General features: G+C 72.0%; 156 protein-coding genes, 2 tRNA genes, 1 pseudogene and 1 riboswitch. Of the genes and pseudogenes, 105 read left to right on the forward strand and 54 right to left on the reverse strand.

All coding sequences use genetic code 11. From position 1 onward, the window contains the following. Positions 1-187: 187 nt before the first annotated feature. Positions 188-1,162, forward strand: a complete 975-nt coding sequence (locus ABZS58_RS21385) for a type IV toxin-antitoxin system AbiEi family antitoxin domain-containing protein (protein WP_354783984.1) — start codon at positions 188-190, stop codon at positions 1,160-1,162. Positions 1,163-1,202: 40 nt separating this feature from the next. Here the strand turns inward: ABZS58_RS21385 and ABZS58_RS21390 are convergent, their stop codons facing one another. Further along, positions 1,203-2,654 (reverse strand): glycoside hydrolase family 3 N-terminal domain-containing protein, encoded by a 1,452-nt coding sequence (locus tag ABZS58_RS21390; protein WP_354784255.1) that lies wholly within the window; start codon positions 2,652-2,654, stop codon positions 1,203-1,205. Positions 2,655-2,838: 184 nt separating this feature from the next. On the opposite strand from ABZS58_RS21390, the gene ABZS58_RS21395 reads away from it, so the two are divergent. Continuing rightward, complete coding sequence (locus ABZS58_RS21395; RefSeq protein ID WP_354783986.1) at positions 2,839-4,011, forward strand: ROK family transcriptional regulator; 1,173 nt, start codon at positions 2,839-2,841, stop codon at positions 4,009-4,011. Between the two features lie 147 nt (positions 4,012-4,158). Here ABZS58_RS21395 and ABZS58_RS21400 read toward each other — a convergent pair whose 3' ends face one another. Together ABZS58_RS21400 and ABZS58_RS21405 are read right to left on the reverse strand one after the other, a co-directional pair. Beyond that, a complete protein-coding gene (locus ABZS58_RS21400) occupies positions 4,159-5,160 on the reverse strand; it encodes an ABC transporter permease subunit (RefSeq protein WP_354783988.1) in 1,002 nt (333 codons plus the stop codon). A gap of 82 nt (positions 5,161-5,242) precedes the next feature. Further along, entirely contained in the window at positions 5,243-6,268 is a 1,026-nt protein-coding gene (locus tag ABZS58_RS21405) for an ATP-binding cassette domain-containing protein (protein WP_354783990.1), read from the reverse strand. Positions 6,269-6,299: 31 nt separating this feature from the next. On the opposite strand from ABZS58_RS21405, the gene ABZS58_RS21410 reads away from it, so the two are divergent. Genes ABZS58_RS21410 through ABZS58_RS21420 form a run of 3 tightly spaced genes read left to right on the forward strand, consistent with a single transcriptional unit; the run spans position 6,300 to position 9,085 of the window. Then, positions 6,300-7,130, forward strand: coding sequence for an ABC transporter ATP-binding protein (locus ABZS58_RS21410; protein WP_354783992.1), 831 nt, complete (start codon positions 6,300-6,302; stop codon positions 7,128-7,130). 18 nt (positions 7,131-7,148) lie between these two features. Then, positions 7,149-8,138: a transporter substrate-binding domain-containing protein gene (locus ABZS58_RS21415; RefSeq protein WP_354783994.1), complete on the forward strand. Its 990-nt coding sequence runs from the start codon at positions 7,149-7,151 to the stop codon at positions 8,136-8,138. Continuing rightward, positions 8,120-9,085 (forward strand): hypothetical protein, encoded by a 966-nt coding sequence (locus ABZS58_RS21420; protein ID WP_354783996.1) that lies wholly within the window; start codon positions 8,120-8,122, stop codon positions 9,083-9,085. The genes ABZS58_RS21415 and ABZS58_RS21420 overlap by 19 nt, the downstream gene beginning before the upstream one ends. On the opposite strand, the gene ABZS58_RS21425 is transcribed toward ABZS58_RS21420, so the two are convergent. Next, positions 9,082-9,855, reverse strand: a complete 774-nt coding sequence (locus ABZS58_RS21425; RefSeq protein WP_354783998.1) for an enoyl-CoA hydratase-related protein — start codon at positions 9,853-9,855, stop codon at positions 9,082-9,084. The two genes, ABZS58_RS21420 and ABZS58_RS21425, sit on opposite strands and share 4 nt — an antisense overlap. Before the next feature lie 62 nt (positions 9,856-9,917). On the opposite strand from ABZS58_RS21425, the gene ABZS58_RS21430 reads away from it, so the two are divergent. The 4 genes from ABZS58_RS21430 to ABZS58_RS21445 are packed head-to-tail and all read left to right on the forward strand — an operon-like array spanning position 9,918 to position 16,273. Beyond that, on the forward strand, positions 9,918-10,388 hold the full coding sequence (locus ABZS58_RS21430) for a DUF6232 family protein (RefSeq protein ID WP_354784000.1): 471 nt from the start codon (positions 9,918-9,920) through the stop codon (positions 10,386-10,388). A 17-nt stretch (positions 10,389-10,405) separates the two neighbouring features. Further along, positions 10,406-12,376 (forward strand): Hsp70 family protein, encoded by a 1,971-nt coding sequence (locus ABZS58_RS21435; protein ID WP_354784002.1) that lies wholly within the window; start codon positions 10,406-10,408, stop codon positions 12,374-12,376. Positions 12,377-12,409: 33 nt separating this feature from the next. Next, positions 12,410-14,605 (forward strand): Hsp70 family protein, encoded by a 2,196-nt coding sequence (locus ABZS58_RS21440; RefSeq protein WP_354784003.1) that lies wholly within the window; start codon positions 12,410-12,412, stop codon positions 14,603-14,605. Between the two features lie 45 nt (positions 14,606-14,650). After that, on the forward strand, positions 14,651-16,273 hold the full coding sequence (locus ABZS58_RS21445; protein WP_354784005.1) for an acetolactate synthase: 1,623 nt from the start codon (positions 14,651-14,653) through the stop codon (positions 16,271-16,273). A gap of 837 nt (positions 16,274-17,110) precedes the next feature. Here ABZS58_RS21445 and ABZS58_RS21450 read toward each other — a convergent pair. From ABZS58_RS21450 to ABZS58_RS21460, 3 genes are read right to left on the reverse strand one after another with little or no spacing between them, the layout of a single operon-like run. Then, positions 17,111-17,791, reverse strand: coding sequence for a phosphonatase-like hydrolase (locus ABZS58_RS21450; protein ID WP_354784007.1), 681 nt, complete (start codon positions 17,789-17,791; stop codon positions 17,111-17,113). Between the two features lie 51 nt (positions 17,792-17,842). After that, positions 17,843-19,354: a phospholipase D-like domain-containing protein gene (locus ABZS58_RS21455; protein WP_354784009.1), complete on the reverse strand. Its 1,512-nt coding sequence runs from the start codon at positions 19,352-19,354 to the stop codon at positions 17,843-17,845. Next, positions 19,351-20,796 carry a phosphatase PAP2 family protein gene (locus ABZS58_RS21460; RefSeq protein ID WP_354784011.1) on the reverse strand — a complete coding sequence of 482 codons (1,446 nt, stop codon included), beginning with the start codon at positions 20,794-20,796 and terminating at the stop codon, positions 19,351-19,353. The genes ABZS58_RS21455 and ABZS58_RS21460 overlap by 4 nt, the downstream gene beginning before the upstream one ends. Before the next feature lie 36 nt (positions 20,797-20,832). Between ABZS58_RS21460 and ABZS58_RS21465 the strand changes: the two genes are divergently transcribed. After that, positions 20,833-21,648 (forward strand): DUF1206 domain-containing protein, encoded by an 816-nt coding sequence (locus ABZS58_RS21465; RefSeq protein WP_354784013.1) that lies wholly within the window; start codon positions 20,833-20,835, stop codon positions 21,646-21,648. A gap of 29 nt (positions 21,649-21,677) precedes the next feature. After that, entirely contained in the window at positions 21,678-22,628 is a 951-nt protein-coding gene (locus ABZS58_RS21470; RefSeq protein ID WP_354784015.1) for a diacylglycerol kinase family protein, read from the forward strand. On the opposite strand, the gene ABZS58_RS21475 is transcribed toward ABZS58_RS21470, so the two are convergent. The 3 genes from ABZS58_RS21475 to ABZS58_RS21485 are packed head-to-tail and all read right to left on the reverse strand — an operon-like array spanning position 22,606 to position 23,666. Next, entirely contained in the window at positions 22,606-22,962 is a 357-nt protein-coding gene (locus tag ABZS58_RS21475; protein WP_354784017.1) for a PLD nuclease N-terminal domain-containing protein, read from the reverse strand. The genes ABZS58_RS21470 and ABZS58_RS21475 overlap by 23 nt on opposite strands. Before the next feature lie 27 nt (positions 22,963-22,989). Beyond that, on the reverse strand, positions 22,990-23,304 hold the full coding sequence (locus ABZS58_RS21480) for a DUF202 domain-containing protein (RefSeq protein ID WP_354784018.1): 315 nt from the start codon (positions 23,302-23,304) through the stop codon (positions 22,990-22,992). After that, entirely contained in the window at positions 23,301-23,666 is a 366-nt protein-coding gene (locus tag ABZS58_RS21485) for a DUF202 domain-containing protein (protein ID WP_354784257.1), read from the reverse strand. Before ABZS58_RS21485 ends, ABZS58_RS21480 begins: the two co-directional genes overlap by 4 nt. Positions 23,667-23,716: 50 nt before the next feature. On the opposite strand from ABZS58_RS21485, the gene ABZS58_RS21490 reads away from it, so the two are divergent. From ABZS58_RS21490 to ABZS58_RS21500, 3 genes are all read left to right on the forward strand, one after another. After that, positions 23,717-26,242, forward strand: a complete 2,526-nt coding sequence (locus tag ABZS58_RS21490) for an FtsX-like permease family protein (RefSeq protein WP_354784020.1) — start codon at positions 23,717-23,719, stop codon at positions 26,240-26,242. A gap of 373 nt (positions 26,243-26,615) precedes the next feature. Next, entirely contained in the window at positions 26,616-27,395 is a 780-nt protein-coding gene (locus ABZS58_RS21495) for an electron transfer flavoprotein subunit beta/FixA family protein (protein WP_354784022.1), read from the forward strand. Between the two features lie 14 nt (positions 27,396-27,409). Further along, complete coding sequence (locus ABZS58_RS21500) at positions 27,410-28,372, forward strand: electron transfer flavoprotein subunit alpha/FixB family protein (RefSeq protein WP_354784024.1); 963 nt, start codon at positions 27,410-27,412, stop codon at positions 28,370-28,372. Positions 28,373-28,478: 106 nt separating this feature from the next. Here the strand turns inward: ABZS58_RS21500 and ABZS58_RS21505 are convergent, their stop codons facing one another. Both ABZS58_RS21505 and ABZS58_RS21510 read right to left on the reverse strand, forming a co-directional pair. Beyond that, on the reverse strand, positions 28,479-29,315 hold the full coding sequence (locus tag ABZS58_RS21505) for an anti-sigma factor (RefSeq protein WP_354784026.1): 837 nt from the start codon (positions 29,313-29,315) through the stop codon (positions 28,479-28,481). Continuing rightward, a complete protein-coding gene (locus ABZS58_RS21510; protein WP_354784028.1) occupies positions 29,269-29,889 on the reverse strand; it encodes a sigma-70 family RNA polymerase sigma factor in 621 nt (206 codons plus the stop codon). Before ABZS58_RS21510 ends, ABZS58_RS21505 begins: the two co-directional genes overlap by 47 nt. A gap of 174 nt (positions 29,890-30,063) precedes the next feature. Between ABZS58_RS21510 and ABZS58_RS21515 the strand changes: the two genes are divergently transcribed. From ABZS58_RS21515 to gatA, 9 genes are all read left to right on the forward strand, one after another. Beyond that, positions 30,064-30,870, forward strand: coding sequence for a DUF4397 domain-containing protein (locus ABZS58_RS21515; protein ID WP_354784030.1), 807 nt, complete (start codon positions 30,064-30,066; stop codon positions 30,868-30,870). Next, positions 30,870-31,502 carry a class F sortase gene (locus tag ABZS58_RS21520; protein ID WP_354784032.1) on the forward strand — a complete coding sequence of 211 codons (633 nt, stop codon included), beginning with the start codon at positions 30,870-30,872 and terminating at the stop codon, positions 31,500-31,502. Before ABZS58_RS21515 ends, ABZS58_RS21520 begins: the two co-directional genes overlap by 1 nt. 29 nt (positions 31,503-31,531) lie before the next feature. Continuing rightward, a complete protein-coding gene (locus ABZS58_RS21525; protein ID WP_354784034.1) occupies positions 31,532-32,701 on the forward strand; it encodes a cysteine desulfurase family protein in 1,170 nt (389 codons plus the stop codon). A 35-nt stretch (positions 32,702-32,736) separates the two neighbouring features. Continuing rightward, on the forward strand, positions 32,737-33,807 hold the full coding sequence (gene mnmA, locus ABZS58_RS21530; protein ID WP_354784036.1) for a tRNA 2-thiouridine(34) synthase MnmA: 1,071 nt from the start codon (positions 32,737-32,739) through the stop codon (positions 33,805-33,807). After that, complete coding sequence (locus ABZS58_RS21535) at positions 33,804-34,754, forward strand: methionine synthase (protein ID WP_354784038.1); 951 nt, start codon at positions 33,804-33,806, stop codon at positions 34,752-34,754. The genes mnmA and ABZS58_RS21535 overlap by 4 nt, the downstream gene beginning before the upstream one ends. Positions 34,755-34,786: 32 nt before the next feature. Beyond that, the gene (ligA, locus tag ABZS58_RS21540; protein ID WP_354784040.1) at positions 34,787-36,910 is read left to right on the forward strand and encodes an NAD-dependent DNA ligase LigA; all 2,124 of its coding nucleotides are present in this window, start codon (positions 34,787-34,789) and stop codon (positions 36,908-36,910) included. A 610-nt stretch (positions 36,911-37,520) separates the two neighbouring features. After that, positions 37,521-39,530, forward strand: a complete 2,010-nt coding sequence (locus ABZS58_RS21545; RefSeq protein ID WP_354784042.1) for an EAL domain-containing protein — start codon at positions 37,521-37,523, stop codon at positions 39,528-39,530. A gap of 82 nt (positions 39,531-39,612) precedes the next feature. Beyond that, a complete protein-coding gene (gene gatC / locus ABZS58_RS21550) occupies positions 39,613-39,912 on the forward strand; it encodes an Asp-tRNA(Asn)/Glu-tRNA(Gln) amidotransferase subunit GatC (RefSeq protein ID WP_203846342.1) in 300 nt (99 codons plus the stop codon). Between the two features lie 3 nt (positions 39,913-39,915). Beyond that, on the forward strand, positions 39,916-41,403 hold the full coding sequence (gatA, locus tag ABZS58_RS21555) for an Asp-tRNA(Asn)/Glu-tRNA(Gln) amidotransferase subunit GatA (RefSeq protein WP_354784044.1): 1,488 nt from the start codon (positions 39,916-39,918) through the stop codon (positions 41,401-41,403). 47 nt (positions 41,404-41,450) lie between these two features. Here the strand turns inward: gatA and ABZS58_RS21560 are convergent, their stop codons facing one another. Then, positions 41,451-41,627: a DUF4236 domain-containing protein gene (locus ABZS58_RS21560; protein ID WP_081971544.1), complete on the reverse strand. Its 177-nt coding sequence runs from the start codon at positions 41,625-41,627 to the stop codon at positions 41,451-41,453. A 77-nt stretch (positions 41,628-41,704) separates the two neighbouring features. Between ABZS58_RS21560 and gatB the strand changes: the two genes are divergently transcribed. Beyond that, entirely contained in the window at positions 41,705-43,198 is a 1,494-nt protein-coding gene (gene gatB, locus ABZS58_RS21565) for an Asp-tRNA(Asn)/Glu-tRNA(Gln) amidotransferase subunit GatB (protein WP_354784047.1), read from the forward strand. Here the strand turns inward: gatB and ABZS58_RS21570 are convergent. Next, positions 43,179-44,864 carry a metallophosphoesterase gene (locus ABZS58_RS21570; RefSeq protein ID WP_354784049.1) on the reverse strand — a complete coding sequence of 562 codons (1,686 nt, stop codon included), beginning with the start codon at positions 44,862-44,864 and terminating at the stop codon, positions 43,179-43,181. The genes gatB and ABZS58_RS21570 overlap by 20 nt on opposite strands. Beyond that, positions 44,861-45,973 carry a PQQ-dependent sugar dehydrogenase gene (locus tag ABZS58_RS21575; protein ID WP_354784259.1) on the reverse strand — a complete coding sequence of 371 codons (1,113 nt, stop codon included), beginning with the start codon at positions 45,971-45,973 and terminating at the stop codon, positions 44,861-44,863. Before ABZS58_RS21575 ends, ABZS58_RS21570 begins: the two co-directional genes overlap by 4 nt. A 266-nt stretch (positions 45,974-46,239) precedes the next feature. On the opposite strand from ABZS58_RS21575, the gene ABZS58_RS21580 reads away from it, so the two are divergent. Further along, positions 46,240-47,124, forward strand: a complete 885-nt coding sequence (locus ABZS58_RS21580) for a 2-hydroxyacid dehydrogenase (protein ID WP_354784051.1) — start codon at positions 46,240-46,242, stop codon at positions 47,122-47,124. Here ABZS58_RS21580 and ABZS58_RS21585 read toward each other — a convergent pair. Continuing rightward, positions 47,118-47,480 carry a PH domain-containing protein gene (locus tag ABZS58_RS21585; RefSeq protein WP_354784053.1) on the reverse strand — a complete coding sequence of 121 codons (363 nt, stop codon included), beginning with the start codon at positions 47,478-47,480 and terminating at the stop codon, positions 47,118-47,120. The two genes, ABZS58_RS21580 and ABZS58_RS21585, sit on opposite strands and share 7 nt — an antisense overlap. A 191-nt stretch (positions 47,481-47,671) precedes the next feature. On the opposite strand from ABZS58_RS21585, the gene ABZS58_RS21590 reads away from it, so the two are divergent. After that, on the forward strand, positions 47,672-52,882 hold the full coding sequence (locus tag ABZS58_RS21590) for a hypothetical protein (protein WP_354784055.1): 5,211 nt from the start codon (positions 47,672-47,674) through the stop codon (positions 52,880-52,882). Between the two features lie 65 nt (positions 52,883-52,947). Here ABZS58_RS21590 and glyA read toward each other — a convergent pair whose 3' ends face one another. After that, entirely contained in the window at positions 52,948-54,210 is a 1,263-nt protein-coding gene (gene glyA / locus ABZS58_RS21595) for a serine hydroxymethyltransferase (RefSeq protein ID WP_354784057.1), read from the reverse strand. 182 nt (positions 54,211-54,392) lie between these two features. Next, on the reverse strand, positions 54,393-56,237 hold the full coding sequence (ilvD, locus tag ABZS58_RS21600; protein ID WP_354784059.1) for a dihydroxy-acid dehydratase: 1,845 nt from the start codon (positions 56,235-56,237) through the stop codon (positions 54,393-54,395). A gap of 227 nt (positions 56,238-56,464) precedes the next feature. Here ilvD and ABZS58_RS21605 point away from each other — a divergent pair, with 227 nt between their 5' ends. Genes ABZS58_RS21605 through ilvC form a run of 3 tightly spaced genes read left to right on the forward strand, consistent with a single transcriptional unit; the run spans position 56,465 to position 59,884 of the window. Continuing rightward, on the forward strand, positions 56,465-58,327 hold the full coding sequence (locus ABZS58_RS21605) for an acetolactate synthase large subunit (RefSeq protein ID WP_354784061.1): 1,863 nt from the start codon (positions 56,465-56,467) through the stop codon (positions 58,325-58,327). Position 58,328: 1 nt separating this feature from the next. Further along, complete coding sequence (gene ilvN / locus ABZS58_RS21610) at positions 58,329-58,847, forward strand: acetolactate synthase small subunit (protein ID WP_327005901.1); 519 nt, start codon at positions 58,329-58,331, stop codon at positions 58,845-58,847. Positions 58,848-58,870: 23 nt separating this feature from the next. Beyond that, entirely contained in the window at positions 58,871-59,884 is a 1,014-nt protein-coding gene (gene ilvC, locus ABZS58_RS21615) for a ketol-acid reductoisomerase (protein ID WP_354784063.1), read from the forward strand. 36 nt (positions 59,885-59,920) lie between these two features. On the opposite strand, the gene ABZS58_RS21620 is transcribed toward ilvC, so the two are convergent. Beyond that, positions 59,921-60,295: a TipAS antibiotic-recognition domain-containing protein gene (locus ABZS58_RS21620; protein WP_354784065.1), complete on the reverse strand. Its 375-nt coding sequence runs from the start codon at positions 60,293-60,295 to the stop codon at positions 59,921-59,923. Between the two features lie 344 nt (positions 60,296-60,639). Here ABZS58_RS21620 and serA point away from each other — a divergent pair, with 344 nt between their 5' ends. The 3 genes from serA (at position 60,640) to ABZS58_RS21635 (ending at position 64,569) form a co-directional block, all read left to right on the forward strand. Beyond that, the gene (serA, locus tag ABZS58_RS21625; RefSeq protein WP_354784067.1) at positions 60,640-62,250 is read left to right on the forward strand and encodes a phosphoglycerate dehydrogenase; all 1,611 of its coding nucleotides are present in this window, start codon (positions 60,640-60,642) and stop codon (positions 62,248-62,250) included. Positions 62,251-62,382: 132 nt separating this feature from the next. Next, a complete protein-coding gene (locus ABZS58_RS21630) occupies positions 62,383-63,411 on the forward strand; it encodes a 3-isopropylmalate dehydrogenase (RefSeq protein WP_354784069.1) in 1,029 nt (342 codons plus the stop codon). A 60-nt stretch (positions 63,412-63,471) separates the two neighbouring features. Beyond that, positions 63,472-64,569, forward strand: a complete 1,098-nt coding sequence (locus ABZS58_RS21635; RefSeq protein WP_354784071.1) for a branched-chain amino acid aminotransferase — start codon at positions 63,472-63,474, stop codon at positions 64,567-64,569. Positions 64,570-64,748: 179 nt separating this feature from the next. On the opposite strand, the gene ABZS58_RS21640 is transcribed toward ABZS58_RS21635, so the two are convergent. Together ABZS58_RS21640 and ABZS58_RS21645 are read right to left on the reverse strand one after the other, a co-directional pair. After that, the gene (locus ABZS58_RS21640; protein WP_354784073.1) at positions 64,749-65,036 is read right to left on the reverse strand and encodes a hypothetical protein; all 288 of its coding nucleotides are present in this window, start codon (positions 65,034-65,036) and stop codon (positions 64,749-64,751) included. Between the two features lie 653 nt (positions 65,037-65,689). Then, on the reverse strand, positions 65,690-66,220 hold the full coding sequence (locus tag ABZS58_RS21645) for a carboxymuconolactone decarboxylase family protein (RefSeq protein WP_354784075.1): 531 nt from the start codon (positions 66,218-66,220) through the stop codon (positions 65,690-65,692). Between the two features lie 377 nt (positions 66,221-66,597). On the opposite strand from ABZS58_RS21645, the gene cimA reads away from it, so the two are divergent. Beyond that, a complete protein-coding gene (cimA, locus tag ABZS58_RS21650; protein ID WP_354784077.1) occupies positions 66,598-68,199 on the forward strand; it encodes a citramalate synthase in 1,602 nt (533 codons plus the stop codon). A 56-nt stretch (positions 68,200-68,255) separates the two neighbouring features. Here cimA and ABZS58_RS21655 read toward each other — a convergent pair whose 3' ends face one another. Then, the gene (locus ABZS58_RS21655; RefSeq protein WP_354784079.1) at positions 68,256-68,753 is read right to left on the reverse strand and encodes a hypothetical protein; all 498 of its coding nucleotides are present in this window, start codon (positions 68,751-68,753) and stop codon (positions 68,256-68,258) included. 135 nt (positions 68,754-68,888) lie between these two features. Beyond that, a complete protein-coding gene (locus ABZS58_RS21660; protein WP_354784081.1) occupies positions 68,889-69,905 on the reverse strand; it encodes an endonuclease/exonuclease/phosphatase family protein in 1,017 nt (338 codons plus the stop codon). Between the two features lie 90 nt (positions 69,906-69,995). On the opposite strand from ABZS58_RS21660, the gene ABZS58_RS21665 reads away from it, so the two are divergent. Genes ABZS58_RS21665 through ABZS58_RS21680 form a run of 4 tightly spaced genes read left to right on the forward strand, consistent with a single transcriptional unit; the run spans position 69,996 to position 72,935 of the window. Next, complete coding sequence (locus ABZS58_RS21665) at positions 69,996-70,763, forward strand: prolipoprotein diacylglyceryl transferase family protein (protein ID WP_354784083.1); 768 nt, start codon at positions 69,996-69,998, stop codon at positions 70,761-70,763. Further along, positions 70,760-71,134 (forward strand): hypothetical protein, encoded by a 375-nt coding sequence (locus tag ABZS58_RS21670; RefSeq protein WP_354784085.1) that lies wholly within the window; start codon positions 70,760-70,762, stop codon positions 71,132-71,134. Before ABZS58_RS21665 ends, ABZS58_RS21670 begins: the two co-directional genes overlap by 4 nt. An 8-nt stretch (positions 71,135-71,142) precedes the next feature. Then, positions 71,143-72,675: a radical SAM protein gene (locus ABZS58_RS21675; protein WP_354784087.1), complete on the forward strand. Its 1,533-nt coding sequence runs from the start codon at positions 71,143-71,145 to the stop codon at positions 72,673-72,675. Further along, on the forward strand, positions 72,672-72,935 hold the full coding sequence (locus ABZS58_RS21680; protein ID WP_354784089.1) for a hypothetical protein: 264 nt from the start codon (positions 72,672-72,674) through the stop codon (positions 72,933-72,935). The genes ABZS58_RS21675 and ABZS58_RS21680 overlap by 4 nt, the downstream gene beginning before the upstream one ends. Here the strand turns inward: ABZS58_RS21680 and ABZS58_RS21685 are convergent. Next, positions 72,917-73,699 carry a 3-methyladenine DNA glycosylase gene (locus ABZS58_RS21685; RefSeq protein ID WP_354784091.1) on the reverse strand — a complete coding sequence of 261 codons (783 nt, stop codon included), beginning with the start codon at positions 73,697-73,699 and terminating at the stop codon, positions 72,917-72,919. The genes ABZS58_RS21680 and ABZS58_RS21685 overlap by 19 nt on opposite strands. Before the next feature lie 30 nt (positions 73,700-73,729). On the opposite strand from ABZS58_RS21685, the gene ABZS58_RS21690 reads away from it, so the two are divergent. Beyond that, a complete protein-coding gene (locus ABZS58_RS21690; protein WP_354784093.1) occupies positions 73,730-75,073 on the forward strand; it encodes a gluconolaconase in 1,344 nt (447 codons plus the stop codon). Positions 75,074-75,447: 374 nt separating this feature from the next. On the opposite strand, the gene ABZS58_RS21695 is transcribed toward ABZS58_RS21690, so the two are convergent. Then, positions 75,448-77,547: a glycogen debranching N-terminal domain-containing protein gene (locus ABZS58_RS21695; RefSeq protein ID WP_354784094.1), complete on the reverse strand. Its 2,100-nt coding sequence runs from the start codon at positions 77,545-77,547 to the stop codon at positions 75,448-75,450. Between the two features lie 47 nt (positions 77,548-77,594). On the opposite strand from ABZS58_RS21695, the gene ABZS58_RS21700 reads away from it, so the two are divergent. The 3 genes from ABZS58_RS21700 to ABZS58_RS21710 all read left to right on the forward strand — a co-directional run bounded on the left by ABZS58_RS21700 (position 77,595) and on the right by ABZS58_RS21710 (position 80,130). Beyond that, positions 77,595-78,305: a hypothetical protein gene (locus ABZS58_RS21700; RefSeq protein ID WP_354784096.1), complete on the forward strand. Its 711-nt coding sequence runs from the start codon at positions 77,595-77,597 to the stop codon at positions 78,303-78,305. Between the two features lie 110 nt (positions 78,306-78,415). Continuing rightward, positions 78,416-79,327, forward strand: a complete 912-nt coding sequence (locus tag ABZS58_RS21705; protein ID WP_354784098.1) for an ATP-binding cassette domain-containing protein — start codon at positions 78,416-78,418, stop codon at positions 79,325-79,327. After that, positions 79,324-80,130, forward strand: a complete 807-nt coding sequence (locus ABZS58_RS21710; protein WP_354784100.1) for an ABC transporter permease — start codon at positions 79,324-79,326, stop codon at positions 80,128-80,130. The genes ABZS58_RS21705 and ABZS58_RS21710 overlap by 4 nt, the downstream gene beginning before the upstream one ends. A 425-nt stretch (positions 80,131-80,555) precedes the next feature. On the opposite strand, the gene ABZS58_RS21715 is transcribed toward ABZS58_RS21710, so the two are convergent. The 6 genes from ABZS58_RS21715 to ABZS58_RS21740 form a co-directional block, all read right to left on the reverse strand. Beyond that, positions 80,556-80,628: transfer RNA gene (locus ABZS58_RS21715), tRNA-Glu, on the reverse strand. Positions 80,629-80,694: 66 nt separating this feature from the next. After that, a tRNA-Gln gene (locus tag ABZS58_RS21720) sits at positions 80,695-80,766 on the reverse strand. A gap of 74 nt (positions 80,767-80,840) precedes the next feature. Then, positions 80,841-81,629: a fumarylacetoacetate hydrolase family protein gene (locus tag ABZS58_RS21725; RefSeq protein WP_354784102.1), complete on the reverse strand. Its 789-nt coding sequence runs from the start codon at positions 81,627-81,629 to the stop codon at positions 80,841-80,843. 9 nt (positions 81,630-81,638) lie between these two features. Further along, on the reverse strand, positions 81,639-82,862 hold the full coding sequence (locus tag ABZS58_RS21730) for an FAD-binding protein (RefSeq protein ID WP_354784104.1): 1,224 nt from the start codon (positions 82,860-82,862) through the stop codon (positions 81,639-81,641). 64 nt (positions 82,863-82,926) lie between these two features. Continuing rightward, entirely contained in the window at positions 82,927-83,487 is a 561-nt protein-coding gene (locus ABZS58_RS21735; protein ID WP_354784106.1) for a DUF305 domain-containing protein, read from the reverse strand. A 59-nt stretch (positions 83,488-83,546) separates the two neighbouring features. Then, positions 83,547-84,299 carry a lytic polysaccharide monooxygenase gene (locus ABZS58_RS21740; protein ID WP_354784108.1) on the reverse strand — a complete coding sequence of 251 codons (753 nt, stop codon included), beginning with the start codon at positions 84,297-84,299 and terminating at the stop codon, positions 83,547-83,549. 209 nt (positions 84,300-84,508) lie between these two features. On the opposite strand from ABZS58_RS21740, the gene ABZS58_RS21745 reads away from it, so the two are divergent. Beyond that, entirely contained in the window at positions 84,509-85,444 is a 936-nt protein-coding gene (locus ABZS58_RS21745) for an FAD-dependent oxidoreductase (protein WP_354784110.1), read from the forward strand. A 7-nt stretch (positions 85,445-85,451) separates the two neighbouring features. After that, on the forward strand, positions 85,452-85,832 hold the full coding sequence (locus ABZS58_RS21750) for a YccF domain-containing protein (protein WP_354784112.1): 381 nt from the start codon (positions 85,452-85,454) through the stop codon (positions 85,830-85,832). A 5-nt stretch (positions 85,833-85,837) separates the two neighbouring features. Here the strand turns inward: ABZS58_RS21750 and ABZS58_RS21755 are convergent, their stop codons facing one another. The 3 genes from ABZS58_RS21755 to ABZS58_RS21765 all read right to left on the reverse strand — a co-directional run bounded on the left by ABZS58_RS21755 (position 85,838) and on the right by ABZS58_RS21765 (position 88,707). Further along, complete coding sequence (locus tag ABZS58_RS21755) at positions 85,838-87,607, reverse strand: hypothetical protein (RefSeq protein ID WP_354784114.1); 1,770 nt, start codon at positions 87,605-87,607, stop codon at positions 85,838-85,840. Between the two features lie 72 nt (positions 87,608-87,679). Further along, the gene (locus tag ABZS58_RS21760) at positions 87,680-87,979 is read right to left on the reverse strand and encodes a hypothetical protein (protein WP_354784116.1); all 300 of its coding nucleotides are present in this window, start codon (positions 87,977-87,979) and stop codon (positions 87,680-87,682) included. 41 nt (positions 87,980-88,020) lie between these two features. Then, complete coding sequence (locus ABZS58_RS21765) at positions 88,021-88,707, reverse strand: IclR family transcriptional regulator (protein WP_033357786.1); 687 nt, start codon at positions 88,705-88,707, stop codon at positions 88,021-88,023. A gap of 49 nt (positions 88,708-88,756) precedes the next feature. Between ABZS58_RS21765 and leuC the strand changes: the two genes are divergently transcribed. The 3 genes from leuC to ABZS58_RS21780 all read left to right on the forward strand — a co-directional run bounded on the left by leuC (position 88,757) and on the right by ABZS58_RS21780 (position 91,623). Then, positions 88,757-90,169 carry a 3-isopropylmalate dehydratase large subunit gene (gene leuC / locus ABZS58_RS21770; RefSeq protein WP_354784118.1) on the forward strand — a complete coding sequence of 471 codons (1,413 nt, stop codon included), beginning with the start codon at positions 88,757-88,759 and terminating at the stop codon, positions 90,167-90,169. 36 nt (positions 90,170-90,205) lie between these two features. Continuing rightward, a complete protein-coding gene (leuD, locus tag ABZS58_RS21775) occupies positions 90,206-90,793 on the forward strand; it encodes a 3-isopropylmalate dehydratase small subunit (RefSeq protein ID WP_354784120.1) in 588 nt (195 codons plus the stop codon). Between the two features lie 140 nt (positions 90,794-90,933). Continuing rightward, positions 90,934-91,623 (forward strand): HU family DNA-binding protein, encoded by a 690-nt coding sequence (locus tag ABZS58_RS21780; protein ID WP_354784122.1) that lies wholly within the window; start codon positions 90,934-90,936, stop codon positions 91,621-91,623. 61 nt (positions 91,624-91,684) lie between these two features. Here ABZS58_RS21780 and ABZS58_RS21785 read toward each other — a convergent pair whose 3' ends face one another. The 5 genes from ABZS58_RS21785 to cofC all read right to left on the reverse strand — a co-directional run bounded on the left by ABZS58_RS21785 (position 91,685) and on the right by cofC (position 97,324). Then, complete coding sequence (locus ABZS58_RS21785) at positions 91,685-92,563, reverse strand: NUDIX domain-containing protein (protein WP_354784124.1); 879 nt, start codon at positions 92,561-92,563, stop codon at positions 91,685-91,687. Continuing rightward, positions 92,551-93,927 (reverse strand): CHAD domain-containing protein, encoded by a 1,377-nt coding sequence (locus tag ABZS58_RS21790; RefSeq protein WP_354784126.1) that lies wholly within the window; start codon positions 93,925-93,927, stop codon positions 92,551-92,553. The genes ABZS58_RS21785 and ABZS58_RS21790 overlap by 13 nt, the downstream gene beginning before the upstream one ends. After that, the gene (locus ABZS58_RS21795) at positions 93,924-96,299 is read right to left on the reverse strand and encodes an RNA degradosome polyphosphate kinase (RefSeq protein ID WP_354784128.1); all 2,376 of its coding nucleotides are present in this window, start codon (positions 96,297-96,299) and stop codon (positions 93,924-93,926) included. The genes ABZS58_RS21790 and ABZS58_RS21795 overlap by 4 nt, the downstream gene beginning before the upstream one ends. A gap of 57 nt (positions 96,300-96,356) precedes the next feature. Further along, the gene (locus tag ABZS58_RS21800) at positions 96,357-96,554 is read right to left on the reverse strand and encodes a cold-shock protein (RefSeq protein ID WP_354784130.1); all 198 of its coding nucleotides are present in this window, start codon (positions 96,552-96,554) and stop codon (positions 96,357-96,359) included. A 137-nt stretch (positions 96,555-96,691) separates the two neighbouring features. Further along, positions 96,692-97,324, reverse strand: coding sequence for a 2-phospho-L-lactate guanylyltransferase (cofC, locus tag ABZS58_RS21805; protein WP_354784132.1), 633 nt, complete (start codon positions 97,322-97,324; stop codon positions 96,692-96,694). A 73-nt stretch (positions 97,325-97,397) separates the two neighbouring features. Here cofC and ABZS58_RS21810 point away from each other — a divergent pair, with 73 nt between their 5' ends. From ABZS58_RS21810 to ABZS58_RS21825, 4 genes are all read left to right on the forward strand, one after another. Further along, positions 97,398-98,105, forward strand: a complete 708-nt coding sequence (locus ABZS58_RS21810; RefSeq protein ID WP_354784134.1) for a lysophospholipid acyltransferase family protein — start codon at positions 97,398-97,400, stop codon at positions 98,103-98,105. A gap of 16 nt (positions 98,106-98,121) precedes the next feature. Beyond that, positions 98,122-99,159 carry an NAD(P)H-dependent glycerol-3-phosphate dehydrogenase gene (locus tag ABZS58_RS21815; protein ID WP_354784136.1) on the forward strand — a complete coding sequence of 346 codons (1,038 nt, stop codon included), beginning with the start codon at positions 98,122-98,124 and terminating at the stop codon, positions 99,157-99,159. Between the two features lie 184 nt (positions 99,160-99,343). Then, on the forward strand, positions 99,344-100,453 hold the full coding sequence (locus ABZS58_RS21820) for a cystathionine gamma-lyase (RefSeq protein WP_354784138.1): 1,110 nt from the start codon (positions 99,344-99,346) through the stop codon (positions 100,451-100,453). Between the two features lie 61 nt (positions 100,454-100,514). Further along, positions 100,515-101,507 (forward strand): D-alanine--D-alanine ligase A, encoded by a 993-nt coding sequence (locus ABZS58_RS21825; protein ID WP_354784140.1) that lies wholly within the window; start codon positions 100,515-100,517, stop codon positions 101,505-101,507. A gap of 2 nt (positions 101,508-101,509) precedes the next feature. On the opposite strand, the gene ABZS58_RS21830 is transcribed toward ABZS58_RS21825, so the two are convergent. The 3 genes from ABZS58_RS21830 to ABZS58_RS21840 are packed head-to-tail and all read right to left on the reverse strand — an operon-like array spanning position 101,510 to position 102,462. Further along, entirely contained in the window at positions 101,510-101,671 is a 162-nt protein-coding gene (locus tag ABZS58_RS21830) for a CHRD domain-containing protein (RefSeq protein WP_354784142.1), read from the reverse strand. Between the two features lie 47 nt (positions 101,672-101,718). Then, positions 101,719-102,228, reverse strand: coding sequence for a DUF3515 domain-containing protein (locus ABZS58_RS21835; RefSeq protein WP_354784144.1), 510 nt, complete (start codon positions 102,226-102,228; stop codon positions 101,719-101,721). Further along, positions 102,229-102,462, reverse strand: coding sequence for an Lrp/AsnC ligand binding domain-containing protein (locus ABZS58_RS21840; protein ID WP_354784146.1), 234 nt, complete (start codon positions 102,460-102,462; stop codon positions 102,229-102,231). It abuts the gene before it with no gap. A 131-nt stretch (positions 102,463-102,593) separates the two neighbouring features. Between ABZS58_RS21840 and ABZS58_RS21845 the strand changes: the two genes are divergently transcribed. Then, complete coding sequence (locus ABZS58_RS21845) at positions 102,594-103,589, forward strand: thiamine-phosphate kinase (protein ID WP_354784261.1); 996 nt, start codon at positions 102,594-102,596, stop codon at positions 103,587-103,589. Positions 103,590-103,617: 28 nt separating this feature from the next. Continuing rightward, complete coding sequence (locus tag ABZS58_RS21850; RefSeq protein ID WP_354784147.1) at positions 103,618-104,085, forward strand: GNAT family N-acetyltransferase; 468 nt, start codon at positions 103,618-103,620, stop codon at positions 104,083-104,085. A 76-nt stretch (positions 104,086-104,161) separates the two neighbouring features. Here ABZS58_RS21850 and rpmB read toward each other — a convergent pair whose 3' ends face one another. Beyond that, complete coding sequence (gene rpmB / locus ABZS58_RS21855) at positions 104,162-104,353, reverse strand: 50S ribosomal protein L28 (RefSeq protein WP_033357799.1); 192 nt, start codon at positions 104,351-104,353, stop codon at positions 104,162-104,164. A 219-nt stretch (positions 104,354-104,572) separates the two neighbouring features. On the opposite strand from rpmB, the gene ABZS58_RS21860 reads away from it, so the two are divergent. The 11 genes from ABZS58_RS21860 (at position 104,573) to mutM (ending at position 116,300) form a co-directional block, all read left to right on the forward strand. Next, positions 104,573-106,384 carry a DAK2 domain-containing protein gene (locus ABZS58_RS21860; protein ID WP_354784149.1) on the forward strand — a complete coding sequence of 604 codons (1,812 nt, stop codon included), beginning with the start codon at positions 104,573-104,575 and terminating at the stop codon, positions 106,382-106,384. Then, the gene (recG, locus tag ABZS58_RS21865; RefSeq protein WP_354784151.1) at positions 106,338-108,581 is read left to right on the forward strand and encodes an ATP-dependent DNA helicase RecG; all 2,244 of its coding nucleotides are present in this window, start codon (positions 106,338-106,340) and stop codon (positions 108,579-108,581) included. The genes ABZS58_RS21860 and recG overlap by 47 nt, the downstream gene beginning before the upstream one ends. A 938-nt stretch (positions 108,582-109,519) precedes the next feature. Beyond that, a riboswitch (cyclic di-GMP riboswitch) is annotated at positions 109,520-109,609 on the reverse strand. A gap of 208 nt (positions 109,610-109,817) precedes the next feature. Continuing rightward, positions 109,818-110,384: a 16S rRNA (guanine(966)-N(2))-methyltransferase RsmD gene (rsmD, locus tag ABZS58_RS21870; RefSeq protein ID WP_354784153.1), complete on the forward strand. Its 567-nt coding sequence runs from the start codon at positions 109,818-109,820 to the stop codon at positions 110,382-110,384. A 58-nt stretch (positions 110,385-110,442) separates the two neighbouring features. After that, positions 110,443-110,922 (forward strand): pantetheine-phosphate adenylyltransferase, encoded by a 480-nt coding sequence (coaD, locus tag ABZS58_RS21875; protein ID WP_354784155.1) that lies wholly within the window; start codon positions 110,443-110,445, stop codon positions 110,920-110,922. Positions 110,923-111,017: 95 nt separating this feature from the next. Then, positions 111,018-111,518: a hypothetical protein gene (locus ABZS58_RS21880; protein WP_354784157.1), complete on the forward strand. Its 501-nt coding sequence runs from the start codon at positions 111,018-111,020 to the stop codon at positions 111,516-111,518. Between the two features lie 75 nt (positions 111,519-111,593). Then, positions 111,594-112,157 carry a DUF177 domain-containing protein gene (locus ABZS58_RS21885; protein WP_354784159.1) on the forward strand — a complete coding sequence of 188 codons (564 nt, stop codon included), beginning with the start codon at positions 111,594-111,596 and terminating at the stop codon, positions 112,155-112,157. 5 nt (positions 112,158-112,162) lie between these two features. Beyond that, complete coding sequence (gene rpmF / locus ABZS58_RS21890) at positions 112,163-112,336, forward strand: 50S ribosomal protein L32 (protein ID WP_033357807.1); 174 nt, start codon at positions 112,163-112,165, stop codon at positions 112,334-112,336. 13 nt (positions 112,337-112,349) lie between these two features. Then, entirely contained in the window at positions 112,350-113,366 is a 1,017-nt protein-coding gene (locus tag ABZS58_RS21895) for a phosphate acyltransferase (protein ID WP_354784161.1), read from the forward strand. A gap of 50 nt (positions 113,367-113,416) precedes the next feature. Further along, positions 113,417-114,100 carry a ribonuclease III gene (rnc, locus tag ABZS58_RS21900; protein ID WP_354784263.1) on the forward strand — a complete coding sequence of 228 codons (684 nt, stop codon included), beginning with the start codon at positions 113,417-113,419 and terminating at the stop codon, positions 114,098-114,100. Then, complete coding sequence (locus tag ABZS58_RS21905; protein WP_354784163.1) at positions 114,093-115,382, forward strand: mannosyltransferase family protein; 1,290 nt, start codon at positions 114,093-114,095, stop codon at positions 115,380-115,382. The genes rnc and ABZS58_RS21905 overlap by 8 nt, the downstream gene beginning before the upstream one ends. Before the next feature lie 51 nt (positions 115,383-115,433). Next, positions 115,434-116,300 (forward strand): bifunctional DNA-formamidopyrimidine glycosylase/DNA-(apurinic or apyrimidinic site) lyase, encoded by an 867-nt coding sequence (gene mutM / locus ABZS58_RS21910; RefSeq protein ID WP_354784165.1) that lies wholly within the window; start codon positions 115,434-115,436, stop codon positions 116,298-116,300. Positions 116,301-116,591: 291 nt separating this feature from the next. On the opposite strand, the gene ABZS58_RS21915 is transcribed toward mutM, so the two are convergent. Both ABZS58_RS21915 and ABZS58_RS21920 read right to left on the reverse strand, forming a co-directional pair. Next, a complete protein-coding gene (locus ABZS58_RS21915; RefSeq protein ID WP_354784167.1) occupies positions 116,592-117,359 on the reverse strand; it encodes a spherulation-specific family 4 protein in 768 nt (255 codons plus the stop codon). A 26-nt stretch (positions 117,360-117,385) separates the two neighbouring features. Next, entirely contained in the window at positions 117,386-118,015 is a 630-nt protein-coding gene (locus tag ABZS58_RS21920) for a CAP domain-containing protein (protein ID WP_354784169.1), read from the reverse strand. Positions 118,016-118,344: 329 nt separating this feature from the next. Here ABZS58_RS21920 and ABZS58_RS21925 point away from each other — a divergent pair, with 329 nt between their 5' ends. The 3 genes from ABZS58_RS21925 to ABZS58_RS21935 all read left to right on the forward strand — a co-directional run bounded on the left by ABZS58_RS21925 (position 118,345) and on the right by ABZS58_RS21935 (position 123,256). Then, the gene (locus tag ABZS58_RS21925) at positions 118,345-118,539 is read left to right on the forward strand and encodes a hypothetical protein (RefSeq protein WP_033357811.1); all 195 of its coding nucleotides are present in this window, start codon (positions 118,345-118,347) and stop codon (positions 118,537-118,539) included. Between the two features lie 551 nt (positions 118,540-119,090). Next, on the forward strand, positions 119,091-122,663 hold the full coding sequence (smc, locus tag ABZS58_RS21930) for a chromosome segregation protein SMC (RefSeq protein ID WP_354784171.1): 3,573 nt from the start codon (positions 119,091-119,093) through the stop codon (positions 122,661-122,663). Further along, the gene (locus ABZS58_RS21935) at positions 122,660-123,256 is read left to right on the forward strand and encodes an HAD-IA family hydrolase (RefSeq protein ID WP_354784173.1); all 597 of its coding nucleotides are present in this window, start codon (positions 122,660-122,662) and stop codon (positions 123,254-123,256) included. Before smc ends, ABZS58_RS21935 begins: the two co-directional genes overlap by 4 nt. Here ABZS58_RS21935 and ABZS58_RS21940 read toward each other — a convergent pair. Continuing rightward, positions 123,253-123,735 carry a glutathione peroxidase gene (locus tag ABZS58_RS21940; RefSeq protein WP_354784175.1) on the reverse strand — a complete coding sequence of 161 codons (483 nt, stop codon included), beginning with the start codon at positions 123,733-123,735 and terminating at the stop codon, positions 123,253-123,255. The two genes, ABZS58_RS21935 and ABZS58_RS21940, sit on opposite strands and share 4 nt — an antisense overlap. Before the next feature lie 192 nt (positions 123,736-123,927). On the opposite strand from ABZS58_RS21940, the gene ABZS58_RS21945 reads away from it, so the two are divergent. From ABZS58_RS21945 to ABZS58_RS21965, 5 genes are read left to right on the forward strand one after another with little or no spacing between them, the layout of a single operon-like run. Then, a complete protein-coding gene (locus ABZS58_RS21945) occupies positions 123,928-125,316 on the forward strand; it encodes an aldehyde dehydrogenase family protein (RefSeq protein WP_354784177.1) in 1,389 nt (462 codons plus the stop codon). Then, on the forward strand, positions 125,313-126,767 hold the full coding sequence (locus ABZS58_RS21950) for a sugar ABC transporter ATP-binding protein (RefSeq protein ID WP_354784179.1): 1,455 nt from the start codon (positions 125,313-125,315) through the stop codon (positions 126,765-126,767). Before ABZS58_RS21945 ends, ABZS58_RS21950 begins: the two co-directional genes overlap by 4 nt. Continuing rightward, positions 126,764-127,741, forward strand: a complete 978-nt coding sequence (locus tag ABZS58_RS21955) for an ABC transporter permease (protein WP_354784181.1) — start codon at positions 126,764-126,766, stop codon at positions 127,739-127,741. Before ABZS58_RS21950 ends, ABZS58_RS21955 begins: the two co-directional genes overlap by 4 nt. Next, a complete protein-coding gene (locus tag ABZS58_RS21960) occupies positions 127,738-128,664 on the forward strand; it encodes a substrate-binding domain-containing protein (protein ID WP_354784183.1) in 927 nt (308 codons plus the stop codon). Before ABZS58_RS21955 ends, ABZS58_RS21960 begins: the two co-directional genes overlap by 4 nt. A gap of 9 nt (positions 128,665-128,673) precedes the next feature. Further along, the gene (locus ABZS58_RS21965; protein WP_354784184.1) at positions 128,674-130,452 is read left to right on the forward strand and encodes a discoidin domain-containing protein; all 1,779 of its coding nucleotides are present in this window, start codon (positions 128,674-128,676) and stop codon (positions 130,450-130,452) included. Between the two features lie 77 nt (positions 130,453-130,529). Here ABZS58_RS21965 and ABZS58_RS21970 read toward each other — a convergent pair whose 3' ends face one another. Beyond that, positions 130,530-132,194, reverse strand: a complete 1,665-nt coding sequence (locus tag ABZS58_RS21970) for an alkaline phosphatase D family protein (protein ID WP_354784186.1) — start codon at positions 132,192-132,194, stop codon at positions 130,530-130,532. A gap of 105 nt (positions 132,195-132,299) precedes the next feature. Between ABZS58_RS21970 and ftsY the strand changes: the two genes are divergently transcribed. The 19 genes from ftsY to ABZS58_RS22065 all read left to right on the forward strand — a co-directional run bounded on the left by ftsY (position 132,300) and on the right by ABZS58_RS22065 (position 148,964). Further along, positions 132,300-133,514 carry a signal recognition particle-docking protein FtsY gene (ftsY, locus tag ABZS58_RS21975; RefSeq protein ID WP_354784188.1) on the forward strand — a complete coding sequence of 405 codons (1,215 nt, stop codon included), beginning with the start codon at positions 132,300-132,302 and terminating at the stop codon, positions 133,512-133,514. A 55-nt stretch (positions 133,515-133,569) separates the two neighbouring features. Continuing rightward, the gene (locus ABZS58_RS21980; protein WP_033357818.1) at positions 133,570-134,358 is read left to right on the forward strand and encodes an aminoglycoside phosphotransferase family protein; all 789 of its coding nucleotides are present in this window, start codon (positions 133,570-133,572) and stop codon (positions 134,356-134,358) included. Between the two features lie 172 nt (positions 134,359-134,530). Beyond that, positions 134,531-135,910: an ammonium transporter gene (locus tag ABZS58_RS21985; RefSeq protein ID WP_354784191.1), complete on the forward strand. Its 1,380-nt coding sequence runs from the start codon at positions 134,531-134,533 to the stop codon at positions 135,908-135,910. Positions 135,911-135,937: 27 nt separating this feature from the next. Further along, entirely contained in the window at positions 135,938-136,276 is a 339-nt protein-coding gene (locus tag ABZS58_RS21990) for a P-II family nitrogen regulator (protein WP_033358035.1), read from the forward strand. A gap of 7 nt (positions 136,277-136,283) precedes the next feature. Then, entirely contained in the window at positions 136,284-138,527 is a 2,244-nt protein-coding gene (locus ABZS58_RS21995; RefSeq protein WP_354784193.1) for a [protein-PII] uridylyltransferase, read from the forward strand. 56 nt (positions 138,528-138,583) lie between these two features. Beyond that, entirely contained in the window at positions 138,584-140,116 is a 1,533-nt protein-coding gene (gene ffh / locus ABZS58_RS22000; RefSeq protein WP_354784195.1) for a signal recognition particle protein, read from the forward strand. Between the two features lie 34 nt (positions 140,117-140,150). Then, positions 140,151-141,245 carry an amidohydrolase family protein gene (locus ABZS58_RS22005; protein WP_354784265.1) on the forward strand — a complete coding sequence of 365 codons (1,095 nt, stop codon included), beginning with the start codon at positions 140,151-140,153 and terminating at the stop codon, positions 141,243-141,245. A gap of 7 nt (positions 141,246-141,252) precedes the next feature. Next, entirely contained in the window at positions 141,253-141,903 is a 651-nt protein-coding gene (locus tag ABZS58_RS22010; protein WP_354784197.1) for a DUF402 domain-containing protein, read from the forward strand. A 29-nt stretch (positions 141,904-141,932) separates the two neighbouring features. Next, positions 141,933-142,556: a DUF402 domain-containing protein gene (locus ABZS58_RS22015; RefSeq protein WP_354784267.1), complete on the forward strand. Its 624-nt coding sequence runs from the start codon at positions 141,933-141,935 to the stop codon at positions 142,554-142,556. A gap of 180 nt (positions 142,557-142,736) precedes the next feature. Further along, on the forward strand, positions 142,737-143,216 hold the full coding sequence (gene rpsP / locus ABZS58_RS22020) for a 30S ribosomal protein S16 (RefSeq protein ID WP_354784199.1): 480 nt from the start codon (positions 142,737-142,739) through the stop codon (positions 143,214-143,216). Then, complete coding sequence (locus ABZS58_RS22025) at positions 143,191-143,448, forward strand: RNA-binding protein (RefSeq protein ID WP_033357826.1); 258 nt, start codon at positions 143,191-143,193, stop codon at positions 143,446-143,448. Before rpsP ends, ABZS58_RS22025 begins: the two co-directional genes overlap by 26 nt. A 3-nt stretch (positions 143,449-143,451) precedes the next feature. Next, positions 143,452-144,003 (forward strand): ribosome maturation factor RimM, encoded by a 552-nt coding sequence (gene rimM / locus ABZS58_RS22030; protein WP_354784201.1) that lies wholly within the window; start codon positions 143,452-143,454, stop codon positions 144,001-144,003. Then, entirely contained in the window at positions 144,000-144,716 is a 717-nt protein-coding gene (trmD, locus tag ABZS58_RS22035; RefSeq protein WP_354784203.1) for a tRNA (guanosine(37)-N1)-methyltransferase TrmD, read from the forward strand. Before rimM ends, trmD begins: the two co-directional genes overlap by 4 nt. 98 nt (positions 144,717-144,814) lie before the next feature. Further along, positions 144,815-145,171 carry a 50S ribosomal protein L19 gene (gene rplS / locus ABZS58_RS22040; protein WP_354784205.1) on the forward strand — a complete coding sequence of 119 codons (357 nt, stop codon included), beginning with the start codon at positions 144,815-144,817 and terminating at the stop codon, positions 145,169-145,171. Positions 145,172-145,935: 764 nt separating this feature from the next. Then, complete coding sequence (gene lepB / locus ABZS58_RS22045) at positions 145,936-146,760, forward strand: signal peptidase I (RefSeq protein ID WP_354784269.1); 825 nt, start codon at positions 145,936-145,938, stop codon at positions 146,758-146,760. A gap of 21 nt (positions 146,761-146,781) precedes the next feature. After that, entirely contained in the window at positions 146,782-147,423 is a 642-nt protein-coding gene (lepB, locus tag ABZS58_RS22050; protein ID WP_354784207.1) for a signal peptidase I, read from the forward strand. 19 nt (positions 147,424-147,442) lie between these two features. Then, on the forward strand, positions 147,443-147,901 hold the full coding sequence (locus ABZS58_RS22055) for an NUDIX domain-containing protein (RefSeq protein ID WP_354784209.1): 459 nt from the start codon (positions 147,443-147,445) through the stop codon (positions 147,899-147,901). After that, positions 147,901-148,647 (forward strand): ribonuclease HII, encoded by a 747-nt coding sequence (locus ABZS58_RS22060; RefSeq protein WP_354784211.1) that lies wholly within the window; start codon positions 147,901-147,903, stop codon positions 148,645-148,647. Before ABZS58_RS22055 ends, ABZS58_RS22060 begins: the two co-directional genes overlap by 1 nt. Then, on the forward strand, positions 148,644-148,964 hold the full coding sequence (locus tag ABZS58_RS22065; RefSeq protein ID WP_190249654.1) for a DUF2469 domain-containing protein: 321 nt from the start codon (positions 148,644-148,646) through the stop codon (positions 148,962-148,964). The genes ABZS58_RS22060 and ABZS58_RS22065 overlap by 4 nt, the downstream gene beginning before the upstream one ends. A 39-nt stretch (positions 148,965-149,003) precedes the next feature. On the opposite strand, the gene ABZS58_RS22070 is transcribed toward ABZS58_RS22065, so the two are convergent. Continuing rightward, positions 149,004-149,180 carry a hypothetical protein gene (locus ABZS58_RS22070; RefSeq protein ID WP_354784213.1) on the reverse strand — a complete coding sequence of 59 codons (177 nt, stop codon included), beginning with the start codon at positions 149,178-149,180 and terminating at the stop codon, positions 149,004-149,006. 98 nt (positions 149,181-149,278) lie between these two features. Between ABZS58_RS22070 and ABZS58_RS22075 the strand changes: the two genes are divergently transcribed. Next, positions 149,279-149,785, forward strand: a complete 507-nt coding sequence (locus ABZS58_RS22075) for a M23 family metallopeptidase (RefSeq protein WP_354784215.1) — start codon at positions 149,279-149,281, stop codon at positions 149,783-149,785. On the opposite strand, the gene ABZS58_RS22080 is transcribed toward ABZS58_RS22075, so the two are convergent. Genes ABZS58_RS22080 through ABZS58_RS22095 form a run of 4 tightly spaced genes read right to left on the reverse strand, consistent with a single transcriptional unit; the run spans position 149,780 to position 152,528 of the window. Next, positions 149,780-150,943 carry an aminotransferase class V-fold PLP-dependent enzyme gene (locus ABZS58_RS22080; RefSeq protein WP_354784217.1) on the reverse strand — a complete coding sequence of 388 codons (1,164 nt, stop codon included), beginning with the start codon at positions 150,941-150,943 and terminating at the stop codon, positions 149,780-149,782. The two genes, ABZS58_RS22075 and ABZS58_RS22080, sit on opposite strands and share 6 nt — an antisense overlap. A gap of 50 nt (positions 150,944-150,993) precedes the next feature. Next, on the reverse strand, positions 150,994-151,938 hold the full coding sequence (locus ABZS58_RS22085) for a tyrosine recombinase XerC (RefSeq protein ID WP_354784219.1): 945 nt from the start codon (positions 151,936-151,938) through the stop codon (positions 150,994-150,996). After that, positions 151,935-152,270, reverse strand: a complete 336-nt coding sequence (locus tag ABZS58_RS22090; RefSeq protein ID WP_354784221.1) for a hypothetical protein — start codon at positions 152,268-152,270, stop codon at positions 151,935-151,937. The genes ABZS58_RS22085 and ABZS58_RS22090 overlap by 4 nt, the downstream gene beginning before the upstream one ends. Positions 152,271-152,273: 3 nt before the next feature. Then, positions 152,274-152,528 carry an ACT domain-containing protein gene (locus tag ABZS58_RS22095; RefSeq protein ID WP_354784223.1) on the reverse strand — a complete coding sequence of 85 codons (255 nt, stop codon included), beginning with the start codon at positions 152,526-152,528 and terminating at the stop codon, positions 152,274-152,276. Between the two features lie 104 nt (positions 152,529-152,632). On the opposite strand from ABZS58_RS22095, the gene ABZS58_RS22100 reads away from it, so the two are divergent. The 4 genes from ABZS58_RS22100 to dprA all read left to right on the forward strand — a co-directional run bounded on the left by ABZS58_RS22100 (position 152,633) and on the right by dprA (position 156,734). Further along, on the forward strand, positions 152,633-153,538 hold the full coding sequence (locus ABZS58_RS22100) for a helix-turn-helix domain-containing GNAT family N-acetyltransferase (protein WP_354784225.1): 906 nt from the start codon (positions 152,633-152,635) through the stop codon (positions 153,536-153,538). A 99-nt stretch (positions 153,539-153,637) separates the two neighbouring features. Then, a complete protein-coding gene (locus tag ABZS58_RS22105; RefSeq protein WP_354784227.1) occupies positions 153,638-153,997 on the forward strand; it encodes a YraN family protein in 360 nt (119 codons plus the stop codon). Further along, positions 153,997-155,511: a YifB family Mg chelatase-like AAA ATPase gene (locus ABZS58_RS22110; protein ID WP_354784229.1), complete on the forward strand. Its 1,515-nt coding sequence runs from the start codon at positions 153,997-153,999 to the stop codon at positions 155,509-155,511. The genes ABZS58_RS22105 and ABZS58_RS22110 overlap by 1 nt, the downstream gene beginning before the upstream one ends. Next, on the forward strand, positions 155,508-156,734 hold the full coding sequence (dprA, locus tag ABZS58_RS22115) for a DNA-processing protein DprA (RefSeq protein ID WP_354784231.1): 1,227 nt from the start codon (positions 155,508-155,510) through the stop codon (positions 156,732-156,734). Before ABZS58_RS22110 ends, dprA begins: the two co-directional genes overlap by 4 nt. Positions 156,735-157,312: 578 nt before the next feature. Here the strand turns inward: dprA and ABZS58_RS22120 are convergent. Then, a complete protein-coding gene (locus ABZS58_RS22120) occupies positions 157,313-158,491 on the reverse strand; it encodes a pyridoxal phosphate-dependent aminotransferase (protein ID WP_354784233.1) in 1,179 nt (392 codons plus the stop codon). Positions 158,492-158,649: 158 nt separating this feature from the next. On the opposite strand from ABZS58_RS22120, the gene ABZS58_RS22125 reads away from it, so the two are divergent. The 8 genes and pseudogenes from ABZS58_RS22125 (at position 158,650) to ABZS58_RS22160 (ending at position 166,453) form a co-directional block, all read left to right on the forward strand. Further along, complete coding sequence (locus ABZS58_RS22125; protein ID WP_354784235.1) at positions 158,650-159,564, forward strand: hypothetical protein; 915 nt, start codon at positions 158,650-158,652, stop codon at positions 159,562-159,564. Positions 159,565-160,090: 526 nt separating this feature from the next. Further along, a complete protein-coding gene (gene rpsB, locus ABZS58_RS22130) occupies positions 160,091-160,933 on the forward strand; it encodes a 30S ribosomal protein S2 (protein WP_354784237.1) in 843 nt (280 codons plus the stop codon). A gap of 27 nt (positions 160,934-160,960) precedes the next feature. Further along, entirely contained in the window at positions 160,961-161,788 is an 828-nt protein-coding gene (gene tsf / locus ABZS58_RS22135; protein ID WP_354784239.1) for a translation elongation factor Ts, read from the forward strand. Between the two features lie 112 nt (positions 161,789-161,900). Beyond that, on the forward strand, positions 161,901-162,692 hold the full coding sequence (gene pyrH / locus ABZS58_RS22140) for a UMP kinase (protein WP_354784241.1): 792 nt from the start codon (positions 161,901-161,903) through the stop codon (positions 162,690-162,692). After that, positions 162,689-163,246 carry a ribosome recycling factor gene (gene frr / locus ABZS58_RS22145; protein ID WP_354784243.1) on the forward strand — a complete coding sequence of 186 codons (558 nt, stop codon included), beginning with the start codon at positions 162,689-162,691 and terminating at the stop codon, positions 163,244-163,246. Before pyrH ends, frr begins: the two co-directional genes overlap by 4 nt. Positions 163,247-163,359: 113 nt before the next feature. Then, positions 163,360-164,178, forward strand: a pseudogene (locus tag ABZS58_RS22150) (phosphatidate cytidylyltransferase); the annotation flags it as partial. 59 nt (positions 164,179-164,237) lie between these two features. After that, the gene (gene rlmN / locus ABZS58_RS22155; RefSeq protein ID WP_354784245.1) at positions 164,238-165,428 is read left to right on the forward strand and encodes a 23S rRNA (adenine(2503)-C(2))-methyltransferase RlmN; all 1,191 of its coding nucleotides are present in this window, start codon (positions 164,238-164,240) and stop codon (positions 165,426-165,428) included. Continuing rightward, positions 165,425-166,453, forward strand: a complete 1,029-nt coding sequence (locus tag ABZS58_RS22160) for a DivIVA domain-containing protein (protein ID WP_354784247.1) — start codon at positions 165,425-165,427, stop codon at positions 166,451-166,453. The genes rlmN and ABZS58_RS22160 overlap by 4 nt, the downstream gene beginning before the upstream one ends. Before the next feature lie 99 nt (positions 166,454-166,552). On the opposite strand, the gene ABZS58_RS22165 is transcribed toward ABZS58_RS22160, so the two are convergent. Beyond that, positions 166,553-166,771 carry a DUF2631 domain-containing protein gene (locus ABZS58_RS22165; RefSeq protein WP_354784249.1) on the reverse strand — a complete coding sequence of 73 codons (219 nt, stop codon included), beginning with the start codon at positions 166,769-166,771 and terminating at the stop codon, positions 166,553-166,555. A 126-nt stretch (positions 166,772-166,897) separates the two neighbouring features. Here ABZS58_RS22165 and ABZS58_RS22170 point away from each other — a divergent pair, with 126 nt between their 5' ends. Further along, positions 166,898-168,451, forward strand: a complete 1,554-nt coding sequence (locus ABZS58_RS22170) for a Rieske 2Fe-2S domain-containing protein (protein WP_354784251.1) — start codon at positions 166,898-166,900, stop codon at positions 168,449-168,451. A 20-nt stretch (positions 168,452-168,471) separates the two neighbouring features. Then, a complete protein-coding gene (locus tag ABZS58_RS22175) occupies positions 168,472-169,179 on the forward strand; it encodes a DUF2786 domain-containing protein (protein ID WP_354784253.1) in 708 nt (235 codons plus the stop codon). Positions 169,180-169,590: the final 411 nt, after the last annotated feature.

The raw sequence follows: 169,590 nt of genomic DNA on the forward strand, positions 1-169,590 counted from the left end.
ACCGGCAGCCACACAACACCCGCAACCCGCCACCCACCACACAAAACCAACGACACCAACACCCCCACAAAACCAACAAGACGTTAAACGCCAAGACGAAAAGTCTTCCGGATCATGAAGGCTCCGGTTATCCACAGGCAGGAGTCGAGGCTTTTCCCCGCGGCCGGTCGGTCGCAGGGTGGAGTGGGTGTGGGATGAGCTGATCGAGGCACAGGCCGGTGTCGTCACCCGCCGGCAGGCGCTGGCGGAGGGATGGACCCCGTCCGCGATCCGTGCGCACCTCGACACGGGCCGCTGGTCGACGGTCCACCACGGCGTCTACCGGACCTTCACCGGGGAGATGCCCCGCCGCGCCCAGCTCTGGGCGGCCCTGCTCCGCGCCGGTGCGGATGCCGCGCTGAGCCACCTCTCGGCCGCCGAGCTGCACGGGCTCGTCGACCAACCCTCCGACCCGATCCACGTCACCATCCCGGGCAACCGGCGGGTGCGGCCGCTGCCGGGCGTGCTCGTGCACCATCGGGCCCGGCTCGCCGGCACCGTCCACCCCGGTCCTGCGCTTCGGCGCACCCGGGTCGAGGACACGGTGCTCGACCTGGCCGAGGATGAACGGCGCCTGCCGTCGGCGATCGGATGGCTCACCACGGCGTGCAGCCGCGGCCTGACCACGCCCGAGCGGCTGGCGACCGCACTGCGCCGCCGGAAGAAGATGCGCTGGCGCCGGCTGCTGGAGGCGACGGTCGACGACGCCGCCGTCGGTGCGCGCTCGGTGCTGGAGCTGCGGTACCTGAAGGACGTGGAGCGCGGGCACCGTCTGCCCGGCGGCCGAAGGCAGGCCCGTCGCCGGGAAGGCGGTGCGACGCGGTACCGGGACGTCGAGTACCGGGCCTTCGCCACGGTCGTCGAGCTCGACGGCCGCGCCTTTCACCCCGAGGAGCATCGCCGGCGCGATCAGCGGCGGGACAACGCGACGGCCTCGGATGGGCAGCGGACCCTCCGCTACGGCTGGGCGGACGTCGTGACTCCGTGCGCGACCGCGATCCAGGTCGCCCGGGCGCTCCGGGCCGGCGGCTGGCGGGGCAGGCTCCAACCCTGCCGCCGCCCCGACTGTCCGGTCCGCCGCTCGATCCGCCGCCGCACTCCCCGTGATCCGGAAGACTTCTAGTCGCCAGGGCGACAATTTCTCTTCCGGATCACGGGGAAAATTAGGCGGCCAGGCCTAGGGTTTCGGCGGCGGCGCGGCCGTTGGCGTGGCTGGCGCCCCAGGTGGTGATGAAGGCGCGGGCGTTCGCCGGGCGCCAGGAGGACGGCCAGCCCATCTCGACGACGGTGACCGGGTGGGTGGCGGCCAGGGCGTCGACCAGGGCGCGGGCGCCTGGGAGGCGGTGCACGTTGCGGCCCACGACGACGATCGGGCGGGTGCCGGCCAGGGCGCGCAGCTCCTCGGCGGCGGTGCGGTCGGCCACGACGCGGACCTGCTCGGTGCCGTTGACGTGCGGGCCGAGGCCCCACGGCACGCGGCCCGCGGCGATCGACGACTCCGACTCCAGTTGGACGATCAGCGGGGCGGACCCGCGGTCCACGGAGCCCTCGATGCGCACGGCGCTGAGTGCGGCCGGGTACCCGAGCCCGGGCTCCTCCCGGTCGGTGCGGTCGCCCTGGCGGGTCCAGTCGGACAGGGCCTGGACGCGGGCGACGGCCTCCTCCAGGCGGTGCAGCGGCAGCCGGCCGTCCTGCACGGCGGTGACGATCTCGTCGACGCACGCGAGGGTCAGGTCGACGTCGACGTCGGCGCCGATGCACAGCAGGTCGGCGCCCGCGGCGAGGGCGAGGACGGCGCCCGCCTGGGTGCTGCCGGCGTAGCGGGCCGCGCCGAGCATCTCCAGGGCGTCGGTGACGACGACGCCGGTGAAGCCGAGCTCGGTGCGCAGCAGGTCGACGAGGACGGCGCGGCTGAAGGTGGCCGGGGCGTCGCCGGTCAGCAACGGCACGCGGATGTGCGCGCTCATGATCGACTTGGCGCCGGCCTCGACGGCGGCGACGAACGGGGGCAGCTCACGGCCGCGCAGCTCGTCGAGGGAGATGTCGACGGTGGGCAGCTCGAGGTGCGAGTCGGCGAGGGTGGCACCGTGGCCGGGGAAGTGCTTGGCGCAGGCGGCCACGCGGGCGCTCTGCAGGCCGAGCACGGCGGCGGCGGTGTGCGCGGCGACGAGGTGCGGGTCGGCGCCGAAGCTGCGGGTGCCGATGATCGGGTTGTCGTCGGCGGTGTTGACGTCGACCGTGGGTGCCAGGTTGAGGTTCAGCCCCAGCTGGTCGAGCTCCGCCCCGATCGTCCGGTACACACGGCGGGTGATCGCCGGGTCGCCGAGCGCGCCGAGGGCGGCGTTGCCCGGATACGGGCTGCCGAGCCGGTGCGCCAGGCGGGTGACGTCGCCGCCCTCCTCGTCGATGGCGATGAGCACGCCGTCGCGGGCCGAGTGCAGCTGGTCGGTGAGGGCGGCGACCTGGTCGCGGTCCACGATGTTGTACCCGAAGAGCAGGTGCCCGGCCATGCCCTCGCCGAGCAGGTCGACGGCCCAGTTCGGGGCCTGTGCACCCGGGAACGCGCCGAGCAGCGTGCCCAGCGCCAGCCGGCGGAGTCCTGGATCGTTCGCCACGGTGTTGTCCCCCTTCGCGCGGACCAGTGCGGAACACTCGTCTGATGCGCTGTCCACGATCGTAAGAGCATCTTGACCGGATGTGCGTAGGCCGTGTGGGTAGTGTGACCGTACGCTTTCCGGTATAGGTTGCCCGAGGCAATCTAATAGGAAAGTTTCTTAAATACTAGGGGTGTTCGTCACCATGAGTTCTGCTCGTCTTCCAGGCACCCCCCGGCTGCTGCGTGCCCTCAACGACCGCGCCGCCCTCGAGCTGCTGCTGAGCAAGGGCCCGCTGACCCGAGCGCAGCTCGGCGAGCTGACCGGACTGTCCAAGGTCACCGCGTCGCAGCTGGTCGAGCGCCTGGAGGAGCGCGGGCTCGTCGCCCGGGTCGGGGAGCAGGCCGGCGGCCGCGGGCCGAACGCCCAGATGTACGCCGTGGTCCCCGCGACCGCGTACGTCGTCGGCGTCGACGCCGGACCGCAGCACGTCGTGGCGGGCGTGGCGGACATCACGGGCAGGATCGTCGGCCGCACCGACGTCTCCATCGGCGAGGGGGACGACCCGGTCAAGGTCGTCCACGCCGCCGTTGTCGAGGCCGCCGGGGAGGCCGGCGCGCCGATCGACCGCATCCGCAGGATCGTGCTCGGCACGCCGGGCCTGGTCGACCCGAAGAGCGGCGAGATCACGTTCGCCTGGGACCTGCCGCGCTGGCACCGGGGGCTGCTCACGGCGCTGCGCGAGGACCTCGGCCGGCCCGTCGTGTTCGAGAACGACGTGAACCTCGCGGCCATCGCCGAGCAGCACAGCGGCGCCGCGCTCGGGGCGAAGGACTTCGTGCTCGTGTGGCTGGACCGCGGTGTCGGCACCGCCGTCGTGCTCGGCGGCCGGCTGCACCGCGGCAGCGTCGGCGCGGCCGGTGAGATCGGCTACCTTCCCGTCGCGGGCACGCAGGTGAGCCGCGACGCGACGCGCCGGGCGAAGAGCGGCTTCCGCATGCTCACCGACGCCGCGGCGGTGAAGACGGTCGCCAAGTCCCACGGGTTCAAGGCCGCCGGTGCGGGTGACGCCATCAGAGCCGCCATCGCCGCCGGAACGGCCGGCAGCCCGTTCCTCGACGAGCTGGCCCGGCGGATCTCGCTCGGGGTGGCGTCGGTGGGCCTGGTGCTCGACCCCGAGCTGGTGGTCCTCGCCGGGGAGATCGGTCAGGCCGGGGGTGCCGACCTCGCACAGCGGGTGCAGCACGAGGTCGCCGCGATCGCCGTGGTGTCGCCGCGGGTCGTCGCCACCGAGGTGAAGAGCGAGCCCGTCCTCAACGGCGCCATCCTCACCGGCCTCGACGCCGTCCGCGAAGAGGTCTTCGGCGACACGGCCTGACGCGCGATACGGCCTGACGCGCGACACAGCCTGACGCGCGATACGGCCTGATGCGCGACACGGCAGGCGGGGACGGCCCGGCGCGACGCTCGACACGGCCGGGACGCTCGGGGCGACGCCGTACCGCGGCATCGCCCCACAAGGCCGTCAGTTGGTGTCGCGCCGGCGCATCGAGGTGAAGGCGCCGGCGAGCAGGACCGCCACGACCAGGCCGATCACCAGGCCGGCCTGCTGCCAGCTGCCCTGGAAGGTCTGCGCAGGCGCGACGCAGCCGGTCTCCGTGCAGTACCCGGACGCGCCCTGGAACGTGTAGGACTTGTTCATCCACGCGGACACGTAGCTGGACAGCCGGTACTTCTCCGAGTAGTCGGTGCCGCCGATCAGCCCGAAGATGATGATCGCGCCGAGCTCGTAGACCACCAGGTAGGCGATGCCGACGCCGAGCGCCGTCGACGTGTGCCGCCCGATCGAGGAGATCGCGAAGCCCAGCGCCGTGCCGGCCATCGTCAGCAGGATCACCCGGACGCCGGTGATGAGCAGCGAGGACCAGTCCGCCAGGCCCATCGAGCTGACGGTGTCGTTGCCCGCGGCCACGGCGACGAACGCGCCCGTCCACACCGCGAGGTACACCACGGAAACCACCGCCGTCCCGGCGCAGGCGGCGATCAGCTTACTGGCCAGGACCACATTGCGGCGGGGTGCCCAGAGCAGCAGGTTGAGCATGCCGCCGGAGCTCCACTCCACGCCCACGAACGACGCGCCGAGCACGAAACCGGCCACCGTCAGCACGATGGCCGCGGTCGTGAACAGCTCCGGCCACTGGCGGCTGAACGAGAAGCCGTAGTCGAGCATCGAGTCCGCGGTCGGCCGCGGCCCGTAGTCGCAGTTGCGGGGGAACTTGATGCCGGCCGGACCGGTCCGCACCCCGCTCTGCACGTCCTCGCAGAGGGCCACGTTCTGGTCGTAGATCGCCGCGGCGGACGCGGCCCGGTCGGTCGCGGTGCGGTACTCCTCCGGCGTCGGGTTGCTGCGGGTGAGCGAGAAACCGAAGGTCAGGAACGCGAGCAGCGTCGCGATGAGCACGAGGGTCACCAGCGTGACCCGGCGGCTGAACAGGCGGGCCCACTCGGCCCGCAGCAGCTGGGTCATGCCGCCACCTCCGCTGCGCTCCGGCGTCGGCCCGACCCGGAACTGTCACATGATGAGCGGCCCGAGCCGCTCCGCTGACCGCTCATGCCTGCCGTCCGTTCTCGATGATCTGGCCGGTGACCTCGAGCGGCACCTCGGGAGCGGGCCTTGCGTCGTCCGGCCAGTCGGAGCTGTCGACGGGGCGGAACTGGCCGCGGCGCGGGCCGCCGCCCGTCAGCGTGAGGAACGCGTCCTCCAGCTGCTGGACCGGGGCCAGCTCGCGGACCCACAGGTCGTTGACGCCGAGTGCCCGCGTGACCCAGGACGGGTCGGCGAGGTCGTGCACGATGATCTGGTCGCCGGAGACGGTGACCTGCGCGCCGGCGTCCGCGAGGATCTGCGCGGCCGTGGGCACGTCGTCGACCCGGACCCGGTAGGTGCCGCGGTCGTTGGCGGCGAGCACCTCCGACACGGGCCCGGCGGCGACCCGGCGGCCGCGGGAGATGATCGTGACCGAGTCGCAGATCTGCTGGATCTCGGCGAGGATGTGGCTGGAGATGACCACGGTCGCGCCGCGGTCGGCCTGCTCGCGCAGCAGGTCACGCATCTCCCGGATGCCGGCGGGGTCCAGGCCGTTGCTCGGCTCGTCGAGGATCAGCAGCTCGGGGTCCTTCAGCAGGGCCGAGGCCACCGCGAGGCGCTGCTTCATGCCCAGCGAGTAGGACTTGACGGCGTCCTCGGCGCGGCCGGCGAGACCGACCTGGTCGAGGACGATGTCGACGCGCTGCCGTGGTACACCACCCGCCTTCGCCAACAGGCTCAGCGTCTTGTGGCCGGTGAAGTTGCCGAAGAAGGCCGGCGCCTCGACGATCGCGCCCACCCGTGCGACCACCTGCGGCAGCATCCGCGGGACCGGCTGGCCGAGGATGCGCATGTGGCCGGACTCGGCCCGCAGCAGTCCGAGCAAGGTCTTGAGCGTGGTGCTCTTGCCGGATCCGTTGGGCCCGAGGAATCCGTGGATCTGGCCCTGGTGGACCTCCATGTCCAGGTGGTCCAGCGCGACCCGTGGCTTGCCGAACAGCGTCTGGTATGTCTTCACCAGACCGGCGATTTCCAGTACGGCACTCATCCCCGCGCACGATACGGCTTTCGTGCCGTGCATGGGGGGCCGGGCCTTTCGTGGTTCGCGGGCGTGGTTGGATTGGGCCGTGTCTGATGACCTTGTCATCGCGGTCGACAAAGCCACGGTGACCCGCAACCGCTCCGACCTCATCCGGTCGGTGAGCTGGCAGGTCGAGCTCGACGAACGCTGGGTGGTGCTCGGCCCCAACGGTGCCGGCAAGACCACGCTGCTGAATCTCGCCGGGGCCAGGCTGTATCCGACCCGCGGCACGGTGACCGTCCTGGGGGAGAAGCTCGGCCGCACCAACATCAACGAGCTGAAGACCCGGCTCGGGTTCTCCTCCGCAGGGCTGCAGCTCCCGCCCGACGAGACCGTCCGTGACATCGTCGTCACCGCCTCGTGGGCGGTCGTCGGGCGCTTCACCGAGCGGTACGACCGCATGGACGAGTCCCGGGCACAGTCGCTGCTGGAGCAGTTCGGTGTCGGCGCGCTCGCCGAACGGTTCTACGGCACGCTGTCCGAGGGGGAGCGCAAGCGGGTCCAGATCGCCCGGTCGCTCATGGTCGACCCGGAGCTGCTGCTGCTCGACGAGCCGACGGCGGGTCTGGACCTCGGCGCCCGCGAGGACCTCGTGCGGCGGCTGTCGGAGCTGGCCGCCGACCCGGACTCGCCGGCGATCGTGCTCGTCACGCACCACGTCGAGGAGATCCCGCCGGAGTTCACGCACGCGCTGCTGATGCGCGACGGCGGCATCGTGGCGCAGGGCCTGCTGCGGGACACGGTGACGGCGGACAATCTCTCCGCGACGTTCGGGCTGCCGCTGCGACTGTCGATCGTCGACGGTCGCTACCACGCTCAAGCGGTCTAGCTTCGATATATTTAGACGGTGGCCGATCCCATCGTCGACCCTGACCCCGCTCCCGTCCCCGACCCTCCGCCGGTCCGCCGCACCAGGGTCGCGCGGCTGGTCGCGTGGATCGTGGTGCTCGTCGCCGTCATCGTGGTCGCCGTCGTCGTGGTCATCGACGTCGGCCCGCCGTCCGAGGCCGACCTGCGGCAGAGGGCCATCGGCGGGCGCGCCGAGCTGCTGATCGGGGTCAAGGACGACACCCCGGGCGTGAGCCTGCGCGACAGGAGCACCGGCGAGTACGCCGGGTTCGACATCGACATCGCCTATCTCGTCGCCGGCGACCTCGGGTTCCGCCCCGACCAGGTCCGCTTCCTGTCGATCGAGACCGAGGACCGGGCCAGGATGCAGGCCCGCGCGGGCGACGGCCGGTTCGTCACCGTCGACCTGGTCGTGGCCAGCTTCAGCATCACCAAGGAGCGGGCCGAGCAGCCCGGGGTGCGCTTCGCCGGGCCGTATCTGAGCACCCAGCAGTCAGTGGTCACGCTCAAGGCGCACAAGCCCGTCAGCAGCCTGGAGGACCTGCGCGGCGAGCGGGTCTGCACCCTCGCCACGTCCACGTCCAGCGAGGTCGCCAGGTCCGCCGGCGTGACCCTGTCCGGCAAGAACGAGATCAGCGCCTGCGTCACCGGGCTCAAGGCCGGCGAGTTCGACGCCGTCACCACCGACGCGGCGATCCTGGCCGGGTTCGTCGCCGAGGACGGCGGCCAGACGCTCACGCACCACGACGTCGGGCTCACCGGCGACGAGCGGTGGGGCGTCAACTGCGGCGACAACGAGGCGCTGCGGACGCTGGTGAATCTGTACCTGTACCGATCGGCCCACGACCCCACCGACCGGCGGTGGGAGCAGGCGTACGACAGGTACCTGCGCAGCGAGCAGAAGTTCAGCCCGAACCAGCAGGTGGCGATCGACCACCAGCCCGAGGTGCCGAAGGTGGACGTCCGTCAGTGGCCGTGGGAGAGGTAGGCGACAGGCAGTGGCTGCTGCCGTTGCTGCCCACGTTCCCGATCGTCCTGCTGGTGCTGCGGCTGTGGTACCTGAGCCGGCAGAACGTCCAGACGATGCTGCTGTTCGTGCAGTACGTGAGCCCGCTGGGCCTGCTCAGCACGCTGGTCATCGCGCTGCTGTGGGTGTTCCCGGCGCTGCTGCTGCTGACCCGGGTCCTCGGCGCGCTGCTGGAGCTCAGTGACCCAGCCGCGGCGGCGACGTCGCGGCTGGCCGCGGCCGCCCGGCGGATCCCCGACTGGGTGGTCGTCGTCGCGCTGGTGATCGGCGCGCTCACCTGGCAGCTGCGGTTCCTGCCGCTGCTGGTCATGGTCGCGCTGTCGATCCTGGGCCTGGTCGTGCGGCAGCGGGCCGGCGCCGCCGCGGGCCCCTCGGTGGCCGCGACCGGCGTGGTGCTGCCGTTCGCGGCGGCGGTCCTGCTGTACGCGTTCCTCGGACCGGCGATCGTCACGGCACTGCGGGAGGGCGAGCCGGTCACGTTCGTCCTGCTGGCGCTGCCGCCGCTGGTGACGCCGCTGCTGACGGGCCCGGTGCCGGCGTGGGCGGCCAGGCCGGTGACGCACTGGCCGGCGGTGGTCGCGGCGTTCGCGGCGCCGTTCCTCGTCGGCGTCGTGTTCCTGCGCGCCCCGATCCTGCCGACCGTCGCCGTCGACACCGACGACGGCCTGCTGGTCGGCTCGGTGATCACCGTCGACGACCGGATGACGACGCTGCTGGACGCCGGCGGCACCGTCCGGTTCGTGCTCAACGAGCAGATCCAGGCGAAGGTCCTCTGCGACACGTCGGAGCGGCCACCGGCCAGCAGGGTCGACGCGCACGGCTGGTCGGTCGAGCAGACCGCCCTGACGTGGATCGCGCCGACCCGCCGACCCACCCCGGTCGACCCCCGCTGCGAGGGCCGCCGCTAGGCGAAGTCCGGCTTGCGCTTCCCGACGAACGCCGCCATGCCCTCGGCCTTGTCCTCGGTGCCGAACAGCGCCGCGAAGAGCTCGCTCTCCAACGCCAGGCCGGAGGCCAGATCCAGGTCCAGGCCGCGGTCGACGGCGAGCTTCGCGGCGCGCAGCGCGAGTGCCGGGCCGTGGACGAAGGGCGCGACCATCGCCTTCGCCGTGGCGTACACCTCGGCGGCCGGGACGACCTTGTCGACCAGGCCGATGGCGAGCGCCTCCGGCGCCTTCACGAAGCGGCCGGTCATGATCAGATCCTTGGCGCGGGCGGGGCCGAGCAGCCGCGCCAGGCGCTGCGTGCCGCCGGCGCCGGGAATGACGCCGAGAGTGATCTCCGGCTGGCCCAGGGTCGCGTCCTCGGCGGCGACCCGCCAGTCGGCGGTCAGGGCGAGCTCGCAGCCACCGCCCAGCGCATACCCGTTGACGGCGGCCACGACCGGCTTCGGGATCCGCGCGACGGCGTCGAAGGCGGCGGTGAGCACGGGGCCCCTGGCGGCCATCTCGGAGTAGCCCATCCCGGCCATCTCCTTGATGTCGACGCCGGCCGCGAAGACCTTCTCTCCCCCGTACAGGATGACGGCCCGCACCTCGGGGTCGCTCGTCGCGGCCGCGGCGGCCTCGCGCAGCTCCTCCTGGATCTGGATGTTCAGCGCGTTGACCGGCGGCCGCTCCAGCCGGATCGTGCCGATACCATCTTCGATCTCCAGCCGGACCAGCCTGCTGTCGCCCACTGTGTCTCCTCAACGTCGTTGTCGTTGCCCGCAGCGTATTCCGGCGTACCGTCAGATGTGCCATGGCGACCACCTTCTACCGCGACCACGAGGTGCACATCAGCTCCGACGGTGTGCGGGTCCATGCCGCGTGGTATCCGCTGGAGACGCTGACCTACATCTGGCACCAGCGATCGGGGCGGCTGGCGCAGGGGGCGTACATGCTGGCGACCAGGGGCGGCGCGGTCCTGCTGATCATCGGCCTGCTGATCGCCGCCGGGACGGCCGCGCGGCGCATCGACCTCAACGGGCCGGACTCCACGATGTACATCGCGGGCGGCATCCTCGGGATCATCGTCATCGGCGGGATCGTGGCGTTCAGCGTCGAGGGGCTGCTCGACCTGCTCGACCGGGCGCACGACCACGGCCGGGGCGTGCACGAGATCTGGGTCCGCACCCGGTCCGGCGAGTCGATGATCTACTCGACCACGGACTCGCCGAAATTCGGGCAGATCTATCGCGCCCTGCAGCGGGCAGTCGAGCGGTCCGCGTAGCCCTTAGGATTCCGGGCATGGTGGCCCTGGGCGTGGACTTCGGCACGTCGCACACCGTCGCCGTGGCCCGCTGGCCCGACGGCCGGGCCCGCCCGCTGCTCTTCGACGGCACGCCGCTGCTGCCCTCCGCGACGTTCTGGGAGGACGGCGAGCTCGTCGTCGGCCGCGACGCGCTGCACAGCGCCCGTCGTGCCCCGGCGAGCTTCGAGCCCAACCCGAAGCGCCGCATCGACGACGGTCACGTGCTTCTCGGCGAGCGCGAGGTGCCCGTCCACGACCTGCTCGTCGCCGTCTTCCAGCGGGTCCGCGCCGAGTTCACCCGCACGGCCGGCGGACCACCCGCGTCGGTCACCGTCACCCACCCCGCCAACTGGGCGTCCACCCGGCGCACGGCGTTGGCCGCCGCGGTCCGAGCGGCGGAGCTCCCAGCGGCGACGCTCGTCCCCGAGCCGGTCGCGGCGGCCACCTATTTCGTGCGGGTCCTGCGCCACATGGTGCCCGTCGGCTCGGCCGTGGTGGTCTACGACCTGGGCGCCGGCACCTTCGACGGCAGCGTCGTCGCCCGCACCGCGGAGGGCTTCGAGGTGCTCGCCGTCGACGGGCGTGACGACCTCGGCGGCCTCGACTTCGACGAGGTGGTCCTGGCGATGATCGGCCGCACCCTGCCGCCGGAGCGCTGGCGGCGGCTGATCACCCCCACGACGATCGAGGAGGCGCGGGCCGCCCGGACGCTGCGCGAGGAGGTCCGCGAGGCGAAGGAGCGGCTCTCCCGCACCTCGTCGGTCACGGTCCTGGTCCCGCTGCTGGACGTCGACGTGCAGCTCACCCGCGAGGAGTTCGACGCGGCGGCCCGCCCCCTCGTCGAGCGTTCCGTGCGGGTGCTGACCGAGACCGTCCGGCTGTCGCGGGTCACGCCCGAGCGGGTCGCGGGGATCTTCCTGGTCGGCGGCGCAAGCCAGATCCCGCTGGTCGCCACCGAGCTGCACCGCGCGTTCGGCAGGCCGCCGGTGACGATCGAGCAGCCGGAGATGGTGGTCGCCGAAGGCAGCGTCCTGGTCGGCGCACGGGTCGACCAGCCCACGGCCGCGCAGGCGCCACGGCGGCCGTCGTCGAGTGGCATGGCCGTCGCGCCGGCGTCGTCCGAGCCCGCCGCCGGTGGTGGTCCTCATGTACGACCAGGGCCCACCCCCGGGGCACCGGCGCCGCCCGTCGTGGCGGCCGGATCGCCGGTGGCCTCCGTCGTGGCGCCCGTCTCGCCGCTCTCCCCGGTGGCGCCGCCCGGGTCGCCGGTCTCGCCTGCGGTGTCGCCCGGGTCGCCGGTCGCGCCGCCGGTGTCGCCCGCCGCCGGGATGCCCGGTGCGCAGGCGCCTGTCTCGCCCGGTGCCGTGCCGTTCAGTCCGGTGCCGTTCAGCCCCGCGCCGCCCGTACACCGGATGCCGCCGCAACAGCGGTATCCACCGCCGCGGCCCGTCTACTACCAGCCGCCCCCGCCGCAGGTCGTCTACGTCCCGCAGTACGTCATGCCACCCGTGCCGCCGCCGCAGCGCAGGATCGCGCCCGGGGCGATCCGCTGGCCCGCGGGCTTCCTGACCCTGTACGGCGTACTGATGTACGTCTCCACCGCCCTGGTCGTCCTGATTCTGGTCCTGTACCAGGCGTCCGAATCGGAGGCGCTGACCGGAGACGGCCTGCAGGTCTTCCTGTACTCCGGGCTGGGCTCGCTCGCGTTCGCGATCCTGTACACGCACGGCGCGCGGCGGCTGCGCCGGGGCAGCAACGGCCACCTGTGGTATCCGATGGCGCTGTGTGTCCTGCTCGCCGGGGGCGGTGCGTACACGGCCTCGGCGTCGGGGCAGCCGGCGTGGCTGGCGGTCACCGGCGCGTATCTGGGATCGGCGCTGCTGCTCCTGCTGCCCAGCGCGCGGGACTGGGTCCGCCCGCTGCGGCCGTCGCCCCCCGCGCCCGCGACCGGGAGCACCGAGGCGTAATTTTCGTCGCACCCGGCGCCTAGACTTCGGGGCATGCCAACGCCAGGGATCCGGCTCGGTGTCGACTTCGGCACCTCCAACACCGTCGCCGTCGTGCGGTGGCCGGACGGCCGGTCGCGCGCGCTGCTGTTCGACGGCTCGCCGCTGCTGCCCTCCGCCGTCTATGCCGAGCCCGGTGGCACCGTCATCGTCGGCCGCGACGCGGTGCACAGCGCCAGGCTGGAGCCCGCCCGCTTCGAGCCCAACCCGAAGCGCCGCATCGACGACGGCACGGTGCTGCTCGGCGACCGGGAGATCCCCGTCAACGACCTCGTCGCCACCGTCCTGCGGCGGGTCCGCGACGAGTGGACCCGCACCGTCGGCGACGTCGCGTCCGAGGTGACGGTGACGTTCCCGGCCTCGTGGGGCGCGACCCGCCGGCTCGCCGTCTCCGACGCCGCCGCGGCCGCCGGCCTCGGCCAGGTGCGGCTGGTGCCCGAGCCGGTCGCTGCCGCCGCCTACTTCACCCAGGTGCTCGGCAAGGACGTGCCCGTCGGCTCGGTCGTCGTCGTCCACGACTTCGGCGCCGGCACCTTCGACGCCAGCGTCGTCGCCCGCACCCAGGGCGGCTTCGAGGTCCTCGCGGTCGACGGCCGCGACGACATCGGCGGCATCGACGTCGACAACGCGATCGTGGCGCACATCGCCTCGATCTGCGAGCCGCAGGCCCCGCAGGAATGGCAGCGGCTGATGAGCCCGAAGACGGTCGAGGACCGGCGGGCCCGGCGGCTGCTCTTCGACGACGCGCGGGTGGCCAAGGAGCGGCTGTCCCGCCAGCCCGCGTCCGACCTGACCGTGCCGCTGCTCAACATCGACGTGCACCTCACCCGCGACGAGCTGGAGCGCCTCGCGCAGCCGCTGCTGGAGCAGACCGTCCGCGTCACGCAGGGCGTCATGCGCTGGGCCCAGCTGAGCGAGGGCAGCATCGCGGGCGTGTTCCTGGTCGGCGGGTCCAGCCGGATGCCGCTGGTCGGCACGCTGCTGCACCGCGCGCTGGGCACGGCCCCGGTGGTGATCGAGCAGCCCGAGCTGGTGGTCGCCGAGGGCAGCATGCTGACCGGCTCGACCGAGATCCCGGCCACGGCGGCACCCGCCCCAGGCCCGGCGACGGGCGTGATCCCGCAGGTGCCGGGCTTCGACTGGCAGCCACCGGGCCCGACGTCGGGCGCCCCGGCCCAGTTCGGCGCGGCCGCGGCGTCCGGTGCGGGGCAGCCCGGCGCCGGCCAGTTCGGTGTGCCCCCGTCCGGCGGGCAGTTCGGCGGCGCGCCTGGCGGCGGCCAGTTCGGCGGGGCGCCGGCCGGTGGTGGACAGACGAGCGCTGGACAGTCCGGCGCGGGGCAGGGTGGCGGTTCGGGAGGTCAGAGCGCCGATGTGCCGCTGTGGCCCGAGGCCGGCACGTTCGCCGCGGAGTCCGCCGCGCCGATGTCGGGGGTGCCCATGTCGGCGCCGCCGGTGTCCTCGCCGCCCGGTGGTGGGGCCGGTGGATATCCGGCATATCCGGCGTCGGCGCCGCCCGGCAACTACGCGGGTGGCCAGGCCACGGGCACGCAGGGCGGCTATGGCGTGCCTGCCTCCGGTCCGCCGGTCAACTACGGGCCGCCGGTGTCGGTCCCCCCCGCCGGTTATGGTCAGCCGGCGTCAGGGCCGCCCGCCACCACCAACCAGCCCGCGTCCGCGCCACCCGCGAGCTTCAATCACCCGGCCTCCGCGCCGCCGGCCAACTACAACCGGCCGTCGTCCGCGCCGCCGAACTACAACCAGCCCATGTCGGGGCCTCCGGCGCACTACAACCAGCCCATGTCGGGGCCGCCTGCGGCGTACAACCAGCCGATGTCCGGGCCGCCGGTGTCCGCGCCGCCCAACAGGGCGGCGGGGCAGATCTTCGTCTCGGGGGGCAGGCCGCCGGCCGAGCCCGCGACCCGCTACGACGAATACGGCAGCCCGGTCCGCCAGAGCCCGCCCCCGCAGCGGCCCGGGAATCAGGAGCCGCGGCGGCCCGCGCAGCGCGGTGACGAGCGGCGGCCGCGGCAGGCGCCGAGGCGGGGGCCGTTCGCCCGGGCGATGCTCACCCTGCTGGTGCTCGTGCTGCTGATCGCGACGCCGGTCGTGGCCGGGTATGTCTCCTTCTACCTGACCGCCGACCGCTGGCCGCCGCCCGCCGACAAGTGGTTCGTCTCCACGGAGCGGTAAAAGTGAGTAACATTCGCGTCGGTCAAGGCTGATCGAGGAGGGTGCATGACGCAGATCGACGGGCACGGCGGGGACCTGGCCCTCGCGGCACTGCGGGGCTTCGGGGTCGAGGAGCTGTTCACGCTCTCCGGCGCCCACGTCTTCCCGCTGTACGACGCCGCCCACAAGACCGGCGTGCGGATCGTCGACGTGCGGCACGAGCAGTCCGCCGTCTTCGCCGCAGAGGCCGTCGCGAAGCTCCAGCGCCGCCCCGGCCTGGCCGTGCTGACCGCCGGGCCCGGCGTCACCAACGGTGTCTCGGGTCTGACCAGCGCCTCGTTCAACGGCGCGCCGGTGGTCGTGATCGGTGGGCGGGCGCCGCAGTTCCGCTGGGGCTCGGGCAGCCTGCAGGAGATGGACCACCTGCCGATCGTCCGCGCGGTCACCAAGCACGCGGAGACCATCCTCGCCACCGATGAGGTGTATGCCCGCATGCAGGCCGCCGCGCTCGCCGCGCTGACGCCGCACCGTGGCCCGGTCTTCGTCGACCTGCCGCTGGAGGTGGTGTTCTCGCAGGCCGACGGGGTCGAGACGAGCCCCGCACCGGCGGTGGCACCGGTCGAGGCGGACCCTGAGGAGGTCGCCCGGGCGGCCCAGCTGCTCGCCGCCGCGCAGCGGCCCGTGATCATCGCCGGCTCCGACGTGTGGGCCGGGCACGCCACGGCCGCGCTGCGGGAGGCGGCCGAGGCGCTGCGCGTGCCCGTGTTCGCCAACGGCATGGGCCGTGGCACGCTGCCGCCGTCGCACGCGCTGGCGTTCTCCCGGGCGCGCAAGGCGGCGTTCGGCGGCGCGGACGTGATCGCCGTCATCGGCACCCCGCTCGACTTCCGGCTCGGCTTCGGCGACTTCGGCGGCGCGCAGGTCGTGCACGTCACCGACGCGCCGTCGCAGCGCGCCGGTCACGTCACCCCGGCGGCCGCTCCGTCCGGCGATCTGCGGGCGATCCTGGCGGCGTTCGCGTCGCACACCGGACTCGTCGCCGACCACGAGGAGTGGATCGAGGCGCTGCGGGCCGCGGAGGACGCCGGCCGGGCGCGCGATCAGCAGGCCCTGGAGGCCGACACCGACCCGATCAAGCCCAGCCGCGTCTACGGCGAGCTGCGCAAGGTCCTCGCCGAGGACGCGGTCACGATCGGCGACGGCGGCGACTTCGTCTCCTACGCCGGCAAATACCTCGAGCCGTCGCAGCCGGGCACGTGGCTGGACCCGGGACCGTACGGCTGCCTCGGCACCGGCATGGGCTATGCGATGGGCGCCCGGGTGACGTATCCGGACCGCCAGATCTGCGTCCTCATGGGCGACGGCGCGGCCGGCTTCTCGCTCATGGACGTCGAGTCCCTGGTCCGCCAGCAGCTGCCGGTCGTGATCGTGGTCGGCAACAACGGCATCTGGGGCCTGGAGAAGCACCCGATGCGCAACATCTACGGCTACGACGTCGCCGCCGACCTGCAGCCCGGCCTGCGCTACGACGACGTCGTCAAGGCCCTCGGCGGCGCCGGCGAGACGGTCGAGAAGCCGGGCGACCTGTCAGCCGCGTTCGAGCGGGCGTTCGCGTCGGGCGTGCCGTATCTGGTCAACGTGCTCACCGACCCGGAGGACGCCTACCCGCGCTCATCCAACCTCGCATAACTCCGCCCGCCACCCGGCGGCCCTGGCGCCCGCCACCCGACCGCCCGGTCGGCTGCTGCCGCCAGCGAGCGACTGCCCAGGCGGCCGCCGCCGAGCCGCCGCCGCACGGTCACTCGCCCACAACCGCTCCTGCAGGCCGGTCGCCGCGCCGCAGTCGCCGTGTTGCGAGGTCGGGCGGGCACAGATGCGAGGTTGCAGTGGCGCGGGGTCACGTCCGCCTCGGTGGTGTGCGGGTGGCACCACAACGGCCGTGCTGCGGCCCGTCGGTCTCGAGGTCGTCGTCGCTCTGCGTCTGTGGTGGGTGGTCAGTGCGCACCGGGGGCTCGGGTCTGGCTACGGCTGGTGGAGTCGTGGGTGGTGTGCGCTGGATGGTGGGTGTCTCGCCGGTGATGCGGGGCGGTGGGGACGTCAGTTCGGGTGCGTCGTGGCTTCGGTGGGGTTCTGGATGATCCGGAAGAGTTTGTGCTGCTATGACGACATGAAGTCTTCCGGATCACGGGAAAGAGGCCGTCGTCGATGGGTGGACCGGGGAGTACCACGGTTTGGACGGTGATCTTCGGCCTGGGCGGGCTCGACCGCATGACGGTTTCGGAGCGCGGTGGGGGCACTCGTACACCACCGACGCAGACGGTAACCCCCGCGATGCCACGCGCACGCGTGTGAAGCTGCCGCGCGCTCCGCGCGCTGGCAGTGCGTCGCGGAGCGGCGCATTGGGGGTCCGGGGTGAGAATCCCCCGGCGGGACCCGCGCGGAGCGTGGGGCAGCGAGCCATCGCCGAAGGCGAAAGGCGGGAAACAGCGCGGCGAGCTGTCGCCGAAGGCGAGATGCGGGTAGCGGCTACTCCAGGCCGAGGAGGCGGGGGAGGGAGCCGATCGATCCGATGACCTCGTCCGCGCCTGAGGCCTGCAGGGCCTGGCGGTCGCCGGCGCCGGTGAGGACGCCCACGAGCAGGCCGGCGCCGGCGCGGCGGCCGGCGATCAGGTCCAGCGGGGTGTCGCCGACGACGACCATGCGGCGGACGTCCTCGACGCCCAGCTTCAGGGCGGCGACCAGCATGAAGTCGGGGAAGGGGCGGCCGCGGCCGGCGTCGGCGGGGGAGAGGACCAGGTCGACCTGGCCCCACCAGCCGAGGGCGTCCATGATGGCTTCCTGGGTGGCGCGGGCGAAGCCCGTGGTCAGGGCGACCTTGATCCCCGCGGTGCGCAGGGTCTTGATGGCCTCGAGCGCACCGGGGATGGGCAGGACCGCGCCCTCGTCGACGAGCAGGCCGTAGGCCTCCTCGAAGGTCTCGTTGGCGGCCTGGGCCCGCTGCTCGTCGCCGTCGAGCAGCAGGCGGAAGACCTCGATGCGGCTCTGGCCCATCGTCTTGCGCACGACGGCGAGCATGCGGTCGTGCTGCGGGGTGCCGGGCGCGATGCCCTCGCCCGCGAAGGCGACCGTGAAGGCCTGCTCGACCAGGCCGTCGTCCCGCACCGTCGTCCCCGCCATGTCGATGCAGGCGAGCTGCCACGCTGTCATCGCCCAATATGAACACGCCGACAAGACGGCTTGGTGAACGGCGCAAAACGTTCAGAAGGTACCCTCCCGGCGCAGCCGCCGTGGCCTGCCATCCGGGTCGTGGATGGTGTTGTACACCACACGTGCCCAGGTCACGGTACCCCCGCGTACCCGGGGCGGGCGGTACGGCAGGAGGCGGCCGGCGGGGCGGGGGCCGATCTTGCCGCTGTCGTGCCAGGCCTGCAGCGCCTTGGCGGAGGCGTCGAAGATCTCCTCGATCGGGCCCTCCGGAAGCTCGTCGAGCTCGAGGTGTTCCCGGCAGAGCCGCTCGCGGAGCTCCCTGGCGTAGCCGCCGGCAGGGTCGAGGACGGCGCAGGTGAGCTCGGAGTCATGCGTCCAGGAGCGCAGCGACACGTTGTCGGAGCCGGTGGTGACCCACGTGTCGTCGACGACGCAGACCTTGGCGTGCACGTAGATGGGCGTGCCGTTGGCGTTCTCGGGGCTGAAGACGTGCAGCCGGTCGCCGCCCGCCTCGCGGAGCATGGTGAGGGCGCGCTCACGGCCGTACAGCTGCGGCACGCTCCCGAACTTGTCGGGGCGGTCCGGATGCCGGGGCACGACGGCCACGAGGTGCAGGTCAGGGTGCTCGCGCAGCGCGTCGGCGAAGCAGCTGGCGACCTTCGGCGACCAGAGGTACTGATCCTCCAGGTAGATCAGCCGCTGCGCGCGCCGGACCGCCTTGCCGTAGCCGCGGGCGACGCTGAACTCGCCCTCGGGCGCGAAGGGGTAACCGCCGCGCCGGTACGGGTACGTCCGCAGCAGCTGCACACTGAGATCGCCGGCCGGCAGCGGGTCGGGCAGCTGCGGCGGCAGCCGGTCGGGGTCCAGGTTCTCGTCCTCGACCTTGCCCTGGAACCAGTGCAGCGGGTTGCGCGACAGCGCCGACGGGTCCTCCCACCGCTCCCGGAACGTGGCCTCGACCTGGCCGACCACCGGGCCGCGCAGCTCCAGCTGCACGTCGTGCCAGGGTGGCCGCTTGCCGTACTTCGGGGTGATCGGCACCGGCTGCGGGTCGCCCTCATGCGTCGTCGTGTCGCGGCGGCCGTGGCAGAGGTCGATGCCGCCGACGTACGCCCGGTCCAGCTCCGGGCGGCCGGGGTGGCGCAGCACGACGAGCTTCTGGTGGTGCGAGCCGCCGACGCGGACCCGCATGTCGCGCAGGCACTCGCCGCCCGCGGCCTCGATCTTGCGGGCGAAGCGCCGGTTCTCCGTGGCGCTGAACTGCAGCGCGTTCCAGTGCGAGCGCCAGAGGAGGCCCTTGACGCGGACGCCGCGGCGGGCCGCGTCGCACAGCACGTCCCCTATGGTCGGGCCGTTCCTGGTGACCCGCTGGCTCGCGTCGCCGCGCCAGTCGGTGAACAGCAGCAGGTCGCCGCGCTCCATGCGCTCGATCGCGGCGTAGAGCTCGGCGAAGTACGCCTTGCCGTCGATCAGCGGTCGCACGGCGTTGCCGTCGGTCCACGCCGAGATCCTGGTGTGCGGGTTGCCCCGCTCCTCGTCCGTGAGGAACCAGTCCTGTTTCATCGCGCCGCACCCGCCGGGGAGGAGAGGTCGCCGGCCGGCTCCGGCGCGTCCTCGGCGCTCGGCCGTTCGGCCAGGTCACAGTTGGGTTTGACGAGCCGGTGCACGGCGAGGAGCCAGAGCGCCGAGAGCAGCATGCTCCCCACGATGTCGGTCGGGTGGTGCATCCCGCGGTACATGCGGGACACCGCGACCCACAGCGGCATCGCCACGGCCAGGGCCAGGAACGCCCACCGCCACCAGGCCCGGGTCCTCGGCATGACGAGCACCGCGGCGGTGGCCCAGATGAGGATCGTGGCGGCGACGTGGCCGGACGGGAAGCTCGACGTCGGCATCGGCCCGTCCATGTTCTCCACGTCGGGGCGGGCCCGGTCGACGATCGCGGCGCTGGCCAGGAAGAGCGTCAGCTCGCCGAACATCACCGTCACCAGGAAGATCACCGGGCGCCAGCGGCGGATGGCCGCGAGGGACAGCGCGCCGACGGCCAGGCCGATCGCGAGGATCGCGTGGGTGTTGCCGACCTCGCTGCCGACGATGCTCACATGGCCCAGCACGTCGCTGCGGTTCGCGGCGAACCAGTGCGGGATGGTCGAGTCCCACAGCACGTTGCCGTTGCCGTCGCGGTACCGCGCCAGCGGCAGCCCGGCCGCGACCAGCGCGCCGAACGTGAGGACCCAGGCGACGGCTCCGAGCGCGACGGCGCGGGCGGTGCCGGGCCGGTGCTCGTGCGGCTCGGTGGGGCGCAGGTCGTCGGCCGCCTCGGGCTCCAGGCCCTCTTCGAGCGGCTCGGTGACGCGCCGGCCCTCGTGGTACCGCAGCAGCTCGAACGCGGTCGCGCACAGCCCGAGCCACGCGATGCCGAGCGACCAGCCGCCGATCACGTCGGACAGGAAGTGCACGCCCAGCGCCAGCCGGCTGAAGCCGACCAGCGCGACGATCGCGGCGACGCCGATCACCGCCACCCTGCGCCAGCGGGGGCGCAGCGCCGGCAGGAACACCAGCAGCAGCGCCGTGTAGCAGATCAGCGAGTTGAGCGAGTGGCCGCTCGGGAAGCTGTTGCCGCCGCCGTGCGCCACGGGCTGCTCGACGACGGGACGCAGCCGGCCGACGGCCAGCTTGAGCGTCGGGTCGAGGATGAGGCCGCCGACGGTGGTCGCCACGAGGAAGCCGGCCAGCTTGTACTGCTTCCGGACGACGACGAGGGTGGTGCCGATCAGGACGAGCCACGCCATGACGCCGAAGCTGCCGAGCCGGCTGATGCCGCCCATCAGCATCACCAGGAAGTCGTTCGGCGCGACGGCGGCGTTGAGCGACTCGGCGACGCCACGGTCCACCGACTCCAGCGGCAGCCAGCGCACCCGCACCGCAATGATCAACAGACTGAACAACAGCGCGGCCCCGCCGAAGCCGGCCATGCGCCAAAGCGCGGATCTCTGGGTCCTCACGTTTGCCAGCATGCCCAGTCGGGGGAGAACGAGAACATGACCCCCGCCGATACAGCACGCCGCGCCACGCAGAGCGACCTGTTCAAGAATCTGACCAAGGTCGGGTTCATCGGGTACGGCCTGCTGCACCTCGCGCTCGCCTGGGTGGCGGCGCAGATCGCCTTCGGCGAGGGAGGTCAGGAGGGCGACCAGTCCGGTGCCTTCCAGAAGCTCGCGGAGCAGCCGTTCGGCAAGCTGCTGCTCTGGTTCGTGCTGATCTGCCTGGTCGCGCTCGCCCTGTGGCAGGTCGCCCTGGCGATCTGGGGCCACCGCGACGTGCGGGGCAAGGAGCGGATCTGGGAGCGGGTCGCGTCGGGCGCCCGCGTCGTGATCTACGGCGCCCTCGCCCTGACCGCCGGCAAGGTCATCATGGGCGCGCCGTCCTCCAGCGCCGACCAGCAGCAGCAGGCCACCGCCGGGATCATGGCCAAGCCGGCCGGTGCCTGGCTCGTCGGGCTGATCGGGCTCGGCGTCCTCGGGTTCGGTGTCGGGATGCTCTGGTACGGGTGGAAGCGCAAGTTCGCGCGGAAACTGAACTTCGGCACGGCGGCCCCGAAGACCCGCAAGACCGCGACCAGGGCGGGACAGACCGGCTACATGGCCAAGGGCGTCGCGTTCGGGATCGTCGGCGTCCTGCTGCTGCAGGCGGCGGTCACCAACGACCCCGGCAAGTCCCGCGGTCTCGACGCGGCCCTGCACGCGCTCGTCGCCCAGCCGTTCGGCAAGTTCCTCCTGCTCGCCGTCGCCCTCGGCGTCGCGGCGTTCGGCGTGTACTGCTTCTTCCAGGCCCGCTTCCGCAAGGTCGGTACGTGAGCGGTCCGCAGCGCAGCGGAGGCGACGGTATGAGCGACACCCGGACCGCGGCGGTCATCGTCAACCCGTCCAAGGTCATCGACCTGGACGAGCGCCGCAAGGAGATCCGCGGCCTGTTCGCCGAGGCGGGCCGGCCCGAGCCGCTCTGGCTCACCACCACCCCGGAGGACCCCGGCTGCGGCATGGCGGTGCAGGCGGTCGAGGCGGGCGTCGACGTGGCGCTGGTCTGCGGCGGTGACGGCACCGTCATGGCGGTCGCCTCCGTCCTCGCCGGCACCGACGTCGCCCTGGCCCTCGTCCCGTCCGGCACGGGCAACCTGCTCGCCACCAACTTCGGCGTCACCCGCGACGTGCGGGCCGCGGTCGAGGTGGCGCTGCACGGCGACCGCCGCCGCATCGACGTCGGCGTCGTGGACGGCGCCGACACCAGCACCGGGCACGCCGGCACGTTCACGGTCATGGCCGGGATGGGCTTCGACGCGGAGATGCTCGAAGCCACCCCCGACACGGCGAAGCGGCGGTTCGGCTGGCTCGCCTACGTCGCGGCGGGAGTGAAGAAGCTGCACCGCAAACGGGTCCTGATGCGGATCCGGCTGGACGGCGGCCGCTGGATCCGCCGCCGGGCCCGCAGCGTGCTCGTCGCCAACGTGGGCCGCCTCCAGGGCGGGATCCCGCTGTTCCCGGACGCCCGGCCGGACGACGGCTGGCTGGACGTGGCGGTCCTGACCCCCAGGGACATCACCGACTGGGTGCGCCTCGGCTGGGGCGTCGTCATGCGCCGCGGTGGCACCCCGCGGCTGGAGACCTTCCGGGCGAGGAAGGTCGAGGTCCGGACCGACCGCGAGCAGGCCCGTGAGCTCGACGGCGACGTCGTCGCACCCTCCCGGACGCTCGTCGCCCGGATCTCACCCGCCGCGCTCCTGCTCTGCGTGCCCAGGAGTGCGCAGACGGCGGAGGCTACTCCTCCTCGCGACGCTTGAGGTCCTCCTCCCAGCTGCGCAGGAGCTCGGCGTCCCGGCGCGACTGGTTGGTGTCGAGGTTGCGCAGGAAGTCCGGGTCGTCGTCGGGCGCGACCGGCTTCGCCGGCCTGCGCCGCGCGCCGCCCTGTGCGGCGAGCCCGGCGTGCTGCTCGGTCGCGAGCGGACGGCCCGCGAAGAACCAGGCGATCACGCCGACGACGGGGAGCACCAGGATGACGAAACACCAGACGACCTTCGGCAGCCCCCGGACGTCGTCGCGGTCCGTGGACAGGCAGTCGATCAACGCGACCAGCGTCGCGACCACCACGATGAGAAAGGGCAGTGCACGTCCCATGGCGCCATCATGACGCAGTGGAGCGCCCTATGACACCAGCAAGAGGGTGCCCGTCACGCTGTACAGGAGGATGAGCGTGACGACGAGGGGCAGCGTGCGGCGTACCGGGCGGGTGAGCCCCACGATTCTCATCCTGATCAGGTGAATCGCGGCGGCCCACGTGAGCCCGACGGCGGCCACCGCGACGAGCGCGACCGGGCGGGGTGCCTCGACCGCGGCGAGCCGCGCCAGGAGCAGCGCCACGGCGGTGAACGACACGCTGGTGCGCCGCCACGAGAGCATGGTCCGCTCCAGTTGCGCACCGGGGGGACCGTCCTCGGACGGGCGGACCGGGGAGGTCACAGGAACGTCGCCACCAGCAGGGCGACCGCGCCCACCGCGACGATCAGGGCCAGGATCGCGGGGAATCGCGACGGCGGCAGCGCCTCACCCAGCCGCATCGCCCGCTCGCTGCGGGCCCAGTGGTCGACCGCGCGGACCGCGACCAGCCCGCCGAGCGCGAAGAGCGACACCGCGATCACGATCCGCAGCCGGTGCCCGGGCAGGAACTGCGCGATCGCCAGCCCGCCGCCGACCAGGGCGAGGGCGGTGCGCAGCCAGGCGAGGAACGTGCGCTCGTTCGCGAGCGAGAAGCGGTAGTCGGGGGTCGTGCCGACCGAGTGCACCTCGGCGGGGTCGAACCAGCGCCGGACGACGGCCCACATCGACACCATTCTCAGACTCCTTTCAGAGGCACTGGGTACAGTCGCGCGCGATGCTGCGAACAACTCTCGCCGGGCTCCGTGCTCACAAGCTACGGCTGCTGCTCACCGCTACGGCCATCATGATCGGTGTCGGCTTCCTCGCCGGCACCCTGGTCTACGGCGACACGGCCAAGGCCGCCTTCTACGACGATCTCGCGCGCGCCGCGAAGAACGTCGACGCCTCCGTGGGCTCCTCCGGCTTCAGCGAGACCGGGCAGCGCTTCGACGTCGGCATCGTCGACGAGGTCAGGGCCGTGCCGGGCGTGACGCACGCCGACGGCAGGATGGCCGAGCGGCTGCCGATGCTCGACAGGAACGGGCGGCTCATCTCATACCTCGGCCGGATCGGCTGGGCGCTGTCGACCCCCGGCGACGAACACCTGTCGATGTATGACATCGGCACCGGCCGGCAGCCGCAGCGGACCGGCGAGATCGCGGTCGACGACACCACCGCCGAGATCTACGGCTTCACGGTCGGCGAGCAGGTGTCCGTGGTCGGCCCGGACCAGAAACCGGTCGCGCTGACCCTCGTCGGCATCATGGACCTCGGCGCCAACAAGCGCTTCGCGGGCTTCACGGTCGCCGCGCTCACCCCCGGGGACATGCGCACGCTCACCGGCGCCGACGGCTACGCGCAGGTCGTCGTGTCCGGGCAGCCGGGCCTGTCGCAGGAGGAGCTCGCCGGCCGGCTCTCCTCGGCGCTCGGCGGCCGGGCCTGGGTGACCACAGGCGCGCAGATGCGCGAGGAATACGCGCAGGCCGCCGCCAAGTACGTCGACGGCTTCCTGATCGTGATCTTCGGCTTCGGACTGATCGCCCTGGCGGTGTCGGTCTTCGTCATCTACAACACCTTCGCGATCCTGGTCGCCCAGCGGATCCGGGAGCTGGCGCTGCTGCGCTGCGTCGGGGCGTCCAAGGGGCAGCTGTTCGGCTCGGTGATCCTGGAGGCGGTCGTCGTCGGCGTCGTCGCCTCCCTCGGCGGCCTGCTCGTCAGCACCGTCGTCGGCGAGGGCCTGCTCATCGGCCGCAACACCGTCGGCAGCGGGGTCCGCGTCGACCGGCTGATCGTCACCCCCACCACCGTGCTGGTCGGGGTCGTCGCCGGCACGCTCTTCACGGTGATCGCGTCGCTGCTGCCGGCCGCCACCGCGAGCCGCATCCCCCCGATCGCCGCGCTGCGCACCACCGCGGCGTCGGAGGTCGCGACCGGGCGGCGGCTGCTGCGGATCGTCGTGGCCGCCGTGCCGGCCGTGACCGGTGGGCTGCTGATGCTGTACGGCACCACGGTGCCCGGGTTCACCGGCGTGCCGATCGTGTTCCTCGGCGCGATCGGGGTCTTCACCGGCATCGTGATCGCCGCGCCGCTGATCGTGTCGCGGCTGACGGCATGGGCGGGCTGGGCGCCGGCGAAGCTGTTCGGCGCCGCCGGCCGGCTCGCGGTCACCAACGCCCTGCGCAACCCCAAGCGGGTCGCGGCCACCACCAGTGCCCTCATGGTCGGCCTGGCGCTGATGAGCGTCTTCAGCGTGCTGCTGGCGACCGCGCGGGCGCAGGCCGAGCAGGAGCTCGACGAGAACTTCTCCGTCGACTACATCATCAGCGGCGTCTACACCCCCGGCGGCCAGAGCCGGAAGGTGCCCCTCGCGGTGACCGAGACCATGCGCACCCACCGCGAGCTGGCCGCGGTCGCCGCCGCCCGCAGCCGCGACGGTGACGTCGACGGCCGGTACACCGAGATCTGGACCATGGAGCCCGGCGCCCTGGACACCGTCCTGCGCCCCGAGATCACCGCCGGGTCCGCCGGCGCGCTCAAGCAGGGCACGGTCGCCCTCAACCGCTTCTTCGCCGACGAGCTCGGTGTCCGCGTCGGCGGGCAGGTCACGGTCCGCACGCTGACCCTGACCGTCGCCGCGCTCTACGACGACGCGCCGACCGAGGGCAAGGCGCTGCTGGACTGGAGCGACTACGCGACCGTGTTCGGCGCCGGCGATCCCGACCAGGTGCTGGTCAAGGCCGCCGAGGGGGTCGCGCCGGTCGACTCGCGGGCCGCGGTCGACGCGTCGCTGAAGGAGGCGCCGCTCACCCAGGTCAGCAGCCAGGCCGAGTGGCGGGCCCGGATCACCGGATCCCTCGACGAGCAGCTCGGCGTCTTCTCGGCGCTGCTGGGCATGTCGATCGTCATCGGCCTGACCGGGATCGCCAACACCCTCGCCCTGTCGGTGCTGGAGCGCACTCGGGAGTCGGCGCTGCTGCGGGCGCTCGGGCTGTCCCGCGGTCAGCTGCGCGGGATGCTGGTGCTGGAGGCGATGCTGATGGCGTTCGTCGGCGCGGTGGTCGGCGTCGGGTTCGGCGTGCTCGTCGGTGTGTCCGCGTCGGTCGGGCTGATCCGGCAGTTCGGCCACGGGTACCCCGTCGTGCCGTACGGGCAGCTGCTGCTCTACGTCGCCCTGGCCGCCGCCGCCGGTGCGGTCGCCGCGGTGCTGCCGGCCCGGCGGGCGGCGCGCACGGAGGTCGCCGCGGTCATGGCGGACGACTGATCCGCCGGTCAGACCGGCATGTGCCACAGGGACCGGATGAGCTCGGACACGCAGCGCTCGCGGGGGTGACCGCACGTGCACCAGTGCTGGTCCGGCGCCTCGCAGGGCCGGTGTGTGACCTTTTCCGCAGCGTGCCGCGCGACCGCCGCGGAGAGCTCGCGGGCCGGCTCGAAAAGCGCGGTGTTCTGTGACATTTCCCCCACCCCCGGCTTCAGGGTGAACCGTCTCGTGACACTTTTCACCGCCCTTCCGAACCTACTCCTGAGTAACATTCGAGAGGCGAACCCGTCGTCGAGCGGGTCGAGCCGTAACGTGGGGCGCAAGTCAGCCGCGACGGCGCGGCGACCGTCAAGCAGGAGGACCTCGGACCACGATGAAGATCGTCGTACTCGTCAAGCAGGTGCCGGACTCCGGCGCGGACCGCAACCTGCGCAGTGACGACAACACCGTCGACCGCGCGTCAGCCAGCAACGTCATCAACGAGATGGACGAATACGCCATCGAGGAGGCGCTGCGCCTCCAGGAGGCACACGGCGGCGAGGTGGTCGTGCTGACCGTCGGACCCGACCGTGCCACGGAGTCGATCCGCAAGGCCCTGTCCATGGGCCCGGACTCCGCCGTCCACGTCGTCGACGACGCGTTGCACGGCTCGTGCGCCGTCGCCACCTCGAAGGTCCTCGCGGCCGCCATCGCCCGGCAGGAGGCCGACCTGGTCATCTGCGGCGCGGAGTCGACCGACGGCCGGGTGCAGGTGTTGCCGCACATGATCGCCGAACGCCTCGGCATCGCGGCGCTGACCGGCGCCCGCAAGGTCACCGTCGAGGGCACCTCGCTCACCATCGAGCGGCAGACCGACGAGGGCTACGAGGTCGTCACCGCCTCGACCCCCGCCCTGGTCAGCGTGTGGGACACGATCAACGACCCGCGCTACCCGTCCTTCAAGGGCATCATGGCGGCCAAGAAGAAGCCGCTGCAGACCCTGTCGCTGGGCGACCTGGGCATCGCCGCCGGCGAGGTCGGCTTCGACGGCGCGACGAGCACCGTCGTCGAGCACAACAAGCGCCCGCCCCGCCAGGCCGGCAACAAGATCGACGCGGGTGACGACGGCGGCAGCAAGCTCGTCGAATACCTGGCCTCCGAGAAGTTCGTCTAAGGGAGTTCGGAACCATGGCTGAAGTACTGGTCGTCGTCGAGGCCTCCCAGGGCGCCGTCAAGAAGGTCACCCTCGAGATGCTGACCCTCGCCCGCACGCTGGGCGACGTCTCCGCGGTCGTCCTGGGCGGCCCGGGTGCTGTCTCAGGGGCGGCGCTGGCCGACAAGCTCGGCGAGTTCGGCGCCTCGAAGATCTACGCCGCCGAGAGCGAGGACCTCGACGGGTATCTCGTGGCCGGCAAGGCCACCGTCCTCGCGTCGCTGATCCAGCGGGTGTCGCCCGCCGCGGTCCTCATCGCCTCCAGCCAGGAGGGCAAGGAGATCGCCGGCCGGGTCGCCGTCAAGCTCGACAACGGGCTGCTCACCGACGTCGTCGCCCTGGACGCCGAGGGTGTCGGCACGCAGGTCGTCTTCGCCGGCTCGACGATCGTGAGGTCGAAGGTCAGCAAGGGCCTGCCGATCGTCACCGTCCGGCCCAACTCGCTCACGCCGGCCCCGGCGCCGGCCACCCCGTCGGTCGAGCAGGTCGAGGTCGCGCTGACCGACAAGGACAAGCTGGCGAAGGTCGTCGAGCGCAAGGTCGAGGCGAAGGGCGCCCGTCCCGAGCTGGCCGAGGCGTCGATCGTCGTCTCCGGCGGCCGCGGCGTCGGCAGCGCGGACAACTTCAAGCTGGTCGAGGAGCTCGCCGACCTGCTCGGCGCCGCGGTCGGCGCGTCCCGCGCGGCGGTCGACTCGGGCTTCTACCCGCACCAGTTCCAGGTCGGGCAGACCGGCAAGACGGTGTCGCCGCAGCTGTACGTCGCGCTCGGCATCTCCGGCGCGATCCAGCACCGGGCCGGTATGCAGACGTCGAAGACGATCGTCGCGGTCAACAAGGACCCCGAGGCGCCGATCTTCGAGCTCGCCGACTTCGGTGTCGTGGGCGACCTGTTCAAGGTCGTGCCGCAGGCCGCCGAGGAGATCCGCAAGCGCAAGTGACGTCCACGCGAAGGGCCGCCCACCGTTCCTCGGTGGGCGGCCCTTTCCGTTGTGCGCCACGTCGGCCCGGCGGCGTGCCGCGCGGCTACGGCAGGGTGCCGCGCGGTTACGGCAGGGTGCCGCGGAGCAGGCTCCTGCCGGAGTGGGTGGCGTCGCCGTCGTGGGGTTCGGCGGAGATGTCGACGATGTTGAACTTGCTCAGGTCGAGGGCACCGGGCACGGTCAGCTCCTGGTCGGCCTTCGCGCCCATCACGCCGAGCGCCTGCATCCGCAGGCCGGGACCCTGCAGGCTGGTGGAGTCCAGTAGCCACGCCTCGTAGTCGCCGTCCGGCTGGGCCGGCATTCCCTCCGCGTGCACGACCAGCTTCCGCTCCCCGCCGACGCTGACGAGGCAGGCATATCCGCCCGCCCCGGGCGGTGCGCCGGGCAGCGCTTCGAGGGACACCCTGGGCGCGCCGGCGGAGCAGGCCGCGGCGGGGCTCGCCGCCGGCTCGTCCCGCAGGACCAGCGCCGTGCCGCCGGCGGCGGCGACCGCGGCCACGACAGCCGCTGCGGCGGCGACCGCGGCGGTGACGCCCCAGCCGTGTCTGCGCGGCCGGGCCGCCCGCCGCGGCGCCTGCCTGCCGGCGGTCGGTGCGGGCTGTGGTCGTACACCCGCCGATGCGGGAACAGAAGGCGGATCGGTGTGCAGGGTTACCGGCGGCGGGGGCGTGGCCCGGTCGGTCGCCGCCAGCTCCGCGCGGATCCGCTGCCAGACGTGCTCCGGCGGGGGCGGCAGGTCACGCAGCCGCTGGGTCTGCCGGCCGAGGCCGGCCACGTCGCGCAGCTCGGCCATCTCGGAGCGGCACCGCCCGCACGTGTCGAGGTGGCCGGTCTCGTGCTGGTCGAGGGTCTCCTCACCGAGCGCCAGAAGCACCAGCCGCTCGGGCTCCAAATGTGACACCGTCCACCTCCCATCGACTGCGTAGTCTCGCCATCCCGCGCCGCAGGTGGCTCTTCACCGTGCCCAGCGGCAGGCCCGTCACCGCCGCGATCTGCGGGTGCGTCAGGTCGTCGTAGAACGCCAGCTCCAGCACCCGCCGCTGCTCGCCGGGCAGCTGGGCCATCTCGTCGGCGACGACGAGCCGGTCGACGACCCGGTCCGGGGGCGTCTCGACCCGGTCGGCGGGGGCGAGCCGCCGGACCGAGTCGGTGATCCGGTCGTCACGGGCGGTGGCGCGGATCTGGTCGACGACCTTGCGCCGGGCGATGCCGAGCAGCCAGCCGAGCATCGACCCGCGGGAGGGGTCGAAGCTCTCCCGGCCGAGCCACGCGGCGACGAACGTGGCCTGCGTGACGTCCTCGGCGTCGGTCGTGCTCGCCAGACCGCGCGCGGCGAGGTGGAACACGGCCGGTCCGTAGCGCTCGTACGCCTGTCGCAGCGCACGCTCGTCACCGGCACGGAACAGGTCCGCGAAGCCGTCGTCGCCGTCGGTCGAATGCTCGACGCTCGTCGAGCTCACCGCGGTTGCCGCCATCGCACAGGCACGTCCTGAAGCTATCGCATCTCACTGGGGGACTTCCGCATACGTGTTCGGCGCGGAAGGGGTCGCCGGATGCACTTCGTGGTCATTTCCACTCGGCGCATCTGCCGTCGGTACCGGCGGCGAATCCCTGGCCGTCATCGTCCTTTTCGACAGGGAGATCTCCAGATGCGTCTTCGCAGGATGGTTGCCGCGCTCTTCGTCGTGGCCGCTTCCACGGCTGTTTTCGCAACCCCGGCGCACGCGGCCGGGCCGTCGAAGGTGTCGGTGGTCCACGGCATCCCCGGCCAGCCCGTCGACGTCTACGTCAACGGCGCCAAGACCTTGAACAACTTCCAGCCCTCCACGGTCGCGGGTCCGCTGGACCTGCCCGCGGGCAAGTACGACATCGTGATCGTCAAGCCGGGTGACCCGGTGACCAGCCCGATCATCAAGGTCGACCAGGCCGCGGTGCCCGCCGACGCCAACATCACGCTGGTCGCGCACCTGACGGCCGACGGCAAGCCCACCCTGACCCCGTTCGTCAACGACGTGAGCAAGGTCGCGGCCGGCAAGGCGCGCCTGGTCGTGCGGCACACGGCGGCGGCGCCCGCGGTCGACGTGCGGGCCGGTGGCCAGCCCGTGTTCAAGAACCTCACGAACCCGAACGAGGCGAAGGGTGACATCGCCGCCGGGACGGTCAGCGCCGACGTCGTGCTCGCCGGTACCACCACCGTCGCGATCCCCGCGGCCAGCCTGACCCTCGCCGAGGGCACCTCGACCATCGTCTACGCGGTCGGCTCAGCCACGGACAAGACGCTCGGCGTGGTCGCGCAGAAGATCGAGGGGCTGCACTCGACGCCGGGTGGCGTGCCGAGCGGCACCGGTGGCCTGCTCGACGAGCCCACGCCGTGGGGTCTGTACGCCCTTGCCATCGCCGGCGTCGTCGCGCTCGCCGGTGGGGCCGTGGCCGTGCGGCGGCGGGTCCGCGCCTGATGCACCGCAGATCCGTGCTCGGCGCCGTGGTCGTCCTGCTCACCCTTGCCGGGTGCGCGGACGATCCGGCGCCGAGCGTCGGCGGCGCGACCGCCTCGGCGCTCGCCGCCTCCTCCGCGCCGGCCGCTTCCGGCGGGGTTCCAGTGCAGGCGGGGACGCTGCCCGGCGCGGCCGCCACGGTCGCGCCGGCGCGGCTGGCGATCGGCAAGCTCAACCTGACCGCCCGGGTCGACGCGGTCGGCATCGACTCCGCGACGGGCGACTTCGCGGTCCCGCCGAGCATCGACAAGGTCGGCTGGTACCGCTTCGGCCCCGGCCTGGAGGCGACCGCCGGATCGATCGTCATCGCCGGGCACGTCGACAGTGCGGAGCAGGGCAAGGGCGCGTTCTTCAGACTGCGCGAATTGGGTCCGGGCGACACGGTGGCGGTCACCGGCAGTGACGGTGCGGTGCGGAACTTCACGGTCGTGGCCAGGGAGATCTTCGCCAAGACCGCCGTTCCGCTGGAGCGATACTTCGCACGGGACGGCGCGCCGCGGCTCACCCTGATCACGTGCGGTGGCCCTTTCGACGCGAAGACCCGCCACTACCGTGACAACGTGGTGATCACCGCGCAGCCGGTAGAGCGGTAAGGAGCGGACGGCCGTTAGGCTTGGGCCCGATGTCGTACCTCGACCATGCCGCAACCACGCCGATGCTCCCGGAGGCGCTCGACGCCTTCGTCGCCGCGGCGCGTGCAGTCGGCAACGCCTCGTCGCTGCACGCACCCGGCCGCCAGGCCCGCCGCCGGGTGGAGGAGTCGCGCGAGCAGATCGCCGACGCGCTCGCCGCCAGGCCGTCCGAGGTGATCTTCACCGGCGGCGGCACCGAAAGCGACAACCTCGCCACCAAGGGCATCTTCTGGGCACGGCGAGCTCTTGACGTGCGCCGGAACCGGATCGTGGCCAGTTCGGTCGAGCACCACGCGGTGCTCGACGCCGTCACCTGGCTGGAGCGGCACGAGGGCGCGGCGGTGACCTGGCTGCCGGTCTCCTCGTCGGGCCGGGTGGATCCGGCCGATCTCGCCGCTGCGCTCGACGGTGACGACGTGGCCGTGGCCACCGTCATGTGGGCCAACAACGAGGTCGGCACCATCCAGCCCGTTTCGGATCTCGCGGCAGCCGCCGCAGCGTCGGGTGTGCCGTTCCACACCGACGCGGTGCAGGCCGTCGGGCAGGTCCCGGTCGACTTCGCCGCCAGCGGCGCGGCCGCGCTCACCGTCAGCGGGCACAAGCTCGGCGGCCCGATCGGCGTCGGCGCGCTCCTGCTCGGCCGCGAGGTCGCCTGCACTCCGCTGCTGCACGGCGGCGGCCAGGAGCGCGACGTGCGGTCCGGCACCCTCGACGTGCCCGGCATCGTCGCGTTCGCCGTGGCGGTCGAGCTGTCGGTCAAGACCCAGCGCGAGACCGCCGAGCGGATCGGGCGGCTGCGCGACGACCTGGTCGCCCGCGTCCGCGCCGCCGTGCCCGGCGCGATCCTCAACGGCGACCCCGCGGACCGCCTGCCGGGCAACGCGCACTTCTCGTTCCCGGGCTGCGAGGGCGACGCGTTGCTGCTGCTGCTCGACGCCCAGGGCATCGCGTGCTCGACCGGTTCAGCCTGCTCGGCCGGTGTCGCTCAGCCGTCTCATGTACTGATCGCGATGGGCGCCGGTGACGCCGAGGCACGCTCGTCGCTGCGCTTCACGCTCGGGCACACCTCGACCGTCTCCGACGTCGACGCGCTCGTCGCGGCGCTGCCCGGCGCGGTCGAGCGGGCCCGGCGGGCGGGGGCGGTCAAGTCCCGCCTCTAGGTGGGCTTCGTCGTGCTCTGGGTAGGCTTCGTCCTGTGAGAGTGCTTGCGGCGATGTCAGGTGGGGTCGACTCGGCGGTGGCGGCCGCGCGGGCGGCCGAGGCCGGTCACGACGTGACCGGGATCCACCTCGCCCTGGCGCGCAACCCACAGACGTATCGCAGCGGCGCCCGTGGCTGCTGCACCCTGGAGGACGCCCGCGACGCGCGGCGCGCCGCCGATGTGATCGGCATCCCGTTCTACGTCTGGGACATGGCGGAGCAGTTCCACGACTCCGTCGTCGACGACTTCGTCGCCGAGTACGCGGCCGGCCGCACCCCGAACCCGTGCCTGCGGTGCAACGAGAAGATCAAGTTCGAGGCGGTGCTGGACCGTGCGGTGGCCCTCGGGTTCGACGCGGTCGTCACCGGGCACCACGCCAGGCTGGGCGCGGACGGACTGCTGCGGCGCAGCGTCGACTACGCCAAGGACCAGTCGTATGTCCTGGCGGTGCTGACCGCCGCGCAGCTGTCCCGGGCGATGTTCCCCCTCGGCGACTCGACGAAGACCCTGGTCCGCGCGGAGGCTCTCGAACGAGGGCTCGCGGTGGCGGACAAGCCGGACAGCCACGACATCTGCTTCATCGCCGACGGGGACACCCGCAAGTTCCTCGCGGACCGGCTCGGCTCACAGCCCGGGGACATCGTGGAGGCCACCACCGGTGCCGTCATCGGGCGGCACGAGGGCGCGTTCGCCTACACGGTGGGGCAGCGCCGGGGGCTCGACCTGCGCGTCTCGGCGCCGGACCGCAACCCGCGCTATGTGCTGTCCATCACGCCCGCCACCAACACGGTCACCGTGGGTCCGGGCTCCCTGCTCGAGGTCTCCACGGTGGTGGGCACACGGCCGATCTGGCACGCCCCGTCCGCTGCCGTCGACTGCTCCGTGCAGCTGCGGGCGCACGGGTCCGTCTTCCCCGCTTCCGTGGTCTTCGACGGTGCGTCTGTGACCGCCTCGCTCGCTTCCCCCGCTCGCGGCGTCGCCGCGGGCCAGGCGCTGGTCTGCTACCAGCCGTCTCCAGACGGTGACATCGTGCTCGGATCCGCGACCATTTCGGAAACTTCATGACATTCCCCTGGCCGGTGGGGTCCGCCACCGGGATCGGCTCGATGCCGGGCACCGACATCGCCGAAGCGCAGCGGATCGTGCTCGGCGAGCTGCCCGACCTTCCGTATCTGCCGGAGCTGCCCGATCGCGGCGCCGGCGCCGACATGATCGGCCGGGGTGGGGCGCTGCTGACCGAGCTGCCGATCGACCTGTACGCGGGTCGCTGGCGCGTCGCCTCCCGGGCCGGCCACGACCTGCGGGTCGCGCTGGACTTCCTGGACCGCGACCTCGACACGATGACCGACCAGGCCTCCTCGTTCGAGGGCGTCTTCAAGATCCAGGTGCCTGGGCCGTGGACCCTCGCGGCGTCGCTGCAGCTGCCGATCGGCGGCGCGCTCCTGCGCGACCACGGCGCCACCCGCGACCTCGCCTCGTCCCTGGCCGACGGCGTCCGCGCACACGTCGCGTCGGTGCGGGCCCGGCTGCCGCACTCCACGATCCTGCTGCAGGTCGACGAGCCGTCGCTGCCCGCGGTCCTGGCCGGCAGGGTGCCGTCGGAGAGCGGCTACGCCACGTTGCGCTCGGTCTCCTCCTCCGTCGCGCGCTCCTCGTTGGCCTCGGTCATCGACGCGGCCGGGGTGCCGGTGGTCGTGCACTGCTGCGCGCCCGACGTGCCCTTCTCGCTGTTGCGCGAGGCCGGTGCCACCGCGATCGCGCTGGACCTGTCGCTGATCTCCGACCTCGATGCCCTGGGTGAGCAGATCGACGGCGGCATGGCGCTCTTCGCGGGTGTGTCCGGCGGGTCTCCCGCAACGACCGTGCGGGATCTCTGGCGCAAGCTGGGCTTCCCGCTCAGCTCGCTCGCGGTGCAGGTCGTCGTCACGCCGCCGTGCGGGCTCTCCGGCCCGCCGGTGCCGGCGCTGCGGGCCGTGCGCGACGCCGGGCGGCGGCTCACCGACGATCTCTGATTTCTGTCGTACCCGGGCGGTAGGTTCGTGACATGAACGACGCAGGAGCCGAGCCCACGCTCGAAGCACGCGAGCGCCACATGGAGCTGTCCCGCGAGCTGGACGAGCATCAGTATCGGTATTACATCCTGCAGTCGCCGGCCGTCGACGACTCGATCTATGACCGCCTCATGCGCGAGCTCGAGGCGGTCGAGGCCGAGTTCCCGGCCCTGGTCACCCCCGACTCGCCCAGCCAGCGCGTCGGGGGCACGTTCTCCACCGACTTCGCCGCCGTCGAGCACGCCGAGCGCATGCTCAGCCTCGACAACGCGCTCGACGACGACGAGCTCGCCGCCTGGGCCCAGCGCATCGAGCGCGACGCCGGCAGCGCCCCGCGCTATCTGTGCGAGCTGAAGATCGACGGCCTCGCCATCAACCTCACCTATGAGCGCGGCCGCCTGGTCCGCGCCGCCACCCGCGGCGACGGCCGCACCGGCGAGGACGTCACGCTCAACGTGCGCACCATCGCCGACGTCCCGGAGCGCCTCGCCGGCACCGACGTGCCGGCCCTGCTCGAGGTCCGCGGCGAGGTGTTCTTCACCCTCGCCGGCTTCGAGGAGGTCAACGCCGCTCAGGTCGCCGCCGAGGAGCGCCCGTTCGCCAACCCGCGCAACGCGGCCAGCGGCAGCCTCCGCCAGAAGGACCCGCGGATCACCGCCTCCCGCCCGATGCGCATGCTCGTGCACGGCTTCGGCGCCCGAGAGGGGTTCAACCCCGCCGGCCAGTCCGAGGCCTATGAGCTGATGCACGCCTGGGGCCTGCCGACCTCACCCCGCTGGAAGGTGTTCGACGACCTGGCCGGCGTCCGGTCCTACATCGCCGACTACGGCGACCGCCGCCACGCCATCGAGCATGAGATCGACGGCGTCGTGGTCAAGGTCGACCAGATGTCCATCCAGCGCCGCCTCGGCTCCACCAGCAAGGCCCCCCGCTGGGCGATCGCCTTCAAATACCCGCCCGAGGAGGCGATGACCAAGCTCATCGCCATCGAGGTCAATGTGGGCCGCACCGGCCGGGTCACCCCGTTCGCCGTGATGGCGCCCGTCTTCGTCGGCGGCGTGACCGTCGAGCAGGCCACCCTGCACAACGCGCAGGAGGTCGTCCGCAAGGGCGTCCTCATCGGCGACACCGTCGTCATCCGCCGCGCCGGCGAGGTCATCCCCGAGGTCCTCGGCCCGGTCGCCGACCGCCGTGACGGCACCGAGACCGCGTTCGTCATGCCGGCCGAGTGCCCGTCCTGCGGCACCTCGCTCGCTCCCGAGAAGGAGAGCGACGTCGACATCCGCTGCCCCAACGCCCGGCTGTGCCCGGACCAGCTCCGCCAGCGTCTCTTCGCGCTCGGCGGCCGCAACGCCCTGGACATCGAGGCCCTCGGCGAGAAGTCCGCCGCCGCCCTGCTCGAGTCCGTCATCGTCAACGAGGCCGACCTCTTCGACATCGACGCCGACAAGCTCGCCAAGGCCCCCTTCTTCGTCAACAAGGACGGCTCCCTCAGCAGCACCGCCCACCAGCTGCTCGCCAACCTCCAGGAGGTCAAGGAGCGACGCCTCTGGCGCGTCATCGTCGCCCTCTCGATCCGCCACGTCGGCCCCACCGCCGCCCAGGCCCTGGCCAACTCCATCGGCTCTCTGCACACCATCGCCACCGCCACCCCCGAGCAGCTCGCCGCCGTCGAGGGCGTCGGGCCCACCATCGCCCGCGCCGTCCACGACTGGTTCACCGTCGACTGGCACCGCGAGATCGTCGACCGCTGGTCCGCCGCCGGCGTCCGCATGGTCGAGGACCAGGTCACCTCCGGCCCCCGCCCCCTCGACGGCATCACGGTCGTGGTCACCGGCTCGCTGGACCGCTTCTCCCGCGACCAGGCCGCGGAAGCCATCACCTCCCGCGGCGGCAAGGTCTCAGGCTCCGTGTCGAAGAAGACCCACTTCGTCGTCGTCGGCGAATCCCCGGGCTCCAAGGCCGACAAGGCCGCCACCCTGAAGGTCCCCATCCTCGACGAGGCCGCCTTCGAAACCCTCCTCGCCGAAGGCCCGGACGCCGCCCGCGCCCTGGCCCAACCCACCGACACCCCACCCGCGCCCGCGCCCGACGCCTCAGCCGACGTCGCCGGCTGAGGTTTCGCTCGCCGCCGGCCGGGTCCAGCTGACGTCCCTGCTGTGCTCTCGGCAGACGTCCCCGCCGGCGCTCGGCCTCGCTCAGCTGAAGCGGCCGTGCTGACGCCCCGGCGGGGTGACGCGCCCTCGCTGACGCTTCGCCGCGGTTTCATCACCGACGTCCTGCTGACGCTCTCGGCTGACGCTCGGGCTGGCGGCGCGCCAGGAGCAGCCAATGTCTGGATGATCCGGAAGACTTTGTGCTGCTCTGGCGACACAAAGTCTTCCGGATCATGAGAAATAGGCAAATGTCGATGGATGGACCGGGGAGTACCGCTGCTCGGGCGGTGATGCTCCGGGCCGTCGGACCTGTGGGGCATTCGGCGGTCCGGAGCCGGGCGTGATGCACCGGCTCCGTGCTGTTGTGCCGTGAGTGCGCCGGGGTGGGTCACGGAAGGTCGGGGTGTCGCTACGGAGTGGGGACGTGGGGCGGAGAGGGTTCGCTCGGGAGGGCGAATGGCGGGCGTTTTATGCATCGATTCAGCATCCTTTCCGGTTTCGGCACCTGTTCAGGTGCAGGCTCGCAGAGCGTTTCGACGGAGTGGTCGATGGCATCCGAGCGGGGGAGTGGATGGAGCAGAGCGCGCTGCGCAACGTCGCGCCGCCACGGCATGCTCTTCGGTTCTTCGCGTACGTCGCGGTGGTGGTGGCGGCGGGGGCGGTGCTGCTCGTCACCAACCTGCCCGACGGGTTTCCGGCGAGCCTGTCGGCGGCGTTCTGGGTCCTCGCCGCGTGTGCGGTGGTCGCCGACACCAAGCCGTTCGTGCAGGTCGGCGGGGACGATGTGACCCTCACGCTGCCGTCGGTGTGCTTCACGTTCGCGATCCTGCTGGCGTTCGGGTTCGCGCCCGCGGTGCTGGTGCAGCTGGCGGCGGTGGCGATCACGGCCGGCCGGCTGCGGCACACGCTGTGGCGGGCGGCGTTCAACGCGGCGCAGTATTTCGTCTCGTTCGCCGTGGCGGATCTGATCGTCAGAAGGTCGCAGCACGTCGGCTGGGTCGTGGTGGCGGCGGTCGCGTGGTTCGTGGTCAACAACCTGCTGGTGTCGACGGCGGTGTGGCTGCGGTTCGCGCGGGGGTGGTGGTCGAGGTTCGTGCGGGCGGTCAGGACGGACGCGCTGGCCACCGGGGCGCTGCTGCTGTCCGCCCCCGGGCTGGTGGCGGCCGCGAGGGTCGACGTGCTGATCATCCCGTTGGCGCTGGTGACGTTGTACGCCGTGCGCAGGATGACCTCCCTGTCGGCGCAGCGGGCGATGGCGGCGCGGCGGGATCCGCTGACCGGGCTGGCGAACCGTGAGGGGCTGGAGCGGGCGGTCGAAGGGCGGTTGCAGGAGCACGCGGAGCGGGCGGAGAACCAGCAGGCCGCGCGGCGGCTGGCGCTGCTGCTGCTGGACCTCGACGGGTTCAAGCAGGTCAACGACTCGCTCGGGCACAGGGTCGGGGACCGGCTGCTGGTCGAGGTGGCGGCTCGGCTGAAGGACCGGGCGGACGCGGAGGTCGGGCGGCTCGGCGGCGACGAGTTCGCGATCGTGGTGCCGCACCTCGCAGACATCGCCGAGGCCAGGGCGCACGCCGAGCAGATGATGGAGGCGTTGCGGGAGCCGGTGCTGCTGGACGGGCTGCCGATCGACGTCGGCGGGTCGATGGGGGTCGCGGTGTACCCGGAGCACGGCACCGGCTTCGAGGAGCTCATGCAGCACGCCGACGTCGCCATGTACGACGCGAAAGGGCGCGGCGACAACCTCGCGGTCTACGCGCCCGAGGCCGACCACAACTCCCCGGAGCGGCTGAGCCTGCTGGCCGACCTGCGCAAGGCGCTGGGGACGGAGCGGGACGAGAGCATCGCGCTGTATTACCAGCCACAGGTCGAACTGGCGACCGGCGAGGTCGTCGGGCTGGAGGCGCTGCTGCGGTGGCAGCACCCGCAGCGGGGGCTCATCGACCCGGAGGAACTCATCAAGGTCGCCGAGCACAGTGCGGTGATGCGGCTGCTGACGTTCCGGGTGATCGACGACGTGCTCGACCAGCTGGTGGCCTGGGGCGAGGCCGGCGGGCGGGTCCGGGTCGCGGTCAACGTGAGCGTCCGCGACCTGCACACCGGCGAGATCGCCGACCGGATCGAGGCCAAGCTGCGGCGGACGGGGATCGAGCCGGACCGGCTGGAGCTGGAGATCACCGAGAGCGCGCTGATGGCCGACCCGCGGCGGGTCCTCGCGACCCTGGCCAGGCTGGAGCGGCTCGGCATCGCGATCGCGCTGGACGACTTCGGCACCGGGTACAGCTCGATGCTGCACCTGCGCCGGCTGCCGCTCAAAGAGGTGAAGATCGACCGGTCGTTCGTGCTGGGGGCGGCCACGGACGCCGACGACGCGGCGATCGTACGGTCGATGATCGACCTGGCCAGAGCCCTCGGGCTGCGGGTGGTGGCCGAGGGCGTCGAGGACGAGCGGACCTGGCGGATGCTGGTGGAGGCCGGCTGCGACCTGGCCCAGGGCTGGTACTTCGCCCGCCCGATGCCGCCGGAGCGGCTCCTCGACTGGCTGTCCCGGCACCACCGTGCCACGGTCGCGCACAGCAAATGAGCGAATAAAAGGCCGCGCGCACAGCCCCCGGTGGCGACGAAATAGACTGCGACGAGCCGACTGTTGAAGGAGCATCGCACCCATGGCCACCATTTCCCGCGAAGAGGTGGCGCATCTCGCGCGCCTCGCGCGGCTTGCAGTCACCGATGACGAGCTCGACACCTTCGCCGGGCAGCTCGACGTGATCCTGCAGGCCGTTGCCCAGGTGGGCGAGGTCGCCGCGGTTGACGTGCCGCCGACGTCGCACTCCGTCCCGCTGACCAACGTGTTCCGCGACGACGTCGTCGTGCCGGGGCTGACGCGCGACGAGGCGCTGTCCGGTGCGCCCGACGCCGAGGACAACCGCTTCCGCGTCCCGCGGATTCTGGACGAGGAGGCCTGAGCTGTGTCTGAAGCCAAGTCTGACGTCACCAAGCTGACCGCGGCCGAGCTCGGCCGCAAGCTCGCCGCGAAGGAGCTGTCCGCGGTCGAGGTCGCCACCGCCCACCTGGACCGCATCGCCGCGGTCGAGGACAAGATCCACGCGTTCTTGCACGTCGACCGCGACGGCGCCCTCGCCGACGCGCGGAAGATCGACGACGCGCGGGCCAGGGGCGAGGAGCCCGGCCCTCTCGCGGGCGTGCCGATCGCCGTGAAGGACGTGATCACCACCAAGGGCGTGCCGACCACCGCCGGGTCGAAGATCCTCGAGGGCTGGCGCCCGCCGTACGACGCGACGATCACCACGCGCCTGCGCGAGGCCGGTCTCGTCATGCTGGGCAAGACCAACATGGACGAGTTCGCGATGGGCTCGTCCACCGAGTATTCGGCGTACGGCCCCACGTTCAACCCCTGGGACACCAGCAGGATCCCCGGCGGCTCCGGTGGTGGCTCGGCCGCGGCCGTCGCCGCCTACGAGGCGCCCCTGGCGATCGGCACCGACACCGGCGGTTCGATCCGCCAGCCGGCCGCCGTCACCGGCACCGTCGGCGCGAAGCCGACCTACGGCGGCACCTCCCGCTACGGCTTGGTGGCGTTCTCGTCCTCGCTGGACACGCCGGGTCCGTGCGCGCGGACCGTCGAGGACGCGGCGCTGCTGCACGCGGTCATCGGCGGTCACGACCCGCGGGACTCCACGTCGATCCCGCAGCCGGTGCCCGACGTCGTCGCCGCGGCCCGGCTCGGCGCCACCGGTGACCTCAGCGGGGTCCGGCTCGGCCTGGTCAAGGAGTTCGCCGGCGAGGGTGCCGAGCCCGGCGTCGCCGCCGCCTACCGCGAGTCGGTCGACGCGCTGGTGAAGCTCGGCGCCGAGGTCGTCGAGGTGTCGTGCCCCAACTTCAGGTTCGCGCTGCCGGCGTATTACCTGATCGCGCCGAGCGAGTGCTCGTCCAACCTGGCCCGCTTCGACGGCGTCCGGTTCGGCCTGCGCAGCGGCGACGACGGCAACCGCTCGCTCGAAGAGGTCATGCAGCTGACCCGCGAGGAAGGGTTCGGCCCCGAGGTCAAGCGCCGGATCATCCTGGGCACCTATGCGCTGTCCGCCGGCTACTACGACGCCTACTACGGGCAGGCCCAGAAGGTGCGGACCCTGATCACCAGGGACTTCGAGCAGGCCTTCGGCAAGGCGGACGTGCTGGTCGCGCCGACCACCCCGTTCGTGGCGTTCCCGCTCGGGTCGCGCACGTCGGACCCCTACCAGATGTATCTCGCGGACCTGTACACGATCCCGTCGAACCTCTACGGCGGACCGGCGATCTCCGTGCCGGCCGGCCTCTCCGAGGGGCTGCCGGTCGGTCTGCAGATCATGGCGCCGACGATGGCCGACGACCGGATGTACCGGGTCGCCGCGGCCCTCGAGTCGGCGCTGCCGCCGCTGACCCCGCCCGCGCTCTAGGCACCCCGAAGGGGCGGCTCACCACGAGCCGCCCCTTCGAAAAAGGGTCAGCCCCGGCTGCCCTGGCGCCACGAGAACGGGCCAGGAAGGTCGACGCGGTTCTTCTTGCTCCGCGAGTTCCACGACCAGGGGCCCAGCTTGAAGCTCCAGGACGAGAAGCCGTCCTGGGTGAAGTGGAAAATGAACGGGCCGAACTTCTTGCTCTTCCGAAACTGCACCGGCATGGCGTTCTCCTCTCCAGGTGGATGGTTGATACCCAATGCCGCGCGTGGATACACCAGAGGCTGAAAGTAGGCGTTAGATGAGCACCGTGACCCAGCTGTCGTATGACGAGGCGGTGGCCCGCTTCGAGCCGGTCATCGGCCTGGAGACGCACGTCGAGCTCGGCACCAACACCAAGATGTTCTGCGGCTGCCCGACCGAGTTCGGCGCCGAGCCCAACACGCAGGTCTGCCCGGTCTGCCTCGGCCTGCCCGGCGCACTGCCGGTCGCCAACCGCGCCGCGATCGAGGCCACCATCCGCATCGGGCTCGCGCTCAACTGCTCGATCGCGCCGTGGGGCCGCTTCGCCCGCAAGAACTACTTCTACCCGGACATGCCGAAGAACTTCCAGATCAGCCAGTACGACGAGCCGCTGTGCGTCGACGGCTACCTCGACGTCGACGTGGACGGCGAGCTCGTGCGCATCGGCATCGAGCGGGTGCACCTGGAGGAGGACACCGGCAAGTCGCTGCACGTCGGCGGCTCCACCGGCCGCATCCACGGCGCCACCGAGTCCCTTGTGGACTACAACCGGGCCGGCATCCCCCTGGTGGAGATCGTGACCAAGCCCGTGCCGGGGACCGGCGCGCGGGCGCCGCAGATCGCCAAGGCCTATGTCACCGAGCTGCGCGACGTCATCCGGTCGCTCGGGGTCTCCGACGTACGGATGGAGCAGGGCTCGATGCGCTGCGACGTCAACACGTCGCTGAACCTGCCCGGCGCCGAGTGGGGCACCCGGACCGAGACGAAGAACGTCAACTCGCTGCGCAGCGTCGAGCGGGCCGTCCGCTCCGAGATCATCCGGCAGTCCGGGGTCCTCACGGACGGCGGGACGATCACCCAGGAGACCCGCCACTTCCACGAGAGCACCGGCGAGACCACGTCGGGGCGCAGCAAGGAGACGGCGACCGACTACCGCTACTTCCCGGAGCCGGACCTCGTGCCGCTCGCGCCGGCCGCGGAGTGGGTCGCCGAGCTCAAGGCGGCACTGCCGGAGCTGCCGCGGGTCCGCCGCCAGCGCCAGCAGGCCGACTGGGGCTTCTCCGACCTCGACATGCAGTCGGTGCTCAACGCCGGTGCGTGGGAGCTCATCGAGGCCACCGTCGCCGCTGGTACCACCGCCGCGGCCGCACGCAAATGGTGGCTCGGGGAGCTCGCCCGGCACGCCAACGAGACCGACACCGAGCTCGACGCCCTCGGCGTCAGCCCGCAGGCCGTGGCGCAGCTGCAGGGGCTCGTCGACGCGGGCAAGATCAACGACAAGCTGGCACGGGTCGTGCTCGAGGGCGTCATCGCCGGCGAGGGCGCACCCGCCGACGTCGTCGCGGCCCGCGGCCTGGAGGTCGTGTCCGACGAGGGCGCGTTGACCAAGGCCGTCGACGAGGCGATCGCGGCCAACCCCGACATCGCCGCCAAGGTCCGCGACGGCAAGGTCGCCGCGGCCGGCGCGCTCGTCGGCGCGGTCATGAAGGCCACCGGCGGCAAGGCCGACGCGAAGACGGTCCGCGAACTGGTCATCGCCCGCTTGTCGTAGGCGAAGGGGTAGCAGACAGCGACGACGACGGCGTCGGCACCGCGGACATCGACGGTGCCGGCGCCGCCTTGTCCGGGGTCACGATGTGCCGCTGGAGCGACACCTCGGTGAGGCCCGTCCCGCCGACCTGGATGTCGTCGTATGCCGTCAGGTGCCGCTCCTTGTCGAAGTACAGGATCGACAGCGCGAGCGGCAGCGGCTTGGCGCTCTCCAGCCCGCGCAGCCCGGCGCCGCCCGTGGAACCCTCGACCATCAGCAGGGTCCGCTCCGGCTGCTGTACCGCCGGCGAAGGCGCGTCGGACGGCAGCACGAACGGGATGCTCGGGTCGAGCCGGCTGATCGAGCGGGCGTGCCGGTGCCCGGCCAGGACCAGCGGGCAGATCCCCGCCAGTGGCTGCGCGGCCACGGGGTCGTGGACGAGCGCGACGTCGACCGGTTTCGGGCTCGCCAGGATCTTCTTGGCGAGCAGCTCACCGGACGTGACGACGGCCGCGTGCTGCTCCTCGTTGGTGGCGTCGGTCGACTTGTCCGGGGTGAAGCGCGGGTCGCCGATCCCGGCGAACGTCAGCCCGTCGACGGTGGTGGTCGAGTTGTCGAGCACGATCGCGTTGGGCTGCTTCGCGACCGCGGCGGCGGTGACCGCCGAGTCGTGGTTGCCGCGGACGTACAGATACGGCACCCGCAGCTTGCTGATCTCCCCGACGTAGGAGGACTCCGGCTCGCTGCCCCAGTCGTTGATGTCGCCGGTGTCGGCGACGATGTCGACGTTGAACTGCTCCGCGACGGTCCGCACCACGCCCCACGCCGCCGGGTTGAGGTGCATGTCCGAGATGTGCAGGACCTTCGTCGCGCTGGTGTCCGGCTCGTACACCGGCAGCGCGGAGATCGTGCCGTACAGCTTGGACACGTTCAGGACGATCTTCTGCAGCTGCGCCCGGTACTCCTCGTAGCGGTCGGTGATCCGGCGGGCGTCGCCGATGATGGCGGGCGCGTTGACCAGCAGCCCGCGGTAGGTCGGCTCCTGGATCGCGGCCGGCTTGAACGTCAGCGCGGTCGCGCCGCCGACGGAGGCGAGGACCGCGACGACCACCAGGCCGCCGATCGCCGTCTCGCGCCGCGTGCGGAACACCAGCCCGACGAGGATCATCGCGCCGAGCAGCCCGGAGCCCGCGGTCTGCAGCGCCAGCCGGCGCACGCCCAGGTTGAGCTGGTCGACGGCGTCGTGGCTGACCTGCTCCAGGTTGCCGCCGCCGGCGACGACCGCCCTGGTCCGGGCCTCGTCCAGGGACTCGAGGCGGATCTGCAGATGGGCCGGGCCGTCGTGGCTGTCCAGCTCCAGAGAGCCCAGCGGCGGGATCTCCACCGACGTGTCGCCGTGCAGCGACGGCGTCAGCGACAGCTGCGCCTGGAACGGGCCGATGTCCTGGGTCGTGTGGCCGCCGAGCTGGACGCCGATGAGCATGCCGACGATCGCGACGGCGCCGAGCAGGAGGCCGTGCAGCACCCGGCGCGTGAGCCGCCAGCCCTTGCTCTCGGCACGGAACGGGCGGCGCGAGCCCATGCTTCTGGCCCGGGACGGGTGGCGACGACCGGCGGCCATCACGATCGCCCGGCGCTGGATCCGGCGGGCGGCCACGGCGGCCCGCCGGTGGAACGGCGAGGTCAACTCTTGCCGGCCCCGCCCACGTTGCTGATCACGATCTGCAACAGCTTGTCGTCGTCGGCCTTCGGGGTGCCCCGGCCGTCCTTGTTCGAGGTGGAGACCCAGATGCTGTTGTCCGGCGCCGCCACCGCCGCGCGCAGCCGGCCGTGGGTGTCCTTCAGCAGCGGGCTCGGCGCACCGAGCAGCCCGCCCTGATCAGTGAGCTGCATCACGTACAGCCTGGCGCCCTTGAGGCACGAGGTGACCAGGAAGCTCTCGACGGCGGCCAGACCGGAGCACGACGCCTCGGACGTCTTCCACACCTGGATGGGGTCGACGAACTTCGGGTCGCCGCCCTTGCCCTCGTACGTCGGCCAGCCGTAGTTCTTGCCCGCCTCGATCACATTGATCTCGTCCCATTCGCCCGAGCCGAACTCCACGGCGTACATCCGCTTGTTCTTGTCCCACGCGAAGCCTTGCACGTTGCGATGTCCGGAGCTGTACACGGTGGTTCCGAACGGGTTACCGGGGGCCGGCTTCCCGTCTGGCTGGATCCGCAGGATCTTCCCGCCGAGGCTGTTGAGGTCGGGCGCGCTTTCGGGCTTCGACGCGTCGCCGGTCGACACGTACAGGAAACCGTCGGGCCCGAAGTGGATCTGGCCGCCGTTGTGGATCGACGACTTGGGGATGCCCGTCAGGATCGGGGTCGGCGGCGAGCCCAGCACGAGCTTCGCGACCCGGTTGTCGTCCTTGGCGGTGTAGTAGATGAACACGGTCTGGTCCGTGTCGTACGCCGGCGACACCGCGATCCCCATGAGACCGCCCTCGCCGCCCGGCACGACCTCGTCGACCGTCTGCACGGTCGACACCGCCAGCCCGTCGGCGGTGGACTCCTTGCCGACCTTCAGGATCTTCTTGCTGTCACGCTCGGTGACCAGCGCGGTGCCGTCCGGCAGAAACGCGATGCCCCACGGCACGGCAAGGCCCTTGGCCAGGGTCTTCGTGGCGACCTGGGTCTGGCCCTCTTCCTGGCTGCCGGAGGTCGACGCGCTCGGGTACGGCGACAGCTTCGGCGGCGAACCCAGCTCGTCGGGCGGCGGCGGGCCGAACGAGCAGCCCGCGAGGGTCACCATCGCCACGGCGGCAGCCGTCAGGCTCTTTGCGTACGTCCGGGCGCTCACCCGGCCAAGACTAGCGTTGCCCGACATCATCTTCCTTTCAACCTTTGCCAGCGGGTCGGCGGCCGCCCCCGGTGACGGCCGGACCGGCCTTGTGCAGAGGAGCCATATGGCAGCCGGGGAGTTCCAGGACTTCGTCGAGCGAGGTCCGATACGGCCGCCGGCTCGGAGATCGGCTCGACGTGGCTCGTGTTGCGGTGGTGGATGGTTACTGTGCTCCGGTGAAGGTTTGCATTCCGCACGAGGACGGCCTGGCGCTGCTCGGCCCGCTGCCCGACGGGGTTTCCGTGGCCGTCGGCACGGCACCGGTCGACGTCGACTTCTGGGTGCCGCCGTTCCTCGCGTCGCCGGACGTCGTCGACCTGACCGCGTCGATGCCGCGGCTCGCGGTCGTGCAGCTCATGAGCGCCGGCGCCGACCGGTGGGTGGGCCGGCTGCGCCCCGGCGTCCAGCTCTGCGACGCGCGCGGGGTGCACGACTCGTCGACGTCGGAGTGGGTGCTCGCGGCGATCCTGTCGTTCCTGCGCGATTTCCCGCACTTCGTCCGGTCCGGGCGGCAGTGGGGGTACCGGCAGACGGACGAGCTCGCCGGCAAGCGGGTCCTGATCGTCGGGGCCGGCTCGATCGGTGCCGCGGTCGAGGCGCGGCTGGCGCCCTTCGAGGTGTCCGTCACGTCGGTGGCCCGCCGGGCGCGCGAGGGGGTGCACGGCGTCGACGAGCTGCCGGCACTGCTGCCCTCCGCGGACGTGGTGGTGGTGCTGGTGCCGCTGACGCCGTCGACGACCGGTCTGGTCTCGGCCGACTTCCTGGCCGCGATGCCGGACGGCGCGCTGCTGGTCAACGCGGCGCGGGGGCCCGTCGTGGACACCGGCGCGATCCTCGCCGAGACCGCGTCGGGCCGGCTGGGCTACGCGACCGACGTCACCGAGCCCGAGCCGCTGCCGGCGTCACACCCGCTCTGGGACCTGCCGAACGTGCTGATCACTCCACATGTGGCCGGTTCTGTACGAGGTCTGTTCCGGCGGGCCTACGCACTGGCGGGCGCGCAGATGCGGCGATTCGCCTCGGGCGCGCCGCTGATCAACGTCGTGGTGGACGGTTACTGACCCGTCAGTGCTGTTATGCGCTGGATGTCGTCCGGGCGGACGGCGTCGAGCTTGACGAAGTGACCGTTGGCCAGCCGGGCCTGGACGGAGCCGTCCTGGCTGACCAGGCCGTCGACGGCCTGCCACGACACCCGGCGGCTGCCGAGCAGTGCCCGCACCGTGAAGCCGTCGTCGTCGACGTCGGTGCCGGCCCGCCACGCCCACACGGCGACCGCGATCGGCACCGGCAGGATGGGCAGGAACCAGAGGCTCTCGGCCAGCAGCGGGATCGCGCCGATGGTGGCGATGCCGGCCGCCACGGCGAGCGACGCGCTGCGGCGGAAGCGGACGGCGGGACGCTTGGTGCGGGTGGTCACCCGACCAGTCTCGCACCTTTCGTGGAACTGCTTCTTGTCGGTGGGTCGGGGCATACTGACGCGGTGGGGGAGCAGGATCGGGTCGGGCGCCTCTCGCCCGGCGCGGCGCCCGGGGTTACGCTCGGTGCCGTGTTCGACGAGATCGCGACAGGTCGGCGTGCCGGGGATCGCGGCTGCTTGGAGGCCCGGATTTGACCGGCAACTCGTGGCACGCGGGCGTCAAGAGCAGCCGCCGGGTCGGCGTACGCCCGACCGGCGTGCTCGCGGGCGCCCTGCTCGTCGTCGCCGGCCTGCTCGCGCTCGCCGTCGCCGGCTGGGGTATCACGGACTTCAGCCCCCTCTGGAGTGTCGCGGCGGTCCTGTCGCTCATCGGTGTGTTGGTCCTCACACTGCGTGGTTTCCCGCTCTTCGCCATCATGGCGGCCGTCGCCGGCGCGGTCGCCTGGGGCGCCGCCACCCGCACCTGGCTGCCCGCCGGCTGGACCGACATCCTCGGCCTGCTCAAGTTCATCGGCGTCAACCTCGCCTTCGACGTGCCGCTCATCGGCGCGTTCCTGTCCGCGCTGATGCTCGACGCCCGCCGCCTGGCCCGCGCCGCCATCGACGAGGCTGTCAGCGGCCGCCGCTGGTGGGGCAAGCCCGACGACCACCTGCCCCGGCTCAAGGAGCTCGAGGCGCTGCCGTCGGCCCGGTTCTTCGCCCTCGGCGAGGGCGGCTGCACCCACCTCGTCGTCGCCGGGCGGCGCGTCGCCCTGTTCCTGCCGACCGTCTGGCCGCACGGCGAGTTCTCCATGGACGCCTCCGGCCAGGTCCTGCGCGGCGGCCGGCTCTTCGTCCCCGGCTCCGAGGACGTCGACGGCCTCGCCGCCGAGGTGCACACCTGGCGCGAGCAGCTCGGCAAGGTCGGCGGCGCCGTCCGCGGCTATCTCGTCGTCGCACCCTCCCGCGGCGACGTCAGCGAGGACCTCGTCATCTCCGTCGCCCCCGGCGAGCACCTCCATCTCGTGCACGCGCACGAGATGGTCGAGGCCGCGGGCCGCTGGCTCGCCGCCGAGCCCTATCGGGTGGAGCTCTCCGTCATGGAGCGCCTCCTGGTGATCGCCTCCGGCAACAAGCTGCCCGAGCCGTCGCCCCTGGCCCGCTCCTTCGCCCGCTGGAGCACCGGCGCCCACCCCACCGTCACCGCCGCCCCGACCGTCGCCGACGCCGCCTTCGCCGCGGCCGCCGGCACGGGCGACCCCGAGCCCGCCTCGCTCCGCGGCCGCCTCACCCGCGGCCGCTTCGGCCGCTCCACAGCTTCCGCCGGCACCCCGCCCCAGGTCGACGACGACCGCCGGGCCGGCGACTTCGAGGAGGACGGCTCCGTGCGTGACCGTTTCGGCCGCTCGCCCCGCTCCACCGATCCCGCTGCGGCGCCCGACCCCGACCCGGTCGACGACTCGTGGGAGTCCCGCGCCACCCGCGAGCTGGTCGGCTCCTGGGACAGCGAGTCGGCCAACAAGCTGGCCGCCTGGGCCGCCGCCGGCGCTGACGAGGACGACCCGTCAGCTCCTTCTTCCTCCGGTCGTGCCGGCTCGCAGCGCCCGTGGTCCTCGGACGAGTCCTCCGCTTCCCGCGGTCGCTGGTCCGCCGACGACGACCCGCCCGAAGACCTCGCGAGCGGATCCGCCTCCTCGACCGGCGGTGGCTCGCGGCGTCCGTGGTCCTCGGACGACGATCCCGCCGGTGAGTCCGGTTCCGCGCGCAGCCGGTGGTCCTCCTCTTCGTCGACCTCCTCCGACGCCGCCAAGGGTGCGGGTTCGCGGCGTCCGTGGTCCTCGGGTCGCGACGACCGTCCCGGCTCCGCGGACGAGCCGTCCGCGTGGTCCGCCGCCGACGACGACCACGCGGCGTTCGGCAGCGAGCCGCCCTCCTCCGGCCGCGGCTGGTCCTCCTCGGCCGACGGCGACGCCGGGGACTCCCAGCAGCCCTGGCCGACCGGCCGCGACGACAGCGATCCGCCGCTGTCGCCGGAGGACGCGCCCAGACGGGTCGGCCGCCGCCGCGCCGACCCTGACGACCAGGTCGCCGCGGCCGCGTTCGCGGCCTCGCCACCTCCGTCCGAGCCGTCGTGGTCGCAGTCCTCGTCTTCCGAGCCGTCGTCGTCCCGCTCGGCAGAGCCGTCGTGGTCGCAGTCTCCGTCTGCTGAGCCGTCGCCCTCCGAGCCTTCATGGTCCCGGCCGTCGTCGTCGCTTCCGTCCGAGCCGTCGTGGTCGCAGTCCTCACCTTCAGAGCCGCCGTCGTCGCCGCCTTCATCGTCGCCGTCCTCATCGCGACCGTCTTCGCCGTCGTCGTCGCGGCCGTCGTCGTCGCCGCCCGAGTGGCCGGCGCCCGCTTCCTCGTCACTGTCCGGGTCCTCTCCGGCGTTCGGGTCCGCGGGAGACGGGGGTGCGGCGGAGTCGCCGCCTGACCGGTTCGCGTCGCTCATGTCGGAGTTCGACCAGCTGGCCAGCAACCCCGACCAGTTCGACTTCTCGATGAACCCCCCGGACGGCTTCATCCCACCGCCGCCCCCGCGCACCGCCCAGCCACCGGCGCCCGAGCCCACCGCGCCGCCGAGCCGCTTCGACGCGCCCACCGCGCCGTCCCGCGGCCGCCCGTCAGGGCCGTTCGACGATGACCGCGAGCACTCGTCGTCCTCATTCGACCGCTCCACGCCGCCCGACCGGCTCGACCCAGCGGCATCCAGCGGCAGGCCGGGGCCTTCCAGCTCCGGCACGCTCGGCAGTCCGGCCGACCTCGGCTCCCCGGACCGCTCCTGGCCGTCGGACACCAGCGCCTCGCCGGACCGCTCCTGGTCGTCGGCCCCCGACCCTTCGCCGGACCGTTCCTGGTCGTCAGCCGCCGATTCCCCGCCGGACCGCTCCTGGTCGTCGGACCCGAGGACCTCGACGGACCGCGACCCGGCGGCCACCTCCGACGACCGTCCGGACCGTGACCGCCCTGCGGCGTGGGACCGCTCTGCGGACCGTGACCGCCCTGCGGCGTGGGATCGGTCGTCGGACCTGGGCGGCGCGCCGGATCAGGGCCGGTCGTCGGATCGCACCGGGCCCGGCCAGGCGGGCACGGGACGGTTCAGCACCGGACCGGGAGGCCGTCCCGAGCGTCGCCCGGCCGAGCGGCCCGCGTGGACCGGCAGCCTGTTCGACGGCGACAAGCCCGAACTCGTCGCCGAACCCCTCGAGCTCCGCCGCTCCTGGGAAACCGACGCCGAGGCCCGCTCCCTCCGCCGCCGCGACCGCCAGCAGTCCGGTTCGTCCGGCCACAGCCCGGCGGACAACCCGGTCTCCGGCATCCCCACCTCCGGCGTGCCGACCTCGGGGATCCCCACCTCGGGCGCTCCCCAGACCGGCGGTTCCGCATTCCCGGGCTCCTCCGACAGTTCGCGGTTCGGCAGCCCCGCATTCCCGGGTTCGTCCGACAGCTCGCGCCCCGACGGCTCGGGCTTCGCGGGCTCTGCCGACGACGGTTCGCGGTTCAATGACTCGGGCTTCCCGAGCGCTTCCGACGACAGTTCCGGGTTCGGTGACTCAGGCTTCGCTGGCTCTTCCGACTACGGTTCCCGGGTCGGTGACTCGGGCTTCGCGGGCTCTGCCGACGACGGTTCGCGGTTCGGTGACTCGGCTTTCCCGAGCTCTTCCGATGGTTCCAGGTCTGGTGGTCCGGCGTTCGGGGGCTCGGCTGAGGTGTTCCGGGCCGGTGGTGCGGCGTTTGCGGGTTCGGGTTCCGATGGGCCGTCCGGTGCTTGGCCGGTGTCCGCCGCACCGGGCGCCGGCGGTTCCGTCACTCCCTCCGCCCCCTCGCGACCGGAGATTCCCTTCACTTCCTCGCGGCCGGATGCCCCGTTTACGTCTTCCTCGGGCCCGGATGCCCCGTTCACGTCTTCCTCGCGGCCGGATGCCCCGTTCACGTCTTCGCGGTCCGAGACACCGTCCGCGGGCTCGCGGGCGGAGGGGTTCCGGGCGGATTCCGGGGTGGGTTCGGCACGTTCGAGGTTCGAGCCTGAGCCGCCGGCCCGGCCTGAGCTCTCGCGGAACCCGCGGGCCGGGTCGTCGTGGCCGGATTCCTCGCGGCCGGATCAGGCGCGGTTCGACGGATCGGGTGAGGACGCGGCGCGGGCGGACGGCTCGCGGCGCGCGCGTGGGCAGGGCGGCGAGGCCGGGGACCAGGCCGGCACCTGGGGCGCGGCTGCCGCGGACGACGGGACCGCCTGGTGGGACGCGGAGTCGGCGCCGGGCGCGCGCGCCAGCGTCCAGGAGGAGCCGGCGGAGCAGCCCGCACCCGAGAAGAAGCGTTCGCTGTGGGGGCGTTCCAAGTCGGGCAAGGCAAAGAAGGCCAAGGCCGCCGACCCGACGCCAGCCGCGACCGATCAATCCACCGCCGCGGACGACTGGGCGGCGGAGGCCAACGGGCGGGACCGAGGCTCCTCCCGGCGGCAGGGGGCGTCCGAGCAGCCGGGCACGCCCGGCCGGCCGGCATGGGCGACGGATCCGACATCCGGGTTCGAACGTGACCCGAGCGGCGAGTTCACCTCGGAGCGCCGGTCCGGCTTCGGGCCGCGCGCCGCTGAGCCCGCTCCCGCCGGCAACTGGTCGGCGAGCGACAGCATCGCGGCCCGCTGGGCCGGCGGCGACGACGACGGAGCGCCCGGCGCCCCGGACAGCACCGACACCGCCGCCGCCCGCGGCGATCGTGCTGCCGGCCGGGACCGGGCAGGCAACAGCGACCGGATCAGCGACCGGGCGGGCAGCCGTGACTTGGCGGGCGACGGCAACCGGCCCGGCGAGCAACGGACCGGCGCGGGCAGTCCCGCCGGCGCGGTCGGCCGCGACTGGCCGAGCGACGGCGACCTGGCCGGCAGCGACCGGGTGGGCAGTGACTGGGGCGGCAGCGACCGGGCTGGCAGCGACCGGGCTGACAGCGACCGGGCTGACAGCGACCGGGGCGGCAGCGACCGGATCAGCGGCGACCGCACGAGCAGTGGACGCGACGGCTGGGGAAGCCGCGGCGGCCGGGCAGGCAGCGATGCCGCCGGCAACGGCGAGCGCGCGACAGGGCGCGACCGCGGCGACCAGGCCGGGTTCGGGGACGGTGACCGGGTCGGGTCCGACCGTGGCGACCGGGCCGGGTTCGGGGACGGTGACCGGGTCGGGTCCGACCGTGGCGACCGGGCCGGGTCCGGGGGCGGTGGCCGGGCCGGGTCCGGGGGCGGTGAGCAGGACAAGGGTGCGGCGGTGCCCGGGCAGCGGGCGCGGGCGCGGGACATGGTGTTCGACGACGACGTGGCGCCGTTGGAGCTCAACCTCGACGAGGAGCCCAAGAACCCGGACCAGCGCTCCCGCCGTTTCCTCCGCCGCAAGTAGGCAGCAGGCAGCAACACCGAGGGACGGACCCGGCACCCGGATCCGTCCCTCGCCGGTTGGCGGGGTCAGTGCCAGCCGGGCATCGGGTACGCGGACAGCAGCTCGCGAACCTCGGCGGCGATCACGTCCAGGGCCGCCTCGTCGTCCTTGACAGCGGCGTCGACGGCGCGGGAGATCCAGTCGGCGACCTGCGGCATCTGGGCCTCGGTGAGGCCGCGGGTGGTGAGGGCGGGCGTACCGATCCGGATGCCCGACGGGTCGAAGGGCTTGCGGGTGTCGTACGGCACGGTGTTGTAGTTCGTCTCGATGCCGGCCCGGTCGAGGGCGCGGGCGGCGGGCTTGCCGCCGATGTTCCTGCCGGTGAGGTCGATCAGGATGAGGTGGTTGTCGGTGCCGCCGGACACCAGGTCGAAGCCGCGCTCCAGCAGGGCGGCGGCGAGGGCACGGGCGTTGGCGACGATCTGGTGGGCGTACACGCTGAATGACGGCAAGGACGCCTCACGCAGCGCGACCGCGATGCCCGCGGTGGTGTGGTTGTGCGGCCCGCCCTGCAGGCCGGGGAACACGGCCTTGTCGACGGCGCGCGCGTATTCGGAGGAGCTGAGCAGCATCGCACCGCGCGGGCCGCGGAGCGTCTTGTGCGTGGTGGTCGTGATGACCGGGGCGTGCCCGACCGGGGAGGGGTGCGCGCCGCCCGCGATCAGGCCGGCGATGTGCGCGATGTCCGCCACGAGGACCGCGTCCACCTCGCGGGCGATCTCCGCGAAGCGCGCGAAGTCGATGGTGCGGGGGATGGCGGTGCCGCCGGAGAAGATCAGCTTCGGGCGTTCGCGGAGCGCGATGTCCCGCACCTCGTCGAAGTCGATCAACCCGTCGGATCTGCGCACGGTGTACTGCACGGGACGGAACCAGGCGCCGGTCGCCGACACGGGCCAGCCGTGGGTGAGGTGGCCGCCCATCGGCAGCGCCATGCCCATGACGGTGTCGCCGGGCGCGGCGAGCGCCATGTACACGGCGAGGTTCGCGGGTGAGCCGGAGTAGGGCTGCACGTTGGCGTGCTCGACGCCGAAGACCGACCTGGCGCGGGCGATCGCCAGCTCCTCGATCGGGTCGATGAAGCGCTGGCCCTCGTAGTACCGCTTGCCCGGGTACCCCTCGGAGTACTTGTTGGTCAGGACGGTGCCGGTCGCCTCGAGGACGGCCTGGGAGACGTAGTTCTCCGAGGCGATCATCCGCAGCGTGTCGTGCTGGCGGGACGCCTCGCGCTGGATGAGGTCCGCGAGGTCCGGGTCGGACGACGTGATCGCGGGCAGGGCAGGCACATGCATGGGGTGCTCCCAAGGCAAAGCCGACCGCGGCACCCAGGCGCGCGGTGCCAGCGATACAGGAAGCTCCCCGGTGGTCGGTTCCACCTTGATGTGCGCCAGTCGCGGGTTCGAAACCGATGCTAGTCCACGACAGAACAAACTCCCGGGCCAATTCCAGCGAAGTGGCCCGGGAGCGAAGAGATCTACGGCACCTTGCGGTATGCGCCGTCGCTGGCCGCGGTGGCCATCGACGCGTACGCGCGCAGGGCGGCGGAGACGGGCCGCGAGCGGTCCAGCGGCGTGTACGGACGCTCGCGCTTCTCCTGGGCGACGCGGCGCGCGGTCAGCACGTCGTCGTCGACCGCGAGGACGATCGAACGGTTGGGGATGTCGATCTCGATCCGGTCGCCGTCCTCGACGAGGGCGATGAGCCCGCCGCCGGCCGCCTCGGGGGAGATGTGCCCGATGGACAGGCCCGAGGTGCCGCCGGAGAACCGGCCGTCGGTGATCAGCGCGCAGGCACGCCCCAGGCCCCGGCCCTTCAGGAACGATGTCGGGTAGAGCATCTCCTGCATGCCCGGCCCGCCCTTCGGCCCCTCGTACCGGATGACCACGACGTCACCGGCGGCGACCTCCTTGGCGAGGATGCCGTCGACCGCCGACTCCTGCGACTCGAAGACCCGTGCGGTGCCGTTGAAGACGAGGTTCTCCTCCGGCACGCCGGCGGTCTTGACGACACAGCCGTCCGGCGCGATGTTGCCGAACAGGATGGCCAGGCCACCGTCGGCGGTGTACGCGTGCTCCTTCGACCGGATGCAGCCCTCGGCGGCGTCGGTGTCCAGGGTCGCCCAGCGGTTGGACGTGGAGAACGGCTCGACGGTGCGGACCCCGCCGGGCGCGGCGTGGAAGAGCTCCAGCGCGACGTCGGACGGCGACCCGCTGCGGATGTCCCACTCGGCGAGCCAGCCCGACAGGTCCGGGGAGTGCACGCTGCGCACGCCCGTGTGCAGGAGGCCCGCGCGGTTGAGCTCGCCCAGGAGGGCGGGGATGCCGCCGGCGCGGTGGACGTCCTCCATGTGGTACTTCGGGCTGTTCGGCGCGACCTTCGACAGGCACGGCACCCGGCGGGAGATGCCGTCGATGTCGGCGACGCTGAAGTCGACCTCGGCCTCGCGGGCCGCGGCCAGCAGGTGCAGCACCGTGTTGGTCGAGCCGCCCATGGCCACGTCGAGCGCGACCGCATTCTCGAACGCTTCCCGGGTCGCGATCGCCCGGGGCAGTACCGACGCGTCATCGCCCTCGTAATACTGCTTGCACAGGTCGACGACCAGCGTGCCGGCCCGCTCGAAGAGGGCCCTGCGGGCGCTGTGGGTGGCGAGGGTCGAGCCGTTGCCGGGCAGCGCGAGGCCGATCGCCTCGGTGAGGCAGTTCATCGAGTTGGCGGTGAACATGCCGGAGCACGAGCCGCACGTCGGGCAGGCGGAGCGCTCGATCTGGCCGAGCTGCTCGTCGGTGACGGCCTCGTCGGCGGAGGCGATCATCGCGTCGATGAGGTCGAGCTTGGCGTGCACGACGCCCTCGATCGCGACGGTCTTGCCGGCCTCCATGGGCCCGCCGGAGACGAAGACGGTGGGGATGTTGAGTCGCAGCGCGGCGAGCAGCATGCCGGGCGTGATCTTGTCGCAGTTGGAGATGCACACGAGGGCGTCGGCGCAGTGCGCCTGCACCATGTACTCGACGGCGTCGGCGATGAGCTCGCGGCTGGGCAGCGAATACAGCATCCCGCCGTGGCCCATGGCGATGCCGTCGTCGACGGCGATGGTGTTGAACTCCTTGGCGACCCCACCGGCCTCGGCGACCGCGTCCGCGACGATGATCCCGAGATTGCGCAGGTGGACATGGCCCGGCACGAACTGCGTGAAACTGTTGGCGATGGCGACGATTGGCTTACCGAAATCTGCGTCGGTCATGCCGGTGGCGCGCCACAGGGCGCGTGCGCCGGCCATGTTGCGACCAGAAGTGGAGGTTTTGGACCGCAGCTCGGGCATACTTGTGAGTCTGACACGTTCCAGATCGTGGGACCGGTTGACTCGGGCGGTGAGATGCGCGAGAGTGGGGACATGTCGTCGAGGTCGCAGCGAGTACTTATCATCTAGCGCGCCGACGCCTGCCGTCAGCGCGCTAGCCCCTCGTGCATCGCACGGAGGGGTTTTTTCATGTCCAAGCGAGTCCGAGCCCGCGACCACGACACCTTCGAGCGAAAGTGCGAAATGCGATGACGAGACCCACGCCTGAAGTCCTCGCCCACCGAGCGCACCCGGCCGCCCCCGCCGCCCCGGCGACGCCGCCGGCCGCCGACCGGTCGCAGATGGCGCCCGTAGAGAAGAAGCCGGAGCTTCTGACCGGTGCTCAGGTGCTGGTGCGGTCGCTCGAGGCTCTCGGCGCGGACGTCGTCTTCGGCATCCCTGGCGGCGCGATCCTCCCCGCGTACGACCCGCTGTTCGACTCCGAGACCGTGCGGCACATCCTGGTCCGCCACGAGCAGGGCGCCGGCCACGCCGCGACCGGCTACGCGCAGGCCACCGGCAAGGTCGGCGTCTGCATGGCGACCTCCGGGCCGGGCGCGACCAACCTGGTCACGCCGATCGCCGACGCGTACATGGACTCCGTCGCGATGGTCGCGATCACCGGCCAGGTCGCCTCGGCCTCGATCGGCACCGACGCGTTCCAGGAAGCCGACATCGCCGGCATCACACTGCCGATCACCAAGCACAACTACCTGGTGAAGACGGGTGAGGAGCTGCCGCGGATCCTGGCCGAGGCGTTCCACCTCGCCTCGACCGGCCGGCCCGGCCCCGTCCTCGTCGACATCCCGAAGGACGTGCTGCAGAAGCAGACGACGTTCAAGTGGCCGCCGACGCTGGACCTGCCCGGCTATCACCCGACGATGCACCCGCACGGCAAGCAGATCCGCGAGGCGGCCCGGCTGATCGCCGCCGCGAAGCGGCCCGTGCTGTATGTCGGCGGCGGTGTCATCAAGGCCCACGCCTCCGAGGCGCTGCGCAAGCTCGCCGAGCTGACCGGCGCCCCGGTCGTCACGACGCTGATGGCCCGCGGCGCGTTCCCCGACTCGCACCCGCAGCATCTGGGCATGCCCGGCATGCACGGCAGCGTCGGCGCGGTGTACTCGCTGCAGAAGGCCGACCTGCTGATCACCCTCGGCGCCCGCTTCGACGACCGGGTCACCGGCGACCTGAGCACCTTCGCGCCGAACGCGCAGATCATCCACGCCGACATCGACCCGGCCGAGATCGGCAAGAACAGGGTCGCGGACGTGCCGATCGTCGGCGACGCCAAGCACGTCATCGAGGAGCTGATCGGCGCCGTCACCGCGGAGTACACCGCCGGGCACAAGACGGCGCTCACCGGCTGGTGGGCGACGCTCGACGACATCCGCGGCCGGTATCCGCTCGGCTACGAGGAGCCGTCCGACGGAACCCTGGCTCCCCAGTACGTCATCGAACGCATCGGCAAGCTGGTCGGACCCGACGCGATCTACACCGCCGGGGTCGGCCAGCACCAGATGTGGGCGGCGCAGTTCGTGCAGTACGAGCACCCCGCCACCTGGCTCAACTCCGGCGGTCTCGGCACGATGGGCTACGCGGTCCCCGCCGCCATGGGCGCCAAGGTCGGCCGGCCCGACAAGGTCGTCTGGGCGATCGACGGCGACGGCTGCTTCCAGATGACCAACCAGGAGCTCGCCACCTGCGCCCTGGAAGGCATCCCGATCAAGGTCGCCGTCATCAACAACGGCAACCTCGGCATGGTCCGGCAGTGGCAGACGCTCTTCTACGACCAGCGCTACTCCAACACGGAGCTGGGCACCCACAAGCACCGCATCCCGGACTTCGTGAAGCTCGCCGACGCGCTCGGCTGCGTCGGGCTGCGCTGCGAGACCAAGCAGGACGTCGACGCCACGATCGAGGCCGCGATGAAGGTCACCGACCAGCCGGTCGTCATCGACTTCGTCGTCGGCAAGGACGCCATGGTGTGGCCGATGGTCGCCGCCGGCACCAGCAACGACGAGATCATGTTCGCCCGCGGGGTCGCGCCCAAGTTCGATAAGGACGACGTCTGAGATGACCACCCACACCCTGTCAGTCCTGGTGGAGAACAAGCCGGGCATCCTCGCGAGGGTCGCCGGCCTGTTCGCCCGCCGTGGCTTCAACATCGACTCCCTCGCGGTCGGTGAGACCGAGCACCCCGAGGTCTCCCGGATGACGATCGTCGTCAACGCCGAGGACAGCCCGCTCGAACAGGTCACCAAGCAGCTCAACAAGCTCGTGCAGGTCCTGAAGATCGTCGAGCTCGACACCAACGCCAGCGTCCAGCGCGAACTGCTGCTGGTGAAGGTGCGCGCGGAGCGGCCCGTCCGCTCGCAGGTCCTGGAGACGGTGAACCTGTTCCGGGCCCGCGTGGTCGACGTCTCGCCGGACGCCCTCACGATCGAGGCCACCGGCACGTCGGAAAAACTGGACGCGTTGCTCCGTGACCTGGAGCCGTTCGGTATCAAGGAAATGGTCCAGTCCGGCGTCGTGGCCATCGGCCGTGGCTCCCGCTCCATCACCACGGGCCCGGCGCTCCGCGCCGCGTCCTGAATGAACCCTGAAAGGAAAGACACATGTCCGCCGAGGTGTTCTACGACGACGACGCCGACCTGTCGTTGATCCAGGGCCGCAAGGTTGCGGTCCTCGGTTACGGCAGCCAGGGCCACGCCCACGCGCTGTCCCTGCGTGACTCCGGTGTCGACGTCCGCGTCGGCCTGCCGGAGGGTTCCAAGAGCCGCGCGAAGGCCGAGGAGCAGGGCCTGCGGGTCCTCTCGCCGGCCGAGGCCTCCGCCGAGGCGGACGTCATCATGATCCTGGCGCCCGACACCGCGCAGCGCACCCTCTACACCGAGTCGGTCGAGCCGCACCTGACCGCCGGCAAGGCGCTGTTCTTCGGTCACGGCCTCAACATCCGGTACGGGTTCATCACGCCGCCGGCCGACGTCGACGTCGCCATGGTCGCCCCGAAGGGCCCGGGCCACCTGGTCCGCCGCCAGTTCGTGGACGGCAAGGGCGTGCCGTGCCTGGTCGCCGTCGAGCAGGACGCCACCGGCAACGCGTTCGCCCTGGCGCTGGCCTACGCGGCCGGCATCGGCGGCACCCGCGCCGGCGTGATCAAGACCACGTTCAAGGAGGAGACCGAGACCGACCTGTTCGGCGAGCAGGCGGTCCTCTGCGGCGGCGCCTCCGCGCTCGTCCAGACCGGTTTCGAGGTGCTCACCGAGGCGGGCTACGCCCCGGAGATCGCCTACTTCGAGTGCCTCCACGAGCTCAAGCTGATCGTCGACCTCATGTACGAGGGCGGCATCGCCCGGATGCGCTACAGCGTGTCCGACACCGCCGAGTACGGCGACTACTCCCGCGGCCCGCGCGTCGTCGACGCCCGGACCAAGGAGGAGATGAAGCGGATCCTCGCCGAGATCCAGTCCGGCGAGTTCGCCCGCGAGTGGATCGCCGAGGACGACGCCGGCCGCCCCAACTTCACCAAGCTCCGCGAGCAGGGTGCCGCGCACCCGATCGAGGAGACCGGCCAGAAGCTGCGCTCGATGATGAGCTGGGTCGACCGGCCCATCACCGAGACCGCCTGATTCCCCGGAAGGGGGGCCCTTGGCCCCCCTTCCGCTTTATCGCGCCGCGTTCGCGTGGATCGCGTCCCTGATGAACTGCGCCAGGCCCGGGTGGTCCGTGTCGTAGTTCGCCGTGAACCGCGGGTCGTCGACGTACAGGTCGCCGAGACCGCGGTGCAGCTCGCTCGAGCAGTCGTAGAACCACCGGTCGAGGTGCTGCCGGTGCGCCTCGGCGAGGTCCATCGCCCGCTCACCCTGGGCCGGCTCGCCGTCGACGAACGCCCGCGTGAACGCCGCCGTGTTGTCGGCGGCCTCCGCCTTGATGCGTTCCCAGTCCTCCGGCGTGTACTTCGCGGTCCGCTGCGCCGACTGGCGGTACGCCTCGGTCTGCCCCCACCGCTGCTCGGCCTCTTCCGCGTACGGATTCTCCATCGTGTCCTCCTGGCTGCTCTGGTACGACCAGCGTCAGGTCTCCAGCGACGGGAGAGTCAAGCCCGCGCCGGACGGAAACGGCCCCGGCGCGGCCGATGCCGGCCGACACGGACGCGCGGGCCCAAAGGGTTCGCAAACGGGCAGGTCGGGTCCTTGACGGCCGGTCACCCGATCGGGCCGCTGTGATCGCGCTCACGTCCCGGCGGGGACGGGCGGTCGTGGCGGCGGGCCTACCATCGGCGGAAGAGGCCGTCCGCCCGGCCCCGTCGCCGACCTGCGCGTGGCGTGCAGTGCCGCGCGCCTCACGCATCGACGCCAGCCGAAGCCCGAGAGTCGAGGTCCGTATGACCCTCCCTCCTGAACGCCCGGTGGTGCTGATCGCCGAGGAGCTCGCGCCCTCCGCCCTGGAAGTTCTCGCCGACGACTACGAGGTCCGTCACATCGACGGCACCGACCGCCCGGCGCTGCTCAAGTCGCTCGCCGACGCCAGCGCGATCATCGTGCGCAGCGCCACCCAGGTCGATGCCGAGGCGGTCGCCGCGGCGCCCCGGCTCAAGGTCGTCGCCCGTGCCGGCGTCGGTCTCGACAACGTCGACGTGCCGGCCGCCACCGCCCGCGGCGTCATGGTCGTCAACGCGCCGACGTCCAACATCGTCTCCGCCGCCGAGCAGGCCGTCGCGCTGCTGCTCGCCGTAGCCCGCAACACCGCCGCCGCCTCCGCAGCGCTGAAGGCGGGGGAGTGGAAGCGCTCCAAGTACACCGGCGTCGAGCTGTCCGGCAAGGTCGTCGGCGTCGTCGGCCTGGGCCGCATCGGCGTGCTGTTCGCCCAGCGTATGGCCGCGTTCGGGGTCCGCCTCGTCGCGTACGACCCCTACATCCAACCGGCGAGAGCGGCCGCGCTCGGCGTCCGGCTGCTCGGCCTGGACGAGCTGCTCCGGGAGAGCGACTTCATCTCGATCCACCTGCCGAAGACCCCGGAGACCGTCGGCCTCATCAGCGCCCGCGAGCTGGGCATCGTCAAGCCGGGCGTGCGGATCATCAACGCGGCCCGCGGCGGCCTCGTCGACGAGCAGGCCCTGGCCGACGCGATCGCCGACGGTCGGGTCGCCGGCGCCGGCATCGACGTCTACGCCAAGGAGCCGTGCGTCGCGTCGCCGCTGTTCGCGTTCGACAACGTGGTCGCGACCCCGCACCTGGGCGCGTCGACGGTCGAGGCGCAGGACAAGGCCGGCCTGGCCGTCGCCCGCAGCGTGAAGCTCGCGCTGGACGGCGAGTTCGTCCCCGACGCGGTCAACGTGCAGGTCGGCGGGGTCGTCGCCGAGGAGGTCCGGCCGCTGCTGCCCCTCGCGGAGAAGCTCGGCAGGGTCTTCACCGCGGTCGCCGGCGGGATCGCCTCGGCCGTCACCGTCGAGGTCCACGGCGAGGTCGCCGGCCACGATGTGTCCGTGCTCAAGCTCGCCGCGACGAAAGGCCTGTTCAGCAGCGTAGTCGCAGAGCAGGTGACCTATGTGAACGCACCGCATCTTGCAGCCGATCGGGGGGTCGAGGTGGCCCTTGCGGTGTTCACGGAATCCGCCGATCAGACCAACCTGGTGACCGTGCGCGGTGCATTGCCCGACGGCAGGGTAGCCTCCGTGTCCGGCACATATGTCGCGGGACCGCGAGAGGCCCTGAAGCTGACCGAGATCGACGGCTTCAGTCTCGAGCTCACCGCGGAGGGCGTGCTGCTGTTCTTCCGATATGCCGACCGCCCCGGCGTCGTCGGACTGGTGGGGTCGATACTGGGCACTGCGGGGGTCAACATCGCGGCAATGCAGGTCGCCCGGCGCGAAGCCGGCGGCGAGGCGCTGATGACGTTGACCATCGACACGTCCGTGCACGCGGACCTGCTCAACGAGGCCCAGCAGGCCATCGGCGCGACAGCGGCGAGCACGGTCGACCTGTCGGGCGAGTAAGACGTTCCTCCTAGGGGGCGGGGAGAGTGGCGGCTCTCCCTGCCCCCGTCTTATTTCCCGCTCCTTGAGATGCCGGTCCACGCTCTAGGACAAGCGCGTACCGTGGGCAGGTCCGAGGAAAGGGGCGCAGTGGTGGCGAAGATCGCGGTCGTGGCCGGGGACGGCATCGGGACCGAAGTGGTGGCGCAGGCACTCAAGGTGCTGCGGGTCATCCTTCCGGACGTCGAGACGACCGACTATGACCTCGGCGCCGCCCGCTACCACCGCACCGGCGAGGTGCTCCCCGGCACGGTCCTGGAGGAGCTGCGCGGTCACGACGCGATCCTGCTCGGCGCCGTCGGCGACCCCAGCGTCCCGCCCGGCGTGCTCGAGCGCGGCCTGCTGCTGAAGCTGCGGTTCGACTTCGACCAGTATGTCAACCTGCGCCCGTCGCGGCTGTGGCCCGGCACGACCAGCCCCCTCGCCGGCGTGAAGCCCGGCGAGATCGACCTCGTCGTCGTCCGCGAGGGCACCGAGGGCCTCTATGTGGGCGCCGGCGGCAACCTCCACCCGGGCACGCCCGCCGAGGTCGCCACCGAGGAGAGCCTCAACACCCGCCACGGCGTCGAGCGCGTCATCCGCGACGCCTTCGCCCGCGCCACGAAGCGCGAGCGGCGCAAGGTGACCCTGGTGCACAAGACCAACGTGCTCACCCACGCCGGCGGCCTGTGGGCCCGCACGTTCAACGAGGTCAAGGCCGAGTTCCCGGACATCGAGACCGAATACCAGCACGTCGACGCCGCCGCCATGTTCCTGGTGAGCAACCCGCAGCGCTACGACGTCGTCGTCACCGACAACCTCTTCGGCGACATCCTCACCGACATCGCGGCCGCGGTCACCGGTGGCATCGGCCTGGCGGCCAGCGGCTCGATCAACCCCGAGCGCGCCTTCCCGTCCATGTTCGAGCCCGTCCACGGCTCCGCCCCCGACATCGCCGGCAAGGGCATCGCCGACCCGTCCGCCGCCGTGCTGTCGACGGCGCTGCTGCTGGACCACCTCGGCCACCCCGAGGCCGCCGAGAAGGTCACCGCCGCCGTGGGCGCTTCGGTTGCCGCCCGCACGCCCGGCTCGGCGCTGTCCACGGAGGCGATCGGCGACCAGCTCGCCGAAGCCGTGGCCTGAGTGCGCTTGAACGACCGTTCGGGGTAAGTTGCAGACACGACGCGCAACTGGAGGCACGCCATGAACGGCGGTGAAACGCTCGACTTCGAGATCCGTCCCAACCGGGCACCGGTCAGCGCCGCGGAGCGGTCCGCGCTGCTCGCCAACCCCGGCTTCGGACGGATCTTCACCGACCACATGGTCACGGTGCGCTATGCCGAGGGCAAGGGCTGGTATGACGCCCGCGTCGAGGCCCGCGCGCCGATCCCCATGGACCCGGCCACCGCTGTCCTGCACTACGCGCAGGAGATCTTCGAGGGCCTGAAGGCCTACCGGGCGGCCGACGGCGGCGTCACCATGTTCCGCCCCGAGGCCAATGCCGCCCGCTTCCGGCAGTCCGCCGCCCGCCTGGCCATGGCGCAGGTGCCCGACCAGCTGTTCCTCGACGCGCTGACCGAGCTCATCCGCATCGACCGCGAGTGGGTCCCCTCCGACCCCGAGGGAAGCCTGTATCTGCGCCCGTTCCAGTACGCGAGCGAGGTCTTCCTCGGCGTCAAGCCCTCCTCGGAATACCTCTTCCTGATCATCGCCTCCCCGGTCGGCAGCTACTTCAAGGGCGGCGTCAAGCCCGTCAGCGTCTGGGTCTCCCGCGACTACACCCGCGCCGCCCCCGGCGGCACCGGCGCCGCGAAGTGCGGCGGCAACTACGCCGCCAGCCTCGTCGCCCAGGCCGAGGCCATCGAGCACGGCTGCGACCAGGTCGTCTTCCTCGACGCCGTCGAGCAGCGCTACGTCGACGAGCTCGGCGGCATGAACGTCTTCTACGTCTTCGACGACGGCACCCTGCTCACGCCGCCGCTGACCGGCACGATCCTGCCCGGCATCACCCGCGAGTCGGTCCTGCGTCTCGCCGCCGACCAGGGCCTCACGGTCCGCGAGGAGCTGTACTCCTACGAGCAGTGGCAGGCCGACGCCCGCAGCGGCCACCTGCGCGAGGCCTTCGCCTGCGGCACCGCCGCCGTCATCACCCCGATCGGTGTCGTCCGCGACCGCTCCGGCGAGTTCACCATCGCCGACGGCACCGCGGGCAAAGTCACCATGGACCTCCGCGAGCGCCTCGTCGGCATCCAGCGCGGCACCGCTCCCGACCCCCACGGCTGGGTCCACCGCGTCATTTAGCCCACCCATGCGGGCTCCGGTCCGTCGTGGCCGAGGCCCGTGGCTCCCGTCAGCCTCCGGTCAGGCCTTGACGGCCTTCCCTCTCCCGCCGCCGGTAGTCGCCCAGCCGCGACCGTCCCGGCCGCGAACACCCACGGCGTCCCCGGCTCCCGTCGATCACGCCGTCGAGGCCCGGGGTCTCAGGCGGACCAGCGGCCGAGGTTGGAGGTCCGTCCGTATCCGGGGCGGAAGCCACGCGGGGTCGGCCGCTCGTACGCCAGCAGCAACGCCTCCTCGGCCAGCTGCGCGTCGGGACACGGCCAGAACGCCTTGCACTCGCAGAAGTTGTCGGTCCGCGGCTTGTGGGCGTCGTGCAGCGCCCGCGCGACCCGCCACAGCATCGGATCAGCACAGCCGAACGGTGGCTCGATCGGCGGCTCGCCCCCCGCCTCAGCGCCGGAGCCGGGCGGAACACCGTCGTCGATCATCGCCTGTCGCCCCCAGGATCCCGAGTCCCCGCCGCCGGCCCGCGCCCGACGGATGCTGCCGAAACGGTAACCGCCGACCCTGTCCCCGCGCAGACACGCTGTGCGCAACTTGCACGACAGAGCGACACCATCCGCCCCAGTCACCCCCTGAGCAGCCCCTACGCGGCGCGATCCATGAAAAACCCACCCGAATCGCCAACCGACAACACCCGATCAGGCACCCACCCCTCGAGCGATTCCTCATGATCCGGTAGAGATGTCGTCGCCCTGGCGACGAAAAGTCTTCCGGATCACGGAAACCAGCCGGACCGCCCGGCGGCCGGTCGGTGTAACTCGTGATCCGGTAGAGATGTCGTCGCCCTGGCGATCAAGAGTCTTCCGGATCATGGAAGCGCGGGCGGAGGCACGGTGATGCCACGCGCATGCGTGTGAGGCTGCCGCGCAAGCCGGCAGTGCGTCGCGGAGCGGCGCATTGGGGGGCTCCGGGGGTGAGAATCCCCCCGGCGGGACCCGCGCGAAGCGTGGGGCAGCGAGCTATCGCCGAAGGCGACGGGCGGGTAACAGCGCTGTCGCCGAAGGCGAAAGGCGGTAACAGGACAGCAGCGTACGGGTGCCGGAGCCGCCACTCCGACACCCGTACAAGAGGAAAGCTCCTAGACGGAAGCTGCCTCTGCGTCGAGGGTCACGGCCAACGCGTGAACTACCGCGGCGACACGCAGACCCTCGTCGACCACTTCGCGGGACACCCCTGCACCACGAAGTGATCTTTCGTGCGATTCCAGGCACACCCCGCACCCGGTGATCGCGGATACTGCTGTGGACCACAGCTCGACGTCGGTGGTGCTGACGCCGGGCCAGGTGGTCACCTGGCGGCGCAGGCGCGCCGGCAGGTGGTTGTACGCCTCGTCACCGATGAGGTGCTTGGCGCGGAAATAGACGTTGTGGACGGCCATGCGGGATGCGACAGCCTTGGCCGCTTCAACAGCCTCGGGCTTCAGATGATTCCCGGCCTCGGCGAGGACCGCGCGGAACACGAAGGCACTGCGGGTGGTCATCGCGCAGGCGAGCGCGGTGCCCCACAGCTGCTGCTCGGTGAGCAGGGTGCCGGCGAGGACGGAGTCGAGGTTGAGCTCGACGTCCTTCGCGTATGCCGGCAGCGCGGCCTTCAGTTCCTCGATCGACATCAGACCGACGACCTGCCCGGCGGTGGTGCCGAGGTGTGTTCACCAACGGTGAGCACGGGGACCTCCTGGTTGCTCTCGCTTGACTGGTTCCAACCTTGACCGACGCGCGTTACAGGGACGTGACGAACAGGGTGAATCGTGAAGCAGATCACCTGCGTTCTCAGAATTCGGAATCACGTGCCACAGGCGGCACAGGCGTGGCAAGCTACCCAACGTGACTCGGCTCATTATTGGCCCTTAGCGCGCCCAGCATCCTCTAGCTGGCCGCGCAGACCTCTCGCATTCGCGAGGGGTCTTTTTGTTGGCCCATCCCCGCCAGAAGCCACAAAAAACCCGAAGCCAAAGCCAGGAACCAAAGCCAGAGCCAGGAGAAGACCATGCAGGTGTACGACACCACACTGCGCGACGGCGCCCAGCGCGAGGCGATCAGCTACTCAGTCGTCGACAAGCTGGCGGTGGCCAGGCTGCTCGACGAGTTCGGCGTCGGCTTCATCGAGGGCGGCTGGCCGGGCGCGATGCCGAAGGACACGGAGTTCTTCCGCAGGGCGAGGACCGAGCTGGAGCTCAAGCACGCGGTGTTCGTCGCGTTCGGGTCGACCCGCAAGGCCGGCGTACGCGTGCAGGACGACCAGCAGGTGCGGGCGCTGCTCGACGCGGAGACGCCGGCCGTGACGCTGGTCGCCAAGTCGGACCTGCGGCACGTGGAGCGGGCGCTGCGCACCACGCCGGAGGAGAACCTGGCGATGGTCCACGACACCGTCGCGTACCTGGTGGGCGAGGGCCGCCGGGTGTTCCTGGACCTGGAGCACTTCTTCGACGGATACGCGTTCGACCCTGAGTACACCGCGAAGGTCGCCGCGACCGCGCTCGCCGCCGGCGCGGAGAAGGCCGTGATGTGCGACACGAACGGCGGGATGCTGCCCTCGCTGATCACCCGCACGATCGGTGAGGTCAAGGGCCGGCTCGCGGTCGCGCTCGGCATCTCCGAGGCCGACGCGGTCGAGCGGCTCGGCATCCACTGCCAGAACGACACGTCCTGCGCGGTGGCGAACACGGTCGCCGCCGTCGAGGCGGGCGTCCCGCACTTCCAGTGCACCGCGAACGGCTACGGCGAGCGGCCCGGCAACGCCGACCTCTTCGCCGTCGTCGGCAACCTCCAGCTGAAGCTCGGTATGCCGGTCCTACCGGACGGGTGCATCGAGTCGATGGTGCGCGTCTCGCACGCCATCGCAGAGATCGCCAACATCGCACCCGACACCCACCAGGCCTATGTCGGGTCGTCAGCGTTCGCTCACAAGGCGGGCCTGCACGCGAGCGCGATCAAAGTGGATCCCGTGCTCTACAACCACATCGACCCGGTCGTCGTGGGCAATGGCATGCGGATCCTGGTGACCGAGATGGCCGGCCGGGCCAGCATCGAGCTCAAGGCACGCGAGCTCGGCGTCGACCTGGCCGGCCATCCGGAGGCGTTGTCGCGGGTCACCACCCGCGTGAAGGAGCTGGAGGCGCGGGGCTGGTCGTTCGAGGCAGCCGACGCGTCGTTCGAGCTGCTCGCCCGCGCCGAGCTGGCCGACGGCGCGGTGCCGAAGCCGTTCGCGCTCGAGTCGTACCGCGTCCTCGTCGAGCACCGCGAGGACGGCGCCGTGGTGTCCGAGGCGACGGTGAAGGTCCGCGTCCGGGGGGAGCGGATCATCGCGACGGCGGAGGGCAACGGCCCGGTCAACGCCCTCGACGAGGCGCTGCGGGTCGCCCTGACGAAGCACTACCCGGAGCTGTCGCGCTTCGAGCTCGCCGACTACAAGGTCCGGATCCTCGAGGGCAGCCACGGCACGGGTGCCGTCACGCGGGTCCTGGTGGAGACCAGGTCGACGGGCGGGGACTGGACGACCGTCGGCGTCCACGAGAACGTGGTCGAGGCGAGCTGGACGGCCCTCGTCGACGCCCTCAGCTACGGGCTGTCCCGCCAGGTGCGGGTGTAACCAAGAAGTAACACTGTGCTGAGGCGGGGCCGGAAACGCCCCGCCTCACGCAACCACTACGGGCACTTGTTCTGGCGGAAAGCGGTCAGCGCGGCCGGTTCAGGCTCGAACTTCCACTGGCCGTTCTGATACTTGATCGTGTTCGTGCCGTTCGTCGCCGTGCCGGTCGCCGGGGTCCGCGTCCATTTGACGGTCGCGGTGGAGTCGTCGACCGGTGTCACCGACGTCACGAGATAGTCGCCCTGCAGTGTGGTGCAGGTCGAGACCAGGTCGACGTAGGCGTCCTTGGCGATGGCGGTCTGCGCGGTGTCGGTCCAGAGCTCCCAGGCCCCGGCCCAGTCGCCCTCGGTCAGGTTGTCGAACACCTGCTCCGCCGTGACCTGCGCCGTCTGTGCGTCCTGCGGCTGAGCGGTCACCTCCACCGTCGGACGGTCGGCCGTCGACGGTGAGTCACCACCGGCGTCGTCCTTCTTGTCCGAGCAGCCCGCGAGGACGCTCATGAGCACAACCGGCGCGATGACGGCGAGCGCGATGCCGCGGAAGGTTCGTGTCACCCATCTGCTCCAACGTGGTTCTGTCGGGGCGTTCCGCCCGATCCGTACGTGAAGGTACTCCCGGCCAACGAACCGCGTATAGCCGGAGGTACGCGCGAGTGATCAATCGGCGCGGAATCGGCATGATCGGACGGGTCAGCCGCCGGCCTTCGGAAGCACCAGCTCGGCGAAGACGGCCTTGTGGTCGGTCCCGGCGATCCGGTGGATCACGACCTTGCGCACCCCGACCCGCTTGTCGGTCAGCACGTGGTCGATCGTGACACCGGGGATGTACCACCGCTCGTCGTAGGGCCACGACGTGTCGAGCCCGGCACCGGCGACGTCGGCCGCGTCGTGGTAGCCCTTCGCGAGCACCCCGCGCATCGCGTCGTGGTCCAGCGTCGCGTTGAAGTCGCCGATGAGCAGGTTGACCGGACCGGACGGCGTCGCGGCGGGCTGCGCGGCGAGATCCGCCACCCAGCAGGCGTCCCGGGTGCCGTCGGACGGGGCGCACGAGTGCACCGATTCCACGTGCAGCTCGGCGGCGCCGGGGACCCGTACACCGGCCTGCGCCTGACCGAAGTCGGAGATGAACCGGCGGTAGCCCCGGTCGGTGAGCGGGAAGCGGCTGTAGACGGCGGAGCCGGTCACGCCCGGTCGCGGGTAGGACACCGCGTTGGGCAGCAGCTGGTCGAGCCCGGCGGTGCGCAGCGCGGTGCGCGCCTCCTCGGTGTATTCCTGCAGGGTCAGCAGGTCGACGGCGCCGCTGCGCACGAGGGACACGATCCTGCCGGGGTCGGCCTGGCCGATGAGCATGTTGACGCTCATCACGCGCAGCGTCGGCCCCTCCCGCACCCCGGCGTCGCTGTCGGAGATCCAGCGGGGCAGGATGCACGCGGCGAACGCCACGACCACCACGGTCGCCGCGACCGCCGGCCAGATCCGCTTCGTCAGCAGGGCGATCGCCAGCGGCACCAGCGAGATCACCGCGACATACGGGGTGAAGGCGATCAGCTGGACCGTCGGGAACCCGCTCTCCAGACCGAACACCCGCGTCGCCGCCCACACCGCGAACGGCGCGACGAGCAGCCACACCAGCACGGTCAGCCACCGGCGCCGCCGTGGTGCCGCAGCCGGCGCCGCGAGCGGCGGGGAATCCTGCATGCTGACCATCCCGCCAGGGTAGGCGAGCCGCGCCAACCGGCCCGCCCCCTGCTGAGAATCTTCACAGAACCCCCGGACGCCCGGCTAGGCTGCGCGATTGTGCACCCGGTCATCGTGACGTTCGGCCCGGTCGCGATCCTGACCCACGACGTGTGCGTGGCCGCCGGCATCGCGGTCGCCGCCCTGGTGTTCCTGTGGGAGATCCGCCGGCGCCGGGCGCAGGACGACCGGCTCTGGTATGTGCTGGCCGGCGCGCTCGTCGGCGGCGCCCTGTTCGCCCGGCTCGGCACCTGGGCGCAGCACCTCGACCCGCGCGACAACGCCACGCTGCTGGAGCAGTGGGCGTACGGCAACCGCAGCATCCTGTCCGGACTCGTCGGCGCGTACGCCGGCGCGATCGTGGCCAAGAAGGTGGCCGGCTACCCGTGGCGGACCGGTGACCTCTTCGCGCCCGCGGTCGCGGCAGGGATGGCGGTCGGGCGGATCGGCTGCCTGCTCGCCGAGCCGCCCGGCACCCCGACGGACCTGCCGTGGGGGATCACGCTGAACGCGGCGCAGGCCCAGGCGACGCACACCGCCGCCGGCGTGCCGCTGCACCCGTCCTTCGGCTACGAGATCCTGTTCCACGCCCTGGCGTTCGGCGGCCTGCTCGCGCTGCGCGAGCGGGTGACCGCGCCGGGCGCGCTGTTCAAAATCTATCTGGCCGCTTACGCCGTCTTCCGTTTCATGGTGGAGTTCGTGCGGGGCAACGAGGTGGTGTGGGCCGGGCTGACCAGGCCGCAGCTGTTCCTCCTGGCCTGCCTGCCGCTCATCGTGGCGGGCCTGACCCGCGACCTGGTGAAACGGAAGGAAGCAGTGCCCGCATGACGTGGACCGTGCCGCCCCCACCACCGCCACCGGGCGGGGAACGCCCGATCCGGGGCCGGAAGGTCGCGATCGGGCTGGGCCTCGCCGCCCTCGGCCAGGTCCTCACCATCGGCCTTGGCGTGCTGGGGGTGTTCCTGGGTGCTGTGTCCGACAACAGCGAGAACGCGCTGCTGGGCATCTACCTGGAGATCCTGCTGCAGCTGCTGCTGTTCGTCGCCTGCCTGGTCGTCGGTATCGTCTGGATCGCCCGCCGCGACCGCGGTCTCGGCCTCGGCCTCCTCATCGGCTGGGCGGTCAGCGTCCTCGTCTTCCCCGTCGCGGGCATCGGCGTGTGCATCGCGGTCATCAACGCCAATTCGGGGGCATCATGAGCACCGGCATGCAGCTTCGCGGTGACCGGATCCACCGGTACGTCAACGCGTTCTGCCCGCACTGCCACGACGAGCGCCCTGACCGTCCACTGGAGACGGTGCAGCGGCTGTCAGGCTGGCTCGCCGAGCGCGACGGCAGGATCTGGCTGGAGCGCGGCTGCCCGTCGCACGGCCTCGTCCGCACCCTCTACGACGAGTCGCCGGAGATCCTGCGGTACCTGGAGCAGTGGACCGCGCCGACGAAGGCGCACGTGCCGGACCTCGCCGGGAACTTCGCGCCCGTGCCGTCGGCGTACCTCGCCGGGCTGCCGGAGATGCAGACCCAGCACACCTGCATCCTGCTCGCCGACCTCACCGACAGCTGCAACCTGCGCTGCCCCACGTGCTTCACCGACTCGTCCCCGGCGATCGAGGGCGTCGTGCCGCTCGCCGAGATCCTCGCGAGCGTCGACACGAAGCTGTCCCGCGAGAACGGCCGCATCGACGTGCTCATGCTGTCCGGCGGGGAGCCCACCCTGTACCCGCACCTGCCCGAACTGCTGCGCGAGGTGTCGGCGCGCAACGTCGTGCGGGTCCTCGTCAACTCCAACGGGGTGCGGATCGCCCGCGACGACGCGCTGCTGGACCTGCTCACCGAGCACCGCGAGCGGGTCGAGGTCTACCTGCAGTACGACGGCGTCTCCGAACGCGCCGCCAAGCACCACCGCGGCGCCGACCTGCGCCGCCTCAAGGACGCCGCGGTCGACCGGCTGTCGTCCCGCGGCATCTTCACCACCCTCACGATGACCTGCGCGCTCGGCGTCAACGACGACGAGATCGGCGCCGTCGTGAAACGCGCCCTGGACACCCCGTACGTCGGCGGCGTCTCCCTGCAGCCGCAGTTCGGATCCGGTCGTTCGGGTGCGATCGACCCCATGGACCGGCTCACCCACACCGGCGTCCTGGCCCGCCTCGGCCCGCAGACCGGCGACCAGGTCACCTGGCGCGACCTGACCGCGCTGCCGTGCTCGCACCCGCACTGCTGCTCGGTGGGGTACCTGCTGCGCGACGACGCCGGCGAGTGGCAGTCGATGACCGAGCTGATCGGCCACGACCGGCTCCTGACGTTCCTGGACCTCGAACCCGACCTGGTGGCCAACCGGATCGCCGACGTGCAGCTGCCCGCCGCGTTGCGGACCGCCGTCAAGGACTCGCTGCTGGGGCTGCTGTCGGAGCAGTCGTCGCTGTCGCACCCCGACGTCGGCTCGCTGTGGCGCGACATCTGCGAGAACTGCGACCTCGGCATCTCCACCCTGACGGCCCTGGTCTCCTCGTCCCTGCCCGGCGGCCGCAACCGGCTGCGCAAGATGCTCGGCGAGCGCGTCAAACGCATCACGGTCAAGCCGTTCATGGACATGGCCACGATGATCGAGGAACGCCTCCTGCAGTGCTGCGTGCACGTCGCCACCGTCGGCGGGTCCGGGGGCCACCAGTGCGCCCCCTTCTGCGCCGTCCAGGCCTGGCCCGCACTGTCCGCCCAGCGCCTGCCCAGAGCGCTGTGACGTCGGCCCCGCAGCCCTACGATCCGCTGCGGCTCTGCGTGTACGCGACGATCGCCGCCCTCGCGTGGCTGCTCGGACCGGTCGCCCTGCTGGGGTTCGCGCTGCTCGGCATCGCCGGTTACCTCCGCGCCCGCCGCCAGGGCCTGACCCGCTCCAAGTGCGTCCTGCGCGACACCCGTCTGGTCCTGACCTACCTCGCCGCCCTCGCGCTCGCCGCGGTGGCGGGGATCGGCTGGCAGGTCTACGGCTGGCTGGCCTGATCGCACACGTCGATGAGTGCCGCCCGCAACGGTGCCGCACGCTCCGACAGTTCCCGCTGGCGGCGGGTGTACTCCGCCCGCCCGTCGCTCGTCTCGACGGCCACCGGCGGGTAGCCCAGTGCCGCGAGGTCGTACGGGCTGGCCTGCATGTCGAGGGTACGGATGGCGCAGGCCAGCTCGAAACAGTCGGCGACCAGCTCGCCGGACGTGAGCGGACCCAGCTTGTAGGACCACTTGTAGAGATCCATGTTGGCGTGCAGGCAGCCGGGCTGCTCGTTGGCCGTCTGGGTCTCGCGGGTCGGCTGCAGCAGGTTCAACGACCGGGCGGGTGCGGTGTAGAAGCGGAACGCGTCGAAGTGGCTGCACCGGATGCGGCTCGCCGCGACGACGGCGTCGGTGCCGGCCGGCCCGAGGCGCAACGGCCACGCGTTGTGCCGCAACTCGTCCTGGGTCTGCCGATACACCATCGCCCACTCGTGCAGGCCGAAGCAGCCCAGATGCGCCGGGCGGGACGCCGTCGCCGCGAGCAGGGCCCGCACCCACGCGACGGTCTCGGGCCGCCGGTGCGGCTCCCCGCCCGGCCGCCACTGCCGCAGCTGCGCGGGGCGCAACGAGTAGTACGTGAACAGGAAGTCGAGGACCGGGTGCTTCTCGCCGCGGCGGCGGCGCTCCAGATGCGGGAGAATCCAGGCGTCGACCCGTGCCTCGTGGGCGGCCCGGCGGGCCTCCCTCGCAGCGGCGCTGGTCAGCTGGTCTGTGAGCACCCGACCAGCTTAGGTTGTACCGTCTCACGCATGCGCAAGCTCGGTGCACTGGTCGTCGCCGCGGTGGTTCTGTCCGGATGCGGCGGTCAGCCGAAGGAGCGGGCGGAGCCCGTGCGGACGAGCAGCGCGCCCGCGCCCGGGTCCGGTTCCTCGGCCGCGCCGGCGCTGGTCCTGGGGGCCCCGACCAGCGTGAGGGTGGCCGCGGGCGGGTCGGTGGACGCCGCGCCGTTCGACGTCGCACGGACCGTCACGATGCCGTCGGGATGGACCGCCGCGGTCTACGCGCGGGTCGAGAAGGCCCGGTTCATGACCTTCACGCCGAGCGGCGACCTGCTGGTGTCGCAGCCGAGCCAGGGCAAGGTGCGCGTGGTGCGCGCGGGGAAGGTGACCGACTTCGCGACCGGCCTCAACCGGCCGCACGACATGGTGTTCGCCGAGGTCGGCGGGGCCACCTGGCTGTTCGTCGCGGAGGCCGACAAGGTCGTCCGGTATCCGTACAAGTCCGGCGACCTCAAGGCGCAGGGCGGCCAGGTCGTCGTCGACGGGCTGCCGGACACCAGCACCCCGGAGCTGCGCGGCACCTATGCGCACGTGCTGAAGAACATCGCGGTGCGGGGCGGACTGTTGTACGTGTCGATCGCCTCGACCTGCAACGCGTGCGTCGAGGACACCGTCAGCGACCCGCAGCGCGCCGCGATCTACACCTACGACGCCGCCGGGAAGAACGCCGGCAAGCACCTGATGGCGCGCGGCATCCGCAACGCCGAAGGCCTCGCGTTCCGGCCGGACAGCGACGAGCTGTGGGTCGTGGTCAACAACCGCGACAACACCCTCGTCCCCGACGACCGCGACGTCGACGGCGACGGCAAGTCCGACAAGGGCAAACGGATGAGCCAGTTCGTCGACCAGTATCCGGTGGAGGAGCTCATCAAGGTGCGCGACGGCGGGTTCTACGGCTGGCCGTTCTGCAACCCGAACAGCGACAACGGCACGCACAACCTGCCGTTCCACCGCGACTACGAGCTCAACCGCGACGGCGGCAAGGCCGACTGCGACAAGGCCGACCCGATCGACCTCGGGCTGCCGGCGCACACGGCGCCGCTGGGGCTGACGTTCGTGCCGGCGCTCGGCGGGGCCGTCATCCCGATGCACGGCTCGTGGAACAGCACCAAGCCCGTCGGCTACAAGGTCGTGTTCGTGCCGTGGACGGCGAAGGGGCCCGGCGACCCGGTCGACCTGCTGTCGGGGCTCGTCGACACGAAGGCCGCCAAGCCGTGGCTGCGCCCGGTCGACGCGGCGGTCGACGCCGACGGCTCGATCCTCGTCAGCGACGACTACGCCGGCACGATCCTCCGCCTCACCCCGCCGAAGTAGGTTCTCGAAACGGATCGCGCCGACCGTCCGAAGTGGCCGGACGTCTGCCGTCGGACGCGGCCGCCTCGGTCGTCGGAGGCGGCCGCCTCGGTCGTCGGAGGCGGTCGCGTGCCGTCCGTCCGAAGTAGGCGGACGTCTGCCCGCCGGACGCGGCCGCGTGCCTCGGCCGCGCGGCGTCCGTCCGAAGCGGTCTCGCGGCGTCTGTCCGAAGTGGCCGGACGTCTGCCGCCGGAAGTGGTCGCATGCGCCGGCCGTCGGAGGCGGTCGCGTGCCGTCCGTCCGAAGTGGGCGGACGTCTGCCGTCGGAGGCGGTCGCGTGCCTCGGCCGCGCGGCGTCCGTCCGAAGTGGTCGCGCGGCGGCCAGGGGCGGGCCGTCAGGCGGTCGGGGCGGCCGGCGCAGGCGTGTCCGCGGTGGCCGCCGCGGGGGAGGGGCGGCCGATGCTCGCCGCGGTGCCGTCCGCGAGAAGGAACGCGACGCCGATAGGTCCATTGTGGACCGTGAGGGTGCCGTCCGCCTCGACCGTGACGTCGAGCTCGCCGTCCGCCACCTTCAGGCCCCGCACGCGGAACGCGCCCACCGGCGAAGGCGCGATCGGATCGAACGTGATCCGGCCGGCGGGCACGTCCACGTCCAGGCCGAGCAGCGCGGTGAGGATCGCCGGCCCGGCGGCCGCGGACCAGGCCTGCGGGCGGCACGCCGACGGATACGGCGTCGGGGTGCCGTCGCCGCCGTACACCTCGGGCAGGCGGAAGTCGAAGCGCTCCGCGGCGTCGAGCAGTGCCGTGACGAGCGCCGCCGCGTCCTTGCGGTGGCCGTCGCGGGCCAGCCCCAGCATGGCGATCGCGGTGTCGTGCGGCCAGACGGAGCCCGCGTGGTACGAGACGGGGTCGTAGCCGGCGGAGGACGCCGCGAGGGTCCGCACGCCGAACGGTGACCGCAGCCGCCCCAGCCAACCGGCGACCGCCGCGCGCTCCGCCGCCGACAACAGCCCGGTGCCGAGCAGATGCCCCATGTTGGAAGCAACGCCATCGACCCGCGTCACCTGCCGTGCCTCCGGCGTCACCGGCTCACCGTCGCGGGTCACCGGCTCACCGTCCTGTGTCGCCTGCTCGCGGTCGCGGGTCGCCGGCTCGCCGTCCTGCGTCACCGGCTCGCCGTCGACGACCGCGATCGCCGGATAGCCGCCCGGGCACCAGAACACCGCGCGGAACCGTTCAGCCAGGTCTGCCGCCCAGGCGCGCCAGCGGTCGCCGCCCGGCCGGCCGAAGGCGTCGAGGAGGTCCGCGCCGCGGCGGGCGGCCTCGTACGCGTACGCCTGGACCTCGCACAGTGCGACAGTGCCCGTAGCGACCCGTCCGTCGGCGAACTGGACGCCGTCGGCCGAGTCCTTCCACCCCTGGTGGGTGAGGCCGTCGCCGTCGGTCCGGTAGGCGATGAACCCCTCGTGCCCCGCCAGCCACTCCAGCGCCGCCTCCGCCGCGGGCAGCAGCGCCTCCACGGCGTCGGGGCGCATGCCCCAGCGGTGCGCGTCGGCGAGGGTGCACACGAAGAGCGCGGTGGCGTCGACCGTGCCGTAGTAGACCGGCGGCAGCCGGTGCGCGGCGTCCTCGCGGCGGACCTCGTGCGGGATCCTGCCCGGCTGTTCCTCGGTGCCGCCGGTGTACGCGGTGCCCTGCCGGGCGGCGAGCGCACGCAGCGTGCCGGCCGCCACCTCGGTGCCGAGCGGCAGCCCCAGCCGCGCCGACCACAGCGCGTCGCGGCCGAAGAGCGCCAGATACCAGGGACTGCCGGCGCTGTAGTAGACGTCGGCGCCGTCGGTGCGCCGCAGCGCGTCGAGATCCTGCACGCAGGTGCGCACCAGCGCGTCGAGCCGCGCGTCGGCCGCCGCCACCCGCAGCGTGCTGAAGCGCTTGGCTCTCGGGATCGGCCGGATGTCGGTGCGGGTGAAGCGCAGCTCGACCGTCCAGCTCCCGCCCGGCTCCAGCACGACGGTCCATCGCAACGCGTCCGCCGCGTCGGACGCGGGCGTGGCGTCGAGCCGGACCGTCATGCCGTCCGGGTGCCGCGCCTCGCCGTGGAACTCCACGGTGTCCACTGTGGATCCGTCCCGGACGGCACCGGTGGTGGCGAAGTCGGTCGCGGCCGTCACCGCGAGGTGCACGGTGCGTGGCGCCGCGGCGTCACTGGACAGCGCGATGGTCTCGGTGCCGCCCACCGGTTCGGCCAACCGGCTACGGGTGACGGTGACGCCGTCCCGTACATCAGCGAAAACGGCCGAAGCAGCACCGGTGCGACGCACGTCCACCACGGTGGGCTCGACCCCGTCGACGGTGACCTCGAGCCGCGCCAGCAGCCGGCGATCCTCGACGAAGAGCCCGTCGGCGCCGCCGCGCAGCTGGCCGGACGGCCCCGAGAGCCACGCCGCCGGAGCCGCCACGCACGTCACATGTGCCCGCAGATCGTGCTGTGCCACAGCTCGCACGGTACACAGCGGCTCCGGAAGGTCTAGCGTTAGCGGCCGTGACTGATCTGCCTCCCGCGTCGGCTCAGGGCAACGGCGACGAGCGGTCGCAGCCCACCCCCGGCTGGCTGCGACGCACCGAGGCCGAGCAGCGGTGGCCCGCCGCGCTCGCCGTGGCCGTGGCCGTGGCCGTGCACCTGCTCCTGCCCGCCGACCTGGCGCCCCGGCCGCGCTGGCTGCTGCCCGGCCTGGCGGCGGCCCTGCTGCTCAGCATCGTCGTGGTCAACCCGCTGCGGATCAACCGGGAGACCCGCTTCCTGCGCCCGCTCAGCATCGGCCTGGCCGCCGTCCTCGGCATCGCCACGGCCTGGTCGGCGGCGCTGCTCGTGCGGGCCCTCTTCGGCCACGGCGGCATCGAGCCGTCGCACCTGCTGCTGTGGGGCGCCGCGATCTGGCTGACCAACGTCATCGTGTTCGCACTGTGGTTCTGGGAAGGCGACCGTGGCGGCCCGGCGGCCCGCGCCGACGGCCGCGACCCGCATCCGGACTTCCTCTTCCCGCAGCTGACCGCGGGCACCCTCGCGCCGCACGACTGGGAGCCGGAGTTCTTCGACTACTTCTACCTGTCGTTCACCAACGCCACGGCCTTCAGCCCGACGGACACCATGCCGATGTCGACCTGGGCGAAGGTCGGCATGCTCACCGAGTCCGCCGTCTCGCTCGTGACCGTCCTGCTCGTGGTGGCCCGCGCGGTGAACGTGATCGGCTGAAAACTGTGCGCTGCCACAGGTTCTCTTAGGCTCGCCACAGCAAGGTTTGGATAGCTTGCCGCTCATCGGTGCCGCGTCGTCCGCACGGCGCTCTGAGCGGAGGGACCATCATGATCGAGGCTGTCGGCCTCACGAAACGCTACGGCGACCGGGTCGCCGTGGACCAGTTGTCGTTCACGGTGAAACCGGGCCAGGTGACGGGCTTCCTCGGCCCCAACGGCGCCGGCAAGTCCACCACCATGCGGATGATCCTCGGCCTCGACGCCCCCACCAGCGGCCGCGTCACCATCGACGGCCGCCCGTTCGCCAGGCTGGACAACCCGATGCTCGAGGTCGGTGCCCTGCTGGACGCCAAGGCGATCCACGGCGGGCGCAGCGCGTATCACCACCTGCTGTGCCTCGCGCAGACCAACAACCTCCCGCGGCGCAGGGTCGACGAGGTCCTCGACATCGTCGGCCTCACGGCCGTGGCCCGCAAGCGCTCCAAGGGCTTCTCCCTCGGCATGGGTCAGCGGCTCGGCATCGCCACCGCACTGCTCGGCGACCCGCGCATCCTGATGTTCGACGAGCCGGTCAACGGCCTCGACCCCGAGGGCATCCTCTGGATCCGCAACCTGATGAAGTCCCTCGCCGCCGAGGGTCGCACCGTCTTCGTCTCCTCGCACCTGATGAGCGAGATGGCGCTGACGGCCGACCATCTGCTCGTCATCGGCCGGGGCCGGATGATCGCCGACTGCACGGTCAAGGAGTTCATCGAACGCAACTCCGTCCTGGCCACCAGGGTCCGCACCTCCGACGCCGCGGCGTTGGCGGCGTTGGTACGCACAGCGGGAGGCACCGCCATCGACGAGGACGGCGCACTGGTGGTGACGGACCTGCCGATGCACCACATCGGTGACCTCGCCTTCGACCACGGCCTGCGCCTGCACGAGCTCGCCCCGGTGCAGGCCTCCCTCGAACAGGCCTTCATGGAACTCACCAAGGACAGCGTCGAATACCACGGCACCCTGGAGCCCCGATGACCACGCTTGCGACCCGCCGCGCCGGCTTCGACGGCCTGCTGCGCTCCGAGTGGACGAAGCTGCGCACCGTCCGCTCCACCACCTGGTCCCTGGCCGCGATGGCAGCCATCTCGGTCGGCCTCATGTCCTTCATCGGCTGGGTCATCATGCGCCAGTGGTCGTCGTTGTCCTCCGAGGACCAGGCCCTCATGGCCGCCGAACCCCTCCAGATCATCATCGACCAGCCCGTCTTCATCTCCCAGCTCATCGTCGCCGTCCTGGGCGTCATGGTGGTCTCCGCCGAGTACACGACCGGCATGATCCGCTCCACCCTTCAGGCCCAGCCCCGCCGCCTGCAGGTCCTGTTCGCGAAGGTCGCCGTGTTCGCCGTCCTGATGTTCGCCGTGGGCGAGCTGCTGAGCTTCACCGCCTTCTTCGCCGGCCGCTGGGTCATGTCCGACCACATCCCCGTCGACCTCACCGACCCGGGCATCGCCCGCTCCGTCTTCGGCGCCGGCCTCTTCCTCACCGTCCTCGGCCTCTTCTCCCTCGCCTTCGGCGCCATCGTCCGCCACACCGCCGGCGCCATCACCGGCGTCCTCGGCCTGATCCTCATCGTCTCCAACCTGACCGTCCTGCTCCCCGGCTCCTGGGGCGCCCACGTCCACGCCTGGATGCCCACCAACGCGGGCCAGCTCGCCTTCAAGCCGACGTTGCCCCCGGACGCCCTCCTGACCCAATGGCAGGGCCTGGCGGTCTTCTCCGGCTGGACAGCCCTCCTCCTGGCCGTAGCCGCCTACCTCTTCAAAACCCGCGACGCCTGAGGCAGGCCCGCCGCCAGGACGAAGCGCCCGACAACGCAGCCATGGCCCGCCGACGCCAACGCGTCGACGGGCCGCCGGCCGTACTCCACAAAGGCCGTCACGCCCGGTCAGGGACAGCGGTGCAACGAGCAGACGTCGGACCCGCAGCGCGACGGACGGCCCAACCGCATCAGCGATGGAACGCCAGCGCCCTTCCCCCGGCGGGGCGGGTTTCCGATCGAGGCAGGCGTCATGACGCCAAACGGGGCAGCGAAGCAACCCCCGTCCGCGAGGCGAAGCGAGCGTGCGCCGCGAATGCGGTCGCATGGGGGGTGCGGGGTGGGAACCCCCCGCTGGGGAGCGCGGCGGAGCCGCGCGCGAGGAACGCGGAAGTCCACCAACGGAAACGGGCTCAACCCCGTGAACAGGTTGAGCCCATTGGACTGTAGCCCCGATGGGATTCGAACCCACGCTACCGCCTTGAGAGGGCGGCGTCCTGGGCCGCTAGACGACGGGGCCCCAGATACGTGCTGTCTTGCTCGGTCGTGCGGTGGAACGATACAGCACCGCGATCTTGCTGCGGTGCTGGGGTACCAGGACTCGAACCTAGACTAACTGAACCAGAATCAGTTGGGCTGCCAATTACCCCATACCCCATTGGCGCTGTGTGCGCCGGTTGGAAACTTTACCGGAGGGATCGCACCAGGCCAAATCGGTTGTCCCAAACGCGCCTATTCCAAGGTCAGGACCCTGTTGCTGAGCGCGCCGACGCCCTCGATCGAGACGGTGACCTCATCGCCGGCCACCATGCGGGAGACGCCGGCGGGGGTGCCGGTGAGGATCACGTCGCCGGGGAGGAGGGTCATGACGTGTGAGACATACGACACCAGGGTGGGCACGTCGAAGACCATGTCCTTCGTGCGGCCGAGCTGGCGGACCTCCTCGTTGACCTCGCAGCGGACCTCGACGTCGCTGACATCCAGACCGGTGACGATCCAGGGCCCGATGGGGCAGAACGAGTCGAAGCCCTTCGCCCGGGTGAACTGCACGTCCTTGCGCTGCAGGTCACGGGCGGTGACGTCGTTGGCGGCGGTGTACCCGAAGATCGCCGCGGCGGCGCCGGCCCGGTCGACCCTGCGGGCGCCGGTGACCCCGATCACCACGGCGAGCTCGGCCTCGTGCTCGACCTGCTGCGACTGCGGCGGGATCCGGATCGCGTCGTTGGGGCCGATGATCGACGTGGACGGCTTGAGGAAGAGCAGCGGCTCCTTCGGCACCTCGTTGCCGAGCTCAGCGGCGTGGTCGGCGTAGTTGCGCCCGACGCACACCACCTTGCTGGGCAGGATCGGCGAGAGCAGCCGCACGTCGGCGAGGGCCCAGCGCTGACCGGTGAACCGCAGCTCCCCGAACGGGTGACCGTCGATCTCGGCGACGGTGAGTCCGGTGAGCCCGGCCGAGGGCTCGCCCTCGACGACTCCGAATGACATGCCACTGCTGTGGGCGAAACGAGCGATACGCACGCCTGGAATCTACTCCGCCGCCAGATGCCGCTCCACGAACGCGTTACCGAACTTACGGGAAGGGTCGAGCCGGTCACGCAACGCGAGGAAGTCGGCGAGCCGCTCGGGCCGCGCCGCGTGGTGGAACACCTTCCCCCAGTGCGGCCGCGGCGCCAGGTGCGCCAGCGCCGACTCCAGTGCCGCGACGACCGGCGCGACGCGCGCCTCGTCCCTGATCCAGGTGAAGTGCAGCGCCACGCTGTCGCGTCCGTAGTGGGGGCTCAGCCACAGGTCGTCGGCGGCCACGACCCTGATCTCGGAGATCTGCAGCACCGGCGTCACGAGGTGCCGCACCCGCTCGACCGCCGCGAACGCCTCCACGGCGTCCTGCCGCGCCACGAAGAACTCGGTCTGCAGCTCCTCTCCGTTGCTGGGCGTGAACTCCAGCTTGAAGTGCGGCAACCGCCGGTGCCACGGCCCGGGGACGCCGCCCTGCTCCGTGCAGCTGACCGGTGACATCGCGGCGATCGGATGCATCTGGCGCCGGGCCGGCACCGCCCCGAACCCGTCCGGCTCCTCACCGTCGGCGAGCTTCAGCCACAGCTGGTCGACCGTGTCGCCCGCCCACCCGGTGAACAGGCTCACGGAGTAGCCCGCCGCCGCGATCTCGTCCCAGCGCTCGTCCAGCACCGTCCTGGGCAGCCGCTCGAAGATGTGCTGGCGGATGGTGTACGACGGCCGCACATCCAGCGTCACACCCACCACGACGCCGAGCGCGCCCAGCGAGACCACGCTGCCCGGGAAGTCCGCGTCCCCCCGCCCGATCCGGACGAGGTCCCCATCCGCGGTGACGAGCTCGATCCCCGCCACGGCCGTCGCCAGGTTGCCCGATGCCACGCCGGATCCGTGTGTACCGGTGGCGACCGCCCCCGCGACGGAGATGTGCGGCAGCGACCCCAGGTTGTGCAACGCGAACCCCTCGGCGTCGAGGAACGTGGCCAGCTCCCCGTACCGAACCCCGCCGGCGACGGTGACGGTCCCCGCCTCCACGTCGATGCGTGGCTCCACCGCCAACCCCGCGACGCTCACCAGATCGGCCGGCGTGTCCGCGATGTCGTTGAACGAGTGCCCCGACCCCAGCACCCGCACCCGCTCGGCCCCCGCCACGACCTCCCGCACCTGGTCCACCGATCCCGGCCGGTGCACGCGAGCGGCGCCGAACGTCAGGTTCCCCGCCCAGTTGGTCAAGCCCATGGCCCCGAGTCTATTCCCGCCCACCCGCCGTCCCGTATGCCTTGCGAGGCAACCGGTGCAGCGTTCAGCCGGTTTCGAGGTAGCGCAGCATCTGCTGGATCTCGGCGGTACGGGAGTCGGTGATGCGCTTCGCCAGGTCGAGGGCGCCGGGGTTGACGCCGGAGCCGGTTTCCATGCGGGCGATCTCGACCGCGTTGTGCTGGTGGGCCACCAGCATGTTGAGGAAGCGCTGCTCGAAGCCGGGGCCGTCGAAGGTGCCGAGCGCCGCGATGTCGTCGGCGTCGGTGCCGTGGGCGCCGCCGTGGCCGGCGTGGGAGTCGGCGGCGGCGGTGGAGGGCTGGTTCCAGGACTGGAGCCAGACCTGCATGGTCTTGGTCTCGTCGGCCTCGGTGACCTCGATGGCGGCGGCGAGGGTGCGGACGTCGTCGCGGACGGCCTTGGTGCGGGCCAGCCGGACCATCGCGAGGGCCTGTTCGTGGTGGGCGACCATCATCTGGGCGAACATGACGTCGGTGTCGTTGTAGACCTTCGACGTGGCGCCGGCGCCCGCGGGGGCCGGCTGCGCCGGGGCGGCGGCGCAGCCGGCGAGGAGCAACGCCGAGACGAGCACGAGCAGACCCTTCATGGCGGAACCCCTCGAATGAGACGAGGGTGCCCGGTCAGGGGCACCCTCGAACGACACGGTCAGACCCGCTGCCAGAGCGCCGGGACGTTGGGCGGTTCCCAACCGGCGATGGCGGTGTGCGCCTGGCGGCACTGGTACGTGACGCCGCCGTACGTGACGCGAGCGCCGACCGCGTACGCGGTGCCCGCCGCCCACGTGCCGCCGGCCGGAGGCTGGGTGGCGGTCGGGGTCGGGGTCGGCGTGGGCTTCACCGTCGGGGACGGGGTGGGCTGGGTGGGCGTCGGGGTGGGGTTGCCACCGCCGCCGACCTGGAGGTCCACGCAGGAGTAGAAGGCCATCGGCGTGTCGGAGATGTTCCACCGGGCCAGGAGCAGGATCCGGCCGGTGCGCCCGCCGAGGTTCACCGTGTGGGCGACGGTGGCGCCGGGCTGGCGGCCGCCGTCGTCGATGACCGCGATCCGGGTGCCACCGACGAAGTACTCCCACGTGCTGGTGGAGTGCCGGGCGGTGAGCACCCAGTTGAACGTGACGGAGTTGCCGACCGCCGTCGCCGGCCAGCCCTTGTTCGGGTCGTCGAGCTGCGCGAACCTGCTGTTGCCGCCGCTGCAGCTGGTCAGGCCCTTCGGGCCCTCGACGCTCTGCGGCTCGTAGACGATCTCGCCGCAGTTGGCGACGCGCCCCTGGGCGCACATCGCCTGGCGGCTGGCGGGCGAGGAGATGTAGCCGTGCGCCGCGGCCGGTGAGGCCGAGACGGACAGTGATGTTGCGATGGCGGCGAGCGCCAGCGGAACCAGCGCGATCGTTCTTCGCATCGATCGCTCCCTTCGTGCAGTGGGGGTGATGCGGCCAATGTAAAGGAAGGATTGTTAACAGTAAATAACCTTTATGGAAATCGATCGATAGAGCGCTCTCACTTAAGGTACGGTCCAGCCCCCTTTAAGGCTGGGGGCGCGATCACGCCGACCGCGTGCGGAAGGCCGGTCTTGGACGGCACCGGCCCGCGCGTGGTGACGTGGACGGCATGGGAAGCGACATCACGGTGCTCGGCGCGGGGATCATCGGCCTCACCTGCGCGGTCCGCCTCCAGGAGCACGGCCACGCGGTGACGGTCGTGACCGCCGACGAGCCCGGGCGGACCGTGTCCGGCCTCGCCGCCGCGGTCTGGTATCCCAGCCATACCGACGCGGACCCCCGGGTCCTGAGCTGGGCCGTGCGCACGTTCGACGAGCTGAGCGCGCAGGCGGCGGCGGGCGTGCCCGGGGTCGTCGCCCGGCCCACCCGCATGCTCCTGCGCCGGCCGCACACCACGCCCTGGTGGGCGGCGGCGGTGCCCGGCTTCCAGGAGGAGGCGGGCGAGTGGCGCTTCACCGTCCCCTCCGTCGAGATGGTGACGTACCTGCGGTGGCTGCGGGACCGGTTCGTGGCCGCCGGCGGCCGGGTCGTGCGGCAGCGGGTCGGTCGCCTGTCCGACCTGCCGCACGGCCTCGTGGTCAACTGCGGCGGCCTCGGCGCGCGGGAGCTCGCGGACGACCCGGCCGTATACCCGGCCCGCGGCCAGGTCGTCGGCGTCGCCAACCCGGGACTCGTCACCTCGGTGCGTGACGAGGAACACCCGGCGGGGATGACGTACATCCACCCCCGCAGCCGCGACGTGGTCCTCGGCGGCACCTACCAGCCCGGCGAGTGGGACACGACCGTCGACCCCGCCACCACCGCGGCGATCCTCGCCAGGTGCACGGAGCTGGTCCCGGAGCTGGCCGGGGCGCCTGTGCTGTGGCAGGCGGCCGGGTTGCGGCCCGCCCGGCACGGCGGCGCCAGGGTCGAGCTGGACCCGTCGGCGCCGGCGGCGGGTGTACGGGTCGTGCACGCCTACGGCCACGGCGGTGCCGGCGTCACCCTGTCCTGGGGCTGCGCCGAGGAGGTCCTCACCCTGTGCGGTGGCGCGGCAGAGGGATGATCGAAGCATGATTCGCTTCATCCTGAACGTGCTGTGGCTCGTCTTCGGAGGTGGCCTCCTGCTGTTCGTGGGCTACGCCTTCGCCGCGCTGATCTGCTTCGTGCTCGTCATCACGATCCCGTTCGGGGTGGCCTCGTGGCGCCTCGCCGTCTACTCGCTCTGGCCGTTCGGGCGCACGGTGCAGGCCAAGCCCGACGCCGGGGTGGCGACGGGCCTGGCCAACGTGCTGTGGGTCGTGCTCGCCGGATGGTGGCTGGCGCTGAGCCACATCACCGCCGGCATCGCGCTGTGCATCTCGATCATCGGGATCCCGTTCGGGATCGCGAACTTCAAGCTCGTGCCGGCCGCGTTCTGGCCGCTGGGCCGCGAGGTCGTGGACCTGGACTGACCGGCTCAGCCGATCAGGATCCGCGCCATGACGACGGTGTCGGCGCCGTCGCGGCCGACGGTGACACCGATCGCCTTGGCGGGAGCGATGTCGCCGCCGCCGACGTAGAACGCGGCGGTGGCGGCAGGGATCCCGCCGGCCGTCGCGGCGCGGAAGCCCGCGTCGTCCGCGAGGGTTCCGCCGGCACCGGCGGCGAACGTCTTCGTGCGCAGGATCACGTGGTCGTCGCGGACCTCACAGACGGTGCCGCCGACCTTCAGCAGCTCGGCGAGGTCGGCCTGCAGCTGCTTGGCGGCGGCCGCGTCGGCGAGGCGCAGGTCCACCTGCAGCGGGCTGCTGAGCTCCCCGGGCCTGCCCTGGTCCTCCGGCTTGCCCTGCGGCCCGGCCACGGCGAAGGTCACCGACGTCGCGGCCGCGAGGGCCTTGCCCAGCGCGTCGTTGGCCTTGCCGACCTCCTGCGGGTCCAGGCCGCCCCGGCGCTCGAACGTGAGGACGGCGCCGCCGGGCCGGTCGAGCAGCTCGGGGTGCTGCTCGAGATACCGCTGCACCGACTCGGGGTCGCTGGGGTCGAGGCCGGGCGGCAGGGTGACCACGAGGCCGGGGTCGACGCCGGGCGGGGGCGGCAGGGAGTCCGGGTCGAGGTCGCCGAGGCCGGCGAACAGCGTGGCCGGGAACAGCACCGAGGACAGCAGGTGGCCGCCGCTGCCGAACAGCGACAGGTCACCGAGCGGCCCCGCGCCCGCCCCGGCCGCGGTGGCGCCGGCGGGGAGCGCGCTGAGCAGCGCCAGGGCATCGGCGGCGCCGGTGCCGCCGGTCAGCGGCAGGCCGGAGCCGCCGGTGACCCGCGCGCGGACCTCGAGACCGTCGTCGCCGGCCTGGACACCGGCGACGAGCGTGCCCTTGAGCTCCGGCAGCGCGATCGGGGGACCGGCGACGTCCTCCTCGCCGTCCTCGAGGTCGTACCCGAAGAAGGCCTGCTGCAGGTCGGTGGCGCGGGCCAGGTCCGCCCAGGCGAGGCCCGGCTGGCCGCTGGGGAGCTTGGCGACGGCCGCGGTGAACGCGGGCTCCTTCGACAGCGGCGCCTTCTTCGCGGCGGCGGCCGCGTCGGTCGCGGCCCGCTGGAGGTCCTTGCCGCCGAACGCGAGCAGGACGTGCCCGTCGCCGGCGACGAAGCCGAGCCGGTCGGTGCCCGCCTTCTGCTGCGCGGCGGTGAGCGCCTTGCGGGCCTTGTCGTCGTCGCGGGAGGAGACGGCGACGAGCGTGACCCCCCTGCCGTCGCGGCCCGGGTCGGCCCACTCCGCGATGCCGATCCGGTCGTCGAACCAGCCGGCGACGTCCTCGTAGCCGATCGGAGCGTCGAGATCGGCGAAGATGTCGCGCTTCGTGGCGTCGAGGGTCTTCGGGCCGCTGCCGCCGGCCTTGCGCAGCAACGCCTCGACCTTCAGCCGCTGGCCGATGCCGGGGGAGAGGTCGACGCGGGCGAACGCGGCCACCGAGCCGGGCACGAGGTCCTCGGGCAGGGTGCCGGTCGGGCCGTTCCACATCCGGGCGAGGGCGAACGCGCCACCGCCGAGCAGGACCACCAGCACGACGGCGGCGGTGCTCAGGACGACGGCGAGCCGCCGCGATCGGGGCGGCTGCGGTGACTCGATGACGTCAGGCTCCGGCAGGGCGGCGCTTTCGATGCCGTCGGGCTGCGGTGCGGCAGCGCTCTGGATGGCATCGGGCTCCGGCGCGGCGCCGGTGCCGTCGGGTGGATGGGTGCTCTCGGACATGGTGATGCTCCTCCCCGTCGAATTCGCCGAATCCTAAGGGGACGGTGGCGCCCGAGAGCACCCGATGAACGGCTAGAACTGGGCGGCGATGCCCAGCAGCGCGGCGACCAGGACGATCAGGCCGAGCACCATGCTCAGGCACCCGCCCTTGCCCCCGGCCGGCGCGGGCGCCGGAGCCGGAGGACCGGGCACGGTGGGCGGAGCGGGGCGCTGCGGCCCGTCGGGGCTGGGCGAGCCCGGGCCGGTCGTCGGACGGTCCGGGCCGCCCGAGGGGGCCTGACCGACACCGGACGCCTCACCCTCCGGGGTGTCGGGCGCCTCGGAAAGGCCGTCGTCGATCGGCTCAGGAGCAGCAGGGGTGGACTCAGGCATCGGTGACTCCTCCGGTCAAGCTTTGCTCGATGAGCCGGAGGCTACAGGCCGGACAGGCGTTGTCCAGCCCGCACCACCGCCATCGCGTGCCGGTCGCCGGGGCGCCGGCCGAGCCGCTCTATGGGGCCCGACACGCTGATCGCCGCGATGACCCGGCCGGTGCGGTCGCGGATCGGCGCGGAGACGCTGGCCACGCCGGCCTCGCGCTCGGCGACGCTCTGCGCCCAGCCGCGGCGGCGGACCTCGGCGAGGGTGCGGCCGGTGAACTTGCAGCGCGGCAGCAGCGGCATGACGGCCTCCGGCGGCTCCCACGCGAGGAGCACCTGGGCGGCGGAGCCGGCGGTCATCGGCAGCACCGAGCCGATCGGCACCGTGTCGCGCAGGCCGCTGGCCCGCTCGGCGGCGGCCACGCAGAGCCGCTCGTCGGCCCGGCGGAGGTAGAGCTGCGCGCTTTCGCCGGTCGCGTCGCGCAGTGCGGTGAGCATCGGCTCGGCCGCGGTCAGGAGAACGTCGGGTGCCGCGTTGGCGAGCTCGCCGAGACGCGGCCCCGGCCGCCAGCGTCCCTGCGCGTCACGAACGAGCAATCGGTGGATTTCCAGGGCCTGTGCGAGCCGGTGCGCCGTTGCCCGGGGAAGCTTGGTCCGGTCCACCAGTTCGGCCAGGCTGGCGCCGTCGACACAGGCGGCCAGAATGACCACCGCCTTGTCGAGCACGCCAACACCGCTCATACTGTGTCCCACAGACCGAAACATACCTCCCAAACTTTAGGATGTCCAGATGGTGGGAGAAGCACGACCGCGGACGCTCGCAGAGAAGGTGTGGGACGCGCACGTCGTCCGTTCCGCCGCAGGCGAGCCCGATCTGCTGTACATCGACCTGCACCTGGTCCACGAGGTCACCAGCCCGCAGGCGTTCGACGGGCTGCGCCTCGGCGGCCGCCCGGTGCGGCGTCCGGAGCTGACGATCGCGACCGAGGACCACAACACGCCGACCGACAACCTGCTGACGATCAGCGACCCGGTGTCGCGCACCCAGATCGAGACGCTGCGGCGCAACTGCGACGAGTTCGGCGTGCGCAGGCACTCGCTCGGCGACGCGCAGCAGGGCGTCGTCCACGTCATGGGACCGCAGCTGGGCCTGACCCAGCCGGGCATGACGATCGTGTGCGGCGACTCGCACACCTCCACGCACGGCGCGTTCGGCTCGATCGCGTTCGGCATCGGCACCAGCGAGGTCGAGCACGTCCTGGCGACCCAGACGCTGCCGCAGCCGCACCTGAAGACGATGGCGGTCAACGTCGTCGGCGAGCTCGCCCCGGGCGTCACGGCCAAGGACCTGGTGCTGGCGCTCATCACCCAGGTCGGCACCGGCGGCGGCCGCGGCCACGTCGTGGAATACCGCGGACCCGCGATCGAGCGGATGTCGATGGAGGGCCGGATGACGGTCTCCAACATGTCCATCGAGTGGGGCGCCAAGGCCGGCATGATCGCGCCGGACGAGACCACGTTCGCGTATGTCGAGGGCCGGGAGTACGCGCCGAAGGGCGAGACCTGGGACCGCGCGAGGGCCTACTGGGAGACGCTGCGCACCGACGAGGGCGCGAAGTTCGACACCGAGGTCACGCTCGACATCACCCACCTCACCCCGTTCGTCACCTGGGGCACCAACCCGGGCCAGGGCGCGCCGCTGGGCGCGAGCGTGCCGGACCCGGCCGACTTCGCCGAGGACGCCGACCGCGTCGCGGCGCAGAGGGCGCTGGAGTACATGGACCTGACGCCGGGCACGCCGCTGCGCGACGTCGCGGTCGACGTGGTCTTCCTCGGTTCGTGCACGAACGGGCGGCTGGAGGACCTGCGGGCCGCCGCCGACGTGCTGCGCGGGCGCAAGGTCGCCGACAGCGTGCGCATGCTCGTCGTGCCCGGGTCCGCGTCGGTCCGCGCCGCGGCCGAGGAGGAGGGCCTCAACGAGGTCTTCACCGCGGCCGGCGCCGAGTGGCGCTTCGCGGGCTGCTCGATGTGCCTGGGCATGAACCCGGACACGCTGAAGCCGGGCGAGCGCTCCGCCTCGACCTCCAACCGCAACTTCGAGGGCCGGCAGGGCCGTGGTGGGCGCACCCACCTGGTGTCGCCGCAGGTCGCCGCCGCAACCGCCGTCGCCGGCCACCTCGCGGCGCCCGCGGACCTGAACTAGCCGAAACAGCCGAAGCGAAGACAGGCAGAATCTGACATGGAGAAGTTCACCGTCCACACCGGCACGGCCGTCCCGCTGCGCCGGTCCAACGTGGACACCGACCAGATCATCCCCGCCGTCTACCTCAAGCGCGTCACCCGCACCGGGTTCGAGGACGGCTTGTTCAACGCGTGGCGCTCGGATCCCGCATTCGTGCTCAACAATCCCGCGTACACGGGCGCCTCGATCCTTGTCGCCGGGCCGGACTTCGGCACCGGATCGTCGCGTGAGCACGCCGTGTGGGCGTTGCAGAACTACGGCTTCAAGGCCGTCGTCGCGCCCCGTTTCGGGGACATCTTCCGGGGCAACTCGCTCAAGGCCGGGCTCCTGCCCGTCGAGTTGGACCTGAAACTCGTCGAGGAACTGTGGGCCGCGATCGAAGCCGATCCGCGGTTGGCGGTAACGGTCGATCTGCGGGAGCGCCAGTTGCGCGCGGGGGACCGCGAATGGTCCTTCCCGATCGACGATTTCAGCCGTTGGCGCCTGCTGGAGGGCCTGGACGACATCGGTCTGACGCTGCGCCACGAAGACGCCATCACCGCCTTCGAACAAGGCCGTCCCGAGTGGACACCGGTCGTTCACTAGGCACCAGCAGGGCGTCTCGATGAGCCTCCGGCCGGATCCGTTGCTCCACAACGATTTCTTTTCCGTCATATGTTTGTATCCTGTGTGCGTTGGGATACCTTGCCCACAGGGACTTCATTTCTGGTACGGGAGGAAACAACGTGAACAAGGCCGAGCTCATCGAGGCGCTCAGCGCTCGCCTGGGCGACAAGAAGTCGGCAAACGCGGCGCTGGACGCGGTGCTGGCCGAGATCCAGGCTGCCGTGACCAAGGGCGACAAGGTTGCCATCACCGGTTTCGGTGTCTTCGAGAAGCGCGTGCGTGGTGCGAGAACCGCGCGTAACCCGCGCACCGGTGAAGCCGTCAAGGTGAAGAAGACGTCGGTGCCCGCGTTCCGGGCCGGCGCCAGCTTCCGCGAGATGGTCGCCGCCGGCAAGGTGCCGAAGGTCGCTCCGGCCAAGAAGGCCGCCGCCGCCACGAAGACCACCGCCACGAAGACCACCGCCGCGAAGGCGACGACCGCCAAGGCGACCACGGCGAAGGCCACCACCGCCAAGGCCACCACGGCGAAGGCGACCACCGCCAAGGCAACGACCGCCAAGGCGACCACCGCCAAGGCCACCACGGCGAAGGCCGCTCCGGCCAAGGCCGCCACCAAGGCGACGGCGACCAAGGCCGCCGCGAAGGCCGCCCCGGCCAAGACCGCCGCGACCAAGGCCGCCCCCGCCAAGAAGGCCACCACGAAGGCCACGAAGGCCGCCGTGTCGACGACGGCGCGCAAGACCACCACGGCGTCCACCACGACGGCCGCCAAGAAGGCGCCCGCCAAGAAGGCCGCCACCGCCAAGTAGGCAACGCAAGAAGGGGCGGCGCCGCGGATCCCGCGGCGCCGCCCCTTGCCGTCGCGGCCCGTCAGACCCGCAGCGGGCGCACCGGATCCCAGCCGACGAGCCGGTCGCCGCTGAAGGTGAGCATCCACCCGGTGCCCTTGCGGGTGTGGAAGTCCACATTGGTCCGGCCGGTCAATGCGGTCAGCAGCGGCGGCATCAGCTTGCCCTGGCTGCACACCACCGTCGCCCCGCCCCGCGCGGCGATGCCCCGCAGGGCGTCCGCGGCCGCCCCGGGCGAGCGGCCCTCGTCGAACGCGGCGTCCAGGTCGTACGCGATGCCCAGCGGCTCCACCGTCTGCCGGCACCGCAGGGGGGTGGCCGACACCACCCATTGCGGCCGCAGGAGCCGCAGGAGGCCGCTCAGCGCCTCCGCGTGCCCCACGCCGGCGTGGTCCAGCGGGCGCTCCGCGTCCGGGCCGGTCCATTCCTTGCGTCTGCCGGCGTGCGCGTGCCGCACCAGCGCCACCACCGCGGTCACCGGCGGCAGGTCCAGGAACGCCTTCACCACGCCCCGGTCGTGCGCGTAGCTCAGCAGCGCTGGCGCCTGCTCCGCCGGCACCCAGCGCGCCTCCTCGATCTCGTCGTCGGCCGGCCGGTCCCGCCACACCAGGGCCCGCATCGACCAGAACTCGACGAGCTTCTCCACGCCCGGCTCGCTCGTCAGGTAGCGGATCGAGGGCAGCCGCGCCTGCGGTACGCCGTGCACGAGGGTCTCCTCGTGGACCTCCCGCACGGCCGCGGTCAGCTCGTGCTCGCCGGCGTCGAGCTTGCCCTTGGGCAGGGACCAGTCGTCGTAGCGCGGGCGGTGCACCAGCACGATCTCCGCACCCTCGGTGCCGCCGCCCGCCGGGCGCCACACCACGCCACCCGCCGCGCGGACGACCGTGTTCACTTCAACCATGCTGTGGTGTTCTCCTCACAGACCGCCGCCCACACCGCCGGGAACGCGGCGCGTGCCCGGGTGACCGCGGCCCGCTCGCGCTCGAACAGTCTGCCCGCCGTCACGGCGAGGCGGTGGTCGCCACGGTCGAGGAACCGCGCGACGAACAACCACGTGTCGGCGGCGGTCGCGGCGTCCTGATGGTCGCCGAGGACCTTCTGCGCCTTCGCGATCCGCTTCGCCAGCACCGCCGCCTCCGGGCCCACGATCCGGGCGGCGGCGTCGGCGGCGTAGCGGGCCCGCTTGGCCAGCTTCCGCACCTCGTGCCAGTCGTCGTCGGGCAGGTCCGGGGTGAGCGCGGCCGCGCCGGCCTCGAACTGCCGCCACGGCTTGCGCACCAGCCCCGGCAGCACCTTGACGGCGGGGGCCGCGTGCCGGCCCACGAGCCGCGGCGGGCGCACCAGCTCGTGCAGCAGCGGCACGTACCGCGGTGAGCGCAGCGCCTCGTCCAACGCCGACAGCGCCGTCTCCTGACGACCGGCGAGCGTGGCGTCGATCCGGGCGACCGACCCGGTGTCGACGGCCACCAGCGGGTCGGCCGCGGCGGTCACGTGCAGCCGGGCCCGCATCACCTCGATGTCGCGGGCGCCGCCGAGCGCGCCGGCCAGCCGGCCGAGCTCCGCCCGCAGCGGCCGGCTCCAGGCCGGGTCGAGCAGCGCCTGGAAGGTCTGCAGGTCGCTGCGCAGCCGCCGGGTGCCGACCCGCATCTGGTGCACGGGGGTGTCGCCGTCGGGCATGGTCTCGCGCAGCCGGGCGAACGCGTCGTGCCGCAGGATCCGCGTCACCTCGGACCGCAGCGCGCCCGCGACCACCGCGCCGGCGCTGCCGTCGTCACCGGACGGGCCGGCGTCGGCGGGGTCGGGCACCGCACCGGCGGCGGTCAGCCGCTCCGCGATGCGGGCCAGGTCCTCGGCGGCGCCGCCGACCAGGGCCACCTCGACCCGGCTGGGCCGCCGGCCGGTGGCGCGCGCCGACAGGACGCGGACCTCGGCCAGGACGGCACCCGCCGGGGACAGCACGTGGACGGCCGCGCGGACCGTCCTGACCGCGGCGACGCCGGCGTCGAGGCGGAACGCGGTCACCGCGTCCAGCAGGTCCGGCGGGACGACCCCGGCGCCGGCGGCCGGGCGGTGCAGCTCGCCGCCGCGGCCCGGCAGCAGCAGCGACCAGGAGCCGTCGCGGTGCTGGCGCAGCGACACCCCGGCCCGCGCGAGCGCGCTGTCCGGGGTGTCGTGGAAGGTGGCGTCGAGGGTGACGGCGCTGCCCGGCCCGGCGGACCCTGCCAGGTCGGGCAGCGTGAAGCCGTCTCGGACGAGGAATCTCACGTGGTGGGCTCGATCCTGTCGATGATGCGGCGCAGCAGCGCCTCCTGCGGGTTCTTGCCGGGCCGCCGGTGCCAGGTGCCGTCGCCGGCCAGCTCGAAGGCGCCGGTCTCGTCGCTCATCATGAGCTTCAGCACCCGGTCGAGCTCGCCGGCCGCGGCCGGGTCGGTGACCTTGACCAGGGCCTCGACCCGCCGGTCGAGGTTGCGGTGCATGAGGTCCGCGGAGCCGATCCAGTATTCGGCGGCGGCGTCGCGGCCGAAGCGGAACACCCGCGAGTGCTCCAGGAACCGGCCGAGCACCGAGCGGACCCGGATGTTCTCCGAGAGGTCCGGCACGCCGGGGCGGATCGAGCAGATGCCGCGCACGATCAGGTCGACGCTCACCCCGGCCTGGCTGGCCCGGTAGAGCGAGTCGATGATCTCCTCGTCGACCAGGGAGTTGACCTTCAACTGGACCAGGCCCTGCTCGCCGAGCGCGATCTCCCGGTCGATGCGGTCGATGATGCCGCGGCGGACCCCGTGCGGCGCGACCAGCAGCCGCCGGTAGGAGGTCTGGCGGCTGTACCCGGTCAGCACGTTGAACAGGTCGGTGAGGTCCGCGCCGACCTCGGGGTCGGCGGTGAGCAGCCCGTAGTCCTCGTAGAGGCGGGCCGTCTTCGGGTGGTAGTTGCCGGTGCCGACGTGGCAGTACCGCCGGATGTGGTTGCCCTCCTGGCGCACGACCAGCGCGGTCTTCGTGTGGGTCTTGAGCCCGACGAGGCCGTAGACGACGTGGCAGCCGGCCCGCTCCAGCGTCCTGGCCCAGCCGATGTTGGCCTTCTCGTCGAAGCGCGCCTTCACCTCGACCAGCACGACGACCTGCTTGCCGGCCTCGGCCGCGTCGACGAGGGCGTCGACGATCGGTGAGTCGCCGCTGGTCCGGTACAGCGTGAGCTTGATCGCGAGCACGTTGGGGTCGGCGGCGGCCTGCTCGACGAAGCGCTGCACGCTGGTCGAGAACGAGTGGTAGGGGTGGTGCACGAGGATGTCGTGGTCGCGCAGCCGGGCGAAGACGCTGCGCGGGGTCTCGCCCTCGGCGAAGTGCGGGTGGGTCGCCGGCACGAACGGTTTGTCCTTCAGCGACGGCCGGTCCACACCGTTGTAGATCTCCCACAGCGCGGTCAGGTCGAGCAGGCCAGGCACCCGCAGCACGTCGTGGGAGTCCATGTCGAGCTCGCGGACGAGCAGCTCCAGGACATGGTCGGAGATCGAGGCGGCGACCTCCAGGCGGACCGGCGGGCCGAAGCGGCGCCGCGCCAGCTCCCGCTCCAGGGCCTGCAGCAGGTCCTCGTCGCGGTCCTCGTCGAGCTCGACCTCGGCGTTGCGGGTCACCCGGAACAGGTGGTGCTCGACGACCTGCATCCCGGAGAACAGCTGCCCGAGGTGCGCCGCGATCAGCTCCTCGACCGGCAGGAAGCGCACCGTGCGGACACCGTCGCGGGTGATGCGGTCCAGCGCGTAGAAGCGCGGCACATTGTTGGGCACCTTGATCCGGGCGAACAGCTCGGCGCCGCCGTCGTGCTCCCGCACCACGACCGCCAGGTTGAGCGACAGGCCGGAGATGTAGGGGAACGGGTGCGCGGGGTCGACCGCGAGGGGCGTCAGCACCGGGAAGATCTGCTCGCGGAACGAGGTGCGCATCCGCTCCCGCTCGGCCGGGTCGAGCTCGCTCCAGCGCACGATGTGGATGTGCTCCTCGGCCATCGCCGGGGCGATCTCCTCGGCGAACACCCGCGACTGGCGGGCGACCAGGGCGGTGGTGCGCTCCGCGATCTGCTCCAGCTGCTCCGTCGGCGGCAGGAACCCTGGGCGGCGCACCGGGATGCCGGTCTGCAGCCGCCGCTTCAGGCCCGCGACGCGGACCATGTAGAACTCGTCGAGGTTGCTGGCGAAGATGGCGAGGAACTTCGCCCGCTCCAGCAGCGGGGTCGAGGGGTCCTCGGCGAGGGTCAGGACGCGGGCGTTGAAGTCGAGCCAGGACAGCTCCCGGTTGAGGTAGCGGTCCTCCGGCAGCGGCTTCTCGATCGGGACGACCAGCGCGTCGTGCTCCGCTCCCGCCGGCGACCCGTCCGGGGTCTTCTGGGTGGGGACCAGCGCGGACTGCTCCGTCACCGTCTCGCTCATGGTGACCTCCTCGGGCTTGACCTGGACGTCTTCGCCAGTTCCTGGTGCCGCGGCCTTCGTCGCCCGACGGACACGTGGCGTCCCGCCCGCCGCGGGGGCCGCCCGTCGCGGTGCCGCCTTGCGCGGGGCGGCCTTGGGGGGCGCGCTCTGCGGGTCGGGGCGTTGTGCTGCGTTACGGGGGCGGCTGCGACCGGTAGGCGTTTCGTCCACCGGATCATCATGGCCCGTTTGTGCCGGTCTGAACATGAACTTCCCGCTGCTTGGCGGCTACGGCAACGTGGGCAGTGTGACCTTCACGACGACACCCTCGGGGTCACGGTCGATGCGGACCCGCTGTCCGAGACGGAGGTGGCGCAGCCCCGACGCGTCGAACGCGGCGGCCGGGAACTGCAGCTGCGCACCGTCGTCGAGCAGCACCGTCCCGGTGCGGGTGTCCTCGTCGAACGTCGCCACTGTCCCCTGCATCAGTCCACGCTACCGCGCGCGGATTTCGATGCGTGTTTCGCGTGACTGCGGCCGTGCGTCAGGTCTGTTACGCGCGGGCCGCGCCGTGTCGTCCTGGACGAGGCCGCGGGAGCCGCGCCGCGTCGTCCTGGACGAGGTCACGCGCGGGTGCAGAGGATCTCGCCGGTGTGGGTGCCCAGGCCGAGGCCGCCGGCGGCGTCGAGGTCGGCGGCGGTGTCGACGTCGCGGCGCAGGCCGGGCCAGTCGCCGTCGAGCCGGACCGCGCCCGAGCGCAGGTGCGCCGCCGCCGAGCCGGGCCCGAAGTGCGGGTCGAGCGGCAGCCCGGCGGGCGCGGCGAGCAGGACCGTGCCGCTGCCCTCCAGGTCCGGCACGAACACGCGGCGGCCCAGCCGGGACGCCTCGGCCAGGACGACCGTGAGGTCGGCGGGGCGCATCGCGGGCAGGTCGGCGGTCAGCGCGACCACCGGAGCGCCGGCGGCGGCCCGGGCGCCGAAGGTCAGGGCGGCGTTGAGCCCGGCGGCGGGGGTGTCGGGCAGGCAGGTGGCGCCCGCGGCGACCAGACCGGCCCGCACGAGCGGGTCGTCACAGACCGCGACCACCGCGGCGACCGCCGGGCAGGCGAGCACGGCGGCGACCGTGTCGCGGGCCATGGCCAGGACCAGCCCGGGATGCGTAGCCTCCGGGACGGCGCCGCGCAGCCGGGTCTTCGCCGCACTGAGCGGCTTGACCGGCACCACGGCAGTCCAGGTGGCCATCCAGGTGCTGAGCATGACCCATCCTGACACGGCGCCCCGGCGCCCGGCAGTGGCATGATTCGCAGCAGAACCGTGAGGGGAGGGTGAGATGACACGCCGGAGGCTCGGATTCTGGCGGCGTTTCGCCGTCACGACCGTGAAGCCCACGATGCGGGTGCTGACCCGCCGCACCTGGACCGGCATGGAGCACATCCCCGCCGAGGGCGGGGTGATCATCGTGGTCAATCACATCTCCCACGCCGACCCGCTCGCCGTCGCGCACTACATCTACGACGCGGGCCGCTGGCCGTCGTTCCTGGCCAAGGCCAGCCTCTTCAACGTGCCGGTCCTGGGCTACCTGCTGCGGGCCAACCACCAGATCCCGGTCCACCGCGGCACCACCGACGCGGTGAAGGCCCTGGAGGCCGCCCGCAACGGCGTCCGCACCGGCGAGGCGGTGGTCATCTACCCGGAGGGCACCACCACCCGCGAGCCCGACCTGTGGCCGATGCGGGGCAAGACCGGCGCCGCGCGGCTGTGGCTGGACACCCGCGCGCCGATGATCCCGATCGTCATGTGGGGCCCGGAGCGGATCTACGACCCGCGCACCAGCAAGCTGAAGCTGCTGCCCCGCGCCGACGTGCGGATCATCGCCGGCGACCCGATCGATCTGTCGGCCTGGGACGACGCGCAGCCGACCGCCCAGACGCTCAACGAGATCACCGACCACATCATGCTGCACCTGCGCGACATGCTCGTGGAGATCCGCGGCGGGACCCCGCCGCCGCTGTGGACACCCCGCAGGACGATGGCATGAGTGAGACGGAGTGCAGATGAGCGTTCGACGGGCCGCCGTGCTCGGGGCCGGATCGTGGGGGACGGTCTTCGCGAAGCTGCTGGCCGACGCGGGCACCCCCGACGTCACCGTCTGGGCCCGCCGGCCGGCCGTGGCCGAGGCGATCCGCGAGCGGCACGTGAACCCGGACTATCTGCCCGGCACATGGCTGCCCGGCGCGATCACCGCGACGTGTGACGCCGCCGAGGCGATCGACGGCGCCGACCTGGTCGTGCTCGCCGTGCCGTCGCAGACGCTGCGCGACAACCTGGGCGCCTGGGCGGGCACGATCCGCTCCGACGCCACGCTCGTCAGCCTGATGAAGGGCATCGAGCTGGGCACACTCAAGCGGATGAGCGAGGTGATCGTCGACTCCGCCGGGGTCGAGCCCGACCGCATCGCCGTCGTCACCGGCCCCAACCTCGCCCCCGAGATCGCCGCGGAGCAGCCCGCCGCGACGGTCGTGGCCTGCACCGACATCCGCCGGGCCGAGCTCGTGCAGCGCGCGATCAGCACGCGCTACCTGCGGCCGTACACCAACGACGACGTCATCGGGTGTGAGCTCGGCGGCGCCGTGAAGAACGCGATCGCCCTCGCCTACGGCATGGCCTCCGCGCTGGGCCTGGGCGACAACAGCCGGGCGACGCTGATCACCCGCGGCCTGGCGGAGACCACCCGCCTCGGCGGCGCGCTGGGTGCCAACCTGATGACGTTCGCCGGGCTGGCCGGCCTCGGCGACCTGGTGGCGACCTGCTCGTCGCCGCTGTCGCGCAACCGCACGTTCGGCGAGCACCTCGGGCGCGGCGAGACCCTCGAACAGGCGCAGGCCGCGACCCGGCAGACCGCCGAGGGGGTCAAGAGCTGCCTGTCGATCCGCGACCTGGCGCGCAGCGTCGGCGTGGAGATGCCGATCACCGAGCAGGTCGAGCTGGTCTGCCACGAGGGTGTCGACCCGCTGCGGGCGCTCGCCGCGCTGATGGCCCGCGAGACGAAGCCCGAGCGGCCCGGGGTGCCCTCCACGGGGGAGCATCAGTAGATTTTCCGCATGACCGGTCCGCAGCGGAGCGAGGAGCCGGGCATCGGGGGCGCAGTTTCGGGTCGGGGCGGCGCCGGAGCGAAGCGGAGGGGACGTCATGACCGGTCCGCAGCGGAGCGAGGAGCCGGGCATCGGGGGCGCAGATTGGGTCAGGGCGGCGCCGGAGCGAAGCGGAGGGGACGCCATGACTGGTGATGGCACGCGGGTCGTGCACGCGGGGCTGCCGGAGCCCGTGCCCGGCCGGCCGTTCCTGCCCGGTCCGGCCTTCGGCGCGCCGTACCATCTGGATCCCGTCGAAGGACCGCAGCCCGGCGTCGACGGCTACGGCCGCACCGACAACCCGACCTGGCGCGCCCTGGAGGCGGCGATCGGCGCTCTGGAGGGCGGCGAGTGTGTGACGTTCGCCTCCGGGATGGCCGCGGTGAGCGCGGTGCTGCTCAGCGTGCTGCGCCCCGGCGACACCGTCGTCGTGCCCGGCGACGGCTACTACAAGACCAGGGCGTTCGCGTCCTCGCATCTGGCCGGGCGGGGCGTCACGGTCCTCGAGGTGCCCACCGCCGGCCCCTACCCCGCGCTGGAGGACGTCCGGCTGCTGCTGCTGGAGACCCCGGCCAACCCGGGGCTCGACGTGTGCGACATCGCCGCGCTGGCCGCGCGCGTCCACGCCGGCGGCGGGCTCGTCGCGGTCGACAACACCACCGCCACCCCGCTCGGGCAGCGCCCCCTCGACCTGGGCGCCGACTTCTCGGTCGCGTCCGGCACGAAGGCCCTGACCGGCCACTCCGACATCCTGCTCGGCTATGTCTGCACACGCGACGCCGGGCACGCCGCGGCCCTCACGGCGTGGCGGGGCTCCACCGGCGCGGTCGCGGGTCCGTTCGAGGCGTGGCTCGCGCACCGCTCGATCGGCACCCTCGACCTTCGCCTGGCCCGTCAGACCGCCAACGCCGCGGCGGTCGCCGAGCTGCTCGCGGCGCACCCGGCGGTCGGGTCGGTGCGCTGGCCGGGCCGTCCCGGGGATCCCGCGTTCGCGGTCGCGTCCCGGCAGATGCGCCGCGTCCCCGGCGTGGTCACGTTCACCCTCGCCGACAAGGCCGCCGTGGACCGGTTCCTGCAGGCCGCGGGTCTGGTGTTCGCCGCCACGTCCTTCGGCGGGCTGCACACCTCCGCCGACCGCCGCGCGCAGTGGGGCGACGACACCCCCGACGGCCTGATCCGCTTCTCGTGTGGCGTCGAGGACACCGATGACCTGGTCGCCGACGTACGGCAGGCACTGGACGCACTCGGCTCCTGACCCAGGGTGGGGTGCTGACCAGCCGACAGCGCCGGCTTGACCTTGCGGTTAGGGTCGGCGCGTGGAAACGCCAGAGAAGACCCGGGTCGCCGTCGTGTTCGGCGGTGGCAGCACCGAGCACGCCGTGTCCAGCGTCGGCGCCGCCGACCTCCTCGACGCCCTCGACACCGACGAGTTCGAGATCGTGCCGATCGGCGTGACCCGCGAGGGCCGCTGGGTGCTCAGCGAGGCCGCGCGGTCCGGGGGCCCGTCCACCGAGCTGGTGCCGGCGGGTGCGGCGGTCACCGTCGTCGACGCCCGGGAGGGGGTCGCCCGGCTCCGCGGCATCGACGTGGTCTTCCCCGTGCTGCAGGGCGCGTTCGGCGACGAGGGCACGATCCAGGGCCTGCTGGAGATGGCCGACCTGCCGTATGTGGGTTCCGGTGTACTGGCGGCGTCCGTGGCCGTGGATCACGACTTCTCGCGCAAGCTGGCGGTCGCCGCGGGGCTGCCCGTCGCCCCATATGTGGTGCTCAGAGGCTCGGCGGAGGTCACCGCGGCCGACCGGGAGCGGCTCGGGCTGCCCGTCGTCGTGCGCCCGGCCCGCGGTGCCGGTGGCGTGACCGGGGTCACCGACTGGGCCGCGCTGCCCGCGGCGGTCGACCTGGCCCGCACCGTCGACGCCAAGGTCGTCGTCACCGCCGCGCCCGCAGGCCGGCGGATCACGGTCGGCGTCCTGGACACCGGCGCGTCGGACGGTCCCGAGTCGAGCGTGCCCGGTGAGGTCGACGGGGATGTCGTCACCGCCCCCGCCGACCTCGACCGCGCCGTCGAGCGCCGGGTCCGTGACCTGGCCGTGGAGGCGTTCGTCACGCTCGACTGCGCCGGGCTGGCCATGGTCGAGTGCACGGTCACGCCCGCCGGCGACATCCTCTTCGACAGGATCGACACCATGCCCGGCTTCGACCCGGGTGCCGCGTTCCCCGTCGTGTGGCAGGCCGGCGGCGTCTCGTACCGGACGCTGATCTCCAGACTGGTCAAGGCCGCGGTCCGGCGTGGGACCGGCCTGCACTGACGTCAGGAGCGGTGCGGCTGCCCGCGCAGCGCACCGTCCGGGAACGTCGACGAGTGCACGTTGACGTGGTAGCGCTCCGGGTCGTCGCGCAGGCGCCGGACCGGCTTCCCGCCGAGGCCGGTGCACGCCGGCTCCGTCAGCGCGGCGGCCGGCACAGTACGCATCGATCTCCCTCTCGTCCGGTTGGTGCTGACCGAGGGGAGATCGGTGTCTAGCAGTGGGTCGTGCCCGGATCGGCGAACGGCACGGCCGCGACGATCGGCGCCGAGAGGTTGACCAGCCACGCGCCGTCGGCCTTCGCCGGCACCACGACCCGCAGCGGGACCTGGCGGTCCACCGTCGTCCAGACGGTCTCGCCGCTTCGCTCCTCCGGATACCAACATACGTCCGACAGACCCATGAGCTGGGCGTCCTGCGGAACCGCCCGCCTGCCGACGGTGCCGCAGGACAGCACGATCGCCGGGTCGCCGAACGCCGCGTTCTGCTCGGGGCCGGCGCTGACGGGGCGGCGGTGCAGCCCGCCGAGCGACTCGGGCAGGCGCGCCACCAGCGCACGGCAGATCCCCGTCGTGGCGTCGTCCATCGACGCCGCGTCGGTGCGGACCGGTCCGGTGGCCGCCGCCTTGGGAAAGCCCCCGAGCAGCCAGAACGCCAGGACTCCCACCACCAGCGCGACGGGGATCGCGGTGACGGTGGCGAGCCTGGCGGGGCTAGCCGTCATCTATAAGTGCACCACCGAGCAGGTCAGCGTGCGGGTGATGCCGGGCACCAGCTGCACGTTGCTGACGATCAGCTTGCCCAGCTCGTCGACGCTGCGCGCCTCCGTGAGCACCACAACGTCATAAGGCCCGGTCACCGCGTCGACCCGGACGACCCCGCCCAGCTCCTGGATGGCGGTCGCCACATCGCGTGCCTTGCCGACCTCTGTTTGGATCAGGATGTATGCCTGGACCACGACACGACTCCTTCCTGCGCCGCGCGAGCGCTGATCAGCGCTGAACCTACCGCACCATTGACGGTGGCGGAGCAGCAGCCGTGCGTGATCGTGCCACGACACGCTGCGTCAACCGCAACATCGCGCACGCGATGATCGATTTCTTGTTGAATTTTGGAGGACGGGTGACCGTTGCAACCGCCGGGGAGTTCGGGCTCATCTCACGGGTGACGGCCCGGCTCGGGGCGGCGTCGCCCCTGGTCCTGCTGGGGCCCGGCGACGACGCGGCCCTGGTCGCGGCACCTGACGGGCGGGTCGTGGCCAGCACCGACGTGCTCGTGGACGGCCGGCACTTCCGTCGCGACTGGTCCACGGCCCGCGACATCGGCCACCGTGCCGCCGCCGCCAACCTCGCCGACATCGCCGCGATGGGGGCCCGGCCGACGGCGTTGCTCGTCGCGCTCTGTACCCCCGCCGACCTCGAGATCACCTGGGCGGAGGAACTCGCGGACGGGCTGGCCGCCGAGGCGGGCAAGGTCGGCGCGGTCGTCGTCGGCGGTGACATGTCCGCCAGTCCCACGCTGACCATCGCGGTGACCGCCCTGGGCAGCCTGGAGGGCCGGGCGCCGCTGGTCCGCACCGGGGCGCACCCTGGCGACGTCGTCGCGATCTGCGGGCGGATCGGGTACGCGGCGGCCGGGTACACCATCCTCTCCCGTGGCTTCCGCTCCCCGAAACTGCTGGTCGAGGCGCACCGGCGGCCGCAGGTGCCCTACTCGGCCGGTCCGTCGGGCGCCCGGCTCGGCGCCACCTCCATGATCGACGTGTCCGACGGGCTGCTCGCCGACCTGGGCCACATCGCGACCGCCAGCGGCGTCGGGATCGACCTGCACCGCTCCGCGTTCGTGGTGCCCGAGCAGATGCGCGACGCGGCGACCGCCCTCGGCGTCGACCCCTACGGCTGGATCCTCGCCGGCGGCGACGACCACGCCCTCGCGGCCACCTTCCCGGCGTCCGTGGAGCTGCCCGACGACTGGCGCGTGATCGGCGAGGTCCTGCCGGCCAGCCTCTTCACCGCGGGTGACGGGGTGACCGTGGACGGTAGGCGGTACACCGGCGGAGCGCCGGGCTGGGACCACTTCCGGTAACGAGTGAACGCTTCTATACCCTTTACGCGTGACTGAGCTCGACATCCGTCTGACCCGCTACGGCTCGCGGGTCGCCACCGAACTGATCAGTGCCACGCTCGCCGACCTGAGCCTGCGCTACGGCGGGGACGGGGACACCACCCCCATCCAGCCCGGTGAGTTCGACCCGCCGATGGGCGGCTTCTTCGTCGTGTACGCCGACCACGTGCCCGCCGGGTGCTGCGGCTGGCGGACCTTCGCCGAGGACGAGAGCACCGCGGAGCTGAAACGGCTCTACGTGGCGCCGGCGTTCCGGGGGCTGGGCCTGGCCCGCCGGCTGGTCGCGGCCGTCGAGGACTCCGCTCGCAGCGCCGGGCGCAAGCGCATCTGGCTGGAGACGGGGACGGCGCAGCCGGAGGCGATCGCCCTGTACACGGCGGTCGGGTATTCGCTGATTCCCGACTTCGGGCACTACAAGGGCTACCCGAGCGTCCGTTCCTTCGGGCGCGAGCTGTAGCCGCACACGAAAGAGCCCCGCGACGATCGGTCGCGGGGCTTCTCCGTGCGTTGCCGCAGGTGCTTGGTGCAGGCGATCAGCCGCGAACGACCTTGCCGGCCTTGAGGCAGGAGGTGCATGCCTGCACCTTCCGCGTGGTGCCGCCACCGGCAGGGGTGCGCACCGTCTGAATGTTGGGGTTCCAACGGCGGTTGGTCCGCCGGTGCGAGTGGGACACGTTGTGGCCGAAGCCCGGTCCCTTGCCGCAGACGTCGCACACGCTAGCCACGGGGATCTCCTGGGATTGATTGCGTCTCGGGCTGGAGCCCTCCACCGGGCAGGCCGGCGGCGGATTCCAGGTGTCACCGACCGGCGAACCGGCGGGCAACCCCGCAAGGTTACCTGATGGGACCCGTGGACACCCAATCGGCCCTTGCCGGGCGCCCGCTGCGCGGGGCGCGGGTGGCGGGCGGGGAAAATGTCGGTGGTCGCCGATAGGCTCTGGCGCGTGCCAGAGAGTGTGGACGCGGCTGCGGTTCGCCGGTGGTGTGCCGTCGGTCTCGACGCGCTGCGCCGGCACCGGTCCGAGATCGACGCGCTCAACGTCTATCCCGTGCCTGACGGCGACACCGGGACCAACCTGGCGCTGACCATGTCCGCCGCCACCGCCGCCGTGTCCGCCGCGCCGGCCTCCGCGGGGGCGGCGGAGCTGCTCGCGGTCGCGGCGCGCGGCGCGCTGCTGGGCGCCCGGGGCAATTCGGGCATCATCCTGGCCCAGCTGCTGAAGGGCCTCGCGTCTTCCCTGGCCACGGCGCGTGCCGTCGGACCGTCCGAGCTCGCGGCGGCGCTGGGGCGGGCCGCGGACTCGGCATATGCCGCGGTGGCCGCTCCGGTGGAGGGCACGGTGCTGTCGGTCGCGTCCGCCGCCGCGTCCGCCGCCCTGTCGATCGCGGGCGGTTCACCGGCGGGCAGGGGCGGTGTCGTCGAGGTGGCCCGGGCGGCGGCCGAGGCGTCGCGGGTCGCGCTCGCGCGGACTCCGGAGCAGCTGCCCGCGCTGGCCAGGGCCGGTGTCGTGGACGCCGGTGGGCAGGGCCTGGTCGTGCTGCTGGAGGCGTTCGTGACGTCGCTGACCGGGGAGGCGGCGCCCGGGTTCGACACCCTGCGACCCGGTGCCGCCGCCGTCCCGGCCGGGTTCATGGAGCGCGAGGCCGGGTCCGTCGAGTTCGGCTATGAGGTGCAGTTCCTGCTCGACGCCCCCGAGCCGGCGATCGGGCCGCTGCGGGCAGCGCTCGGCGCGCTCGGCGACTCGCTCGTGATCGTCGGCGACGATCCCACCTGGCACGTCCATGTCCACGTCAATGATGTCGGGGCCGCGATCGAGGCAGGGATCACGGCCGGGCGGCCGAGCAGGATCACCGTGACGAGGTTCGCCGAGCAGATCGCCGAGCAGCGGTCGGCCCATGTGGCAGGGCCGACCGGATCGGCTTCCGCGTTGCCCGGGTCGCCTGCCTCGTCCGCGCCGGCCGGTTCTCCCGCGCCGGCCGGTTCTCCCGCGTCGGCCGGTTCTCCCGCGCCTGCCGTTGCCTCCGGCGCGTCCGGGTTCGAGTCGACCGGGTCGTTCTGGGTGGCGGAGCCACTGCGGGAGCCGTCCGGCGACGCGCCGCGGTCCGCCGCGTCCGGGGTGGTGGTCGTGTGCAGCGGACGGGGCCTCGCCGAGCTGCTCGCCGCCGAGGGGGCCACGGTGGTGACCGGGACGCCGTCGACGGGGGAGGTCCTCGCCGCGATCCGGGCGACGGGCGCGTCCAGGGTCGTGGTCCTGCCCAACGACGCCAACGTCCTCGCCATCGCCAACGCGGCGGCCGCGGAAGCCAGGGCGGCCGGGATCAGGGCCGGGGTCGTGCCCACCCGGTCGCCGGTGCAGGCGCTCGCCGCGATGGCGGTGCGCGACACGGGCCGCAGGTTCGAGGACGACGTGATCGCGATGGCGGAGGCCGCCGCGCGGTGCCGGTCGGCGGAGCTGACCGTCGCGGCCCGGGAGGCGCTCACCGTCGCCGGGCGATGCCAGCTCGGGGACGTGCTCGCGATCGTCGACGGGGAGGTCAACCTCATCGGGCAGGACCTGGAGCGCACCGCGTGCCTGCTGCTCGACCGGATGCTGCTGGCCGGCGGGGAGCTGGTCACCCTCATCGAGGGGCAGGGGGCGCCCTCCGGGCTGGGGGAGACGCTGCGGCGGCACGTCGCGGGGGTGTGGCCGTTCGTCGAGGTGCAGTGCTATGAGGGAGACCAGCCGCACTATCCGCTGCTGGTCGGGGTGGAGTGAGCCGGTGACCGAGATCGACCTGACCACACCGCTGCAGAAGGTGATCGGCAACGGCGCGAAGCTGCTCGCCGACAGCCTCAACCTGCACACCGTCGGTGACCTGGTCTATCACTTCCCCCGGCGATATGAGGAACGCGGCGAGCACACCGACATCCGCTCCCTGGAGATGGACACCGAGGTCACGGTGTTCGGGCAGGTGAAGCGGGTGTCGTCGCGGACGTTCACCTCGCAGAGGGGCAAGACCGCCGGCAAGCGCGGGTCGCTGCTGGAGGTGGTCGTCGGCGACGACAGCGGCGGCGAGCTGAGCGTCACGTTCTTCAACCAGCCGTGGCGCGAGTCGCAGCTGCGGCCCGGCAGATGGGGGCTGTTCTCCGGCAAGGTCGGCCGCTTCCAGAACAAACTGCAGCTCAACCAGCCCGACTACATCCTGCTTGACGGCGCCGAGGGCGAGGAGAGCGTCGAGGAGTTCGCCGGCGCGATCATCCCCGTCTATCCGGCGGCCGCGAAGGTGCCGACCTGGCGGATCGCGGCGGCCGTGCGCACGGTGCTGGACGTGCTGCCACCGACCCCTGATCCCGTGCCGGCGACCGTGCGGGCCAAGAGGAAGCTCTCCTCGCTCGACAAGGCCCTCCGGGAGATCCACCGCCCCGAGTCCCGCGAGTCGCTGTTCTTCGCGCGGCGCAGGCTGAAGTGGGACGAGGCGTTCGCGCTCCAGCTGACCCTGGTCCAGCGCAAGCACCGCGCCGCCGACTGGCCCGCCCGGGCGCGCCCGGCGCGCGACGACGGGCTGCTGTCGACGTTCGACGCCGGCCTGCCGTATGAGCTGACCCGCGGCCAGCGCGACGTCGGTGCCGAGATCGCCACGGACCTGGCCCGGCCGCACCCGATGCACCGGCTCCTGCAGGGCGAGGTCGGCTCCGGCAAGACCGTGTGCGCGCTGCGGGCCATGCTGCAGGTCGTCGACGCGGGCGGGCAGGCCGCGATGCTCGCCCCGACTGAGGTCCTCGCCGCCCAGCACCACCGCAACGTCCTCGACCTGCTCGGCGGCATGGCCCGCGCCGGCGAGCTCGACGCCGCCCCCGACGCGACCCGGGTGGCGCTGCTGACCGGCTCGCTGGGCGCCGCGGCCAAGCGCAAGGTGCTGGACGAGATCGGCTCCGGCGCCGCGGGGATCATCGTCGGCACGCACGCGCTGCTGTATGAGGGCGTCACCTTCAAGGACCTCGGCCTCATCGTCGTCGACGAGCAGCACCGCTTCGGCGTGGAGCAGCGCGACGCCCTGCGCGCCAAGGCCGACCAGCCGCCGCACGTGCTGGTCATGACGGCGACGCCGATCCCGCGCACGGTCGCGATGACCGTCTTCGGCGACCTGGAGACTTCGGTGCTCAGCCAGCTGCCCAACGGGCGCTCGCCGATCGCGTCGCACGTGGTGCCGGCCACGGACAAGCCCGCCTTCCTCGACCGGGCGTGGCGCCGCATCCGGGAGGAGGTCGCCGCCGGCCACCAGGCGTATATCGTGTGCCCCCGCATCGGCGACGCGAAGTCCGACGGCGAGGACCTGGCCCCCGGCGACGACGACCGCCGCGCGCCCCTCGCCGTCCTCGACGTCGCGCCGCAGCTGGAGGAGGGCCCGCTGCACGGCCTGCGCGTCGGCGTCCTGCACGGCCGGCTGCCCGCCGACGAGAAGGACGGCGTCATGCGGTCGTTCGCCGCCGGCAACATCGACGTCCTCGTCGCCACCACGGTGATCGAGGTCGGCGTCGACGTGCCCAACTCGACGATGATGGTGATCCTCGACGCGGACCGCTTCGGCGTCTCCCAGCTGCACCAGCTCCGCGGCCGGGTCGGCCGGGGCAGCGCGCCGGGCCTGTGCCTGCTCGTCACCGAGTCCGGTGAGGGCACCGCCGCGAGGACCCGCCTGGACGCGGTCGCCTCGACCACCGACGGCTTCAAGCTCGCCGAGCTCGACCTGGAGCAACGCCGCGAGGGCGATGTCCTCGGCGCCACCCAGTCCGGCCACCGCTCCCACCTGAGGCTCCTGTCCCTGCTCCGCGACGCCGACCTGATCGGCGAGGCCAGGGCCGAGGCGTTCGAGCTGCTGGAGGACGACCGCGAGCTGACCCGCCACCCCGGCCTCGCCGCCACCGTCGCCCGCCTCGTCGACGAGGAACGCGCCGAATACCTGGAGAAGGGCTGACGACCGCCCGGCCGTGACCGCGGGCCGGCCGCCCCGGACACGGGAAAGGTCCGGACCGACCTGGTGGTCGATCCGGCCCTCCCGCTGAAGCGCCTTCGGGGCGACGCGGATTGCGTCAGGCGCCCCGCTGAGGCCCGCTGCGGTCCTGCCCGTCGGTGCTCTGCGGTGCTGTGCGCGGTGCGGTGCCAGGCAGCGCTGCCGTGCGGTGCTGCGGTGCCGGGCCGTGCTGCCGGTTGTGCTGTGCGCGGTGCGGTGCTGGGCCGTGCTGCCGGTTGTGCTGTGCGCGGTGCGGTGCCGGGCGATGCTGTGCTGCGGTGCCGGGCGATGCTGCCGTGCGGTGCGGTGCGGTGCGGTGCGGTGCGGTGCGGTGCGGTGCCGGGCGGTGCGGTGACGTGCGTCGCAGTCGCTGGTGAAGGTCGCCGCGGGCTTCGGCGCGCAGGTCGCGTTGCCGCCGTTGTACCAGGCCCGCACGCCCGCCGACCGGCTGCCGGGAGCGGCGGTGTCGCCGACCTTGGTGGTGCCGTAGCGCGGGCCGCCGTCGACGATCGGGTTGATCACGTCGGTGCCGAAGACCGTGTCGACCTGGGTGTAGCAGGCGGGCACGTCGACGCGCAGGGTCACCGACGGCGTCGAGGCGGTGACGGAGGCGGTGTGCGTGGCGTACACGAACTGCGGGTTCCCGAAGGACTTCGACGGGGCGGTGTAGGAGACCAGCGTGAAGGCCTGCCGCTCGCCGTCGCACAGCGGTGCGGTCGCGGTGATGGTCGAGGTGCCGGCCGGGCCGTCGAACGTGTGCCGGTACGTCGCCGAAGCGGCCGGCACGCAGGACGCCGAGGAGATGGCCGACGAGGCGAAGGCCGTGCCGGCGAAGGCGCCCCCGAAGAGCAGGGTGCTACCGAGAACGAGCAGGGTCTTGCGCAAGACGTGCCCCCGAGGTCGCAGTCTGGGGGCGGTCTCACCACTGACTCCCCGGGCCGCAAAGCGGTGACCGATTGTTCTCGGCCCGGATCAACGTCTCCCCAATTCATGGGTAGTCGTAACGATTTGTCGCGACGCCATGAAGCGTAAGACCAGCTACGCAGCGTTGAAAAGACCTGCTCAAACGCCCACTACTTTCCGTAGTCACGCACGCAGAGCAGTCATGCCCAATTGAATCGCAGTACACCATGAAAAATCGGAAATGTCTGATTGGAGAGTGGTGTGGGTCACTCCACGGTCGAGCCTAGGCTTGACGGCGTGACACGCATCGTGGCCGGCTCCCTCGGCGGCCGGCGACTGACAGTACCGGCGGGACAGGGCACCAGACCGACCTCGGACCGGGTCCGCGAGGCCCTGTTCAGCAGCCTGGAGGCCCTGGTCGACCTCGACGGCGCCAGGTTCGCCGACCTGTACGCCGGCTCCGGCGCCGTCGGCTTCGAGGCCTGCTCGCGCGGCGCCGCCCACGTCCTGCTCGCCGAGGCCGACGCGAAGGCCGCCAGGATCGTCCGCGCCAACATCGCCACCCTGAACGTCGGCGCCACCGTCAAGCTGGTCGCGGACAAGGTCGAACGCCTGCTCCAGCAGGAGCCGGACGAGAAGTTCGACGTGGTGTTCGCCGACCCGCCCTACGCGGTGACCGACGAGCGGGTCGCCGCGGTCCTCGCCGCGCTCGTCGCCCGCTGGCTCGCCGACGGTGCCGTCGTCGTGGTCGAGCGCGGCAGCCGCGGCGCCCCGATGCGCTGGCCCGACGGCCTCCGCCAGCTCGCGGAGCGGCGCTACGGCGAGACGACGCTGTGGTACGCCGAACGCGACGCGGGCGTGTGACGCGGTTGGCAGGAGCGGCTTTGGTACGGTCCCCGCTCATGAGGCTTGGGCTGGTGCAATGAGGCGCGCGGTGTGTCCGGGTTCGTTCGATCCGGTGACCAACGGACACCTGGACATCATCGGGCGCGCGTCGAAAATGTTCGATGAGGTCGTCGTCGCGGTGCTGATCAACACGAGCAAGGCCGGGCTGTTCACGGTCGAGGAGCGCAAGGAGATGCTCGCGGAGGTGACGGCGCCGTACGCCAACGTGCGGGTCGACGCGTTCCAGGGCCTGCTCGTCGACTTCTGCCACTCCAACGACGTCGGCGCGATCGTCAAGGGCGTGCGGGTCGCCGGCGACTTCGACTACGAGCTGCAGATGGCGCAGATGAACTACGGGCTCGGCGGGATCGAGACGCTGTTCATGCCGACCAACCCGAAGTACTCCTTCGTCTCGTCGAGCCTCATCAAAGAGGTCGCGAAATGGGGCGGCGACGTTTCGCCGCATGTGCCCGACCTTGTGGCAAACCTGCTGCGAGAACGGCTCGTGAATCCCTGAAACTCAGGGCTTTCCGTGTGGCGATGGAGCGGCATCATGGTTTGGGCCGCATGATGGTGGACGTTGTTTGCCGTGGGGACAGGGAGTGACCGCAAGTGGATCCGCTCGAGAGCATCGACCAGATCATCGCGCTGGTCGAGGGTGCACGGTCGGCACCGATGTCGCGGAGCAACTTCGTGGCCGACCGCGCCGAGATGATCAACCTGCTCGACCAGTTGCGCGCCGACCTGCCGGGTGAGCTTCGGCGAGCCTCCGCGCTGCTCGACGAGCGGGACAAGATCGTCGACGCGGGGCGCCGCGAGGCCGAGCGGATCATCACGGAGGCGGAGTCGGAGCACAACCGGCTCGTCTCGATCAACGAGATCGTCGTCTCCGCCGAGCACGAGGCCTCCCGCATGATCAACGAGGCGCGGGCCGAGACCCAGCGCCTCCGCGACGAGGTCGACGACTACGTCGACACGGCCCTCGCCAACTTCGAGCAGTTCCTCACCCGCTCCCTCGCCTCGATCGAGCGTGGCCGCGACAAGATGCACGCGCTGCGCGAGATAGGCTCATTCACACCGTCCGGCGATGACGACCGGCCGCTGCCGTTCTAAGGTAGGGGCGATTCGACGGGAGATCTGCCGCTCGGGTAGCCTTGTCCGTCGGCCCTGCCTGGCCGGAGTCTGAAGATGCCACATCAACCGCACCCGCACCTGGATCCCCGCAAGCCCCTGGTCCTCGAAACGAGAGACCTGCCGAGGCGACCGGGTGCCCTGCATGCGATCTCGCGACAGGTGCCGGCACCCAAGGACCTCGGCCTGGAGCTGATCGGCGTGCCTGTCGGCGCCGAGCTCGACCTCCAGCTGCGGATGGAGTCGGTGTCAGAAGGCGTTCTCGTCTCCGGCACCGTCACCGGCCCGCTGGTGGGCGAGTGCGGACGCTGCCTGCGCCCGATCAGTGCCACGTTGGAAGTCCCGGTCCAAGAGTTCTATGCCTATGAGCACAGCACCACGGACGAGACGACCGACGAGGACGAGGTCGGACGGCTGCAGGGCGACCTGATCGACCTGGAGCCGGCATTGCGGGACGCGGTGGTGCTCTCCCTGGCCGCCAATCCCGTGTGCCGTGAAGACTGCCCAGGGCTGTGCCCCGACTGCGGGGTGCCGCTGGATGAGCTGCCCGCCGGTCACAACCACGAGCTGCTCGACCCGCGCTGGGCCGCCCTGACCCAGATCAAGAACTCAGAGGAGTAAGACCCGTGGCCGTTCCGAAGCGGAAGATGTCGCGCAGCAACACCCGGTCGCGCCGGAGCCAGTGGAAAGCCGTCGCGGTGCAGACGCAGCCGTGCCCGCAGTGCCGCTCTCCGAAGCTGCCCCACGCTGCCTGCTCGGTCTGCGGCACGTACAACGGCCGTCAGGTCATCGAGGTCTGATTTCCGGATCCGGGTGACGCGATCCGACAGGTCGCCGCACGGCGGGCAGCCCCCGTCCGGCACCGCGCGGATCGCCGTCGACCTCCTCGGCGGGGACAGCGCTCCCGCCGTCGTGGTTGACGGCGCTCTGCGCGCGTGCAGCGCCGACCCAGACCTGCATCTCCTCCTCGTAGGGCCGCGCGAGTCGGCCGACGAGGTCATCGGCGCGCTCGCGGTCCACGACCGCGGGCGCGTCACCGTGAGCGTGGTCGACCGCACGGTCGGCATGGCCGACTCCCCGCTGCGCCACGTCCGGCGGGAGACCACCGTGCGCGCCGCGGCCGAGTCGGTCTACGCCGGCCGCGCCGACGCGATGGTCTCCGCCGGCTCCAGCGGCGCCGTCGTCGCCGCGTCCGCCCACGTCCTCGGTCGCCTTCCCGGCGTACGCCGCCCCGGCCTCGCCGCGCACGTGCCCACCCCGCACGGCCCGGTGCTGCTCCTGGACGTCGGCGTGACGGTCGACGGCACGATGCTGGAGCTGGTGCAGCACGCGGTCCTCGGCGCCGCGTACGCCGCCGCGGCCCTGGGCGTCACCGACCCCCGCGTGGGCCTGCTGTCCGTCGGCAGCGAGCCCGGCAAAGGAGACCGGCTCCGCCGGGCCGTCGCGGTCGCTCTGCACGACACGGCCCTGCCCGCAGGGGGCCGCTACATCGGTCTGGTCGAAGGCCACGACGTGCCGCTCGGCGGCCCGGCCGACGTGGTCGTCACCGACGGCTTCACCGGCAACATCCTGCTCAAAGGCCTTGAGGGTGCCACCGCCGGTCAACGGAAAGCCGAACAGGGAGCGGCCCTGCTCGGCATCACCGGCACCGTCGTGGTCTGCCACGGCTCCGCCGACGGCCCCGACATAGCCTCCGGCATCGCCCTCGCCGCCCGCCTGCACCGCCAGCGGGTCATCCCCGCTGTCGCCGGGCTCGCCGACGATCTGCTGACCGAACTCTCCTCGGCCGGCGGCCTCACCATCCGTGACGCATTGGGAGAGCGCTCGTGACGAACCCGACCCCGCTCGAAGCCGCCTTCGAGGTGCACTTCGAGCCCGACATGCTCCGGCGGGCGCTGACCCACCGGTCCTTCGCCTACGAGAACGGTGGCCTGCCCACCAACGAGCGGCTCGAGTTCCTCGGCGACGCCGTGCTCGGCGTGGTGATCACCACCGCGCTGTTCAACAACCATCCCGACCTCGCCGAGGGACAGCTGGCCAAACTCCGCGCGAGCGTGGTCAACATGCGCGCCCTCGCCGACGTCGCCCGGCGGCTCGGCCCCGACGGCATCGGTCCCTACCTGCTGCTCGGCAAGGGCGAGGAAGCGACCGGCGGCCGCAACAAGGCCAGCATCCTCGCCGACACCCTCGAGGCGCTCATCGGCGCGATCTACCTCCAGTACGGCCTGGACACCACTGCCACGGTGATCCACAAGCTGTTCGACGAGCTGATGGCGGAGGCCGCCCTGCGCGGCGCCGGGCTCGACTGGAAGACCAGCCTCCAGGAGCTCACCGCCGGTCGCGGCCTCGGCGTCCCCGAGTACCGCATCGACGAGGAGGGCCCCGATCACGCCAAGCGGTTCACCGCCTGGGTGATCGTCGCCAAGCGCCGCTACGGCGGAGCGCAGGGCGGCAGCAAGAAGGAAGCCGAGCAGCGGGCCGCCGAGGCAGCCTGGCGGGAGCTGTCCGCGCGACCGCCGGAGTCGGCGGAGCCGCTGAGGGGTGACGATGACCGCGGTGACTGAGGTGGTGCGGCGGCGGGACACACGGATCCTGTGGGCCCTGCCCCTCGCCGTGTACGCCCTGAGCCGCCTGTTCCAGCTGGCGCTCGTGTGGTGGATGGCCGACAACGGGGAGGTCCGCGGCCGGCTGCTCGCCTGGGACGGCGGGCACTTCGTCCGGCTCGCCGAAGAGGGCTACCCGACCGGCTACAGCTACACCACCGAGGGCGCGCTCACCGGCAACGGCCTGGCCTTCTTCCCCGGCTACCCGATGCTGGTCCGCGTCGTACACCTGGCGACCGGTCTCGAGGTCGGCACCGCCGCGATCACCGTCGCGTGGATCGCCGGCGCCTTCGCCGCGGTCCTCATCTGCGCGCTCGGCACCCGGCTCTACGACGAGCGCGTCGGGCTGGCGCTGACCGCCCTGTTCTGCACGCAGCCGATGTCGATGGCGCTGTCCATGGCGTACTCGGAAGCGCTGTTCGTCGCGATGGTCGCCGGCATGTTCCTCTTCGCGCACCGCGGCGACTGGCTCGTCGCGGGCGTGTTCGGCCTGGGCGCGGCACTGTCCCGGCCCACCGGCGCCGCGGCCGCGATCGGGCTCGCCGTCGCCGCCGCGATCGCCGTGTACCGGAGCCGTCGCGCTCCTGCCCGTGCGGACTCGGACGGCGTCGGGGCTGCTCGTGCGGATTCGGGCGGCGTCGAGGCTGCTCGTGCGGATTCGGGCGGCGTCGAGGCTGCTCGTGCGGATTCGGGCGGCGTCGAGGCTGCTCGTGCGGATTCGGGCGGCGTCGAGGCGCGGACCCCGGTCTGGCAGCCGATCCTGGCGGCGGCCGTCGCGCTCGCCGGTGTGCCCGGGTACCTGCTGTGGGTCGGCCTCCGGGTCGGCGACCTCGGCGCGTGGTTCGACATCCAGACCGCCGGCTGGGGCACCACGTTCGACTACGGCACGTCCACGTTCGCCTTCGTGCGCGACGCGTTGCGGACCGGCGAAGGCTGGATCCAGGTGAGCATCGCCTGGATGGTCATCGGCGTCGTCGTGCTGGCCGTGACGGCCGTGGCGCAACGCGTCTGGCCGCCGCTGCTGGTGTACGGCCTGATCGCGCTCGTCCTGGTCCTGGGCCAGGGCGGCTACTACCACTCCAAGCCGCGGCTCCTGGTCCCGGTCCTGGTGATCCTGATCCCGCCGGCGGTCGCGCTCGGCCGGGCGAGGCCCCGCACGGCGGCGCTAGTGTTGTCGGGCTGCGCGGCGTTCGGGTTGTGGTACGGGGCCTACCTGATCACCGTCTGGCACTACGCGATCTGACCTGTTTCGTCGCCGTGTGGCATTACGCGATCTGACCCTGTTTGGAGACTGATGCCTGAGCTGCCCGAGGTCGAGACCGTTCGCCGCGGCCTCGACAAGTGGGTCTCCGGCCGGCGCATCGCCACCGTCGAGGTGCTGCACCCGCGGGCGATTCGCCGCCACCTGCCCGGCGCCGTACATTTCGCCGACGTCCTCGCCGGCCGCCGCGTCGGCGCGGTCCAGCGCCGCGGCAAATACCTGTGGCTCCCGCTCGACGACGAGGACGCCCTGGTCGGCCACCTCGGCATGTCCGGCCAGCTGCTCATGCAGCCCGTCGAGGCACCCGCCGAGATCCACCTGCGGGTCAGGTTCAGCTTCGACGACGACGGCCCTGAGCTGCGGTTCGTCGACCAGCGCACGTTCGGCGGCCTGGCGGTCTCCGCGGGCGGCGCGATCCTGCCCCTGGAGCTGACCCACATCGCGCTCGACCCGGTCGACCCCTCGTTCTCCGACGAAGCGTTCGTCGACAACCTGCGCCGCCGCCGCACCGAGGTCAAGCGGGCCCTGCTCGACCAGACGCTGATCTCCGGCGTCGGCAACATCTACGCCGACGAGGCCCTGTGGCGCGCCGGGCTGCACGGCGCCCGCCCGACCGACCAGCTGACCCGCCCGGCGGTCCGCCGCCTCCTCGCCCACGTCCGCGACGTGCTCAACGAGGCGATCGGCCAGGGCGGCACCAGCTTCGACGCCCTCTACGTCAACGTCAACGGCGAGAGCGGCTACTTCGACCGATCGCTCAACGCCTACGGCCGCGAGGGCGAGCCGTGCAACCGCTGCGGCACCCTGATCCGGCGCGAGTCGTTCATGAACCGGTCGTCCTTCTCCTGCCCCCGCTGCCAGCCCCGCCCGCGAATCCCGGCAGCCCGGTCACCGCGCTGAGCCATTCCCCCGCAGCGCGCCGGACGACGCGCTCTGCAGTTGCGGGGGACAGCCGAGAGGAGTTGCGGGGGACAGCCGAGAGGCCGTGAAGGGCGACAGCTGTGGGGGACGTGAAGGGCGACAGCTGTGGGAGGTCCGTGCCGCGCCGACCACCTAAGGGCACCTTACAGGCAGCCAGCAAATTGATCTCCGGCCTCATTGCTCTGCGTAGTCCGCCCTGCATGGGGTTGCGGTGCGCGGCGGGGTCGTCGTTGCTGTCCGTAGTCTACGCCGGGCACGGGGCGGGGTCGGTCAACCTGTGCGGCCGGGCCGGCCGGCCGCGGCGGCGGAGCTCGGTGGGGCGGAGCCGGCGTTGATCAGGCGGTGCGGGCGGGGGCGGCGCGGCAGTGGGGTCGGCGGGTTGAGCTCGGCCAGGCCCGGCACCTGACCGCACCAGGCGGGCAGGTCCGAGTACGGATCGGGAGCGCCCAGGTCGGTGACCATGCCGAAGCCCGCGCCCCGTGAGACCTGGAGCCGGGCCGCCTCGTCGAGCTCCCACGGCGGCACCGCGTGCACGAGGTGGCCGTCGCCGGGCAGGGCGCCCGTGCCGTTCCAGCGGCGGTAGTCGCGCCAGCTGCCGTCGAAGACGCAGATGGGCAGGCCCAGGTCGCGGTACGTCTGGTCCGGCGGGGCGCCCGGGTTGAGCACCACGTCGGGCAGGTCGGCGCGCTGCGCGAGCCGGGCCGCGATGGCGACCGGGCCGATCGAGTGCGGGCTGACCGGCACCTTGTCGAGGAAGACGCCGCGCACCGGGTAGCCGGCCCAGCGGTACACGTCGGCGCGGATCCGCTCGATCGGCCTGGTGGACAGGTCGACGTCGACGTAGCCGAGGAGCCGGACGCCGGCCGTGGCGAGCTTGCTCAGGGCGGCCGTGTACGCCGGGTCGCGCCCGCTGCCGGGCCCGCCCGCGATGTCGATGACGACGGTGAACGCGGCACCGTGTCCCGCGACGATCTCCCATGCGTGCGGCCGGGCGAGGGGATGCGCCCGCAGTGGCAGGAGCGTCGGAACCCGGTCCACGACCGGATTAACGATGCTGGGCCCCCTCAAGCACGGCCGGTGTCCACTGTCCAGTAAGGCGTCCTGCCGCGCATGGCGGCACCGACGCCGATCGACTTGGTGGCGCAGTCCAGCAGGGTCTTGCGGTCGTTGCCGTCGCGCAGCCAGCTCTTGACGACGTCGCCGGCGTCGCCGCCCTTGGCGACCAGCTCCTCGGCGAAGCCGCTGTAGCCGGCCTTGGCGACCCGGTCCTCGGGGGAGCTGCCGTCGCTGCCCTGCGACCGGCTGAAGTCGTGGACGGCCATGTCGGCGCTGTGCGCCCGGGCCGCGGTCCGCAGCTGCGGGTGCATCCGGACGGCCTCGCATTTGGCCTTACGGCGCTCGCTGTTGACCAGCTGCACCACCCGGTCCTCGTAGCCGCTGTTGTAGCCGACGTTGACCGTGGGGGTGGCCTTGCCGGTGGTGGGGGCGGTGCTCGGCGGGGGAGCGCTGGTGGCGGCCTCGGAGGTCTCGGCGGCGGGTGCGACCGATGCCGGTGCGGGACCGGCGGCCGCCGCGGCGGCCGAGGGCTCGCCGCCGCCGTCGGTCAGCGCGGGCACGATCATCGCGCCGAGACCGAAGACGATCAGGACGGCCGTGACGATCGCGGCGATGCCGGTGGGTCCGAGCCGGGCCATCAAGCCAGGCTGGGGCGCCGTCATCGCGGGTCTCCTCACGGGTGTCATAGATCAGAATTTCTCCGACACGACGCTACTTTGCAGTGGCGCTTGCGGGCAACCGGTGGCACACTGCCACGATCGGCTACAGGGGTGTGATCACGCACCCGGGTGAGTGAGAACACCCTGGCCAGGACGTTTGGCGTGCCGGTTGGCTTGACTAAGTCGCCGCCGGGGGGCGAACATAGAGGGGTCGCCAGTCGCGCCCAATCATGCCCTAGTGCTTCGGTCGCGGGTGCTGGGCGCGCGTTTGCCGGAATCCGACCGGCTGCGCTTATCAAGGAGACGATATGGCTAAGGCCCTCTTCGGCCACGTAGGCGGCGCGCCCGATCGGCGCCTCGTAGACGAGGTCACCCAACTGCGTGCCAAGGTCCGGGCGCTCGAGTTCGAGGTCGTCCGGCTGCGCGCCGAGAATGACCGGCTCGCTGCGGCGGCCGCTGAGACGGATCACCTGGTCCGGCTCGTCGAGCCGGCGATGGCCTGACCCAGGCCGTCGCATGCACGAAGAACGCCGGTGGATCCGGCGCTCTGCACTGGCACCTACGCAGAACTGAACAGTAAACCCGCGCGCCGATCATCCTCTGGGTATCGGCGCGCAGTCATGTCAAGCAGGCCCTGCGCCGCAGACCCAACCGAATGCCGCGCCGGCAACCGGACGCCACGAGGGCAGCAGAACCCGATGGCAACCGAATGCCACGCAAGGTCGAATGCGGCGAGGGCGACCAAGACACGGTCATGGAAAGCAAACGCGGCCATGGCACGCGAGCGCAACCATGGCGACCGAAGCGAAGCCAAACGCAGCGACGGCGACCAGACGTGATCACGGCGTACGAATACAGTCATGTCCATGTCAACGAACGAATGAGCGGCGTGCAGTCGTGTAACGACGCAGCGTCGACAATGGTTGCGAATGGCGCTCGAGCGTATTTCCGCCGGCCTGGAAACGCGCATTATGGTGTGCGGCGCTGCCTGATTCGGTATCCTGCCGGGCGGTAGTCTGCCTGGAACAGCACCCACCTCGACCCGTGGAGATCCGTGCATCTCAAGAGCCTGACGGTCAAGGGCTTCAAGTCCTTCGCGTCCGCGACCACGCTGCGTCTCGAGCCGGGCATCACCTGCGTCGTCGGGCCCAACGGGTCGGGCAAGTCCAACGTGGTCGACGCGATCTCCTGGGTGCTGGGCGAGCAGGGCGCGAAGGCGCTGCGCGGCGGCAAGATGGAGGACGTCATCTTCGCCGGGACCTCCGGCCGCGCGCCGCTGGGCCGCGCCGAGGTGACCCTGACCATCGACAACACCGACGCTGCGCTGCCGATCGACTACACCGAGGTCTCGATCACCCGCCGGATGTTCCGCTCCGGCGAGAGTGAATACGAGATCAACGGCAACCAGTGCCGGCTGCTCGACATCCAGGAGCTGCTGAGCGACTCCGGCATCGGCCGGGAGATGCACGTGATCGTCGGCCAGGGCCGGCTCGACGGGGTGCTGCACGCCCGGCCGGAGGACCGCCGCTCGTTCATCGAGGAGGCCGCCGGTGTTCTGAAGCACCGCAAGCGCAAAGAGAAGGCGATCCGCAAGCTCGACGCGATGGCTGTCAACCTCAACCGCCTCGGTGACCTCACCACCGAGCTGCGCCGCCAGCTCAAGCCGCTCGGCCGGCAGGCCGAGGTCGCCCGGCGCGCCGCGGGCATCCAGGCCGACCTGCGCGACGCGCGGCTGCGCCTGCTCGCCGACGACCTCGCCACGCTGCGCACCACCCTCGACAAGGAGATCGCCGACGAGACCGCGCTGCGGGGCCGCCGCGAGGAGGTCGAGGCCGAGGTCGAGTCGATCAACGAGCGCCTCGCCATGCTGGAGGCCGAGCACGCGGCTGACGCCCCGGTGCTGGCCGAGGCGCAGGACACCTGGTTCCAGCTGTCCACGCTGCAGGAGCGCTACCGCTCGCTGCACCAGCTCGCCGCGGAGCGGCACCGTAACCTGTCGGCCGCCCCGGTCGACGAGCGCCCCGGCCGCGACCCCGACCAGCTGACCGCCGAGGCGGAGAAGGTCAAGGAGCAGGAGGACGAGCTCCGCGCCGCCCTCGAAGCCAGCCAGGAGCGGCTCGCCGACGCCGTCGACCGGCGCCAGGACCTGGAGCGGCGGCTCGCGTTCGCGGAGAAGGCGATCGTCGCCGCGCACAAGGCCATCGCCGACCGCAGGGAGGGCCTGGCGAAGCTCACCGGTCAGGTCGAGTCCGCCCGCAGCCGTGCGACCGCCGCCGCCGACGAGATCGAGCGGCTGTCCGTGCAGCTCGCCGAGGCGGAGGTGCGCGCCGAGCACGCCGAAGGGCTGTACGAGGAGGCGAGCGCCGGCGCGACGGTCGCCGACCACGCCAACGCCGACCTGGAGATGCGGCACCAGGAGGCGACCCGCGAGCTCGACGCGATCAACAACGAGGTCAAGCAGCACAGCGACGCCGAGCGGGCGGCCGAGAAGGACGCCGCGCAGTGGAAGGCCCGCGAGGAGGCCCTGGCGACCGGCCTGCGCCGCAAGGACGGCGCCGGGACGCTGCTCGCCCGCGCCGACCGGATCCCGGGCATGCTCGGCAGCGTCGCCGCGCTGCTGTCGGTGCAGGCGGGGCACGAGGCGGCGCTCGCCGCCGCGCTCGGCGCGCTCGCCGACGCCGTCGCGGTCGCCAACATCGACGGTGCCACCGCGTCGGTGGAGATGCTCAAGCAGGACGACGCCGGCCGGGCCGCGTTGCTGATCGCGTCCGCGCCGACGCACACGGCGCCGCCGGTCGAGCGGGTCCCGCTGCCGCCCGGCGCCGCCTGGGCGCTCGACCTGGTCCGCGCCCCCGACGAGCTGCGCCCCGCCCTGGAACGGGCGATCGGCGACGTCGTCTTCGCGCCCGACCTCACGGTGGCGAAGCGGATCGTGTCGTACGCGCCGAACCTGCGCGCCGTCACGCCCGAGGGCGACGTCCTCGGCGCCTACGCCGCCGCCGGCGGGTCCGGTAAGCAGCACAGCTACATCGAGGTCCAGGCCGCCGTCGAGGAGGCCCGCCAGCAGAAGGTCGACGCCGAGCACCGCGTCGCCGAGGCCCGCGAGCTGCTCGCGCTCGCCCGGCACGCGGCGACCGGCGCCAAGGAGCAGGTGCAGGAGGCCGCCGCGGCGAAGAAGGAGGCCGACAGCGCCCGCAACGCCGCCGCCCGCCGCCTCGCCGAGTTCGGTGCCGCCGCGAAGTCCGCGAAGGCCGAGGTCGAGCGGCACGCCGCGGCCCGGGCCAAGGCGGAGGCCGCCCGCGAGTCCGGCGTGACCAGCCTCGCCGAGCTGGAGGAGCGGCTCGCCCTCGCCGAGGAGACCCCGATCGACGAGGACCCCTCGACGATGGAGCGCGACGACCTCTCCGCCGAGGTGCCCGTCGCCCGCCAGCAGGAGATGGAGGTCCGGCTCGCGGTCCGCACCGCCGAGGAGCGGGTCGGCGCCCTCGCCGGCCGGGCCGACGCCCTGCTGCGTCAGGCCGCTCAGGAGCGGGCCGCCCGCGAGCGGGCCGCCGCGCGCAAGGCCACCCGGGCCCGCGGCGCGAAGGTCGCCGAGACCGTCGCGGCCGCCGCGCAGCTCGCGCTGGACAACCTCGCCGAGTCGATCGCCGAGGCGCAGGAGACCCGCGACGCGCTCGCCGAGACCCGCGCCGAGCGGGAGTCGACGCTGATCGAGGTCCGGGGCCGCGCGAAGCAGTTCACCGGCGAGCTGGACCGGCTGACCAACGCCGTGCACCGCGACGAGGTCGCGCGGGCCGAGCAGCGGATGCGGATCGAGCAGCTCGAGGCGCGTTCCGCCGAGGAGTTCGGCCTCGACGCCGACACCCTCGTCGCCGAGTACGGCCCGCATCTGGACGTCCCGCCGACCGCGCCCGAGGTGGCCGCCGCCGAGGCCGACGGCCGCCCGGCGCCCGACCCGGTGCCGTTCGACCGGGCCACGCAGGAGAAGCGCGCCGCGAAGGCCGAGCGCGAGCTCAACCTCCTCGGCAAGGTCAACCCGCTCGCCCTGGAGGAGTTCGCGGCGATGGAGGAACGCTTCAAGTTCCTCTCCGACCAGCTCGAGGACCTCAAGGCGACCCGCCGCGACCTGCTCACCGTGGTCAAGGACGTCGACGACCGGATCCTCGAGGTCTTCACCAGCGCCTACCACGACACGGCCCGGGAGTTCGAGCAGGTCTTCGCGGTGCTGTTCCCCGGCGGCGAGGGCCGCCTGGTGCTCACCGATCCCGACGACATGCTCACCACCGGCATCGAGGTCGAGGCGCGCCCGCCGGGCAAGAAGATCAAGCGGCTGTCGCTGCTGTCCGGCGGCGAGCGGTCGCTGACCGCGGTCGCGCTGCTGTGCGCGATCTTCCGGGCCCGCCCTTCGCCCTTCTACATCATGGACGAGGTCGAGGCGGCGCTCGACGACGTCAACCTCGGCCGCCTGATCACCCTCTTCGAGCAGCTGCGCGAGAAGAGCCAGCTGATCATCATCACGCACCAGAAGCGCACGATGGAGGTCGCCGACGCCCTCTACGGCGTCACCATGCGCCAGGGTGTCACCGAGGTCATCTCCCAGCGCCTGCGCACGGAAGAAGCGGCATGACGATTCGCCCCACCGCCCTGTTGATCGATTTCGACGGTGTACTGCGCCGCCACGACCCGGCGATCGCCGCCGCGATCGAGACCCGGCACGGCCTGGCGCCGGGCGCGATCCTCGCCGCCGGGCTCGAATGGGACCGGCAGCTGCCGGCGATCACCGGGGAGATCGGGCGCGAGGAGTGGCTGGAGTCCATCGCCGAGGCGCTGCGCGTCGACCTGGCCGTCGTCCAGGAATGGGACCAGGACAAGGGCGAGATCGTGCCCGAGGTGCTGCGGTTCGTCAAAGACGTCCGGAAGGCCGGGATGAAGGTCGGCCTGGCCACCAATGCCATGGACGACCTCGGTGAGGTCCTGGACAGGCACGGCATCGCCAAGCAGTTCGACGCGATCGCCAACTCCTCGGAGATCAGCGTGCACAAGCCGGCGCCCGGCTACTTCCGCGCCGCCTGCGCCCTCGTCGGCGCGCACCCGAAGCAGTGCCTGTTCATCGACGACGCCGACCGCAACATCCGCGCGGCGCGAGCGGCAGGCCTCTCGGCCTACCGCTACACGCCCGGCGACGATCTCACCTACGCGCGGAAAGCGCTGGGAATCTAGAGCGCGGCCTCGATCGCCTTGACGACCTCGTCGGACTGCGGCGTCGCGCGGGGCGAGAACCGGGCCGCGACCGTGCCGTCGGGGGCGATCAGGAACTTCTCGAAGTTCCACCGGATGTCGCCGGTGTGGCCCTCGGCGTCCGGGACGTCGACGAGCTGCTGGTAGAGCGGGTGCCGGCCGTCGCCGTTGACCTCGACCTTCTCCGTCATCGGGAAGGTCACGCCGTAGGTCGTGCTGCAGAACTCGGCGATCTCCTCGGTCGTGCCGGGCTCCTGCCCGCCGAACTGGTTGCACGGCACCCCGAGCACGGAGAAGCCGCGGTCGCCGTACTCCTTCTGCAGCGCCTCCAGCTCCGTGTACTGCGGGGTCAGCCCGCACTTCGAGGCCACGTTGACGACCAGCACGGGGTGCCCGCGGAACTGGCCGAGGTCCAGAGGGTCGCCCTGCAGGCCGGCGATCTTCACGTCGTAGAAGCTCATGCCCTGATCGTATGCCGACCTTGACTTCAGAGGTTCGTTCGGTACATTAACAAAGACCGATTCCGGTGAGCCCACCCTCACTCACCGCGGTTTCGCCACGTTCCTCGCCGGACGGCGCCGGCGGACCTGCCCTGCGCGACACGCGCCATGGGCACGCCCGCGACCGCCGTTCCCGAGGAGGGCCCAGCCATCATGGCCGTTGTCACCGTGCGTAATCCCGGCACCGGGGAAGTGCTGGGGGAGGTGCCCGCGACCGATGCGGCACAGGTCGCCGCGACCGTCGAGCGCGCCCGGCAAGGTCAGCGGGCGATGGCCGCCACACCGGCCCACGAGCGCGCCGGCCTGCTGCTCCGCGTCGCCGACGGGATCGAGGCCGAGCGGGAGGACCTCGCCCGGCTGCTCGCCGCCGAGAACGGCAAACCGATTCAGCAGACGCGCGGTGAGGTCGAGGCCGCCGTGCGGATCTTCCGCGGCACCGCGGGCGAGGCGACCAGGCTCTTCGGCCGGCAGATCCCGCTCGACGCGGTGCCGGGCCTGGAGCACCACCTGGCCGTCACCGTGCGCGAGCCGCTCGGTGTCGTCGCCGCGCTCGTGCCGTTCAACTACCCCGTCGAGCTGTACGCGCACAAGGCCGCCGCCGCGCTCGCCGCCGGCAACGCGGTCGTCGTGCAACCCCCGGCCCGCTGCCCGCTGAGCCTGCTGCGGATCGCCGAGATGGTCCACCGGGCCGCACCGGACAACGCCCACCAGGTCGTCGTGGGCGGTGCCGAGGTGAGTCAGCAGCTCGCCGAGCTGCCCGGGATCGCCGCGGTGACCCTGACGGGCAGCACCGCCGCCGGACGGGAGATCGCCCGCCGCGCCGCCGGCACCCTGAAGAAGGTCCTCCTGGAGCTCGGCGGCAACGACGCGCTGATCGTCTGCGCCGACGCGGACATCGAGGAGGCCGCCCGCGCCGTCGTCCTCGGCCGGCTCGCCCGCGGCAACGGGCAGATCTGCTGCGCGGTGAAGCGGGTGTACGTCCAGGCCGGCGTCCACGACGACTTCGTCGACGCCCTTGTCGCGCAGACCGCGAAGCTGACCGTCGGCGACCAGCTCCTGGAGTCCACCGACGTCGGCCCGCTCATCGCCGAGGAGGCCGCCGGACGGGTCCTGGATGCTGTGCGCACCCTCGTCGCCGACGGCGCGAGGCTCGTCGCCGGCGGGATCCGCAAGCGGGCGTTCATGGACCCGACGGTCCTCGTCGACGTGCCCACGACCAGCCCCGCGTTCGCCGAGGAGATCTTCGGGCCGGTGGCGCCCGTCGCCCGCTTCGACGACCCGGACGAGGCGGTCCGGCTCGCCAACGACTCGCCGTACGGGCTGCACGCCGCAGTCTTCACCCGCGACATCTCCCGGGCCCTGAGCATCGCCCGGCGGCTCGACGTCGGCGGCGTCGTCGTCAACGGCTCCACCGCGCTGCGCGCCGAGAACCTGCCGTTCGGCGGCACCAAGGACACCGGCGGACACCGGGAGGGCATCCACGACACCGTCCTGGACCTCACCAGGCAGAAGACGGTCGTCGTCATGGACGCCTTCCGATGACGCTGCGGCTGCGCGACGTCCACAAGTCCTACGCCGGCGTCGAGGTCCTGCACGGCGTGACGCTGCACGGCGAGCCCGGCGAGGTCCTCGCCATCGTGGGCGCCAACGGCGCGGGCAAGTCGACCCTCATCAAGATTCTCTCCGGTGTGGCACCGATGAGCTCCGGCACCCTCTCCTGGGACGGCGACGAGCTCGGACTCCGCACGCCGCACGACGCCCACGCGCACGGCATCCGGACGGTGCACCAGGAGCTGTCGCTGGTGCCGGAGCTGTCGGTCACGGAAAACCTCCTGATGGGCAACTTCCCGCGGCGGCTCGGCCTGATCGACTGGCCGGCCGCGCACCGGCGGGCCGCGCAGCTGCTGCACGAGGCCGGCTTCGGCATGATCGACCCGCGGGTGAAGGCGGCCAGGCTGTCGGTCGCCCGGCAGCAGATGGTCGAGATCGCCAAGGCGCTCGTCAGCGAGCCGCGCGTGCTCGTGCTCGACGAACCGTCCGCCGTCCTCGCCGGTGCCGACCTCGACGCGCTGTTCGCGCTGATCCGGCGGCTGCGGAGCCGTGGGGTGCTGGTGGTGTACGTGTCGCACCGCCTCGCCGAGGTCCTGGAGCTCGCCGACCGGATCGCCGTGATCAAGGACGGCCGGGTCGTCGCGACCACCACGCCCGGCGAGACCGGCGAGGGCGCCCTGATCCGGCTCATGGCGGGCCGGGCCCTCGACCGGATCTACCCGGACCGCAGGCCCGGGCCGGGGGAGCCGCTGCTGCGCGTCGACGGGCTCGGCCGGACGGGGGAGTTCGACGGCGTGACCCTCACCCTGCGGGCCGGCGAGATCGTCGGACTGTTCGGCCTGGTCGGATCGGGCCGCACCGAGTTCGCCGCGTGCGTGTTCGGGGCGACCAGGGCCACGACCGGCACGGCGTTCCGCAGCCCGCGGCACGCGATCCGGGCCGGGGTGGCGATGGTGACCGAGGACCGGGCGGGCAGCGGACTGGTGCTCGGCATGACGGTGCGGGACAACATCGGCCTCACCACCTGGCGGTCCACCGCCCGGGGGCCGTTCCTCGACCGCACCCGGCAGCGGGCCTCCGTGAGCGCCATGATCGAGCGGCTCGGCATCCGCCCCGACCACTGCGCGGGCATGCCGGTCGCCCACCTGAGCGGCGGCAACCAGCAGAAGGTCGTCCTCGCCAAATGGCTGCTCACCGGACCGCGGGTGCTGATCCTCGACGAGCCGACCCGCGGCGTCGACATGGCCACCCGCGTCGACATCTACCGCATGATCGACCGTCTCGCCCGCGACGGGCTCGCCGTGCTGCTGATCTCCTCCGACCTGACCGAGGTCCTCGGCGCCACCGACCGGGTCCTCGTCATGCGGCAGGGCCGGCTCGCCGGCGAGCTCCCGTCCGCCGGCGCCACCGAGGAACAGGTCCTGGAAAGGGCGATCGCATGACCACCCTCGCCGTCCGGATCAAAGGCCGGGACGTGACCGTGGAGATCGCGTTCACGCTGCTGATCGCGGCACTGATCGTCGTGGCCGCCACCACGTCGGAGAGCTTCCTGACCGCCACCAACATCACCAACCTGCTCAAGCAGATGGTCACCACGGGGCTGCTCGCCTTCGGCATGCTCGTGGTGATCCTCACCGGCGGGATCGACCTGTCCGTCGGGTCGGTCGTCGCGTTCGCCGGGATCGTCACCGCAGGCCTCGTCCATGGCAGTGGCTCCGGCCTGCCGATCCCCGTCGCGATGCTCGTCGGCGTCGCGGGCGGCGTCGCGTTCGGCGCGGTCAACGGCGTCCTCGTCGCCCGGTTCGGGCTCGCGCCGTTCGTCGTCACCCTCGCGTCGCTCACGACGGTCCGCGGGCTCGCGTTCGTCTACTCGGAGGTGCCGATCGCACCGGCCGACCCCGGCTTCCTCACGCTGGGCTCGGCCATGATCGGCCCCTTCCCCCTGATCACGCTGATCATGCTGGCCGTCTTCGGGATCGGCGGCGTGTTCCTGGCCCGGACGCCACCCGGGCGCTCGATCATCGCCATCGGCGGCAACGCCGAGACGGTCCGCCTCGCGGGCATCGACGTGCGTCGGCACCTCGTGCTCGCCTACTGCATCAGCGGCTTCTGTGCCGGACTCGCCGGAATCATCCTCACCAGCAGAGTCGGCATCGCACAACCCAGCGTCGGGGTCGCTTTCGAGCTCGACGCGATCGCGGCCTGCGTCATCGGCGGCGCGAGCTTGTCCGGCGGCCGGGGTTCGGCGAAGGGTGCCTTCGGCGGGGTGCTCGTCCTGGTCCTGATCAACAACCTGCTCAACCTGTACGGCGTGCAGTCGTTCTGGCAGCAGGTGCTCAAGGGACTGATCATCATCGCGGTCATCCTCGTCCAACGGTCGAGGCTGCCGCGCTCCGTTGCGAAGGGACGCGCATGAGAAGAGCTTTATCCCTGCTGCTGGTGGTGGCGCTCGGGCTGGCCGGCTGCGGCGAGGACAAACCCGGCGACAAGGACGGCTACACCGTCGGTGTGGCGAACTTCCTGCTCAGCGGGCCGTACTTCAGCGGCATGGACGCCGCCGTCGCCGCGCAGGCCAAGGCCAAGGGCAACGTGAAGATCATCAGTACCGACGCCGGGGGCGACGCCGCCAAGCTCGCCGCCAACGTCGAGGACCTGCTGAGCAGGAACGTCGACGCGATCATCATCTCCGGCGGCCCCCTCGAATCCGCGCCGGCCGCCCTGAACGCGATCAAGGCCGCGAACAAGCCCGTGATCCTGGTCGACCGGAAGTTCGCCACCGGCGAGTACACCAGCTGGATCGGACCGGACAACGAGGCCATCGGCAAGCAGGACGGCGAGTTCCTGGCCGCCCGGGTCAAGGGCAAGGTCGCGATCATCAAGGGCGGCCCCGCCGACAACTCGATCGGTCTCGCCCGCACCAACGGGGTGAAGTCGGTCCTCGGTACCAAGGCGGACATCACCCTGATCGAGGCCCCCGACTTCGGCAACTGGGGCTCCGACGGCGGGCTGACCGTGATGGAGGGGCTGCTCGCCAAGCATCCCGACCTCGTCGCCGTCTTCTGCGAGAACGACGCCATGTGCCTCGGCGCGCAGCGGGCGATCGCGGCGGCCGGCAAGACCGGCCAGATCGTGCTCGCCGGCGTCGACGGGCAGGCCGAGGCGCTCAAGGCAATCCTCGACGGCACCAACTACGTCGTCACCGGCCTGAACAGCCCGAACGTGATCGGCAAGCTCGCCCTGGACCGCACCGTCGAGGTCCTCGGCGGGGCCAAGGTCGAGAAGGACACCGTCGTCCCGTCGCCGCAGATCACCAAGGACAACGCGTCCCAATACCTCTAGGAGCTCGCTGTGAGACGACTACTCGTAGCGGTGTTGCTGACCGGATCGGCCGTCGCGATCCCCGCCTCGGCCGCCGCCGCGGCACCCACCTGGCGCCTGCTCTACTCCGAGAATTTCGCCCAGCCGATCAACACCGGCAACGCGCCGTGGGTCCGCGAGACCTACGCCAACCCGTTCGACACCATCACCGACGACGCCGGACAGTGGTACCGCAACGACTACGGCCCGGCGTGGACGACGCAGTTCAACTCGTTCGACACCTACCGCAAGGAGTTCCCCGTCGGGCAGAACGGCTGGCTCACCGCCTCCCTGTCCGCCCGCGACTTCAACAAGGACGGCGTCCTGGAGGCGCCGCCGTCGATCACCACGGCGACGGTCGGCGGGTCGGGCGCGGCCGTCATCAACGTGCCCGAGAGCACCGGCGGCGCCATCTTCCGCCCGACCCAGGCGCTGCCGGACCAGTACCGCGTCGAGTACAAGCTCAAGACGATCGACTTCGGCGGTAAGCGCAACGGCACCATCAACTACGGCGGCCGGGTCAACGGCTACTCCACCGCGGGCTGCAAGACCCAGCACCCGTGGGGCGAGGGCTCCAACAGCCCCGGCTGGAGCGGCGACGCGTCCGTGCCCTACTGCCAGTGGCAGGACGTGCGGGCCGGCAACTACGGGTACAACGGCTTCCATTTCATGTCCATCGTGGACTTCGCGAACCCGGCACCCCGCAACAACCACTTCTGGCACTACCACCGCAAGGTGCTGATGGACTCCTTCAGCCAGCACCCCGACCGGGTCGGCTCCGGCACCGGCGGCCGGGTCTGCAACGCCGCCACGAACAGCTACTACAACTACCGCGACGGCAACTTCAACACCGTCAACATGTGGCTGTCCGGCATGCCGAACTGGAACCCCGGCCCCGGCGGCCTGCCCGGCAACTCCCAGTGGTTCATGACCAGCTGCTCCGGCGGCGCCGCCGAGAACCAGCTGTCCAGCGCCGCCGAGCTGCAGCCGGAGCTGATGCCGGGCGAGTACTACACGTTCGCGATCGAGCGCGACGCGACCGGCTACACCCTGGAGGCGAGCGGCAACTTCGCCCGCTCCGGGCAGCGGACGCTGCGCTTCCACCGCGACTTCGTGGTCAACAACGTGCCGATCTGGCACTACAACACCACCGCCGCCGGCTACAACGGCCAGTTCAACGGCAACCTGGTGCAGAACGACGACTTCGGCAGCACCACCTGGCCGAACCAGTGGCCGTCCGGCTCCGCCTACCCGGACTCGTTCGTCATCGGCGACCTGTACACCAACGTCTACGAGGGCTCGGCCAGCCTCACCGACATCAAGCTCTTCGTGCCGGACACGGGCGCACCGAATCTGGCGTTGAACAAGGCCGCGACCGCTTCCTCGCAGTGCGCGGCGTCCGAGGCGCCCGCCAAGGCGGTCAACGGCAGCTGGACGGGCGGCCTCGCCGACAAGTGGTGCGCCCTCGGCGCGAACCAGTGGCTGCGGGTCGACCTCGGCGCCAACCAGCAGGTCGGCAAGGTCGTCCTGCGGCACGCGGGGGCGGGCGGCGAGAAGACCAGCTGGAACACGAAGGACTTCGACGTGCAGACCAGCCTCGACGGCACCACCTGGACGACGGTCGCCCAGGTCAGAGGTAACACGGCGAGCACGACGACGCACACCTTCACGCCGCGCTCCGCCCGGCATGTCCGACTGAACGTCATCGCACCGACCAGCGACACGGACACGGCCGCCCGGATCTTCGAGCTGGAGGCCTACGCGAGCTGAGTTCGACCTTGGAGACTTTGTCCGGTCAGAGTGAGTCTTCAGAGTGAGACAAAGTCTCCAAGGTCAACTGGCCGGCGTCAGCTCAGCTTGAGCGACGCCACCTCGCCGAGGGTCTTGTCGGGCTTGGTGCCCTCGACGGTCACGTGCGCGGAGCGGCCGTCGAGCAGGAGCACGCCGACCGCGTTGCCGAAGTAGGGATCGGCGGTCTTGGCCCAGCGGACCGGCGGCTTCGGCAGGCCCACGGCGCGCGCGAGGGAGCGCATGAGGCGAGCGGCGGGCGGGTTCCAGCCGAACTTCATCGCCGGGCGGATGTACCTCGGCATGTCGTTGTGGACCGGCGAGCAGGTCAGCTGGTGCACGGGGCTGACCACGTCCGGCCCGAGGACGGCGCGGGCGGCGTAGGAGTGGTGCACGTCACCGGAGAGCACACTGATCGACGCCGGCGGCGGTGAGACGCCGCCCCGGCCCGCGCCGATCTCGCTGAGCAGCGCGGTGAGCGAGTCGAACGAGCGCCTGAACGCCGCCCAGTGCTCCAGGTCGACCGCCTGGCGGAGCTTCTCGCCGAACTTCGACACCCAGTCGCGGGGCGACTCGGCGATCCGCTCGGTCGCGGCCTCCAGGTGGTGGATCGCCGGCGGCAGCAGCCACGGCAGCGAGGAGCCGATCAGCAGGTGGTCGTAGTCGCCGGGGATCTGCTCGGTGAGCCACTGCCACTCCGACTCCGCGAGCATCGCCCGGTGGCCGCGGGCCAGCACGCGGGCGGCGCGGTTGTCGACGACGACGAGGCGGGTGCGGTCGATGTCGATCGCGTAGCTCCACCGGTAGCCGGTGGGTTCGTGGTCGGCGCGCGTACCGAACGCGTCGAGGACCTCGGTCGCGTCGCCGTCCGCCCCGACGACGGCGGCGTAGACCGGGTCGTCGGCCAGCGCGCTCGGCGCGATGTTGCCCAGGTGCTGGTAGACCCAGTAGGAGGAGAGGCCGGCCTGGATGCGCTGCTCCCACCAGGACAGCCCGGCCATCTGCGTGCGCCAGCGGTCGGAGGTGTTCCAGTCGTCGATGATCTCGTGGTCGTCGAAGATCATCACGCTGGGCACGGTGGACAGCAGCCAGCGGATCTCCGGGTCGCCCCACGAGTCGAGATACAGCTTCGTGTACTCGTGGAAGTCCACCACCTGCTTCTTCGGCGCGTCGGCGCGGCGCTTGCGGCGGCGGAGCCACTTCTGGATCTTCTCGGGGGTCTCGTCGGCATACACCTGGTCGCCGAGCAGCACCAGCATGTCGGGCCACTCGGTCGGCGCGGCGGCGTTGATCGACTCGATGAGCCGGCCCGCGTAGGCGTCCAGCGCGTCCGGTGGGAAGCGGGTCACGCTCAGCGGGCTCGACTCGCGGCACGATCCGAAGATCAGCCGGACGGGCGCGCCGCCGGGCCTGGTGCGGATCGCCGACGGCGGGGAGGTGGAGTCCGGCGGCGGCCAGACCTCGCTCCCGTCGATCCTCACCGTGTACGACGTGACCGCGTCCAGCGGCAGTCCATCCACGACGACCAGGGCGTAGTGGTGCCCGTGGACGGTGAACGTGCGGGCGGAGCCGCCGGCTGGGGCGGCGTCGACCTCGACGGTCCCCGGGTGCGACGTCTCCACCCAGATGGTCGCGCGGTCGCCTTCGACCCGGCGGAGGACAGGGCCGAGCAGCAGAGGGCCACGGTCCTCGTCGAGCGTGTAGGACCGGTCGTCGTCCGGCATGTCATGGACCTCCAGGACGGGTAGGGGGCACTGAAGATGATCCTGCGTGGGCGGACCTGGCGCCACTGCGGGCCCCGCCGCGCGTCGTCTGGGAGGATTCCTGCCATGGAGTCGTACATCGTCTTCGGCCTGGTGCTGCTCGTCGTGGTGATCGGGGCGACCCTCGCGCTGGTAGCGCCCCGTTTCCGCAAGCCACCGACCCTTCCGCCGGCACAGAAGCCGACCGTCGCCCCTCCCGCCGAGAAGGTCCCGCCGCCACCGGCGAAGAAGACCGTCCCGCCGCCGGTGAAGCCGGCGCCCCCGCCCGTGGTGGAGGCGCCGCCGCCGGTCGTGCCGACGCCGACCGTGGAAGCGCCGCCGGTGGTCGAGGCTCCACCGGTCGAGACGCCGGAGCCGACCGCCGGGCGCCTGGTGCGGCTTCGGGCCCGGCTGTCGCGCTCGCAGAACGTGTTCGGCAAGGGACTGCTCGCCCTGCTGTCGCGCGACAAGCTCGACGACGACACCTGGGACGAGATCGAGGAGACCCTCATCGGCGCCGACGTCGGCGTCGCCGCGACCACCGAGATCGTCGGCAAGCTGCGCGAGCGGGCCCGCGTGCACGGCACCGCGACCGCCTCCGAGCTGCGTGGCATGCTCACCGACGAGCTCGTCGCCGCGCTGCAGCCGGAGATGGACCGCACCCTGGCCGCGACCCGGCGCGCCGGCCGCCCGTCGGTGCTGCTGATCGTCGGCGTCAACGGCGCCGGCAAGACCACCACCTGCGGCAAGATCGCGCGGGTACTGATCGCCGACGGCCACACGGTCCTGATGGGAGCGGCCGACACCTTCCGCGCCGCCGCCGCCGAGCAGCTCACGACCTGGGGCAGCCGGGTGGGCGCGGAGGTGGTCCGCGGCCCCGAGGGGGCGGATCCGGCGTCGGTGGCGTTCGACGCGGTCAAACGGGGTATCGATGCCGGTGTGGACACCGTGCTCATCGACACCGCCGGCCGGTTGCAGAACAAGGTCGGCCTGATGGACGAGCTGGGCAAGGTCAAGCGGGTCGTCGAGAAGCACGGGCCGGTCGACGAGACCCTGCTGATCCTCGACGCCACCACCGGGCAGAACGGCCTGGAACAGGCGCGGGTCTTCACCGAGGTGGTCGACGTCACGGGCGTGGTGCTCACCAAGCTCGACGGCACGGCCAAGGGCGGGATCGTCATCGCCGTCCAGCGGAAACTGGGCATCCCGGTGAAGCTGGTCGGCCTCGGCGAGGGCCCGGACGACCTGGCGCCCTTCGATGCCCGGCAGTTCGTCGACGCACTCGTTGGCACGGACGCGTAACCTCGGACGGAAAGCTTGGCAGGGCGAGACTCGACCGGGACATGAGGGACTACACGTGACGCAGCAGGAGATCCCCCTCCACGGCGGAAACACGTCCGTCGTGGTGCGCTCGGGAGACACCGTGCGCCGCAACGCCGGCCCCTGGACGCCGGCGGTGCATGCACTGCTGCGGCACCTGGAGTATGTCGGGTTCACGGGCGCGCCGCGGGCGTTCGGCATCGACGAGCGGGGCCGCGAGGTCCTGTCATACCTGGAGGGCGAGTCGGGCGGCTATCCGCTCGCCCCGCACTGGGTGACGGACGAGGCGATGGTCACCGTGGCGACGATGCTGCGGATGTTCCACGACGCGCAGGCCGGGTTCCGCCCGCCGCCCAACGCGGTGTGGCGCTCCTTCGGCCCGCCGCCGCCGGACACCGAGGTGATCTGCCACCACGACGCGGCGCCGCACAACGTGATCTGGCGGCCCGACGGGACGCTGTCGCTGATCGACTTCGACCTCGCCTCGCCGGGCGCCAGGATCTACGACGTGGCGTATGCCGCCTGGACCTGGGTGCCGCTCTTCTCCGACCGTGACTCCTACACGCTCGGCTGGAAGCGGCCGAACCGGCCGCGGCGGCTGCGCATGTTCGCCGACGCGTATGGGCTGACCCCGCGCGACCGGCACCGTCTCGTGCGGGTCATCCGGAAACGGATCGTCGATCACATCGAGGGAATTCGACGGATGGCGGCCGCCGGCGACCCCGCTTTCGTGCGGATCGTGCACAAAGGTCATCTCCGTCGTCCGGTCCGTGACCTGCGGCTCATCGACTATGAACGGCACACGCTCGAATACGCCCTTCGATAGGGCCCCACCAGTAAGTGAGCAGTTCTTCACACGCTGGAAACATGACGTGACGACTGAGAAACCGCTCAGCGCCGGTGCGCGAAACGTGAGCCCTGAAAGCTCTCGCGCAACCGGCTGACGGGCGACGCTGCCTCGGAGGCCGGAGGGAGGATCCGACTAATAGGAGGCCGGCGTGCCGGAACCGACGCCTTTTAACGGCAGTAATACCGCATGGTTGCTGATCTCCACGGCACTCGTGCTGCTCATGACGCCGGGTCTGGCACTGTTCTACGGTGGCCTGAACCGCTCCAAGGGCGTCCTCAACATGATGATGATGAGCTTCTCGTCCATCGGGCTCATCAGCGTCATGTGGCTGTTCTACGGCTTCAGCATGTCCTTCGGTGAGGACACCGCCGGTGGTCTCATGGGCAAGCTGAGCAGCTTCCCCGGGACCAAGACGTTCCTCGCCGAGACCGACCTCTGGGGCACCACGGGTATCCCGGTCTACGTCTTCATGACCTTCCAGATGACCTTCGCCGTCATCACCGTCGCGCTGATCAGCGGTGCCATCTCCGACCGGGCCAAGTTCGCCGGCTGGCTGCTGTTCGCCTTCGGCTGGGCCACCCTGGTCTACTTCCCGGTCGCCCACAACGTGTGGGGCGGCGGCTGGATCTTCCAGCAGTTCCACCCGCTCGACTTCGCCGGTGGCACCGCGGTGCACATCAACGCCGGTGCGGCAGCCCTCGGTGTGGCGCTGGTCCTCGGCAAGCGCATCGGCTGGCCGCGCGAGAGCATGAAGCCGCACAACGTGCCGTTCGTCGCGCTCGGCGCCGGTCTGCTCTGGTTCGGCTGGTTCGGCTTCAACGCCGGCTCCGAGCTGACCGTCGACGGCGTCACGGGCCTGGCGTTCATCAACACCCAGGTCGCGACCGCCGCCGCGGTGCTCGGCTGGGTGCTCGTCGAGTGGATCCGTGACCGGAAGCCGACCCTGGTCGGTGCCTCGTCCGGGGCCATCGCCGGCCTGGTCGCCATCACCCCCGCCTGTGGCTTCATCGACCCGTGGGCCGCGGTCCTGCTCGGCCTCGTCGCCGGTGTCGTCTGCGCCCTCGCGGTGAGCCTCAAGTACCGCTTCGGCTTCGACGACTCGCTCGACGTCGTCGGCGTGCACTTCGTCGGTGGCTGGATCGGCACCCTGTGGCTCGGCTTCTTCGCCAACACCAAGGCCAACAGCGCGATCGAGTCGGCCGTCGGGGCCCAGGACGGCCTGTTCTTCGGTGGCGGAGCCACCCAGCTCGGCCGCCAGGCCGCCGCTGCGGCTATCGTCACGGTCTGGTCGTTCGTGATCGCCTTCGGCCTCGCGTGGATCATCAACAAGACGGTCGGGTTCCGGGTCAGCACCGACGCTGAGGTCGAGGGCATCGACATCACGGAGCACGCCGAAAGTGGTTACGACCTGCACAACCCCGGCGGTGGCGGTGGCGGCTCGACCGGCGCCTTCGCCCTGGCCGGGATCGGTGGAAGTGCATCAGCACCGGCGGCGCAAGCCCCGGCGTCGGAATCAGTTGCCGGTTAGCGTCGAGGGATGACGGAGGGAATGGGCATGAAGCTGGTGACCGCGGTCATCAAGCCGTATCAGCTCGACGCGGTGAAAGAGGCCCTGCACGCGCTTGGCGTGGCCGGCCTGACCGTGAGCGAGGTCCAGGGATACGGACGTCAGAAGGGCCACACCGAGGTCTACCGCGGTGCGGAGTACACGGTGGAGTTCGTCCCGAAGATCCGCGTCGAGATCGTCACCGACGAGCTGGACTTCGAGAAGGTCGTGGACGCCATCGTCACCGCCGCCCGCACCGGCAAGATCGGTGACGGCAAGGTCTGGGTCACCTCGGTCGACGAGGTCATCCGGGTCCGCACCGGCGAGCGCGGCCTCGACGCGCTGTAGCCGATACATGACACAACCGCCGGCGCCCGCCCCGATCCTTTCCACCGGGGCGGGCGCCGCCGCGCGCGCCGCACGCTCGGCCGCGCTCGACTCCTGGCTCGCCTCGGTGTTCGCCGCGGCCGGCGGTTCCTCCGAGGGGCTCGCCCTGGTCGCCGTCGGCGGGCTCGGCCGCGGCGAGTGCGCCCCGCGCAGCGACCTCGACCTGGTCCTGCTGCATGCCCCTGCCGTCGACGCCGATGAGCTCGGCAGCCGGATCTGGTATCAGATCTGGGACGCCAAGTTCGCGCTCGACCACTCCACCCGCACCCCGTCGCAGGCGCTCGCCCTGGCCCAGGAGGACCTGAAGGTCGCGCTCGGCCTGCTCGACGCCCGGCTCGTCGCCGGCGACGCCGGCCTGCTCGCCCGCCTGCACACCGACGCGGTCGCGCAGTGGCGGCGCGAGGCCCGGCACCTGCTGCCCGCGCTGCGGAAGCTCACCGAGGCCCGCTGGGACGCCCATGGCGAGCTCGCCTTCCTGCTCGAAGGCGACGTCAAGGAGTCCCGCGGCGGCCTGCGCGACTTCGGCGTGCTGCGCGGCATCGGCTTCGCCGGTGTCGCCGACGGCCCCCGGCCGCCGGTCCGCGGCGCCCACCGCACCCTGCTCGACGTCCGCGACGCGCTGCACGCCGTGCGCGGGCGCCGGGTCGACCGGCTCCTCGCGCAGGACCGCGACGAGGTCGCCGAGCTGCTCGACCTCGGCGACCGCGACGAGGTGCTGCGGCGCATCGCCGAGGCCGCCCGCACCATCGCCTACGCCAGCGACGACGCCTGGCGCGCGGTCGAGCGCTGGTCCGCGCCCGCCACCCGCGGCCACACCGAGCGCAGGCCCCTCGCCCGGGACGTCGTCGAGCAGCACGGTGAGGTCGTCCTCGCGCGGGCCGCCGTGACCCCGCGCCCCGACCCGGCGCTGGGGCTGCGGGTCGCCGCCGCCGCGGCCCGCGCCGAGCTGCCGATCGCGCACGCCACCCTGGAGTGGCTCGGCGGGTTCGCCGCGCCGATGCCGCAGCCGTGGCCGGCGCCGGCCCGCGACGCCCTGCTCACGCTGCTCGGCAGCGGCCCGTCGATGATCTCGATCTGGGAGGCGTGCGACCGCTACGGGCTCGTCGTGAACTGGCTGCCCGAATGGGCCAGGGTCCGCAGCCTGCCGCAGCACAGCCCGGTGCACCTGTTCACCGTCGACCGGCACCTGGTCGAGACGGCCCGCCACGCGGCGAAGCTGTCCCGCGACGTCGACCGCCCGGACCTGCTGGTGCTCTGCGGGCTGCTGCACGACGTCGGCAAGGGCCTGCCCGGCGACCACAGCATCGTCGGCGCGCCGATCGCCGCCGACATCGCCTCCCGGCTCGGCCTGCCGGACGCCGACGTCGACCGGGTCGAGAAGGTCGTCCGGCTGCACCTGCTGCTGCCGGACACCGCGACCCGCCGCGACCTGAGCGACCCGCGGACCATCGCCACCGTCGCCGGTGCCGTCGGGGACGCCTCCACCCTCGCCGTGCTGCACGCGCTCACCCGCGCCGACGCCGCCGCGACCGGACCCGGCGCCTGGTCGGACTGGAAGGGCCGGCTCATCGGCGAGCTCGTCCGCCACGTCGAGCGGGCCCTGGACACCGGCGTGGTCGCGCCGCCGCCGTCGCCCGCCGCGGCGCTGCCGGAGCCGGACCGGCTGCCCGCGGTCCTCATCGGGACCGACGCCGTGTCGGTGACCGCGCAGGACCGGCGCGGGCTGCTGGCCGCGGTCGCCGGGTGCCTGTCGCTGCACCGCCTCGACGTGGTCACCGCCGACACGGTCAGCTCCGGCGGGCTGGCCAGGATGGTCTGCGCGGTGCAGCCGAGGTACGGCGGCGACCTCGACCGCGAGGCGATCGCCAGCGACCTGCGGCGCGCCGTGCTGGGCGAGCTGCCGGTCGCCGAGCGGCTCGCCGCCCGGGAGCGGTCCGCCAGGCAGCGCAACACCGTGCCGCCGCGGGTCGTGTGGCAACCGTCGAGCGCCGCGACCGCGGCCACCGTCCTGGAACTGCGCGCCTCCGACACCCCTGGCCTGCTCTTCCGGGTGGCGCGGGCGCTGGAGGACGTGGGCGCCGACGTGCGTTCCGCCCGGATCTCCACCCTCGGCGGCCAGGTCGTCGACGCCTTCTACCTGGCCGGGGAGCTGTCCGACGACGACCGTGCCCGGGTCGAGGACGCCGTGCTGCGGGCGGCGACGCCCGCCTAGACGATCGGGCGTCGGTTACCCTTTGCAGCAGCGCCTACCTCGAGGACGGATTCGTCGTGTTTGACACCCTGAGTGACCGGCTCTCCGGCATCTTCTCGAAGCTGAAGAGCAAGGGCAGGCTCACCGACGCCGACGTCGACGCCACCGCCCGGGAGATCCGCCTCGCCCTGCTCGAGGCCGACGTCGCGCTGCCGGTGGTGAAGGACTTCATCGCCCGGCTCAAGGAGCGCGCCCGCGGCGCCGAGGTGTCCAAGGCCCTCAACCCGGCCCAGCAGGTCATCAAGATCGTGCACGAGGAGCTGGTCGCGACGCTCGGCGGCGAGGCCCGCCGGCTGCAGTTCGCCAAGACCGCGCCGACCGTGATCATGCTCGCCGGCCTCCAGGGCTCCGGCAAGACCACCCTGGCCGGCAAGCTCGCCCGCTGGCTCAAGGCGCAGGGCCACCAGCCGCTGCTCGTCGCCTGTGACCTCCAGCGCCCCAACGCCGTCAACCAGCTGCAGGTCCTCGGCGGCCGGGCCGGCGTCGAGGTCTACGCGCCGCAGCCCGGCAACGGCGTCGGTGACCCCGTCAGCGTCGCCCGCGAGTCGATCGAGCACGCCCGCCGCCAGATGCGCGACATCGTCATCGTCGACACCGCCGGCCGCCTCGGCATCGACGCCGAGATGATGCAGCAGGCCGCCGACATCCGCGACGCCGTCGACCCCGACGAGGTCATCTTCGTCATCGACGCCATGGTCGGCCAGGACGCAGTCACCACCGCGCAGGCCTTCCGCGACGGCGTCGGCATCACCGGCGTGGTCCTGTCCAAGCTCGACGGCGACGCCCGCGGTGGCGCCGCGCTCTCCGTCCGCCACGTCACCGGTCAGCCGATCATGTTCGCCTCCACCGGTGAGAAGCTCGAGGACTTCGACGTCTTCCACCCCGACCGGATGGCCTCGCGCATCCTCGGCATGGGTGACGTGCTCACCCTCATCGAGCAGGCCGAGCTGGCGTTCGAGGACGACCAGAAGGAGCGGATGGCCGCCAAGCTCATGGGCGGCGAGACGTTCACCCTCGAGGACTTCCTCGAGCAGCTGCAGGCCGTGCGGCGGATGGGCCCGATCGCCAACGTGCTGGCGATGATGCCCGGCATGGGGCAGATGAAGGACCAGATCGCCGAGATCGACGACAAGCACTTCGACAAGGTCACCGCGATCATCCGCTCGATGACCCCGGGCGAGCGCACCAACCCCAAGGTCCTCAACGCGTCCCGCCGGGTCCGCATCGCCAACGGCTCCGGCGTCACCGTCACCGACGTCAACCAGCTGCTCAACCGCTTCGCCGACGCGCAGAAGATGATGAAGCAGATGGGCGGCATGATGGGCCTGCCCGGCGGCCGCCGCAAGGCCACCAAGTCGCCGAAGAACAAGCGCAAGGGCGGCAAGAGCGGCGGCGGCTCCCGTCAGCCCAGGCTCGGCGGCGGCATGCCGCAGCTGCCTGCGGGCTTCGACCCGGCGTCGATGGACCCCAACGCGGCGGGCCTGCCGACCGGCTTCAAGCTGCCGAAGCTCGACTTCTCGAAGCTGCAGAAGCGTGACGGACAGTCCTGAGGCGTTGCACGTCTCATCCGGAGGCAACGGCGGCTTGACCGGTGATCCCGAGGTCCTGCACGTCCGGGGCGTCCTGCTCCCGGACGACACGCAGACCGACATCTGGCTGGTCGGCGACCGGGTGACGCTGTCGCCCGTGGCGGGCGCCGTGACCGTCGCCGACGGTGGGTTCGTCCTGCCGGGGCTGGTCGACGCGCACTGCCACCTGGGCATCGCGTCCGGCGGAGTGCCGGCGGACGGTGTCGGGGCGGCCCGCGCCCTCGCCGTCGTAGACCGCGACGCGGGCGTGCTGGCGATCCGTGACGCCGGTTCGCCCATTCCGTACGCGAGCCTCGACGACGATCCGGAGGTGCCGCGGCTGGCCAGGGCGGGCCGGCACGTCGCGCCGCCCAGGCGCTACCTGCGCGACATCGGGGTCGAGGTCGGCGCCGAGTCCCTGGCCGAGGAGGTCACCCGGCAGGCCGGGCTCGGCAACGGCTGGGTGAAGCTCGTCGGCGACTGGATCGACCGGGGCGTCGGCGACCTCGCGCCCGCCTGGGACCTCGACGCGATGGCCGGCGCGATCGCCGCCGCACACGCCGCCGGCGCCCGTGTGGCGGTCCACACGTTCGCCGAGGAGTCCGTGGCGGCGCTGGTCCGCGCCGGGGTCGACTCCGTCGAGCACGGCACCGGCCTGTCGCTCGACGACGTCGACGAGATGGCCCGCCGCCGCACCGCCATGGTCCCCACGATGATCAACATCGCGACGTTCGGCGGGATCGCCGCCTCCGCGGAGGCCAGGTTCCCGGGCTACGCGCGACACATGCTCGCGCTGCGGGACCGCTTCCCGTCGGTGGTGCGGGCCGCGCACGAGGCCGGTGTGCCGATCTACGTCGGCAGCGACGCCGGCGGCGGCATCGCGCACGGGCTCGCGGCCCAGGAGATGCTGCTGCTGCACCGCGAGGCCGGCATGCCGGCGCTGGACGTGCTGCGGGCCGGCTCCTGGGGCGCCCGCGAGTGGCTCGGCTTCCCCGGGCTCGTCGAGGGCGGCCTCGCCGACCTGGTGGTCTACGACGGCGACCCCCGCGCGGACCTGACCGAGCTGCTCCGGCCGCGGCGGATCGTCCTCAAGGGCCGGGTCCGCCTGTGAGCGCGGGGTGACGCTGAGCCCCGGACGGGCGGTCCTGCACCGGCACTTCGCCCGTGACACGCTCGTCTGGGCGCCGCTGACCAGGGTCGTCGCCGACGACGAGCTCGGCCTCCGCCTGTGGATGGCGACCGGCAGCCCGCTCATCCGCGAGGTCACCACCGACGGCCGGGGGCCCCGCGACATGCCGTTCGCGGAGTGGATCCGCGAGCCGAAGAAGATCATCCAGGATGTGTACCGGGGACCCAGCACCCTGAAGTTCAACCCGCGCGGCGCCGCGTACTCGGTGTGGTGGCTGTTCGACCCGGCCGGCCGCTTCCGGGCCTGGTACGTCAACCTGGAGGAGCCGTCGGTCACCTGGGACGACGGAGCCGTCGCCGGCGTCGACCTGACCGACCAGGACCTGGACATCTGGGTCTGGCCGGACCGGCGCTGGGACTGGAAGGACGAGGACGAGCTCAACGAGCGCCTGGCCTTCCCCGAGCACTACTGGGTCGGCGACCCCGAAGCGGTGTGGGAGCAGGGACGGCGGGTCGTGCCGGCGATCGAGGCCGGCGCGTGGCCGTTCGACGGCACCTGGACCGGCTTCCGGCCGCCGGCGGACTGGAGCGTCCCGCCGCCCGTCACCGAGGGCTGGGACCGACCGAGGGAGCGTCGTTGAGCGTCAGGTTCACGCCCGGGCAGGTCATCATGCACCGCAACGTGCGGCTGGGCCGGTTCGGCTGGATCCGCCCGGCCAGGGTCGTCTCCGACGACGACCGCGGGCTGCTGCTGTGGATCGCGCGGGGCACGCCGGTGGTCAACGAGGTGTCCGGCGACGGCTTCGGCATGCGCACGATGCCGTTCGCCGAGTTCGTGACGCGGGGCACGGCGCTCAAGCACGGCACCTGGAACGGTCCCGGCGTGCTCAAGCTGCACCGGCCCGGCGACCCGTCGCACTCGGTCTGGTGGTTCCACGACGACGAGGGGCGTTTCGCCAGCTGGTACGTCAATCTGGAGCGCCCGGCGGTGCGCTGGAGCGACGAGGGCGGCACGGCGGGCCTCGACGTCACCGACTGGGACCTCGACATCGTGGTGACCCCGGACCGGACCTGGCGCTGGAAGGATGAGGAGGAGTTCCTGGAGCGCCTCGCCCTGCCGGAGCACTACTGGGTCCCGGACGAGGCGTTCGTACGAGCCGAGGGTGAGCGCGTCGTGAAGGAGATCGAAGCGGGGCAGTTCCCGTTCGACGGCACCTGGACCGATTTCACCCCACCGGCGCACTGGACGATTCCGGCGCTTGCGCAAGGCTGGGACCGGCCACCCGTCCGATGACCCGGTCCGTTTTTGCGGTCGGTAGTGGGTCTGGCACAATGGATGGCTGGTATCAGGTTTCGCGTCGAGCCCTCTAACCCGGCGTCGGGTCCTTTCCATCAGAGCAGCCGAAGGCGCCAATCCCCACGGTGTCCGGACGTTCGCTCGGCTTCCACACAGATCCAGGAGCGAGCAAACAAAGTGGCCGTCAAGATCCGGCTCCTGCGGATGGGCAAGATCCGCAACCCGCAGTACCGCATCGTCATCGCCGACTCGCGCACCAAGCGTGACGGTCGGGCGATCGAGTTCGTCGGGCTCTACCACCCGAAGGAGGACCCCTCGCGCATCGAGGTCAACTCCGAGCGCGTCCAGCACTGGCTGTCGGTCGGCGCGCAGCCGAGCGAGGCCGTGCAGGCGATCCTCTCCAAGACCGGTGACTGGCAGAAGTTCAAGGGTCTGCCCGCGCCGACCGAGCCGCTGAAGGTCAAGGCCGCCGCGCCGGACCGCCGCGCCACCTATGAGGCCGAGGCGCAGGTCGCCGCCGGCCTCGCCGAGGCGCCGAAGGCGAAGAAGGCCGAGCCGAAGAAGAAGTCCGAGGCTCCGGCGGCCGAGGCCCCGGCCGAGGCCCCGGCCGCGCAGGCTGAGGAGCAGACCGGTGCCGGCGCCGGCACGGAGGCCTGACGTGTTGCGCCCCGCACTGGAGCACCTGGTCAAGGGCATCGTCGACAATCCCGACGATGTCCGCGTCCGCATGGTCGACTCCCGTCGCGGCCAGCGCCTCGAGGTCCGGGTCAACCCGGAGGACCTCGGCACGGTGATCGGTCGCGGTGGTCGCACCGCGAAGGCGCTGCGCCAGGTGATCACGTCGATCGGTGGTCGCGGCGTCCGCGTCGAGATCGTCGACGCGTACTGATCCATGCTCCTCGTCGTCGGTCAGATATTTCGTGCGCACGGCGTCCACGGCGAGGTCGTGGTCGACATCCGCACCGATGATCCGGCAGATCGTTTCGCCGTCGGGTCGGTCCTCGTGACCGACTCGACGGCGGTCCGGCATCTGCAGCAGGTCCCGGCCGGTGCCTGGCGCCCGCCGGCGACCGTCACCGTCGAGTCGGTCCGCCCCCACCAGGGCAAGCTGCTCATCGTGTTCGGCGGCGTCTACGACCGCAATCTCGCCGAGGACATGCGCGGCGTGCTGCTCTGCGTCGACAGTGCCGACGTCCCGGCCCCGACCGACCCCGACGAGTGGAACGATCACGACCTCGTCGGTCTGGCGATCGTCGACGCGGCGGGGGAGAAGCTCGGCGAGCTGCAGCGCGTCGAGCACGCGCCCGCACACGACCTGCTCGTCGTGCGGCTGCTCGACGGGCGCACCGGTCTCGTGCCGTTCGTGCGGGAGATCGTCCCCGAGGTCGACGTGCCGGGCGGGCGGATCGTCATCACCCCGCCGGAAGGCCTCTTCGACCTATGAAGGTCGACGTCGTCACGATCTTCCCCGACTATCTCGCCCCGGTGGACCTGTCGCTCATCGGCAAGGCGCGCGGCACGGGGATCCTCGAGCTCGCCGTGCACGACCTGCGCCGCTGGACGCACGACGCGCACCGCACCGTCGACGACACGCCGTACGGCGGCGGTCCCGGCATGGTCATGCGCCCCGAGCCGTGGGGACAGGCCCTCGACGAGCTGGCTGTGTCCGGCACCCACCTGATCGTGCCGTCACCCGCGGGCACGCCCTTCACCCAGGGTGCCGCGCGTGCTCTGGCCGCCGACCCGCACCTGCTGTTCGCCTGCGGACGGTACGAAGGCATCGACCAGCGGGTGATCGAGCACGCGGCGACCCGGATGCGGGTGAGCGAGGTCTCCCTCGGCGACTACGTCCTCTTCGGCGGTGAGGTCGCCGTGCTGGTCATCCTGGAGGCGGTCACCCGGCTGCTGCCCGGCGTGCTCGGCAACGCCGACTCCCTCGTCGAGGAGTCGCACACGGACGGTGTCCTGGAAGCGCCGATGTACACGAAGCCGCCCACGTGGCGCGGGCTGGACGTGCCCGACGTCCTGCGCTCCGGCGACCACGGCAGGATCGCCCGATGGCGGCGCGAGGAAGGGCTCCGGCGCACGCTTGAGCGCCGCCCCGACCTGCTGCGGGGGACCGGATTTCAGGTTCCGGGTGTCGATGTGGCAAAGTAGTGGGGTTGCTGCGGGCCGACGCCTGCGCACTTCACGATCATCTTTACGTTCGCGCGCCACTGATTCGGGCGTGCCTTGAGTGACGAGGAACAGCCGCGATGAACACGCTGGACGCGCTCGACGCAATGTCGCAGCGGACCGATATCCCGAGCTTCCGCGCCGGTGACACCATCAAGGTGCACGCGCGGGTCGTCGAGGGAAACCGGTCCCGGGTCCAGGTCTTCCAGGGCGTCGTGATCCGTCGCCAGGGTGATGGCCTGCGCGAGACCTTCTCGGTCCGGAAGGTGAGCTTCGGCGTCGGCGTCGAGCGCACCTACCCGGTCAACAGCCCCGCCGTCGACCGCATCGAGGTCGTGACCCGCGGCGACGTGCGCCGGGCCAAGCTCTACTACCTGCGCGACCTCCGGGGCAAGAAGGCCAAGATCAAGGAGAAGCGCGACACCAAGGTCAGCTGAGCTGCACCTTTGATCGACTTCCTTCGAGGAGGACCCGTGCCACGGGTCCTCCTCGAAGTCGTTCGTCTGAAAACCCGCTTTCCGGTCAACCGGTGCTGGGCTCCCCAAAGTGGTCTTGTGCCTCTAGGCTGACGCCGATGGCAAGCGACTACGGCCGCGATGGTTACGACGATCGCGGCGATGACATACACCCACGCCGCCGCCCCCTCGACCAGGAGGGCGGGGAGCGTGGGCAGCCTGGTTTCGGCGGGAGCGCCTACCCGGGCCACGACTACTGGGGTCAGCCCCGGGCGGACGGCCGGGCCGAGCCTCGTGGCGGCGCCCGCGCGGCGCACCGCGGCGACGACGACGACCAGCGCGGCGACTGGAACCAGGGCAGCAGGTCCTGGGAGGACCCGTACGCTGAGCGCGGTCGTGGCCGGTGGGACCGCGACGAGCCGCCGGTCGTGCGGGACCGCGCGTTCGACGATCGTGGCTACGACGATCGCGGGTATGACGCACGGGGCTATGACGATCGTGGCTATGACGCGCGCGGCTACAACAACCGTGGCTACGACGATCGTGGGTACAACGACCAGGGGTACAACGACCAGGGGTACGACGACCGTGGCTATGACGCCCGTGGAGCCCGCTCCGGTGAGCGCGGTCAGGCCTCCGGTCAGGCTTCCGGCCGGGGGTACGACCGCGGCCGTGGCGCATCGGCGAGGTATGACGACGACAGCTCCGCCTCGTGGCGCAGCAAGGTCCGCCGGAAGCGCAAGAACATGCCGCTGTGGCAGGAGCTGCCGCTGCTGCTGATCGTCGCGTTCTGCCTCGCGGTGCTCATCCGCACCTTCCTGGTGCAGGCGTTCTTCATCCCGTCCGGCTCGATGGAGAACACCCTCCTCGTCGGCGACCGGGTGCTGGTCAACAAGGTGCTGTATGACATCCGCGAGCCCCAGCGCGGCGAGGTCGTCGTCTTCCAGGGCCCGGCCAACTGGGCGCCGGAGAACCAGGTCGACAAGGACGCCGGCTTCTTCGCCGAGCTCGGCCGCACCGTCGGCGACCTCGTCGGCTTCAGCCAGCCCGGCGAGAAGGACTTCATCAAGCGGGTCATCGGCCTGCCCGGCGACACCGTCTCCTGCTGCGACGTGCAGGGCCGCGTCTTCGTCAACGGCTACCCGCTGGACGAGTCGGCGTATGTCTACGAGGACTCGCCCCTGGACGCCACGCCCAACCCGAAGCAGTGCACCGCCCGCCGGTTCGGCCCGATCAAGGTCGAGCCGGGGCAGATGTTCGTGATGGGCGACCATCGCGGTGTCTCGCAGGACTCCCGCTGCCAGGGACAGGTGCCGATCGAGAACGTCATCGGGCGGGCCTTCGTCATCCTGTGGCCCAGCGACCGCTGGGGATGGCTGCCGGTGCCCGACACATTCAAGAACGTCCCCAGGAGTGCGTCCGGACCAATGGGTCCTCCGGGGGCTCCTCGCGTGACAAAAGCGCCGGAATTACCATTGGTGCCCGATATGGTGCTTGCCCCACTCGCGGTTTCTCTCACGGTTTCGACCCGTTCGGCGCGTCAGGAGCGGTTGAGGCGCCGCCAATCGTGACGAGCACGTACCCTTCAGGGCGTGATTGACGAGCAGACCAAGCGCCCCAACACGTTTTGGCGCGAGTTGCCAGTGCTTCTGGGCGTGGCGATCATCGTCGCCGTCGTGGTGCGGGCCTTCGTCCTGCAGACGTTCTACATCCCGTCCGAGTCGATGGAGAACACTCTCCTCATCCGCGACCGCGTGCTCGTCAACAAGCTCGTCTACGACTTCCGCTCCCCGCACCGCGGCGAGGTCATCGTCTTCGAGGCGCCCGCCTCCTGGCGCAACGACCCGTCGGAGGAGGACTTCATCAAGCGGGTCATCGCGACCGGCGGGGACCACATCGTCTGCTGCGACGACAAGCAGCGCATCACGGTCAACGGCAAGGCCCTGGAGGAGACCTACATCTACGCCGACGAGAACGGGCTGCAGGACCTCCCCAGCGAGGAGCAGTTCGACGTCACCGTCCCGGTGGGGCGGCTGTGGGTGATGGGCGACCACCGGTCGAGGTCGGGTGACTCGCGCTACAACTTCGTCCGGTACAAGGACCCCGTCCAGGCGACGATCCCCGAGGACAACGTGGTGGGCCGGGCCTTCGTGGTGTTCTGGCCGTTCTCGAGAGCGAAGTGGCTCAGTGTGCCGGAGACCTTCGACAAGGTGCCGGCGCCGACCGCGAAGTGAAACGTCGTAGTCTCGTCGTATGACGCACGACGGGGGCCACATCGACCGCCGGGCCGCGCGGGTGCTCCTGCTCGACCCCGACGGCCGGGTGCTCATGCTGCACGGGTGGGACCCCGCGCGCCCGTCGCACACCTACTGGTTCACCGTCGGCGGCGGCGTGGAGCCGGGGGAGACGCTGCTCGACGCCGCCGTGCGGGAGGCGTTCGAGGAGACCGGGCTGCGGTTCTCGGCGGCCGACCTGGTCGGCCCGGTGCGCACCGACACGGTGTCGTTCCCGTTCGACGGGCGCTGGTTCTCCCAGGAGCAGTCGTTCTTCGTGGCGCGGGCCGCTGCCACTTCCGTTGATCTTTCCCGGCTCAACGAGGTGGAGCAGGACTGCATCGACGAGGCCCGGTGGTGGTCCTTGCACGCGCTCGACTCGACCGAGGAGCTCTTCTACCCACCGGATCTGCCCGCGCTGCTGCGGGAGGTGGCGTGATGCTGGCGCCCCCTCGCACCGTCGTGCATCGTGCCGCCGGGCTGTGGGCCCTCGAGCGGGCGCTGCAGCGGCGCGGCTTCGAGCGGGTCGGCGGCGCCGACGAGGCCGGCCGGGGCGCCTGCGCGGGGCCGCTCGTGGTCGCCGCGGTCATCCTCCCGCAGGGCCGCCGCGGCGAGATCGACGAGCTCAACGACTCGAAGCTGCTCACCGCCGCCGCGCGCGAGCGTATCTACAACGAGGTCGTCGCCCGGGCCCTCGCCTGGTCGGCGGTGATCATCCCGCCGGGTGACATCGACCGCCGCGGCCTGCACGTCATGAACCTCGCCGGCATGCGCCGCGCCTTCGCCGGCCTGGCCGAGCGCCCCGACTACGCCCTCACCGACGGCTTCCGGGTCGACGGCCTCGGCACACCCGGCCTCGCCGTGTGGAAGGGCGACCAGGTCGCCGCCTGTGTGGCCGCGGCGAGCGTCGTGGCGAAGGTCACCCGCGACCGGATCATGCGCGGGCTGCACGAGACGCACCCCGTATACGGCTTCGACGAGCACAAAGGGTATTGCACGCCGGTGCACCAGGCGGCGCTCGTGACGCACGGGCCGTGCGCCGAGCACCGATTCTCCTACGCGAACGTGGCGGCGGTGGGGCAGCGGAGGCAAAGGCGCGGTAACGTCGGCGTGGCGTCCGGCGTGGCCGCGAAGGTGCCGGCGCAAGTGGGCGATAATGTGGCTATGGAAGGCGGACCGCGATGAGCGCCGAAGATCTCGAGAAGTACGAAACCGAGATGGAGCTCCAGCTCTACCGGGAGTATCGCGACATCGTCCGCCAGTTCTCCTACGTGGTGGAGACCGAGCGCCGGTTCTACCTGGCCAACCAGGTCGACCTGCACGTGCGCAACTCCGACGGCGAGGTCTACTTCGAGGTCGAGATGCACGACGCCTGGGTGTGGGACATGTATCGTCCTGCCCGCTTCGTGAAGAACGTCCGGGTGATGACCTTCAAGGACGTCAACGTCGAGGAGCTCGAGAAGCCCGACATCTCGCTGCCCGACAACGGCTTCGGCAGCTGACCTCCGGCCCGAGTCGCCCCGAGCTGCCCCGGCGCTGTCCTACCGGCGCCGGGTCGGCCGTGTCGCCCTCGTGTAGAGGTAATACCCGCCGGCGACCACGATCAGGCCCAGGATCAGGTAGGACGCCAGGCTGAAGACGAGCTTCACCAGCCACCAGGCCAGCATCCCGACCAGGATGATCCCGATGGTGGTCAGCACGACCCGCACGCCGTTCATCTGCCGATCTTCGCACACTCGTCCACAGCGCCGTCGTTGTCCACAGGTGCGGCTGCGGCCGGTTGCCGCTGGTGGCGGGACTGACGAGACTTCGCCGCATGCCGATCCGGTTGCTCGCGCTCGTCCTGGTGGCGCTCTCGTTCTCCATTCCCGCTGTCGCCCGTGGGGTGCCCGCTCGGGCGGCGCCGGTGCTGCCCGGGTCCTTCCGATGGCCCCTGGGGCCGCCGGTGTCGGTGGTGCGCCCGTTCGAGCCGCCACCTGATCCGTTCAAGGCCGGCCATCGTGGCGCGGATCTGCTCGGCCCGGCGGGTGCCGAGGTGCGCAGCGCAGGCGCCGGGGTGGTCGCGTTCGCCGGGATGGTCGCCGGGCGGCCGGTGGTGAGCGTGACGCATCCGGGTGGGCTCCGCACGACCTACGAGCCCGTGGACCCCTCCGTGCGGGCCGGCACCGTGGTCGCGGCGGGCACGCCGCTCGGTGCCCTGCGGCCGGGCCACGCGGGCTGCCCCGGCGCCGCCTGCCTGCACTGGGGACTGCGCGCCGGCGACGTGTATCTCGACCCGCTGAGCCTGCTGCGGCGCGGTCAGGTCCGGCTCCTGCCGCTATGACCGCCGCAGGAGCTTGGGCAGGCCCTCCACGAGGCGCTGGAAATCCTCCTCGCGGTTGTACACCTGCGCCGACAGCCGCAGGTAGCCCCGGCCGCGCCACGAGGCCAGCCCGACCTCGGTGGCGAGGTCGTCGGAGATCCTGCGCCGCAGCGCGGTCGCCGCCGTCTGGTCGGCTCCCGCGCCCTGCGGCAGCGGCACGACGGTCATCGGCAGGCCCGTCCTGGGCGGGACGGTCACGTCCAGGACCTCGGCGAGCAGGGCCTGCCCGTGCTCGGCGAGCGCCGCGTTGTGCCGGTGGACCGCGTCGATGCCGAGCGACCGCAGGACGAACAGGCCCGTGGGCGCGGCGAGCCAGGGCGTGTAGTCGTGCGCGCCGAGCCACTCCAGGCTGTCGGGGAAGCCCGCCTCCTCGCTCCAGGACACCACCAACGACCGCATCCGCTCCCGCCAGCGCGGCGCCACGGACAGCAGGGCGGTGCCGCGGGGCGCGTAGGCCCACTTGTGGAGGTTGCCGACCCAGAAGTCCGCGCCGATCCCGGCCACCGGGTCCGGCAGCAGCCCGGGCGCGTGCGCCGCGTCGACGAGGACCGCGACCCGCTCACCGGCGCGGGCGCGGACCGCCTCGACGATCCTGCGGACCGGCAGGACCCGCGCCGTCGTCGCCGTGATGTGGTCGACGATCACGAGCCGGGTCCTGCCCGTCACCGCGTCCAGCACCGCCTCGACCACGGCGTCGTCATCGTCGCCGAGCGGCACGCGGGCGACCCGCCGGCTCGCGCCGGTCCTGCGGCAGAGCACGTCGACGGCGAGGTCGACGGCGCCGTAGCCGTGATCGGTCGTGACCACCTCGTCGCCCCCGCCGAGGTCGAGCCCGGCGAGGACGGTGGACGTGCCGGTCGTCGCGTTGTCGACGAGCGCCGTCAGGTCGGGGTCGGCGCCGACGAACGCGGCGAGGTGCCGGCGCACATGCGCGACGCGCGCTTCGAGCCCCACGCTGAAGAACCGCGGCGGGTTGGCCTCCACCTCGTCCCGCAGCCGCTGCTGCGCCCGCTGCACCGCGATCGGCACCAGGCCGAACGACCCGTGGTTGAGCTGCGCGACCGCTGCGTCGTTGGAGAACAGCAGCCGCGCGCCGGGAATCGGCTCCGGAGCGGACACATCCACGATCTTAATGTCCTGTCCCACCCCGCCGTGCCGTCTTGCCCGGGTCAGGCGCGCGGGTGGGCCTGTTCGTATGCGGACCGCAGCCGCTCGATCGAGACGTGCGTGTAGATCTGGGTGCTGGACAGCGAGGCGTGCCCCAGCAGCTCCTGCACCGAGCGCAGGTCGGCGCCGCCTTCGAGGAGGTGGGTCGCGGCGGAGTGGCGCAGGTCGTGCGGTGACGTGTGCGGCAGGCCGGTCGCCCTGGCGTGCCCGTCGACGAGGCGCCTGGCGGCGCCGGGCTGCAGCCGTCCGCCCCGCGCGCCGAGGATCAGCGCCGCGCCGCTCGCGGGACCGGCGAGGGCCGGTCGGCCGTGCCGCAGCCAGCCGGTGAGCGCCCGCTCGGCGGGCAGCCCGTAGGGCACGGCGCGTTCCTTGTCGCCCTTGCCGATGACCCGCACGACCCGGCGCATCCGGTCCACGTCGGCGACGTCGAGGCCGCACAGCTCGCTGACGCGGATGCCGGTGGCGTACAACAGCTCCAGCACCAGGCGGTCACGCAGCCCGACGGCGTCGTCGCGGCCCGCGGGCGCCGTCACGAGGATCTCCGCCTGGTCGGCGCGCAGGACCGTCGGCAGGTCCCGGTGCGCCTTCGGGCTGGCGAGGCGCTGCCCCGGGTCGGTGGCGAGCAGACCCTCGCGGTGCGCCCAGGAGGCGAACGTCCTCGCCGCCGCCGCGTGCCTGGCCAGGCTGGTGCGGGCCGCTCCGGCCGACCGGCGGCGGGCGAGCCAGCCGCGCAGCACGGCGAGCGTCAGATCACCCGGCGCGGTCACGCCGGCGCGCGCCGCGTGGCCGAGCAGGGAGACGACGTCGCCGACATACGCGCGGACGGTGTGCTCGGAGCGGTTGCGCTCCGCGGCGAGGTGGCGGGCGAAGGCGTCGACCGCCTCACGCATCGCGTCCGGCAGCCCCTCGTGCGTGCCCGCGGTGCCGCTCGCCTTCGGTGTCGTCATGTGCGGCGCAGCTGGTCTTCGAGGAAGCGCTCGATCAGGCCGCGGACCACCGCCGCCATCGTGAAGCCGTGCTCGGCGCACCAGGCGCGCAGCTCGGCGTGGCGCTCCGTGGGCAGCCGGAACGTCACCAGCTGGCTCTCCTCCCCGGCCGGCAGCGCCCCGCCGAGCGCGGTGGTCAGCGCGCCGGCGCGCAGGTCCACCGAGGCCGCGAGCAGGTTGCCGCCGGCCGGGGCGGGCGTGCCGCGGTCGAGGAGCCAGGCGGTGATCTCCTGGCGGGTGGTCGGCGGGAGCGTCTCGAGCAGCTCCACGAGCTTGTCGGCAGGAGCGGTCATGTCCTACACGATAGCGCCCGCTATCTCCCGCATCTCGACGACCTGGACGCCCTGGATCTCCTCCAGCAGCCCGGGCAGGGAGCGGTCGATCACGGGGCCGGGGACGCTGACGGTGAACTCGTCGGTCGCGACCGCGCCGTCGCGGCTGAGCACCCGCATGTGCTGGATGTCCACGCCGAGGCGGCCGAGCAGCGTGGTCACCTGGCCGAGGGAGCCGGGACGGTCGGGCAGCTGCACGATGACGTGACGGAGCGACATGGCCCCAGCCTGCCGGGGCGGCGTTTCCGCACAGTTACGACGCCACGTCGCTGCGCTTTCGACGATCGTTGACGCCGTCCGTGGAATTGTTGACGATGTAAAGTATGACTATCGCGGCGGTACGGGAGTTCAACCGCTACTACACGAACCTCATCGGGGTGCTGCGGGCCGGACTGCACGACTCGGCCTATTCGCTGGCCGAGGTGCGGGTGCTCTACGAGCTCGCCGTCGGCAGCGCGCACGACACGGCCGAGCTGCGGCGGCTGCTCGACATCGACGCCGGGTACCTGAGCAGGATCCTGGGACGGCTGGAGACCGACGGGCTCGTCGCGCGGTCCCGCTCCGACGCGGACGCCCGGCGCCGGCGGATCGAGCTGACGGCGGCCGGCCGGGAGGCGTTCGCGGCGCTGGACGCCCGCTCCGACGAGCAGATCGCGGGCCTGCTCGCCGCCGTCGGCGAGGTCGACCGGCGACGCCTCGTCGGTGCGATGGACACGATCCGGTCGGTGTTCGAGGACGTCCTGCCGCCGCGCGCCGTCGTGCTGCGGTCGCTGCTGCCCGGCGACCTCGGCTGGGTCGTGCAGCGCCACGGTGCGCTCTATGCCGCGGAGTACGGGCTGGACGCCACCTTCGAGGCGATGGTCGCCCGGATCGCCGCCGACTATGCGACCTCCCACGACCCGCGGACCGAGACGGGGTGGATCGCCGAGGTCGACGGCACTCCCGTCGGCTCGGTCTTCTGTGTACGGGCCGCGGAAGGCGTGGCGAAGCTCAGGCTGCTGTTCGTCGAGCCGTCGGCGCGGGGGATGGGCGTCGGCAACGCGCTGGTGGAGGAGTGCGTGCGGTTCGCGCGCCGGGCCGGATACCGGGAGATGGTGCTGTACACCCAGGGCGTGCTGGTCGCCGCCCGGCGCATCTACCAGCGGGCCGGGTTCGTGCTCGAGAACGCCGCCCCGGCGTCGGTGTACGGCGTCGACGTCGTCGAGGAGCAGTGGCGGCTGTCCCTCTGATCGGTTCGTCCGGGTCGCGTTTTCCACATGCGGCCCGTTGTCCACAGATTCGCCGCTCGCGCCGGGCCTCGTCCCGCGAACCGCGGCAGGCTTCCCGGCATGACGAACACCAACCAGATCGTGGGCCGCTATGGCGAGCGCCTGGCCGGTCGGCACCTCATCGCGCGCGGCCTGGTCCTGCTCGACCGCAACTGGCGCTGCCCGTCCGGCGAGCTCGACGTCGTCGCCCGCGACGGGCCGGTGGTCGTGTTCGTGGAGGTGAAGACCCGCCGCGGCGGGAGATACGGGACCCCGGCGGAGGCGGTCGGCGCCGACAAGGCCCGGCGGCTGCGCCGGCTCGCCGCCCGGTGGCTGGCCGAGCACGGCACCGGCGAGCGGCGGGAGATCCGCTTCGACGTGGTGAGCGTCCTGCTCGGCGGCGGCACCGTGGGCGTGGAGCACCTGCGCGGGGTGCTCTGATGGGCTACGCGAAGATCCGCTCGGTCGCCCTGCAGGGCGTCGTCGGTCAGGTGATCGTCGTGGAGGCCGACGTCGCACCCGGCCTGCCGAGCCTCGTCGTGTCGGGGCTGCCCGACGCCGCGCTCACCGAGGCCCGCGACCGCATCCGGGCCGCCGTGCACAACTCCGGGGCGAGCTGGCCGCAGCAGCGCATCACCGTCAACCTGCTGCCCGCCCACGTGCGCAAGCACGGCTCCGGGTTCGACACCGCCATGGCCCTCGCGGTCCTCGCCGCCGGCGCCAACCTGCCGACCGGCCGGCTCGTCGACGCGGTCGTCCTCGGCGAGCTCGGCCTGGACGGCACCCTCCGGCCGGTCCGCGGCGTGCTGCCCGCCGTGCTCGCGGCCAGCCGGGCGGGCGCCGGTCTCGTCGTCGTCCCGCCCGGCAACGTCGAGGAGGCACGGCTGGTCCCCGACGTGCGCGTCCGCGCCGCCGACTGCCTCGGCCGCATCATCGGCTTCGTCCACGGCACCGAGTCGCTGCTCGACCCGCCGCCGCAGCCGCCACCGGCGCAGCGACCGCCGGCCGACCTCGCCGACGTCCTCGGCCAGGAGCGCGGCCGACGGGCCGTGGAGCTGGCCGCCGCGGGCAGGCACCACCTGGCGATGTTCGGCCCGCCCGGCGCCGGCAAGACGCTGCTCGCGACCCGGCTGCCCGGCATCCTGCCCGAGCTCACCCAGGAGGAGTCCCTGGAGGTGACGGCGCTGCACTCGGTCGCCGGCGAGCTGCCGGCGGACGGCGGCCTGATCCGCCGGGCGCCGCTGCAGGCGCCGCACCACACCGCCTCGATCGCGGCGCTTGTCGGCGGCGGCTCCGGCATCGCCAGGCCCGGCGCGATCAGCCTCGCCCATCACGGGGTGCTGTTCCTCGACGAGTGCGCCGAGTTCCGGGCCAACGCCCTCAACGCGCTGCGCGAGCCCCTGGAGCACGGCGAGGTGCGGCTGCGGCGGGTCCACGGCGAGACGGTCTATCCGGCGAGGACCCAGCTCGTCCTCGCCGCCAATCCCTGCCCCTGCGCGAAGCCGGGCGGCGACGCCATGTGCCAGTGCCCGCCGGGGGTGCGCGTCCGGTATCGGTCCCGGCTCTCCGGGCCGCTGCTGGACCGGGTCGACCTGCAGGTCGACGTCGTCGCCGTCCGGGCGGCGGCGCTCTTCGGCACCGAGCCGGCGGAGTCGTCGGCGACCGTCGCGGCGCGGGTCGCGCGGGCGCGGCAGGCCGCGGCGGCCAGGTGGGCGCCGCACGCCCGGTCCAACGGGGAGGTCCCGTCCGCCGTCCTGCGCACCCGGCGCTTCCGGCTGCCGCACACGGTGCTGCAGCCGCTCGCCACCGCCATGGACCGCGGCCAGCTGTCCGCCCGGGGACTGGACCGCACGACCCGGGTCGCCTGGACCGTCGCGGACCTCGACGGCCGCGACCGCCCCGATATCGGCGACGTCCACGAAGCGCTCGAGATGCGATCAAGGAGAGGCCGATGAGCGGCATCGACCAGGCAGCCGGCGGCATCGACCGGGCGGCGCGGCTGGCGCTGGCCCATCTGGTCGAGCCCGGCAGCCGGGAGCTCGGCCTGCTGGTGCGGGGCGTCGGTGCGCCGGAGGCGCTGATCCTGGCGCTGCACGGGGTCGGCGTCACCGAGGCGTTCGCGGGCGCTGTCCGGGCCCGGCTGAACGCCGCCGGGATCGGGCCGGGCACCGGCTCCGCCGACGCGTGGGGCGAGTTGGTCGCGCGCACCCTCGCGGACACGATGACGGAGCGGGCCGGTCAGCTGGGCGCGCGGATCGTCACGGCCACCGACGACGAGTGGCCCCGGGCCGTCGACGACCTCACCCGCGTCAGCCGCGAGGGTGCCGACGCCCTGCGCCGCGACACCGACCCGCCGCTGTGCCTGTGGGTGCGCGGCCCGGTCCGGCTGGGGGAGGCCCTGGAGCGGTCCGTGTCCATCGTCGGCGCACGGGCGATGACGGGCTATGGGCAGTTCGTCGCGTCGGAGCTCGCGTTCGGGCTGGCGGAGCGCGGCTGGGCGGTGGTGTCCGGCGGCGCGCTCGGCGTCGACGTCACCGCGCACCGGGGCGCGCTCGGTGCCGGCGGGGTGACCTGCGCGGTGCTCGCCTGCGGCATCGACCAGGTGTATCCGGTGTCCAACTCGGCCGTGTTCGAGCGGATCGCGGAGGAGGGGATCCTGCTGACCGAGTGGCCGCCGGGCACCCGGCCGCACAAGACCAGGTTCCTGACCCGCAACCGCGTCATCGCCGCCGCGACCCGCGGCACCGTCATGGTCGAGGCGGGCTCCCGCAGCGGCGCCCGCAACACACTCGGCTACGCACGGCGGCTGGAGCGCTCGGCGATGGTGGTGCCGGGCCCGATCACCTCGGCGATGTCGGTCGGCTGCCACGTCGAGCTGCGCACCCCCGGCACCGTCCTGGTCACCCGCGTCGACGAGATCGTGGAGGAGGTCGGCCGTCTGGGCGAGCTCGCCGACCCGATCCACGGCGAGGAGCGCCCCGAGGACGCGCTCGACGCCGTCCAGGCCCGCGTCCTCGACGCCGTCGCCCCGCGGACGGTCCGCTCGGCCGAGGAGATCGCGGCCCTCGCGGGCGTGGCCGGCCGCGACGCCCGGCGCAGCCTGCCCGTCCTGGAGCAGCACGGCTTCATCGTGCGCGCCGACGGCGGCTACCGCCTCGCCCCCAGGCCCCGCTCATGACGGCCGCCCGTCTCACCGTCACGGAAGGCGCGGCGGCCGCGTTCGCCGTCCTCGTGCCCGGTCCGCCGCCCGCCGCCCGCCGCCCGCCGCCCGCCGTGCCTGTCGTGTTGGAGCAGCGCGGCTCCGTCGTGCGCGACGACGGCGGGTTGCTGGGCCGTCCCCAGGAGCCGCTCGTGACGGTGGCCTCTCTTGCCTTCGCGGAAGGGCGGGCCGTTGCGTTCGTGCGCTTCGTGTCCGGTCGGTCCCGCCCAGGGGTGGCCTTGGCCGGGATCGGTGCGGACCGGGTCGCCTCGTCCAAGGGCGGTCGGCCCGGGCCGCGTCAGCCGGGATCGGTCAGGCCCGAGTCGCCTCGTCCAAGGGCGGTCGGCCCGGGGCCGCGTCAGCCGGGATCGGTCAGGCCCGAGTTGCCTCATCCAGGGACGGTCCGGACCGGCTCAGGCCGTCCGAGGGTGGCCTGGACCGGGGCAGTCCGTCCGAGGGCGGTCTGGACCGGGTCGGTTCGTCCGAGGGTGGTCCGGCCCGGGGCCGGACCGGGCCGGGTTGCTCTCGTCGGGGGCGGTTCGTGTGGGGCTGCCGGGTCAGAGGCGGCGGAGGCGGGTGATCGCTTCCTCGATGACCTCGTCGCGCTTGCAGAAGGCGAAGCGCACGATGTGCCGGCCCGCGGACGCGTCGTCGTAGAAGACCTGGGTGGGGACGGCGACCACGCCGCAGCGTTCCGGCAGGGCGAGGCAGAAGTCGACGCCGTCGGTGCCGCCGAGGGGTCTGATGTCGGCGGTGACGAAGTAGGTGCCCTCCGAGCGCAGGACGGCGAAGCCGGCGGCGGTCAGGCCCTCGCAGAGCCGGTCGCGCTTGGCCTGCAGCCCGTCGCGGAACTGTTCGTAGTAGGACGGCGGGGAGTTCAAGGCGACCGCCACCGCAGGCTGGAGCGGGCCCGCGTTGACGAAGGTGAGGAACTGCTTGACGCGCAGCGCGGCGGAGACCAGGTCGCGCGGGCCGCAGATCCAGCCGATCTTCCAGCCGGTGCACGAGAAGGTCTTGCCGGCCGAGGAGATCTGCAGCGTCCGGGCGCGCATGCCGGGCAGCGACGCGATCGGCACGTGCGGCGCGTCGGCGTCGGTGAAGACCAGGTGCTCGTAGACCTCGTCGGTGACGGCGACCGCGTCGAACTCCTCGCAGAGCGCGGCGATCTGCGCCAGCTCGTCCGGGGTGAAGACCTTGCCGGTCGGGTTGTGGGGGGAGTTGAGCAGGACGAGCCGGGTCCGGGGGCCGAAGGCCGCGCGCAGCTCGGCCGGGTCGAAGGCGTAGCCGCCGTCGTGCGCGCGCAGGGTCACCGGGCGGCGGACCGCGCCGGCGAGGGCGATCGACGCGGCGTAGGAGTCGTAGTAGGGCTCGAAGCAGACGACCTCGTCCCCGGCCTCGCACAGGGCGAGGATGGCGGCGGCGATCGCCTCGGTCGCGCCGGCCGTGACGATGATCTCGCCGTCGGGGTCGTAGTCCAGGCCCCAGAAGGCCTTCTGGTGCGCGGAGACGGCGGCGCGCAGTTCGGGGACGCCGGGGCCCGGCGGGTACTGGTTGCGGCCCGAGTGGATCGCCGCCGCTGCCGCGTCGAGCATGGCGGCGGGGCCGTCGGTGTCCGGGAAGCCCTGGCCGAGGTTGACCGCGCCGGTGCGCACGGCCAGTGCCGACATCTCCGCGAAGATGGTCGTGCCGAAGGGGCGCATCCGGGCGACGAGTTGATCACGCGTGGCGTCAGTCACCCGTCGAGTATGCGACGCCGGTCACCGCCGCGTTCCCGGAGGACCTTCTCCCAGGCCGTTCATCCGGATCCCGCCGCGGTCCGCTCCTGGTGCCCTCCTGGAGATCTCCGGGTTCGCGGAGTGGCGGGGATCATCCGGAGGGCCTACCGTGACGGACCGTGGATGGACGCCGGAACTTCTCCCCGGACCCGGATGCGGAACCCCGCTGGTATCCGGACGACCGTGGATACGACGAGCGTGGCCGTGACGACCGCCGTGACGACCGCCTCGATGACCGCCGGGACGACCGGTCGCGCGACGAGCGTGGGTACGGGGACGACCGCGGCTACACGCCGACGCGGTATGCCGACGACCGTGAGTACGACGACGGCTACCGGGTCCCCGAGCCGCGCGGCGCGTCCCGTGGTTACGGCGACCCGTCGGCGTACGGCGACAGCCCGAGCGGGCAGTTCAGCGCTCCGCTCCCGCCCGCACCCGAGGTCCCCGACCCCGCCGCCGAGTCGGTCTCAAGGTCGCGGCGGTCCGAGGCGATCGACCGCAGCGCCCTGCAGCGGCCGGTGTCCGGTGGTGCCCCGGGCGCTCCCGCGGGTGCGCTCCCGCCGCCGGTGACGGTGCCGACGGTGTCTTCCGGGCCGCCGGGGGGTTTCGGTCAGCCGAGCTCGCCCGCGGGGGCGCCGGGGAGTTTCGGTCAGCAGAACTCGTTCGCCGCGCCGACCACGCTGACCGCCGCGGTGCCGCCACCGTCGCAGGCCGCGGGCGTCGAGCCGGGCGGCGCCGTGTACCGGTCGAAGCGTCCCGGGCTGGCCGTCGCGCTGGTGGTGCTCACGGTCATCTTCGAGGTGCCGGTGCTGCGGCTGTTCCTGACCGCGATGACCGCCGACAAGATCGAGGCGTCGGGCACCCTCGCGAGCATCTTCATGATCCTGGGGCTGCCGATGTTCGCCCTGGGTCTGTACGGCCTGATCGGCGGCGCCGCCGCCTCCGCCCCAGGGGTGCGGGCCTGGTCGCGGACCCCGCTGGCGTACCTGCCGGTGGCGGTGCTGCTGTTCATCGCGGCCGCCCTGTCCACCTGAGCGACCGCCCTGTCCACCTGAGCGGACACCGGTCCGCCTGAGCCAGGGCGCCTGCCCCACGCGAACCATCGGGACCCGTCGGCCACAGGCCGGCGGGTCGCCACCGTCCGCGCCGGATGACCGGATGACCGGATGACCGGATGACCGGCACGCACCTCCGCAGGGGGCTGAGCGGGCGCCGGCTCAGCCTTGTCCCGGGCGGCGCGGGTCCGGCCGTCAGCGGCCGCGTGGCCGGCGCCGGCGAGCGTGCGGCAGGAGGGCTTGCCGCGGCAGGTGGGGGCGGATTCGTGGGTCGGCAGCGACTGCGCGTACACTTCCGGACGGCGACCGTGCACGCACGGTCGACCTCGCGCGCCCTCCCGCAGCCCGCCGCTTTCTCGCCGGGCGAGAGATCCAGGGCGGCGGCCGCCCTGGTCCCGATCCGCAGCCTCGTGCTGACCTCGGGTGAGACGGCCGACGACCGGGCGCCAGGACGGCGGACCGACCGGACCGCCGTGGAAACCAGGATCGAAAGGATCCCGCGAACATGGCTGTAACCATGCGCCAGCTGCTGGAAAGCGGCGTGCACTTCGGGCACCAGACCCGCCGTTGGAACCCGAAGATGAAGCGTTTCATCTTCACGGAGCGCAACGGTATCTACATCATCGACCTGCGCCAGACCCTCGACTACATCGAGAAGGCCGCCGACTACATCCGCAACACCGTCGCCGAGGGTGGCGCGGTGCTGTTCGTCGGCACGAAGAAGCAGGCGCAGGAGGCGATCGCCGAGCAGGCGACGCGCGTCGGTCAGCCGTATGTCAACCACCGGTGGCTGGGCGGCATGCTGACCAACTTCCAGACCGTCTACAAGCGGCTGCAGCGGATGAAGGAACTCGAGTCCCTCGACCTCACCGGCACCGCGCAGGGTTACACCAAGAAGGAGACCCTGCAGCTGTCGCGTGAGCAGATCAAGCTGAGCAAGACGCTCGGTGGTCTGCGCGACATGCAGAAGCTCCCGTCGGCGATCTGGGTCATCGACACCAAGAAGGAGCACATCGCGGTTGACGAGGCCCGCAAGCTGGGCATCCCGGTCATCGCGGTGCTCGACACCAACTGCGACCCCGACGAGGTCGACTTCCCGATCCCGGGCAACGACGACGCCATCCGCTCCGCCGCACTGCTGACCCGCGTGGTCGCGGACGCGGTCGCGGAAGGGCTCATCGCCCGGTCGGGCCGTTCCACCCGCGCCGACCAGAAGCCCGAGCCGGGCGTCGTGGCCGGCGACGAGCCGCTCGCTGAGTGGGAGCGTGAGCTGCTCGAGGGTGCCAAGCCCGCGGATGCGGCCCCCGCTGACGCAGCTCCCGCCGCTGCCGAATCCACCCAGGCCTGACAGAGCGAACTCAAGCGAGAGAGAGTCATGTCCAACTTCACCGCCGCGGACGTCAAGCGACTCCGCGATCTGACCGGCTCCGGCATGATGGACTGCAAGAAGTCGCTCGAGGAGGCCGAGGGCGACTTCGACAAGGCCGTCGAGTTGCTGCGTATCAAGGGTGCCAAGGACGTCGGCAAGCGTGCCGGGCGGACCACGGCGAACGGCCTTGTCGCGCACGTCGGCTCGGGTCTCGTCGAGATCAACTGTGAGACCGACTTCGTCGCCAAGAACGAGGCGTTCGTCGAGCTGGGCACCAAGCTGGCCAAGCACATCGACGAGACCAAGCCGGCCGACGTCGAGGCCCTGCTGGGCTCGAAGCTCGGCGACAGCACGGTGGCCGAGCTGATCCAGATCGAGTCGGCCCGTATCGGCGAGAAGCTCGTCATCAACCGCCTCGCGGTGCTGGGCTCGCCGGTGGCGATCTACATGCACCGCAAGAGCCCGGACCTGCCTCCGCAGGTCGGCGTGGCCGTCGAGTTCACCGGCAAGGACGACGAGGCCGCCGTGGCCGACGCCCGCGGTGTCGCGATGCAGATCGCGGCCATGCGGCCGAAGTACCTGACCCGCGACGCCGTCCCGGCGGACGTCGTGGAGTCGGAGCGCCGCATCGCCGAGCAGACCGCTCGCGAGGAGGGCAAGCCGGAAGGCGCCCTGCCGAAGATCATCGAGGGCCGGGTCAACGGCTTCTTCAAGGACTTCGTCCTCGTCGAGCAGCCGTCGGTCAGCGACAACAAGAAAACGGTCAAGCAGGTGCTGGCGGAAGCCGGCATCGAGGTGACACGGTTCGTCCACTTCGAGGTCGGCCAGGCCTGATAGCAGGGCGCGGAGGGGGTCACGGAATCCACACTGGATGCCGGGACCCCCTCGTCATATCCCGAGACCAGCAGACCCGACGCGGCAGAACGGACACGGAGAGGTTGCCCAGATGACGCAGACCGCTGTGGAAGTGGCAAGGCAGGCATTGACGCCGGCCCCGATCGGGGTGCGGCGCGTCGTGCTGAAGCTCTCCGGCGAGGTGTTCGGCGGTGGCGCGGTCGGCGTCGACCCGAACGTGGTGCGGCACATGGCCCGCCAGATCGCGACCGTGGTCCGCCGCGGCGTCCAGGTGGCCGTCGTCGTCGGTGGTGGCAACTTCTTCCGCGGCGCGGAGCTGTCCCGGGCCGGCATGGACCGGTCCCGCGCGGACTACATGGGGATGCTCGGCACCGTCATGAACTGCCTCGCCCTGCAGGACTTCCTGGAGAAGGAAGGCATCGACACGCGGGTGCAGAGCGCGATCAGCATGGCCCAGGTCGCCGAGCCGTACATCCCGCGCCGCGCCATCCGGCACCTGGAGAAGGGCCGGGTCGTCATCTTCGGCGCCGGCGCCGGCATGCCGTACTTCTCGACCGACACCGTCGCCGTGCAGCGGGCGCTGGAGATCCACGCCCACACGGTCCTGATGAGCAAGAACGGGGTCGACGGTGTGTACACGGCCGACCCGCGCACCGACCCGACGGCGCGCAAGCTCGACAGCCTGACGTTCGCCGAGGCCCTGCTCCAGGGGCTTCGGGTGGTCGACCAGACCGCATTCAGCCTCTGCCAGGAAAACGCGCTGCCGATGCTCGTGTTCGGCGCCGAGGGGGAGGACAGCGTGGCTCGCGCGTTGAGTGGTGAGAGGATCGGCACGCTCATCACCGCCGAGCCCGTCCCGGATCGAGGAGGAAAGTCCACGTGATCGAAGAAGCTCTCTTCGAGGCCGAAGAGAAGATGGAGCGCGCGGTCGAGCACGCCAAGGAGGAGTTCGCGGTCATCCGGACCGGCCGAGCGACCCCGGCGATGTTCGGCAAGGTGATGGTCGACTACTACGGCACGCCCACCCCGCTGCCGCAGATGTCGTCGATCGCCGTCCCGGAGCCGCGTATGGCGATCATCAAGCCGTACGACGCCAGCGTGATCGGCGCGATGGAGAGGGCGATCCGCGACTCGGACCTGGGGGTCAACCCCAACAATGAGGGTACCCAGATCCGGATCAACCTGCCCCAGATGACCGAGGAGCGCCGCCGCGAGATGATCAAGGTCGCCCGGCACAAGGCCGAGGAAGCCAAGATCGCCGTGCGCAACGTTCGCCGCAAGGCGAAAGAGGAGATCGACCGCATCGTCAAGGACGGCGAGGCGGGTGAGGACGACGGGCGCCGCGGTGAGAAGGAGCTCGACGACCTGACCGCCCGGTTCGTCACCCAGATCGACGAGCTGCTCAAACACAAGGAATCAGAGCTCCTCGAGGTCTGATGACGCCCCCCGGTAACCCTTCGACCAGGGCGCGGCACGCTGATGCCGCGCCCGAGGCGTCTATGCCCGAGCAAGAAGCACCCGCGCAACCCGAGCAGAAGCCTAAGCGCCGCGCCGGGCGCAACCTGCCGGCCGCCATCGGCGTCGGCGCCGCGCTCGGCGGTGCGGTCATCGCCTCGCTCTTCGTGTGGATCCCGGCGTTCCTCGCCCTGGTCGTGGCCGCCGTCGCGGTCGGCATCTGGGAGATGGTCCGGGCCGTCAGCGTGAACAAGGCCCGCCCGCCGCTGGTACCGCTGCTGATCGGCGGGCCGGCCATGGTGGTCCTGGCGTGGTTCGGCGGCGCCGACATGCTGCCCGTCGGCCTGCTCGGGACGCTGCTGGTCGTGTTCGTGTGGCGGTTCGCCGACGGCGCCCGCGACTACCAGCGCGACGTCACCGCCGGCGCCCTGATCGCGGTCTACGTGCCGTTCCTGGGCGCGTTCGCCGCCCTGCTCGCGCACCCCGGCCAGGAGGTGTCCGACGGCGCGGCGCGGGTCCTGGTGACGGTCGTCGCGGTTGTACTGTCCGACACCGGCGGATACGCGACGGGCGTCTTCCTCGGCAGGCACCCGATGGCGCCGTCGGTGAGCCCGGCGAAGTCGTGGGAGGGCTTCGCGGGGTCGGTCGTCTGGACCGGTGCCGGCAGTGCGGTGGCGCTGCCGCTGATGGTGTCCGGCGCCACGTGGTGGCACGGGGTCGTCTTCGGCGTCGCGGTCTCGGCCGCGTCGGTGCTCGGCGATCTGGGCGAGTCGTTGATCAAGCGCGACCTGGGCGTCAAGGACATGAGCAACCTGCTGCCCGGGCACGGCGGGCTGATGGACCGGCTCGACTCGATCCTGCTCGCCCTGCCGACCGCATATGCCGTCCTGGCGTTCCTGGTGCCCCCGTCCTAGTGCCCTTGGCCAGCGGTACTGAAGATCACGCGACTCGGCATGGGACACTTGAAGACGTCATGACACAGCTCCCCGTTTTGAACCTCGCATCCACCGCGACCGGCACGACCAGTGACGGCCGCCGTGCGACCATGCCACCACGGCACCTGGCCGACCTCGATCTTGCCGGGCGCCGTGCCGCCGTCGCCGAGCTGGGGGAGCAGGCGTTCCGCGCGGGGCAGGTCTCGGCGCACTACTTCGGCCGTCTGATCCGCGACCCGGCCGACATGACGGATCTTCCGGCACGCAGCAGGGACACCATCGCCGGGGCGCTGCTGCCCCGCCTGCTGCAGCCCGTACACGAGAAAGCCACCGACGACGGAGCCACCCGCAAGACCTTGTGGCGGCTTCACGACGGCTCTCTCGTCGAGAGCGTCCTCATGGGATATCCAGACCGCGTGACGGTGTGCGTGTCGAGCCAGGCGGGCTGCGGGATGGCGTGCCCCTTCTGCGCCACCGGCCAGGCCGGCCTGACGCGCAACCTGTCCACCGCGGAGATCGTCGACCAGGTCGTCTGGTTCGCCGGGATGGCCGCGCGCGGGGTGCTGCCCGGCAGCCCCGACCGGCTGTCGCGGGTCGTGTTCATGGGCATGGGTGAGCCCCTGGCCAACTACAACCGGGTGATCGCCGCGGTCCGCAGGCTCACCGACCCCGCCCCCGAAGGGCTCGGGCTCTCCCAGCGCCACATCACCGTGTCCACCGTCGGGCTGGTCCCAGCGATGCGGCGGTTGACGCAGGAGGGGCTGTCGGTGACGCTTGCGCTGTCGCTGCACGCACCCGATGATGATCTGCGCGACACGCTCGTGCCGGTCAACCAACGCTGGAAGGTCGCCGAAGTGCTTGATGCCGCGTGGGAGTATGCGGCTCGCACTGGTCGGCGTGTGTCCATTGAATACGCAATGATCCGGGATGTGAACGACCACCCGTGGCGGGCGGATCTGCTCGGTCGGCTCTTGTCCGGCCGTCTCGCGCATGTCAATCTCATCCCGCTCAATCCGACACCCGGGAGTAAGTGGGACGCTAGTCCCAAGCCGGTGGAGCGGGAGTTCGTCCGACGCCTCCGGGCCGCCGGTGTCGCGACCACGGTGCGTGACACCCGTGGCCGCGAGATCGACGGAGCCTGCGGGCAGCTTGCCGCCTCAAACGGTGGCAAGCTGGGAGAGCGTGAAACAGGCTTGCTAGCACGGCGAGCGAACGAGGAGACACAGTGAGTCAGGGTCAGCGTTTCCGGCGCCGTGCGCTGCGGCGGGGATACAAGGTCGACGAGGTCGACTCGTTCCTCGACCGGGTCGAGGCCACCCTCTCCGGTGACCCGATGGGTGCGCCGGTGAGCGCACAGGAGGTCCACGACGTGGTCTTCCGGGTGCGCTTCGGCGGCTATGACGAGTGGCAGGTCGACCTGCACCTCGACCGGGTCGAGCGGCAGCTGGCCGAGCTGGAGGAGCGCGGCGGCGGTGGCTTCGGCCGGGCCCTCGACTCCCGCAGCGGCGAGCTGCGCATGGCACCTGAGCGCATGCAGCCCGAGCGCATGCCCCCGCCGCCGATGGAGCGCATGCAGCCGGAGCGGATGGGCCCCCCGCCGATCGAGCGGATGCCCGAGCGCATGCAGCAGCCCGACCGGATGGGCCCGCCGCCGATGGAGCGCATGCAGCCCGAGCGCATGGCGCCCCCGCCGATGGCTCCGCCGCCGCCGCTGCCGCCGCGTCCCACCCCCGCGCCGGCCGGTCCGCCGCCGCGCGACCAGAACTACGGCCGCTACGACGAGCCCACCTACGGTGGCGCGTTCGACGACGACCGGGGCTACGAGGCGCCGCGCCAGCCGCGCGCCGACATGACCGCCGAGATCCGCATGGACCGCGAGCGTCCCGAGCCGACCACGTACGGTGGCGGCCCCGACCGCGACCCGTACGGTGGCGGTGCCGACCGTGACCCCTACGGCGACCCGTACGGCAGCCCGCCCCCGGCGGCGCCCGTGCAGCACCAGTCGACCGAGGTGGCCCGCATCGACCAGCTGCGCCGCACGTTCCAGCTGCGCCGTTTCGGCAGCGGCTACGACCGCGCGCAGGTCGACCGGCTGTTCGAGGGCGTCATGGCGTCGTTGTCCGGCCGTGGTGGCCCGCTCACCGACGGCGACCTCGACCCGTCGCACTTCAACCTGGTGCCCGGAGGCTACTTCGAGGCCGAGGTCGACGCCGCGCTCAAAGAGGTCCGCGACCTGGTGATGCGCCGCCGCTGACGGCGAGACGTGAAAAGGCGCACCGGCTCTCCGGTGCGCCTTTTCCACATGTACGGCCCGGGGCCGCCGCCTCGCACACGGCCCGGGGCGCCCCCGCCGCTACCGAAGGCCGTTGCGGCGCAGCACCCAGTCTCCGACCAGCGCCAGCACCAGTACACCAGCGGAGACGATCAACCAGATGTCCTCGACCCGGCCCTGGTGGTTGCCCACCAGCATGCCCAGGATGAGCAGGACGGTGACGGCAGCACCGAAACGGGCCGCCCGCGGGTGTCCCGGCTTGAGCTGATCGGGGGAGGTCACGGGCTCGTGCTCGGCCACGACGCGTCCTTTCGCTGCAGGTGTGCTTCGCCGCAAAGTCTGGCATGCGGCACCCGGACCGACGGTTGCGGGTCGGTCGGGTAGCGTCGGGACCGCAGTTCCGTTCGTGGTTTGAGGAGGAAAACGGTGCGGATCACCGGGACCGGGCACGCCAGCCTGCGCATCGACACCGAGGCCGGCAGCATCCTGTGCGACCCGTGGGTCAACCCGGCGTATTTCGCGTCGTGGTTCCCGTTTCCCGACAACTCCCTGCTCGACTGGGAGGCCCTCGGCGACTGTGACTACCTCTACGTCTCCCACCTGCACCGGGACCATTTCGACGCGGAGCACCTGAGGCGCTTCGTGTCGAAGAAGGCGACCGTGCTGCTGCCGGAGTTCCCCACCTCGGAGATGCGCGACGAGCTCGAGGCGCTGGGCTTCACCCGCTTCTTGGAGACGAAGAGCAACCACGTCCACGAGCTCGACGGCGGCCTGAAGATCATGATCCAGGCGCTCACCTCGCCGACCGACGGGCCGATCGGTGACTCCTCGCTGTGGGTCGAACACGACGGCGTGCGCATCCTCAACCAGAACGACGCCCGCCCGACGGACCTCACCACCTACACCGAGCTCGGGCACGTGCACGCGCACCTGCTGCAGTTCTCCGGCGCCATCTGGTATCCGATGGTCTACGACCTCCCGCAGGCGGCCAAGACGGCGTTCGGCAAGCAGAAGCGCGACCGGCAGTTCGACCGCACCTTCCGGTACATCGATGACCTCAAGGCATCGCACGTGGTGCCGATCGCGGGGCCGCCGTGCTTCCTCGACGACGACCTGTGGCAGTTCAACGACATCTTCGGCGATGAGGGCAACATCTTCCCCGACCAGTGGGTGTTCCAGCAGGAGTACGCCAAGCACGGCGGCACCAACTCCACGGTCCTGCTGCCCGGGTCGGTGATGACGGTCACTCCTTCATCGGTTTCGACCGAGCATCCCGTCCCGGTCGAGGAGTTCTTCGCGCACAAGCGCGAGCACCTGGAGGAGATGCGCTCGCGGAAGCGGCCGATCATCGAGGCGGCGAAGGCCTCCTGGCGGCATCCCGAGGTGGATGTACTGAAGGAGATGAAGCGGCGGATCGAGCCCCTGCTCGACGAGTCGGTGTATCTGGCGAAGGGCGTCGGCGGCCCGGTCCGCTTCGACCTCGTGGGGTATGACGGCGTCTCCGTCGAGTCGATCGTCGTGGACTTCCCGGGCAAGCAGGTCCGCGAGTACGCCGACGAGAAGGTGCGCTACCGGTTCCGCACCGAGCGTGCCCTCATCGAGCACCTCCTCTTCATCGAGGAGGTCGACTGGGTCAACTCGCTGTTCCTGTCCTGCCGCTTCACCGCCACCCGCATCGGCCAGTACAACGAGTTCGTCTACTCGTTCTTCAAGTGCCTGTCGGAGGAGCGGCTGCAGTACGCGGAGGGCTGGTTCGCCGAGCAGAAGCCCGACGCCGAGGACATCAAGCTGGGCGACTGGGTCGTCCAGCGCCGCTGCCCGCACCTCAAGGCCGACCTGACCCGCTTCGGCATCGTCGACGGCAAGACCCTCACCTGCCAGCTGCACGGCTGGAAGTTCGATCTGCCCAGCGGCCGCTGCCTGACGAGCGTGGGGCACGAGCTGCGCTCCCGGCCGGCCGGTCCGCAGGAAGTGTCGTAGGTCGGCGGTAGCCTCTGCTCGTGTTGGAGAAGGTTCGGAAGCTGCTGGCCAAGGCCGAGGATCCCGCGTGCACCCGCGAGGAGGCCGAGGCGCTCACCGCCAAGGCGGCGGAGCTGATCGGTAAGTACGGCATCGACCAGGCCCTGCTCGACGCCGCCGCCGGTCAGCGCCCGCAGGCCGTCGGCAACCGGCTGGTCGAGCTGCACCCGCCGTATCTGCGCGAGAAGGCCCACCTCCTGCACGTCGTCGCCTCGTCGCTGCGGTGCCGCTCGGTCCGCCTGCAGCACCGCACCCGCGACGGCCTGCGCATCTCCATGCACCTGTTCGGCTTCGAGTCCGACGTCGCCGGCGTCGAGCTGCTCTTCGCCTCGCTGCTGGTCCAGGCCGCCCGCGGCGTCCTCGTCGAGCCCGTGCCACCGGGCGAGCAGGTCGCGGCCTGGCGCCGGTCCTGGCTGATCGGCTTCGGCTCGGCGGTCGCCCACCGGTTCGCCGAGGCCGACGAGCGCAACCGGGCCGCCACCACCGACCAGCCGGGGGTGGCGCTCGTCCTGGCGGACAGGGGACGGGCGGTGGATGTGGCGGTGGACGAGCAGTATCCGGACCTGCGCACGGCCCGGCCCCGGCGCCTGAGCGGGGGCGGCTTCGACGCGGGCAACGCCGCCGGCCAGCGCGCCGACCTGGGCAACCCGCGCGTCCCGACCGACGCGAGGCAGCCGCTGCCGAGCTGACCCCGGGCACCACCGGTCCGACCTGCGCGCCTCGCCCGTCCCGGCCGGCGTGAGGCAGCCTCCGCCGAGCTGCCCCGGGCACCGTCGTGCCCACGTTGGTGGTGTGCGAGCGGCGCCGCCCCGGATTCGTCATGCGGTCGAACCCGCCTGCCCGGAGATCACCGTCCGAACCGTGGTACTCCCCGGTCCATCCATCGACACCGGCCTCTTTCTCATGATCCGGAAGACCTTGTGTCGCCAGAGCACAATGCCGGTGAGTTAAGCGTTCAGGGTGATGGATGGGGCTGGATGGTGACTGTGAAGGTTGCTGTCCAGCTTCGTTGTTTGCGGCCGGGTGGTTTGGTGGTGCGGTCGCTGATGCGGTTGCGGCGGTTGGGGAGGGTTTGTTCGAGGATGCGGGTGTGGAGTTGG

It is taken from the genome of Dactylosporangium sp. NPDC005555, from assembly GCF_040605635.1.
Taxonomy (GTDB): Bacteria; Actinomycetota; Actinomycetes; order Mycobacteriales; family Micromonosporaceae; genus Dactylosporangium.

What these genes read in the sequence shown, in the direction of transcription:
- ABZS58_RS21395 (WP_354783986.1), top strand. Translation starts at nt 2,839, where the DNA reads ATGAGTTCTGCTCGTCTTCCAGGCACCCCCCGGCTGCTGCGTGCCCTC.
- ABZS58_RS21400 (WP_354783988.1), bottom strand. Translation starts at nt 5,160, where the DNA reads ATGACCCAGCTGCTGCGGGCCGAGTGGGCCCGCCTGTTCAGCCGCCGG.
- ABZS58_RS21405 (WP_354783990.1), bottom strand. Translation starts at nt 6,268, where the DNA reads ATGAGTGCCGTACTGGAAATCGCCGGTCTGGTGAAGACATACCAGACG.
- ABZS58_RS21410 (WP_354783992.1), top strand. Translation starts at nt 6,300, where the DNA reads ATGGGGGGCCGGGCCTTTCGTGGTTCGCGGGCGTGGTTGGATTGGGCC.
- ABZS58_RS21430 (WP_354784000.1), top strand. Translation starts at nt 9,918, where the DNA reads ATGGCGACCACCTTCTACCGCGACCACGAGGTGCACATCAGCTCCGAC.
- ABZS58_RS21435 (WP_354784002.1), top strand. Translation starts at nt 10,406, where the DNA reads ATGGTGGCCCTGGGCGTGGACTTCGGCACGTCGCACACCGTCGCCGTG.
- ABZS58_RS21440 (WP_354784003.1), top strand. Translation starts at nt 12,410, where the DNA reads ATGCCAACGCCAGGGATCCGGCTCGGTGTCGACTTCGGCACCTCCAAC.
- ABZS58_RS21445 (WP_354784005.1), top strand. Translation starts at nt 14,651, where the DNA reads ATGACGCAGATCGACGGGCACGGCGGGGACCTGGCCCTCGCGGCACTG.
- ABZS58_RS21450 (WP_354784007.1), bottom strand. Translation starts at nt 17,791, where the DNA reads ATGACAGCGTGGCAGCTCGCCTGCATCGACATGGCGGGGACGACGGTG.
- ABZS58_RS21455 (WP_354784009.1), bottom strand. Translation starts at nt 19,354, where the DNA reads ATGAAACAGGACTGGTTCCTCACGGACGAGGAGCGGGGCAACCCGCAC.
- ABZS58_RS21465 (WP_354784013.1), top strand. Translation starts at nt 20,833, where the DNA reads ATGACCCCCGCCGATACAGCACGCCGCGCCACGCAGAGCGACCTGTTC.
- ABZS58_RS21470 (WP_354784015.1), top strand. Translation starts at nt 21,678, where the DNA reads ATGAGCGACACCCGGACCGCGGCGGTCATCGTCAACCCGTCCAAGGTC.
- ABZS58_RS21475 (WP_354784017.1), bottom strand. Translation starts at nt 22,962, where the DNA reads ATGGGACGTGCACTGCCCTTTCTCATCGTGGTGGTCGCGACGCTGGTC.
- ABZS58_RS21485 (WP_354784257.1), bottom strand. Translation starts at nt 23,666, where the DNA reads ATGTGGGCCGTCGTCCGGCGCTGGTTCGACCCCGCCGAGGTGCACTCG.
- ABZS58_RS21490 (WP_354784020.1), top strand. Translation starts at nt 23,717, where the DNA reads ATGCTGCGAACAACTCTCGCCGGGCTCCGTGCTCACAAGCTACGGCTG.
- ABZS58_RS21495 (WP_354784022.1), top strand. Translation starts at nt 26,616, where the DNA reads ATGAAGATCGTCGTACTCGTCAAGCAGGTGCCGGACTCCGGCGCGGAC.
- ABZS58_RS21500 (WP_354784024.1), top strand. Translation starts at nt 27,410, where the DNA reads ATGGCTGAAGTACTGGTCGTCGTCGAGGCCTCCCAGGGCGCCGTCAAG.
- ABZS58_RS21510 (WP_354784028.1), bottom strand. Translation starts at nt 29,889, where the DNA reads ATGGCGGCAACCGCGGTGAGCTCGACGAGCGTCGAGCATTCGACCGAC.
- ABZS58_RS21515 (WP_354784030.1), top strand. Translation starts at nt 30,064, where the DNA reads ATGCGTCTTCGCAGGATGGTTGCCGCGCTCTTCGTCGTGGCCGCTTCC.
- ABZS58_RS21520 (WP_354784032.1), top strand. Translation starts at nt 30,870, where the DNA reads ATGCACCGCAGATCCGTGCTCGGCGCCGTGGTCGTCCTGCTCACCCTT.
- ABZS58_RS21525 (WP_354784034.1), top strand. Translation starts at nt 31,532, where the DNA reads ATGTCGTACCTCGACCATGCCGCAACCACGCCGATGCTCCCGGAGGCG.
- ABZS58_RS21535 (WP_354784038.1), top strand. Translation starts at nt 33,804, where the DNA reads ATGACATTCCCCTGGCCGGTGGGGTCCGCCACCGGGATCGGCTCGATG.
- ligA (WP_354784040.1), top strand. Translation starts at nt 34,787, where the DNA reads ATGAACGACGCAGGAGCCGAGCCCACGCTCGAAGCACGCGAGCGCCAC.
- ABZS58_RS21545 (WP_354784042.1), top strand. Translation starts at nt 37,521, where the DNA reads ATGGAGCAGAGCGCGCTGCGCAACGTCGCGCCGCCACGGCATGCTCTT.
- gatC (WP_203846342.1), top strand. Translation starts at nt 39,613, where the DNA reads ATGGCCACCATTTCCCGCGAAGAGGTGGCGCATCTCGCGCGCCTCGCG.
- ABZS58_RS21560 (WP_081971544.1), bottom strand. Translation starts at nt 41,627, where the DNA reads ATGCCGGTGCAGTTTCGGAAGAGCAAGAAGTTCGGCCCGTTCATTTTC.
- gatB (WP_354784047.1), top strand. Translation starts at nt 41,705, where the DNA reads ATGAGCACCGTGACCCAGCTGTCGTATGACGAGGCGGTGGCCCGCTTC.
- ABZS58_RS21575 (WP_354784259.1), bottom strand. Translation starts at nt 45,973, where the DNA reads ATGGTGACCCTCGCGGGCTGCTCGTTCGGCCCGCCGCCGCCCGACGAG.
- glyA (WP_354784057.1), bottom strand. Translation starts at nt 54,210, where the DNA reads ATGCATGTGCCTGCCCTGCCCGCGATCACGTCGTCCGACCCGGACCTC.
- ilvD (WP_354784059.1), bottom strand. Translation starts at nt 56,237, where the DNA reads ATGCCCGAGCTGCGGTCCAAAACCTCCACTTCTGGTCGCAACATGGCC.
- ABZS58_RS21605 (WP_354784061.1), top strand. Translation starts at nt 56,465, where the DNA reads ATGACGAGACCCACGCCTGAAGTCCTCGCCCACCGAGCGCACCCGGCC.
- ilvN (WP_327005901.1), top strand. Translation starts at nt 58,329, where the DNA reads ATGACCACCCACACCCTGTCAGTCCTGGTGGAGAACAAGCCGGGCATC.
- ilvC (WP_354784063.1), top strand. Translation starts at nt 58,871, where the DNA reads ATGTCCGCCGAGGTGTTCTACGACGACGACGCCGACCTGTCGTTGATC.
- ABZS58_RS21620 (WP_354784065.1), bottom strand. Translation starts at nt 60,295, where the DNA reads ATGGAGAATCCGTACGCGGAAGAGGCCGAGCAGCGGTGGGGGCAGACC.
- serA (WP_354784067.1), top strand. Translation starts at nt 60,640, where the DNA reads ATGACCCTCCCTCCTGAACGCCCGGTGGTGCTGATCGCCGAGGAGCTC.
- ABZS58_RS21635 (WP_354784071.1), top strand. Translation starts at nt 63,472, where the DNA reads ATGAACGGCGGTGAAACGCTCGACTTCGAGATCCGTCCCAACCGGGCA.
- ABZS58_RS21640 (WP_354784073.1), bottom strand. Translation starts at nt 65,036, where the DNA reads ATGATCGACGACGGTGTTCCGCCCGGCTCCGGCGCTGAGGCGGGGGGC.
- ABZS58_RS21645 (WP_354784075.1), bottom strand. Translation starts at nt 66,220, where the DNA reads ATGTCGATCGAGGAACTGAAGGCCGCGCTGCCGGCATACGCGAAGGAC.
- cimA (WP_354784077.1), top strand. Translation starts at nt 66,598, where the DNA reads ATGCAGGTGTACGACACCACACTGCGCGACGGCGCCCAGCGCGAGGCG.
- ABZS58_RS21660 (WP_354784081.1), bottom strand. Translation starts at nt 69,905, where the DNA reads ATGGTCAGCATGCAGGATTCCCCGCCGCTCGCGGCGCCGGCTGCGGCA.
- ABZS58_RS21670 (WP_354784085.1), top strand. Translation starts at nt 70,760, where the DNA reads ATGACGTGGACCGTGCCGCCCCCACCACCGCCACCGGGCGGGGAACGC.
- ABZS58_RS21675 (WP_354784087.1), top strand. Translation starts at nt 71,143, where the DNA reads ATGCAGCTTCGCGGTGACCGGATCCACCGGTACGTCAACGCGTTCTGC.
- ABZS58_RS21690 (WP_354784093.1), top strand. Translation starts at nt 73,730, where the DNA reads ATGCGCAAGCTCGGTGCACTGGTCGTCGCCGCGGTGGTTCTGTCCGGA.
- ABZS58_RS21705 (WP_354784098.1), top strand. Translation starts at nt 78,416, where the DNA reads ATGATCGAGGCTGTCGGCCTCACGAAACGCTACGGCGACCGGGTCGCC.
- ABZS58_RS21710 (WP_354784100.1), top strand. Translation starts at nt 79,324, where the DNA reads ATGACCACGCTTGCGACCCGCCGCGCCGGCTTCGACGGCCTGCTGCGC.
- ABZS58_RS21730 (WP_354784104.1), bottom strand. Translation starts at nt 82,862, where the DNA reads ATGGGCTTGACCAACTGGGCGGGGAACCTGACGTTCGGCGCCGCTCGC.
- ABZS58_RS21735 (WP_354784106.1), bottom strand. Translation starts at nt 83,487, where the DNA reads ATGAAGGGTCTGCTCGTGCTCGTCTCGGCGTTGCTCCTCGCCGGCTGC.
- ABZS58_RS21740 (WP_354784108.1), bottom strand. Translation starts at nt 84,299, where the DNA reads ATGCGAAGAACGATCGCGCTGGTTCCGCTGGCGCTCGCCGCCATCGCA.
- ABZS58_RS21745 (WP_354784110.1), top strand. Translation starts at nt 84,509, where the DNA reads ATGGGAAGCGACATCACGGTGCTCGGCGCGGGGATCATCGGCCTCACC.
- ABZS58_RS21750 (WP_354784112.1), top strand. Translation starts at nt 85,452, where the DNA reads ATGATTCGCTTCATCCTGAACGTGCTGTGGCTCGTCTTCGGAGGTGGC.
- ABZS58_RS21755 (WP_354784114.1), bottom strand. Translation starts at nt 87,607, where the DNA reads ATGTCCGAGAGCACCCATCCACCCGACGGCACCGGCGCCGCGCCGGAG.
- ABZS58_RS21760 (WP_354784116.1), bottom strand. Translation starts at nt 87,979, where the DNA reads ATGCCTGAGTCCACCCCTGCTGCTCCTGAGCCGATCGACGACGGCCTT.
- ABZS58_RS21765 (WP_033357786.1), bottom strand. Translation starts at nt 88,707, where the DNA reads ATGAGCGGTGTTGGCGTGCTCGACAAGGCGGTGGTCATTCTGGCCGCC.
- leuC (WP_354784118.1), top strand. Translation starts at nt 88,757, where the DNA reads ATGGTGGGAGAAGCACGACCGCGGACGCTCGCAGAGAAGGTGTGGGAC.
- leuD (WP_354784120.1), top strand. Translation starts at nt 90,206, where the DNA reads ATGGAGAAGTTCACCGTCCACACCGGCACGGCCGTCCCGCTGCGCCGG.
- ABZS58_RS21785 (WP_354784124.1), bottom strand. Translation starts at nt 92,563, where the DNA reads ATGGTTGAAGTGAACACGGTCGTCCGCGCGGCGGGTGGCGTGGTGTGG.
- ABZS58_RS21800 (WP_354784130.1), bottom strand. Translation starts at nt 96,554, where the DNA reads ATGCAGGGGACAGTGGCGACGTTCGACGAGGACACCCGCACCGGGACG.
- cofC (WP_354784132.1), bottom strand. Translation starts at nt 97,324, where the DNA reads ATGCTCAGCACCTGGATGGCCACCTGGACTGCCGTGGTGCCGGTCAAG.
- ABZS58_RS21810 (WP_354784134.1), top strand. Translation starts at nt 97,398, where the DNA reads ATGACACGCCGGAGGCTCGGATTCTGGCGGCGTTTCGCCGTCACGACC.
- ABZS58_RS21815 (WP_354784136.1), top strand. Translation starts at nt 98,122, where the DNA reads ATGAGCGTTCGACGGGCCGCCGTGCTCGGGGCCGGATCGTGGGGGACG.
- ABZS58_RS21820 (WP_354784138.1), top strand. Translation starts at nt 99,344, where the DNA reads ATGACTGGTGATGGCACGCGGGTCGTGCACGCGGGGCTGCCGGAGCCC.
- ABZS58_RS21830 (WP_354784142.1), bottom strand. Translation starts at nt 101,671, where the DNA reads ATGCGTACTGTGCCGGCCGCCGCGCTGACGGAGCCGGCGTGCACCGGC.
- ABZS58_RS21835 (WP_354784144.1), bottom strand. Translation starts at nt 102,228, where the DNA reads ATGACGGCTAGCCCCGCCAGGCTCGCCACCGTCACCGCGATCCCCGTC.
- ABZS58_RS21845 (WP_354784261.1), top strand. Translation starts at nt 102,594, where the DNA reads ATGATCGATTTCTTGTTGAATTTTGGAGGACGGGTGACCGTTGCAACC.
- recG (WP_354784151.1), top strand. Translation starts at nt 106,338, where the DNA reads ATGAGGGAGACCAGCCGCACTATCCGCTGCTGGTCGGGGTGGAGTGAG.
- coaD (WP_354784155.1), top strand. Translation starts at nt 110,443, where the DNA reads ATGAGGCGCGCGGTGTGTCCGGGTTCGTTCGATCCGGTGACCAACGGA.
- ABZS58_RS21885 (WP_354784159.1), top strand. Translation starts at nt 111,594, where the DNA reads ATGCCACATCAACCGCACCCGCACCTGGATCCCCGCAAGCCCCTGGTC.
- rnc (WP_354784263.1), top strand. Translation starts at nt 113,417, where the DNA reads ATGCTCCGGCGGGCGCTGACCCACCGGTCCTTCGCCTACGAGAACGGT.
- mutM (WP_354784165.1), top strand. Translation starts at nt 115,434, where the DNA reads ATGCCTGAGCTGCCCGAGGTCGAGACCGTTCGCCGCGGCCTCGACAAG.
- ABZS58_RS21920 (WP_354784169.1), bottom strand. Translation starts at nt 118,015, where the DNA reads ATGGCCCGGCTCGGACCCACCGGCATCGCCGCGATCGTCACGGCCGTC.
- ABZS58_RS21925 (WP_033357811.1), top strand. Translation starts at nt 118,345, where the DNA reads ATGGCTAAGGCCCTCTTCGGCCACGTAGGCGGCGCGCCCGATCGGCGC.
- ABZS58_RS21935 (WP_354784173.1), top strand. Translation starts at nt 122,660, where the DNA reads ATGACGATTCGCCCCACCGCCCTGTTGATCGATTTCGACGGTGTACTG.
- ABZS58_RS21940 (WP_354784175.1), bottom strand. Translation starts at nt 123,735, where the DNA reads ATGAGCTTCTACGACGTGAAGATCGCCGGCCTGCAGGGCGACCCTCTG.
- ABZS58_RS21945 (WP_354784177.1), top strand. Translation starts at nt 123,928, where the DNA reads ATGGCCGTTGTCACCGTGCGTAATCCCGGCACCGGGGAAGTGCTGGGG.
- ABZS58_RS21950 (WP_354784179.1), top strand. Translation starts at nt 125,313, where the DNA reads ATGACGCTGCGGCTGCGCGACGTCCACAAGTCCTACGCCGGCGTCGAG.
- ABZS58_RS21955 (WP_354784181.1), top strand. Translation starts at nt 126,764, where the DNA reads ATGACCACCCTCGCCGTCCGGATCAAAGGCCGGGACGTGACCGTGGAG.
- ABZS58_RS21960 (WP_354784183.1), top strand. Translation starts at nt 127,738, where the DNA reads ATGAGAAGAGCTTTATCCCTGCTGCTGGTGGTGGCGCTCGGGCTGGCC.
- ABZS58_RS21970 (WP_354784186.1), bottom strand. Translation starts at nt 132,194, where the DNA reads ATGCCGGACGACGACCGGTCCTACACGCTCGACGAGGACCGTGGCCCT.
- ftsY (WP_354784188.1), top strand. Translation starts at nt 132,300, where the DNA reads ATGGAGTCGTACATCGTCTTCGGCCTGGTGCTGCTCGTCGTGGTGATC.
- ABZS58_RS21990 (WP_033358035.1), top strand. Translation starts at nt 135,938, where the DNA reads ATGAAGCTGGTGACCGCGGTCATCAAGCCGTATCAGCTCGACGCGGTG.
- ABZS58_RS21995 (WP_354784193.1), top strand. Translation starts at nt 136,284, where the DNA reads ATGACACAACCGCCGGCGCCCGCCCCGATCCTTTCCACCGGGGCGGGC.
- ABZS58_RS22015 (WP_354784267.1), top strand. Translation starts at nt 141,933, where the DNA reads ATGCACCGCAACGTGCGGCTGGGCCGGTTCGGCTGGATCCGCCCGGCC.
- rimM (WP_354784201.1), top strand. Translation starts at nt 143,452, where the DNA reads ATGCTCCTCGTCGTCGGTCAGATATTTCGTGCGCACGGCGTCCACGGC.
- trmD (WP_354784203.1), top strand. Translation starts at nt 144,000, where the DNA reads ATGAAGGTCGACGTCGTCACGATCTTCCCCGACTATCTCGCCCCGGTG.
- rplS (WP_354784205.1), top strand. Translation starts at nt 144,815, where the DNA reads ATGAACACGCTGGACGCGCTCGACGCAATGTCGCAGCGGACCGATATC.
- lepB (WP_354784269.1), top strand. Translation starts at nt 145,936, where the DNA reads ATGCCGCTGTGGCAGGAGCTGCCGCTGCTGCTGATCGTCGCGTTCTGC.
- ABZS58_RS22055 (WP_354784209.1), top strand. Translation starts at nt 147,443, where the DNA reads ATGACGCACGACGGGGGCCACATCGACCGCCGGGCCGCGCGGGTGCTC.
- ABZS58_RS22060 (WP_354784211.1), top strand. Translation starts at nt 147,901, where the DNA reads ATGCTGGCGCCCCCTCGCACCGTCGTGCATCGTGCCGCCGGGCTGTGG.
- ABZS58_RS22065 (WP_190249654.1), top strand. Translation starts at nt 148,644, where the DNA reads ATGAGCGCCGAAGATCTCGAGAAGTACGAAACCGAGATGGAGCTCCAG.
- ABZS58_RS22070 (WP_354784213.1), bottom strand. Translation starts at nt 149,180, where the DNA reads ATGAACGGCGTGCGGGTCGTGCTGACCACCATCGGGATCATCCTGGTC.
- ABZS58_RS22075 (WP_354784215.1), top strand. Translation starts at nt 149,279, where the DNA reads ATGCCGATCCGGTTGCTCGCGCTCGTCCTGGTGGCGCTCTCGTTCTCC.
- ABZS58_RS22085 (WP_354784219.1), bottom strand. Translation starts at nt 151,938, where the DNA reads ATGACGACACCGAAGGCGAGCGGCACCGCGGGCACGCACGAGGGGCTG.
- ABZS58_RS22090 (WP_354784221.1), bottom strand. Translation starts at nt 152,270, where the DNA reads ATGACCGCTCCTGCCGACAAGCTCGTGGAGCTGCTCGAGACGCTCCCG.
- ABZS58_RS22095 (WP_354784223.1), bottom strand. Translation starts at nt 152,528, where the DNA reads ATGTCGCTCCGTCACGTCATCGTGCAGCTGCCCGACCGTCCCGGCTCC.
- ABZS58_RS22100 (WP_354784225.1), top strand. Translation starts at nt 152,633, where the DNA reads ATGACTATCGCGGCGGTACGGGAGTTCAACCGCTACTACACGAACCTC.
- ABZS58_RS22105 (WP_354784227.1), top strand. Translation starts at nt 153,638, where the DNA reads ATGACGAACACCAACCAGATCGTGGGCCGCTATGGCGAGCGCCTGGCC.
- ABZS58_RS22110 (WP_354784229.1), top strand. Translation starts at nt 153,997, where the DNA reads ATGGGCTACGCGAAGATCCGCTCGGTCGCCCTGCAGGGCGTCGTCGGT.
- dprA (WP_354784231.1), top strand. Translation starts at nt 155,508, where the DNA reads ATGAGCGGCATCGACCAGGCAGCCGGCGGCATCGACCGGGCGGCGCGG.
- rpsB (WP_354784237.1), top strand. Translation starts at nt 160,091, where the DNA reads ATGGCTGTAACCATGCGCCAGCTGCTGGAAAGCGGCGTGCACTTCGGG.
- tsf (WP_354784239.1), top strand. Translation starts at nt 160,961, where the DNA reads ATGTCCAACTTCACCGCCGCGGACGTCAAGCGACTCCGCGATCTGACC.
- pyrH (WP_354784241.1), top strand. Translation starts at nt 161,901, where the DNA reads ATGACGCAGACCGCTGTGGAAGTGGCAAGGCAGGCATTGACGCCGGCC.
- rlmN (WP_354784245.1), top strand. Translation starts at nt 164,238, where the DNA reads ATGACACAGCTCCCCGTTTTGAACCTCGCATCCACCGCGACCGGCACG.